We start from the raw sequence: 230,686 nt of genomic DNA on the forward strand, positions 1-230,686 counted from the left end.
GGAGAGCGGCTTCCGGGTGCTCACCCGGTTCGGCATCACGTACGAGGGTGACCACGACAACGACGGTGTGGTCGACGTGGTGGAGCTGCGCTTCGGCTCCAGCCCGCTGCTCGCCGACTCCGACGGTGACGAGCTCACCGACAAGTTCGAGATCACGGCGCTGGCCGGCTGGACCCGGCCGAACGCGTACGACACCGACAACGACACGGTGAACGACGGTGCCGAGGATCTTGACGGGGACGGGCTGACCAACCTCGAGGAGCAGCGGCTCGGCACCTCCCCGACCGAGGCGGACACCGACGGCGACGGCCTGAACGACGGCGCCGAGGTGGCGAAGGGCACCAACCCGCTGGTTCCCGACCAGCCGCGTGCCCCGCCGGTCCCCGGCGACGGCCAGCCGATCAACCCGAACCCCACGCCGATCGACACGGACGGCGACGGCGTGCGGGACCTCGCGGAAGAGGACCTCGGCTCCGACCCGACCAAGGTGGACACCGACGGCGACGGCCTCTCCGACAGTGTCGAGCTCGATTACCTGATCAGCGCGCTGAACCAGGACACCGACAACGACGGCCTGCGTGACGACTACGAAATCTCCAACGCCGAGTCGAAGGGTCTGCACCCGGGCCGCTTCGACGAGCAGATCAGCAGGTGGACGTACGTCACCGACTTCCTGCTCGGAATGTTCGCCGGCGACTTCGCCGAGAAGGACTCGATGGCCTGGCTCGCCGGCAACCTGTGTGCCAGCGCGTCCAGCGTCATCCCGGTGGTCGGCTGGATCACCGGCACGCTGGCGGACATCCGCGACACCGTCGCGGCGATCATCCACGGCGACTGGGTGAGCGTCGGTTTCAACGTTCTCGGGCTCGTCCCGTACGTCGGCGACGCGATTGCCATCCCGGCCAAGGTCGCGAAGTTCGTCACGAAGTACGCGCACCGCCTGATGGACGCGGCGCGTTACGTCGCCCGGTACGACAAGATCCCGGACACCGTCAAGGAGCTCACCTACGAGCTCATCATGCCGGAGGTCTACAACGCTATCGTCGCGGAGGACGCGGCAGCGGCGTTCGCCGTGACCGCCTCCGCCGTCCCCGACGGATGGATCAGCAAGAAGACCTTCGACCGGCTGCTCAACGGCAAGCGGACCGACCTCAAGCGGACCCACGAGATGATGACCGACCCGGACGCGCCGCACGTCGACGGGCCCAACCTGCGCTGGGCGTACGGCTGGCAGGACGGCGAGACGATCCTCAACGAGCTGATGGCCAGCCAGGGCAAGGTGGGCCGGCCGCAGCTGCCGCTGGCCAGGCCGGACGACGACAGGTTCAAGGGCGGCCGGGACGCCGACTTCGGCGAGGAACTCGCCGACGGCTGGATCCTGCACGAGGTGAAGTCGGGCTTCGCCCAGGGCGACGGCCGGATCCTGGAGCAGGTCACCCAGTGCGAGAAGGATGCCTGGTACATGAACCCCGACAACCAGGAGAAGATCAAGGCGGCCAACGCCGGCAAACCGGATATGAAGGGCAAGGGTGTCAAGGGCGTCCACTGGCACTTCGTCGGCAGCGGTAGCGGTCAGCCCAACGTGAACGACCTCGGTATGACCGAGATGCTGTTCAACTGCCTGAAGAACAACAAGATCCCGTTCACCATCCACTTCCCGGTGGAATGATCCCAGGTGTCGCGGGGCGGGCTCCGGCCCGTCCCGCGACACGGCCTCCGATACGAAGGACTGAGAAATGAGTGCTTTCCCGCCGTTCGCGGTGCCCGGCGTCGAGCCGGAAAGCGGCACCCCGGGCCAGGGCAGCGTGGCTTACCGCGGTGACCAGCTCGCTGATCTTCCCACGGCGGCTGCTGTCCTCGACCGGTTCCCGGCCGAGCTGATCGGCCTGGCCGGCCCCGACGAGACCCGGGACGAGCACTCGATCGCCCGCGCGGACCTGGTGGCGCAGATTTACGTCTCGACCGGTGACGGCCTGCGGTGGGGCCTCGGTTTCGATGACGAGGTCGGCCATCTGGTCCAGCCGAACCTCGGGTCCATCGTCGAGGACTACCTGGAGAACGCACTCGCCGCGCAGCCCGACGTCGAGTCCGCCTACCACTACGACCGCGAGTCCTTCCAGGCCGAGACGACCCGGGTGCTCCGGGCCGACGAGATGCTGGTCCGGTGGCTCGACGCGATCCTCATCGCACACCGCGGCTACGCCCAGCAACTTGGCCGGGCTCTGCCGTACTGAACGGCGCTCACCGGCTGAAGGGCCGGGCCAGGCGCCGGGCCGAGTCCCTCATGCCGAGGTCGTTCTTGTGTAACCGAGAGTGCTGGCGTGGCGCCGTAGAACGAGGAGAGCGGAACAATCTTGCCGCTGCATGTGGGGATCTTACGGATGAGTCCTCCGCAGCGCGCCGCCACCTGCGCCGCCTGCGTCCTCTGCCGCGTTGAGGCGTGCTGTTCTCGGCCATGCGTGTTCACCCACCGTACTCGAAGGCCTGGTGGATGCGCTCCGCGCGACGAAGTGCCGCCGGGGTCGAACGGCAGCTCGTCGTCGCGCCGGTCGCCGAGCACTACCGAACGGGAGCAGGGCAGTCACCGCAGCCCGGTCCGGGGTGTTCGGGTCGTCGGCGAGCGCCACCAGGAACGGCACCACGTGACAGCTCGCCCCCCAGCGTGTGCCCTGGTGGAAGACGTTGCCGAACAGCTCGGACAACGCACAGCCCGGACCGGCACTTCCGCCGAGCGTAACGCCCGCAACTGGTCCGGTACGTCGACGGCAGGGCCACAAGCGTGGTGCAGCGAGGTTCTACCAGCAGCGGGCAGGGAGCCGACAGGAGCGGCTGACACCACTCGTTGACATCAACGATGGCGGCCGAAGCTCGCCCGGGTCGTTCCCCGTCGCCGACGATGCTCTCGATCCGGCGAGCGCCGCCCTCATACGTAACGCCGGCCAGACCGACGACGCCGGATGAGTGGAGCCAGTTGATCTCCAGCGCGGCCCTCGCCGTTCGCGAGGGTCGCACCTGCGACACCTCAGACCAACTACGCGGCAAGAGTCCCCCGAGTCGCGGTCGCATTCCGGGTAGACGACTGGCGGACATCAAGAACCATTGGAGGAGTAGGAATGCGAACGCCGTTCAGGCAGGCTGTGTTCGGTGCCATCGCGGTGGCGCTGCTGGGCGGGCTCGGACTCACGTCCTGCGCAACCCCGGGCCGGAACGGCACGGTGGACGCCGGGTTGGCTCCGGTCGATACCTCGGTGACCGGCGCTCCCGGCCCGACTGACGCCGAAAGTCCCTCCTCGTCGCCCTCGGCCAGCGGGTCCCCGTCAGCTTCGGCGAGCCGGTCCCCGTCGCCCTCGGCGAGCCGGTCCACGAAGCCGTCGCCCAACCGGTCGCCGTCGCAGGTCACGACCAGCAAGGCCGCGACGCCCGCCGCAGAGAGCAACATCGCCTCCCGACTGCGCACCATTCCGGCCGGCACCCGCCAGCTCATCGTCGTCTACAGCAGCGGCTACGGCACGAGCGTGGCGTCCCTCGAGACGTTCGAGAAGGTGAACGGCGTGTGGCGGCCGAAGTTCGGGGTGATGAGCGCGCGGATCGGCACCAAGGGATTCAGCGACAGCCATGTGGAGGGTGTCGCCACGACGCCCACAGGTGTCTATGGCATCGGCTCCACCATGTACGGCGTGCACGGCAATCCTGGTGTCAAGTACAGCTACCACCAGCTTGTGGCGAACGACTACTGGGATGAGAATCCCAGCTCGTCGACGTACAACAGCTTCGTGCATGGCACGGACCCGGGCGGGTACAGCGAGGCGCTGTGGCAGACCGTGCCGCAGTACAACTACTTCGCGGTCATCAACTACAACATCCCGGTGCGGGCAGCCACCCCGGCCCGCGGCAGTGGCATCTTCCTGCACGTCATGGGGAGCGGCGGTACCGCCGGCTGTGTGTCGTTGACGCAGTCCGACCTGCTCCGGGTACTGGAGTGGCTGGATCCGGCCACCTCTCCACGCATCGTGATGGCGCCCAGCCAGAACCTCGGCCGTTACTGACCGCCCCGAGGGCCGCGCGGTCGGCTCAGCGAGCCGATTTGTCTAGTCCTACACATGCTTGACGAATCCGTCCCACCAGATGCTTGACCGGTGACCTAGGTCGTTGGCTCGCGTCACCGCCACCACGGTCGCCATCATGAAGGTGCTGCCGTACATCACCAGCCGCTACGGCAAGCGGCTGTTCGCGGTGGCGGTGCTGGTCGTGACTTACTCGTCTCCGGATACCCCGCTCGCCCTGCTGTACCGGCGTCTGACAATCAGCTGAAGTCCACCTCGCCCGTCCCAGCGACTGGACGGGAGCTGCGCTTTCACGGTCTGCGGGGTCAAGTTGGGCTGCCGTCCGACTCGCCTGTGTAACACGATGCCCATGTCGTACGCCGGTGGAGAAGGAAGGCTGAGTGCGCCGCCTCCTGGACAGGACGGGACCGCCCGACCCCCGTGGTCCCGCCCGTCAGAGCTTCAAGAGAAGGCCAAGGTACGACAAGACGGAGCATCAACGCTAGGGAAGATCGTGACAACGAGCGTGCCAGATACCTCGACCCACATGCCAAATCCGGTACCGCAGGAACGAGGTGCCGAGTGCCGGCACTGTGGTGAGCCCCTGTGGCAGGACTGGTTATGGGGATGGATGCACGAAGACAGCCGCTATCTGTGCCAGGATCCGGCCACGGGTGAACTGCTGTGCCAACCCGCTACACCCGCCTGACTCGTCGCCTTTGAAACTGCGGGTTAAGGTCATGACATTGCCGACCTCGGGCATCCTGATCAGTCCCGGGAGGACGAGGTAGACCGCCTGCTCGGCGGAGTACCCGACTTCTGTCTTCCAGCAGTCAGGATGAATCTGTCTTCGGTCCGCTCGCCTTCGCGGCTGAAGGCAGCTGCGGCGGGCGTACGCACGGATGGGTGGCCTGGTGACCGCCGGCCGCCGTACCCCCAACGCTGTCTCCCCGCTGGCTAATGCGGCCGCGGCGGGGCGGTTGACGGATGGTGACACCGGCCGGGCAGACTGGATGACCATGTCGCCGTTCATGCCCACCCTCCGGTTGCACGATCGGTACGTCCTGCGCGAGCGCATCGGGCTCGGCGGGATGTCCGAGGTGTGGCGCGCCGACGACGAGGTGCTCGGCCGGCCCGTCGCCATCAAGGCACTCGCCGGCGAGTTCGCCGTCGACCCGCAGCTGCGGGCCACCATCCAGCGCGAGGCCCGCGCAGCCGCCCGGCTCACCCACCCGCACATCACCCAGGTGTACGACTACGCCGAGGCGACCCTGCCCGGCGGCACAGTCGTGCCGTACCTGGTCATGGAACTGGTCGACGGGCACAACCTGGCCGACCGGCTCACCAGCGGCGGGCCGCTGGCCTGGCCCGAGGCGATCCGGGTGGCCGGGCAGATCGCGGCGGCGCTGGCCGCCGCGCACCGCATCGGCGTGGTGCACCGTGACATCAAGCCGGGCAACATCATGCTCACCGACACCGGCGCCAAGGTGCTCGACTTCGGCATCGCCGCGCTCGCCGGCCCGCACCACCCGCTGGCGGGGCAGACCGGCGAACTGCTGATGGGCACGCCCGCCTACTTCGCGCCGGAGCGGCTGGCCGCCGGCCCGCCCAACCCGGCCAGCGACATCTACGCCCTCGGCGCGCTGCTCTACCGCACCCTCACCGGACGGGCACCGCTGCCCGTGCGGACCTGGGAGGACGCGCTGGAGGTGCACGGCCGGCACAACCCCGTGCCACCGCTGCGGATCCCCGGCCTGCCCACCGACATCGCCGAGCTCACGCTCGCCTGCCTCGCCGCCGATCCGGCCCGCCGGCCCACGGCGGCGCAGCTCGCCACCCGGTTCGGCGCCGGCCAGCCGGCCGACCCACCCACCGCGATCCTGCCCACGCTGCCGGCCGGCCCGGCAGCCGTCGCTCCGGCGCACCCGCCCACGCTGATCGACCGGTCGCTGCCCACGGCGCGACCGGTGCGCGCCGCATCGCCGGCAGGCCCGTCGCGCCAGTCGAATCGGCTGCTCGCGGTGCTCGTCGCGGCCGGCCTCACCCTCGTTGTCGGGGTAGTCGGAATGCTTACCCTCGGCGGCGAACCGGACAGTCCGCCCGCCGCGCCACCGGTCGCCGTCACACCCGCCGAGCAGCCGGCGTCGGAGGCGCCGGGCGGGTCGTCCGATCCGGGTAGCGCTCCGCCAACGACCGACGGGCTCACGCCGGTCACCCTGCGTCAGCTGGCCGCCCAGCTGGCGGCGGTGATCGACAACGCGGAGAGCCGGAGCGAGATCGACCCAAAGACGGCCGAGGAGTTGCGGGACAAGCTCCCCGGTCTGGACCGGGGCAAGCCCAAGGACCGCGCCAAGCGGATACGGGAACTGAGCGAGCGGGTCGCCGACGCGGCCGACGCGGGCCGGATCAGCGCCGACACCGCCACCCGCCTTCAGGACCTGCTCGCCGGGTACTCGCAGGCGCGGGGCGAGGAAGACGACGACTGACAGCTCAGACGTAGGCTGATGCGGTCGGTTGTCCGAGGCAGGCGAGGGCTGCTAACCGACCGGGCGTCGCCGGCGAGAACGGCGACCTGGACGGCACCGTGCACGGCATTGGCAGCGCCGCTGGCGACGTCGGTGTTCACGGCGACGCGTACGCCAGCGTGGTAGTTGGTGCCGGTAGACGGTTTCGGTGACGGTCGTACCGGAGTGGCCGCAGAGGTCCGCGGTCTGTTCAAGGCTCATGCCGCTGTCTGACAGTAGGGACACGAAGCTGTGCCGCAGTTCGCGGGGAGTCCAGTCGCGCCGGCACTGTGTCAGCACGGCATGCACCGTCGATGAGGCCATGCCAAGACCGCGATTGGCCCCAGGCGGTGTTTCCACCGCAGGTGCACGATCTTGCAGACAAGGGGTTGCGGTGTCTTCCTTGGCTGCGACGTGGGCCGCGACGAACGGTCGTGCATGCCAGCCTCGCCGGCCAACCGATAGCGGTCCGCCCACCGCTTCGCGGTCGGCCATGACACGTCGTAGCGCTCAGCCGCCCGCTCGACGGGCGAGCCTGGTCCACGACGAGTTTGGCCAGACGCAGCCGAGCCCGTGGAGTCAGCGCTGCGTTAGCGTGAGACACGAGGACCTCCTGGTCTGTGGTGTGGTCGCCTTCAGCAGCTCCACTCACGACAGGAGGTTCTCGCTAATCAAGATCCATTAGGTCGTGTCGTCACACGACCTCAACCAACCTGCCCGGGCAGTACACCTAGGTCAGGAGCTGGATGCGAGGCGTGTTGTGGCTGTGAGCGACGGCCTCTGCGCAGTGCTCGCAGGTGTGGGTCTGCGGGCGGACGAGGTTGGTTTGCGTTGAGAAGGTGCCCGTCTGGACCGGTTCCGGGCAGAGGTAGCCAAGGTGCAGTCGGACCCAGGGGGCGCGGGTCAGGGCGAGCGATGGTTGGTCCCGTTTGGCGTCATGGAAAGGCGCCCACCAGTAGTCCACCACTGCGCGCAGGATCGTCCGTTCCCGTTCGGAGGTGTGGTCGAAAGCGGAGATTCGTGCGGCCATGGGGTGCTGGCCGGTCTTGCTGTCACCGGAGCAGGTGCCGTGTTCTGCGCCGTGTTTCAATTCTGTAGTACGGCCGGTTCGTTGGCAGATGAAGCAGTCCAGGCTGAGTTCAAGGTCGCTCTTCCAGTGCAGGTTGTGGAAGGGCGAGTCGCTGAGGGCCAGGACCGCCGTTACTTGGACGGATCGCAGCATGGCTCGATCTTGGCAGGCGTGGCGCTTAGCCGTGGACGGCGGATGCCTCGGTGAGGCAGGCAAAAGTCTCGCGGGAGATGTAGCGCTTGAGGCATCGCATGATCTCGGTCTTGGTCTTGCCTTCGGAGGTGCGTCGGGCGACGTAGTCGCGGGTGGGTTGGTGGCAGCGTATGCGGACGAGGGCGACGCGCCAGAGGGCGCTGCTGGCGTCGCGATCGCCGAGGCGGTCAACATCGCAGCGAGGACGTCGTCCGCGTCTAAGGGGGGTCCGCGTCACTCATGATCGGCAACAACAGAAGGAACTAAAACGGGCGCCCGTGTTGCCGCACTGCGGCTGGAAGTCTTCGCGTCGGCCTGCAGGCACCATGGTGCCGCTCCACCGCCACGTCCGGTCAAACGACGTCGTGGTCAACCCAGCCACCGCAGACGGGGCCCAGCCGTTGACCCGACACCGCCCCTCGCCCGCGTCAAGCAAGTACGCGCTGACAACGCCGAGCTGACTTGCCGGCTCGAACCTGCTCACGCCGAGATTCGCCGGCTTCGGATCCACGCTTCGGCGCGTCGGCGTTTGGCCTGGGTTTCGGCGATCCAGCCGGCGACCACGGCCGGGTCGGCGGCCGGCGTAGGTGGCCGGCTCCCGGCGGTCCGGGTGACGCCCTCGGCCCAGGCCAGCGCGGAGCAGGTCACCGGGGCGGTCTGCGTGGCGGCGAGCAGCGCGACGCCGCCGAGCTCGGCGGTCACCCACGTCTAAGTCGCATGACATACCTCCTGATCAATGCGCCGGAGGCTGGCAGTTAACTTTGTTAAATGTTAATGCACAGTAATCTGTCAGCACTTGGTTCACGGCGTGCAGCAGGCCGCCGGGGCGGCCGGGAGAGGATGGCGACGGACGTGGACGCCAGACGCACCACCGTGCGCGACATGCGTCGTGCCAACCGGTCGATCCTGCTCACCCGGATCTGGCTGGACGGCCCGCTGAGCCGCCTCGAGCTGGGGCAGTCCACCGCGCTGAGCCTGGCCAGCGTGAGCAACCTGGTCGGCGAAATGATCGCCGAGGGCTTGGTCGAGGAGGCCGGCTTGGTCGAGTCCGACGGCGGCCGCCCCCGGGTGCTGCTGCGGGTCGCCCCCGGCTTCGGCTACCTGGTCGGAGCCGACGTCGGCGAGACCCGGGTGCAGGTCGAACTCTTCGACCTGGCGATGACCGCCCTCGCCAAGGCGGAGTACCCGATCGCCGCCGCCGAGCCCGACCCCCGGCAGGTCACCGACCACCTGCTGCACGGTCTCACCGCGGTGATCGAGCAGGCCGGCATCGACCCGGCGGCGGTGCTCGGCTTCGGCGTCGCCGTTTCCGGCACCGTCGAGCGCGCCGCCGATGCCGTGGTGCACGCGCAGACCCTCGGCTGGGACGGTGTGCCACTCGGCGCCATGCTGCGCGCCGGCACCGACATCCCGGTGCACATCGACAACGGCGCGAAGACCCTCGGCCAGGCCGAGATGTGGTTCGGCGCAGGCCGCGACGTCCGGCACGCGGTCGTTGCCCTGGTCGGCTCCGGCGTCGGGGCTTGCGTGATGGCCAACGGCGTGGGCTACCGCGGTGCGCACAGCAGCGCCGGCGAGTGGGGGCACACCACCATCGTGTATGGGGGCCGCCGCTGCCGCTGCGGCAACCTCGGCTGCCTTGAGGCGTACGTCGGGGCGGAAGGGGTGCTCGACCGGTTCCGCCAGGCCAACCGCGGTCGCCCGGCGACCGGCGGCGACGAGGAGACCGCCTTCGGTGAACTGCTGCGCGCCACCAGCCGCACCGCCGCCAAGGTGCTCGACGAGACGGTCGGTTACCTCGGCGCCGGGGTGGCGAACCTGGTGAACCTGTTCAACCCCGAGCGGGTGGTCCTGGGCGGCTGGGCCGGCCTGGCCCTGGGCGAGCGCTACCTGCCGCAGATCCGCGAGGTCACCGCGCGGCACGCGCTGCGCCAGCCGTACGCCCAGACCTCGATCGAGCTGTGCCGGCTCGGACCGGACGCGGTCGCGATGGGCGCGGCCACCCTGCCAATGGCCCGGCTGCTGCGCGACGGCGGCGTGCCGCGCGAGCCGGCCGTCCGGGTGACCTTGGCGCCGGCGCTGACGGCGCGACGGCCCCGGTCGCGGACCCTCTGAGCCACCGGGCCGGCGGCGCGAGTGCCGCCGACCCGGCCCCAGCTCAGGACGGGAGGGTCCACTTCTGCTTGGCTCCGCGATGAAGCACGGTGGACGCCAGTGCGGCCGCCCGGAGATCCCGAGCGGCCGCCCCGAGCGGCCGGGTCAGCGCTCCCCGCGCACCCGCCGGACGGTGTCGCGGTACCACTGCGCGCTGCGCTTCGGCGTACGCCGCTGGGTGTCGTAGTCCACCCGGACAATGCCGAACCGCTTGTCGTAGCCGTACGCCCACTCGAAGTTGTCCAGCAGCGACCAGGCGAAGTAGCCGCGCACGTCCGCGCCGGCCTGGCGGGCCCGGGCCACCGCCCGCAGGTGCTCGGTCAGGTACGCCACCCGGTCGTCATCGGCCACGAACCCGTCGGCGTCCGGCTTGTCATCGAAGGCCGCCCCGTTCTCGGTGATCACCAGCGGCACGCCCGGGTAGTCCCGGTGCAGCCGGACCAGCAGCTCGGTGAAGGACTCCGGCACGATCTCCCAGTCCATCGCGGTGCGCGGCAGGTCCCGGCGGATCACCCGGCGCACCGGCTTGCCGTGCTCGTCCCGGTCCCGGCCCTGCTCGTCCACCCCGGAGTGGACCTGCCCGAAGTAGAAGTTCACGCCGAGCACGTCGATCGGGGCCGAGATGACCTCCAGGTCGCCCTCCTGCACCGGGACGCGGACTCCCTCGGCGGCCAAGTCGGCCACCACGTCCTGGGGGTAGGAGCCACGGAAGACCGGATCGAGGTAGAGCCGGTTGCCCAGCCCGTCGGCGGCTCGGGCGGCGTCCCGGTCGGCCGCGCTGTCGGTGGCCGGGTCGGCGGTGGCCAGGTTGACGGTCAGGCCAAGCTCGATCGGGGTGGCCGCCGCCGCACGCAGCCGCTGCACCGCCAGCCCGTGCCCGAGCAGCAGGTGGTGCGCCGCGGCGATCCCGTCGCCCAGGTTCCGCCGGCCCGGGGCGTGGTTGCCGTACGCGTACCCGAGCATCGCCGAGCACCACGGCTCGTTCAGCGTGGTCCAGGTCTTCACCCGGTCGCCGAGGGCGCCGAAGACCAGCTCCGCGTAGTCGGCGAACCGGTAGGCGGTGTCCCGGTTCGGCCAGCCGCCCGCGTCCTCCAACTCCTGCGGCAGGTCCCAGTGGTAGAGCGTCACCCACGGGTCGACCCCGCGGCCCAGCAGCTCGTCCACCAGGCGGTCGTAGAAGGCCAGCCCGGCCGGGTTGGCCGGCCCGCGCCCGCCCGGCTGCACCCGCGGCCACGCCACCGAGAACCGGTAGGTGTCCAGGCCCAGGTCCGCGATGAGCGCCACGTCCTGCGGCATCCGGTGGTAGTGGTCGCACGCCACGTCGCCGTGGTCGCCGTTGGCCACCGCCCCTGGCACACGGCAGAAGGTGTCCCAGATCGACGGCGTCCGGCCGTCCTCGGCCACCGCGCCCTCGATCTGGTACGACGAGGTCGCCACCCCCCACCGGAAGGTCGGCGGCAGGGTGTCGATCGGGTCGGCCTGCCCGGTGGTGGTGGAGCGGGTGAGGTCGGTGTCCATGGTTCTCCTTGCGGTAGCGGGTCGTTCGGTCGGACGGGAGCGGGGGTCAGCGGGGGACCGGGGCGGCGACCGGATGCAGCCAGCAGGCGACGTCCCGGCCCGGTTCGGCGGCGCCCAGCGCCGGCACCTTCTTGTCGCACGGGTCGAACGCTTTCGGACAGCGCGGGTGGAACGCGCAGCCCTCGGGCATGGCCCGCAGGTCCGGCGGCGAGCCGGGAATGCCGGTCAGCTCGCGGCGCGGGCCGCGCAGCGCCGGGAAGGAGTGCAGCAACCCTTCCGTGTACGGGTGCAGGGCCCGCCGGTACAGCTGGGCGGCGGGCGCCTCCTCGACGATCCGGCCGCCGTACATGATGGCGATCCGGTCGGAGAACTCGACCAGCAGCGACAGGTCGTGGGTGATGAACAGCACCGCGAAGCCCAGCCGCTCCCGCAGCTCGGCGAGCTGGCCGAGGATCTGCCGCTGCATCACCACGTCCAGCGCGGTGGTCGGCTCGTCCATGATGACCACCTGTGGCTCCAGCGCCAGCGCCATGGCGATCATCACGCGCTGCCGCATGCCGCCGGAGAGTTGGTGCGGGTAGCTGTCCAGCCGGTCGGCGGCGATGCCCACCATCCGGAGCAGGTCGCGGGCCCGGGCCAGCCGGCCAGCCGCCGTGCTCTTCGGCTCGTGCGCCTTGATCACGTCGAGCAGCTGGGTGGAGACCTTGTGCACCGGGTTCAGCGAGTTCATCGCGCCCTGGAACACGATCGAGGTCTCCGCCCAGCGGAACTGCCGCAGCTGCGCCGGGGTGAGGGTGAGCACGTCGACCGGCGGGCCGTCGACCGGGTGGTAGATGACCTGGCCGCCGCTGACCACCCCGGGCGGCGGCAGCAGCCGGGTCAGCCCGTACGCCAGGGTGGACTTGCCGCTACCGCTCTCGCCGGCGAGCCCCAGCACCTCGCCTCGGTGCAGGGCCAGGTCGACGTCGCGGACGGCGTGCACCGCCGCGTCACCGAGCCCGTAGTCGACCCGCAGCCCGCGGATCTCCAGCACCGGATCGCTCACTTGAGCCTCCCTTCGTTCGCGACTGCGGGGCTCCGCTTCGCTGCACTCCTCGCGCTCACGGTGCGAGCTCCTCTCGGGGGGCCGGCACCGCACGGGTCGGGGCCAGCACTGGGGTGAAGCCGACCCGCATCCGCACGGTGTGGCCGTCGGCGGTGCGGATCCGGGTCTTGCCGGCGCTGCGCAGCCGGGGGCTGACGAACTCGTCGATGCCGAAGTTGATCAGGGCGAGGGCGGTGCCGAGCACCGCGATGGCCAGCCCGGCGGGGACGAACCACCACCAGGCGCCCTGCGCGAGGGCCTGCTGGCCCTGCGCCCAGAACAGGATGGTGCCCCAGTTCCAGGACGAGATCGACGAGATGCCGATGAAGGCCAGGGTGATCTCCGACATCACGGCGAAGATGACCGTGCCGACGAAGCCGGACGCGATGATCGCGGTGAGGTTGGGCAGGACCTCGAACAGAATGATGCGCCAGGTCCGCTCGCCGGTCGCCCGGGCCGCCTCGACGTAGTCCCTGCGCCGCAGCGACAACGTCTGGGCGCGCAGCACCCGGGCGCCCCACGCCCAGGAGGTGAAGCCGATGATGAGCGCCACCAGGGTGTCGCTGGCCTGCTCGACGATCGACGTCACGATGATGATCAGCGGCAGCGCGGGAATGACCAGGAACACGTTGGACAGCGCCGACAGGCCCTCGTCGGCCGCGCCGCCGATGTAGCCGGCCGTCACGCCGATGAGGATCGACAGGATCGTCGCCAGCACGCCGGCGACCAGACCCACCACCATGACGCTGCGCGCGCCGACCAGGATCTGGCTGAAGATGTCCTGACCGAGGTGGGTGGTGCCGAACCAGTGCGTGCCCGACGGCGGCTGGAGCACGTCGCCGCTGCGCGCGTCCGGGTCGTACGGCGCCACCCACGGCCCGATCACCGCGAAGAGGCAGTAGATGCCGAGGATGGCCAGGCCGGTGGCGGCCTTGGCGTTGGCGACGAACCGGAAGCGGCGCCGCTTCACCCGGCCCGGCGCGGCCGACGGCTGGGCCATCGCCCCCTGACCGGGGATAACCTGCTCGATGCTCGACGGAGAGATTGTCATTGCTCAGCTCTTTCGGGTCCGCGGGTCGAGAAGCAGGTACGCGACGTCGGCGAGCAGGTTCGCCACCAGCACCGAGATCGTGATGATCAGGAAGATCCCCTGCATGAGCGGGTAGTCCTTGGCGCCGACGGCCTGGAAAAGCTGGTAGCCGAGCCCCGGGTAGGAGAAGACGATCTCCACCAGCAGTGTGCCGCCGACGATGAACCCGAGCGACAGGGCGAAGCCCGAGACGTTGGGCAGCAACGCGTTGCGGGCGGCGTAGCTGAGGGCCACCCGGCGCTCCGACAGCCCCTTCGCGTGCGCGACCGTGATGTAGTCCTCCGAGGAGACCGTGACCATCATGTTGCGCATGCTGAGGATCCACCCGCTCATCGAGGAAACCAGGATGGTGGCGGCGGGCAGGATGCTGTGCTGGATCGCGCTCGGGATGAAGTACTGGTCGAACGCCGGCACGAGGCCGGGCTCGTAGCCGCCGGAGGACGGGAAGAAGCTCCCCGGGCCGGCGAACAGGGCGATGGCGACCAAGCCCAACCAGAAATACGGGATCGAGGACAGGAACGTCGTGGCCGGCAGCAGCCCGTCGACCCAGGAGCCGCGCCGCCAGCCGGCGCCGACGCCGAGCGCGGTGCCGAGCAGGAAACTGATGATCGTGGTGACGCCGACCAGGCCGACCGTCCACGGCAGGCTGTCGCCGATCACCGTCGACACCGGCGCCGGGAAGAAGGTGAACGACAGCCCCAGGTCGCCGTGGAGAAGTTGCCCCCAGTAGTCGAGGTACTGCTCCCAGACGTTGTCGTTCGCGTCCAGGCCGAACAGCACGCGCAGCGACTCGATGGCGTCGGCGCTGATCCGGCCCTGGTTGCGCGAGATGAGGGACTGCACGGGGTCGCCCGGGACCAGCCGCGGGATGAAGAAGTTGAGCGTGATGGCCGCCCATGCGGTGAACAGGTAGAAGGCCGTGCGCTGCAGGAGGAATCTCATCGGGTCTCCTCCAGGGTGGCGGTGCCGTCCCGCTCGACGGCCGCCGGGGGCGGGGGCACGGCCGGGTCGGCGTCGGGCGCGGCGGAGCCGGGGGCGTCGGCGGCGACGGTGTCCGGGTCGTAGAGCCAGCAGGCCGCCCAGTGGCCCGGCCGGTCGCCGATGGTCAGCGTCGGCGGCAGGTCAGTCGTGCAGCGGCGCATGGCGTGCGGGCAGCGGGGGTGGAACCGGCAGCCGGCGGGCGGGGCGATCAGGCTCGGCGGCTCGCCCTGGCCGCGGTCCTCGCCGGCGGCCGCGTCGACGCCGGCGCCGTCGCCGGTGATCCGCTCGGGGTCCGGCGCCGAATCGGTGAGCAGCCGGGTGTACGGGTGGGCCGGGTTTTGGGTGACGGTCTCGCTGTCGCCACCCTCGACCATGCGGCCCGCGTACATCACGATCGTCTCGTCGGCGAAGTAGCGGGCCGAGGCGATGTCGTGCGTGATGTAGAGGATGGCGATGTTGAGCCGGTCCTTGAGGTCCTGCAGCAGGTTGAGCACGCCGAGGCGGATCGACACGTCGAGCATCGAGACCGGCTCGTCGGCGAGGAGCACCTCCGGGTCGGCGCCGAGCGCCCGGGCGATGGCGACGCGCTGCCGCTGGCCGCCGGAGAGCTCGTGCGGGAAGGCGTCCAGGTAGCGCTCGGGCGGGGTCAGGCTGACCCGGGTGAGCAGCTTGGCGAGGGCCGCCTCCAGCTCCGCGGCGCCGCGCCCGGCGTTGCCGTGGATCCGCAGCGACCGGGTGAGGTGGTAGCGGACGGTGTGCACCGGGTTCAGCGACGCGAACGGGTCCTGGAGGATCAGTTGGACCCGCCGCACGTACGACCGGAAGGGCCGGCCGCCGCGCACCCGGGTCGACGTGCCGTGCAATTGGAGGTCGCCGGCGGTGCGGGGATAGATCTGGGCCAGCAGCCGGGCCACGGTGGACTTGCCGGAGCCGGACTCCCCGACCAGCGCGGTCACCCGGCCGCGACGCAGCGCGAACGATACGTCGTCGACCGCGTGCACGACTGCCGGCGTCCGGGAGAAGAGGTCACGCAGCCGCCTGCGGACGGGGAAGTGCTTGGTCAGGCCGACGGCCTCCAGCACCACCTCGTCGACCGGCGCCGCCGCGCTCTCGCTCAACGTCATGCCGAGTTCCTGTCTGAGCGTGGGGTGCGCCTCCCCGGCCGGCCGGGAGGCCGGCCGGGGAGGCGGTTAACGAGGTCAGCCGTTGGCGGGCTTGAGGTGCAGGACCACGTCCAGCGCGTTGGGCTGGGTGGGCTGCATGGCGCCGTACGGGTTCGAGTCGTCGGGCCAGCCGGTCCAGTTCTTCGTGCTGTACGCGCCGCCGATGTTGTCCGCGCCGACCGGGATCATCGGCATCTGGTCGACGAAGATCTTCTGCAGCGTGGTCATCGCGGTGGTGCGCGCGGCGTCGTCGGTGGCGTTCGCGTAGGCGACTAGGGCGTCGGTCGCCTCCTTGTTGTTGAAGCGGCCGAAGTTGCCCGCGGGGGAGGCGGTGCCGACCGGCTTGAGCTGCCGGCCGTCCATGATCGTCCGGTAGATGTCGTACGGCGTGGCGCCGCCTTCGGTCCACCGGAAGGTCGCCTCGAAGTTGCCCTGCTCGACGTTGCGGAACCAGGCGTCCTGGTTGGCCTTGTCGACCGTCGCGGCGATGCCGATCTTGGACAGGTTGTCCTTCACGATCTCGAGGCTGGTCTGGTAGTCGGACCAGCCGGCCGGGTCGGTCAGCTTGATCGTGACGGCCTTGCCGGTCTTGTCCTTGAGGGTGTTGCCCTCGAGCTTGTAGCCGGCGCCGGTGAGCAGCGCCTTGGCGCCCTCGACGTCGACCTTGTGCTCCTGGCCCTTGAACTCCGAGGCGATGAACGCGTCACCGGCCGGGCTGGGCAGACCGGTCACGCTTTTCACCAGCGGGTGGAAGTAGCCGGCCTCGGCCGTGGTGAAGATGTCCTGGCGGTCGATGACCATGTTCATGGCCCGGCGCAGCGTCGGGTCGTCGAACGGCTTCTTCGTGGTGTTGAGGTAGAGGCCGTGGATGCCCAGGATCGCGGGCGCCCACATCTTGTGGTGCTCCTGGTCCTTGGCCACGAAGACGGTCTGGTAGTTGGGGATGAAGACGAAGCTCCACTCCGACTCGCCGTTGGCCAGCGCGGTGGTCTGCGCGCTGTTGTCCGTGTAGGAGGTGTAGCGCAGTTCCTTGACCTTCGGCAGGTCCTGCCAGTAGCCCTTGTCGCGCACCGACAGCGTCATGCTGGCCGGGGTGAACGACTTCAGGGTGTACGGGCCGCTGCCGACGGGCTCCTTGACGGTGTCGGTGGTCGGGTCGCTGATCTTCTCCCAGATGTGCTTGGGGACGATCGGCACCCGCCACAGCACCTTCTGCTGGTTCACGAACTGCGGGCTGGCCATCTTGATGGTGACTTCGTTGCCGCTGGCGGTCGCGTCCGTGTAGGGCACGCCCTGGTCGTTGAGCGCCGGGTACTTCTTGACCAGGTTGTAGGTGAAGGCGACGTCCTCGGCGGTGACCTTCTGCCCGTCCGACCAGGTGGCGTTGTCTCGGATGGTGACCTTGACCGAGGTGTAGTCCGACGACCACTCGGCCTTGGTCGCCAGCCACGGCTTGAACGGGTCGGCCGGCTTCACCGGGTTCCACATCATCAGCGGCTCGAAGATCTGCCAGCGGTAGCCCAGCGAGGCCGCGGCGGACGTGGTGAGGAACGGGTTGTTGTTTTCGGCCTGCGGGCCGTTCGGCATGCCGACGTTCAGCACCGTGGCCGCCTGACCGTTGTTCTTGTTCGCGTTCGGGCTGTCGCCGCACGCGGCGACGCCGGTGGCCATCGCGCCGGCTAGCGCGACGGCGAGGAACTGCCTTCTTCTCATGGAGGTCTCCCTCGGTGCTCCCGCAATCCTCGAGCGGGATGTGGTGGATGGAGGGTGTGCGGTGTTACCACCGGTGGGCGCCGTGCCCGCCGGTGTGGGTGGTGGATACAGCGGTGGAGAGGTCAGGTGGTGCCGGTCGAGGCGCGGACGGTGAAGCTGGTGGGGATGACGGTCGGGGTGTCGGGCAGCGGCGTGCCGGCCAGGTGGGCGATGAGGGTACGGGCGGCGGCCGCCCCCATCTCCCGCAACGGCTGGCGGACCGAGCTCAGCGGTGGATGGGTGTGCCCGGCGAGGGGCAGGTCGTCGAAGCCGACCACCGCCACGTCGTGCGGGACCCGCCGGCCGGCGTCGCGCAGCGCCTGGAGCGCCCCGGCCGCGGAGAGGTCGTTGTGCGCGAAGACGGCGTCGAACGGCACGCCGTCGGCGAGCAGGCGCTCCACCGCGGCCCGCCCGCACTCGAAGGTGAAGTCGCCCTCCACGACGAGGGCGGGATCGATGGGCAGGCCGGCGTCGGCGTAGCCGTTCGCGAAGCCGGCCAGCCGCTCCCGGGTGCACCCGAAGCGGCGCAGGCCGGTGACGACCAGCGGCCGCTTCCGCCCGTGCGACAGCAGGTGCGCCGCCGCGGCTCGCGCGCCGGACTCGTTGGTGGTGCGCACCGACGGGAAGCCGGGCTGGTGGCCGCGGTCGTCGATGAGGATGACCGGCAGGCCGCGCTCGTGCAGCTCGGTGATGTAGTCGAGGGTGCCCTCCGGCTCGACCACGAGCAGGCCGTCGAAGGACTTCGCGGAGGCCTGGGAGGCGAACCGCCGCATCGACTCGTCGCCGTTGGTGCAGGTGAACAGCAGCATGCCGTACCCCTCGGCCTCGACCACGTCGGCCGCGCCCTGGAGCACCTCGCCCATCCAGGGCCAGGTCAGGGCGGGCACCAACATGCCGACCACCCGGGTACGCCCGCGGGCCAGGCCGACCGCGCGGGCGCTCGGCACGTACCCGAGGGCGTTGATGACCGCGCGGACCCGGTCGGCGGTGCGGACGTCCACCTCGCCCTTGCCGTTGAGCACCCGGGAGACCGTCGTCTTGCTCACCCCTGCGCGGGCGGCGACATCGGCGATGGTGATCGGCACGTCACGCTCCCGGGTCGAAGGGGTGTGGGGTTGTTTCGGAACCGGTTGCGGAAGCGGTTCCGTCGCAGTCAACCGAAGTGGCGGCGGTCACGTCAATAACGGCCGTGTAACAAAACATGTCTAAGTTCGACACCTGAAAAAAGTGCCCCACGGACAGCGCGGCCGATCCAGGGTGTGGCCAGCGTCGATGCGAGAAAGCCGGGCCGCCCGCGAGGCGTGCCGGCGCCTACAGCTCCGTAGCATTGAGCGTTGGCAAGATCGAGACAGGCGTGAGCAGTGACGTCATCGACCAACGTCGGCGTTCGTCGGGTTCCGGTTCCCGCCGGACGTGATCGTGGTCGCGGTTGACGAGACGTACGTCAAGGTCAACGGAGTTTGGCGGTATGTGTACCGGGCGGTCGACCAGTACGGGTAGGAGTAACCCCTGCCGGCCGGAGGTGCAGCGGGTCGACACCACCGAGCACCGGCGCTGGGGCGGCTACGCCGGCGCCGCCGGTCAGGGCTGGTACTCGCTGCGGGTGCGGGGCAGCCACTGGGGATGGTGGTCGCGCAGGTAGCCGACCAGTCCTTCGCGCAGGTCGCAGCGCAGGTTCCAGGCGCTGGCGCCGTCCGCGGCCGAGGCCTGCACCTCGATGACCACGGTCTGCGGGGTGGCGTCGACCATCTGGAGCACCCACTGGTCTCGATCCCACAGCGGTGACGACTCGACCAGTCGGCGTGCCTCCCGGCGCAGGTCGTCCAGGTCGGCGGTGTGGTCGACATGGATCTGGACCTTGCCGATTACCCGGAACTCGTTCCGGGTCCAGTTCTGGAACGGCCGCTCAGTGAAGTACGTGGTCGGCAGGATGAGTACCCGGTTGTCCCAGAGCCGGATCACCACGTTGGTCAGCTTCACCTCCTCGACCCGGCCCCATTCGCCGTCCACTACCAGCACGTCGCCGACGTGCATCCCGTCGGCGAAGGCGATCTGGATGCCGGCGAACGCGTTGCCGAGCGCGGTTCGGGCGGAGAGGCCGATCACCGCGCCGATCACGCCGGCCGACGTCAGAATGGAGATGCCGGCGAGGCGTACCGGCCGGAAGGTGATCAGGATCAGGCCGATCGCGACGACCGTGACCACGGCGACGGTGAGCCGCCGCACGGGGCGGATCTGGGTCCGGGCCCGCCGGATCCGCCGGCTTTTGACCAGATCGCTCGGCAGCTTGCTGAACGAGACCGCTTCGGCGACGTGCAATGTCCTGATCACCAGCCACGAGCTGAGGGCGATCAGGACCAGCAGGACGGAATGCCGCAGATAACGCTGCCACTCGGCCGGTCCGGGCGGCAGCGCGTAGTACAGCGCCCCGACCAGTAGGACCGCGGCCGCCGGGCGGCGGCAGGCGTGCCGCAGCGGTTCCAGCAGCCACTTGTAGCGGCCACGGGCAGCCCGGCGGATCAGCACGCCGGAGACCACGTCCACGACCACGGCCGCCGTCAGCGCCGCCAACACAATCAACGCGGTACGCATCAGAGGACGTCCACCGTGATCCCGATCCCGCCTCTCCTGAGCTCGCGACCGCACTACCCGCGTTCAGGATGTCATCGGATCCGCGTGGCAAGCGGCGGATACCGGGAATGCCAGACGGCTGTGACGCACGTCCGGCGACACGCCACTGCTTGAGCCGGTTGAAGCAGCAATCCACCACGTTGCGCTGCTTGTAGATCACCTTGCCGAAGGCCGGTGGCCGCCCGTCGGGGCGCCGGCAGTGTGGGCCGCCGTGGACGAGGCCTACGGCAACATCGGCGTCCTGCGCGCCCACCTACGCCAACTGCGGTTGGACCATGTCCTAGGTCCCCACAAAGCAGTCTTAAGGGCGGAACGGTCTGCGAGGATGTGAACGCCAGAAAGGCGTATGGGGCTCACGCAGTGAGCGAATTCTTAACGGGGCAACGCAGGTGAAGGCTGTCGTGTACGACGGACCGAGGACGATCAGCGTCAAGGAGGTTCAACCGGCAGTTGATGCACCTCATCGATTTACACAAGGCCGAGCCGTCGTTCCTGGTGTCCCACGAACTCGCGCTAGACGAGGCGCCGGCGGGGTACCAGAACTCGTGAACCTCCGTGGGTTTGTGGGCACAACTTTAGATCCGGCGTGACCGCGCGCCACAGCGTAAAGCTTGCTCGGTGACCCGGACGCGTCCTGGTCGTTGACGAGACCGGCGATCTGAAGGGCGTGGACACCGTTGGAGTGCAACGCCAGCACGGTGCTCGTGCTCGCCTGCGCACCCCGGAGGTACCGCCGGGTGGCTGGCACGCGCTGCTCACCCGACTGGCCGGTCCAGCTGGCCTACGTCACGTCGTACCTCTACGTCCGGTGAACCGGCTGAACCACCCCTTGATGACGATGGACGGCGACGAGCCCGGCTACCTGTGAGGAGCATCGATGACCCACAGTGAACAGCACGGCCCGGAGATCGTCGTCGGACTGGTGGCGACCCCGCCGGACCACCCGGCCCGGGTGGCTGCGGGGCTCACCGCCGAGCTGGCCGGCCGGCTCTCAGAGCAGGTCGACGCCGGCGTCCGGTGGACCGTCCGGGAAGGCTGGGGTGAGGTGGCGCCGCGCCGCGACGGCGGCGCTGAGGCGCTGCTCGACGATGTTGCCCAACGGCGTACCGACGCTCGGTGGGACGTCGCGGTCTGCCTGACCGACCTGCCGCTGCACACCGAGCGGGCGCCGCTGGTCGCGCAGACCTCAGCCCGGCGTCGAGTCGCGGTGGTGTCCCTACCCGCGCTGGGACTGAGCCAGCTGCGAGCGGCTCGCGCGGTCGTTCCGGATCTGGTGAACCGACTGCTCACCGATGCTTCCGATCAGCGGGTGCCGCCGGCTGGCTGGGCACCGGCTGAGACGGCAAGCCGGGTCGCCGCCATCCACCGTGTGGTCGGCGAGGCCGACGGCGGGGAACTGCGCTACGTCGACTCGCGGCTGACCGGCCGGGTGCGGCTGTTGACCGGAATGGTCAAGGCCAACCGCCCGGGACGCGCCCTGCTGGGCCTGTCCAAGCTGCTGGTCGGCGCGTTCGGCACGGCCGCGTTCGCGCTCACCACGGACACCATCTGGCAGATGGGCGATGCGCTCGGCGGACTCCGGCTCGCCGTGATCATGCTACTCGGGCTGACCGCGTTGGTGGCCTGGCTGATCGTCGCGCACGACCTATGGGAGAAACCAGACCGGGAGACACCGGCTGAGCTGGCCCGGCAGTTCAACCTGGGTACGATTCTCACCCTCGCCCTGGCCACGGCGGTGTCCTACCTGGTGCTGTTCGCCGGAACGGTGCTCGCCGCAGCGCTGCTGATCGACACATCCGTGCTGGAACAGACCCTGCAGCGGCCGGTGGATTTCACCGACTACCTGACGCTCGCCTGGATCACCAGCTCACTGGCCACCGTCGGCGGCGCGATCGGCTCCGGGCTGGAGAACGAGGACACGGTGCGGGCCGCCGCTTACGGCTACCATCCCGAACCCGGCGGCTGGCGGGACGAGAGGGACGGGTAGCCCCCACCGCGGGCGGGATGGCGGGCGCATGCCCCCGAGTCGCGAACGAACCGCCGAGGACTGGGCTGCGCGACGCACATCGGTTCAGGTGGCTACCCGGGTCAGTTGCCGAATTGCTCGTTCTCGGATCAAGACGGCCTGCAAGCGGGCCGCGCCGGCTCGGCCCCGGCCTGCTGGCGACCTCCGCCCGGCCACGTTTGGGGACAACAAGACCTCGAAGACCTCGGGGCGCTGCCCCGGACCCCGGCCCTCCTCAGAGATGCCGCCGCAGACCACCTCGCCGGGGCACCACAAGGGCTACCAGCCTCCCGGGACGGGGCCGAGGTCGTTCGCCCGGTAAGGCGCTCCACCTTGTTCCCGTCCGGGGAAGGCTGGACGGTCTACGACTGACCGACGAGGAGATCCGCTCTCCGAAGCCCTGGCAGCCGGTGAGGGAGCCGCACTTATGGGTGGTCCAGGGGAGGGAGGTTCACGCAGGGCTCCGGCAAAGTCGGGCCACTAGACTCCGCGCATGCAGCATTGCCGACTTTCCTCCGCCAAACGCACAGCGATCGGGGCGTTACTGCTGGTCTTGGCCGTAGCCGGCTGCAACTCCAAGGCGGAATCGTCCTCTGGTGCCACGTGGTCGAGCCCTGACACCGCCGCTACCGCGACCGCCTCCCGCGCTGCTTCCCCCGCAAGTCCCCGTGACGCCGAACCTTCCGCATCTTCCTCCCCCACCGCGGACGAGTCACGGGAGGCCGAAGCGGCACAGGAGCCCAAAGCGGCACAGAGGACGGAGGCGCCGAGCGGGGGCGGCACCAAGTACGCGGCGTGTGCCGACGGCGACTGCAAAGTGTCCTTCTCCGGTTCGGTCAAATTCCCACTCGGCAGATGGACGGTGTCGTCCTCCGTGGAGGATGGCGGTGTCAGGGTGCGACTGACCGACGCCAATGGCAGGGGCGGCGGTGGCGGCTTCATGGCAGACCCTGGGTGCACTGTGGAAATACACGCCGACGGCGGCGGGCGAGTCGGATGCGACCAACCCGGAGCCGAGCCCAAACCGGGAGGGTGGGTCGTACACCTGCTGGAACTGGACGGGGACACCGCGGTCATCCGAGCGATCCTGGGCTGACTGTGAGGATCGCTGTCACAGCCTGATTGTGCTGGGCTGTGGTCTGGTGGCCGTGCGTGTCACCGCAGCCGTGTGTGCCGTGGTCGCCGGCTACCGCCGCTCGTACGCCGCGATCGCCGAATGGGTCGCCGACGTGCCGGCGGCAACGGCGCTCGCCCCGGGGCATGACTGCCGACCGGCGCCCGTCGGAGGCGATGATCCGTCGGCTGTTGCAGGCCATGGACCCGCAGCTACTGACCGCGGCGATCAGTGTCTGGCTCGCCGGTCGGGCCACCGCCACCACCTCGACGGCCGGCCGGGCGATCGCCATCGACGGCAAGACCCTGCGCGGCTCCCGCAACACCGAGACCGCCGCCCGGCACACGATGACCGCCTGCGACCAGGCCACCGGTGTGGTCCAGGCCAGCATCGACGTCGACGGCAAGACCAACGAGATTACCCCATTTGCGCCGCTGCTCGACCAGATCAGCGACCTGCGCGACACCGTGATCACCGCCGACGCCCTGCACTGCCAACGCGAGCACGTCACCTACCTCGCGCAACGCGGCGCGCACTGGATCCTGACCGTCAAAGGCAACCAGCCCCACCTACACGCCCAGCTCACCACGCTGCTCTGGCGGGCAGTCCCAGAAGCCACCCGCGACACCGACCGCGGACACGGCCGCCGCGAGATCCGCAGCCTGAAAATCCTGACGATCTCCACCGGCATCGACTTCCCGCGCGCCGCCCAAGCCATCCAGATCCGCCGCCGCAGACGCCGCCTCGACCAGCCGAAACGCTTCACCACCGAGACCGTCTACGCCATCACCGATCTCCGCGTCCATCAGGCAAAACCGGCACAACTGGCCAGCTGGATCCGCGGGCATTGGTCAATCGAGAACAAAATCCACTGGGTACGCGACGTCACCTACGACGAAGACCGCAGCCAGATCCGCACCGGCACCGGACCCGAGGTCATGGCCGCGTTACGCAACGCCGCGATCGGCGCCCTGCGCCTGACCGGAGTCACCAACATCGCCGCCGCCAACCGACATCACGCCCGCGACAGCACCCGCCCGCTGGCACTGCTCGGCATCACCTGACGACTTCGCCGGGGCCCTGGAGGTTCACGTGCTCGCCAAACGGCTCGATGGATCCATCCCAACCGTTCCAACCCTGTTGGGTCATCTGCCCGTCAGCGTAGGTGTATGACCAGCGGGCCCCGTCCTCGCCCTCGATGTGGACGATTCCCGAGCGAACGAACGGCGCAATCGCGACGTAGAAGGCCGTCGCCTGGTCCGACCACTTGGGGTCGCCCTCGTCGTCGTAACCGAACTCGATCCAGTCTCCGTCGCGGATGATTGCGGCTCCGGCCGCCTCCGCCATGTCGGCCAGTGTGTCATTCGACGGAAACGCATCCGGCTTGTACCAACCACCTCGTCCAGCCATGGCGGCTTGGACAGTGGCGACCGCAGCGACGTCGTCCGACTCCGGGAGGTTCAGACGGACTGAAGGCATCACCAGGTATCCCACGGCGCGCACCCTACAACGGTCGATGCCCACCACGCCACAGGCGTTGGCTCGCTACCTCGGGAGTAGGCGGAGAGGACGCATATGCCAGCTCCCACAGAAATGTGGGATGGTGGCGTGCCAACCACGTGCCAGTAGCCAGTGCCCCGAGTGGACACGAACGGACATGAGCTGTGACTCACTCCGATGCAACGAGTAGGCGTTCCAGGCCTGCCCAGGCGGTGATCTTCGTCCTTCCGAAATGGCGGTGTGGCGCTGCGATGGTGGGGCCGTGCCGGATCCCGTGACCGATGCCGCTCTGCTTCGCCCGCTCCTGGGGCGACGACTGCTTGCGGTGACCGAGGCGCGGTACTGGTTCGACGACAAGCCGGTGATGGGAACTGACGGCCTGCTGCATTTCTGGCTGCACTTCGAGGGGGCGCCAGCCATCATGGCCCACGGCTGCGGTGAGCTGCTGAAGCTCACCGAGGAAAAGCTCTACTCGTCGTACGACATGCAGGAGTACGGGCGGACTGTGGTCGGACCGGCCCAACCCACTGACCTGCTCGGTGAGGTGGTTGGGCAACGCCTCGTCGACGTAGGGCTCATCCAGGGATACAGCACGGTTCCGGCCCTCGGCGGGCTCCTGTTGCGCTTCGATCGGACCGAGCTGCTGGTCGCGAGCCTGGCGGACGAATGGGTCTGCCAGCCCGGGCCGATCCCGGACGAACTCCGCCAGTACCTGTCGCTTATCAGTTGGCTGAACAGCCCTGCGCCCATTGCCGAAGGGCCGTGACGTCGGACGCCGGGGCCTTCCAAGGTCGCGGACTAGTCATGGACTGATCTGGCCAGGGCGGCATACGTGACCCATTGCAGCAGGTCAGAGCGCCATACCGGCTGAGCCGTACTCCATTCCTAAACCGTGGACTGCAGCGCCCCGTACTCCTTGATCGCGCTGGTGGGCGTTCTACTGCCGCTTGGACGAGCACCGCTTCCCGACGACCAGGGCGGCGGTGGTATTCCCGCCCTCACGCTCGTGGCGACCAGGAGCAGGTCGTCCCACATGCTCACAATGAGTTCAGTGTTGTCGCCGGGTGAGCAGCGCAACGGCACGTGGGTAGCGGCCTCGAAGCCGGCTTTCGGCCCGGTTCGGTACAAGGTGATCCCTCCGAGGTTGCGGATACGTGGGGCGATCTGCTTGCCGACCAGGTCGAACAGGGCGATATTGCCGCCGGTTGTTATGGTCAGGCGAGCTGAGATCGACAGGGACGACATTGCCCGGCGACCGCCGGAGTTCTCGGAGGTGTCCGGATGCAGATTCTGTTGACGACCGCCGCGCCGACTGACGGCGAGGAGTTGGGTTCGCTGTACCGGGTGCTACTCCAGGCGCCGACCGTTCGAGGGGGCGCCCAACTCCGTCTACGGGAGGCACCGCCACGCCCCGGGGAGATGGGCGGCGCGTTCGAGGCCATCCAACTGGTCGTGGAGAGCGCCTTCCAGGTCGCCAATCTCGTCATCGCCATCGCGGCATGGAGGAGCACCAGAAAGCCGCCCCCGACGATCACCATCAGGATCGATTCCCGTTCTGCCGAGATCACGTCCGACCAGCCCGAACAGATCGACCGTGTGATCGAGTCGCTGCGTGACCCGGAATTCTGACAACGGGATTCCGGATCCGGAGCGCTCGGCGGCGGTGCTCATCGGCGGGAACTCGTACCCGAATCTGCCTCCCCTGCCCAGCGCGCGGACCTCGGTCACCGAACTGAAGGATGTGCTGACCGACCCGGACATCTGGGGTCTGCCTCCGAGTCGATGCCTGGTGGTTCCCGACCCGGAGAGCGCAGCCGAGATCATCGACCCGGTCGCCGAGGCCGGTGCTCTCGCCTCCGACATGCTTTTCGTCTACTTTTCCGGGCACGGGCTGCTCGACAGCGATCACGAGCTGCATCTCGCGGTGAGCGGCACCGAGAGGGAGCGGCCGTTCACCGCACTGGCGTACCGGTACCTTCGCGCGACGATCCTCGCCGCTGCGGCACGTCGTACAGTCGTGGTGCTGGACTGCTGCTACAGCGGCAACGTGCTGGGCACCATGGGCGATCACGATGCCGTCTTCGCCGAGAGTGCCCGTGCCGACGAGATCAGAGGCGTCTGTGTCATTACCGCCAGCGCCGAGTTCCAGCAGGCGCTGGCGCCCGAGGACGACCGGTTCACCGCATTCAGCGGCGAGTTCATTCGAGTGCTGCGCCACGGCGATCCAGGGCCCCGCCCGGTCCTCGACCTCAATTCGGTCTACGGCCTGGTGCGTCGAGGGCTGACCGAGCGCGGCATCCGGGTGGTGCCCCAGATCCGCGACCGCAACGCGATAGGCCAACTGCCGTTCGTACCGAACCTGGGCTACACCGGCGGGCCGGTGACGATGCCACGCACCACCGGCGGCAAGCTCACGTCGAGCCCGTCCCGGGCGCGCCGGCCCGGCCGCAAGATCGCGGCGCGGCCGTTCGAATTCGAACAGGTCCGCTACATCGACCCGCACCTCCTGGTGCAGGCGATGGGGAGCAACTGGAACGCGGCGCTGCGTCTGGTGTGGGGCGCAGACGCCGCCGGATTCGACCGGTGGCTCCGCGACGACGTGCGTGATCTGGACCTGCCCGCCAACTTCATGCAGACTGGCACCCCCGACGAGCGGATCGCCCGGCTGCTGGCCCACTTCGCGGCGGACGTCAGGCCGGTGTTTCGTGGGCATTCCGCGGACGCGACAGGTTTGGCGAAACAGTGCCGGAGCGCGCTGGACGGTGATCGGGGCAGCGCCGAGCGGTTGCGGGAACTGACCAGCGGTCTCGTCACCTGGTTCGGTGAGCATGCCTGCCAGTCGGACCACCCGGCCTGCGCATCCGATACGGGCTGCCTGCGGTTGGCGCAGCTACCGGCGGCCACAGCGCGGGCCATCACCGCGGTCGCAGCCCGTCTCCTCACCCGGCAACCGTCGGCGCACACGCCGGACCACCAGACGTACTCCTTCGCCGGGACGGACCTGGGCCGGTGCCCGCCTTTGCTACGCGAATGCCTGACCGCCGCCGCGCTCACCGGCCGGCCCACCGGTAGTACGTACCACTTCGCGCGGGGCGCCGTCGTCAACTGGTACGAAGGCGACGCCTCACTTGAGAAGGTCACGGCTACTCCCGACGCGCGGATCGTCTACGACACGGCGGGGATGGCAATACGGCTACGCGCGCGAATTTTTCTCGGCGTGCTGCTCGACAAAGCCGACTTGTGGGAGGACGCACTGCGGGCGCTCCCGCACCAACGGCACAGCCCCTGGTGGCGGTCACTTGCCAGCGCGCCGCGCTCGGCCAAACCACTGCGCCGGCTGGTGCTGGACTCTTTCCTGCTGGAGAGCGCCGCTGTCGCCAAGGCCGAAGCCGAGGGACCTCCACCCGAACTGCGCGCCGGCACGCCACAGTGGCGGGAGGTCCAGCGTGAGCGGCGCGCGGAACAGGAACGCCGAACGCGGGAACGGTTGGAGCGGGCGGCCAGAGGAAATTCGTGGCTGTACGCGCCACCCGCGCCGCGCCCATCCTGGGGCTGGATCGTGGTGGTGGTCGTCATACTGATCTGTCTCGGCTCCTCCTGCGAGGAGAACGGCGGCTACCCCACCTCCGCCGGCACGACGGCACCCCAGTCCAGGCCGGTCCCTTACACAGTCCGCGACCTGGCGGAGTGGGCGCCGGATTCGTCGCCCGAGGCCGACCGTTCGTCGGTCACGGTGATCATGCGCTGACTATCTGTGCGGTTCCTGCTGCGCTTCGGATTGGTCCGGCAACTGTAGGCTCTCGCCGTCTCGAGGGGAGAGGCGTTCGTTGATGCAACTTCATCTCGTGTCGCAGCAGCGCTTTGCGGATGACGTCGGTGACGAGGCAGCGCGGAGACGCTTACAGCGAGCACCTGAGCGGCATCGGCAGGAGCATCGAGGACCTGATCACCACCGCGAGCAACGTCAGCGGCGCGCTGTCGCGGATCGCGGGTGACATCCGCAAGGCTGTCGCGAGCATTCCAATTCGGCTGATGGACGACTTCGGCGGCATTGAGTGGAGCCTGCCCAACGGCGGTGAACTCGACGATGCCCAGCCCGGCGAGAACGCGTCGGGCTTCTTGGCCGCGCTGCGTGCGGACTATCGGAGGGCATCTGAACACTCCCAGGGTTGATGCTGCCCCAACGGCGCTGCCCTTATGAAGGCTGAAGTCCGACGGCTGATTCCGGATCATCGGCAAGGTCGAACCCGATCCCACCCGTAGGCCCGGCATCCACGTCGGCGGCTGACTCTGGCGTACGGGACCAGCACGTGGCACTACCGCAGCGGCGACGACGCCCGTCGGTATCAGGGCACCGCCGCCCGTGGCAGGATCTGCCGAGTGAAGATCAAGATGCTCGGGCCGTTCGAGGTTTGCGCGGACGGTGGCGCTCTCGCGGACGTGCCGGGCGCGCGGCTGCGCGGGCTGTTGATCGCCCTCGCGCTGGAACCTGGTCGCGTGGTCGCCAAAGCGACGCTGGTCGACTGGATCTGGGGTGAGCACCCGCCCGCCGACGCGACGAATGCCCTGCACCGCTTGGTTTCCCGGCTGCGCAAGGTGCTGCCGGAGGGGTCGGTCGAGGGACAGACGGACGGCTACCGTTTGGCCGTGGTGCCGGACGCCGTCGACGCGGTGCGGTTCGAACGCCTTCTCACCGCTAGCCGGGTCCGGAACGACGACGATCCACAGCGGCTGCGGCTGCTGCGCGAGGCCCTCACGTTGTGGAGCGGTGCCGCAATGCAGGATGTCGATATGCCGAACAGCGCGGCGTTCGACGCGGCGGCCACCCGGCTTGAGAGGCTACGCCTGACGGCCATGGAGGATCGGTACGAGGCAGAGACGAGCCTCCGCCATGGCGCGGAGTTGGTCACGGAACTCACCGACCTGGTGGCCGCTCACCCGCTGCGGGAACGGCTTGTCGCGGCGCTGATGCGGGCCCTTGCCGCAACCGGTCGCGACACCGAGGCGCTGCTCGTGTACGAGCGCACGAGGCAAGCTCTGGCCGACACGCTCGGTGTCGACCCCGCACCGGAGCTGTCTGACCTGCACGTCGCACTGCTCCGGGGTGAGCTGGGGCGGCGGGAGGAGAAACGCACGACAAATTTGCGTGTCGAGCTGACGAGCTTCGTCGGCCGGGACGCCGACGTTGCCGCAGTCTGCGAGCTCATCGCCGACCATCGGCTCACCACCCTGATCGGGCCGGGCGGCTCGGGGAAGACCAGGTTGGCCACCGAGACCGCGCGTACGCTGCTCGGCGACCTGTCCGACGGCGTCTGGCTGGTGGAGCTCGCGGCCGTCGGCGCCGACGGTGACGTGGCGCAGGCCACGCTCGCCGGACTCGGCCTCAGGGATGCCCTGCTCGGCGAGACACCGGGCGCGGAGCCGACGGATCGGGTCATCGCCGCGGTCCGCGACCGGGCGATGCTGCTGGTACTGGACAACTGCGAGCACGTGATCGAGTCGGCGGCGACGTTCGCCCATCGGGTGCTTGGAGAGTGCCGGAGGTTGCGGATCCTCGCGACGAGCAGGGAACCACTCGGTATCACCGGTGAGTCGCTGTGGCCGGTTGCGCCACTGGTCCTGCCTGCGCAGGACGCGAACCCCGGCGAGATCGAGTCCGCGCCGGCCGTCCGGCTGCTGCGGGACCGAGCCAGCGCGGTGCGCAAGGATCTGGCGGCCGACGCGCACACTTTGGCGACGATGGCGCGCGTCTGCCGTGCGCTGGACGGCATGCCACTGGCGATCGAACTCGCCGCGGCCAGGCTGCGCACCATGTCCCTCGAACAGCTCGCCGACCGGCTTGACGACCGGTTCCGCCTGCTGACCGGCGGTAGCCGCACCGCACTGCCGCGGCATCGGACGCTGCGTGCCGTAATCGACTGGAGCTGGGAGCTGCTCACCGACGCCGAACGGGTGGTGCTGCACAGGCTTTCGGTGTTCTCCGGTGGTGCGAGCCTGGAGGCGGCCGAGCGGGTCTGTGTCGGCGACAGGGTCGAGACCGATCAGGTGTTCGATCTGCTGACCGCGCTGACCGAGAAATCACTGGTGCTCACCGAGGGGGAGAGGGCGCCGCGCTACCGCATGCTCGGCACGATCAAGGAGTACGCCCAGCAGCGTCTCGCGGAGGCGGGGGAGTCGGATCAGGCCCGTCGCGCGCACCTCGCGTACTTCACCGAACTCGTCGAAACCGCGGAGCCGCATCTCTACCGCGCTGAGCAACTGCAATGGCTTGCCACGCTCGAGGCCGAGCACGGCAACATTGGTGCCGCGATGCGTGGTGCGATCGCGGCCGGCGAGGCGGACGAGGCGATGCGGCTGGCTGCTGCCGCCGGGTGGTACTGGTGGCTCGGCGGGCACAAGGCCGAGGGCAACGAGCTGATCATGGCGGCCGCTGCCCTGCCCGGCGAGGTGGCCGACGAGAGCCGGGCCGTGGTGTACGCGCGTGCCGTCCACGCCGGTGTACACGCTGGTCGGTCCGTTCGTGACCTGGCGACCTGGGGGCCGGGTGATCAGCACCAGGCGAAGGAGTGGATCCGCAAGGCGTATGAGATTAGCCAGCGCGTTCCCAGGCATCACCGGGCGCTTAGGTTCGTCGCCGCGCTGGAACGCCTGTTGCACGCCCCGGACGCGGCCATGCCCGCGCTCGAGCAGCTGCTCACCGACGAGGATCCCTGGCTGCGCGCCCTTGCCCGGCTGCACCTCGGCAGATTGCGGATCGTGCTCGGCCACGACGGCCGGGACGCCGACGTGGACCTGGAGACGGCGCTTGCCGAGTTCCGCGCCCTCGGCGACCGGTGGGGTACATCGTTCGCCCTGACCGAGCTGGCGAACCGGATCGCGATGCGCGGCGAGTTCGCCGGTGCCTGCGAGTACTACGAACAGGCGATCGCGGTCGTGACCGAGGTCGGTGCCAACGAGGATGTCGTGTCGATGCGGTCGCGGCAGGCCCAGTTGTACTGGCTGTCGGGCGATGCGGAGTCGAGCGCGGCCGCTCTCGCAAAGGCGCAGCGGTACGCCGAACGGGTCTCCTGGCCGAACGCGCTGGCGGAGTTGGCCCTGGCAGAGGCGGATCTCGCCCGCTGGCGCGGCGACGCCGAGCAGGCACATCGGCGGCTCGGCGTCGCGACAGCGATGCTGGGGGATGACGCCGAGCGCGCGTACGTGCGTGCCGTGGCACATGACCTGCTCGGCTACCTTGCCGAGGATCTCGGCGAGGCTCGCGAACACCGCATCGCGTCGCTCCGTACGGCAACCGAGACGGGGCACGGACCCCTGATCGCCCAGGTGCTCGTCGGGGTCGCGGACCTGGCACTGCGCCACGAGCAGTACGAGCAGGCTGCGCGGCTGATCGGGGCGAGCGCCGCGGTGCGCGGACTGCGGGATCTTTCCCACCCGGATGTGGCCCGGATCGAGCAGACAGTGCGGCGCCGCCTCGGCGAAGCGATCTTCGCAGAGGCGGCGCTGGAGGGCACTCGAACGACCTGGAGTCAGCTGGTCACGCTCACGCTCGCTTCTTGAACGTCGAACGCGCCCACAGGTACCCGACGAGAGCGATGCCGACACACCAGGCGAGGGCGGGGACCACGTCACCGGTGGACGGTGCGCCGTTGAGGAACCCGCGCAGGGTCTCGATGATCGGCGTGAAGGGCTGGTACTCCGCAAACTCGCGCAGGCCGGGCCCCATTTTGTCCGCCGGCACGATGGCGCTGCTGAAGAACGGCAGCATGACCAGCGGTACGGAGGCCATACCTGCCGTTTCCGGAGACTTCGCCGACAGTCCCAGGGCGACGGTGAGCCAGGCGGCGGCGACACCGAGCAGCACGATGACGCCAATCGCGCCGAGCCAGTCGAGGAGACTCGCCGACGGGTTGAAGCCCAGCAGGAAGGCCACCCCGATGAGCGCCGCGATGGCGACCAGGTTGGTCAGCACACTGGCGATGACGTGGCCTGTCAACACCGCACCACGTGATACGTGCATGACCTTGAACCGGTTGATGATGCCCTTCGTCATGTCCGCGTTGACCGCCGTCGCGGTGGCCCCCAGCCCGTAACAGACGGCCAACAGCATCAGCCCCGGCGTCGCGTAGTCGATGTAGTCGACACCGACGTTGAAGGCGTCTCCGAACATGTACACGAACATCAGCATGATCACGATCGGCATCAGGATCGCGTTGAACACCGAGGTCGGGTTCCGGGCGATGTGCTTGAAGTTGCGACGCAACATGACGATCGGGTGGGATTTGGTGCTCATTTCGCGGCCATCTCCTTGGTGTGGCCCGTCAGGGCGAGGAAAACGTCATCGAGGTCCGGTGTCTGCACGGAGAACCCTTCGGCACTGATCGCGTACTCATCGAGCCTGTCCAGCAGAGCCCGCAGCGAGGTCGTTCCGCCGTCGCTGGGCACCCGCAGGGCCAGGGCCTCGTCGTCCCGGGTGCCGTCGATGAGGACCCGCGCGGCCGCGTCGAGTTCGGCGACGGTGGTGAACCGGAGCCGGACGTGAGTCCCGGGCATCTGACGCTTGAGCTCCTCGGGAGTGCCCTGAGCGACCAGTCGGCCCTGGTCCAGTACCGCAATCCGGTCGGCGAGCTGATCGGCTTCCTCGAGGTACTGGGTAGTGAGGAAGATGGTCACACCGTCGGCCACCAGATCACGGATGATCGACCACATCGTGCGACGGCTGCGCGGGTCCAGTCCCGTCGTCGGCTCGTCGAGGAAGATGATCCGCGGGTTGCCGACGAGCGTCATCGCCAGGTCCAGCTTCCGGCGCATGCCCCCGGAATACGTCGACGCCGGCTTCTGCGCCGACTCCACCAGGTCGAACCGCTCCAGCAGCTCCGTGACGACCCGCCTGCCGTCCTTGACCGACACCCGGCTCAGATCGACCATCAGTTGCAGGTTCTCCCGGCCGGTCAGCAGATCGTCCACCGCCGCGAACTGACCGGTGACCCCGATCGCCGCGCGTACCGCCTTGGCCTGGGTCGCGACATCGTGCCCAGCGACGCGTACGGTCCCGCCGTCAGCTTCCACCAACGTGGTCAGCACGTTCACCGTCGTCGTCTTACCCGCCCCGTTCGGACCGAGCAGGGAGAACACCGTGCCCGCCCGGACATCGAGGTTGATGCCGTCGAGCACGACCTTGTCCTTGTAGGCCTTTCGCAGCCCGGAGACCGCAATCGCTGAAGTTGTCATGCGGACAACGATCGGGATCGGGCCTGTCACCCCCCTGACACGGCCCTGTCATGACCACTGACACGGCACTCCACCACAGGCGGTTCCGAGTGACCTCCCTGGGGGCGTGCCGTTATCTGGGTCGCCTATCCCACAGGCAACGCCCTGACCAGGCACTTCTAGGAGCCGGCGCCGGTCGGGTTGAGGAAGACGAATCGGATCGCCGGGTTGCGCGCGGTGAGCCGTCGTCTGGCTTCGTCGGCCACGTCCTCAATGTCAGCGGCCCTGACGTGGTCGGCAAAGTCGATCTTCGCGACAACGAGAATGTCGTCGGGACCGAGCTGCAGGGTCAGTAGCTCCACGATGCCTCGCACGTATGGCAGGGCGGACAATTCCCGGCGAATCTCGTCCTGAACTGGCTCCCTTGCTGACCGGCCGACGAGCAGAGCGAGGTTGTTGCGGGCCAGAATGGTGGCCACCACGAGGAGCAGTACACCGATGGCGACCGATGCGATGCCATCCCAAACCGGGTCACCGGTCAGCTGGGCGAGCCCCAGGCCTGCACCGGCCATCCCCAGGCCGATCAGGGCGGCGCTGTCCTCCAGGAACACCGCCTTGATGGCGGTGTTGGGCGTGCGCCGCAGGACCCTGGCTGGACTGATGCCCCAGCGCTTGGCCCGGTGCCGTACCTGCCGCACCGTCCGCAGCAGGGATACCGACTCGAGGGCGAATGAGACGACCAGCACCGCGTACGAGACGAAGTAATTTCCAGTCTCTTTGGCCGATGCGATGACGTGCACGCCGTGGGTGATGGAGAAGCCGGCGCCGCTGACGAAGGTGAAGACCGCGGCGAGGAGGGCCCAGATGTAGCTCTCCCGACCGTAGCCGAAAGGGCGTCCGGGGTCGGCGCGGCGGCCGCCCCGACGCAGCGCCACGAACAGCAGTACCTCGGTCGTGGTGTCGGCGAACGAATGCGCGGCTTCCGCCAGGACGGCCGCCGAACCCGAGAGCAGACCCGCAACCACCTTGGCCGCAGCGACAGCGACGTTGACGAAACCAGCCACGATCACCGTGCGGACGCTCTGCGACTGCCCGTCCGATTCGGTCATGAAGCCAGGCTATGGGCCGGGTGTCGGTCGGGCGGACAAACCGACAGGCACACGCGGTGCCACGGGCCACCAGCCGCCGGCTGAGCTTCGCCAACGAGTTCACCCTTCGCAGCGTCCGGGCCGACCAGCCGCTTGGCGACACCACCGACCAGGTCGCTCTTGCCTTGCGTGACGACCGTCCCCGAGCCGATCCAGACACCCACGCTGTCCGCTGGCGCCCGAGGGCAAGGTTCCCGGAATCGCGTGCGCAACGACCTGTCAACGGCTAACCGGGCGGGCGTGGGTCTCCCGTGTTCGGAGTCGTCATGGTCAAAGATCGTCGCCGGAAGCAGAACGTGCGTGACCACACCGCACTGACCGGCAAGTACACCAAGTCGGCGGCGCAGTTCGCCCCGGCACCACAGCTCTACCTCCCCCGGCCGCCGGCCACCTTCCGGGGGCAACGGTGCGGTCTCTGCCGCGGCAGCGGCGTCGAGTTCGGCGCCCTGTACCCGGTGCGCACCGACACCGGCATCGAGATCCTTTGCGAGATGCTGTGCGTCGAGTGCGGTGGGTGCGGACTCGAGAATCACACCGGATGCCGGCCCAGCGAGCATGATGACCCGGAGGGCCGAGGGTGCGACCCGTCCGAGCTGGTGGCGGAGATCGCCGACCGCGTCGAGCCGGCCGGTCAGCCGCTGTGTTCGATCTGCTGGGGCCGGACGTGGAACCCGGTGCCGGCATATTCCCCCGGCTACGAACCGCAGACGTGCCTGCGGATGCCGTGCGGGTGCGCCGAATCGCTGCTCGTGCCGCTGACGGGATGGCAGCCGGAGTGGTGACGGTCGGCGCGTTCGGTGCTCCGGGCTCGGAGTGGTCTGCTGCTCGGCCTCGACGAGGTTGGCCTGCGCGGCGAGCTGGAAGGTGGCGAACGTCAGTCTAAGGCTGACAATCCGCTAAGCCGATCCGGCGGACCTGCTGCAGGCTGTCCGGCAACTGCGGGCCGGCTGGGCGGAGACGATCGAGCGACTGCGAGCGATGCCCAGGGGTTCGAAGCAGCAGCGCGTCGGTGGCGAATGGTCGGCGGTAGAGACCCAGCGCCATCTGGTGATCGGGCACGACTCGTGGTTCCGCCGCTGCTGTCTGGGATCGACCGAGCCGTTCACCGCGATCGGGCTGGCGTCCGAGTTCGTACCTGACCAGGAGGAGCAGGACCTGGACCGAGCGGCGGCCCCCAGTCTCGACGAGGTGCTGGCCGCGCGAGACGTGCAAGGCGCTGAGCTAGAGCGGGAGGCGGATCGCGACCCTCCAGCGTGCCCGGCGCGCCAGCGTGGTGTAAGCGTGGGTGAGCAGGGTCGTGATCAGCAACAGCCACAGCGCCACTGCCGCAGCGCCGATGAGGGCGGTGACGAGTTGAGCGCTCATGGGAGAGGCGATCATTTTCCGGATGTCGTCCGACGTTGGTAGCGACGGTTGCCAGGTGTCCGTCGCGGCGAGAACGGGCGGCGCTGCGGCGGTGGCTAGCACGCTTGTGGCAATCGCGAGGGTGCGGGTGCGTGTCGCTGTCACCTGCCCTCCGTTCATCGTCTGGTCGCCAACCGAAACTGGTGGCGGCGGGGTGGCATCACCCGGTGCCGCGACGCTACGACCGGCGACCCGCCGGGGGAGTGGCTCGTTGACTAACAGAACCTCACGCCGCCTGACACGACCTCACACCTGCAGGTCGGCGAGGCGGCGGTCCCGACGGTGAGAGGCGGACGGATCACCGCGCGATGACAGCGGCTAGAAGCGGATGCGTTGCGCAACGACGTCGTGGGTCTTGGTGGGGTTGCTCTTTGGCGCGCGTCATGGGTCGCCGCAACAGCCTGTCGTCGACGTGGCCGGTGTTCCACTTCCTGACCGAGCTGCGCAACCGGAAACCGGTACCGATACAAGCGCGGAGATCAAACGTCGTCGAACTGGCCATCCACCGCCGGCCCGGAATCGGCGTGCCTCCCCCGTGCTGGTGTGCTGCGTGCCGGTCTCGGCCGGAGGTTCGCCCACTCAGAGTCCGTGCTTCGCGGCTACCGCAGCGGACTGCGGTAGCCTCCGGGACCCCCCGTGCTTCAACAGGTCCCGGGCATGCTTGCGGAAGCCCCAGCGTGCCGCGATATCAGCAGCTTCCCAGTGCAGTCTGTCGGGCAGGGACCACGGCAGGCCACCGACCCACCGGTTGACGATGGCCGCCCGCGACGTGATGGACTCGCACAACGGCAAGGCTCTGCTCACGAGGACGCGTTCGATGTCGTTGACGACGGCAGGCGTCCAGTCGTAAGACGTGAACGGGATACGCTCGCCAGCGATGACTTCGCACCCATGCTGGAGTTCAATGGACTCGACCACGTCGGTCGTCGTGATCTCGACGACCTCGACGGTGAGCCTGACGCGGGAGTTGAGGATCGTGCCATCGTCGTTGTGGTAGCCGAGGCCGTTCCGTAGCCCCAATACCTGGACGAGGCGTTCATCCGCGACCCGGTAGAAGCCGGGGCCGTGCAGGGCGTTCGGGTCGATGTGGGACGCGTCATGTTCGAGGCTCATCCGCAGTCGACCGACGAACCCATGGTCGGCCAGGATGGGGGCCACACCGTCTGCCACCGCGCTCATCAGGGCCGGTTGCAACGACCGGAGTCGAGGCACCCGCCGGGGATTTCGGTTGATCGCAAGCAGTGCACGGATGGCGGCCGCGTGTACGTCCGGCAGCGAGAGCACGCTCCGCACAAAGACGACCTCGCGATCCGCATGCTCCACTGCGTCGATGCCAGGCTGGTCGGCCAAGGCATCCTCAAGTCCGTCGGCGGCAACGTCAGCGTATGACGACACCGTGTCGTCCAGACCGACGACCGTGTTGTACCCGTCCTCGTCGCCCAACTCCATCTCCCCGACGCCGACGATCCAGCGCAAGTCAGTTACATCGAGCGCTTCGTCGGCGAACCGGGGCACGGGCTGGGCATCGGCGAGCGCGTCTGCGACTGGATCGTCACTCGTCGGCGACAGGCGGAGCGGCTGAGGTCGCCGTCGTGTCAGCAGAACGTTGAGCAGCGCCCAGATGATGACACCAGCAACGAGGACTAGCCTCGGCACTAGGAGGAGCCTCCACGACAGCCGGGCGCGCACCCCCGCACGATGACGCAGCTGGTCACTCTGCGCAAGTCACATCTCGGCCAGGTCGTCCGAAACCTCCATAGCGCGGAGCATGACAACCTACCGCCGGCTGCGGGACAACTAACGGGTCCCCGATGAATGGGCGCCGGAGCGTTGGCGAGTACACGCTCATCGGCTACTTGTTTTATTGACCTGCGACCGTGGCCCGGCCAGGCTTCGGTCGAGGCGCCCGGGCTGTCGCTCTCATTTCGGCTGCCCACGCTGGTCGTGTGGCTCTCATCTGGCCTGCGCGGCCCGGGCGTCGCCCCAGGGCGGGGAGAGGCTCAAGAGGGGTTTGCTCGGCTCGAAGTAGCGTTGCCCTCCCGGCTCGACAACTGCTGATCGAGCATCGGAGGACGCGTTGAGTGACACGTCAGAACATGTGGTCATCGGGATGGACCCGCACAAGCGCTCCGCCACGATCGAGGTCATGACCAGCGACGAGAGCATCGTCGGCGGCGGCCGGTTCGACACCGGCCAGATCCTCGCACACTCAGCGGCTACTTGTGCGCACCCGATCATGCCAAGGCAACGGCGTCGCCCGCTGGCCGCGAACGCGGCCTCTTGACACAGAGGGGTGCCAGATGTGCGCACCTGATCTTGCAGGTTGGGCCTGACTCTCCCTCCGGTTCATGGCATGAGCACGGAAGGGTTCAGGTTGCCCGCATTGCCGAGGAGCCCGGCAGCTTGGCGGTCTGCGCTCGCACACCATCACCGTCGCGTTGGATGATCGAACATGCCGAGGGTCCCTAGTGGACGTGGCGTGACAATTCGTGCGGATGCCGGTGCGGCTCGCGCTGGATCGCTATGCCAGGGACCGGGCCAGCTCTTCGATGATGTCCATTTGTCCCTGCATGCCCTCTTCCATCCCGGAACTCATGATCATGTCGCGCAGTTCCTTGCTGGTGCACTGCACCAGGAGCGTGAGCAGCGTTCCATCGCCGTCGGGCTCCAGCGTGACCGTGTTCACCGGGGCCCCACTGTCGTCGCCGGGTGTGCTTCCGGGCGCCTCGTAGACCTCCGTGTAGACAATCTTGCGGTCCGGAACGATGTCGAGGTACTCGCCGTGGAAGGCGAGCTCCGGACCGGTGGTGGAGGCGATGACATACCGCCAATGGCCGCCGACCCTGAAGTCCATTTCCACGGAGGTCGTCGTGCCGTGGTGACCGCTCCACCACTGCTGAACCAGATCGGGGGTGCTCCACACCCGGAAGACGCGAGCTGGTGGGGCCTGGAAATGCCGCGCAATGCAAATCTGCTCGTCGGTGGGCAAAGTGACCGTCGCGGTACCGCTGCCGCTGGTGCTCATGCCGTCTTCTCCTGAATTGTGGCGAGTAGATTGCTTTCCTCGGCGAATGGGCCGGCGGAGCCCGGCTCGTTGGCGTGGCGTCGCGTGCTGGCGGCGATGGCCGCTGTGTAGGCGAGCTGAACAGCGGTGCCTGCCACGAGCCGTGGGCCGAGGGTATCCAGGTTCGGCCACAAGGAGATTGCCAACACAATGACTGGTACGAGCACTCCGGCGAATGCCCAGATCTTGGCCCGTCCAGCCCGCCATCTGTGCACGAGCACCGCGCAGAACGCCAGCCAGGCCACGGTGGACACGGCAAACCCGACCTCGTGCAGAACGCCGTGCCAGCTGATCCGGGGCGGCGCGCCGATCGGCGCGCCCGGTGGGTAGCCGGCGCCAGCGTCGGTGACAAAGACGCCAGCCACGATCAGGCCGAGTCCGCAGATCGCGAGCAGCCGCGGAGCCCACCGGCTTCCGTGGGACTGGCGCCAACTCCGGCGCAGCCCCACGGCGAAGACGATGTGCAGCAGGCCGCAGATCACGAAGTTGAGAATCTGGATCCATCCCAACTCGCCCAGGCTCAGCAGGCTCATCGGGTGATACCCGGGCCGGAAACCCTCCCGGGTGAACGCCTGCACCGCCCAGATCAGCAGGAACAGCGGCCCGAGGGCCATTCCGGCCAGCAACAGCCGGCGCGTCTCGACGGCTCGCTCGACCACGATTCAGCTCTCCTCGTCCTGCAGCTCGGCAAGCACCCGGTCCATCCGGTCGAAACGCTGGTTCCACAAGTGCTCGAACTGTGAAGTCCACTGGTGCACCGGTCGGAGCGCCGCCCCGTTGATCCGGTACAACCGCCGTCGACCCTCGTCCCGGGCGGTCACGATTCCCACGTCCTTCAGAACACGCAGATGCTTGGACACCTGCGGCTGACTCTGGCCTACCGCAGTGCCCAACTCACCCACGGCGAGCTCGCCGTGGGTGAGGCACTCGATGATGTCTCGCCGTCGAGGTTCGGCAATCGCATTGAACGCGTCCGTGGTCGTCGCTGCTCGCGCCATACCCAAATCGTATGCCCATATAGGCATGCGAGTCAACGCCCATCGAGTCATCCTCCGAACCCTCCAGACCACGACCTCGACCAGGCGCTCGGCACCCATGGCCACCCGCGCCCGGCGAGCCACCGCCTGATCCAGCAACAGCGAATCCACAACACTCAATTCGGCACGGGCGCGCACTGGGGGTGGGTCGATACCCGTGGCGGATGCCTACAGAAGGTGACGAGCTTTCCTGCCTCGCGGCGCGCCCGCTCGGCGGCAGATCCGTCCGTCAGCGCCAGGACGCCGATCGATATGGCGAGATCCGGCCATGGATAGCTTCGCTCAACCACTCGACGGCATGATCGCACTGGTTGTCGGAGGTGGGGGCGAAGGAGACGTGCAGAGACGGATATCGATCAGCTCCCTCCAGCAATGTTCCGTTCCGACGGCCGTCACTAACCGGCGAGGCGGTCGGATCCATAGGGCCTGCAGCTTGACCACTTCGGTCTTCTCTGGGAGGTCACGCCAGACCGCCGGACCGCATCACCGCAGGTCAAAGCCCCTCCCCTGTCCGGTGTCCGTGAGCACTTCGGACGCGGTGACCACTTCGCCAACCTGCACCCAATCTGCTCCCACTTGCAAGGCCAGGCCATCCAGCGGCTCCTTACCGCCATGACCTGCGCATACTTCCCTGCCAGGCAACATAGATTGCTGTCGACTGCTGCGCAAAACCGCTGAGCACTCCGTGTGAAACAGGACGCCGCACCGACTCTGACCTGCGGAAACGTGGAGCCGCAGGCAGGGGCGGGTGCAGTTGAGCGCCGTTCGATGCCGTTCGAAGCAGTTCAAGGCCGTTCAGGGCACCCCGCTGCTCCCAACCTGCTCCCTCAAACCGGGCTCGCACCGGACCGCCGACCGATCGTGAGCTGCCGGCCCAGCGCCTTGGCTGGCACCAGCGCTGGCTCCCGCAGCCGCATCGGTCAATCGGGAAGTACGCTCACGAACGCCGCGCCTTGTCAGCGGCTAGATGAGGGCGTCTTCAGGCGCATTCGCTGGGGCCGCCGGAGCACCGCTCTGCGGTGCGGAGGTCGCAAGCAGTGGCGGGCCCACGGCAGGGTGCAGCGGGTCGACTGCCGTGCGTTGCGGGCGGCCAGGGCGGTCACTCCCAAACTCGATGTAAAGAATTCTGGACACCACGTCAAACATCCGTTACGTTCATGGTGTCGAAAATGTTGTACACCGAGGAGCAGGCATGGCGCACAGAGAGAAGCGCGCGTGGATCATGTTGGTCGTCGCCGTGGTGGCGTACGCCGTCTACGTGGTCACTGTGGTGGGCCGCGCGGGTGGGCGGCCGTTGACGGAGGTTCCTTACGCGGCGGCGTTGCTGTGGACCGTCGGTGCGTCGATCGTTGCCAACATCGTGGCCGAGACCGCGATCGGTGTCGTGAGCCCCAAAGCGTCGCGCGCCGCGGACGTGCGTGACCGACAGATTGGCCAACTCGGCGACTACGTCGGTCAGTCGTTCCTGGTCATCGGGGCGGTCACGGCGATGCTCATGGCGATTGCTGGGTGGGACCGGTTCTGGATCGCCAACGTGATCTACCTGGGCTTCACGCTGTCGGCGGTCCTGGGCTCGGTCGCGAAGATTGCCATGTACCGCGGGAGGCTCCCGCAATGGTGAAGCCGACCCGCGTGACGAACTGCATCCGCGCACTGCGCTTCGCGCACGGCGAGATGACCCAGGCCGAACTGGCCGAACGCGTCGGCGTGACCCGGCAGACCGTCATCGCCATCGAGCAGGGCCGGTACTCGCCCTCCCTCGAAGTGGCCTTCCTCATCGCCAACGTCTTCGGCGTACGGCTCGACGAGGTATTCCAGTACCCCAACTCTGGCGAGGAGACATCATGAAGGCGATCGTTCAGGACGTGTACGGCCCGGCGGACGTGCTGGCACTGCGTGACATCGACCGGCCCTCGATCGGTGACGACGAGGTGCTCGTACGGGTGCGTGCCGCAGGCGTGGACCCGGGCGTCTGGCACCTCATGACCGGCCGGCCGTACCTGGTGCGAGCCTTCGGGTTCGGACTGCGCAGGCCCAAGGTGCCGGTACGCGGCCGGGACCTGGCCGGGGTTGTGGAGGCCGTCGGTGCGCGGGTTACCCGGCTGCGACCGGGGGATGAGGTGTACGGGACCTGCGAGAGCGGCTCCTTCGCCGAGTACGCGACCGCCCGGCAGGATCGGCTGGCGATCAAGCCGGCGAACCTCTCCTTCGAGCAGGCCGCGGTCACGCCCATCTCCGGGATGACCGCGCTGCAGGGCCTGCGCGACTGCGCGGGCCTGCGGCCAGGGCAACGAGTCATGGTCATCGGCGCGGCGGGCGGCGTGGGCAGCTTTGCCGTGCAGATCGCCAAGGCATTCGGCGCTACGGTCACCGGCGTGTGCAGCACCGCGAAGGTCGACCTCGTCGGTTCCCTCGGCGCCGCCGACGTCATCGACTACACCCACAGCCAGATCGACGGCAACGGGGCACGGTACGACGTCATCATCGACACGGCGGGCAACCGTCCGGTATCCCTGCTGCGGCGCGCCCTGACGCCACGCGGAACCCTGGTCCTGGTCGGCGGCGAGCATGGTGGCGGCCGGCTACTCGGCGGCTTCGACCGACAGATGCTGCGCGCACCGCTCATGTCCATCTTCGTCAGCCAGCGCCTGCGCAGCCTGATGGCCAAGGAACACGCCGCCGACCTTGAGGAACTACGACGGCTCATCGACTCCGGCGCCGTCACCCCCGTCATCGACCGCGCCTACCCCCTCGCCGACGCCGCCGACGCGATCCGCCACCTCGCTCAAGGCCACGCCGCCGGAAAGACCGTCGTCACCGTATAGGTACTCGACCCCGTACCTCAGCACCCGGTCGACAACCCGCCCGCAGCGACGCGATATCCGCGGGGACACTGCGACACCCGACCACATAGTCATCCAACGACACCCGCACCACCGACGTCCCAACGTCCGCTCATCGGCAAATCCGTGCCTTGAGGGCGACGTGGCCGTGTTTGCGGTGGCCGATCAGGTCGCAGGCTGTTCAACTTACCGCTTGTCGGCGTACTCGTTGATGTGGCTGGCTGAATGGAACGGTGATCCGGAACTGTCGAGCGTTGCGGGTGAGCTCGGTGGAGCGGCGGCGGTTCCGTCATTCGAGACACCTATCCCACGGGCGGCGCCCTGACCAGGCACTTCAAGCTGGTGAACTCTTCGGCGGACCCGAAGGTCTCAACAGCGGTAGCTTGCGCTTCGCGGGCGGGCCGGCCCCCGCTTGTAGCCGATGTCAGTGCGTCTGACCTTCGCGTGCAAGACGCGGCCAAGATCAACGCCAGGACCGGCGGCCCGTCATCCGGAGCGAACTACCACAAGGCCATCAAGAGGACGACCGGCGGCAGGCCGGCAGGAAACCGTGAACGTGCTCCCCGCCGGCCTTCCTCCGGAAGCTACTCGTCGTTCACGGTGAACGCTCGAAGCCCAAGGCTTGGTGCCAGCGCTTTGGCAAGCCAGGTAACACGGTGATCGCCAGCGGCCAGCCCAGCGCGAGCGACTGTGCACCAGTCGTCGCGATCGAGCAGGGAAAGATAGCCGCTCAGAACGCGCTCTCGTCCGCCCTCGGGCCAAGCTATTCGTTCCGCCGCTGGGTGATGTAAATGCTCAGCCAGTTGCGCGGCGATGACGAAACGCTCCACCGACGGCTCTAGGCGGCCGGCGTTTTCGCAGTGGGCCTCGAGGACGGTGGAGGCGGGCGGGTAGTGCTCGAGCGTGATGCCCGTGCCGCCGCTGTCAGCCATGATGGTCAGCAGTAGGCCGGTGTGATCGACCAACTCGCTGTCCGGATTCGCCGCGGTGATCGCCTCTTGCAGGTGCGCCGCAGTGCCGACCTTTCCGGCGAAGTAGCGGTTGAGGTAGTCGCCATCACAGGCGCGTCGCAGCATCCACGGCCGCGCTGCGGTGCTGCCGATCGTGCACAGGGACTCCACGACATAGACCCGTCCCCAGCCTGTGACCCGCTCGGCTAGCCACAGCAATGCGTCCGAGCCGCCGCACCACGACCGCCGTTCGAGCGCACGGGCGGCCAGTGGGCCGAAGCGGTCCGACAGCAACCCGATCGTTTTGATCAGCTCGATGTCGTCCTCATCCCATACGGTGGTCAGCAACGCCAGACCAACAGTTGCAGCGCACCGATCGGTCGCGTGCTGGACAAGCCAGCGACCGGTCGCTCGGACACGTTCGGCGTCCACCCTGCAGGCCGCAGCCGTGATGTGTTCATTGGGATGGATCGGAACATAGAGGTCATGGAACGCCCCGGCAAGATCGCCTGGAACGGCGGACCGATCGGCGAAATGCGTGTCCAAAACGGCGGCGACATCAGCACCGTTGCGGCGCCGATCCTCCGGCTCTCGAGGACGGGACTTCCGACCTCGGTGCTGTCCCTCATCCGGGTACGGCTTACCGTCACGGAGAAGAGGCGCGTCGGGATCCTCGCGATGCATCCGCAACGCATGATCAAATATCGACAAGTGGGGTCCGAGCAGTCCAGGCTCGGGTGTCACGCTCACCGGCGGACGGAGGACTCGATTCTTTCGATCATGCCCGGATCATGCCAGGCGCTTCACCCGACCAGCAACCCCGCGCCGGATTGGTTGACCTCCCGGCCACGTGCTGGACGCTCCTGCAGAGCGACTGGCCCGGCCGCGGTGCTGTACGTGTCGAAACCGGAAACAGGAGTCGATGCGGGGATCACGCTTGTGTGTGCTCAGACAGTCGGTGATCCGGTTGGCTCGGGTCGCCCGTCGGGCGGTAGCCGAACTTGACGATCCGGCGTGCGGAGTCGGTGTAGGCCTCCTGCCCGTCGGGCGCGAAGGCGCCGAGGCCATCGACGTAACGGTTGTACATGCAGAACGCGGCGGCGATCAGGACGCTGTCGTGAATCTCCAGGTCGGTGGCGCCTTCCGCGCGAGCGTTCGCGACCATCTCGGCGGTGACGCTGCGGCCGTCGACCTGTACCGCGCCCGCGATGCGCAGCAGCGCGCGCAGCTTGGCCGGGATTGGGGCGGTATCGAGGTCGGCGCGCACCTGGTCGACGAGGGTCATACCCTGCTCGAGCTGCACCGCGGCGGAGGCCGAATGCGACGCGCAGCAGAAGGTGCACTCGTTGAGCCCGGAGACGTATGCGGCGATCAGTTCGCGCTCGCCGGCCGGGAGCGAATGCGGGGTGCGCAGCAGTACCTCGGCCAGCTCGCTGAGCGGCTTGGACGTTTCCGGGCGGTACCGCATGAGGCCGGTGATGCCGGGGAACCGGGTCTCGTCGACGCCGAGATCGATGTGTGCCATGGTCTTCTCGCCTTTCAGGCATGGGCCGCGGCCCAGTCGGACGTTGCCTCTGCCGATCACGCTGGCCAGCACGGGGGCGCGTGACCGATGCTGCGCAGCGTCGCCCGAGCCCCGTTAACACCGGTCCGGGACACCGTCGTCACGCCGATCACGCTCTCGCCAGGTCCACCGGACGGATCTTTCCTTCGTGCTCTCCGTAGCTCGTGACGGGTCGATCCGGGCCGTCGATCGATGATCGTAGTGGTCAGGTTGGCCGCCGTCGACCGGGCGCTGATCAGCGCAGTGCGGTCGCTGGTCAGGGCCCGTGGGCCCTGCGCCGGGCTGGAACTGGTGGTCACCCCGGACACCGACGAGCCGGGCCGCACGACTGGACCCACGCGGCGACCCGGCGCTCCGGGTCGCGCGCGCCCCTGCCACATCGACGGGAGTTCAGCTGTCGAGTACGTTACCGGCGAGTCGATCCGGCGATCGTGGACGGCGGGGAGGCCGCGTGGCCGAAAAGCACCGTTCGTGGTGGGGCTGGGGGGACGTCGAGGACGCGGTGACTGGCGCGGAGGCCATGGCGTTAGTCAACCGGGTGCGTACCCTGCTGCCCGATGCTGACCTGACCGAGCACGTCGCGCCGTCGGTAGCCGAGCTCGGCCTGCGCCTGCCGCGGGTCGATCCGCCGGCGTCACTCGTGCGGTTGTGCTCGACGGACCCGGCCGACCGGGCGGCGCACACACACGGTAAGGCGTTCCGGGACGTCGTTCGCAACCTGCACGGGGACGTTCACGATCCGCCGGACCTGGTGATCCGGCCGGCGACCGAGCAGGATGTCGTTGACGTGCTGGACTGGTGCGCGGGCCGGGGCGTCGCAGTGATTCCCTACGGCGGTGGCTCGTCGGTGGTTGGCGGCGTGGAGCCCCGGTTGGACGGCCGGTATCCCGCGGTGGTCAGTCTCGACTTGGGGTGCCTCGACCGGGTGCTGGAGGTGGACGGGACCAGCCGGGCGGCCCGCATCCAGGCCGGCGTGTTCGGCCCGGCGCTGGAGGGCCAGCTCCAGCGGCACGACCTCGCGCTGCGGCACTTCCCGCAGTCGTTCGAGTTCTCCACCCTGGGTGGCTGGTTGGCCACTCGCGCCGGCGGTCACTACGCCACAGTGCTGACTCACATCGACGACCTGGTGGAGTCGTTGCGGGTGATCACCCCGGCGGGCATCAGCCAGTCGCGGCGGCTGCCCGGCTCCGGCGCCGGACCCGCGCCGGACCGGCTGTTCCTCGGCTCGGAAGGCACGCTCGGCGTCATCAGCGAGGCGTGGATGCGGCTGCAGCAGCGGCCGCGCTGGCGGGCGGACGCCGCGGTGCACTTCACCGACTACGACACTGCGGTCGCCGCCACCCGGGCCATCGCCCAGGCCGGGCTGTACCCGAGCAACTGCCGGCTGCTCGACCCGGCGGAGGCGCTGCTCAACGCCGGCGCCGCCACCACTGGCGGCGTTCTCGTCCTGGGGTTCGAGTCCGCCGACCATCCGGTCACACCATGGCTGGACCGCGCCGTCGAGCTGTGCCGCGACCACGGGGGAGCCCTGCCGGAGCCACCCAGAGGCGACGACTCGTCTGGTCCACGGCAACGGACCGCCGCCGCCGAGGCCTGGCGGTCGGCGTTCCTACGGATGCCGTACCAACGCGACGCGCTCGCCGCCCGGTCGATGATCGTGGAGACGTTCGAGACCGCGTGCACCTGGGACCGCTTCTCCGCCCTGCGGGCGGCCGTGCTCGCCGCGGCCGGCGACGCGCTCCGAACGGTCGGCGCGACAGGCGTGGTCACCTGCCGCTTCACCCACGTCTACCCGGACGGCCCCGCACCCTACTTCGGCGTATACGCCACCGGCCGCTGGGGCGCCACGGTGGACCAGTGGGACCAGATCAAGCACGCCGTGTCCGACGCGCTGCTCGCCGCAGGCGGCACCATCACCCACCATCACGCCGTCGGCCGCGACCACCGGCCGTGGTACGACCGGCAGCGTCCCGACCCCGTCGCGCTCGCGCTGCGCGCCGCCAAGAGCGCGCTCGATCCGTCTTGGATCCTCAACCCTGGCGTCCTCGTCGATCCGGCCAGCTGATGGGGTACCGAGCATTCGTAGCGCGGGCCGGCTTGTGCGACCATCGCCTCGTCGATGGGGGTGGACCGCACCGACGAGGCGATGGTCAAGGGAAGAGCGCTACTTCTTGGCGATCGTGATCGTCGCCGTGCGGTAGTTGCCGCGCTTGTCGCTCTTCGTCGGGTCGTAGTTCTTCTCGATGTTGCCGGCGCTGTCGACGGAGAACCAACGGAACGTGGTGGTTTCGGTCACGTGGAACACCTGCCCCGGCTCCCGGAACTCGGTCGGGGCGACTCTAGGGTGGGCCGGCTGCCGTCCGTCGTGCCCGCCGCGGTGTGCAGAGGGAAGTCGCCCAGCCACTCCGAGTCGTTGTAGATGGCGCTGGTGATCAACGCCTTGACGAAGGCCCGTGACAACCCACGCCAGCAAGCTGCAATGTTTGGTTGGACGTTGGCGGCCGAGCATGTTGGCGGGTTTTGCGAGGTCTCGCGGCGGGGCACCCTGGATTCGCGGTGCTGCCCGTTCGGGCCACGTCAGGACCACACCCCCGGGAGACGAGATGGGCTGGCTACAGAGGCTGACCGGTCGGGCGGAGTCGGCGCAGCAGGACGTCGCGGAGCTGTTGAGCACCCCCCGCCTGTTCCGGGTCACCTCCGAGACGGTGTCGCTCGACGATCGGGAGACGGTCCGACGGTGGCTGCGCGAGCTCGACCCGGATCTTCAGCAGCAGGTGCACATCCGCCGTCCGTGGGGTGCCATCGCAGCGGTCAGCGATCGCCGCGAGCCGGTGGGTGTGGTGATGACCGACAACGAGGGGCGCTCGTGGGGCGCCTACGTGCCGGGCGCGGACGACAGCGAGCAGTTGACGCCGCAGCAGGTTGAGGACGTCATGCTCGCCGCGCTGACGTCGACGGAACGGCCCGCCGGCCCCGACTGGCGACGGCTCGCGTGAACCGCCGGTGGCGCTGGCAGCGACGCCCGACGGGCCGGTCCAAGCCGCGATTGCGCGCGGTCAGGCCCGTTCGGGTCTGCCGGTCGCGGGGCGTGGCCCGGACTGCAAGCAGGCGATGTAAGCGCCCCGGCCGGCGCGGCACCAGTGCCGTTGCACCATAGTCAGATAATCTTTATATTGGCGATTATGTCGAAGGCCATGCGAGAACCGACGTTCTGGATCCTGACCGCACTGGTCGATCAACCACGGCACGGGTACGGCGTGATCCAGACGGCCGAGGCGCTCTCCGAAGGCCAGGTCAGGTTGCAGGCCGGCACCCTCTACGCGGCGCTGGACCGGTTAGCCGCCCAAGGACTGGTCGCGATCGACAGAGAGGAGACCGTTGAAGGGCGTCCTCGGCGCTACTACCGCCTCACCGACGGCGGCGCGGCCGCACTCGCTGAGGAGACAGCGCGATTGGCCCACAACGTTCGCACCGCATCGCGGCGGCTGAACGCCACGCGGCCTGGCCCGGCCTTCGCATGAGCCGCCGCCTCGCCACCCCATATCGCCTGCTGCTGCACGTCTACCCGAAGGGCTCACGTCGCGGAGAACTGGCAGACACGCTGCTCATGGCCGCCGAGGCCGGACACGTCCGGCCCGGCCCTATTGAGACGCTCAACCTGCTTCGGCAAGGCATGCGGGCCCGACTCGGTCGCCCACTTAGCAGAGGCGTGGTCGTGCTGGCAATCTTCGCCTCAATTTTCTCCGGCTTTCTGAGCGCGTCGCTGGCGAACCGTATTGGTTGGGAGGCGGCGCCGGCGCTTCCAACCGGCGCAGCGTGGACTCAGCTCGCCCAGATGCTCACCCCAGGCTTATCGGCACAATCGTACGGAAGGTCGGACGACCCCTTCCGCAACAACGGTGGTGAGACCGATGCGGCGTCGGTCAGCTACCTCACCGATCGAACGCCTGCGACCGAGGACGTCGATGCCTATCTAGCCGGCCTGCAGCAACGCCTGGAGGCGGCCGGCTGGCGCGTCACCGACACCTACTCGACCAGCCCGACCGACATCGAAACCGGCGCCCGGCAAAACAACTCGCAGGCGTTGACCGCACGCAACGGCGCACTCGTGCTGTCTTTCGAGGACTACTTCGACGCAGCGTACGCCGAAGGCGGGCTCAGGGTCTCGATCTACCGGGCGGAACCGCGGTGGCTCACCGGTTCGACGCTCGCCGTCGGCCTGCTCGGTATGCTGGCCGGCTGGCTGATAGCCGGCTGGGCCAGCCGCCGTCTCGAGCACCGTCCGTGGGCCGCTCCTCTCGCGGCCACCGCCGCCATTGGCGGTCTCGTCTTGCTGATCCCCGCCTGGCTGCTCGGTAGTCTGCAATTCCTGGGCACACTGTCCGACACGGCCGTGCCTGACTCGCCGTTCTGGCGTGGCCTGGTGCCCACCGACGAGTTTGGCGGCATGGCCTACCCCGCCGGGGCGGCGATAACAGCAGCCATCGCCGTGGCCGTGCTCTGCCCGCCCCGCCCCGCCCCGGCCCGGCCCGGCCCGCACTCGCCACCGACCCGGGCTTAGCCAGTAATCTGACCCACGAGGCCAACCTCGACCAAGATCAGAAGTAGCCGCCGACCGGGCGCGGCGTCGCGCCGATCACCATCTGCAGCGGCCCCCCTGCCGGTGGGCACATCCGGCTTTGCCGCTGATCGAGTGTCTCCTGGTCTGGATGGCCTAACGATCGTCTATTTTGCCGGCATCCTCTTCTAGCCGCCGATGGTGCGTGGGGTAGCTACCGGCGGTCCCCTGAGGCGTCGGCGTTGGCCATGAACGCCTGCCCCAAGGTGGAGGCCAGATGGCGGTAGTCCTCAATGAGCGGCCCCACCAATCGTCCGTCGGGCTCGAAGGCATCACGCAAGCCCTTCGCCAGGTCTTCTAGGGCCTGTATCAAAGTTGGTTAGCGCTGGCCCGGGGCTGCCTCCGGCAAGGTCCCTGCCGATTCCGGGCAGTGGTCATGTTGGCATCAACCGGGCGGAACGGGGGCTCGTCGCTTCCTTCACCGTGTTCTTCGCGGCCCTGGTCGCGGCGGCATCACTTCGTTCCGGCGGTCGGCGCGGGCCAGGGCCGGTGAGGGCCGGCTAGGGTTGGGGCGTGCACCTGCAGCAGTTGACCGCCGCGCATCTGGATGCTGTCCTCGAATTCGAAACAGTCAACCGCGAGTACTTCGCGGCGGTGATCCCCGACCGGGGCGACGGCTTCTTCGCCGACTACCCCGCCCGTCACGCTGCGCTGCTGCGGATGCAGGCCGAGGGCACCGATCTGTTCCACCTCCTGCTGACCGACGATAGGACAGTCGCCGGCCGGGTCAACCTTGTCTGCATCAGCGATGGCGAGGCGGAGATCGGCTACCGCGTCGGCCGCGACTTCGCCGGGCGTGGCCTGGCCACCGAAGCCGTCGGGCGCGTCTGTGTGCTGGCAGGCGCCGTCTACGGCCTCAAGCGCCTACGAGCCGGCACCGCCGTGGATAACCACGCCTCCCGCAAGGTGCTGCTGCGCAACGGTTTCGGACTCCTCGGCGAGACCACGTCGGGCGAGCGCCCCAGCCTGCGGTTCCTGCTCGAGCTGACCGGCTAGGATCTCTATCAGAGTCGGTTACAGCCATTCGTTGATGGCGGCGATGTGGACGGTGGCTTCGTAGCGCACGGCGAGTTTGTCGAACCGAGTTGCGACGGAGCGGTTACGTTTGAGCCGGTTGATCCCGCACTCCACGGCGTGACGTTGCTTGTACAGCTCGGGGTCGAAGGCCGGTGGTCGGCCGCCTTTGGAGCCCAGTTTGCGCCGGTTGGCGTCCTGGTCGGCCTTGGACGGGACGCACGCCTTGATCCCGCGTCGGCGTAGGTAGCGGCGGTTGGCTTTCGACGTGTACGCCTTGTCGGCCAAGACCCGGTCGGGGCGGGTGCGGGGCCGGTCACCACCGGGCCGGGGCACCCGGATACCGTCCAGCACGGCCGTGAACTGCGGACTGTCCCCACGATGCCCGGCGGTCAGTACAACGGACAGCGGTTTCTGGGCCTGTTCACACCCCAGGTGCAGCTTGGTGGTCAGCCCGCCACGAGAGCGGCCCAGGGCGTGATCGGCCGGTTCGGTGCGTATCCCGCCGGGCGGCTCCTTCTGCAGGTCCCCCTTTTACGCGCCCCGGCAGCGTGCTGGTGCACCCGGGCGATCGTAGAGCCCACCGACACATCCCAGGCGATCCGCCCAGCCGCGGCGGCCAGGCCCTGCAACGTGGTCAGGATCCGCGCCCAGGTCCCATCCCGCTGCCAGCGGCGAAACAACGCCTACGCCGCCGCCCACGAGCCATAACAGTCCGGGATGTCCCGCCACGGTGCGCCGGCCCGCACCCGCCACCGGATCCCATCAATGAGCTGCCGCTTCGTCCACGACGGCGGCCGACCCGGCCTGCGCACGGTGGGCAGCAGCGGCTCCAGCACCGCCCACTGTGCGTCGGTCAGGTCGTGCCGCCTCGTCACCGCTACAGTGGCCACGAGGTCTCCGTGCTGATGATTCGTCTTGGTCGACAAACCATCTACCGGAGACCTCGCCGTCTATCGATCAACAACGCGCCGAGACTTCATCACTGAGCCGACTTTGATACACGCCCTAACCGCTGATCCCAGCTCCCGGCGGCCTTCCAGTGCCTACGCTTGAACGACTGCCAGCGGCGCCAGCCGACCTCGATGACATCGTCGGCGGTATCCGGCATGACAACAGGGGATGGGCTTGACCCGTTTCGACGGACAGGGTCGATGTGTTGGTCTTAGTCAGGCTGCCTGGACCGTTGGTTGTAGGTGTGAACCGGTGGCTTCGAAGGCGGCGGGGCTGAGGTAGCCCAGGGTCGAGTGTCGGCGGCGGGTGTTGTACCACCCTTCGATGTACTCGAATATGGCTTGGCGGGCGGCTTGGTGGGTGGGCCATGGCTGGCGGTGTAGCAGTTCTGTCTTGATGGTGGAGAAGAACGATTCGGCGACCGCGTTGTCCCAGCACTGCCCGCGCCGTCCGACGGACAGGCGGATGCCGTGACGTTGTGCGAGGCGGGCGTGTTGGGCGCTGGTGTATTGGCAGCCGCGGTCCGAGTGGAAGACCAGCCCGGACGTGGGTCGGCGTCGCGCGAGGGCGTCGGTGAGAGCGGCGTCGATCAGGTCGGTTTTGAGGTGGTCGGCGATGGTCCAGCCGACGATGCGGCGTGAGGCCAGGTCGATGACGGTGGCCAGGTAGAGCCAGCCCTGCCAGGTGTTGATGTAGGTGATGTCCCCGCACCAGCGGGAATCGAGGGCGGCCGGGTTGGTGGTGAAGTCACGCCCGACCAGGTCGGGGCGTCTGCTGGCGTTCGGGTCCGGGATCGTCGTGGTCCGCCACCGGCGGGGGCTTTTGCGGTGGTGAGCTTGACGCCGGTCGCCACCGGGCAGACAGGCAGTTCTCGCGGTGTCGGGTCTGCAGCAGCTGCCGGGGTCGGCCGGCTCCTCGACGAGCAGGGCCCGGTGGCGACAGCGCAGGACATCGCCGGCTGGCTGGGTCGCTGCGAGGTCCGCTGGCAGGAGACCGACAACCCGGAGGGTACGAAGGAGGCCCTGGTCCTGGCCCTCAATCCCCGCTTCAACCGGCAGGTGCCGAAGCCGCGCTGATGAAATCCGCGGAGCTGGCAGGCGGCCGAGGCGGTGCGCTGGCTCGTGCGCCCATCGTCCACCGCGGGTGGACGGGACCTAGATCAAGAGCGGGGCGGGCGGTGGGGTTCAGCGCCAGTCGCGAGCCCGGTACTAGGATCTCGCCCGGCCGTCGGTACCGCGGCTGGCCGAGACGGGGAGGTGTCATGCGACGTCGTCAACTGCTGGCGTCCGGGGTAACCGCGGCCATCGGGCTCAGTGCCGGGGAGCTACTGAGAGCAGCGCCGGCCGCCGCCGCGGCGGCCCCGCTGAGGAGCGTCGGCGTCCAGCTGCCGGTGGACGACCTGCGCGCGATCGAGCTCGACGAGGCGCGCGGCCGCCTCTACCTCGCACAGGGGGTCGGTGGCGGACTGCCGCTGGTGGTGACCGACCTCGACGGCCGGCTGCTGTCCCGGATCACCGCCGTCGCTGACATCTCCGACCTCGTCCTCAGCGACGACGGACGCATCCTGTACGCGGCCCAGGGCTTCAACCGGATCATCGCGTTGGACGCCGCCACGCTCACCATCATCGCCAGCTATCCCGCACCCGTCGGCGCCCACCTGTACACGGTCGAACCGACCGGCGAGAAGGTCATCGGCGGGTTCATCGACGCCGGCATCGGCTCCGGCGGTCTGCTGATCTGGTCCGCGCCCGGAATCCCGCCAGTGGTCTACACCGAAGGCCCCAACTACCACCCGATCATCGACGCCAGCCCCGGCGCGCCCGGTCTCCTCGTCGCCGGCGACACCGGGTATTCGCCCGTCACCACGTACGTCATCGACGTCTCCGGCGACAGCCCGACGATCGTCGCCCGGCGCGACAACACCGGCAGCAACCTCATCGACTACGCCGTGAGCCCGGACGGCACCGAGGTGGTGGAGACGGTCAGCCACCCGTACGAGCACCACTCGTACCGGCTGCCGGATCTCGCCGACGCCACCGTCTATCCGAGCGGCGTCTATCCGCAGGACGCCGCCTGGTCCGGGGACGGCTCGACCGTCGCCATCGGCCGCGCCTCGACCTCCTCCGGTGACGCCGACGTCTACCTCTACGGCAAGGGCAGCACGGTCCCGACGTACGCCGTCGACTTCCGCAGCGGCGACAGCCTCTGGGAGGGCACGCTGCTGGTCAACCGGGACGGCACCCGGGCCTGGGCGGTCACCTCGACCGACCCCTACCAGGAAACCCAACTGCTGCACTCCTTCGGGCCGGCGCACCCGCCGAAGCCGCCGGTCACCGATCTGGCCGTCACCGCCCAGGTCGGGACCGGCAAGGACAAGCAGACCGCGCAGCTCAGCGTGACCTGGAGCTCCCCCATCGGTGACGACAATTACTGGTGGATCACCGCGTCGACCAACGGCGGGGCGGAGCGGGAGTTCTGGCGCAGCAAGCTGGACGTCAGCGGCAAATACACCCTCACCTACTCGCTGCCTCGCGGCACCACCACCTTCACGGTCCGGTACCGCGACTACTACGAGTTCTATCCTGACGGCTACGCAACCGCGACGCTGCAGCGATGAGCGCACCCGTCCGGCGGCGCCGTCCGCTCCTCCGCTACGGCGTACTGGCGCCGCTGCTGCTTGCCACGGGCGCTGCCGGCTGCGGCGAATCCGGTGCTGCCGGAGCTGCCTGGGCCACCCCGGCGCCCACCGTCGTGGCGACGGCGCCCACCGCGGCGGCGACGACGAGTGCCGCCACGGCGGTGACCCCCACGCCCAGCAACCTGCCCGCGAGCGCCTCCCCGACGCCCAAGCCGCGCACGTCGGCGACAGCGCGGGCCGGCTCGGCCGCCGCCTCGGCCCCCGCCGGTAGGGCCACCCCGGCCCCGGAATTCCCCCGCGGCTACACCCTGCTGTCGCAGACCTGCACCCTTCAGGCCGGCAATCAGGTGTACGTCTCGCTCAGCGGCAAGACGAAGGGAAACTTCCGCTTCTGCACCCAGCGGCTGCGCAAGAACGACACGGGCGCCTACCACCTCAACCCGTACGTCTTCGTCGAGCCCTTCTTCTACGACGACGGCCGATGGACCCCGGACTCGCGTGAGCCGCTGAGCTTGACCATCACCTGCCGGGTCAGCCACGCCGGCGAACAGGACTACTCCCTTACCGCCACCTCACCGAGCGGGAACGGGCCCGGGCACACCGCGTCCTGCGGCCGGCTGGTCCCGCACGCGGTCACCCCGACGACGGGCAGCGACGCTTACACGATCCGATTCAGCGGGTACACCTCGGGCGGTTACTACGGGGTGCTCGCCTTCGACACCGAGGTGCACTTCCCGGGCGCCGGCAAGCCGACCCCGGAGCAGCGGGTGACCGTACCGGACTGACGCGCACGTACCGCCATTACGCCCCTAACTACGCCGACACCGAGTTCTCTACTCGTGCCCGGGAGACCATGGGCCTCGACAACGGGCCCGCGGCGGAAGTCCTCAACGAACCCCATCCGCAGCAGTCGTCAGCGACGGGCTCCTGCCCTATGCGCGTATAGCTTTTCCTTGTCCGGCCAGTCCGCGCGGCTGACTGGCCGCCGGAGTTCCTTACCATCGAGGTCGTTGTAGTGGCGCGACACCAGCTCGGATGAGGTGCGAATGCGATAGTTGTCGTCGATCCACATCAGGCCCTTGTCGAAGAGGTTGTGCACGTCTGCGCGAAGCAGCAAACCGTTGGTCACATCGTTGTTCCTGCCGCTGTACGGCTCGATGTGGGCGGCTTGCAACGCGTCCTCCGCGTCGCAGCCCTCGGCGCGCCCGAGCAGCATTCTGGTCAACGGTCTTCGGCATCGAGGACTCCTCTGACGGTGATGGTCGCAAAGGGGATGGGGCAGCACGGCTGCCCGGCGCACGCGACGAGGTCATCGCAGCCAGCGTCCACCGCGGCGCGCAGGGTGCTGGCGATGACCTGCAGGTCGGCGATTTTCGCCTCGACCTCGGCGAGTTTTGTTTGGGCGCGGACCCGCAGACCGGCGTCGGCGTGGCGGCCGTGACGGTGCTGGCCCGCGTCGAGCAGGTCGGCGACCTCGTCGAGGGTGAACCCGAGCCCCTGCGCCGCCTTGATCACCCTCAGCACGGTGACCGCTTCGGCCGGATAGAGGCGATGCCCGCCCAAACTGCGGTCCGGTTCGGCCAGCAGCCCGCGGCGCTCGTAATAGCGCAGGGTCTGCGGATTCACTCCGGCCGCTGCGGCGACCTGGCTGCTGCGCAGCCCGCTCATGCCGTCATCCCGGCGGCGGCCCGTTGCGCGAGCGCGTCGAGGACATCGACGTGCGCGGCGGGCACCTGCACGTCGAGACGCAGGGTGCCGGTGTCGTCGCCGGTGAAGGCGAAGGTGAAGAACGAGCAGCAGGAGCTTTCCCGGCCGGTCAGGTCCCGGGCGGTGGCCTCGGTGCTCGGGTCGAGACGCCACCGCAGGTGGGTGGGGGACAGCCGTTGCTGCTGTAGCAGGGCAGTGGCGAACAGGTCGTCGAATTCGGCCAGCCGCAGCGGCCGTTGCACGCTCGGCAGGGTGCACGCCTCGGGCACCCATGCCTGGTTATCGCTGCTCATACCCATGACGGTAAGCCTGTACCTAGGTACCGGATGCAAGTCCAAGCGCGGCGATTCAACGGACACGTCCCCGGCGAGGGCGGAGAACGACAGCGCGATGACGCGCAGCGCGGCGCGTTCGGCGTTCGTGGTTCGGTCCGGAGAACTGCAAGGCCACGGCGGCGGCGGTGGCCACCTCGATGCTGGAGTCGAGCCCGAACCCGATCACCGCGGTCGAGGACGCCATCGTCCCGGCGCTGATGGCGATGACCGTCTCGATCACGTTGTAGGTGATGGTCGCCCCGACGAACAGACGTACCCGCCGGATCAGGATCGAGCGGCGGGCCGGTGACGGGCCAACCGACACCACCGGCAGGGGCGCGTCATCTGGTCGTCTTCGCCGCAGCGACGGCCAGGATGACCGCGCCGGGGCCGACCTTTCGGCCGTATGTGTTATCCGCGCCTGCGTCCCTCGACGCCGGCAGACTTGGAGCGGCGACTGGTAGAAACGGCGGCAGTGCCTTAACCGCTAACCCCAGTCGTCGTGTCGCGCCGGTGGCCGGCTTATGCAGTTGGCGATACGGGGTTAGCGTGGGGTCGAGGCGGGTCAGTCGCGCGTCGCGCCGAGGGATCTGGGTGGTCGACATCGTGGACACGTTTGCGTTCAAGACTTCAGCCGGCCTGCTGGAGACACCGGTCGGGGTCGTCGGGTCGTGCCGGGTCGAGGTCCGGTGAGCGCCGTCGAGGTTTTGGTGGTCGGGGCGGGGCCAACCGGACTGGCTATGGCCGGGCAGTTGGCCGCCTTGGGTGTGCGGGTCCGGGTGGTGGATCGATCTCTCGACCGGGTGCAGGAGTCCCGTGCCCTGGCGATTCAGCCCCGCACTCTGGAGGTCCTCGCCAGTCTCGGGGTGACTGACGAGATGGTGGCCGTTGGGAACCGTGCGGTGCGGCTGTGTCTGCACGCGCGGGGGCGGGCGCGTACCGTGCCGTTGTTCGATTTGGGTCTGTCGGGCACTGCGTATCCGTATCTGTTGTTCCTGTCGCAGGCGGAGACCGAGCGCATCCTGGGTGAGCACCTCGCGGCGGTGGGGCTTGACATTGAACGTTGTGTCGAGCTGGTGGGTCTGGACCGTGCCGTCGACGGTGCGGTGGCGACGCTGCGCCACGGAGACGGCCGGGCGGAGCGGGTGGCTGCCCGGTACGTGGTGGGTTGCGACGGCGCGCACAGCGCCGTGCGGCGCCTCGCCGGAATCGGATTCGAGGGCGCTGCGTATCCGCAGACGTTCGTCCTGGCGGACCTGGAGGCCGACGGCCTCGACACCGGGACGGCGCACGTGTTCCTGTCCGAGCGGGGAATGCTGTTCTTCTTCCCACTCGGGCACCCGGCCACCTGGCGGCTGCTGGTCATGCGGCCACCCGCCGAGGTGGCCTCACCAGACGCCCCGGTCACCCTCGACGAGGTGCAGGCACTCGCTGACACCTACACCGATGCGACGGTGCGCCTGCGTGATCCTGTCTGGATGACCAATTTCCGGTTGCACCACCGTGCCGCCACCCGCTACCGGGCCGGGTCCGTGTTCCTGGCCGGCGACGCCGCGCACATCCACAGCCCCGCCGGCGCGCAGGGAATGAACACCGGCATCCAGGACGCCGTCAACCTCGGCTGGAAACTCGCCCAGGCCCTGCGGGGCAACGCCACCTCGGCGCTGCTGGATACCTACGAGACGGAACGGGCGCCTGTCGGCCGGATGGTGCTGCGCTTCAGCGACCGGGCGTTCACTGTCGCGACGTCCACCAATCCGGCCGTCCGGTTCGCTCGGACCCGGATCGCCCCCGCTCTCATCCCAGTCGTGTTCGCGTCGCGGTTGGTGCGAGCCTCCGCCTTCCGGACGGTGTCGCAGCTGGGCGTCAGGTACCGGAACAGTCCGCTGTCGGTGGAAGGGTCGCGCCCACCGCGGACCGGTCCACGACCCGGAGACCGGTTGCCCGACGCCCTGCTGCCCGGTACCGGAGACGCCAGCACGCTGCATCGGCTCGCCTCCACGCCCGGATGGCACCTGCTGCTGTGTGGACCATCCGCTGCCTGGTCTGCCGGCGACACCGTGAGGCTGGCTGGGAAGCAACTCACCGCGCATCGGTTGACCGAGCCCGACGCCGTCGGAGCGGCCCCGACGTCCGCTGCTCAGGCGTTGCGGCGGTTGGGGTTCGGCCCCGGCGCTAATGGCGTGTTGCTGGTCCGTCCCGATGGGCACATCGGCTACCGGGCTGGTGGCACCGACCTGACCGGGCTGTTTGCCTACCTGGACCGCTGGCTCGGCTCCTAACCCCGCCCGCTGCTGTCAACGGGCGTACTGGGCTGGAGCAGCGACGGTGCGGCAGCCGAGGTCAAGGGGCAGCCGGTCGACGAGAGCCGCGCCCCGCCGGCCGATACCCCGTCTGTCAGGGCGGTACTGCCGGAAGCGGTTTCCTGAGGGCGGGGTGCTTTGGCTTCCCAGTGCTGCTACTCGAGGCCAAGGCGCCGACGGCGGGCAGCGATTCGACGGGTCAGGCAGCAGGGATGAGTTCGGCAAGGAGCTTCTCCACGCGGCTGCGGATCTCGTCGCGGATGGGGCGGACGGACTCGACGCCCTTGCCGGCCGGATCGTCGAGCTTCCAGTCCTTGTAGCGCTTCCCGGGGAAGACCGGGCAGGCGTTACCGCAGCCCATGGTCACGATGACGTCCGACGATTCGGCGGTGTCGGCGATAACACGGCCGGACCATACCGCGGCCCGCGCGCACTCGCGGTTTACCGCGTTGCGGCGGCCAGTGCCGCGCGGATGGCGTCCTCGCCGACCGGCTGGCCCTTCTCGTTCGAGTACGGCCCGTACGGGGTCCCCCATACCGGCGTGCCCGTCGCTTGCCGCCAGCTGGCGGCCAGTGGTCCCGCGTCCAGCACGCTGTACCCGATGGATTCGATGAATTCGGTCACCGCCGCCTTCGCCGGCGCGGAGTCCCCGACGATCGGCAGGTACGAGCGGTCGGCCGCGCCCGCCGGGCGGGCGAGTGACAGCAGGTGCTTGAAGGAGATGTTGTTGAACGCTTTCACGACCATGGCGTCCGGGAGGTACCGCAGCAGCAGCTCGCTTGAGGTGAGCGACTTGCTGTCGAGTTCGGGGATGGGCCCGTCACGCTCGGGGCCGTAGTTGCACGTGTCGATGACCGTCTTCCTGGCCAGTGGCGCGGCGGGCACGTGGGGGAAGGCCTTGACCGGCACCGTGATCACGACGATGTCACCGGCTGCCGCGGCGTCCCCGCTGGTCGCCGCGGACGCCCGCGGCCCCAGTTCCGCGACCGTGTCCGCGAGCGTTTCGGGACCGCGTGAGTTGCTGAGCACGACCTGATGCCCGGCCTCGACGGCGAGCCGGGCGATGGTGCTGCCGATGGCGCCGCTGCCGATGAATCCCACAGTCGTTCTATTCTGAGCCGCCCTCCTCGTCATGTACCGGACTCGTTGAGACCCGGGTCCTTGCCGTCAGCTGGCGGGGAAGTAGTGGCCGTTGCCCAGATCGGCGAGCAGGCGGGGCTGAGCGGGTTCCCAGCCGAGGGTCCGGCGGGTGACGAGGTTGGACGCCGGGTAGCTCTGCCGGACCGGGAGGCTCCATGGATCTGGACCTGCGCAAGTTGCGCTACTTCGTCGCCGTCGCCGACCGGCTGCACTTCGGCCGCGCCGCCGATTACCTGCACATCGCACAGCCGGTGCTCAGCCGACAGATCCGCGCGCTGGAACACGATCTCGGCACCCCGCTGCTGATCAGGGACAGCCACGGCGTGGAACTGACCGACGCCGGCAGGCAATTGCTGACCGACGCCGGCCCGCTGCTGGCCTCCGCAGATGCGGTCCGCCGCCGGGTGACCGAAGCCGCGCTTGGCAGCCAGCGGCTGATGGTCGGCTTCCGCGCGGGCATCACGGCCACCGCGGCGGTGCGGGAGTTCGCCATCCGGCACCCGGACGTGATCGTGGACGTGCAGCGGATCGAGTCCGACGACCAGGCCGCGATGCTGCTCGACGGCCGCATCGACGTCGGCTATGTGCGGCTGCCCATCGACGAGACCGGCCTGCGCGTCACCCCGCTGTACACCGAGCCGCGGGTGGCGGTGCTGCCCGCCGGCCACCGATTCGCCGGCAAGGCACAGATCACCGAGGCCGACCTGGCCGGCGAGCCGCTGCTCTGGCATCCCGACACAAGCACACAGCCCACCAAGCGCCCGCACCCCAACGCCGGATACCTGGTGCGCGGGGTGGACGAGACGCTCGAACATGTCGCGGCCGGCCGGGGCATCTCGTTCCTGGCCCGTTCGGCAGCCGTGTTCTACTCGCACCCGGTAGTCAGCTATGTACCCGTCACGGATTTGGCGCCCGACCAGGTGTGTCTCGCGGTGGCGGCATCGCGCACCTCGCCGCTGGTCAACGACTTCCTCGCCGCGGCTCACGCGACGGCCGAGATCACCGCAGAATGCGGGAACGATGAAATGTGGCAGCTGGCAAGCGGTGCCGCTGCACAGCACGGTTGATCAGTTCGACCGACAACAGCGGTAATCGCCCCACCTGCCTCCTCGCGGCGGGTCGGCGGGCAGCAGCGGCTGAATGAGGTTCCACTCGGCGTCAGTGAGTTCGAATCGTGAAGGCATGGCGTCCGAGTAACACTTCGGACATCCACAATCATCCGACGCCCATGACCCACAAGAGACTTCCTAGGTCGTGTCCGTGGTTCGTCGTGGGCTGCGGAAACCGAGTTCGGCATCCTCAGCAGCACCCAAGACGAGTCGCAGAGCAGCGCGGCGCGGCGCTGGGCCAGCGATGTTCACCGCGCACCAGCTTGCCGACCCAACGTTGGTCAACGTCGAGGGTGCCGCGGCTGCGACTCAGGTATAGGTGGTCGAGGGCGGCGTTGACCGCCTCGGCCAGCTCGGACCGAGACATGTGTTGTCCCGGCCACTGCAGCGAAACCTGACGTCGGCGTGCGCCAACGAGCGCGGAGTTTGGACGTGACTACCGTCTCCGGTCGACTGGGCACTTACGTCTCCTGCGGTTCGCGTTGCCGGAAACGAACCGTCACCGAGTCGCGTCCGGCCCAGACATCGGCAATTTCGAAGCCAGCCACGTCCGGCATTGAGCCAGGACGTCTGCTGACGTTCGGGCGGGGCTGCCCGGTGCAGCACAGTCTGTCCCCCGTGCGAGCTACCTGCGAATGTCCACCATGCGGTGACTACTTTGGGCGGGCAAATCCATAGCGTTCGGGGTAACCCGCGACGCTCCCGCCGCGGCTTCTCAAAGGAGTCATCGTGCGTCTGGTATGGCAACTCTTGGCGGTTGCGGCGGTCTGGATCCTCGGCAATCTGGGCACGGCAGCGGTGAAGGACACCCCCTGGCTGGCGCTCGTCGCCGGCCTGCTGACGGCCATCGTCGGGGTCCTGGTCTACGGCTGGGTGGTGCGGCGAACCGAGCACCGCGCCCCCGTCGAGGTCTCGCTGAAGGGAGCAGGTGCCGGAATCGGCTGGGGCACGCTGCTCGGCATCGCGCTGTTCGGGGCAGTGATCGCGAACATCGCCTTCTTCGGTGACTACACGATCAACGGCCTGGGCACGCCGGCGAGCGCCGTCAGCCTGCTCGGGATCATGGCGGGTGCCGCTGTGGCCGAGGAGCTGGTCTTCCGCGGTGTCCTGTTCCGGAACATCGAGCGCTGGACCGGAACCTGGGTCGCGCTCGCGCTGACCGGCTCGCTGTTCGGCCTGATCCACCTGGCCAACGCGAACGCCACCCTGTTGGGTGCCGTCGCTATCGCCATCGAGGCAGGCGGGATGCTGACCGCCGCGTACATCGCCACCCGCAAGCTGTGGGTGCCGATCGGTCTGCACTTCGGCTGGAACATCGCCGCGAGCGCCATCTTCAGCACCGAGGTGTCCGGCAGCAACACCGCCCAGGGCCTGCTGGACGCAACGATCTCGGGTCCCGCGCTGGTCACGGGCGGCGACTTCGGACCGGAGGCCAGTGTCTACGCGGTGGCGCTCGGCGTGCTGGCCACCGGCGCGTTCATGTGGCTGGCCTACCGGCGTGGTCACGTGGTCCCCGTCCGTCGCTCGGCCCGGGCGGACGTGGCCGCTAGGCTCACTCGGTGACCGACCTCCGGCGGATCCTGGACCGGTGGCGTCAGCTCGACGTCACGGTCCGGGACCTGCCGCTCGCGCTGGTGCCGGCGATCGCATCGTTCGTGCCGGCGTTCCACGGGCGTGGGACAGAGATCGGCGCGCTGCCGACCCATCCCTTCGACGCGCTGACCGTCGTCGCGATCGTCCTCCAGTGCTTCCCGCTCGCCGTTCGTCGGCGGTGGCCGGCCGCCTGCCTTGTCCTGGTGTTCCTCGGCTTCGCCCTCGATCAGCTCCGGGGTTACCACACGTTGGCGGGCGCCGGGCTCGCTATCGCGCTGCTGAGCGCGGGTGCCTACCTGGAACGCCGTCGCCGCACGGTCGCGATCCTCCTCTCGGGTGCCTACGTGGTGCTGGCGGTCGCGCTCGACCTGGTCGGCGGGGCCGAGCGGGCGGACGGGTACCTGACGTTCTACGTGGCGCTGGTCCTCGTGTGGGCCGTGGGCTCCTGGCTGCGCGCCATCCGGGCGGCCGAGGCCGAACGGCGCCTCCGGGTCGCCGAGGAGACCCGCACCGCGGAACGCACGCGGATCGCCCGCGAGCTGCACGACGTCGTGACCCACCATGTGACGGCGATGGTCGTGCAGACAGAGGCTGCCAGGTACCTGACGGGCGCGCCCGACCGTCTCGACGAGACCCTGAACGCGGTCACTGACACGGGCCGCCGGGCGATCGGCGACCTACGTCATCTCCTGGACCTGCTCGACCCGGGCCACGACACCACTGCCCGGACACCGTCGCTCCGGGAACTGCGCACGCTCGTCGAGCAGACCCGCCGGGCCGGGCAGCCGGTGGAGCTCACCGAGGAGGGCACGCCGTCGGAATCGGCCGGGAGCGCCGAGCTGGTCGCCCACCGGGTGGTGCAGGAGGCTCTGACGAACGCCCTCAAGCACGCACACGGCAGCCCGACTACGGTGCGCGTGCGCTACGACGACCGGGAGATCACCGTGGAGGTCAGTACGGCGGGCGTGAGCCCTGAACCCGCCGGCGCCCGACAGCGCCCTGCCGGCGGGAGCGGCCGGGGGCTCGTCGGGCTCCGTCAACGGGTGGACGCCCTCGGGGGCGAGTTCAGCGCGGACCGGCGGGCGGACGGCGGGTTCGTCGTCCGTGCGCGCATCTCTACCGGGAGCCGGGCGTGAATGCGCCGCTCCGGGTCCTGGTGTGCGACGACCAGGCGCTGATCCGCACCGGTTTCGCGACAATCATCGACGCCCAGCCCGACCTCGAGGTGGTCGGCGAGTGCGCGGACGGGCAGGCCGCCGTCGACCTTGCGGGCCGACTGAACCCGGACGTCGTGGTGATGGACGTCCGGATGCCGGTGCTCGACGGCATCCAGGCGACCCGCCTGATCGCCGGCGCCGGGGTGGCGCGCCCCGTCAAGGTGCTCGTGGTGACGACGTTCAACCTCGACGAGTACGTCTACGAGGCGCTGCGCGCCGGGGCCAGCGGATTCCTGCTCAAGGACGCCCCGACCGCGCAGCTGCTGAACGGCATCCGCACCGTCGCGACCGGGTCCGCACTGCTGGCACCCGAGGTGACCAGGCAGCTCGTCGGCCGGTACGCGGCCCGGATCCGGCCCCCAGAGAGCGCGGACCCCGAGTCCGCGCTGACGCCGCGCGAGCTTGAGGTGCTGCGCCTCATCGCCAACGGCCTGTCGAACGGCGAGATCGCCGCGACGCTGGTGATCAGCCAGGAGACCGTCAAGACGTACGTGTCACGCATCCTGGCCAAGCTCGGCCTGCGCGACCGCGTGCAGGCAGTCGTCCACGCCTACCGCAGCGGCCTGGTGACCTGAGGACGGCGCACGGCGGCGCCCGTGCATAGGCTGTGCACGGGCGCCGCCGTCAGCGGCGGGTGGTCGTCATTCGACCCCGAGCGCCGCCACGGGTGAGGTGCGGGCCGCGGCCCGCACCGGTAGCACCGAGGCGAGGAGCCCGGCGACGAGCGCGATGGCCACGACAGCCCCGACGTCGGTCCACGGAACGGCGTACCGGACGTCGCCCATGAGGGACAGCGCGGTGGCGGCGCCGGCCCAGCCGAAGATCAGTCCGAGCACGATGCCGAGGGTCGCGCCGACACCGGCGATCAGGACGCCCTCGACGGCAAGCATGCCGCGCAGCTGCTCCTTGCTCAGGCCGATGGCCCGCAGGGTCGCCGACTCCCGGGTCCGCTCGATCACCGACAGCGACAGCGTGTTGGTCACGCCGATCAGGGCGATCTGTGCGGAAGGCGTCGTCAACTCCTGTGAGCGATATTGCCGGCATCCGGCTGATGCCGATCAGTATCGATCAAGACTCGGAGCGAGGCAGAGAGCCACTGTGGACGCCGGACCCAGCTGGCCGGGTGTCGACCCGAGCCGAACGGGCAAGAGCGGGTGCGCGATAGCGACAACTTTTTGGTAATATCGAGCATGAAACTCCATGCTGGGCAGCCGGCGCCAAACCCTGACGAGGAGTCGCGATGACCGAGCGGGAAACGTGATTCTCGCTGTTGTGCCGAACCCGGCGCTCGACGTGACCTATGGGCTGGGGGAACTGCACCGGGGCCGGGTGCAGCGGGTGCGGACCGTCAGCGAACGCCCCGGTGGCAAGGCCGTCAACGTCGGCCGGGTGTTGCACGAGCTGGGGGAGCGGGTCCTCGTCACCGGCATGTGCGGCGGTCCGGGGGGCGTGGCCCTGCAGGCCGCTCTCGACCGGGCCGGCGTGCCGGCCGACCTGCTTGACGTACTGCCGGACGTCCGGCGCACGCTGGTCGTACAGGAGACCAACGGAGTGACGACGTCGTTGTGGGAGCCTGGCTATGCACCGGTGGATCCGCCGGCCGCCGCCGACGCTCTGACGCGGCACGTGAGTGAGCTCCTGGCCGGTGCCGACGCGCTGGTCGTCTCCGGCAGCCTGCCGCCTGGCGTGGACCCGGGGCTTCCGGCCCGCTTGGTCGACGCGGCGATCGCCGCCGGAGTGCCGGCCGTCGTGGACGTCAGCGGCCCGGCTCTGCAGGCGGTGGCGGCTGCTGGCGGGGCGGTGCTGATGCCGAACGCGGACGAGTTGGCCGAGTTGGTCGGCCATCGGCCCTCGACGCCGGCCGAGGCCGTGCGGGCGGCCCGCCGGCTGCTGCCCCCCGCCGGCCAGGTCCCCGCCGTTGTGCTGACCCTGGGCGCCGAGGGGATGGCTGTGGTGCGACCGGATCGGGCCATGTTTGCTGCGCCGCCGGAGCGGATCCAGGGGAACGCGACCGGCGCCGGGGACGCGGCCTGTGCGGCCGTCGCCCGGCAGCTCGCGGCCGCCGGGTCGCTGGACGCCGTCGACTGGCGCGGCTTGCTCGTCGACGCGGTGGCGCTGTCGGCGGCAGCGGTGCTCCGTCCGGTCGCCGGTGAGGTAGATGTCCGTGCCTATCGGCGCTGGCGTGATCGGGTGAAAGTGGAGGAAGCATGACGCTGGCTTCGATGGCGGAACTCGTCATCCCAGCGGCGCGGGACCGCCGGGCTGTCGGGGCGTTCAACGTCATCCAGCTTGAGCATGCCGAGGGCATCGTGGCCGGCGCCGAACGTGCGGTACGCCCTGTTGTGCTGCAGCTATCGGAGAATACGGCCCGCTACCACGGCAGCCTGGCGCCGTTGGCGCTGGCCTGCCTCCGGATCGCGGCGGAAGCGTCCGTGCCAGTCTGCGTACATCTGGATCACGCCACCCGGCGTGAGCTCGTCGAGCAGGCGGTCGAACTCGGCGTGCCCTCGGTGATGGTTGACGCGTCCGGGTACTCGTACGAGAAGAACGTCGCCCTGACCGCGGAACTCGCCGCCTGGTGTCATTCGCGCGGGGTCTGGGTCGAAGCCGAACTCGGTGAGATCGGCGGCAAGGACGGCGCGCACAAGCCCGGCGTACGGACCGATCCGGACGATGCGGCCGCCTTCGTCGCCGCCACCGGCGTCGACGCGCTCGCGGTCGCGGTCGGCTCCTCGCACGCGATGCTGGTCCGTGACGCGGTCCTCGACGACGAACTGATCGCCGCGATCGCGGCGAAGGTGCCGGTGCCGCTGGTCCTGCATGGCTCGTCCGGGGTCTCCGAGGCGGGCCTGCGGTCGGCAGTCGCGCAAGGGATGTCGAAGATCAACATCGCGACCCATCTCAACGCGACCCTTACGGGTGCGGTCCGGCGTGCGCTCGCTGCCGACGAGGACCTGGTCGACCCGCGCAAGTACTTCGGTCCGGGCAGGGATGCGGTGGCCAGGCAGGTCGCCCATCTGGTCACCCTGCTCGCCCCGTGACGGCGCGGGGTCGGCCTCAGGCCAGCAGCACGTTGACCCCGGCGGCGCGCAGGTCGGCGACGACCTTCGCGTCCGCGCCGTCGTCGGTCACCAGGGTGTCCACCGCGTTGACGTCGCAGATCCGGGCAAAGGAGTGCCGGCCCAGCTTCTCCGAGCCGGCCACGACGATGACCCGACGGGACCGCCGGACCATCGTCGCGTTGATGCCGGCCTCGCCTTCGTCGTGACAGGACGTGCCGCCGTCGGGGGAAAACGCGTCGACCCCGAGAATCAGCACGTCGAGCCACAGCTCGTTCAGCACCATCGTGGCCAGCGGCCCGGTCACCTCGTACGACTGGGGCAGTGCCACACCGCCGAGGATGACGGTACGGACGTGGCGGCGCAGCACCATCTCCGTGGCGATGTTGAGTGCGTTCGTCACCACCGTCACGGCCGGCCGCTGATCGGCCTGGGCGAGGTCGACCCGCGCGGCGAGTCGTCGGGCCGTCGCGGACGTGGTGGTGCCACCGTTGAACGCGACCACGTCGCCCAGTTCGACGAGATCGCAGGCGATCGCGGCGATGCGCTCCTTGGCGCCATTGTCGCCCCGGCCCCGGTAGCGGACCGGTAGGTCGTACGAGACGGACGTGGCCACGACGCCGCCGTGCGTCCGAGCCGCCAACTGTTGCTCCGCCAGGGTGGTGAAGTCCCGGCGGACCGTCGCCTCGGAGACCTGCAGAGCGCTGGCCGCCTCGGCGACGGACAGCCGGCCGCGCGCGCCCAGGATGTCGAGCAGCGCCTGCAGGCGCTGGGGGCGGTCGCGGCCGTCGGCCCGGTCGGCGGCGGCCTCGACCGTGCTCACTTGATGGCCCCCGCCGTGAGACCTGCCACCAGGCGCTTTTCAACCAATGCGAAGAGAATGATCACGGGCACGATGCCGACGATAGAGACTCCGAAGACGTATTGCCACGCCGAATCGTACTGACCGACGAATTTTGTGATGGCTACGGTCAGCGGCTGGTTCTCCGCCGTGGTCAAGATGATGAGGCTGGCCGCGAACTCGTTCCAGCACGCGACGAACGTGAAGATGATCGCGGTGACGATGCCCGGCCATACCACCGGCAGGGTTACCCGCCGCAGCGTCTGCAGTTTGCTGGCACCGTCGATCATTGCCGCCTCGTCTATCTCCTTGGGCACCCCGGCGAAGAAGCTGTGCATGATCCACACCGCGAAGCTGAGGTTGAACGCGCCGTTGACGAGGATCATAGCGAGCCAGGTGTCATCGATGCCGATCGCGAGGAACTGCCGGAACAGTCCCGCCGCGAGTACGGTCGGCTGGAGCATCTGGGTCACCAGCACCAGGAGCAGGAACGCCAGTCGTCCGGGAAAGCGGTGCTTGGCCGTGTAATAGGCGGCGGGCATGGCCACCACCAGGACCAGCAGTGTTCCGCACGCCGAGATGATTATGGTGGAGACGAGGTTGTAGGCGAGCGGCGTCTCCGGAGTGGACCACATCGACGCGTAGTTCGACGGCACCCATTCGGTCGGCAGGTATGTGGCCGGAATGCGCAGGATCTCGGAGTGCCGCTTGAACGAGCCGATCAACATCACCAGGTAGGGTGCCAGGAAGAACAACGCCACCACCGCGCCGGCCAATGACATCAACCATCGGCGGCTGCCGTGGCGCTGCCCGCCACGGCTGCGGGTGCGACCGTTGTCTGTGCTGGCGCGCACCGACTTCTCGGCGCGCTCATCGCCCTGAGATTTGGTTGCCGTCGTCGCCAAGACTCACTCGTCCCTCATCGGCCGGACAACCCGGAGGTAGATACCGATGACCGCGAGCACGATGACGAAGTTCACGACACTTAGTGCGCTCGCCGTCTCGACCTGGCGGTCCTGCTGGATGTATTTGAAGATCAACGTTGTGGTGGTGTCCGCGTCGTAGCCGGGAATGCTGCCGGTCAGCGTGCGGAGGATGGGCAGCGAGTTGAAGACGTTGATGATGTTGATCAGCACGGCGACGGCGATCGCCGGCCGCAGGACCGGGAAGATCACGCTCCAGTAGGTCCGCACCGATCCGGCGCCGTCCACCGAGGCGGCTTCCACCACCTCGCGCGGCACCATCTGCAACCCGGCGAGGATCGTGTACGTGGTGAACGGCAGCGAGACGAACACCGCCACTCCCATGGCCACCAGGAAGGCCGGCACCGGCTGTCGAGTGAAGCCGAACCCAGTATTCAAAATTCCGAAATCGACCAGGAACTGGTTCATGACGCCATAGAAGGGATCGAGTCCATAGTAGAAGACGGTGGACGTCATCACGACGCTGGCCGCCCACGGGACGATGACCGCGAGTCGCACCAATCGGCGTCCAGGAAAGGCCTTGTCAAGGAATTGCGCGAGCGCCATAGAGACGAGCAGCGTCACCACGACGACGCCGACCACCCAGATTGCAGTGTTGAGCAGCACCCTGCCCAACGCGGGGGAGTCGAACAGCGTCACATAGTTGTCGAACCCGGCCGAGCCGCGGTCCACGCCCACCGGCGACACGTCCCGAGTCGAGGTCCAGACCAGATAGCCGGCCGGGAACAGGACGATAGTGACAATCAGCGTCAGCGCCGGCAACAGCCATGGGAATGCCGCCACCAGGTCCCGGCGTGCCTGACGACGCGCCGAGATCGCGGGTGCCGGCACTTGCATGAGTTGGTTGGTCATCATGTGTAAACCGCGCAGGCTCTAGCCGTTGGCCTTGGCCTGAATTTCATCCAGCACCGCCCCGGGCTCCTTGCCCTGCCCGATCTGTCCCATCAGGCTCTGCATCGCGCCCTGGGTCGTCGCCCATTGCGGGTTCGTGCTGGGGTAGAACCGGGCGTTCGGCAGGACCTCGAGGAAGCTCGCGATCTCCTTCTTGCCCGCCAGCGCCGCTGCACCGGACTTGGTGGTGGGCAGGAACCCCTCGGTGTCGACGAACTTCGTGTAGACCGGTGCGCTGAACACGTAGTCCAGGAAGGTCTTGACTGCTTCCTGCTTGTCACCCTTGTTCTTGAACGCCATCAGGTGGTCGGCGACCCCGAGGGTCATCGGCTGACCGTCCTTGGTGGGGATCGGCGCGCTCGCGTACGTGAGGCTCGGGTTCTTCTCCGCGATCTGCCCGACGGTGGGCGGGAGCGCCACCACCATGCCAATCTTGCCCTGGATGAACACGTCCAACATGGGGGTCCGGTCGGACGCCCCGGGGTCGGGCTGGGTGGCCTTTTCGTCGATCATACGTTTCATGAACGTGACGGCTTCGAGGTTCGCAGGGGTGTTGACCGCGATGGTCGAGCCGTTGGTCCACGATCCGCCGTTGCCGAAGGTCCAGATTGACGTCTCTCCCTGGGCCTCCTCGCTGCCCAGCGGCATGCCGTAGCCGTAGACGCCGTCGCCAAGACCGGCTACCTTCTTCGCCGCGTCGAGCAACTGGTCCCACGTCTTCGGCGGTGCCGCGACGCCGGCCCGCTCGAACAGTTCGATGTTGTAGAACATGGTGCGGGCCGAGGCGATCAGTGGCAGGCCGTACATGGTGCCGTCGATCGAGGCGTTGTCCGCGAAGGACTGCTGGAAGTCCGCCACGGTGTTCGCCGAGACCATCTCGTCGGCGGAGTACAACAGGTCGTCCGCCGCGAAACCCGAGAAGGCGTCGATGTTGAGGATGTCCGGTGCCGCGTTCGACTGGACCTTGGTACGGACAACATCGTTGATGTTGTCCCAGGATTGGATCTCCAGCTCCACGTTGATGTCCGGGTGGGCCGCCTCAAAGTCAGCGATGATGCCCTCCCAGAGCGCCTTGGTGCCGTCGCTGTAGCTGGGCACCAGGAACGACAGCGTCCTGCCGCCCCCACTCTGACCGTCGTCGCCGCCGAAGCCGCAACCCGTCAGCGTCAGGCCGGCAACTGCTACGGCTGCCCACGAACGCACGAATCTCTTCATATCCGCCTCCACCGGCGCAGGGACATCGCCAAAGTCGTGATCGGAATCCTGGCTCGCTGTGATCGTTCATGACCAGTTCTGGTCGAAACCGTGCACGATCATGCCGTTGCTTGGGGGGATTCTGCGGTGCCGCTGCGAGCAACGTCAAGGCCTTTCGCGGTAACCGCTGCTCAGGCCGTACGCGGCCACTCCCTGCCTCGATGCCTGTTCCTGATCGGTTCTGCGACCTTCTTGACAGATTCGATCAGAGCGCTCCATTCTGGAGGCCCTTCAAACCCGCTCGCATGAACCACGAGGACGAGGCACCCGATGAGTGAAGGAACCTTCCTGGCGGCCGAGATCAAGACCCAGCCGGATGACTGGCTCGGCGTCCTGGACGTGCTGCCCTCCGTGGCGACGGACCTTCCGCAGCCTGGTGAGCGAGTCGCGGTGCTCGGATGTGGAACATCGCTATTTGTCGCCCAGGCCTACGCGGCCCTGCGCGAGAGCGCCGGCGAGGGCATCACCGACGCGTGGCCGGCCAGTGAACACCAACTCGGCCGTGGCTACGACCGGGTGCTCTGCATCACCCGCTCGGGCACCACGACCGAGGTGCTCGACGTCCTCAAGCAGCGCCGCGAGGGCGCGCCGACCACCGTCATCACCGCCGACGCATCGTCCCCGGCGGTGAGCCTGGCCTGTCCGGTCGTGCTGAGCGACGTCGACGAGCGTTCGGTCGTACAGACCCGCTTCGCGACGACCACCCTCGCGCTGTTGCGGGCGTCCCTCGGTCACGACCTCCGTCCGGTCGCCGAACAGGCACGGCAGATTCTCAACCATGGCGCCGACGCGACGGGCCCGGCCGCGACGGCCGACCAGATCACCTTCCTCGGACGCGGCTGGACCGTCGGGCTCGCGCACGAGGCGGCCCTGAAGCTACGCGAGACGACTCAACTGTGGACCGAGTCCTACCCCGCCATGGAGTACCGGCACGGTCCGCTCAGCATCACCGCGCACGGTCGGGTCGTCTGGGCGTTCGGAGAGGTCCCCGTCGGCTTGGCGGACCAGGTCCGGGCCACCGGCGGACACTTCGAGTGGTCCGACGTGGATCCGCTCGCCGATCTGGTTCGCGTCCAACAGTTGTGCCTGCTGAGAGCCGGGGCAGCAGGGCTCAATCCCGACCAGCCGCGCAACCTGTCCCGGTCGGTCATTCTCGCCGGCTGACCGCTCGACACCCGGGCCAAGCTGCCGCAGGCAGCCGGGCCCGGTGGGTCTGGCGCTGACTGACCACCGCGCCAGCCAGCATGGTTAAGCAATTGTGCCAGGATCGTGCGTCAAACGATCACCTTCAAGCAGTAGATCTCCGATCGGCCATTGCGCTCGCAAGTGGAGTGACCAATACTGCTTGAAATTTCGCGTGACGCGTCACATTCCCGCAGAGGAGCTGATCCACGTGAGTCCCAACGAAGCCATCCCGAACGAGCCCACCGCGACGGCCGGGTCCCACCCGTCGCGTCGTAACGTCCTGAAGGGCGTCGGCGCGCTGGGCGCCGCGGCCGGACTGGGCGGCGCCCTCATTCCAGGCGCGTCGGCCAGCGCGGCACCCGCGGCCGAACCTGCCCGGATCAAGGGCAAAGAGAAGTCCATGGTCAACGTGCCCTTCGAGGGCTTCGACGACGTGCGCGTCGGCATCATCGGCCTGGGCAACCGCGGCGGAGACCAGGCCATGCGGTGGGCCGCCGTCTCCACGATCACCGCCGTCTGCGACATCCGGCCCGACCACGTCGCGGAGACCATCAGCCGAGTCATGGCCCAGGGCTTCCAGGACAAGGAGCCGGTCGGCTACTCCAACGGCGAGGAGGACTTCGAGCGGCTCGTCCGCCGTGACGATATTGACCTGATCTATATCGCCACGCCGTGGGAGTGGCACCACCCGATGGCCAAGGCCGCCATGGAGCACGGCAAGCACGTCGCCATCGAGCTGCCGATCGCGCCGCACCTCGACGACATCTGGGACCTGGTCCGTACCTCCGAGCGCACCGGCAAGCACTGCATGCTGCTGGAAAACGTGAACTACTTCCGCCCCGAGATGCAGATGTTCAACATGGCCAAGGCGGGGCTCTTCGGCGAGTTGCAGCACGCCTCCGGTGGCTACGTCCACGACCTGCGCTGGCCGTACACCTTCGGAGGTGCCTACTACCCGGAGCACTGGCGGCGGCGCTGGCAAACCCGGATGAACGCCGCTCACTACCCGATGCACGGACTCGGGCCGGTCTCAGCCTGCCTGGACATCAACCGCGGCGACCGCTTCGACGAACTCGTCGCGGTAGCCTCGCGGCCCAAGGCGCTGGCCCTGTTCCGCGAGGAGGACCCGCGGGTCGACGCGGACCACCCGTCCTGGGACGACGATCCCTACATCTCCGGGGACCGCAAGCAGGTCTTCATCAAGACCGTCAACGACCGGTTCATCCGGGTCGAGCACGACGTGAACTCGCCCCACCCGTACAGCCGAGAGACCACGCTCACCGGAACCCGGGGTTCGTTGGAACTGGACAATGCCCGGATCTACCTGGAGTCGCTCGGTCACACGAACCACGCGTGGCGCACCGGTAGTGCCTTCAGCGCGATCATGGACCAGCACGACCACTGGATCTGGCCGGCCCTGCAGAACCTGGCCAGCCAGTACGGTGGGCACGGCGGCGGCGACTTCATCTCCATCTTCAGGATGGTCCAGTTGATGCGCCTGGGCATGACCCCGGACATCGACGTCTACGACTCGGCGGCGTGGTGCTCGGTGATCCCGCTCAGCCACGAGTCGCTGAAGGGCAAGGGCTTCAAGTCGGTCAAGGTGCCCGACTTCACCCGCGGCCATTGGACGCAGGCACGCCCCACATTCGACCGGCCACGGCCGGAGGACCCGTGGCTGGACGGCAACGGCCGGCCGCGCCGGTAGGCATAGGCGCGGGCTGAGCTGACACTCCCGGGGTCGGGCACGAACGCTATTGTCCGTGCCCGACCCCGGTGCCCCGGGTCGCCCGAAGCGCAGTGGACCGCCGCAAGCGTCGTCAGAGCGCACCAACGACCACCGAGTCGGCGAACCTACGGATCCGCCGGCCGCATGGCCACCACCCAATCGCACCCCCGTTGTCTCACACCAGCGGATGGTGGAGGCGTTCGGCGACAAGGTCCACCAGACGGTGATCACCAAGACGGTCTGTGCGGCCCGTGAACGTGGGTCGGCGCGGATGATGGCCACCATCCGCGCCGACGTTTGTTAGGCGCTCAGTGGCCGTCGACCCGATCGGCCGGCTGCCAACACCCGTCGCGCGAGTGTGATGTGCCGTTGCCCAACCCAGTTTGCTGGATGAGGCGGCGACGACGATGATCCGCTCGCCGCCGATCAGCGGCGCGAGCCCACCGCTCGAATGGCGCAGGATCTGCCGCGGCGCGCAGACGCCGACGAAGAGGGGGAACCGATGACCGAATTCCTTCGCAGCGACGCCCGGACGGCTTGGGCCCACCACAGCTAAATGAAGCAGGCGCCCCCGGGGAATCAGCGGCGCCGAGCGCGGCGACGGGACGACGTGAGCGAGCGCAGTGATCGGACCAGCAGGCTCAGGTGCGAGTGTGGCGAGGGGAAGCGGTGAGCGAAGGCGCGGTGGTCGTCGCGTTGGATCTGGGCGGTACTGGCATCAAGGCCGCACTGGTCCGGGCGGATGGGACCAGCCATTACACCGAACGGCACGCCACCGGCGCTGATCGGGGTCCGGCGGCGGTCTTGGAGACCGTTCTGTCCGTCGCCGGGGGGCTGGCCGGCAAGGCCCGCGCCGATGGCTTGACTCCGGTGGCGGTGGGCATCGCGGTGCCCGGGGTGATCGACGAGGTTGCCGGCGTGGCGGTCTGGTCGGCGAACGTCGGCTTCCGGGACGTACCGTTGCGGGACCTGGCGGTCGCGCGGCTCGGGCTGCCTGTGGCGCTCGGACACGACGTGCGGGTGGGCGGCCTGGCCGAGGCCCGCCTCGGCGCCGGGCGGGGTAGCCGGCACGTGCTCTTCGTCGCGATCGGCACCGGCATCGCCGCCGCTCACGTGGTCGGCGGGTCGGCTTACGCGGGCGCGCACGGCGCCGCTGGCGAACTGGGTCACATCGTGGTACGTCCCGGTGGGCCGCGCTGCGGCTGCGGCCAGCTCGGCTGTCTGGAGGCGGTCGCATCGGCTGCCGCGGTCGGCCGACGTTACGGGGAACTGTCCCGTACGCCCGCTACCGCGGCCGACGTCGCCGCGCGGGCCGCAGCCGGCGAGGAACTCGCTGGGCAGGTGTGGCGCGACACGGTCGACGCGCTCGCCGACGGGCTCCTCACCGGACAGACGATCTACGATGCCGAGGTGATGGTAATCGGCGGCGGGCTCGCCGAGGCTGGAGCCGTTTTGATCGATCCGCTCCGGGCGGCGCTGCGCGCGCGGCTTACGTTTCACCGGGAGCCGCGGCTGGCGCGGGCCGCACTCGGCGACGGGGCCGGCAGCCTCGGCGCCGCCCTACTCGCGCTCGACTACCTGCAGGCGTCGTGACCGGGCGGATCAGCGGCAAGGTGGTCACCCCGACCCGGGTCATCCAGCCTGTGTTGCGACAAGTACTGGAACCCACCCTCCGGCGCCGGTCGCCAGTCGTCATCGCGCCACAGGTCACCGCCGGTGACCTGCCAGGCGCCGGTGCCGTCGAGAATGGCCTGTTGGGACCGGCGACGAGGTAGCCGACGATGAGTGCCCCGGTGGTGTCGTCGATGAAGACAAGGGCGAGGCCGGGTGCGGTGATGACGCCACCCGTGAGCGCGGCCATGTTGACCCAGCCTTCGCCGCTGCTGCGCTCGTGAGCGTCGGTCGTCCAATCTCGTTCAGCCCGCTGCACCGTAAGTGACGGTTTGCCGTGTTCGAGGCGGTGGTCTTCTGGTTGTATCTCGGCTCGCCAGCGCACACCGACTCTCGGTCCACAGTCCAGTCGCTGCTTGACGCCGTGCCGCGCGACGGGCGCAGCTCATCCAGCACCGAGCGGCTCACGCTGGACGGCTCGCGCAACGGCCGATCAACCGCGACACATCCTCGGGCAAGCGGCTGCCGGCCAAAGTGTTGACACCGCCGATGAGCATGCTCCAGAGTTACTGGACTAGTCCGGTATTCCGTTCGGTAATCCACACGAAGGTGGATCAAATGGCCACGAGATCGGCAGGAAGAGCGGGGCTGTCGCTGCTAACGGTGGTGACTCTGGCGGCCAGCTTGCTGGCACAGGTATCCGAGGACGTCCAGGCCGCCGGCGTCCAGGGAGTCGGTGAGCAGACAGCCAGCGAGCAAACGGCTCACGGTCAGCCCGGCTCTCGCGGTGATCTGACCCTGCCCGACGGCTACGTCGATCGAGTGAACGGAGCGCTGGAGCAGGGATCCGACCACTGGGGCGAGAAGTTGCTTGGCCTGCCCGACGGCCCGGCCATGACCAACGTCAAGCCGCTGCTGGTGCCGGCCAACCACGGTGGTACGACGAACGCCGCCTCGCCCTGGTACTACCTGCCCTTCACCTATCCGGCGCCGGACCCCAGCCGGTGGGCCGAGGAGCGGGACTTCTCGCTGCACGTCGCTGACGGCAGCGAATTGATGTCGCAATGGTCGGACTCGCGGGCGACGCAGCACGTCCGCTTCTTCGTCGGCGCGGGCGGGGCAGAGCGCTACGGCCAGGCCGAGGCGAGGTCGGGCGAACCCCGCCTGACCGGCGGGTACCTGCCGATCCTCGCCAACTCCTATCGTGACGCCGCCGGGGTCCGCTACGAACGCGAGTCGTTCGTCACAGAACTCACCCCGGGTGGCCCGGCGGTCAGCATGCTCCGGTTCGTCATCAACGGGCCGGCGAAGGCGCACCCGCGGCTCCGGCTCAATGTGAGCCGCGACAAGGTGGCGGACGTCGTCGCCGAGCCGGGGCGGCTGACATTTGATGGAAAGACCGTGGTCGCGTACAGCGGCGCGGCGACCTGGTCCGCGCCCGACCTGAGCTTCACGCCCGACCTGAGCCGCGGAAGGGCCGAGCTGTACCTGGTCGTGCCGAACGAGCCGGCCGCGCTGACCGCCGTACGTCCGTCGGCCAAGCTGTACGACGCCGCGAAGTCCCGCACCAGCGACTACTGGACGGGGCAAATCAACGCCGGCGCCAAGATCAGGATCCCCGAGAAGTACGCCGCGGACGCCATGCGCAGCACGCTGCTGAACAACCTGGTGATGGGCTTCAATCTGACCGTCGGGAACGGCTACGAGTCGCTGGACAAGTCCTTCGCCTTCGTGCCGGAGATCGCGGCGACGGTCACCTCGCTCGGCGACTTCGGCTACCAGGACAAGGCGCGCGCGAACCTCACCGAGATGCTGCGACGCGGCCAGGGCAGCTTCTTTCTCTCCTGGGAGCGCGGGATCAAGCTGCAGACGGCGGCGACGTACTACCTGCAGAGCAACGACGGGTCGTTGCTGCAGGAAAACCTGCCGACGTTCCGCGACTGGCTCGCCGACTTCAAGCGGCAACGCCTCGCGGACCCGAACGGTCTGCTGGCCAAGACTCGCTACGCCTCCGACATCCCGGAGCCGGTCTACGGCCTGCACCACCAGTCCGAGGTCTGGCGCGGTCTGCGCGACGTCGGTGTCGCGCTGCGGCTCCTGGGCCGTACCGACGAGGCGAAGCCGTTCCTCGACGAGGCTGCCGGCCTGCGTTCGTCGCTGCTGGGCGCGGTGGAGAAGTCGAAGACGGTGTTGCCGGACGGCTCGGTGTTCGTGCCGATCGCACTGCTGGACCCTGCGTCGTCGAAGCCGTACGACAAGGTGACCACCGATTTCCTCGGTAGCTACTGGAACCTGATCATGCCGTACGCGCTCGCGACCGGGTTGTTCGAGCCGGGCAGCGCGACGGCGACCGGACTGCGGGACTACCTCTACAAGCACGGCTCGCTGTTCCTCGGCCTCACCAGGTTCAACCTGTCGACCGCCGATCCCGGTGTCTGCCAAAACATCCCGCACAACCAGTGGCCGGCGGTGCCTGGCTACAAGTCCAGCGGCATCGACCAGCAGTACGGCTACTCGTTGATGCGGTTCCTGGCCGACAACGCCGAGTCCGATCGCCTCGATCTGAGCTTCTACGGGATGCTCGCGCATGACCTCACGCCGCACACCTTCATCGGCGGCGAGGGCGCCACGATCTCACCGTGCCCGCAGTTCGGTGAGTACTACCGGTCGCAGTACTGGCCGCCGTTGTCGCCGAACAACGCCACCTACCTGGAGGCGCTGCGCGGTCTGCTGGTCAGTGAGGACCTGGACGCCGACGGCGTGCCGACCAGGCTGCACCTGGCGCCGGCCACGCCGCGGCCCTGGCTCGCGGATGGGGAGCGGATCGAGGTCGCCGACCTGCCCACCTCCTTCGGCAACGTCGGGTTCGCCTCCTCGTCCGAGCTGGCGGACGGCCGGCTGACCGTGCGGGTGAACCCACCGCGCGCGGCCGCCGGGCGGGCGCCGCTGACGGACGTGGTGCTGCACCTGCGCGCGCCGAGCGGTCACGAGCTGACCGGGGTCACCGTCGACAACCACCCGGTGGCATTCGACGCCACGCGCGAGCTGGTCGACCTTGGCCGGCCGACGACGGCGGTCACGGTCCGGGCGACGTACCGGGCGACAAAGGTGGCCGACGCGCCGAGCGCGGAGGCCACGAAGGTGACGACTCCGCGTTCGCTGCTGGAGCCGGGTGAGACGTTCGCGCTGGACCTGGAGGTCGAGGCGCTCGGGCTGGGCACGGTCAGCGGCACCGCCGAGGTCGGCGTTCCGGCCGGGTGGGCGGTCACCGACTCGAAGCTGCCGTTCAGCGTGCGCAGCAACCAGAGACTGGCCTGGTCCGACCTCGCGACCTCGGTCCGGATTCCCACTGACGCGGCGCCCGGGACCTACCGGATCGACGTGGTCACCCGACCGTCCGGTGGTACGGCGCGGACCGCCTCGCTGTCGGTCCGGGTCGCCCGGCCGGACCCGGCGGACTACGCCGCGCTGGTGAAGCGGGACGAGCCGGTGGGCTACTGGCGGCTCGGTGACGCCCCGGGCCAGCCGGTGGCCGATGCCTCCGGCAACGGAAACACCGGTGCCTACCGTGGCAACGTCGGCCGGTCCCAGCCAGGGGCGATCGCCGACTCTGCCGACACCGCGGTCCGGTTGGACGACGGCCACGCTGAGATTCCGGACAGCGCCTCGCTCAGCATCACCGGCGCCTACACCCTGGAGTCGTGGATCAAGGACGCCGCGGGTGGACCGCAGGGCATTGTCGAAAAGTACGACGGCAGTGACTGTCTGCCGTCGCGCAACGGCTACGCCCTGCGGCTGGTGAACGGCAACAAGCTGCAGGCGCTCACGGTCGCCGACCAGGGGCAGGCCAGCGCGCCCAGCCCCCGCAGTGTCCAGCAGGGGCGATGGCATCACGTCGCGGCAGCGTATGACGGAACGACGCTGCGGACGTACCTCGACGGGCAACTGCAAGCGTCGACTCCGGTGGCCAAGGCACCGACTGACGGCAGGGGCAGCCTCAAGCTGGGTGCCCGTGGAGACGACGCGTTGGACCGCTTCGTCGGCAGCTTGGACGAGGTCGCCATCTACGACAAGGCCCTGACCCCGGGCCAGATCGACTCGCACTACATCAAGGGCGTGCTCGGCAACCCCGGCCAGTCGCCCAGCGCACCGCAGTTCGGTAGGACCACCGCGCGGAGCACCTCATCGCCGGCTCCGGCGGGCTCGGCACCCAGGCCGACGTCGACGAGTCAGCCCCCGGCGGTCACCGGCGAGTCCTCCTACCCGGCGCAGGTGCTGGCCGACAAGCCGATCGGCTACTGGCGGCTGGGTGAGCGATCCGGCACGAGCGCCGAGGACTCCGCCGGCACCGGCAACCGCGGCGCCTACACCGACGCGGTGACCCTGGGCCGCCCAGGCGCGTTGACCGGCGATTCGGACACCGCCGCCGAGCTGACCGGCGGCCACATCGCCGTACCGGACTCGGCCTCGCTGAGCGTCAGCGGTTCGTTCACCGTCGAGGCATGGGTGAATCTCAAGGATGTCTGCGCGCAGTACAGCGTGGTCGAGAAGTACGACGCGCCTGCCTACAACGGTTACGCGTTGCGCGTCCTGCCCGGCGGCAGATTGAGCGCCCTCACGTTGGGCGTAGCCGGACAGTTGGCGTCGGTCGACGGGCGGACGGTGGTCACGCCGGACGAGTGGCACCACGTTGCCGCGGTCTACGACGGCTCGACCGTCTCGGTCTACCTCGACGGGCGACTCGACGGCTCGGCCCCCGCAAAGGTGGACCCGACCGACGGAGCCGGCAGCCTCAAGCTGGGGGCCCGTGGTGACGACGCCGGTGCCAGGCTCGCCGGGTTGCTCGACGAGGTTGCCGTCTACGACCATGCCCTGACCGCCGGCGAAATCGCGCAACACCACTCGGTCGGCACGACGGGCTGACCCTCGACGTCACCTGGCTCCGGCGCCGGGCGGATATCGAGCCACGGTTGGCCCAAACAAAATGACTGGAGGTTTGATGTTTTCGTGGCGCTCGTTTCGTGGATATCGCCGCACCGGCGTATTGGCCGGATCGGTCGCGCTCGCGATTAGCCTGGTGAACGCTTCGCCGGCGCGGGGCGAGGCCCAGGCTCCTGATCAAGCGGGTGTGGCGCGCATTCTCCCAGCGCCGCAGCGGGTAGAGCCGCGCCCGGAATCTGTTGTCCTGTCCGCCACCGTCGACGTCGTCGCGGGTGCGGCCGTGGATTCGGCGGCCCGGGACTCGCTCGTGGACGTGCTCCACGCGCGTGGAGTCACCGCCCGGGTCGTCGGCAGCGCGGAAATGTCGACGACGCGTCCGTTGATCATCCTCGGCGGTCCGAACGAGACGTCGGCAAGCGGCACCGCACTGAGTGCTCTCGACGTACAAGGGCCGGCGGGGTTGCCCGGTGAGGGGTACGTGCTGGCGGCCGGGCACGATCGGCTTGGGCGACCGCGGATCGTCCTCGCGGGTGTGGACGGCGCTGGCACCTTCTACGCCGTTCAGTCATTGCGTCAGTTGCTCGTGTCGAAGGGCTCCCGGGTGGCCGTCAACGGTGTGGCGGTGCGCGACTGGCCGGGTTACCAGGTTCGTGGGGGGATGGAGTCCTTCTACGGACCGGTGTGGTCGCAGGAGGATCGGCGCTCGCAGATCGAGTTCCTGGCCCGGCACAAGATGAACCAGTTCTTCTACGGACCGGCGGACGACCTGCGTACCGGATCGCTCTGGGACTCCCGGTACGACGAGGCGGAGCTGGGCCGGCTGAAGGAGATCGTCGACCTGGCGGCGTCCCGTCATGTCGACTTTGTGTACCGGATCTCGCCGGAGGCGCCCATGGCACCTGGCCAAGGGATCTGCCACGTACGCGACGCCGACCGGGCCAAGCTGCTGGCCCGCCTGACGCAGTTGTGGGAGATCGGGGTCCGCAACTACGTCATCGCCTGGGATGACGTCTCCGGCAACTTCGCGTGCCAGGAGGACCGGGACGCCTACCAGGGCGATCCGTCGCCACTCGCGGCCGCCCAGGCCGGGGTCACCAACCTGGTCCAGCGCGAGTTCATCAAGAAGCGGCCCGGCGCCAGCCGCCTGGTGGTCGTGCCGACGGAGTACTGGGGCATGACGCCCTCGCCGTACAAGAGCCGGTTCGACGAGTTGGTGAGCACCGAGGTCGACCTCTACTGGACGGGCCCGGAGGTGGTCTCGCCGAGCATCACCGAGGACGACCTCCGGGCCGCTCAGAAGGCCTGGCCGCGGCACCGGATCATGATCTGGGACAACTACCCGGTCAACGACTACAGCCCCAACCGGCTGCTGTTGGGTCCACTGGTGAACCGTGACGCCGGCATGGCGGCCAACGTTGTCGGCATCTCGTTCAACGAACTCGTCCAGCATCAGGAAGCCTCGCAGATCCCACTCGGCACCCAGGCCGACTACGCCTGGAACCCCGTGGCCTACGACGCGGAACGCTCGTGGACGCGGACCCTTCAGATCGTCGGCGGCGACGCGTACGAGGAACTGCGGCTCTTCGCGGAGAACAACAAGGCCAGCGCCCTGGACAACATCGCACGGCCGCAGTTCGCCGCTCTCATCGAACGGCTCATCGCCGACTACTCGGCGGGCCGAGCGGTGGAAGCCCAACTTGACCAGCTCGACCGCGAGCTGCGCCGTCTGGAGGCGCTCCCGACCACACTTCGGGCGCGGCTCGACAACCCGCTGCTGCTCCAGCAGATCGGGCCCTGGCTGGACCGGGTGGGCGCCACCGGCCAGGCAGGTCGGGCTGCCCTGGGCATCCTGCGGGAGCAGGACCGGGGGAACGGCGAAGCTGCCTGGCGGGCCCGGCGGGAGCAGGCGCGTAACCGCGACATCCTCGACCGGACGTGGCACCAGATCAGTCCTGGCCCGGTCGACGATCTCCTCAACTTCGCGGCCGCGCAGAGCGACGGCTACCTCGGTGACCGCTGGTACGGTGACCTCGGAACCCCCACGGGCCTACCGGCTGCCGTCGAGGGGGCCGCGCTGGGCAACGTGACCGACCGGCGCGACGACACGGCCTACGTCGCGGCTGGCAAGCCGCAGGATGGCGATGCGATCACGGTACCGATCACCAAACCGCACCGGCTGTCGGCGGTGACCGTGGTGCAGGACGCGACCGCCCCCGCCGACGGAGTGATCCAGGCACTGGTCGACGGCGCCTGGGTGGATCTCGGACCGCTCGCTGAGGGCTTCACGAAGGTGCCGGCGGCGGACCTGGCGGCCAGCGCGGTCCGGATCCGGTGGGCGTCGGGCAGCGTGGTCCCGCGCATCTACGAGATCGTCCCGCGCTACTCCGACGTGTTCAGCGGTACCGTCTCGGTCGATCCGCCGGGGTCGCTCATCGCGCCCGGCAAGACGAAGCGGTTCCAGGTCGCCTTCGAGGTGTTCGCGGATCACCAGATCCGTGGACAGGTGACCGGAACCGGCCCAGACGGCTGGAACATCGACCCGGCGACGCAGGTGTTCCGGGCCCAGCCGGGTGGCCGGACCATCGTCGCGAGCGTGCCGGTGGAGGTGACCGTCCCGGCTGGCGCGAAGCCAGGGCGCTACCAGGTCACGGTGGCCTTCAACGAGGACGGCGCGCCACCGGTGAACGTGTCGCTGCCCATCCTGGTCGGGGAGCAGAGCTACCCGAATCTCGTGACCGGCGCGGACCCGGCCGGCTACTGGAGGCTCGGCGACCCGGCCGGCTCCAGTACCGCCGTGGACAGCTCCGCCAGCGGGCAAGACGGGACCTACCTGGCCGGCGCCCATCCGGGCATCGAGGGTGCGATCACCGGTGACCGGGCAGCAAGCCTCTCCGCCGGCTACATCGAGGCGCCACGAACCCCGCGGACCGACCTCAAGGGTGCTTTCACGCTGGAGGCCTGGGTGAAGCTCGGCACGCTCGCCCCCGCGCCGGGGCAGGCGGTCATCGAGAGTTACGCCGGGCCGGCGGTCAACGGGTACGCCCTGCGGGTGACCGACGGCGTCCTGCAGGCGTGGTCGCTCGGCGCGGCCGGGCAGGGGTACGGCCTCGTGACCGGCCGTACCCGGCTGACGGCGAAGGAGTGGCACCACGTCGCCGCCGTCTTCGACGGCTCGCGACTGACCGTGTACCTCGACGGTGTCGCGGACAACAGCGTCGCGACGTCGGTGTCGCCAGGCACCGGTACGGCGAGCGTCAAGCTCGGTGGCCGCGGGGACGACACCTCCCAGCGGCTGCAGGGTGACCTGGACGAGGCTGCGATCTACGACCGTGCCCTGACCTCGGCCGAACTCGAAACGCACTACCTCGCCGGTCTCGGCTGACCGGCCGCCGGATGCGCGTCAGCCTTCCTGAGACGGGGGGCTGACGTGCATCCGGATGGCGTAGCGGTCGCCGCGGTAGAGCGACCGGCCGTACTCCACGACCTTTCCCATGTTGTCAACCGAGATGCGCTCGATCAGGAACGCCGCGGCGTCCCCGGCGACGTCGAGCCGTTTTGCCTCGGTGTCGGTCAGCCGGGCGATGGTGACGGTCTGCCGCGCCGATTCCAGCCGCACCCCGAAGACGCGGCTCAGAACCTCGTACAGCGAGTCGTCGCGCTCCATCACCTTCAGCAGGCTGGGGAACCGTGCCGCGGAGAGGTTCGTCCGCTCCAGCGCCATTGGGATGCCGTCCGCCGTACGGATCCGCTCGATGTAGTGGGTTGGGTCGCCCGGGGTGATGTCGAGGTTGGCGGCGACCAGGCGGCTGGCCGGGCGGGTGCGGGCGTGGTACGACCTGGCACCCGGTGTCATGCCGCGCATCCGCATGTCCTCGCTGAACGAGCGGAAGATCTCCGAGTGGGTCAGCGTGGGATGCTGCACGAAGGTCCCACGCCCGGGCACCCGCCGCACCATTCCCTTTGACTCCAGCGCGTCGATGGAGCCCCGGACGGTCATCCGGGCGACTCCGAACCGTTCGGCGAGGACCCGTTCCGATGGGAGCAGCGCACCGTCCCGCGAGTTCAGGACCATGGCGGTGAGGACGTCCCTGATGTGCTCGCCCTTGCTGCCGCTGTGCTCCGCCGGCAGAAACTCAAGCGCCCCGTCGCTCGGCTCGTGTCGCGTCCTTGGCACGGACCGTTCCCCTTCCAACGAGGTTTGAAGTCATCGTACGGGCAACTCCCCGGACGACTGGTGAGGTCGGCGTAACCGTTGACCTCCGGTCTATACCAGTATTAACCTCGGCTGGTCTGCCACGTCCAGCGGGTGGCGGCCACGACGATCGGAGATGCGATGCCCAGAAGACGCGGTGTGTTGGGGGCGGCCGCGCTGCTCGCCTTCGCCCTTACTGCGTGCGCGCCAGGCGGCGGGGGCGGCAGCGACGCCGTCAACCTTAAGGTCTGGGGCTGGCGGCAGGAGGATGTCGCGGCGTACAAGAAGATCTTCCAGATCTACGAGAAGGCCCACCCGGGCGTCAAGGTGGAGTACCTCCCCTACAAGAACACCGAGTACGACACCATCCTCAAGACCGGCCTCACCGACTCCAGCGGCCCTGACGTCGCCCAGTTGCGCTCCTACGGGCTGCTCCAGCCGCTGGTCGGCGCCGGTAGCCTGGTGCCCCTCGACGGTCCGGTCGACAAGCTCAGCGGCTTTCCGAAGCAAATCCTCGACGGCGCGAGGGGCGAAAAGGACGGACACGTCTACGGCGTTCCGTTCGCGCTCCAGACGCTGCACGTCATCTACAACAAGAAGATCTTCGCCGACAACGGCATCGCCGCCCCCACCAGCTGGGCGGATATGATCGCGGGTTTCGACAAGCTCAGCAAGGCCGGCGTCACCCCGCTGGCGAACACCGTCACCGACGGGTGGATGCTGCCGATCGAGCAGGAAATCTTCGGCGCCACGACGTACGGCGGTCCCGACTACCTCACCAAGATGCTCAACGGCTCGGCGAAGTTCACCGACGCGCCCTGGACGAAGTCCCTCGAGACCTGGAAGAGCATTCAGAAGTACTGGCCGGCGCAGGCGTCCGGGGTGAGCTACACGGACGCGCAGGCCCTCTTCACCTCCGGCCGGGCCGCCGCGTTCCCCGGTGGGGTGTGGGAGATCGCCGGATTCCAGAAGGCCAACCCGCAGCTGGACCTGGGCATCTTCAACGCGCCTCCCGCGCCCGGCGCGGCGGTCGACAAGACGCTGGTTCCCGGTTACGTCGACGGGTCGTTCGGCGTCTCGGCGAAGTCGCCCCACAAGGACGCGGCCCTGGACCTCGTGCGGTGGATGGCGACCGAGGAGTTCGGCCGGGTCCTGTCCACCGAGCTCCGCCAGATCTCCCCGGTACCGGGCGTCGAGCCGCAGGACGAACTCCTGGCCCAGGCGCTCAAGGACTACCAGGCGAACCCGAGCCCGTATGTCACCTACGCGTACTTCTCCGGCGGCACACCCACCGCCTGGGACCTCGCCTCCGAGGCGTTCTCCGACTACGTCCTCGGTCGACGCAACCCTGCTGACGCGGCCGCACACATCCAACGAGGGGTCGATCAGTGGTTCCGGCCCAAGAACTGACGGTCCGTCCTGCCCGGCGGTCACGCCGCCGGGTAGGACGGGTCTCGGCAGGATGGATCACCGCCTTCTGCGTGCCGGCCTTCGCGCTCTACGGCCTCTTCCTCGTGGTACCGCTCGTCACCGCCTTCTACTACGGGCTGTTCCAGTGGGACGGCACTCGTCAGGCGGGGTTCGTCGGAATCGGCAACTACCAGGAGATTTTCACCCGCTATCCGTTACGCGACGAGATCCCGGCCGCGCTCGGGCACAACGTCCTCTTCTTCGTCGGCACCATGGCGATCCAAAACACCATCGGACTGGGCCTGGCGCTGCTCCTGCACCGCAATCCCCGGGGCAAGCGGCTGTTCCAGACGCTCTTCTCGCTTCCCTACCTGATCAGCCCGCTGATCGTCGGGTACATCTGGTCGCTCCTGCTGAGTCCCACCTTCGGCCCAATCAACTTCGCGCTCCGAGCGGTCGGTCTGGACGCGTGGGCGCGACCCTGGCTCGGTGAGCCCGACCTCGCGCTGCCCGTACTGATCCTGGTCAACGCCTGGCAGTGGATCGGCGGACCGATGCTCATCTTCGGCGCCGCCCTGGGCGGCATCCCGCAGGAGTTGGAGGAGGCGGCCGCAATGGACGGCGCCTCAGCGACCCGGGCGTTCTGGAGCATCCGGTTCCCGCTCCTGATGCCGGCGGTCGGCGTGATCACCGTGCTGACGTTCATCGGCTGCTTCAACATCTTCGACCTCGTCTACGCGCTGGGCGGTTCCGACGGAGGCCCCGGCGGCGCCATGGACGTGCTGGGACTGCTCTACTACCGGACCGCCTTCCAGGGCGGCAGCAACGCGATCGGAGAGTCGTCGGCGTTGGCCATGCTGATCTTCGTGCTCATCTTCGGGGTCTCCCTGGCCCTGGAGCGGGCGCTGCGCCGTCGGGAGGTCCACTAGATGGACACCCTGCGCGCCGCCCCCCGCACGGCATCGAAAGCCAGGGCCGAGTCCCCACCTCCGCGCGGCACCCGGCAGCGTTCGCTGCTCCGCACCGCCGGCGGCCAGCTCATCCTGTGGGCCTACGCCGCGGTCGCCTTCGGCCCGCTGCTGCTGGTGCTGATCGGATCGCTGCGGCCCAACGCGGAGATCCTCCGGGCACCGGTCGGGATGCCCAGCTCGTTCGACCTGAGCAACTACACCCGCGCGTGGCAGACCGCGTCGATCTCGACGTACTTCGTCAACTCGCTGGTCGTCACCTGCGCCTCGGTGGCACTGTGCGTCAGCGTGTCGGCGATGGCCGCCTACGCCCTGTCCAGGTGGAAGTTCCGGGGCCGCGCACTGCTGGCGGCGTTCTTCCTGTCCGGGTTGATGATCCCCGCGAAGCTCGGCCTGCTGCCGGTGTTCTACATGTTTCAGTCGATGGGACTGATCGACAGCCGGATCGGGTTGGTACTGCTCTACGCGGCGAGCGGCATCCCGTTCTCGGTCTTCGTGATCATGGGCTTCATGCGGGGACTGCCCGGCGAACTGGAGGAGGCCGCGCGGATCGACGGGGCACACGAGGGCCGGCTGTTCGTGTCGATCGTCCTGCCCCTGATGCGGCCGGCGCTCGCGGTGGCCACGGTCTTCCAGTTCGCGCCGACCTGGAACGACTTCTTCTATCCGTTGGTGCTGCTCCGCAGCGGGGACAAGTACACCATCCCGGTCGGGCTGACCCGGTTCTTCGGTGAGTTCGCCGCCGACCGCGGCACCCTGTTCGCCGGGCTCGTGATCGCCCTGGTGCCGCTGGCCGTGGTGTTCGCACTCGCGACCAAGCAGATCGTCGCGGGCCTGACGGCAGGGATGTCGCGTTGACGACGATGATCACCATCGACGGTGGCAAGTCCGAGCTTCGGCTTCTGCTCCGTACCCCAACGGGCCGCCACCTCGGTGTCGGCCCAGGCTTCTCCTACCGGCCCGAGGAGGACGGCGTCGGCCGGATCCTGGCCGCAGTTCGTGGCGCCGCGGCGACGATCTCCCTTCCCGCCCGGGTGGCGGGTGTGGTGGCCGGCCTGACCGGCGTACCGGGGGAGCACGCTGAGCGCCGACGTCTCGCCGTCGCCCTCGAGCGGCAGTTCGGCGGCCCGGCCGTGGTGGTGGAGGACAGCATCCTCGCGCACGCCGGCGCTCTCGGCGGTCCCGGCGTGCTGCTGTGTGTCGGGACCGGGACGACCGTGCTCGCGGTGGACGCCGACGGTGACCATGCCCGGCTTGACGGCTGGGGTCCCCACCTCGGTGACCGCGGCAGCGCGTACGCCCTCGGGCTGGCCGGAATGCGCGCCGCGACCGCGTCGTACGACCAGGTCGGGCCGGCGACCGTACTGGTCGAACGCCTCGTCGCGGCGCTCGGCGGCGTCGACCTGGCCTCGCTGCAGCGGTACTACCGGGACCCGGCGATGATCCCGCGTACGGCCGCCTTCGCCCGCGCGGTGATCGACGCGGCCGCCCAGGCCGACCCGGTGGCGGGCCGGATCTGCGTCGAGGCCGCGACCGCTCTCGCCGACGCGGTGCGCGCGGCAACCGATCGGCTCGGTCTCAGCGGCGCAGCCCGCCGGGTGTCCTTCAGCGGACGGCTGCTGACCCCGGGAAACGCCCTCCACCATGCACTGTCGGCCGAACTCGGGGCCAGCGGGCTGCCCCTGGTCACGCCCAGAGCGGAGCCGCTCGATGGCGGTCCGGTGCTGCTCAGCGGCGCCGCCCCCTATGCACGCCTACTGGCGAGCCAGGAATCCGGTGGCGACGCATGAGGGCCGGACACGGGGTGGCACGTCTCGAGGTCGTGCCCGGAGAACCCATGGGTGGGTACGCCGACCGCGCCGACGGCGTCCAGAACGTGCTCGACCCGCTGGAGGTCCATGTCGTGACCTTCGCCGACGAGGACCACCGGTTCGCGCTGGTGGTCGCGGACCTGATCTGCGTCAACGTCGACGTCGTCGACCGGATTCGGACCGCCATGCGCAACGTCGGCGTGCAGTCCTGCTGGGTCGCCGCCACACATACCCACGCGAGCCCCGAGGCGGGCTGCAGCCCCGGCGGCGAGGCCACCCCACGGCACGTCGCCGACCGGCTCGAAGCCGCAACGCTCGTGGCCGTGCGATCCGCCATGGCGTCCGAGCGTGCCGCCCGACTCGACTCCGCCCGCACGCTGGTACCCAAGCTGGCGGGTCACCGCAACATCGCTGACCCGGGTCCCCTGGACATTCCCGTCGACACCATCGTGGTCACCGCAGGTACCAACGTGGTGGGCTTGGTAGTGGTCTCACCGGTCCACCCGACCATCCTTCCCGCCGACAACAACCAGGTGAGCGCCGACCTCAACGGCGGCATCCGCCGGGCACTGTCCACACCTGACAGGTGGGTGGTCGTCGCCACCGGCGCGGCCGGCGACATCAGTACCAGGCACACCCGTCAGGGACGGGGACTCGACGAGGTGGACCGGCTCGGCGCCTGGCTGGCCGACCGGGTCGAACCGGTGTCGCCACGAGTCAGCAGAGGCACCCCGACGCCGGTACGCCCGCCGGTCTCGCGAACAGTGGCGCTTGCGCCGAAACAGCGAGCTGAGCTTCAAGCCGCTGTGCGCCAGGTCCCGCCGCCAAAGAACCAAGACGAACGCATCCACCGGGTTCTGCAACAGGGACTGCGAATCGCGGAGGAACAGGCCGCCCGCCAGCGCACGGAACCGTATGTAATCGACGTAGAGGCGGTGGACCTCGACGGGATCACGATGGTGGCGGTTCCCGGCGAGCTGTTCCTGGAGCTGGGCGAAACGATCCGTTCCGCAGCGGCGGACCAGGCTAGGAAGACTGTGGTACTCGGCTACACGAACGGCTACCTCGGCTACCTGCCCACCCGCGACACGCAACCCTGCTACGAAACCTATGCCAGTCCCGTCACCTCGGGCAGCGGCGAGATCATCGTCGAAGCCGCCGTCGAGACGGCCGTAGAGGCCGTCCGCAACCGTGAACAACCCAGGAGGATCAGTGCCTGAGCCCGCCTACGCCAACATCGCCCGGACCGCACTCGACCAAGTCCTGGCAACACAACTCGACGCCATCGAGGCAGCAGCCGGGCTCGTCGCCGACGCCATCACCGCCGGAGGTGTACTACAGGCGTTCGGGACCGGCCACTCGCGAATCGTCGCCCTCGAGCTCGCGGCGCGCGCCGGCGGGCTCGCCGCCGTCAGCATGCTCGCGGTCAAGGATCTCGTGATGTTCGGTGGCGACGAACCGGGGCCGATCCTTGATCCGACGTACGAGCGCGAGTCCGGCCTGGCCGAGCGGATCTACCACCTCGCCGCGCCCTCCCAGCACGACGCCTTCCTGATCGTTTCCAACTCCGGCATCAACGCCGCCGTCATCGAGATGGCGACGCTGGCCCGCAAGCACGCGCATCCGATCGTGGCGGTCACCTCACTGGCGCACACTCGCTCGGCCGGTGCCCGTTCGACACAGGGACCGCATCTCGCTGACCTGGCGGATGTGGTCATCGACAACCAAGCCCCGGCGGGGGATGCGGCATTGGAGATCAACCCAGGAGTTCGGATAGGGGCGGTTTCGTCGCTCACCGGAGTCCTCATCGCGCAGCTGCTCACGGAACTGATATGCGGTCAGTTGCTGCGCCGCGGCATCGATCCGCCCGTCCACGTGTCCGCGAATCTCGCTCAGGGCGACGCGCACAATCGCGTCCTCTATGAGCGATACCGCGATCAGGTCCGCCCGATTGAACCCTGACCCGCCACGGATGAAGGCCTCCAGGCGTCGGGGGAGAAGGTGAGACCCTCGGTCGAGATGGCCGAGTCGACGTGTGCTGCCAGAGAACACCAAAATAGCCAAGCCGCCAGCGACCCAAAAGGTTGTCTGAGCTGCAACTCCGCTCGCCGGTTCTGTTCGAGGTCGAGTTGGCCTTTCAGCATGTCGTTGACCGACCCGGTCAGCTACCGAATGTTTTGAGTAGGTGCTTGTCCGGGCGTGCGGTGCGTTTGCTACGACCGTCGTAGCAAACGCACCCCACGCCCGGCTGGCTGTCGAGTCCGCCCCGGCTTCGCCAACGACCTCACCCGCCCACAGTTGATCGCGGTGACGGACAACGTCAACCAGTCCAAGGGCGACCAGGACCCCTCCACCTGGCAGCCGTCCCTGTCGTCGTACCGGTGCACCTACAGCAAGATGTGGATCACCGTGAAGTACAGCTGGGGCCTCACCCTGCAGTCCTCGGAAAAGTCGGCCCTGCAGAGCATGCTCAACACCTGTAGCTCCTGACCGCGATCCGGCTTGCGGTCCGCCGGCCCTCGGGTTCGCGGACTTCGAGCCGGGCGCTACGCCTACTGTGGCGGCTGGCGGTCGCCGGACTGCTGGCGCCACTGGCCGCCCGCGTCGGCGGCGAGCAGGCGCTTGACCATGGCGTGGGCCTCGTCCTCGGTGTCGAACTCCCACCGAAGAACCCGGCCGGTTTCGCTGTCGCCGACGCGGGCGGTGACCTTCCACCGGACCTCCTGGGTGAGCCACACATCTCGGCGGCCCATTCGCCCCCAGATCCCGTTCCACCAATGCCCCGCCACGTCCTCCACCAGTCGATCGTACAAATGTTCGATTCATGGTTGGCGCGGGGTGGCGGGTTGACTGGGGCTGTGCCGACCGTGCTGTGGTTCGACAACGGCCGCACGCTTCGGCCTGCCGACCACCCGTTCCGATGTCACTGGGCGTGGGGGAGCGGCCCGTCGTACTGGAAGGTTGGCGGGTCGTCCTCGCCGTCGCAACGCCGATAGCGGTACTGCACGGGTGGGCTGGGCTGATCGCGGACGCCGAGATAGGCGCCGGTCTGCGGCAGGATGAGAACCTGCGGAAGGGACCCGTCCTCGTCGACGTCGATCGGGGTGATGCGGCCGTCGGCGGGTCCGCCGAGCAGCCATGCCTCGACCGCGGGCATCAGCGATTCACCAGCAGCGTGGCGGCGGCCGTGAGCAGCCCCGCGACGGCCGCGATGAGAGCCGCCACCGCGCCGACGAGACCGGTAACACCGGCGAGGTGGTCCGGTGCGGTCTGTGTGTGCGTGCGTCGTGATCGGCCGCGTCCACCCCAAGTCATAGCTGCTCTCCCTCATCAGTCGACGGGACGTCGCGTCGTCCCTGCGGAGGTACTTCAGCAGGCACAGTTCAGCCGCTCAACCCGCAACGGCGCCCATGTTGATAATCCAGCGCCTGTGGATCACAAAATGATCATCACGGGGTGACCGTCGGCCCCTTGGACCGCGGGTCCGTCGTCGCCATGGAGGCGACCCTGCTCGTCAAGCGTGAGCAGGATGGGACGTTCGCTCATCAGGGCGATGTCGGGGAAAGGCCACCAGGGCCCACTGGTAAGCACGACGTCCCGGCATCCCTGCCACGCAGGATCGGCTCCGGCACCAAGGCTGTTGCGGTAGGTATCGATCGCGGCCAGGAGGCTCGGCCATAGATCGCGAAATGCATGTACTCGCGGCGGGCGAGCAGTACCGCCGCAGCGTGCTCGATGCGAGGTAAGCCGGTGGTCGCCGAAATCGCCTTCATCGAGTATGGCAGGCGCCCGTCGCCGCACGGCGTGTCAACAGGCACCGTGAACGTTCGTGGTCATGGCACTAGCTGGCGTTGTACGGCATCGTCGGAAACCAGCCGTGGCCGAACATGGCGGGCAGCCGGACGTCCCAGTAGACGACCATAAACACGCCGAGCGCGATCAGCATGGCGCCGGTTACGGCCGCGGTGTGCTTCGGACGACCGGCGATCCAGTGAACGAACCGGCCCCGAGTGAGGACGATGAGCAAGGCGAACAGCGCAGTCACGAGGACGATGTTGCCCAACGATTGAAGTACGAACGCCCCTGCCCCGTAGAGAGGATTGCCGGTGTCGACTGCCCATTGAAAAAGCTTGTTGAACAGCGGGTACGGCCGTCCGATGAGGAACCCGCCCACCAACGCGCCGAGGGCCACGACCCGGACAGCTGGCCGGCTCGCGAACGGATCCGGCAATATGCCGAGAGAGGCCAGTCCGAGGTAAACGAAGGCCAGCCCGATCAGGCCGAAGACGACACTCGCCTGGATCAGGCGCACGGGCACGCCGCCGACCACGTCGGTGGACAACTGCGGGAGCCGCTCGCCGAGCAGCACGCCGACGAAGCCGTAGGCCGCGGAGACCACCACCATCCCGACGGTGAGCCAGCCGACCGGCCGGAGCAGGGGACGCAGACCCGATGGGGCGTCCTCGCGACCACTGGTCTGGCTCATCGGACCGACAGCGGCCGCCATAGCGATGTTGCAGGCCGTGAAGGTGCCCGCGAGCCCAGAGACGAACGCGAAGGCCAAGCCCGCGAGGGTCCCGCCGATCGAGGTCGCCTTCGCATCGTGACCGAGCAGTGCGTTGGCGACGTTGTCGCCGATCACGTGGTCTACGAATTCGTAGGACCACAGCACCGCTAGCAGGACTCCTGCCGCGACACTACCGAGGGCGATCGATGCGTGAGCCCGGGGCTGAGTGTGTGGACGGATCCGGACGGGAAGCTTCTCCGGGGCGACAGCCATGGCTGATCCTGTGCTGACCGGGTGGGTCGGGAAGGCTCAATAGTGCGCAGCACGGCCTCGCTAGGTCTTCCTACGGTGGCGGCCACGATAGCCACCTACCAGTCGCGAGTGGGGACCCATGACGATGCTCGGAACTCCAGCAGCCACCATCGACGACCCCACGGTCGACACCTCTGCGCACGTCGTCGATGAGATGCTCGCGGCCGTCGTGCCGGTGCTACGCAATTGCACCGCTGACGGCGAGGCTCAGCGGCGTCTGCCCGACTACGCCGCAGCCGCCCTCGTCGAGGCGGGGGCGTTCCAGGTTCAAGTGCCCAAGTCCCTGGGCGGACTTGAGCTCAACCCTCTCCAGGCGACCCGGCTCGTGGAGGAAATCTCGAAGGTCGACCCCAGCGCCGGCTTCCTGGTAGGCAACATGAACAGCCAGGCGTTCGCGATGATGGCCCTGTCGGCTGACGGCGTCGAAGAGGTGTTCGCCGATTCTAAGGCGGTCATCTGCGGCGGCGCTTTCCCGCCGGCGCGGGCGGTCGAGGTGCCCGGCGGCTACCTCGTCTCCGGGCGCGCTCCCTTCGCGTCTGGCGCGCACATCGCTACCTGGGTCACCGCCTACGCGATGCTCTTCGAGGGCGACCAGCCGAAGATGACCCCGCACGGCCCAGTCATGCTGCTCGCCGCAATGGCCCGCGAGGACTGCGAATTGGTCGACAACTGGAACGTGTTGGGTCTGAGGGGAACCGGTAGCCACGACTACGCCTACCACGAGGTCTTCGTCCCGCATACCCGGGTAGCGCCGCTGACTCTGGGGGAGCCCAACCGCTACTTCTCGGGCCCGCTCTACAGATCGCGTCTGTGGTCAGGACACCCGGCGTTCGCGGCCACCGCGCTGGGGGTGGCGCGAGCCAGCCTCGACGAAGCCACGTCGCTGGTGCGAACCAAGAAGGGCAACTTCATGATGGAGGTGCTCGGCGACAGCCCCTCGATCCAGCGCCAGCTCGGCAAGGCCGAGGCGCGCTACCGGGCGTCTCGGGCCTACCTCTACGACACAGTCGACCAGCTCTGGCAGCACCAACTCACCGGGGAGTTCGTCAACACCGAACACGGCATCTCGATGCAGCTCGCTGCCTGCTACGTGATCGAAACCGCCCGCGAGATCAGCGAGATCGTCCACGAGATCGCCGGGTCGACAGGGTTCCAGGAGTCCAGCCCGTTGGAGAAGTACTTCCGCGACGCTCACACGATCAGCCAGCATGCCTTCGCCTCACAGACCCGCTACGAGTCCGCAGCCAAGGCCATGCTCGGCAAGCAGAATGACTGGCTGTTCTTCCAGCTCTGATCACCCGACCGACCGACCAGCCAGCCAGGGCTCCCCTCGACAGCGAGGACGATATGACGATTCCGGCCATTCTTGCCGAGAACCTGGGACGTACCTTCGGCGACAAGGTCGCCATCAATAACGTCAACCTCAAGATCCCCTCCGGAGAGGTGTACGGACTTCTGGGGCCCAACGGTGCCGGAAAGTCGACCATCGTCCGCATCCTGTGCACACTGCTCATGCCTACCCAGGGGCGGGCGCGCGTCGCCGGCTACGACGTCGCCACCGACCCGATGGCCGTGCGCCTGCGCATCGGCGCCGCACTGCAGTCGACCGCCATCGACGGGTTGCAGACTGGCCGGGAGATGTTGGCGCTGCAGGCACAGCTGTACGGCATCTCGTCGGTGGTCGCCCAGAAGCGGATCGCGGAGCTCGAGGCGCTCGTGGATCTGGGCAAGGACTTCGACAAGAGGGTCTCGACCTACTCGGGCGGTATGAAGCGTCGACTCGACATTGCCATCGCCATGCTGCACCGCCCGCCGATGCTGTTCCTCGACGAGCCGACGACAGGCCTGGACCCGCGCAGCCGCCAGCAGATGTGGGACGAAGTGCGACGACTCAACAAGGAGTTGGGCGTCACCATCCTGCTGACGACCCAGTATCTCGAGGAGGCGGACTCTCTGGCCCACCGCATCGGGATCATCAACAACGGTGGTGTGGTCTCCGAAGGCAGCCCGCGGGAGCTGAAACGCCTGGTCCGCGACGACATCGTCGTAGCGAACGTTCAGGGCGACGCCGTCTCCGTGGAATCCCGCTTGGCTGACATCCGAGGTGTCAAGTCTCTGACGGTCACCGGCGATCGCATAGAGGCCCGCGTCTCCGACGGCGCCCAGGCCATCGGCTCGGTAGCGATCGGGATCCAGCAGGCCGGCTTGACCCTCAACGACATCACGCTGCGCACGCCCACCCTGGACGATGTGTTCATGGAGCTCACGGGCGCCCACATGAACAAGGAGGTTGGGCATGAGCCTGTCCGCTGACGCGTCGCCCGGCGTCGCGAGCAACGTGGACGCCGAGCAGTTCGGCGTGGACCCGGAGTTGCGGCCGCGCGACCAGTCGTTCATCCGAGACGTCCTGATCATTGCCCGTCGCTCGATCCGACAGTTGCCCCGCGAACCCGAGGCCGTGTTTCCGGCGCTGCTGATTCCAGTCTTCTTCATGGCGGTGAACATCGGTTCCCTGGAAAAGCTGACCGAGTCGGCTCTCGCCATCGACTACAAAGCGTTCCAGTTGCCCGTCGGCATTGTTTTCGCGGTGACCGGCATCAGTCGCGGCGCTTCGTTGGTCGCTGACCTGAACTCCGGGTACTTCGACCGATTGCTCATGACACCGGTTTCGCGCCTGGCGCTGCTGATCGGCACCATGGCCGCCGACTTCGTCCTCGTCGCCCTAATGACGCTACCCGTTCTCTGCCTCGGCTTCATCGTCGGCGTCGGGTTCCACAACGGTGTGCTCGGCTTCCTGGTCTTCGTCGGCATCTCCGCACTGTGGGGCATGGTGTTCCCCGGATTCACCTACGCCATCGCCTTCAAGACCGCGAGCCCGGCCGCGGTCGCCTCGGCCACCATCCTGTTCTTCCCCTTCGCCTTCCTCACCACCACCTTTCTTCCGAAGGATCAACTCAACGGCACCTTGGACGCAGTGGCCACGGTCAACCCCGTGACCTATATTTTGGAGGCCCTGCGCAGCCTGCTCACCGAGGACTGGAACATGTCCGCAATCGGTCCGGCCTTGCTGGCGATCGGCGTCGTCGGGATACTGAGCATCGGTCTGGCCCTCACCGCTCTCAAGGGCAGAGTCAGCCGCAACTGAGCCCGGGGCGGGGGTTCAGGCAGGCAATGCACGCAGCACCAAAGGAGACGTCGTGAATTATATTCAGACATTCATCGCGGTGGCGGAGGACTGCAAAGTCGATCACGCGAAGGTGCCCGCATCCCGCGGGTCGTCCAAGACGGTGGCCGAGATCCAGTACGAGATGCTGTCGGAGCACCCGTTCACGTACACCCAAGAGGACGTGCTGTTCGAGTCCTGGTTCGCCCGCCAAGGGTTGGACGTCAGTGAGGAGGAGAAGGCTGACCTGCGCGCGCAGTTCTTCTCCAAAGAGCAGCCCTGTCTGCGAACCTCACCGCTGACACGAACGCACGGGTGGGGGATGGTGTTCGACGAGGATGGGCGCGTCGCCCTCTGTGCGATGGACTCGCCTGAGTACACCGACTATCTCAAGGCCGACGACCGCAAGGTGATCAGAGCCCTCCGTACCAAGCGCGCTTGATCTCCGAGCGCATCCTGCTCTCGGCTCCCTTCAACAACCGACCTCAGGAGGTCACCGCTTCATGATCGCCACGTACACCGGCACCACGCTGGACTGCGCCGACCACACTGCTCTGGCGGGCTTTTACGGTCAGGTTCTGGGCTGGGACATTGTTCACAGTGATGAGGGCTCGACCTACCTGGCGAGCAGCACAGGCGCAAGGCTGGGCTTCCAGAAGGTGGAGAACTTCGTCGCGCCCGCGTGGCCGGACGGCAAGGTTCCCCAGCAGAGCCACCTCGATCTGGAGGTAACCGACCTCGACGAGGCGGAGAAGAAGTTGGTCGAGCTGGGCGCCACCAAGGCCGAGCACCAGCCAGGTGGCGACTACTGGCGGGTGTTCCTCGACCCGGCGGGTCACCCGTTCTGCATCGCCCTGCCGATGGGCTGACACGCCCCAACGTCAGCCTTCGCGACGACCCCCCGACCTTGTGGTCGGGGGGTCGTCGCATGTGCTCACGCTCTTGAACCGTGAATAGATGAGCGGCGTCAGCACCATGACGGGGCCTCGTCCAGACCGCCTCTCGACGGCAGGGCCGAGTTCGAGGCCTCGTAGGGAGGCCGACGCGCCGGGCTGGCCCTCTACCAGCAGCGGCACGCTGTCGCGTGCGGCATCAACCAGCTCAAACAGCACCGCGCCATGGCCACCTGGCACGACAAACTCGCCGTCCGCTACGAAACTACCCTCACCAACGCCGCCATCAACCAATGGCTGCGCGCCTTACGAAACACGGCCTAGCTGACGGGCCCGATATGAACTGTCGAGCCTGACCGGCCCTACCTCCGGTTCGTGCGGCTGCCTCTCGCCCGCCAGGGCGGATGTTGGCTCACGGCCACTACGGCAGTCCGCCGCGTCGCGCGCTGACGCCTCATGAAACGCGGGAACCCGCGGTCGGACGCATGCTCGATGAAGGACTCGGCCACCCAAGTCCCGCAGATGTCGGCCGGCGTCGCTTCCCGAGCGGTTCCCGCGCCTCGGCGCGCTCACTGGATCCTGAGCCCACACGCCGGGAACCATGCGGATTCACCCGATCTTTCACGATGCCGGTCGTGTTCGCATCCTATGGCTGGATGTTCCATGCCCACTGCCCGCATCCTCGCCCGGAAAGTCTCCGTTTGATACGTGCGGTCTCGTGTTGCCTGCGGCCGCGCGGCTGGCTCGTGCCCGACCGCGCCCGACTCACCTACAGATACTCAAGGAAAGCCATGGCTCACCGAACGTTCGTCGATCACATCGAGGTTCTAACCACGCCCAGCACCATCTTCCACGTCTACTCTCAGGTGGAAAAATGGCGGGAGTGGGATCACAGCATCCAATACTCGCACGTCGGCACATTTAAGTCCGGTGGTCGCGGCGTCCTCAAATCGAAAAATGGCCCGAAATCCAAAATGGAGCTGCTTGAGGTCACCGACGGCGCGTCCTTCACGACGAAGTTCGGACTGCCGATGTGTGAGATGCGGCTGAAGTACGAGCTCCAGCCCGTCGGCGAGCGCAGGACCGAGGTCACCCACAGCGTCACGTTCGACGGCAAGCTAGCTGCTGTATTCGCGCTGCTGTTCGGCCGTGAAGTCCGCAAAGGGCTGCCGGCAGGGCTGCGTCGGCTGAAGTCGATCTCGGAGGGCGAATTCGACAGACAGTCGTCCCGCGGTGCGTCAACATGACGGGGGAGCGGTGCGGAAGCCCGTTCGTTGACGGAACCGCGCATGTCTTGATCACGGTCCCGGATAGCCGGCGGTAGCGCCAACCATTCCCTTTGACATGCCGACCGGGCTCGATGATCGAGGCCCCGAGCGCCGCGTGACCATCAGGAATGTGTCGTCGAGCGACGCAAGCGGCCCTGGGGCATGCCGCCAGCAGCCCGCGGGACCGGGCTGCACCTGTCGACTCCCTGCCTGTCGCCTACCGCCGGAACGGCCCTCTCGCCCCTCCTCGTCCGCCGCTCACGAGCCGCCGAAAAGCCAGGCGCATCGGCATAACGGTCTCGGCTACCGATGCCAGCGGTGGGTCCTCGTCGTGGCCTCCGATGGATACCGTGAAGCCTCGTCGCGTTGCCGGGGGTGTTCATGAAGCGTCAGCTCGGGGTCCTCGCTTCGATGCGCGCTGCAGGTCTAGGCGTGATCGTCGCGGCCCTAGTGGTCCTTCAGGCCGCGAGCCCAGCGCAGGCGCACAACGAGCTGAAGGAGAGCAGCCCCGCGAAGGGCTCCCGTCTGATATCCGCGCCCCCGCAGGTCGAGTTGGTCTTCGCCGAACGGCTCGATGCTCGATATACGTCGGTGCGGGTAACCGACGCCAAGGCGAAGGCGGTGGTCAGCGGGGCACCGGTCATCACCGGAACGCGTGCCAAGCAGGCCCTCCGGGCCGGGTTGGGTGCGGGCACGTACACGGTGGCCTATCGGGTGGTGTCCGTCGACGGGCATCCGGTGGCAGGTTCCTTCACGTTCGCCGTCATCGGCTCGTCTCCTGCCAAATCCGAATCCGTGACGCCCGGCCCTACTGCCAGCGCCACCGACGCCACGACGGCACCGACCGCTACCCATCAGCCCAAGCCTGCGGGCGCTCTGGACGGTGCCGGTGGGGTCGGGCTGGCGCTGTTGGCACTGATCGCCGCTGGCGGCGGGCTTCTCTGGCGAGCGAAGCGGACGCGCAGGAAGTAGCTCGTCCGGTTTCCACCGGAAACTTCGACATCAGCGGGCGGGTGTTCAGGCAATGCCAGCCGGCACACCTGCGGCGAGCCGCACGGGGCAAACGCGATCATGGCCTGCTCAACGTTGAGCACGGTGTTGAGCCGGACCCGCATACCGTCGACGACGGGCAGACGGCCCGTACCGCGCCGGCAGACGGGAGCTGGAATGGACTCGCCACGCTCGACGTTGGTGCATCACCTGCTCGACGAGCGAGCCTCGCTCACCCCCGATGCCATCGCCGTCGTGCACGGTCCGGAGAGCTGGACGTATGCGCACGTGAGGCAGGCCAGCACCGTCTACGCGCACTGGTTGAAGTCGCGCGGAGTCACGCGCGGCGACCGGGTCGTCATCGCAGCATCACGGGCCTCGAATACGGTGGCGCTCATCTACGCGATCTCGCGACTCGGCGCGCTGTACGTCATCGTCGACGAGAAGCTCGGATCGTTCGTCCTGCGCCAGATAGCCGACGACTGCGAACCCCGACTCGTCGTCGTCAACGGAACACCCCCACCCGGCGTACGGGATGCGTTCGGCGAATGCGTCGAGATACCGGAGTGGCGGACGCTGACGGACAGTGGGCCGCTTCCCGCTGGACCATGCCTGTCCGTCGATCCGGTAAGCCTCATCTACACCTCCGGCAGCACCGCTGCGCCGAAGGCGGTTGTCTGCGCCCATCGCGAGGTCATCTTCTCGGTGCGGGCCATCCAGGGCCGCCTCGGATACCGCAACGACGACACAGTCTTCTGCTGCCTGCCTCTGTCCTTCGACTACGGCCTGTACCAGGCTTATCTCGCATGCGTCTCGGGGTCTGCGCTGGTGCTCGGCGACGCGGGCGCCGCAGGTCCGCCACTGTTGACAGCGCTGCTGCACCACCGGGCGACGATCCTGCCTGCCCTTCCCACCCTGGCCACCATTCTGGTCATGCTGCTGGGTCGCTCGGGCAAGTCCGCTCCGAACCTGCGGATGGTGACCAACACCGGAGCGGCACTGTCGCCGGCTCTGACTCAACAGCTGCGCACCCTTTTACCGCAGGCGACGGTAGTGCCGATGTTCGGCCTCACCGAGTGCAAGCGGGTCACGATCGCACCGGTCGACGACGCCGAGGTGCCGGTGGGGTCCGCCGGAACCGCCCTGCCCGACACAGAGATCTTCGTCGTCGACGAGAATGACCACAGGCTACCGCCAGGGGAAGTCGGGCAGCTCGTGGTTCGCGGGCCCAATGTCATGTCGGGATACTGGCGGGCGCCGGCTGAGACAGCGCGCCGGTTCCGCGTCGACGAGTTCGGTGTGCGATCGCTGTACACCGGCGACCAGTGCCGCATCGACGCCAAGGGCCATCTCTACTTCGTCGGCCGCCAGGACGAGGTGTACAAGCAGCAGGGCATTCGAATAAGCGCCGCGCAGGTGGAGGCGGCCGCTCTGGACATCACGGGAATCAACGGCGCTGCCCTGCTGCCACCCCACGGCGACCGAGGCGCCCTGCTCGTGGTCACCGGCAAGCTCAACGCAGAGACGGTCCTGACCGAACTGCGAGAGCGACTGGGGCGTGCCCGCCTGCCCCAGGATTGCCGGGTGCTTGACACGCTGCCCGTACGTGCCAACGGGAAGATCGACAAGAGGGCCCTGCTCGAGACGTTCGACGCTCTCATCCCTGTTGGCGCCACGACCCATAACGGCCAACGCCATGACTGACGCCACGCTGGCCGCTCGCTTCGGCACACCCCTGTACGTGTACGACCAGGCGGAGATCCGGGCAGCCCACGCCGCCTTGACCGCGGCGCTACCGACGCCAAGCCGCCTCTACTACTCGCTGAAAGCCAATCCTCACCCGCACGTCGCCGCCACGCTCGCGGCACTCGGCTGCCATGCGGAGGTCAGCTCCAGCGGGGAGCTCACCGCCGCACTGGAAGCCCACTTCGAGCCGGAACGAATCATGGTCACCGGGCCCGGCAAGGCAGACGGCACCCTCGACATCGCCATGCGCCACGGCGTCCACCGCTTCTCCGCCGAGTCACCGACCGATCTGCAACGGATCGGCCTCGCGGCCACGCGGGCAGGAGTGGTGGCGCAGTGTCTTCTACGCGTCAACGCCGACCGCGTGGTCACCGGGATGGGTCTGTCGATGACGGGTCGCGCCTCGCAGTTCGGCGTCGACGCGTCGTGGGTCGCGGCGAAACCTGCGGAGTTTCGGGCACCGGGAACCCAGGTGACCGGACTTCACCTCTACATGGGAACGAACATCCCCCACACCGACCGCCTGATCGAACAATTCCGTACGAGCGTCACCCTGGCCGCGGACCTCAAAGGCGCGCTGGACGTGTCGGAGATCGACCTGGGCGGCGGTTTCGCCGCTCCCTACGCGCACCGGGGCGCCCGGCCGGACTATCCCGATCTCGCCGATCGGCTGACTGACCTTCTCGACGATCACCTGTCAGGCTGGCGGTCGTCGGCACCACTGGTGTCGTTCGAAGCCGGCCGCTTTCTGGTCGCCACGAGCGGCACCCTTTTCTGTACCGTCCTCGACGTCAAGCCTTCCAAGGGCCGAACGTTCGTCGTGTTGGACTCCGGCGTTCACCACCTCGGTGGGATGTCCGGGCTACGCCGCCTGCCCCGGGTGATACCCGACCTCCTGACCACTGACATCCGTGGCGTCGAGCGCGACTGCGTACTCGTCGGGCCGCTGTGCACGCCGTTGGATACCTGGAGCGACGGTGTCGCACTCCCAGCGGTGCGCCGAGGCGACCTCGTCGCGGTACCCAACGTCGGCGCCTACGGACTGACAGCCAGCCTGGTTGCCTTTCTCGGTCATCCGGCCGCCACGGAGGTTGTGGTCGATGGCGACCGGCTGATCTCGGCGAGCCGGCTCACCCTGCAGCGCATCGCGGTCGCGTAGACCGGTAGACCGATGCATTCACGGAGAGGGTAGGACACTGAACGAGAGCTTCGTCGCCGTCCTCCGGCGGCACTTGACACTTGTGGGCTCCGGCCAGGAACTGACCCCTGACACCGTCCTCGCGGACATGGGTCTGGACTCCCTGGGGGCTGTCGCGCTGATCTTCGACCTGGAGGATGAGCTGGGGGTCACCTTGCCGGACAGTGCCTTCAGTGCCGGCACCTTCGACACGGTGGCGACACTGTGGGCGGCCGTGGACGGCGAGTCAAACCGGCAGCCCAGCGCTTCCTGACCGATCCGTACGGCGCTACAGACGTTGCGTCCATGCCAGAACACCCCTCCGCAGGGGAGGTCGGATGCGTAGGCCTGCAACCGCACCATGGTCCACCAGTCCCTGGCCGCGATCAGCGTGGGCAACCGGGCGACGGGCTCGCCTAGACTCGCCGGGCGATCGTGCGGAGGGCCAGCGTGGCAGACGTGGCGGTGCTCGCGGAATTGCGCGGCATCGACGAGGAAAGGCTCAAGCCGTGCGCCGACTGGGTGGCCGCCCACGCGGACACACACCTGCCGATCGTCGCCGAGATGGACGGGCACGTGGTCGGCGCCGCCTGGCTCCTCGGCGTACAACGGGTGCCCAGTAACGAGTCGCTGGACCGGTGGTACGGCGACATCCAGTCAGCCCAGGTCCGCTCGGAGTATCGCAACCGCGGTATCGTCGGTGCGCTGATGGCCGCGATTCTGATCGAGGCCCGTACGCGGGGGCTGCTGCACGTAACCGTTCACTCCGGCCGCCGCGCGGTCGACTTCTACCTGTGCAACGGCTTCAGCCACCACCGCCAGATTCTGCTCTTGGAGGCGGCTGCTTCTCCGCGGCCAGCGTGAATCCCTCGACGAGGCCAGCGACCCGCTCAGCTTGGTCCACGAGCGCGAAGTGGCCCACGGCGGGCAGAACGACGTGCGCCGCGCCTGGAAAGGTCCCCGCCGCCGCCCGGGTGGCCTCCGCCGAGACGATCTCATCGCGCTCACCCGAGACGAACAGGACCGGCACCTCCGCCGTCGCCTCCGACGTGAAGTCCTCGGCCCAGAACTCCAGATGCTGCTGAGCGTAGGCGACTAGGGCGTCCGCGGAACCGAACGCCCGTCGTACCGCGTTGTCCTGCACAATCGCGTTGGCGCCAGAGGCGGTGACCGTCCCAGGCTGAAACACCTCCCGCAGTCGGTTGGCGTTCTCCGGCCGGCGGTTCACCGCCCGACACAACACTTCCAGGTTCTGCTCGTAGGCGGTGTCGCGCTCGGGCGCTCGACCAGTGTGCTTGAACGAAGCGTTGAGGAACACCATCGAACGCACCATCCCCGGATACCGCTGGCTGAAACGCAATGCGGTCCTGGGCCCGGTACACCAGGCGACCAGATGGCAGGACGTGACGTCCTCGGCCTGCAGGACCCGCGCGAGATCGTCCACGTGACCTGCGAAGGGACGACGAGCGGCCGGTGGCACAAGACCTCGCAGCTCCCAGGTGATCACCCTGCGGGGCAGCAGCGTGGCGACGAACCGTTGCCACGGCAGCAGGTCCTGACCCAGCGCGTTCACCAGCACCAGCGGACAGCCCTGCTCGCCGCCGCGGTAGTAGGTGAGGCCATCCGAGCCGGTCCCGATCCGCATCGTGTCCAATCCCTGTGCCTGGCCGACAGCCAGCGGCATGCTTTTCTCCTCGCTATCCAACGGCTTTCGGGGCACTACACCGGCGTGCGGGACAGCGCTACCGCGGTGCCCAGCGCCAGGCTCATGATCAGCAGCTCGGTCGATGCGAGGCGGACAAACGGTCGACGCCATCGGTGGGGGTCGGCGTTGTTGAGAGCCAGTTGGGGCAAGGTCACGTGCCGATGGCGCCAGCCGCACAGGACCAGGGTGGTGAACGCCACGGCCTTGGCGCCGAGCAGAAGGCCATAACCGGAGGAGGTGAGCCCGGCCCACCCGGCGTGCAGTAGACCGGCGATCACGCCGCTGGCACCGAGCAGGACGGCGCAGCCTAGAGCCATGCTGCTGAACCGGGTGGCCGCCGACGCGAGCTGGTCTGGGGCTCGTCGGGCAAGCCAGACCAACGCTGCCAGGCCGCCGACCCAGACGGCGGCCCCGAGTACGTGTGCCATCAGCAGCATCGCCGCGGTCGTGTGGTTGCGGGTGGAGGCGGAGTGACCAACGAGCGCCGGAAGGCTCACCAGGACCAGTGATGTGATCAGGGCCGGCCATTCGCCGGCGCCGTCGCGTCGATTCGCCGCCGCCGCCAGGCTCATGGCAAGACCGATGGCGATGACCAGCTGAGCCGCCAGTGCCCACCCTTGGGTGAGAGTCGTCAGGAAGCGCACCACGTCGGCGGAGTTGAGCCCACTGATCGGTCGCCCGGCGACGTCGCTGGCGCACAGGATGATCTGCGCGGCAACCGCGACCGCCGCGACGGCGGCTGTCGTGCTCGCTGTCTTCAGAGCCGCGCTCCATGTGCCTGTGGCACGCGAGCTACGGTCGAGAAACAAAGCTGGCAGCAGCAGCAATCCGGTCGTCGCCACCGCGGCGGCGTCGAAGACCAGTCGCGCGACTGGTAAACCCCATCCGGTCACCGGGCCGGGGTCGGGGAGCCCGGGTGGACTCGGGGTGGGCGCGCCACCACCCAGGAAGAGCGCCATCGCCAGCGACGCCAGCGCCACCAGCGGCAACACGGCACGCAACCTCGGCCGCCAGCCCGGCCGTAGCCGAGAGGCGGTCGTCACGAGGTGGGCCTGCGGTACATACGAATCCAGTAGATGACAAATGTCAGCATGATCGCGCCACCGAGCAGGTGCAGCGCGTGGGCGACCATGAATCCCTTCAGCCCGCCTTCGATCACAGTGAAAACGAACCGGCCCGTCAGGGTCTGGCCGGCCACCGACGTGACCTTCCACTCCACGGCGTTGTCACCGCTTGAGTCGGCAGGCATGGAGACATCGAGCACGGCACTGGCGCCACCGATGTCCCGCAGTGGTGTGCGATCGCCGGTCGGTCCGATCAGGGTGACGCTAGCGCTGTCGGTCCGCACTGCTTCCCGGAATCGCAGCTCGACCCGCCGCGGTGGAGCTGTCAGCACCGCGTCGGCGCTCGGGCTGCTGGACAGCAGACCACCGTCCACGGTCGTCGCTCGCGCCGAGGACGACGCGGGTGCGCCCAGAGTAGCGATCATCAGTACGGCGATGGTCAGCGCAACCCGGACGATCACGCAGTGGCTCCGCCTACCCCGTGGCATCTGCACCTCCTCGGCTCATATACCGGTGTAGTCCTCGAGCTGCCCGATCGGGGGTCAATTTTGAGCAGCAGCAGACGCCAGGGCGGCAGATGCTCCCATCACCAAATGGAGTCTCGTGACCGAAGATGGGAACGAAAAATGGTAGCTTCAAGTTGGCTGAAGCGACTTCTCGCCTGGGTCATCGACATGCACATCAGCATGGTCTTCCTGGTCCTCGCCTACGTCGGCAGCAATGCCGCCTACGACGCGTTCAGCTCGACCGCCGCGCTGTTGACCAGTATCGCTCTCTACGTGATCTGGTACGCGGTCGGCTTTTACAACCGCTGCATCCTGATGGGACGGCGTGGCAACTCATTCGGTCGACGGTTGATCAACGCCAACTTGGTGTTCGAAAAGACCGGCAAGCCGATCGGAGTGTTCAACGCCTTCGTGCGGGAGAACAGCCACTTCATCGACTGGTTCAGCCTGGGGATCGGCTTCCTGATGCCGCTGTGGGACCGTAAGAGGCAGACCGTCGCGGACAAGGTGATGCGCACCATCACCGTGGAAGGTCCAGTGCCGAACGAGCCGGTCGTTCTCGCGGCGACTCCCGAGAGCGCCCGAGAGAGGTTCGGACTTTCCACCGCCTGAGGAGCTGGCGAGCGCTGCCGGTATCTGCGGGCAGCTCCGAGCCGTCGGAGCTGCCCGCAGACACATGTGTGGGTGCCGCGGCGTGGGACGAGGCGATGGCGGCGGACGAGTGGCCCGGACCGCCGGTATGGCTGCACGGTGATCTCCTGGAAGGCAACCTGCTGGTCGACCGGGGCAGGCTCACCGGGTGTCGTCGACCTGCCCGGTGTGCTGGCGCAGAGTGGTCAAGCCCTGCGGGCGGACCATGATGTGCAGGAGTTGCGGGTTCGTCGGGCATCGTGATGTTGCCGCGGCGTTCACCATCGCCACCCGGACCCCGGGCGGCGTCACCACCACCGCACCCGACATGGGTGCGGTCATCACGCACCGTCGAGCAGGCCGACACCTTCCCGGTGCCGGGCTGTCCCGGCGTGACCCACGCCGCCCACCAGCGGTGTCAGGGTCGGTTGGCCGGCTGAGGCCCGCCCCACTACCGGTGGGGAGTCGCTCGCTCCGACAACGTCTGGGCGAGGAACCACAACACCACCGACAACCCGGTGAACGTTAGTGGTCACAGCACTAGTAGGGGAGCAGACGTCTGCTGAGAGCCAGGTAACGGCCGTCCAGCCTTCCAGCACTGCCGTTCGGTCCGCCACTACTGTCGGTGGTTGCCGATCAAGGTATGACCGGTGGAAGGAAACGAGGCCGAATGAGTACGTCCATCGTCGTTGGAGGCAGTAATGGGCTCGGGCGGGTCATCGCTCAGCATCTTGCGGATCGCGGGGACACGGTCGTCATCACCAGCCGGGACAAGGCACGGGCAGAGGACGTAGCCGCGGAAATCGGCGGCGCCACCCGAGGGCTGGCTGTCGACCTGTCCCAGCCGAACACCATCGCCTCCGCGTTCGGCGAGGTCACGGAGGTCGACCACCTCGTCATCACCGCCACGAGCCAGACGCCCAACAGTCTGGGAGACTTCGACGTGGACGCCGCGGTCACCGCGCTGACCATCAAGCTGGTCGGCTATGCCGAGACGGTACGGGTGCTGCGCGACCGCTTCCGCCCTGGCGCGTCGGCGGTGCTCTTCGGCGGGTTGGCAAAGGAGCGTCCTTACCCCGGATCCACCATGGTGACAACGCACAACGCGGGTCTCACCGGCCTGGTGAAGACCCTGGCCATCGAGATCGCTCCGCACCGGGTCAACGTCCTGCATCCCGGCGTCGTCGGCGACAGCCCGAAATGGCGTGCCATGCCCGACCACCCGCACGTCGCCCGGACCCCGATCGGGCGGCTGGTGACGATGGCCGAGGTCGTCGACGCGACCGACTTCCTCCTGCGCAACAGCGGCATCAACGCCCAAGAACTGCTCATCGAGGGCGGGCTCCTGGCCAACTGACGCGGCGTCCCAGACGTCGTCCTCGCGGGATGCGCTCAGAACACGTCGCTGACCTCACGCGACCCATGCCGAATGTTCTGCCCGCATCAACTGCGGCTGCTGCCCCTGCGCGACACGGTCGCCGTGGACCGGATCAGCAGGCTGTGGATGGGTCCAGCAGCCTAATACTCCAGCCGGGGATTGTGATCACGGCTCGGTGAGGGCTTGCCGGGCGTAGTGGCTAGTCATGGCTCGTGCTTGGTGACGGCGTCGACGTACGGACCAGAGCAGTGGGTCGCAGCGGCGGCGGCCGGGTTCGATGATCAGGATGTTGAACAGGTGACGTAGTTCGTTGACGGTCAGCGCGATCAGCCCGGTCGGGTCGGGACGGCTGCGGTGGGTGGTCGCGGCGGCGAGGAAGGCGTGGGCGAGGATCGCCAGGGTGGTCCATCGGTGCCAGGACGTCCAGCGGCGGTTCTGGTGCTGGTCCAGGCCGAGTCCGGTCTTCGCGGCTTGGAACGACTCTTCGATTTTCCAGCGGCGGCCGGCTACCAAGACGAGGTTGCGGAGCGGGACGGGTTCGGGTGACCAGCAGCGGTAGAAGGCCAGCTCACCAGTGCGGCGGTTGCGGCGGATCAGCAGCCAGTGGTGCCCGCCGTGGGCGTCGGCGGCGTGCGGCAGTGCGGTGAAGGACCAGTCGTAGTAGCGGTGTCCCTTCGCGCCTCGACCCGCGGACACCCGCTGCCAGGCGGTGGCAGGAAGACCGGCGGCGAGGGCGTCAACGCGGTAGATGCCAAGGCCGGTGATCACCTGATGGGAACAGGCCACGGCCAAGACGTAGCCCAGTCGCAGCTGACGGAGCCGTGCGCCCAGGCGCGGATCGTTGCCGTAGGCCTCGTCGCCGGCCACCCATCGGCAGGGCAGCGCGGCGGTGACCGCTGCGGCGATCATCCGAGACGCCAGCTGCGGCTTGGTCGCGAACCGAACCTGCTCAGGGACACCGGCCTCGGCGCGGCGTTCGGCGTCGTCGCACCAGGACTTCGGCAGGTAGAGCGCCGTGTCGAGCATCGCGTGACCAGCGTCCGCGGCGTAGACGAGGTGCACGGCGACCTGACAGTTCTCGATCTTCCCGGCGGTGCCCGAATACTGCCGCTGGACGCCGACGGTGTGCCGGCCCTTCTTCAGATCGCCCGTCTCGTCGATGACCAGTACCGCCTCGCCATCACCGAGGTGGTGGCCGACGAACTCGCGGACATCGGCGCGGACATCGGCATCGTCCCACTTCACCCGGGTCAGCAGCTCCTGCATCCCGTCCGGACCCTGTTACCGGCATGCTCCGCGATCGTCCAGCAGTTCTTCCGCGGCAACGGCGCCAGCAAGCCCCGGACGACGTCACGTACCCGACGGCGAGGCTCCGGCCTGCGGAAACGCTGCCCGACCGTCAACATCAGGTCATCGAACAACACCCGCCACCGCTGGGCGTCTACCCTGTAGCCGGCAGCCACCGCCGCGTCATGGTCAGTCCACACAACCGTCCATGCTCGATGGTGGCTGCGCCCGCTCCGGCCCCGGGTGAACCCTCCCCCGGATCAGACCAACTCCTCTGGCTGGAGTACGAGCTGATCGCAGCCGGCGCCACACCAGGCCCGCCGAGATACTCGCCGCAACGCCGATGACGACGCAGTTCAATAGACGGGCGGCCGCTGGGACGGAACTTCGGACGGGACTGAGGCCATCTTCAGGCCCCGCTGCGCGCACTCTCGGTTCGGTCAACAAAGTTCTGGAATGCTCCTCATCAATGATGAGGAGAAAGCGTCGTCCTCGTCTCGTCCCCGCCGTACTCGCCGCCCAGGACCCCCGAGCCATCGGCCAGAAACGCCGAGCGACGTCGCCACGAAACATGCCGCCCAGCATGTCCCGAAGCAGCGGTTCCGAGATGGTGCCAATCTCGTAGCCCATCCAGGCGTACTGCAACAGCAGGTTGGTGTAGACGTGCTGCCGCTTGGCGGTGTCATCGGGCAAGTCCAGCGGACCCCAGCAGGGCAGGTAAACAGGTAGATCATCGAGTTGCATCCGGATCAGATCCGCGTGGAAACCGCGGATGGCCTGGATCCGTTCCGCTCTGGTCTGGCGGGCCTGGAGCAGCAGCGACGCCGCTACGCCTCCGAGCGCAAGTGCCGACAAGACCGCCGACGTGGCTCCGTAGGTCTGGCCGATATCACTCAACCGGCCCCAGTCTTCCGCCTCTCCCAGGCTCACAGCTCGCAGTGCGATGGGCGACAGGATCACCAGCCCCACCACGACAAGGACTACAGCGACTGCGGCCGACGCTTGGCCGACGCGACGGGCCAGGCTCCGCCCTCCTATCGCCGGGCCTGGCACCGAAGCGCCACCGACACTGCGTCCGTCTGCACGGTCCCGGGCCCTGGTGCTTCGATGCATCCCGGCATTCTGCCGTCCCGTGCTGCTCGCCTGCTGACCCATGACGATGGCTGGGATGTGCGCCCCAGTGCTGCTGTCGTGCCACCAGCGGAAACGGCACGAAGGCTCCGATCACGATCTCCGGCTGGGGTACTAACCGCTCGCCTGGCAGAAGATGCCCCTCGTAACTCGAGGCAAGAAATCTCGGTGACAACCAGGACCCCAGTACGTGCCGCCATGATTGGCGGTCGGAATGCGAAGAGCCCTCCCGGTCCAGACGCGTGCGGACCGGGAGGGCTTGTTGCTAACCGGATCGTAGGAGTCAGGAGGAGACGAAGTGTGTGGCGCACGTGCACGGCGGTGTGCCGGCATTTCGCCCATCTTTGCGGAACCAGTGCAGGCTGATCGCGGTCAACAAAGGGATCAGCACGATGATGTTGTAGATCAGGTGCGTCTCGACCCGTGCGATGGCCAGCTGCAGGATGCTCGTCGGCACCGGCCTGCCGGCGAGGTTGGACCCCGTCCACGCCTGCGCCGCCAACAGGGCATGCTCGAAGAAGTGCCAAGCCTGGATGACGAGTGCCGCGGTCCACCAGGTTCGCGCCTCGCCACTGAAGGCCCGACGCAGCAGGGCCAGCCCCACCAGCATGTAGATGGCGTACAGGACGTGCAGCAGTTCCGAGGAGATGAGGAAAGGGAACGGCTCGCCAAGCACCCCGCGCGCCTGCGGACGAGGTACGTCGAACACGTAGATCTGAACGGCTTGGACGAAGTGTTCGATCCAATGGGCCAGCACGACCAGGAGGTAGATGGTGAGGGCGCGGTAGTGGCCGGCTCCGTTGATCCTTGTGAGCCAACCGGAGCGGACCTTGCCGCCGGTTGCTGTCAAGCTCATGCCTCTCCCGTTCCGTTCGTTGCAGGGTCAGCCAGTGCCTGTGGACAGTAAAACTAGTTGGAAGGCGGCGACGGTCAATGTTGCGCGTGAGCCGATAACGTCATGATTTCTGCCAGGGGTAGCGGCCGTCGCGGGTGTAGCCAGTCACCGCAGACCGGAATGCCTCACCGGCGGACAGTTCGGCAAAGGTCGATACGGCAGCCCGTCGGGTTTCAGCACGCGAGGGGGCAAGGGTGCCGCAGTACTGTTTGGCGGCGGCGACCAGGCCGACCGGGACGCGGCTGGTCCTGTCCAGTAGTCGACGGAGAACTCTGTCGGGATCATCGACGAGTTCGTCGACCAGACCAATGTCGGCGGCCTTGGCAGCCTGCACCGTCAGCGTGCCCAGGGTCATCGAGTAGGCGCGCTGAAAACCGACACGGCGTACCAGGAAAGGCAGTACGGCGCAGGGCAGTAGTCCCCACAGCACCTCCGGCAGGGAGAAGTTCGCTCTGGTCGTCGCGAGCACAACGTCGCTCGCGGCGGCCAAACCGACTCCGCCGCCGACCGCCCGTCCGTCGACAACGGACACGACGAGCAGGTCACTGCTGGCGAAGCGCTCCAGCAGATCGAAGTAGCTGCCGACCCCGCGCGCCGCTTCGGCCTCGTCGTCGTCGGCCGCCTGGACGAGGTCCATGCCCGTGCAGAACGAATCGCCCTGTGCGCGGACCACCAGCACCCGAAGGTCGCGGTCCGCCTCAGCGATGTCGAGGACCCGATGCAGGTCCGTCACCCCCTCGGCGGTCAGGGCGTTGCCGGGGCGAGTTCCGTCGAGAACAACGGTCAGTGCCGGTCCGCTCTGCTCTGTCCGCACGCCGCTTGCCCAGTCAGTAGGACGTCGTGATGCAGAACGGATGCCCGGCCGGGTCGAGCATCACCCGCCACGCCGTTTCTCCGGGCTGCTCCTCGGCCGGTGCGGCGCCGAGGTTCACCAGTCGGGTCGTCGCCTCCTCGATGTCGTCCACGGCGATATCGAAATGCATCTGCTGCGGGACGCCCTGGCCCGGCCACGTCGGTGCCGCATACCCCTCCACACGCTGGAAGCCGACGCGGACGTCCCCACCGTCGGACAGGTATGCGGCATGCTCATCGCTGTAGATTAGGTCCCATCCGATGGCAGCCTTATAAAAGTCGGCCAGCATCGCGGGGTCGGGACAATCCATGGTCACCGCGACCAGTTTGTTCAGCGCCGGCATGGAGGATCCTTCCTGTCAGGTACGCAGAACGGGCGACATCACCAATTCGAAGGTCGGGACACCCACACGGCGGTTCGGGCAGGTGATACGCGTCATCGGCAGCAGCGGGCCGCACCCGCAATGAAAGATCCGCAACGGTGTCGACGTCCGCTCAAAGTTGTGCGCTGGCGGCATACCGCCTCCCATACGTTGCTGAGCGACTTCCATGGCACAACGGCACCCAGCGATGTCGCCGATCGAGGTCACCTAACGGATCCTTCCCGGCAGGCGATGGAGGGCGGCACATGCGAGAAGGCCCAGCCGGCCGGCGTATCGATGGTCTCGACCCCAAGCTGATGGGCCTGATCGCGGCGGCACTCGGTACGGACCGCGCCGTTGAGCCGGAGGCGACCCTGAGCGGCATCGGGTTGGACTCGCTGGCTGCCGCTCGACTGTGGTTGGAGATACAGGACGAGTGCGGGATCGACTTCCCGTTCAGCTGGTTGAGTGGCAACTCCACCGTGCGGGAGCTGTTCGCCAAGCTGCGGACCACGGCTGTCGACGATCCAGTGGACACCGCCAAGCCGACCGTGCCCACCACCGTCGTGCCCGACGCGCCCATCCCGCTGACGTCGATCCAACAGTCCTACGTCACCGCGACGGTGCCCGAGCTGACACCGGACCCCGTGGGCTGCCACCAGTACCTCGAGTTCACCGTCGACAACATCGACATCGAGCGGCTGCAGGCGGCATGGTTACGCCTCATTGAGCATCACGAGATGCTGCGCGCGGTGGTGGACTCGGATGGGAACCAGCGCATTCTGGCCGACACGCCGCACTGGACAATGCCCGTACACCACCTGAATGCCGTGCCACCTGGTGCGTTCACCGCGCATCGCGAGCGAATCTCCGCCTGGAACCGCGATCCCCAGCAGTGGCCGCCGTTCACCATCGAGGTGAGCCTGCTCCCGGACGCGAGCGGCGTGGTGCACGTCGACATCGACGGGCTCGTCGCCGACGGCCATTCCACCGCTCTGCTACTTGCGCAGTGGGAGCAGCTCTACCAGCACCCGCAGGCGCCCCTTCCCGATCAGGGCCTCACGGCCCGCGCGGGATTGCTGGCCATGACCTCCGGGGTCAGTGATGAGAGGCGATCGCGTGATCTGCGGTACTGGGTCGAACGCTTGCGTGAGGCGCCGAGCGGCCCCAGCCTTCGGCACCGGGACGGCCCTAAGATGCTGACCGGGGCGCGTGCGACGTTGGACGACACGGTCGCAGCAGAGGACTGGACCGCGGTGCGCGCATACGCCGCCACCCGCGACGTCTCTCCGTCCTCCCTTGCCCTGGCGGTCTTCGCCGACACGCTGGCGCGGGGCGGCGCCAGTGGGGCGTTCTCGATCGTTACGACCACCAGTGCCAGGGCCTGGTTGCCCCGCTCGGCTGAGCACGTCGTGGGACCGTTCACCTCCTCCGCGGTCATCGTTGCCCACCCGGATCCGTCCCGTCCGTTGGGCGAGCTGGCCGCCGATCTGCACCAGCAGGTGTGGGCGGCGCTGGAACACTCCGCGGTCTCCGGCGTCGACGTGCTGCGTGAACTGCGTCGGGGTGGGCAGACCGGGCCGGACGAGTTGGCGGTGGTGTTCACCAGCCTCCTGGGCCTCGGACCCGCAGGCGGCTTCGATGCCGGCTTCAACGCTGACATCGCCCACGCCGTGTCTCGCACTTCCGGCATCGTTCTGGACAACCAGATCTGGGAGGAAGGCGGCGCCCTCCGCATCCGGTGGGACCACCTCCCCGATCGTCTGTCCGCCGACAGTGCCTCAACGCTGATGGCCCAGTTCACCAACGGCATCAGGGCGATCGCGGTGGCCGGCGCCGTCGCGCGCAGGCGGCCGGCCAACGCGCTGCAACTGTCGTACCTCGTTGATCGGGCCGCTCCGCACGACGCGTGGGACGGCTGCCAGATCTACAAGACCGTCGAACTGGACGACGTACCTGACCAGGATCGGCTGGAATCGGCACTGCGCGCCCTCATCGGTGCCAGCGAGGCAGCCCGTTCCTGGCTCGACCACGACGGGCAGCTTCACACCAGCTCCCGCGCGCCGGCGAGCTGGCGAATCCCGGTGATCGACCTCGATTGTGTCGACGACTCCGAAGCCCTGCTAGGACGTATGCGCGCAGCCCTGCTGGGCAGGGCGTTCACGCTGGGCCGCTGGCCGCACTTCGACGTCCGCCTCACCCACCGAGCCGGCCGCTCGACCCTGCACTGCGCGTTCGACATCGCCGTCTTCGACGCGCCGACCGTGCACTTCCTGGTGCGTGATCTCGTGCGCAGATACGCGGGGACAGCAAACCCCGATGAGCGGCCAACGGCCCCGAGCGCCGATCGGATGGACGAGGCCACGGCACGCGAGCACTGGCGCAGCCGCGCGGAAGCCGTGACCGGGGGAGCGGTACTGCCCGCCGGCTCGCCCGGGGTGACCCGCCCGGACCAGCCGCGCTTACGCCTCGCTGCCAACGTCGACGGCTGGCGTGCCTTCGCCGCGGAGGCGGCTCGCCGTCACCTCACCCCGGACGCGCTGCTGATGAGCGTGTTCACCCAGGTCCTGGCGACGGAGCTCGGCGTATCCGACTTCGCCGTTCCTGTCGTGCGGTGGGTGCCCGGCACCCGGGACCCCGGCGACGCGACAGCTCTGAGCTGGCTGCCGGCCTGCCCGCCGCAGCAGCCGCCCGCCGAGGCCGCGGCACTCGTCACCGCCGAGTTGGCCATCGACGCCCGAGCCGACGCCGCATCCGGGCTCGAGGCGCTCAGACGGCGGGTACTACGGGGCCAGGTGGCCGGCTTCCCGGTGGTCTACAGCAGCGTCGTGGACCTCACGGCGTGGAGGACCCCGCCGGGGATGCGGGACGGGGCCTGGTTCAGCTGCACCCCCGGCGTGGCACTGGACAGCGTGTCGACCGTCGACGACGACACCGTCCTCCTGGCGTGGGACGCACGCGCCGAGGCGTTCCCCGCTGGCTGGCTGGAGGCAGCATTCGCCCGCTTCACCAAGGCGGTCCGCGCAGTGATCACCGACGTTGACTGCCCGCCGGTCGCAGGTACCGACCCCGCACCACTGAGCCTGCGCGACTACCGCACCATCGTCTACGGGTGGAACGACACCACCCGCGACTTCCCGACGCGACGGCTCGTCCATGAGCCCTTCGAACGCGCCGCCGCCCGCCACCCGCACGCCGTCGCGATACGCACCGCCGTCGCCACCACCACCTACCGTGACCTGAATGCGCAGGCCAACCGGGTGGCGCGCCACCTCCAGGAGTTGGCCATCACCCCGGGCACGGTGATCGGCGTGCGGATGCCACGCAGCGCATCCATGATCGCGGCGGTGCTCGGCATCGTCAAAGCCGGCGGCACCTACCTGCCGGTCGAGCCGTCACTGCCGGCCGGCCGCGCCGCCGCGATGCTGGGCGCCGCCGGTGCGTGGCTCGTGATGTCCACCGCGGAGGCACCTGACTGGCAGCATCCCGACGGCATCACCGTTCTGGGTATCGACGACGTCATCGCCGCCAAGGGCGATCCCGGCAACCCTCGCGCCGCCGTCACCGCCGACGCCCTCGCCTACATCATCTTCACCTCCGGCAGCACCGGCACGCCCAAGGGCGTCGCCGTCGCCCACCGCGCCGTGTCCAATCTGCTCGCGTGGTGCGAACGGGTGTACCCCCTGCGGATCGGTGACGTCGGCCTCGCGGTGACCTCGCTCGGCTTCGACCTGTCCGTCTACGACATGTTCGGCGTTCTGGGCACCGGTGCCGCTCTCTACGTCGCCGACGAGACCGAGCAACACGATCCCGCACTGCTGCACGCCGTGCTACGCCACGAAAAGGTGACTTTCTGGAACTCCGCACCGACGACGCTGGCCCAGGTGGCCGCGGAGATACCCGCGGAGATACCGCCCGAGGGTTTCGGCGCCCTGCGGCTGGTGTTCCTCAGCGGCGACCACACGCCCCTGCCTCTGCCGGACGCACTACGCGCCGCGTTCCCCGACGTGCGGATCGTGAGTCTGGGAGGTGCCACCGAAGCCACCGTCTGGTCCAACCACTTCGAGGTCGGACCCGTCGATCCGCAGTGGCGCAGCATCCCCTACGGGCATCCGATCGACAACAGTCGCTACTACGTGCTCGACGAGGAGCTACGTCCCTGCCCTCCCGACACCGAAGGCGACCTCTACATCGCCGGGGAATGCCTGGCCCAGGGCTACCACAACGCTCCCGACCTCACCGCCGCCCGCTTCATCCCCGACCCGTACGCCCTCGAACCCGGGCAGCGCATGTACCGCACCGGCGATCGTGCCGCCTACTTCCCCGACGGCACCCTCACCTTCCTCGGCCGCCGCGACAACCAGGTCAAGATCCGGGGATTCCGCGTGGAACTCGGCGAGATCGAGCACCGGTTACGTCAGCACCCCGCCGTGCGCGACGCGGTGGTCCTCGCGCAAGGCGACGGTGGCGACCGCAAGGTGGTCGCCTACGTCATCGCCGAACCGGGCCCGCAACCAGCCATCCGCGAACTCAGGGAACACGCTGCGGCGACCCTTCCCGGTTACATGGTGCCGAACTTCGTCGCCTTCGTTCCCGCCTTCCCGGCCACCGCCAACGGCAAGCTCGACCGTGCCGCGTTGCCCTGGCCCCTGCCCCCCGAAGGCGTTGCACCCCGGGCGGCGACGAACGCCCCGAACGTGTCCAGCCTGTCTGCAGAGGTGGCCGATCTGTTCGCCGGGCTGCTCGGCGTCAACGCCATTGACCCGCACGGCGACATCTGGGACCAGGGCGCCACCTCGTTCACCCTGGTCCAGGTGTCCGGCGCGCTGCACCACAAGTACCAGTACCGGATTCCGATCTCCGTGGTGCTCGCCGAGCCGACGGTCGCCGGCATCGCCCGCCACCTCACTGCCGTGCTGCGAGGAGCACCCCCACGGACACCATCGGAGAACACACCCTCGGCATCGGCGCCGGCCGGGACCATCGCCGCAGCTCGACCGCCGGCCATCCTTGGCCCGACGCCGGTGCCGCCAACCACTGCACCCGTCGCGACGGCCACCACCTCCGACGACACTCCGCCGCAGGCCACAGACGGCCCTCCAGAGGAAGTCGACTTCTTCTCAGCCGAGGATCGCGCACGCTTCAAGTCCGGGCACTGGAACCTGCGCCCGCCGGCGCCGCCGGAACACCTCATCGCCCTACCCTCCGCGGCCCCACCCGACGATCTGTACCGCCGACGCGCCTCGCGCAAGAGTTTCGCCGCCGCCCCGCTACCGCTGGCGACCCTCGGCCGGCTCCTGGGACTGCTGGGGGAGTTCCTTGTCGACGGGACACCACGAAGGCTCTACCCCTCGGCCGGCGACACCTACGCCGTGCAGACCTACCTGCATGTCAAACCGAACGGCCTCGACGGCCTCGACGGCGGGGTGTACCACTACCGACCGGACCTCCATGCGCTCGAGCGTGTCAGTGACGGTGCCGGTCTCGACCGAAGCCTGCACTTCTACTACAACCGGCCCGTCTACGACGACGCCGGCTTCGAGCTGTACCTGATCGGCCAGACCCGAGGGATCGCACCGCTGTACCAGCAGGACGCCGATCGGTACCTCGCCGTGGAGGCCGGGCACATCACTCAGCTGCTGATGATGGCGCAGGGTGAGCTGGGAGTGTCCTTGTGCCCGGTCGGCGCCCTGGCCTTCGAGCGGCTACGCCCCGCGCTCGGCGCCGACGACGGCCACCGTTTCCTGCTCAGTCTTCTCGCGGGCCGCGGACCGGACCCGCTGGCGAGCGCGCTGATCGCCCCGGACCCAGCCACGGCGGACATCGCCATCGTCGGCGTGTCCGGGCGCTATCCCGACGCCGAGGACGTCGACGAGCTGTGGCAGGCGCTGCTGGCCGGCCGCAGGCCGCTCGGACCCCCGCCCGCCCACCACCCGGCAGGCGGCCGGAACGCCGTCACCGGTGGCTACCTCGACGACGTCGACGCCTTCGACAGCCTCCTGTTCCACATCTCACCCAGCGAGGCCGCCACACTCGACCCGCAGCTGCGGCTGCTACTGACCTCCGTGTGGGAATGCCTGGAGAACGCCGGGCACACCGCCTCGTCCCTGCGGCGCACCTCCGAGCGGGTGGGGGTGTTCGTCGCCGCCATGTGGCACGACTACGAACTCGTGGGCGCGGAGGCCTCACGCGGCGGCGCGCCCGCCGTAGCCGCTTCCACCGCCTCGGACATCGCCAACCGCATCTCGCACTACTTCGGTTTCCGCGGGCCCAGCCTCGCCGTGGACACCTCGTGCTCGTCCACACTCACCGCAGTGCACCTGGCGGTGGAGAGCATGCGCCGCGGCGACTGCGACGCTGCCGTGGTCTGCGCGGTGAACCTGATGCTGCATCCGCACCACGCCGACCTGCTGCGCTCCTGGGGGCTCATCTCCGCCAACGGTGTCGCATCCCGCGCCTTCGACCCGGACTCCACCGGCTGGTCGCCGGGCGAAGGCTACGGCGCCCTCCTGCTACGTCCCTGGCCGGCAGGCGCCGCCGACGGCGACAGCGCCCACGCGCTGATCGCCGCCACGTGGATCGCGCACGCTGGCGACACCGCAGGGCGTTTCGGATTGCCATCGGTCCCCGAGCTGACCGACTCCATCCGCGCCGTGCTGCGCCGCGCGGACGCCTCACCGCAAGACATCGGATACGTCGAATGCGCGGCCTCGGGGGCGTCAGTGGCCGACAGCGCCGAACTGGAAGCGCTTGTCGGTGTGTTCCACGACAACCCCGCGCCCGTTCCGATCGGCACCGTCAAACACAACATCGGTCACCTCGAGGCAGCCGCCGGCATGTCACAGCTGACCAAGGTTGTCCTTCAGCTGCGCCACGCTCGGATCGCCCCCACCCCCGTCCCCGAAGGCGGACCGGGCCTGCTGCACTGGCCCGGCGCGCCGATCCGGGTCGTTACCACGCCCGAACCGTGGACCGGGCCTGAGTTGGCCCTGGTCAACGCCGTCGGCGCCGGCGGGTCATCCGCCCACGTCCTGCTCAAGGCGGCACCATCCCGGACCCAGGAGGCGCACACCGGCCCCGCCACGCTGCTCGTGCCGCTGTCCGCTGCCACCGTCGACGCCCTCACCACCGCCGCCCGCCGGTTGCATCGGCACCTCGCCCGGGAGCGACCCGACCTGGCCGATGTGGCGTTCACGCTGCAGACCGGCCGGACGGCGATGACCCACCGGCTGCTGCTGTCCTGCCGCGACACCGCAGACCTCATCTGCGCCCTCGACGCGTTCCTCGCAGGCGGCGCCGACCCGCGGGTACGGACATCCACCGCCGCCCCCGGCCCGCGGACCCCCGTCCAGCCCAACGGAGCGGATGAGGCCTCCGCGAGCTGGCTCGCTGGCACCGACGTGGACTGGCGCCGGCTGTGGCCTGCACCGGCGCGACGGATCACCCTGCCGACGTACCCGTTCCAGGCGCAGCGGCACTGGATCGCCACCACTGACGGCACCGACAACACCACCGTCGCCATCGCGACAATCGGGGGGCCGAGCGCCGCGATTGGGTCCCGTGGCGTCCTGTCCCACCTCGTGGCCCGATTCTCCGAGGTCTCCGGCATCGGGGCCGACCAGGTGGACCCACACACCCCGCTGGAGCATCTCGGACTCAATTCCGCACTGGTCGTGCAACTGGCCGCGAGGCTTGCCGATGACATCGGCGACGTGCCACCGCAACTGTTCTTCGAACACCGCACCCTGGCTGAACTCGCCGACCGCATCGAGTCCGGCCGGTCGGCCCGACGGCCGCCCGCGTCCCTGTCCGGCCCCGGCCCCGGCCCCGGCACGGACGTCGCGATCATCGGCATTGCCGGCCGCTACCCGGGTGCCGACAACCTGGACACCCTGTGGCAGCTTCTGACCAACCGTCACGACGCCATCACCGACATGCCCGCGCACCGCGCCCGGCCCACCTGGCCGCGGGACCTGATGAAGGGCGCTTTCCTCGATCAGGTCGATCGCTTCGATCCGCTGCTGTTCGGCATCGCACCACGCGACGCCGACCTCATGGATCCTCAGGAGCGGCTGTTCCTCGAGGTGGTATGGGAAACCCTCGACGACGCCGGATACCCCGCACACCGCCTCCGCCAGGCCCATCACGGGCAGGTCGGCGTCTTCGCCGCCACCATGTACAGCGAGTACACCTTCTTCGGCGTCGAACAGTCCCTCACCGGCCCGCCCGTGAGTACCGACTCGTCTGTCGCCGGGATCGCCAACCGCGTCTCCTACGCTCTGGACCTACGCGGCCCCAGCCTGACCGTCGACACCATGTGCTCCTCGTCGCTGACCGCACTGCACCTCGCGGTGTCCGCACTGCGGGCCGGCGAGTGCGCCCTCGCCCTGGCCGGCGGCGTGAATCTCTCCCTGCACCCGAACAAGTTCATCGAACAGAAGCGGCTGAACATGCCGTCCCACGACAATCGCTGCCGCGCCTTCGGCGAGGGCGGCGACGGGTTCGCCCCGGGCGAAGGCGTCGGCGCGGTCCTGCTCAAACCCCTCGCCGAAGCGCTGGCCGACGGGGACCGCATCCACGCGGTCATCAAGGGCACCGCCATCAACCACGGAGGACGCACCAACGGGTACACCGTGCCCGACCCCGCCGCGCAGGCCCGTGTGATCGCCACCGCGCTCGCCCGCGCCGAGGTCGACCCGGGAACCATCGATTACGTGGAGGCGCACGGCACCGGCACCAAGCTCGGCGATCCCGTAGAAATCAGCGGACTGGAACTTGTTTTCGCCGACACGGTCGCCCCAGGCGGCTGTGCCATCGGATCCATCAAGTCCAACATCGGGCACCTCGAGGGCGCCGCCGGTATCGCCGGGCTGACCAAGGTGGTGCTGCAACTGCGTCACCGCACCCTCGCACCCACCCTGCACGTCGAGCGACCTCATCCCGGCATCGACTGGGAGCACTCGCCGTTTCGTCTGCAACGCGATCTCACGCCGTGGCCGGCCCCGGCCGGCCACCCCCGCCGCGCCTGCGTCAGCTCGTTCGGCGCCGGCGGCTCAAACGCGCATGTCGTTCTCGAAGAGCCGCCGCCGGCCGCCCCGGCGACTCCCGACCTCGGCCCCCAGTTGATCGTCCTGTCGGCCCGGGACACGCGCCAGCTACGCCAGGCCACCACCAGACTCGCCGACGTGCTCGCCGACGAGGCGGCGGAACACACCTCGGCGTTACTGGCCGAATTGTCCCGGCTGGCCGAGGGCGACCTACCCGATGTGCTGGCCGGCAACGGAACCGCGACAGCCGTGCGCCGCCTCTCCTCCTACCTGCTGGACCGGCACCGCGGAGGCCACGACGGCCCCACCCTCGCCGACATCGCCTACACCCTGCAGGTCGGCCGTGAACCGCTGCCCGAACGTCTCGCCGTGGTCGTGACCGACCGCAACGAGCTCGTCCACCTTCTACGCGGCTTCGCTGCGGGAGACACTGCCCACATCGCGCACGGGCGCGCCGCGCGCCCCTCCGATCCCGCCGCGCCGATGCCCGAGCGTCGGGACAGGCAGTCGCTGGCGGAGCTTGCCCGCCGGTGGGTTCGGGGGGAGTCCGTCGATTGGACCGCCCTTCATCCGAGCGGGTCGGCCAGGACCACCTCGCTGCCCTCCTACCCGTTCGCCCACCACCGGCACTGGCTCACCCCGACCGGCCCGGATCCTCAAACGCCGGTCCTGCCCCTGTACCGCATCAAGTGGCATCCGGCGGATCAGCCGAGCGCTTCCCCCGCGTACGGCACTCTGCTCTGCCTGCACGCCGGTGGTCCGCAACCGCTGCTGCAGGCACTGCCGGGTGCCTTCGGCGCCCACGTCCAGGTGGTCATGGTCGATGTCGCCACTGACACCAGGTTCGCCGATCCGGCCCGCACCGCCGAGTTCACCCGGCAGCTGCTTCGGTCGTACCCGGACCTGCGCGGCACCCTCGACCTCACCGACATCACCGATGTCGAGGCCGTCGGTCCACGAGCGGTTACCACCCGCCTGGCCCACCTGCGGGAGCTGGCGGCAGCCCGCCGTCCGCTGCGGATGCTGCATGCGGTGTCCGGGCTGCACGCTCTGCCCGGTCCGGCCCCGCGGTTGTCCGGCGCGCTGCTGTCCGGATTCGTCTGGGCAGTGTCGGCGGAGTCCCGCACACTGTCGGCCACCGTGGTCGACGTCGAGACACGCTCGACGGCGGCGCTCGCCGCGCTCGTTGCCGAGTGGACGAGCACCGACGGACGTGCCGAGGTGTGCTACCGCTCCGGTCGTCGGTTCGCACCCGCCCTTGAGCTGACCGACCTGCCCGACGGCACACCCGAGCTGGACGGCGAGCGCAGCTATCTCATCAGCGGGGGTACGGGCGGCATCGGTGCCGTCGTCGCCCGGCACCTCGTCACCCGAGGTGCCCGCGCGATCGCCCTCCTGGGACAGCGCCGAATGCCGCCGCGCGAGGACTGGGACGACGCGGACCTCGACGCGCACCAGGCAACCGTCGCCCACCAGGTGCGTGAGCTGGAGCAACTCGGCGCCCGCGTCGCGCTGCATTGCGGACCCCTGGACGACAGGCAGCCGGTCGCGGAGTTTCTCGACCGTGTCCGTGCCGATCTCGGCCCGATCGGCGGCGTCATTCACTGCGCGGGCCGCATGGCCCGCATTGGCTCCTTCACCGGAAAGTCGGCCGACGAGATCGACGCCGTGCTCGTACCGAAGGTCGAGGGTGTCGACGTGCTCACCGCGTTGTGCGCGCCGGACGAGCCTGCGTTCCTGGTGTCGTTCTCCTCGCTGGCGGGCGTGTCACCGACCCTCGCCGCCGGCGTGACCGAGTACGCCGCCGCGAACAGGTATCTCGATCACCACGCCTCGCACCTGACCCGCCAGGGCAGGGCCGGGGTCTGTGCGATCGCATGGCCCAGCTGGGGTGACGTCGGCATGAGTGGTGGAACGGACAACAGCCAGCCGCCACTGTCTGTGCAGGACGGGCTGCGGATCCTCGATGCCGTTCTCGTGGGGCCTGCGCCTGCCAACGTCGTGGTCGTGCCCGGCGCGAACATTCCCGCGATCCTGGCCGCACCGCCTCTCCCCACCGCCGCACCGCAACCAGATGCCAGCCGCCCCACCGCCGCACAGCTCACCGCGCCGGCGCCGCTGGTGCCCGACTGGCTCGTGGACGTCTTCACCACGACCGTGGGCATCAGCCGCGACGATCTGGACGTGCAGACGCCTTTCGGGGACCTGGGCGTCGACTCGCTGCTCATCGCTGACCTCGTCACCGCCGTGGAGGTAAAGCTCGGCGCCCCAGTGGCCCCGTCGGCGTTCCTGGACCACCCGAGCCTGGTCGCACTCGCCGCCCACCTTCGCGACGTCCATACCGCGCCGCCGGTGAACGCCCCACCGCCCACGACCTCCACCGCCCGCGGTGCCTCACCGCGGATCGACGCCCAGCACGCGCCGGGACTCAGCGGTGTGCACAGGCAGCTTGCCGCCGAGGAGACGATCGCGGTCATCGGCATGTCCTGCCGCTTTCCCGGTGCCGCCGACATCCGGGCCTTCTGGGATCTGCTCACCACGGGCACCTGCGCAGTGACCGAGGTGCCCGCCGCGCGGTGGGACACCGATGCGCTGTACCGGCCCAGCACCGAACCCGGCCGGTCGGTCAGCAAGTGGGGCGGCTATCTCGACGGCATTGAGCTGTTCGATCCCGACTACTTCTCGATGACCGACGAGGATGCCATCACCCTCGACCCCGGCATCCGGCTCATGCTCGAGGGCGTGGCGACCTGTCTCGCCGACGCCGGCTACCGCGACGAGCTCAGCGGTGACGACGTCGGCGTGTTCGTCGGCGCCCGGTTGTCGGACTACCGGCGGCGGGTGGGGCGACGGACCGGGACTGCGGCCTTCGGCGGCGACCAGAACTTCCTCGCCGCGCGCATCGCGCATCAGTGGAACCTGACCGGCCCGAACCTTGTCGTGGACAGTGCCTGCTCGTCGGCTCTGGTCGCGGTGCAGTTGGCCATGCGCAGCATCCTCGCGGGGGAGTCCTCCGCCGCGCTGGTCGGCGCCGTGGACGTGCTGCTCGACGCCCAGGTGCACCTGGACTTCAGCGCGGCCGGGGCGTTATCACCGTCGGGCCGCTGTCGCACCTTTGACCGATCCGCCGACGGGTTCGTACCCGGCGAGGGGTGTGGTGTCCTGCTGCTCAAACGCCTGGACAAGGCGATCGCCGACGGCGACCGTATTCGCGCGACCATTGACGCCGCCGCGGTCGGCAACGACGGACGCACCGTCGGGTTGACCACACCCAACCCGGTTGCCCAGGCCGCCGTCATCCGGCGTGCACTGCGCGACGCCCGGCTACGCCCCGACCAGGTCGGCATGATCGAGGCGCACGGCACCGCCACCATGATCGGCGACCCCATAGAACTGCAGGCGCTGACGAACGTTTTCCGGGAGTCGACGCAGCGAGCCGGCTACTGCCAGATCGGCTCGGTCAAGTCCAACCTCGGCCATCTGCTGAGCGCCGCCGGGATCGCAGGGCTGGCTAAGGCCGTGCTCGCCGTCGAGCACGGCGCCATCCCTGCCTCCCTTTTCTGCGATGAACCCAACCCCCGGTTCCACTTCGCCGCTTCCCCGTTCGTCCCCGCGACCCGCCTCACCTCGTGGACATCCGAGCCGGAAGCCCGCATCGCCGGCGTCAGTGCGTTCGGCCTCGGCGGCACCAACGCCCACGTGATCGTCCGCGGCGCGCCGGCAGCCGTACCCTCACGGACACCCCTTGCACCGCCGGTGTTCCGACGTCGGCGTCTGTGGCTGGACCCGCCGGTCGCCGACGGACCGACGGCATTCGACCCGAGCACGGCAATCCTGCCCGCGGCAGGTCTCCCATCCGCGCCGGATCCCGCCGTGGCGCCGGCGAGCGGCCTCGTCGCCTCGCTGCTGAGCCTGGGATACGACGACACCACGCCCACTGAGGAGCAGTCATGAGCCAGCCCGCCACCAGCTCCACCCCTGCTGCGTCGGACCCCCTGCTGGAGGTCATCGGAGAGGCTGTGCACGCCGTGGTTCCCGAGGTGGATCCGGCCGACGTCACCGCCGACAGGACACTGGCCGAACTGGGCTGCAACAGCGTGGACCGCGCCGAGGTGATGGTCGCGGTGATGGGGGATCTCGGCATCACCGTCCACCCGTCCGAGTTCTCCCGCGACCTGAGCATCCGGTCGCTGATCGCACTGCTCCGGAAGTACGAGTGACCCCCGGCGCCGCCATCACCGCGATGGCGGCGATCAGCGCCTTCGGCCCCGACCAGACAGCCTTCGCCGACGGTCTTCGCCGGGGCCGCACAGCGATCGTCGACCAGGGCGGGCAGCCCGGGCCGCGCTACCGCGCCCGCCTTGCGTGGAAGGACCTGCCCACCACTCTCGACGCGATCACCGCCCTGCCCGACGACCTGCGCCGCGTTGCGTCCCGTATCGCACGCCGGACGCCTCGAGCGGTTCAGGCCGGCCTGGCGGTGGCCGTACAAGCGTGGGTCTCCGCTGGACTGCACTTGCGCCCCACGGCGCCCGACCGTATCGGCGTCGTGGTCACCGCAGGCGACCTCGACGGTCAATACGCCCAGCACGTGCACGCCCTGCACACGGCGAACCCGGCGCGGGTGCCACCAACCTTCGCGCTGCACAGCGTGTCGACCAGTCAGATTGGGATCATCAGCCACGCCCTGGGCATCACCGGGCCAGGCTTCACCGTCGGTTTGGCCTCCGCCGCCGGCAACGCCGCCGTGATCGCCGCTGCCAGACTCATCGCCACCGATGAGGTCGACGTCTGTCTGGTCGTCGGCGCCCTGGCCGAGCCGTCGCTGTTGGAGTTGACGGCGCTGGCCAACCTCGGCGCTCTGGCCTGGGAGGGCCGCAGCGTTCCGTTCGACACCGCCCGATGCGGCTTCGTTGTCGGCGAGGCGACCGGCTGCCTCGTGCTGGAGTCGACCCGCAACGCCCAGCGCCGCGAGGCCCCGATGCTGGCGGTCCTCGCCGGGTACGGACACGTCCTCGACGCCAACAGTCTGCCCAATCCGGCAGTGTCCGGCGAGGTGGCGGCGATGCGGGCGGCGCTGCGCCGGGCCGGCCTGCGGCCTGCTCAGATCGACTACGTCAACACCCACGGGACTGGTTCGCTCGTCGGTGACCACACCGAGGTCGAGGCGCTGCGGCAAGTCTTCGGTGACGTGCCCGGACAGCGGCCTTGGCTCAACTCGACCAAGTCGCTCACCGGGCACTGCATTGGCGCAGCCGGTGTGATCGAGGCGATCGCGACGGTCGAGCAGATGGCCCAAGGGTACGTCCACGCCAACGCAGGTCTGACCGACCCGCTGCCGACCGCAGGCCGATTCACCGGCCCGGCACCGGAGCCCGCGTCGATACGCGCGGCGCTGTCCAACGGCTTTGCCTTCGGTGGTGTGAACACCTGCCTGGCGTTTGTCGCGCATCCGTAGGCGTCACGCGCAATCGTGCGCATCGCTCGACCGGCACGCAGCCCTACCGTGGGCACTCCATACCGCAAGCGAGGAGCCGCGTGACCGCACAGCTGACGGGCCCGCCGGATCCACCCGCCGGGGTGCGGCTGTTCTGCTTCGCCCACGCCGGTGGTGGCGGGGCTGCCTACCGGCCCTGGCGCGACAGGCTGTCCCCGGACGTGGAGGTGTGCCCCGTCGTGCTGCCCGGCAGGGAGTCGCGCTGGCAGCAACGTCCCCACCGGGAGATGACCAGCCTGGTCGAACAGGTGCTGCAGGAGATCGTTCCCCGGCTTCACCAGCCGTTCGCCCTGTTCGGGCACAGCCTGGGCGCCGCCGTGGCCTACGAGGTGTGCGCACGGCTGTGTGACCGCGGCCTGCCACCGATGCGCCTGTTCGTCTCCGGGCGCCGTCCGCCGCACCTGCCGGCTCGCCAGGGCGCTACTCGGCACCTCACCGACGACGCGTTCGTCGCCTACCTGAACACCCTCAACGGCATCCCGACCGAGGTCTTGGCGCATCACGGTCTGCTCCGTGCACTGCTGCCGACGATTCGCGCGGACTTCGAGGTCAATGAAACCTACGCGGCGTCGGCGAGGCGACTACCGGTTGCGGTGTCCGCCCTGACCGGCGACAGCGACCCACTGGTCACCCCGGCCGAGATGCTCGCCTGGCGGGACGTGACCGACCGGGGTTTCCGCCTGCGGGTGCTGACCGGGGACCACTTCTACCTGACGGCGGCCGCCGAGCACGTCTGTGCCGCCATCGGCAGGGAACTGTCCGTGCCGAGCCCAACAGTGCCCATCGGATCACGAGCGGAGTGAGCTGTGGCAGCCATCGGTATCGACGCGATCAACGTCTACCCGGGCCGGGCGTCGATGTCGGCGCGAACCCTTTTCGAGGTTCGTGGCCTGGACACCCGGCGCTTCGACAACCTGATGATGGACAGCAAGTCCGTCAACCTGCCCTGCGAGGATCCTGTCACCAACGCGGTCAACGCCGCCAAACCGCTGATCGACGCCCTCGGCGACGACGAACGCGACCGCATCGAAGCGGTCATCGTCGGCACCGAATCGGGGGTCGACTTCGGCAAGGCACTGAGCACCTACGTGCACGACTACCTGGGGCTGTCGCGCCGCTGCCGCTCCTTCGAGGTCAAGCACGCCTGCTACGGCGGAACGGCCGCCGTACAGACCGCGGCCGGTCTCATCGCCAACACTCCGATCACCGGAATGAAGGCACTCGTCATCGCCACCGACGCTGCCGCGAAGATCGACAAGAACACGTACTGGGAACCGTCCCAGGGTGCCGGTGCCGTCGCCATGATCCTCGGGGAGGATCCGCGGGTCCTGACGCTCGACAAGGGGGCGAGCGGGTACCACAGCTACGAGGTGATGGACACCGCCCGGCCACGCCCCGACCTGGAAGCCGGCGACTCCGACCTGTCGCTGATGTCGTACCTGCACTGCCTGAAGGAGAGCTACGCCATGTACGCCGATCGCGTGCGTGGCAGCGACTTTCTGACCACCTTTGACCACCTCGCGTTCCACATGCCGTTCGGGGGGATGGTCAAGGGCGCCCACCGGACCCTTCTGCGCAGCTTGTACGGCATGAGGCCCGACGAGGTAGAGGCCGACTTCCAGCGCCGTCTCGCGCACTCGCTCCGCTATGGCGCGCAGATCGGCAACGTCTACTCGGCCGCGCTCTACGTCGCGTTGTGCTCTCTGATCGACCACGCGCCGCTCAATGGACCGTCCCGGCTGGGGCTGTTTTCCTACGGGTCCGGATGTGCCTCGGAGTTCTACAGCGGAGTCACCGGCGCCGAGGCCAGCCGGATCGTCGGTGCCATGGGCATCGCGGCGGCAATCGAATCCCGCCACCCGCTCAGCACCGAGGAGTACGAGCTCATCAGTGAGCTGAGCCTGCAGCGCATGCCCGGCCACCGCCACGTCCGTTTCGACCCGGATCCCTACGACGACGTGTACCGCAAATGCCTGGATGGTCGGGGACTGCTGGTGCTGGACCACGTCACCGACTTCCACCGGGTCTACCGCTGGTCCTGACCCCTGGGTTAGCCACTGCCCGACATGCTCGCGGCAGACCCTTCGCGGGTGCCCGAGCAGTGCCCGCCATTCGTGGCTCTCCACAGTTGAGGGTGTAGTCGCTGGTGCTGGAAGACCTCGACGTGCCTGACGCTAACTTCGGCTGCCCTGACCTGACCACGTTCTGCCGCCTGGATGAACTCGGCCTGGTCGTGGTCGGTCAGCGTCTGGAGCCCGATCGTGCGGTCCTGGCGTGCCGGGTCCCTGGGGGCGGATGACGGCACCGAGGGCTGGTGCCGACGCTGCCGGGTGTGCAGGGAAAACCTCGGGACGCCGTCACGCGGGAGTTGGCGCACGAGCCGCTGGACTGGCTCGCGACCACCCTGCTGGTGACGATCCGCCGGTACCGGCGCACCGGGTGTGGGCAGGTACTGGCGGCCTCGAAACCGGCGTGCACGCCGCCGATGGGAGCTGGTCTAATCGCGGCAAATGAGGAACGGTGCCCCGAGGTTGACGATGAGCAGCGCCGCCGGACTTGCCGGCAGCGTCAACCGGGCGTACGGCGACGCACCCTCCAGGTAGTAAAAGTTCGTCGATCAGCCCGTCCAGCGGCGGCCGCGGCACTCTGGACACGTACTCCACGCTTACAGCATCGCCGACGCCCCGCCGGCAACGCGCGCCGGGATGGTCCAGCCGCGCTGCCGCCAGCATCGAGCCGGCGCCGATCCCGGACGAGGGCCCGGCCGCGGACATGTGCGTGGGATACGCGTGCTGCGTGAGCCATGGAGGTCCTCGGCCCTCCAGTGTCGCCCGGCATGGGGCAGGCGCTAAACCACCCTCTGCTGCGTTGCCGTGCCCTGCTACGCGGCCGCGGGCTGTTCGCCGCCAAAGTCGACGTCGTCCAGCGCGGGGTCGAACACGTCCGGCGGGATGTGGAGCTCGTCGGTTGCGTAGGCGCCGAACCGGAGGATATGGCAGGTCAGGTAGGGCGAGAGCTGGCCAGATCCTCACCGGTCACCTGCCACCCCTCGGAAACCAGCTGCCGGATGACCTCCATCATGTCTTTCGCGGTGTGGAACACGATCAGGTTGCACAGCAGCGAGCTCCATTTGACCGGCTTTCCTGGTCGGCCGGGTCGTTCTCGGCGATCACGCCCTGGTTACCGAACCGGCCTCTAGGCCGAGAACCCCGTCGTAGGCCTCGGTTTTCTTGGTAGCCGCGGTCACCCGTGCCTGCAGCCCCAAGTCGGCGAGGAACCGCAGCAGTGCCACGGTCCGCATCACGCGCCCGACCTCCCGGAACGCCTTGTAGATTTGGTCGTTGCGCGAGTTCGACGACAATCGGCGCATCAGCGTCACCGAAGACACTCTGCATTGCATTGTGAAGAGCCCCATTCGTCGCGCAGCCCCATCTGGTTTCGTCGTGGAGTGCCAGGCGGAGGCGGTGAACCGGATGAGCGGCACCCACCCGGTCACCACCGCCCGCTCACCAGTCCCAGGTGCCGACCGGCGGCCATGGCGACAACGGCGAGGCCCCGTCTTGCGACAGCACGGTGGAGAACCTCGAACCCTGCTCGATGCGCGCCCGCAGTGCCGATCGGAAACGCTCGTCGGAGGGCAGCCCCGCCTGCACGGCGGCCGCCATCATCAACTCCACGAATCGCGCCCGCTGCTCCTCGGTGATGCGCAGGCCCGCGTGCGCCTGGAACAACCCGGCCACGCCATCGTGATGTGCGGTGTATCCCTGACGTCCGCCCATGATCTCCTCGAAGAACGCCGCCAGATGTGCGGTGTGCGCCGGCTTGCCCCGGTAGAACATCTCGCCGAGAAGATCATCGTCCAGAGCCGCCTGATGGAAGCACTCGACGAACTCCTTGATCCGCTGTCTACCGCCGGCGTGTTCGAGCATCGTCCTGCCGTCGACGCGGGTGACTCCCTCGGCGCGCAGTCCCTCGACGCCATCAAAATCCACTAGGCCTCCTGAAACGCTCGGCGTGGTCTGCCTCTGATGGCATCACCGACCAACCCACCAGCCGTGCACACAATTGAGCGGGCGCGGGCCGTCGCAGTCCGCAGACTCGCGGCATGACCGAGATGATCGACGACCAGCAGCATCTCAGTGAATTCCCCGCCACCAGAACCAGTCCCTTCCACCCGCCGCACGCGTACCTGAAGCTGCAGGCGGAACGTCGGCTGCACCGCGTCCGGCTGCCCAGTGGCCTGCCGGCGGTGTTCGTCACCGGTCATGACGAGGTGCGCCGACTGCTGGACGACGAACGCCTGAGCGCGGACGAGACCGCTCCCGGCTACCCGTTCCTCTACGCCGGAGCGTTCGAGTCTCCCCTGAAGGGCACCTTCATGCGCGCCGACGGGGAGGCTCATTACCGAATCCGTCGAATGCTCAGCAAGGACTTCACCCTTCGACGGGCACGGGAACTGCGACCCGAGGTCGAGTCCGTGGTGGGGCAGTGCCTGGACGACATGGCCAGCGCCGGGTCCGCCGACATCGTGCGCGATCTCGCCTTCCCCGTTCCCTCACGCACGATCTGCGGACTGCTCGGTGTGCCGTACGAGGACCGGGAGGTCTTCGAGACCAACACCCGCGCCATGATCGACACCACCAGCACGCAGGAGCAGATGCTCGGCGCGATGGGCGCCATCATGGCCTACCTCACCGAGCTCGTCGCCAAGCGGGAACAGACGCCGAGCGACGACCTGATCAGCCGGCTCGTCGTCGAAGAGCTGCAGGCCGGCAATCTGACCCGCGACGAACTGGTCACCATCTCCCTCATCCTGCTGGTCGGCGGCCACGAGACCACCGCCACCATGATCGGCCTGGGGACATTCGCGCTCATGGAGCACCGCGACCAGCTCGACCTGCTGCTGGCCGATCCCGAGGGTTGGCCGATCGCCGTGGAGGAGATCCTGCGGCACCAGACGATCGTGCAGAACCCCATCCAACGGGCAGCGGTCGCCGACATCCCGGTCGGCGACGACGTCATCCGCGCCGGTGAGGGCGTCGTCTTCGTGCTCGAGGCCGCCAACCGCGACCCCGAAGCGTTCCCCGAACCCGACCGCTTCGACGTACGCCGCTCCGCCCGCAACCACGTCGCGTTCAGCTTCGGCGCCCACCAGTGCCTCGGTCATGCGATCGCCCGGATGGAACTCGACGTCGTCTTCCGCATGCTGTTCGAACGCTTTCCGACGCTGCGCCTGTCCGTGCCGGTCTCCGACGTTCCCCTGCGCCCCAACACCGTCGGCCTGTTCGGCGTCGACTCGTTGCCGGTGACCTGGTGAGTGCACCCTCGCGGGTGGTCGTCGACCAGGACAGGTGCTGCGGATCCGGCATGTGCGCCTCGGTCGCTCCCGACATCTTCGACCAGTCCCCGAGAGACGGCGTCGTGCAACTGCTCGTGTCGCAGGTGGACGCAGGATCGCTACCACGCGTCGAGGAAGCGCTCCGTCTGTGTCCGGTTGCCGCGATCGAGCTGGCCCGCCCTGTCTCCGTACCGCCACGCTGAACCGAAGGGAAGCAGGCATGCCTGTTCCGGCGGTGTCGTCCCGGTTGACGGTGTCCCACACGGACTTCGTCATGCGTAACCACCGCGTCCACGACGTGAGCGTGCTTCCCGGCGTCGCGCTGCTCGACGTGCTCTACCGCGCGCTCGCCGGGCGCGGGGTAGCGCCCGAGTCGGTGGTGGTCCGCGACGTTCTGTTTACCGAACCGATCGCCACCGACGACGGGTATGACCGGGAGGTGCACGTACACGTCGATCCGAGCGACGCTGACGAGGGTCGGGTCACGATCACCAGCCGCAGGAGCCGGGACGGTCAACCGGTCGGGTCGTGGCGACCGAACATGACCGCACGAGTGCACCTCGAGCACGCCGAGGACGACCGGGTCGACACCACCGCGCTGCTCGCCGGGCAGCAGCACGTCCGTGACGTCGATGACCTGTATGTCCAGGCCCGCAGCGAGGACATCGTGCACGGGGCACCCATGCAGGCCTTCGGCGCGATGTACCTCGACGGTGAACGGCTCGTCGCCGACCTGAGCGTGCACGCCTCCACCCGGGAACACGCGGATCTGTTCCACCTGCACCCCGCGCTGCTCGACGCGTCGACCCTGGTGGCGTTCGCGCGCACGCCGGTGCTTGATGCCCCCTTCATCCCCATCTCCATCGAGATGGTCCGCATTCCCAGGCCGGGTGGACGGCGCTGCCTGGTGCATGTTCCGCAGCGGGAGAGCCACGCCCCGTCGGGCGACGTCATGCACAACAGCTACCGGATCCACGACCCGGACGGCGGCCTGGTAGCCGAGTTCACCAAGCTGACCTGCAAGAGGATCCGGCAGCCGGGGCTGATCACCAACCTCGTCGGTGGCACGCCCTCACCAAGGACGTCCACGCCCGCACCCCGATCCGACGCCGAAGCAACCTCCGCCCTCGACGCCATCGCTGACGCGTATGTCGAGCACCTGCGTGTCCTGGTGGGTCGCCGGCTGGACCGGCCGACCACCGAGGTTTCCGTCACCCACGGCTTCTACGACCAGGGCCTCGACTCCGTCAGCATGCTGGCGGTCAGCGACGAACTGCAGGCCATCGTCAACGGCGGCACCTACCCCACCCTGCTGTTCGAGTTCGGCACCATCACCGAGCTCGCCCAGCATCTCGCCGCAGCCTACGGCCCTCCGGTGCGCCCCGCCCCACCTGCGCCCGTGGCGTCGGCCGTACCGTCGACGCCCACGGTGGCGGCGCCGGCCACCACCCTGGTCGCCCGGCGGGTGTGGCGCGCCGCCCCGATGTCGAGCCCGTCGGCCTCACCACCGCTGCTGATCCTCGCCACCGACAGCGCCCACGCCCATGAGCTGCTCGGCGCCCTGCCGGCAGGGGACCGGGGCGTGGAGGTCGTCCACGCCGGCCCGGACGGTAGGTACCTGTCGGCCGCGGCCCTGGACGAACACCTCACCGCGCTGCGCGGCGATGACACCGGGACGGTCGCGGTATGCGTCCTGGATCATCACACCCGCCCGGAGACCGATGCGGCGCGCGCACACGACCTGCTGCGATCTGTGGCCGCGGCCCTGCTCGGCACCCGCCCGACCCGGCCGATCCCGCTGCACTACCTCGCCTACGGCGGGCCGGGTGCGCAAGCGCGGCAGGCCGTGGCCGCCCTCGCCCGCACCATCGCCGCCGAGACACCCGTCCTGGTCTGCCGGACCGTCCTTCTCGACGCGGAAGAGGACATCGCGACCCTGGCCGGCATCGTGAACGCCGAGACCGGCCACACCGACCACACCGAGGTCCGTCACACCGGCGGCTTCCGTGAGACGCCCGCCCTCGAGCACCTCACCGCCGATCGGCCGTCTCGGCTGCGGCGCGCGCCCGTCTGCCTCGTCACCGGTGGTGGGGGACGACTGGCCCGGCTGCTGACCGCTCACCTGATCGAGCGATACGACGCCCGCGTCGTGCTGGTCGGCCGCAGCGACCCCGACGAGGACCTCACCGCCGCCATCGCGGCCTGGCGGTCGTCCGGCGGGCAGGTGCAGTACACCCGAGCCGACGTCACGGATGCCGAGGAGCTCGCCGCTGCGGTCGAGCTCGCCCGCATCGTCTACGGTCGACTCCACGCGGTCTTCCACCTCGCCGGCGTCATCGACGACGTGGTGCACTTCCGCAAGCAGCCCGCCCAGTGCGCGCCGGTGCTGGCCCCCAAGGTTGACGGCGTTCGCGCGATCGAGCAGGCACTCGCCGACGAGCCGGCCGAACTGCTCGTGTTCTTCTCGTCACTGTCGTCGGTCATCGCCAACCCGGGTCAGAGCGACTACGCCTTCGCCAACGCCTACCTGGATCATCGTGCCGCCGCGGACCCGCTGTCCCGGTTGTCGATCTCCTGGCCGCACTGGGTCGACGGCGGCATGGGAGCGGTGAGGGCCGCCGACCACCACGATGCGGACCTGGTGTCGCTGACCACCGACGCGGGTCTGGCAGCGTTGGACCTCGCGCTGCGCTCGTCCGCGGCGCACGTCGTGGTCGCCCACGGAGCCCCGAGCGCCATCGAACGGGTGCTGCACGGCAACGCGCGCCCGCACGATACGTACGGCGTCGACGCACCTGGCGCCGTCGCGACCGGAGGCACGCCGAGCACACCACCGGAGAGGACGCAGACACCATCCGAGCCGTCCCGCGGCCATGGCGAACCCGTCGCCGTGATCGGCATGTCCGGGCGATACCCAGCCGCCGCCGACCTGCGCGAGTTCTGGCGCAACCTGGCCGAGGAGCGCGACTGCGTGACCGAGGTCCCCACCGCCCGCTGGGACCACACGCCGCTCTTTAACCCGGACCGGGGCGCACCCGGGCGCACCTACAGCCGCTGGGGCGGATTCCTCGACCACATCGACCAGTTCAGTCCTGCCTTCTTCGGCATCTCCCGTCGGGAGGCCGAGTACATGGACCCCCAGGAGCGGTTGTTCCTCACCGAGTCGTGGCGCGCCCTGGAAGACGCGGGCTACCCCCCGGAGACGTTGACCGCAAGCCGCGTGGGGGTGTTCGCCGGTGTCATGTGGAACCACTACCAGCTGCTGCGCGACGAGCACGGGGTCGCACCGACCGCCCTGCACTCCGCGATCGCCAACCGGGTGTCCTACTGCTTCGGACTCACCGGACCCAGCCTCGCCGTCGACACCGCGTGCTCGTCATCCCTCGTGGCGGTGCACCTGGCCGTGGAGAGCATCCGACGCGGTGAATCCGACGTCGCCCTCGCCGGGGGAGTGAACCTCGCCCCACACCCGCAGAAGTACCTGCAACTGGCCGCAGACCGGTTCCTGTCCGACGACGGACGCTGCCGCGCCTTCGGCTCAGGCGGCACCGGCTACGTGCCGGGCGAGGGCGTGGGCGTCGTCGTCCTGAAACCACTGGCGCGGGCCGTGGCCGACGGCGACGCCATCGCCGGGGTCATCATCGGTTCCGCCGTCAATCACAACGGCCGCACCAGCGGTTTCACCGTCCCCGCACCCGGCGCGCAGGCCGCCCTCATTCGCGCCGCACTGGCCGATGCCGGCGTCCCGCCCGCCAGCGTCACCTATCTCGAGGCCCACGGCACCGGCACGTCCGTCGGCGACCCCATCGAGATCGCCGGCCTGCACAAGGCCTTCACGGGCGTCGGTGCCCCGCCGGTGACCCGCGCCGTCGGATCGGTCAAGTCCAACATCGGGCACCTGGAGGCGGCCGCAGGCGTGGCAGGACTGAGCAAAGTCCTGCTGCAGATCCGCCATCGGCAGCTCGTCGCGTCTTTGCACGCCACGCCGGCCAACGAACACATCGACTTCGCCTCGACGGGAATCACCGTGCAGACGCGCACGGCGCCCTGGCAATCACCGGACGGGGTACTGCGAGCAGGTGTCAGCGCCTTCGGCGCCGGAGGCACCAACGCCCACGTCATCGTGCAGAGCCCTCCGCACCGCCCCCGCCACCTCTCCCGCACCGGCCAGCCCGAACTGATCCTGTTGTCCGCCCCGGACGAGGCCACATTGAAGCTTCTCGCCACCCGGCTGCGCACGGCACTGACCGACCAGCAGGCGGCGTGCGTCGCGGATCTCGACGTGGTCCGTGCCGAGATCGCCAGCCTGCTCGGACTCGCGCCCGAGGACGTCGACCCGAACGCCACCCTGGCCGACCTCGGCCTCGACCCTGCGGCACTCACCACCCTCGGTCGCCTCACCGGCACCGACGCTCCCCTCGACGTCGACCTCACCATCGGCGAGTTCCCCGCAACGGCCCCGTCCGGACCCACCCTGGCCGACATCGCACACACCCTGAGCGCTGGGCGGCGCGCCATGCGCGCCAGAGCCGCGGTGGTCGTGACGTCCGTGCCCGAACTGCTCGACCGTCTGCGCGAGCTGGCCGAGCTGTCCGGCACCGACCGGTGGATGCGGGGCCTCGCACCGGAGGAGGCACCGAGTGACCCTGAGATCGCCGAGCTGCTCGCCGCCGGCGACCTGCGCGAGGTGGCCAGCCGATGGGTGCGCGGGGCACGCCTGACCTGGCCTTCCCATCCCCGCGGTGGACGCCGCATCAGCCTGCCCGCCACACCACTGCCAGAGGAGCGCTGCTGGCTCGGCGCCTGGGCGGCGGACCGCCGCGACAAGGACGCGCCACCGAGGACGACACACCCGGAGGGGCCCGTGGACCTGACCGTCACCGAGACGGGTATCGCGCTCGTGACGATGCGCGACGAGGCGAACCGCAACATGTTCAGCGATGCCCTGCTGGCCGGGCTCGAGGAGTCCTTCACCGAACTCGCCCGCCGCGACGACGTCCGCGTCGTCGTGCTCACCGGGGGACCGCCGGTGTTCTGCATGGGAGGTGAACCCGGCGCCTTGGCGGAACTGGCGGCGAAGAACAGCACCTTCACCGACGCGTCCTTCGTCTACGAGGGGTTGATCACCTGCCCGCTGCCGGTCATCGCCGCCGTCGGCGGTCACGCCGCCGGTGGAGGTCTCGCCTTCCCCCTCTACGCCGACCTCGTCGTCCTGTCACGATCCGCCACCTACGCCGCCAACTTCCTCAAGTACGGCTTCACCCCCGGCATGGGAGCCACCCACATCCTCGCCCACCGATTCGGGCGAGCCCTCGCCACGGAGATGCTGCTCACCGGACGTGCCTATGCCGGTGACGAGCTCGAGCGCCGCGGGGCCCAGGTCCGGTTCGCCGACGCCGCGGACGTGCTCCCCAGCGCCCTCAACCTGGCCCATGCCATCGCCGCCATGCCCGGCAGGGCGCTGCGGGAACTCAAGGCCGAGCTGGCCCGACCCACCCTCGACAGCCTCCCCAGCGTCATCGAGGTGGAACTGGCCATGCACGACAGGGTGCTGGGCGAGGACGCGGTGCAGCTGGTCCGCGACCGCCTCGGATCCGCGGTCACGCCGGCGCATCCCGACCATCGGCCAGCGCAGGCGCCTCACGCGGACCTTCTCGGAGCAGACACGTACCGGCCCGCGGTCGCGCAGCCCCTGCCCGCGGCGCCGGTGGTGCCGGCGGCGCCCGCGATGGTCGACCTGGCGCCACTACGGCCGCCCACCGCCACCTCACCCGTACTGACCCCAGCGCCACCCGCTGCCCACCCGTCGGTCAGGCGGGACGAGGTCCTCGACGTCGTCGTGCGAACCCTGGCCGATCAGCTGTACCTGGACCGCTCCGAACTCGACGCGAGCCGCACCTTCAGCGACATGGGCCTCGACTCCATCGGCGCGGTCGACGTGGTGCTGCACATCAACCGCGCCTTCGGCACCGACATCGAGTCCGTCGCCGTCTATGACCACCCGACCATCGAAAGGCTCACCGAGCACGTCCTCACCACCGTCGCCGCCCGACAGTCACTGGTGCAGTCGGTGCGGGCCGAACCCCGACCGTCCGCCCCAGGGGGCGGCGCTCCCGCGGCAGCCGCCCCCACATTGGCGGCACCGCACGCCGCGCAGGGGAGCACCATCGGGCTCGCGCCCGTGACGGTCACCGACGCGCCCGTGAGGACCCCGCCCGAGCACAAGTCCGGCACGGAGACCCGGACCGAGGCCGGCAGGTCCCGCACCGACACCAGCGACGCCCGGCCCGGTCCGACATCATCGGCCCCTGAGCAGCCACCCGCAGGCGGTCAGATGGACATCGCCGTGATCGGCATGTCGGGCCAGTGGCCCGGGGCCGGCAACCTCGACGAGTTCTGGGCCAACCTGTCCAGCGGACACAGCGCCATCGCTGAGGTCGGTCCGGCACGCTGGGATGTCGACGCCGTCTTCGACACCGATCCGACCGCGGAGGGCCGGACCTACAGTCGCTGGGCGGCGATGCTCGACGAGGTCGACTCCTTCGATCACCGCTTCTTCAACATGTCGCCGCTGGAGGCCGCGCAGACCGACCCTCAACAACGGTTGTTCCTCACCGAGGCGTGGCGGGCGCTGGAGGCGGCGGGTTACGCCGGGGACGCCGTGGAACGATCGCGATGCGGGGTGTTCGTCGGATGCGCACCCGGCGACTACGCCGACCAGTTGCGCGCCAGCGGGAAGGCCGACACCGCTTCGGCGTTCCTCGGCGGCTCCAGCTCGATCCTCGCGGCACGCATCGCCTACCAACTCGACCTGCGTGGTCCCGCCGTCGCCGTCGACACCGCCTGCTCCTCGTCGCTCGTGGCGGTGCACCTCGCCGCGCAGAGCCTGCGTACCGGCGAGACGGACGTCGCCGTCGCCGGTGGTGTCGCGCTGATGCTCACCCCGTCGCTGCAGGTTCGGTCCAGCCAGGTCGGCATGTTGTCGCCCACCGGCACCAGCGCACCGTTCGACGCCTCCGCCGACGGCATCGTCCTGGGTGAAGGCGTCGGTGTGGTCGTGCTCAAACGGCTGACCGACGCGGTGCGCGACGGTGACCAGGTCCTGGGCGTCATCAAGGCCAGTGGCGTCAACGGGGACGGCCGCACCAACGGCATCACCGCCCCCAGCGCGGACTCGCAGGCCGCGCTGTTGCGCCGGGTGCACGCCGACGCGGGTGTCAACCCGGAGGACATCACGTACGTCGAAGCGCACGGCACCGGCACCCCGCTGGGCGATCCGATCGAGTTCGCCGCGCTCCGCCGGGTTCTGGGGGCCGGCGGGGCCGGCGACCAGGCCTGGTGCGCCCTGGGCTCGGTGAAGGGCAACATCGGCCACACCACGATGGCCGCCGGGGTAGCCGGACTGATCAAGGTCCTGCTGCAGCTGCGGCACGGCGAGATCGCTCCCACTGCCAACTACGCCGAGGCGAACCCGAAGATCGACTTTTCCGGCAGCCCGCTGTTCCCGGTGCCCGCCGGCCGGCCGTGGCCGGTGGGAAGATCCGGCACCCGCATCGCCACCGTGTCCAGCTTCGGCTTCAGCGGCACCAACTGTCACCTGGTGGTGGGGCAGGCGCCCCCGCCGCGCCCGCGTTCGCCGCAGACCGCACGCGCCGAGGCCGTCGTCCTGTCCGCGCGCACCGACGCCGAAAGATCGGCCCTTGTCCGCGACGTCGCCGCCGCGCTCACACCCGAGTTGGCCCTTGAAGACGTCGCCTTCACCCTGGCCCGCGGCAGGCGCCACCTGCGGGCACGCGCGGCGGTGGTGGCACACGACATCGCCGACCTGAGGGCGAAGCTCACGGCGCTGGCCCGAGGCGACAGGCCGCAGGGCTGCTTCGTCGCCACCAGCCCGGTGGCAGCCCTCGGGGTAGGCACACTGATCGCCGTGACCGACGCCGAGCAGGCCGCCCGCGCCTTTGTCGAGGGCAGGTCCATGGACTGGTCGGGTTGGTTCGCCGCAGCCACGACACGGCGGATACCGCTGCCGACGTACCCGTTCTCGCCCGCGCGCCACCGCCCGCCGACGCCCGCTGCGCCCACAACCGCCGCGCCGCAACCGGCCCCGGACGGGGCCGTGCAGCTCGACCCACGGCACCCCTTGGTCGCCGATCACGTCATCGCGGGCCGTCCGCTGCTGCCCGGCGCCGCGACCGTCGCCCTGGTCGCCGACGCGCTCGCCCGACTGCGGGAACCCCGCTACCCGGTACGCCTGACGGCCCTGCGGTGGCGGCGTCCCTTCCCCGTCGACCGTGAATGCCGGCTGCCGGTCAGCCTGACCCCGTCGGCCGGTGGGTGGACCTTCACGCTGGGAGATCCGGACACACCGCACGCGACCGGAACCGTCGCCCGGCCCACGCAGGCGGCGCCGGTGACGCTCGACATCGCGGCGCTTCGGCGCGACTGTCCCGACCGGGTCGACGTCGATGCCCTCTACCAGGACTTCGACCGCGCGGACATGCGCTACGGTGCCACGTTCCGTCTGCTGCGTGGGCTGTGCGTCGGCCGCGACAGCGCCCTGGTCGACCTCCATCCCCCGGCCGCTGAGGCCGTCACCACCGTTGTGGACGCAGCCTTCCAAGCCACCGCCGTCCTCGTCGGCGACACGGCCGGACCGGTGCTGCCCGTGGCGACCTCCGCCATCCACCTGCACCACGACCCGAGCCTGGCCCGTCACGCGGTGGTCCGACGCCGGGGCCACCTGCGCTTCGACATCGACCTCACCGACGCCAACGGCCTGATCGTTGCCACCGTGGTCGGTCTGACCCTGTTCCCGATCGACCCGCTGGAGGGAAAGGTCTTCGTCCCGGCATGGCGGCCAGCTGGATCCGCGCCCGAGGCCAGCCCCGCCACAGGAGACGTCGTCGTGTTCTGCCGCCCCGCCGGACGCCCGTTGGCCGAGGACCTCCTGACCGCGCAGCCCGCCGCCAACGCCGTCCTTCTGCCCTTCGCCGCCGTGCCGCCACCCGGCTGGGAGGCACTCGTGGCGACCGTCGAACGGATCCACCTGATCGCGGAAGACGACTCCGACCAGCGGCCGGGCCACGACCACGGCGCTGGCTTCCTGCTCGGGATCGTGCGCAGCCTACTGTGCCACGGACGAGGCGAGGACCGTATCCACCTCACCGTCGTCACCGACGCGGCGGTGGGCGCGTCGCCCGACGAACGGGTACGCCCACACGCGGCGGCCCTCATAGGCCTCACCCGCACCATCGCCGCCGAGCAGCCCGCCTGGCGCGTGACCTGCCTTGACGTTGGCGCGGACACCTCGACCGTCGATGCCGCGGCGATCGCGGCCGAGGACGGCAGCCATCGGCTCGTGGCCCTACGCGACGGGCGCAGGTTGGTCCGGTCGTTCGTGCCCACCACACCGGCCAAGGCCCGCCCGCCCTACCGGCCCGGCGTGTACCTGGTGGTCGGTGGGGCCTGCGGGATCGGCCACGTGGTCAGCCGGCATCTTGCCCGCAGCGTCGGGGCGACGCTCGTGTGGCTCGGCCGCCGCGAAGCCGGCGCTGCGATCCGGCGGGCCCAGGCGGACGTCGGTGACCTCGGCGGACACGCGGTGTACGTGCGCGGCGACGTCGCCGATCCCGCGTCGGTGGCCGCCGCGTTGGCCGAGGCTGACCGCCACGGCGAGCTGGTTGGCGTGTTCCACAGCGCCGGGGTGCTGCGCGACCGGCGCCTGGGCAACCTCACCGACGCGGACCTGCAAGCCGCACTGGCTCCCAAGGTCGCCGGCAGTGTGACCCTTGCGGCGGGCCTCGCGGGTCGCCGCTTGCAGCATCTGGTCTTCTTCTCCTCCGCGGCGTCGTTCATCGACGCGGACGGGCAGGCCAACTACGCCGCCGCGAGCACCTTCCAAGACGCCTACGCCACGTCGCTGCGCCGTTCTGGTCTGCCGGCGACCGTCATCAACTGGGGGTATTGGGGGAGTACCGGAGCCGTCAGCGACGACCGACACCGATCGCTGCTCGCCGCCGACGGGATCCGCTCGCTCGATTCCTCCCTCGCGATGGAGGCGCTGGATCGGATTCTGGCCGCCGGAATACCACAGGCCCTGGTCATCGACGCCACCCCCGCCGGTCTGGCCCATTTCGGCATCGGCGGGGCACCGGCCGCGGCGCCGGCCGCCCCTGCCCGCCCGATGCCAACCGCCGTGCCCACCACGGCGGCCGCCGATCCCGTCGACCGTCGCGCCCGCGTGACACCCGCCGACGCCCTGTGCTACGTCCGAGGTGTTTTCGCCGAGGTGCTGGGTCATGACCTCGACGACCTCGACGAGCACAGCACCTTCGAAGAGTTCGGCGTCGACTCGATCATCGGGACCAGGCTGCTCGACCACCTGACCGGCCACCTCGGTCCACTGCCCTCCACCCTGCTGTTCGAGGAAACCACCCTCGCGCGCCTGGCGGCACGGCTGCTCGCCGACCACCCCGAGGCCATGGTCACGCGGCTCGCCCCTTCGATCCCGGACCATCCCGTGTCGACCGGCCGATCCGCCGGCACGTCCGATGGCCCGTCGCACGCCGCCATCCCGAGGGCGGCAGCGCCGGACGAGCCGATCGCGGTGATCGCAGTCGATGGCCGGTACCCGGGCGCGCCGGACCTGACCACGTTCTGGGCCAACCTGGCCGCCGGCCGCCGCGGCATCAGCGAGGTCCCCGCCGAGCGGTGGGACTGGCGGCAGACCACCGACCCGCAGCGTGGCCTGCGCGAATACCAGCGGTGGGGGGGATTCCTCGACGACGTGGCCGGATTCGACGCCGCCCTGTTCGGGGTGCTTCCCAAGGACGCCGTCGACATCGACCCGCAGGAACGGCTCTTCCTGCAGACGTGCTGGACGGTCCTGGAGAACGCCGGCTACCTCGGCGAACGACACGAGCCGTCCACCGGCGTGTTCGCCGGTGCCATGTACGGCGGCTACGGCGAGCTCGGCGCGATGGCGTGGGTCAGAGGCTCCGCCAACGGCGCCCATTCGGCGTACTGGTCCATCGCCAACCGGGTCTCCTACACCCTGGACCTGAGCGGACCCAGCCTCGCCGTGGACACGGCATGCTCCTCGTCGCTGACCGCCGTGCACCTGGCGTGCGAGAGCATCCGACGTGGCGAATGCCGAATGGCGCTCGCCGGCGGCGTCAATTTGATCGCCCACCCGCTGCACCACATCGCGCTCGGCTCGCGCAACATGCTCGCGGCAGACGGCCAGCTGAAGGTCTTCGACGACCGAGCCGACGGCTACGTTCCCGGCGAGGGCGTCGGCGCTGTCCTGCTCAAAGGGCTGGCCGACGCGATCGCCGACGGCGACACCATCTGGGCCGTGGTCCGGGGCTCTGCCGTCAACGCCGGAGGAAAGACCAGCGGCTACACCGTGCCCAATCCTCACGCCCAGGGCGCGGTGGTTGCCGCCGCGCTGCGCCGGGCAGGTGTGCGCCCCCGCGACATCGGCTACATCGAGGCCCACGGGTCCGGCACCGAACTCGGCGACCCGATCGAGATCGCCGGCTTGTCCCGTGCGTTCTCCCTGCTCGGTGACGCACCCGAGGGCTGTGCCGTCGGGTCGGTCAAGGCCAACATCGGTCACCTGGAGGGAGCGGCGGGCATCGCGGGCCTCACCAAGGTCCTGCTGCAACTGCGTCATCGCACGCTGGTGCAGACCGCCTCGCTGCATACCCCCAACCCGAAGATCGACTTCGGGGGGATCGCGCCGGTGCGCGCCACTGGGCCGTGGCCGGCTCGGCCGTCCGGTGCGCCACGTACGGCGTGCGTCAGCTCCTTCGGCGCCGGCGGCGCCAACACCCATCTGGTGGTCGAGGAGTACGTCGCTGCGCCCACCACGTGGAGCCCGAGCCACGACGAGCACCTCGTCGTGTTGTCGGCACCGGATGCGTCCCGCCTCGTGGAGCTCGCCGGGCTGCTCGCCGAGCAGCAACAGTCCGATCCGGCGCCCCTGGCCGCGCTGGCCTGCACCAGCCAGACTCGCCGGCGAGCGTTCCGTGAACGACTCGCCGTCATCTGCGCCGACGTGCCCGCGCTTGTCACCGCACTGCGTGCCTACGTCGCCGGCGAAGCCGCACCCGGGCTCGTCCGAACCGGCGACGCGACCGCCGGCGACCTCGCCGATGCCCTCACCGCACGGGACCTGTCGACGCTGGCCGCACTGTGGGTCGCCGGGACCACCGTGCCGTGGTCGGTGCTCTGGTCGACGCCCACACCCCCGACGCCGTTACCCAACACTCCGCTGCGGCCTGTCGCCTACTGGATCGACGAGCACGACACGGCGCCACGGCCCACCACCCGCGTCGAGTACGAACGGCGTGAGCTGAGCCCTGGCCCACTCGGTGACGCCACCTTCCCCATCGACTCCGTGCTGATCGTGGGCGCCGTCGACTGCGCGGTGCGCGCCCAACTGCGCGACAGAATGCTCGGCTCGGGAGTCCAGGTCACCGTCGCTGAGCCCGAGACGGCCGCGAGGATCGCAGCGGAGCTCGTGGCCGCCGGTCGCGCCCCCGCAGCCGTGACGTACATCGGACGCGATCACGTCGACGGCCTCGCCGACCCGACCTCGACGTTCCATCACGTCCTGGAAACCGTGGTCGTCCTGCTCACCGCCAACCACCGGCCCCGTGTGGTGTGCGCGCGTGTGTCCGATCACCCCGAGCAGCAACCCCACCTGACGGCGATGACAGGGATGCTTCGCACCCTCACCGCTGAGACCGGGTGCGCCGGAATCTGTGTCGCCTCCGACGACCCGGCGGCGGCCGCCGGGCAGATCCTGGGCGAACTGCGCCATGGAACGGACGACGACGTCGAACACCGCGCCGGTCGCCGCCTGGTCGGCGCGATGCGCACCTACCGGCCCGTCCCCGCCCGTCCGGGCTGGGTCCGGCCCGACGGCGCCTACCTCGTCACCGGAGGGGCCGGCGCACTCGGGTTGCACATCGCCGCGCTGCTGGCGGCCCGCGGCGCGACGGAGATCATCCTGCTCGGCCGCTCCGCCCTCACCGCTGATCAGGCCGACCGGATCAGCGCTCTACGCCGGCCGGGAGTGACCGTGCGTCACCTGCGCTGCGACGTCGCTGATCCGGCAGCGCTGGCGCAGGCGCTCGCCGACGCCCGCCGCCACCGGCCGCTGCGGGGAATCGTGCACTGCGCCGGAGTCATCCGCGACGCCCGCCTCGTCGACAAGACGCCCGCGCAGATCGCCGAGGTCCTCGCCCCGAAACTCACCGGCACGCTCGCCCTCGACCAGGCTACAGCGGAGGACCCGCTGGACTTCTTCGTTCTGTTCTCCTCCGTCGCGGCGACCGTGGGCAACCCCGGACAGGTCGACTACAGCTATGCCAACGCCTTCCTCGACGCGTTTGCGTCCACCCGAACGACGTGGGTCGCCGCAGGACGCCGCCGCGGCCACACACTGTCCATCGGCTGGCCGCTGTGGGCCGACGGCGGCATGGGTGTGCCTGCGGCGGTCCTCGATCGGCTCCGCAGCCGTTTCGGAATGGTCCCGATGACCTCCGACACCGCAACCGCCGTGCTGGAAACCCTGCTCGCCGGCCGGGACCCCGCAGTCGTCGTGGTCGAAAAACTCGTCGATCCCGAACCGTCCACGCCCTTGGGAGGGCCGCCAGCCGCTGCGGCGCCGCCCCGAGCCGTACCGTTTGACGCGTCCCGCGACACGCACCAACCAGACGCGCTGGAGCCACTGCGCGATTTGGCGGCGTCGTTCCTGCTCGTCGACGCCAAGGACGTCGACATCGACACCGAGCTCATGGACCTCGGGTTCGACTCGATCTCCATGTCCCAGCTCACCGAGCAGATCAACCGGATCTACGACCTCGAGATACTGCCGACGGTCCTCTTCGAGCACCCGACCCTGGCGGCACTCGCCGGTTACCTCCACACCGAGCGTCGCGCCACACCGGCTGCTGACGCGGCGCCAACGACCTCAACCGCCAGCGAGAGCGTCCGCGACATCGCCGTCGTCGGCATGGCGGGCATCATGCCCAAGTCACCCGACCTGGACACCTTCTGGCGCCACCTCGCCGCCGGCCACGACCTGGTCCGACACGTTCCCGAAGACCGCGAGGCGCTGCTCGCCGACCCCCGCACCCGCCACCTGGTCGGTGGCTTCCTCGACCAGGTCGGCGAGTTCGACGCCACCCTGTTCGGCATCTCGCCCAAGGAAGCCGCGCTGATGGACCCGCAGCAGCGTCTCTTCCTGCACTGCGTCTGGTCGGCGATCGCCAACGCCGGACACGCCACCGCATCCCTGGCGGGCACCCTGACAGGGCTCTTCGTGGGCGTATCGACCCACGACTACGAGGACCTGATGACCCTCGACGGCATCCCGGTCCGGGCGCACATGGCCACCGGCCTGTCGCACGCCGTGCTGGCCAACCGGGTGTCGCACCTGCTGGATCTGCGTGGCCCCAGCGAGGCCGTCGACACCGCGTGCTCCAGTTCGCTGGTGGCCCTGCACCGCGCCGTCCGAGCGTTGCGCAGCGGCGAGTGCGACACCGCCATCGTCGGTGGGGTTTCCGTCCTGCTCACCCCCGGCCTGTTCACCGCTTTCACCGAGGCGGGCATGCTCAGCCCACACGGTCGGTGCGCCACGTTCGACAAGGCCGCGGATGGCTACGTCCGCGGAGAAGGCGCCGGCGCCGTGGTGCTCAAGTCCCTGGCGCGGGCCCTTGCCGACGGCGACCACGTGCACGCGGTCATCCGGGGAAGCGCGGTCAACCATGGTGGAAGGGCCGCCTCGCTGACAGCTCCCAACCCTCGAGCGCAGGCCGAGGTCCTGACCGCCGCCCACCGCGACGCGGGCCTCGACCCAGACGACATCTCCTACCTGGAGGCCCACGGCACGGGCACCAGGCTGGGTGACCCCGTCGAGATCGAGGGCATCAAGAAGGCCTTTCCCGTGCGACGCGCCGGGCAACAGCTCGCCGTCGGCTCGGTCAAGACCAACATCGGCCACCTCGAGGCAGCCGCGGGGATCGCCGGCCTGCTCAAGGCCCTCCTCGCGCTGCGCCACCGGCACCTGCCGCCTCACCTGCACCTGTCCGAACTCAATCCCCACATCCGACTGGCCGGCACCAGCCTCACCATCACCGATCAGCTCACCGCCTGGCAGGCGCCCGTCCTGAGGGCCGGCATCAGCTCCTTCGGCTTCGGTGGCACCAACGCCCACGTCGTGGTGGAACAGCCCCCGACGCTCCCCGCGCCGGCGGCCGACGGCCCGCTGGCCTTTCCGCTGTCCGCACCTGATCCCGCCCGGCTCGCGGACTATGCGAGCCGGTTGGCAGAACACATCAGCACGGAGCCCGTCGACCTCGCCAGCGTCGCCTACACCCTGCAGACCGGCCGCGACGGACACCCCAGCCGCCTGGTCGTGCACACCGCCGACCGCGCCGACCTCGTCGCCGCCTTGCGGGCCGCCGCCCGGCGCGTCGACCACCCCGCCGTGACAACCCTCGACTCACCGCAGAGGCAGGGGCTGGTGGCGCAGCTCGTCCACTCCTTCCTCACCGGGCACGACGTCGCCTGGGACCGGCAGTGGGCGGTACGTCCCCGCCGGGCGCCGCTGCCGACGTTCGCGCTCGCCCGAACGACGTACTGGTACACCGATGCGGCGGCCGGCGTGGTCGCGCCGAGCGCGGTGACGCGGGGCGCCGCCGCCCCACCCGCGAGCCCTCGGCCCTCGCTCGACAACGGCCACCGTGCGGCAGCCATCACCGCCATCGCCCTCGAGCCGGCACCGGCGTCCACCTCGCTGCGCGGTCGTAACGGCACCGGATCCGCCGGTCCTCACCCCAACGGCATCCTGCCCGTCGAGGAGCACGGGACCCGCGGCGGTGGCGGGCAGGACGTCTCGGAGCGCATCCGCCGTACGATCCGATCCGAGCTGGTCGACCTGCTGGGCCTCGACCCGTCCACCCTCACCGACGACGGGTCACTGCGAGCCCTCGGTTTGGACTCGATCTTCACACTCGACCTGACTCACCGCCTCACCGACGCGTTGGGTCCCGTCCTCGACGCGGCTCAGGTGTACGACCACGACAGCGTGGACCTGCTCACCGGGATGCTCACCGAATCGCTGGGCAATGCCCCGGTCGCGCCGGTGACCGAAACCGCCGTTGGCGACAACCACGTCGCGGGGCAGGACGGTGACACGGTGATTGACAAGCGGGACCTGGCGGCGGACCCCGCTCTCGCTGCGACCGTCGCCTCGCTCGATGCCAGCTACGGGGTGGAAAGCGGCCTGGCCGGACGCGACATCGCCCCGGTCCTGTTCGTTCCCGCCGATCACAGCGGGTACGTCGAGTTCGCCTGGTCGGAACGAGCGGCCCTGGTGTGGGGCTACACCGGGCCCGAGGAGGCCCGCATCCCTGTGGTCGACCGCTTCGCGCAGTACATGACGTCGCGGGCCCGGCGGGTCAACGTCCTGTCTCCGGTCCGGCTCACCGAACTGGCCGGCCAGCCCTGCACCGCCACCCCCTTCGGTGTCGTGCAGCACCTGACCGATCTGACCTCGTTCACCATCGAGGGCGGCCGGATGCGACGACTCCGAGGCAACATCAGCAAGTTCACCCGCCAGGGCGCCGTCGACGTCACCGAGTACCGGCCGGGAACCCACCCCGCGACCGACGCGGCCATCGTGGGCCTCGTCGACGAATGGACGGCCGGCAAGAAGCACGTCAACCGCTACGTCTCGCGCGTCCGATCGGACCTCGCCCGGGGGGCGCTGCCCGACGCGCACCGACTGTTCCTCACCCGGCTCAACGGTGACCTGATGGCGGCGGTCGTCGTGACCAGGATGGCCAGTGAGTTCGGCTACCTGCTCGACGTCGAGTTCTACCGCCGGAAGATGCCGCTGGGCGGCCTCGAGTTCACGATCGTGCACATCATCGACACGGTGCGGGCGGAAGGCGCCACCATCTTCAGCTTCGGCGCCACGTTCGGCGTGCAGGTAGGTCAGTCCGACAACGCCTCGCCTGCCGCGGTCAGGGCGCTGAGCAGACTGAGCGAGGCCGGGGTCAGCGGCGCCGGCAATTACCAGTTCAAGAGCAAGTTCCGTCCGATCGAGATGCCGATCTACCTGTGCCAGCCCGTGGCCAGGCCCAGCTCGGTCGAGGAGGTGCTCCTGATGATCGCCTCCCCTGAGCAGCGAGCCGCCGGCCGCCCCGCGAGCACCGACGGCGTCACCGGTGACGACGACAGGAACCCCGATCGCCGGCACGACACCGCTTTGAAGGACCGGCCCTCATCTGCGGCGCAAGCCGACTCGCCCCTGGCCGCCGCCGACTGGAACGTCCTGCGATTGAGCCCGGACGTGATCGGCGTCGACCTGATCACAGACTCCTGGGCCGAGCGGCAGGACCCCTGGATCGCGACCCGGCAGCGGAAGCTGCTTGACAGCCTGGACATCCAGCCGGACCGGATGGAGGTGCCCTGGCTGCCGTTCCCCACCGTCCTTCCCACCGCCAGCGGGCGCGCCGCCGAGCGCCTGCTCTGCCGTGCCTGGGCGGGCCGACGTGGCGTCGTGCTGCACAACGGGGTTTTCCCCACCTGGCTGGTCGCGCTCGCCGAGAGCCGGTTCTCGCCGGTCGCGCTGGTGCATCCACCGGCCCCGGAAGTGGACTTCGCCGGCGACCTTCCCTTGGCCGTGCTGGACGCTGCTCTCGTCGAGCACGCCGAGCAAATCGCGTTCGTCGTGGTCGAACCCGGGGCCAACGCCTGCGGTGGCGAGCCGATGTCGCTGGCGAACCTGCGATCTGTTGCTCAACGGCTGCACGCGCGAGGTGTGCCGCTGGTGCTGGATGCCACTCGTCTGCTCGACAACGTCGCGGCCATCGTCGAGCGGGAGGCGGGCCAGGTCGGCCGTGACCCCTGGGCTGTCCTCCGCGAGATGGCGTCCCTGGCCGATGCGCTCACCCTCAGCCTGTCCAAGGACTTCGGGCTCGCCTCCGGGGGCCTCATCGCCACCCGCGACCCGGCACTGGGGGAGCGGATCCGCGCCGACCAGGCGTTGCACGGTGCTGACATCGGCAGACTCGATCGGGCGCTGGCCCGAACCGCACTTCGTGGTGCAGACGTGGTCTGGGATGGGGTCCTTCGCCGCTGCGAGGCCGTGCGTGCGCTGCGCGGGCCGCTGACCGAGGCCGGGCTGCCGGTCGTCGGCACCGACGGCGCGCACTGCGTCCTGCTCGACGTGGCCGCCATGCCGCGGTTCGCCGAGTTGACCGAGTCGGTCGCCTCGTTCCTGGCATGGCTCTACGACACCACGGGGGTACGGGGCGGACCACACCTGTCCGGCGGCGGCGCCCATCCGAGCAGGGACCGGTGCGTTCGGCTCGCCGTGCCGGTGGGCATGGATGCCGTGACGGCGCGCCGGGTGGGACGGCAGATCGCAACGGCGGCATCGGGCACGGTCTCGGCGCCGAACCTGACCCGCGAGTCACCACCCGGCGTCGTCGCCCAAGACGCGCGCTACCGTCCGGTTGCCGCCTCGCTGCCGACGTGGTTCGGGCGGCAGCTGACCGAGCTGGGTCAATCGCTGCGCCGTCCCGGTTACACGCCCGGCGACGACAACCTCGGGGTGCTGCGCGAGATATGCCCTGCGGTCGCCTGCCACCTGCTGGAGGTCGCCGAGGGAACTGTCGAGGTGTTCGAGGTCGGCTCCGGGCCGACGCTGGTGCTGATGCACCCGTTCAACGTCGGCGCCGGCATGTTCGCCCCGCAGCTGGCGGGGTTGGCCGACCGGTTCCGCGTCATCGTCATCCACCAACCAGGCGTCGGACGCACCCGGGTGCCCTCGGCGTTGACCCTCGACGGTGTCGCCGAGCTGCAGCGTGCCGTGCTGGCCGAGCGGGGCATCACCGAGCCCGTTCACGTGGGTGGCGCCTCGGTGGGCTCCATCTTCGCCGAGTACTACACGTTGCGCTATCCCGAACAGGTGCTGTCCCTGAGCCTGCTAGGCGGCTCCTACAAGTTCGCCAACCGCAAGGGCCGCATAGACAAACTCGCCGAGGTCCTGGCGGAGGACTTTGGGGCCATCAACGACGGCGGCGGCCGGATCGACCCGGCCACCGCCGCGGAGCTGACAGCACTGCTGCTGCGCTGCGAGAGCATGGACCCGAAGACCGGGCTGAAGTACCTGAGCCTGTTCACGGAGCAGGACCTGAGCGGGCGACTGCCGGACATCAGCGTGCCGACTTTGGTGGTGCAGGGCCGGCACGACTCGGTGGTCGGGGTCAAGACCGGGCACTTCATGCACGGGGCGATACCCGATGCCCGATACGTGGAACTGCCGAACTCTGGGCACTTCGTCTGCTTCACCGATGCGGAACGGGTCAACGAGGAACTCACCGGGTTCCTCATCGGTGCGACGACGCCCGTCGGGTCGGCGCAGGGGAGGCCATAGGTTAGGCGGGGCAGTGCTCGCGCGGGCGGCCTCCGGGTCGACGCCGCCGGTCACCTGCCGCCGCGCGGCGTGCCTGTTTGAGCGACCTCAACGCCCGTGCTCGGACCACCTCGTGACCACCCGACACCCGCCGGGCAGCTCGCGGGACAGGCCGGGGCACCCGGGCGCGGGCGCCTGCCGTCAGCGCAGGTCCGCAGCGGTGAAGTAGCGGACCGTCACGTCGTCCGCGCCGCCGGAGGACAGGTAGCGGCTGAAGTCGGCGTCGTGCACCTCGTGGACGAAGTTCCAGGTCAGCGAGACGCTGTCGGTGAGGGCGATGGCGGCGTGCGGCCACCCGGCCGGGATGTAGATGCAGTCGCCCGGCTCGAGCACCACGTCCAGTTCCACCGCGGCGTTCCGCCAGTGCGGAAACGCGGACGCGTCAGGCTGGTCGAGATCGACCAGGTCGTTCCTTTTACCGTCGCGACTGAGCAGTGACAGCGAGTCGGGCCTGAACAGCATGACCCGTTTGCGGCCGGTCGTCTGGCACAGGCAGGCGTCACTCGCCCACGGGTCGACGTGCAGCCGGGTACGTCCCTGCGCGCCGCAGACAAAGATCCCCTTGGCAGGGAACGGATCCCGGGCAGCGTCGGCCGGACCCCGCAACCGCGGGAAGACATAGCCCGAATCGGGCAGCCAGGACGGCATGCTCCAGTCGTCGGCCAGAGCCGTGAAGGCCGTGTCGGCCCAGGGGAGTCGGCTGGCGTTCTGTCGGGCGTACCAGCGCAGATAAGGCGGGGCGGCCGGGGAGGTGACGCCGATATGCCGTGCGACGTACTCGCCGAAGGTCGACACGCCGTAGAGGCTGAACAGGGAGTCGTACAGCGGAACCCTGTGTTCGCCGAAGCGTCTGGTCAACGTTGCGAAATCCCATTCGGGTGCCCAGTTCCACGCTGCGGCGGCACCGCGGACCACCACCGGTTGGCGCCAGGTCAAATACCGGTCGACGAACTGCGACGACGTCAGGGCTTCGACCTGGGTGCTCTCGCTCATGGTCACCTCGTCTGAGGGGTACACCGGCAGCCCCGGTCCCAGGGCCTGGCCGACTGTATGCCGAGGTCCGCGACGTGGGGCGCGCAATAGTGTGCACACCCGTGCCGGCCTGCTGGCAGCTACGCCTGGGCAAGGCTAGGGGACGGTGCCGTCGACCGGGATGCTCGTCCCACCCGTGTGCCGACCCAGCAGATCCGCGGCGCCGGACATCAGTGCCTCCGCGATGGTGTCGGCGTGACGTTTTCGCCACGGACCGAGTCCGGTCTCGTCGGCGAACCTGTTGAAGGCGCCCATCGCTGGGCCGCAGTGCACCTGGAAGTTCACTTTGTCCTCTACCGTGCCGTCCATCGCCGCGATGGTGCTGTCCACGAAGTACTGACGGAACACCATCCCCATCCGCAGCTTGGGAGCTGCCTCGGCGCGTGCGATGTCGGTGGTGTCACCTCTGGCCTGGTGACGTTGCCGAATCCGTTCCCAGACCTCCTCGAGAGGCTGACCGAAACAACTGCTCTCCAAGGTTGCCCGGGTACGCGCGTCGAGGTCCTCGATGCCCCCATGGTTGCGGTACAGCTGGTAGAGCTTGTTGGCCCGAGCCGCGAACAGGGTGCCCTTGCGCATCACCTGCACCCGTGCACCCAGCTCGAACATGTCGCCGGCGGGAGCGTAGGTGGTGTCCTGCACATCAAGATCGGCCAGCATGTCCTTTGCCAGTGCTGACGTGCCCGCCTCGACGGTGCACTGGTTCACCGAGCCGGTGACGACGAAGTCCGCGCCGAGCACGAACGCCGCAGCGACGGCCTCCGGCGCGCCGAGGCCACCGGAGGCGCCGAGCCGGATGTCGACCGGACGGCTGTACCGGCGCACCAGGGCGTCACGCAGCCGCGTGAAGCTCGGTACCAGCGTCAGGGCGACGCCGCCGTCGGTGTGGCCCGCGGAGTCGGCCTCGACACAGACGTCCTCGCTCACCGGCAGTTCGTGACCGACCGCGGCTTCCTGCTCTGTGAGCAGTCCCTGCGTCACCAGCCGATCCACCACTTCTTTCGGTGGCGGGCTCATGAACGCGGTGGCAACCTCCGGCCGCGACACCTTCGCCAGCACTCGTCGCGGCGCCACCGGCCGGCCTCCTGGTCCCCGGTGAGCGCCGTGGAGCCTGAAGCGGACCAGCGCCGGGGTGATCGCGGTGTAGGCGGCTGCCTCGACGAAACGGATGTCGTGACGGAGATAGAGGTCCACCATCGCGCTCTCCGCCGCCGGGCGACGGATGTCGTACAGCAGGTTCATGCCGAACAGCCCGGTGTCGCCCAGCGCCGTCCGAAGCTGGCCGATGGCGGTTTCCACCTCGGTCTTAGGCAGTCCGCCGGTGCCGAAGAATCCCAGCAACCCGGCGTTGGCCATCCGGACGACCAGGTCGACCGAGGAGATGCCCCGGTACATCGATCCTGCGAGATAGGCATGCCGCACGCCGAAGTCGCGCCGGAACGTGGCCGACCCCAAGGACGCGGTGCTCGGCCGTGCCGACCGTTGTGGTGGTGTGGTTGCGGGCGGGCGGGTCGCAGGTGCTGGCGCCGGTAGGTGGGGCTGCCGGCTGAGCGGGCCTAGCGGCGAGGACGCGGTGGGGCAGGGCGTACCGCCTTCGGAGGCGTTCTCCCGATCCGAAGAGCACGCCGCCCACAGCCGGGTCAGCACGTCTCCAGGGCCGAGCTCGACAATGTCCTGCACCCCGAGCGCGGCCAGGGTGCGCATGCTGTCCCGCCATCGCACCGGCGCGGTTATCTGGCGTGTCAGCAGGTCGGCGATGTTTCGGTCGGGGTAGGGCTGCGCAGTCGCATTGGCGATGACCGGGATCCGCGGCGGCGCGCACCGTACCTCGGCGAGGTCAGCGGCGAACTGGCGAGAAGCCAATTCCATGTACCGGGAGTGAAACGCCGCGCTGACGTTGAGCGGCACGTACCGGCCCCCGGCGGCGCGTATCCGCGTGGCGAGCGCGTCGAGTGTCTCGCGCGGACCGGACAACACGGTCTGCTCCGGCGAATTGTAGTTGGCCACATCCACGTCATCGGCCTGCGCATGGGACAGCACTGTGGCAAGACTGTCTGCCGCCAGTCCTACCACCGCAGCCATCGCCCCACCGGCGGCCTGGCCCATCAGTTCCCCGCGTCGTTTCACCAGCCGAAGGCCGCTCTCGAACCCGAAGCACCCGGCAGCGCACAACGCCGTCAACTCTCCGACGCTGTGGCCTGCCAGGAACGCCGGAGCCGGTTCGGAGTCCATCCGGGCCAGAAAGGCCAAATATTCGACGACGAATAGGGCGGGCTGGACGTATTCGGTCCTGCGAAGGCCGCCGCTGATGGTGCCGTCGCACACGTCTCGGATCGAGTAGCCCAACACGCGGTCGGACGCGTTGCGGTGGTCAGGGAACCGAGACAGAAGGTCCAATCCCATTCCGGGTCGCTGGGCTCCCTGGCCCGGAAAGAGCCACGCTTGCGCGGGCCGCCCCGCCCCGGTCATCGGCAAGACGTCAGGTAGTCGGTGAGCTCGTTGGCGTTCACCACGATGTTGTGGCCGTGCTTTCTCGTCATGCCTGCCTGTTGAAAACGCTTGAGGAAATAACCGACACGCGACCGGGTGGTGCCCACCATCTGCGCCAACTCCTCATGGGTCACGCGGCAGTCGATGATCAGGCCATCGCCATCGCCGTCGCCGTTGCCGCTACCGAGCTTCTGGGCCAGCCGCAGCAGGGTCATTGCCAAACGGTGCTCGCTGTCGAGCGTCACGAAGTTCGTCAGAGTCTCCTGCTGCTCGGTGATGTGCGAGGCCAGATGGTGGTCCCAGGCATCGCGCAGCATCCGGTCGTCGGTGATCTGGTGCAGCTGATCGCGCGCAATCACCGTCAACTCCGTGGGGCTCTTGGTCATCGCGGTCTCCGCTCGCCGCCCCCTCAGGATGCTCGACACTCCGACGATGGCGGTTGGCCCACTGATCTCCAACAGGCACGGCTTCCCGTTCAGCGACCAGGTCATCGACTTGACCCAGCCACTGTTAATCAGATAAAGCCAATCTCCTGAGTCGCCCCAACTGTACAGATGAACCTCGGGCGGCAGCCTTCTGACCGGCGCATGAAACGTACCTTCATCGATCTTTGCGAGAATGATCCTCCCCAGGACCGTTCGTCGATGCAAGGTGCTGACTTGACGGTCCGCGTCTCGTAGCGAGACGCGCTCCTTGATCTGCATCTGTTCTCCCCCGAAAACAGTTCCCAGTCGACTCGTTCCCCCTGCTGCCAACGGCGCTCGTCCGGTCCTCGCCGGCCTATCTCCTCCCGACAGCACGCTGAATCTGCTTGCCGTCTTCCCCGTTGGCATTCGCGCTCAATCAAACGTCGCCGAAGCGGTGTGCACCTTGGGCCGCAGCGGCGATCACACTGTGTTATCGCTCAGTCATTTAACAGCGGCTACGGTGCTGTTACAAGGTCGGGGTCGTAAGCCCGACCGATCGGACCGATGTCCAAAAACAGACATCTCCCGCACCGTGGGCTGTCTGATTTTACCGTTCTTCGATGGGTCTGCTCCGGTAAGTGGAGGGCCTTGCGGTGGTCCGAGAGGCGCGTTCTCGTGTCCGGATCGACCCCATGTTGGTAGAGTCGGCAACTGTGGCTATTGATGCGCGCTTCCAGCCACAACACAGTGGCGAACCTGCTTATTGGCCGAGGGGCGGAAATATGATAAGCGGTGCCAGGCTGCGCGTGTCCGAAAGTCAACGGCGAGCCCGTCTTTCCGCCCGGCATGCGTTGATTCCAGAAGGTATCGCCAAGGATGCCCGCGCTGTTGCCGGCTCACTCGTCGCGATCCACGCCACTGACCCGCCGACCGTCTACCTGTCCGTCGCCGCCCGTACGCGACTCGCCGGTCCCGTTGACGTCGCCACCGACCTGCACGCGCCGTCAATGATGCGCATGACCGGCATGCGTCGCACCGTCTTCGTCCTTCAGACGGACCTGGCCCCGACGGTGCTCGAGGCGACCGCCCGGCCGCTGGCGCTGCGAGACCGCGCCACTATTCTGCGTCTGCTCCACGCTCACCTCGGCTGGACCGAGGACCACCTCACCGAGATCGAGGACTCGATCGTCGAGCTCGTCATCGCCAAGGGCACGATCACCGGCCGCGAGCTTGCCGAGGCGCTTCCCGTCCTGCGCACCACGATCCGTCCCAGCAGCTCCCCGTCGTCCAACGCCCCGGGACAGCCGGTCAGCATGCGCATCCTCTACAACCTGGCGATGACCGGACGCATCTGCCGAGGCCGTCCGCTCGGCGGGTGGACCAGCGGACAGTACACGTGGTCGCCTCCCGCACCGATGACCACCATCGAGCCGCGGGCCGCACGAGCCGACCTGCTCAGCCACTATCTCGCCCGCTACGGACCGGTCACCGAGGCAGATGTCCGCTGGTGGACCGGATGGACCGTCACGCAGACGCGTCAGAGCCTGGCGGACAACCACGCCGTGGCGGTGGAGCTGAGCGAGGGCCAGACCGGATACGTCGCCCCCGACGACCTCGACCCGGTCGAGTCACCGGAGCTCTCGGTGGCGCTGCTTCCCGCGCTGGACTCCACCGTGATGGGCTGGCGTGACCGCGCCTGGTACCTGCCCTCCGAGAGCACGCCGGCCTTGTTCGACCGTACCGGCAACGCCGGCCCGACCGTATGGGTCAACGGCCAGGTGGTCGGCGGGTGGGGCCAGGACCGCAAGGGCCGCATCAACTGGCGTCTCCTGAGCGACGTCGGAGCACGAGAGCAGAGCGCGATCGCCGTCGAGGCCGAACGACTGTCCACCTGGCTTGGTGAGTCGCGTGTCAGTCCAAGGTTTCACACCCCGCTGGAGCGAGAACTGTCCGACAGCCCAGGGCGCAAGCGGTGATCGGGCCGCACCGCCTGGACCAGTAACTCACCCCGCCGTAGTCGGTCGGCGCTTCAACGCCGATCTCGGGCAGTTCCTCAAGGCGCCCAGGGTTGGCTGCCCCTCCGGTACGGCACTCTGCGCCAGCGACGCGACGGACCAACTCGAAGCGCTCGGTGTCTCCCGTCGTAAGAGCATGCCGTCACATGGGCGGCCCACCGGGGCCGCCCCACTCACCGCGTCAGCCATGCGCGACCAGGTAGACCTCCTGAGTGCGGTCCCGTTGGGTGCGCTGCGCACGCCGGTCGCTGGTGAGGACGGGCTCGCAGGCGTGGGAGCTCGCCGGGCAGCACATGGCCGTCGGTCGCAGCTTGCAGTGCGAGCAGTGGCAACTAGTGCGGTGTCCACTAACGTTCACCGGGTGTTCCGGTGGGGTGTTGTGGATCCTCGCTTTGGGGGCGAGCGACTCCCCACTGGGTGGTGGGGCGGGCCTCCGCGGGCCATCTGATCCTCTCGCCGCCCGGGTTGGGCGGCGGGGGTCACGCCGGGACCGGCCGGTGCCGGGGAGGTTCCGGCCGACTCGACGGTGCGTGAGCACCCCGGGCAGCACAGGTTCGGCTGTTGTGGGGGTGGTGGGTCCGCCGCCCGGGGTGCGGGTGGCGATGCTGGCCGCCGCGACGAGATCGCGGTGCCCGGAGAATCGGCAGTGGGGGCAGGACAAGGTGCGCCCACGGGGTTTCGGTACCCGCCGCTGGCAGGCGGGGCAGGTCGAGGAGGTGCCGCGTTCGTCGACGAGGTGCACAGTGATCCCGGCGAGGGTGGCCTTGTCGGTGAGGACCTGAATCAACCGGCCGATCTGCCACTGCCGCAGCCGCAGGTTGTGCCGCCGCCCGCGGGGGCAATGTCGAGTACCCCGCGGGGGTCGCCGACGTGCAGCACCCCCACCCGTTGATCCACCGCCCAGGACACGACAGTGCCGGCGGCCTCATGCTGGGCCTGGCGGACCCGCCGCCGATGCCGTCGCTGCACCAGCCGGGCCCGGCGGCGATAGTGACGCCACCGCCGTGACCCCCGCTGGCCCGGTTTCGGTGCCCGCCGCGCCACCGCCCGGCGGCGGTCTTTGGTGTCGGCGTGGGTCGTGTCGCCCCAGCGACATGAACCCCCATTCCCGCTATAGGCGGATCGCGACGGGTAGGAGACTTCGTTCTCTTCCCGACGAGGGTTCCGACGGCGGGCGCGTGGGCGCGGTGGACCGGACAACGTCCTGTTAGTCTCCCCCGTTTACCCCCCCCGAAAACCCCGCCCGACGTTGACAACCAGTGACAAGAAGCGATTGATGCTAGAGCGCCTTTATGCAGCTCAGTGCCTTCTTTTGACAGTCAATGACAAGGTCGGGGTGGCTGCAGTTGGTAACAAGGGGTTTTGACAAGCAATGACAAGCCCTGAACGAGGCTCGACAAGAGGTCTTCGTGGGTTCAATTCCCCTCGTTCCCCACGAGCACCTAGCCCCTGAAACGGAGGTTGCGTCGGTCGAGGAGGTTACTACGAGCGAACGTGACTACTGCTCGCGGTTCCGTTGCGGTGGGTCGGTCTTGCGGCGTAGGAGATCAATCATCGCGCGAGCTGCGTGGTCAGTTTGACCGGAGGACAGTCCACGATGAGGAACGGATGCCCACCGCCAGCCTCGGCACGGTCATCCTACTGGAACGAGGTTAGGCGACCCGATGTCCTGCCGGTGTTCGGCCGGGCTGAGACCGCGTACCCGTTTGAAGGCCGCGCTGAGTGCGAATGAGCTGCCGTAGCCGACCTGGCGGGCCACCGTGCCGATGGTGACGTCCGGTTCGCGCAACAGGTCGGCGGCCAGCGCGAGCCGCCAGTTGGTGAGGTACGCCATCGGAGGCTCGCCGACCAGTTCGGTGAACCGGCGGGCCAGCACGGCCCGTGAGATACCGGTGCCGGCCGCGAGGGTGGCCACCGTCCAGGGCTTTGCTGGGTGGTCGTGCAGGAGCCGCAACGCCCTGCCGACCACCGGGTCGCCGTGCGCTCGATACCAGGCAGGCGCCGCCGCCTCCGGCCGGGAGAGCCAGGCCCGGAGTACGGCGATGAGCAGTAGGTCGAGCAGCCGGTCCAGGACCACCTCCTGCCCAGGCTCGTCCTTGGTCATCTCCTCGCTGAGCAACGGGACGAGCGGGCTGTCCAGTGCTCCGGCCGGCAGCACCAGGAGTTGGGGCAGGACCCGCAGCAGCCGTTGGCTGACCTCGCCCTGCAACTGGTACGTGCCACTGAGCAGCACCGCGGTTCCGTCAGCGCGTTCGCCCCAGGTCCGGACACCCTGGTCCATCACTTCGCACAACTCGTCCCCGGCAGGCGTGGTGGTGCGCTGTCCGGGGTGGATCACTGCCTGCGGCGCCGTGGCCGGGTCGTCGGCGATCGTGTATGGCTCCGGGCCACGGATGATCGCGACGTCGCCGGCGCGCAGCGGCGCCGGAGTACCCCGGGCCGGCACCACCCACGCCGTGCCACGCAGCATGGTGACCAGGGTGAGTGGCGCGCGATCCTGGATCCGTACCGACCAAGGCGGGTCGAACACCGACCGCATCAGGAACGCGCCGCGCGCCCTCGGCCCGTCCAACAGCCCCGCGAGCGCATCCATGCGCTCAGGTTAGCCCTGTGACGTGGACGGTCGAGACGCGGGGACATGGGATCGAGAGCCTCGCCCATTCCCGGTGCGCTCGCCCTCGGGTTGACTGATTGGCATGACGAAGAACGTTGATGAGCAGCCAATCCTCGTACTGGGCGGCACGGGCAAGACCGGCCGACGAGTGGTGGACCGGCTCGCCAAACTCGGCCGGCCGGTGCGGGTCGGCTCCCGCTCCGGCGAGCCTCCGTTCGACTGGACCGACCAGCGCACCTGGGCGCCCGTACTGGACGGGGTTTCGTCGGTCTACCTGGTGTACTACCCGGACCTGGTTGCGCCGGACGCCCTCGCAACGATCCGCTCGTTCACCGAACAGGCGGTGTCCGGCGGGATCGAACGGTTGGTTCTGCTTTCCGGCCGGGGCGAGGAGGAGGCCAAACTCAGCGAGCGGGTGGTCCAGGACTCCGGAGTGGCCTGGACGATCGTGCGGGCGAGCTGGTTCAGCCAGAACTTCAGCGAGGACTTCCTGACCGACTCGATCCGCGGCGGCGAGGTCATCCTCCCGGCCGGGAACGTGCCGGAGCCGTTCGTCGACGCCGACGACATCGCCGACATCGTGGTCGCGGCGCTGACCGAGGACGGGCACGCGGGGCAGCTCTACGAGGTGACCGGCCCGCGGCTTCTCACCTTCGCCGAGGCGACCTCGGAGATCGGCAACGCGCTCGGGCGGGAGATCCGCTACCGATCGGTTTCGCCCGAGGAGTACGCCGCCGTGTTGGCCGGGTACGACGTGCCGGCGGAGCTCGCAGCGGTGCTGAACGAGTTGTTCGGCAAGGTCCTGGACGGCCGCAACGCACAGCTCACCGATGGTGTGCAACGGGCACTGGGCCGCAAGCCGCGCGACTTCGCGGACTATGCCCGGGACGCCGCCGCCGCTGGTGCATGGGACATCTCCCCCGATGGAAACTGGGCATGAACGCCACCCTGGCTGCCTGGTCGGCGGCGGTGACCCTGGCGGTGACGGGTGCGATCACCGGTGTGTACTACGCCTTTTCGGTAGCGGTGATGCCCGGTCTGAACGCCGCCGACGCCGGTACCGCGATCCGGGCCATGACGAGCATCAACCAGAGGATCCAGAATCCGCTGTTCTTCGTCACGTTCTTCGGCCCGCTCGTCGCCGCCACGGTGACCGGTGTGATCCTGTTGATCCTCGGGAGGCGGTCGGCAGGCCTGGTGTTCCTGGTGGCCGCGGGGGTGTACCTGGTGGGCGCGTTCATCCCGACGGTGGTCGTCAACGTGCCGATGAACGATACGCTCGACGCCGCAGGCGTGCCGACCGACCCTGCGGAGGCGGTCCGGGTGTGGGCTTCCTACTCGTCCGCTTGGACGTGGTGGAACTCGGTACGCGCCGGTGCCAGCCTGATCAGCCTGTTGCTGGCTGGTCTCGGGGTCTACCTCTCGGGCACGTCCCGATGACGTCGCCGTCCGGGGCGGGCAGGGTGGCCAGTTCCGGGCGGCCGGGGGGAATGCGGCACGGGGTGTGCCCAGCAGATCGTCACTCGGGCCGGTGGGCCTCGACCGGGGTCCGCTGGGCATGCTCGACGAACGGCCCGTCGGTCTGGATCCGCTGGTTGCAGGCCGACGAGTTGGTCGCGGCCTGTCCGTAGCCGCACCGACGCGGACATCTGCCGTTGGCAAGGCGCGGCGGTCCGTTCCACCCCTGATGTGAGAATGCATGAGCGGCGGTTCAAGTGCGTCCGAGGGCCCTTGTCAGCACACGGACCCCGGTGTCCACAGGAAGCGCCACCACACCCGCCGCGTAGGACGCGTGCCGTGAGGCGGGCGCGGCACGGTGGCAGGGCCAGTGGGGGCGGTCAGAACTGGCGGGGTTCGGTGTGGGAGCCCCGTTCAACCCCCCGAAAACCCCGCCCAATCGTTGACAAAGGGTGACCAGGAGCGATGAGCGCCTGGCGGTTTCTCTCCAGCTCAGCCACCACTTTCGGCAAGCAATGACAAGCATGGTTCGGTTACTTTTGGTAACAAGGGGTCGTCGGTTCGAATCCGGCCCGTCCCGACGCAGGTCAGAGGCCATTCGGATTCTTCCGGATGGCCATTTCTGATCTTGTACAGCAGCGAGGTACAGCAACGGCTCATTGATCGAGGCTTTCGCCGAGCCTCCGCAGAGCCTCACGGGTCGTCTTCGATGAGAACTTGGCTGTAGATCTCCATCGTGATCGAGAAGTCCGGGTGCCGCAGGATCGCCATCGCGACCCGGGTGCACGTCCAGGTCGACCAGCAGCGAACCGCAGGGGCGTCGGGCATCGTGGACGGTGATCTTTCGGATGCCGGCGCGGGCTATACGGCTGTCGTAGGAGCGGTTGACGTTGCGGGGTTCGACCGGCAGCCCGTAGCGGACTGTGATGATCATGCGAGCTCCGAAGGTCTCCCGGTCCGCCTACTACGCCCGCGGCGAGCTTCGCCTCACCGTACGTAATAGAGGTTGTGTCCGTTCGTATCTGGTGGCGCCGGCCCGCGTAGCGGCACGATCGGCGTCTATGGCTACTTTGTCCAGCGGCGATGCTGCGGCGGCCCGCTTCGCCGCATTTCTGGAGGGTGACGGCCCGCTCCCGGCGCTCGAGGATTTGCCGGCTTCGCCGGACGAGGACTTGGTCACCTGCCTGTTGGTGGCGATCTCGTGGTACGGCGACCAGGAACGTCCGCCGTTCCTCGTGCTCGCCACACTCGCCGGCGCCCTCGACCAGGGCGCGGTGCCGGACCGTTGGCGTGCGCTGGTCGAGAGCGTGCTCGCCGACCTGATGCTGGACCTCGACGGGCGCTCGGCGATCGGAACCGTGGCGCAGTTCGAGAACGGCTACGACCGTGACGCGCTAGTGCTGTGTCCACTAACGTTGGCCGGGTTGTGTCAGACCCTCGTGGTTGGCTTCGGGTATGCCCAGACGTAGGGGTTCGGGAGCGCCGCGGGTGGTGCATCGCACCGCCCGGGTCGGTCTGCGTTTGACCCGGGCGCAGCGGCAACGTTGCTTCGGCCTGCTCCGCGCGGCCGGGGACGTTTGGGCGTGTGTATTGGAATACAACAGCTGGCGGCATCGTCGTCAAGATCGGCCGGTCGCGAGCTATCAGGAGTTGTGTCGGCTGCTCGCCGCGTCTGGTCCGGGCACGTTCGGTGAGCTTGACTCGACCGGCGCCCGGTCGGTGTTGCGTCGCTATTCTGATGCGTGGTTCAGCGCTGCCGCCCGCCGCAGGGCGGGGCATGGTGAGGTGCGGTATCCGCGGCGGCGCCGGTCGTTGATGCCGGTCCGCTGGTATCACGGCACGTTCGGTCTGAGTGAACGGCGGCTGCGGTTGCCGACCTCGGCCGGGAGCCCGCCGCTGGTGGTGCGCCTGGACCGGGCGGTTCCGTACCCTCATGATGCGGTGCGGTCAGTGACGCTCGTGTTCGATCAGGGGCGGTTGTGGGTCGAGGTCACCGCGGAGCTTGCGGTCGCGACCTACCCTGCGGGTCTGGAGCCGCAGCGGGGGCGGGTCGCCGGGGTCGACCTGGGCATCATTCACCCGTACGCGGTGGCGGCCGGTGACGGGCAGATGTTGCTGGTGTCCGGGCGGGCGATCCGCGCCGAGCACCGTCAGCACCTGGCCGACACGAAAGGCCGCCGCCGGGCGACCGCCGCCCGGGCGCCGAAGAGGGGCCAGCGGGGTTCGCGGCGGTGGCGCAAGACCCGCCGGCGGGCTCGGCTGATGGAAGGGCGGCATCGGCGTCGGGTACGGCAGGCCGGGCACGAGGCCGCGAAGACCGTGATCGGCTGGGCAGTGCAGCACCGGGTCGGGACGCTGACCGTCGGTGACCCGCGTGGTGTCCTCGATCTGCCGGCGGGTCGGCGGCACAACCTGCGGTTGCGGCAGTGGCAACTCGGCCGGGCGATCGCGGTCCTGAAGGACAAGGCGGAGCTGGCCGGGATCACCGTGTATCTGGTCGATGAGCGGGGTACGTCGTCGACCTGCCCGGTGTGCCGGCGCAGAGTGGTCAAGCCCCGCGGGCGGACCATGATGTGCAGGAGTTGCGGGTTCGTCGGGCATCGTGATGTTGCCGCGGCGTTCACCATCGCCACCCGGACCCCGGGCGGCGTCACCATCACCGCACCCGAGATGGGTGCGGTGATCACGCACCGTCGAGCAGGCCGACACCTTCCCGGTGCCGGGCTGTCCCGGCGTGACCCACGCCGCCCACCAGCGGTGTCAGGGTCGGTTGGCCGGCTGAGGCCCGCCCCACTACCGGTGGGGAGTCGCTCGCTCCGACAACGTCTGGGCGAGGAACCACAACACCACCGACAACCCGGTGAACGTTAGTGGTCACAGCACTAGACAAGGCGATCGCGACCCTCGACGGGTTCCGGGCCGGTGGTCGGCGGCTGGCGAGCCGGTCGGCGGCCCTGTCCCACCTGCTGTTCGGGCTGTGGCTGCGGTGGCAGGACGGCGGCGATGACGGCGACCTGCGGGAGATCACCGGCCTGGGCCCGTTCGAAGGGCCGGCCGCGGAGCTGGTCGCGGCGGCGGAAAAGCAACTGGCGCACGACAAAACTGTCCACTCCGAAGTCCGCCTGGATGTCGCGCTCACTCTGCGGAACGCGCGCGGCGCGGCGTACAAGCGGACGGGCGACGTGTCGCATCTGGACGAGGTCATCCGGCTGGGCTTGGTCGCCGCCGAGTTCGCGACCGGCGACGACCGTGCGGACCTGCTGTCCGCGCAGTCGGCCGCGCTAATCGAGCGGTACGGGCGAACCGGCTCGGTGGAGAGTCGGGACGAGGCGATCACGGCGGTCCGGCGGGAGCGCCTCGAGTATCCGGTGGATCACGACAATTGGTTGTCGGCCTCCACCGACCTGCACCAGCTGATCGCTGAGCGCTGGATGTCGACTCGCGACCCGGCGGACGGGAGCGAGCTGGTCGCGCTGTCCGGCGAGCTGGTGGCGAACGAGCGCCTGTCTCGGGAGAAACGCGCGCAGCTGGCCCGCGACCGCTCGAACCTGCTGTGGGATCGCGCCCGGAACCGCGGCTCGGCCGAGGACCTCGGGCGGGCGGTGGAATCGGCCCGCGACTGGGTACGCCTCGGTGACGACGACCCCGGCCAGCTCTCCTCGATCTGCTACCTCCTCCAGTCGTGGTTCACGGTGACGGAGGTGCCGGACGATCTGCGGGAGGCCGTTGCGCTGGGCCGACGCTCGGTCGAGCGGCCGGCCATGGACCCTCGGGAACAGCGGCGCCGGCTGTCCAATCTTTTCGGCGCCGAGATGGCGCTGGCGGAAACCACCGGCGAGCGGGCCGACCACGACGCCGCGGTGGCGACGGCGCGGACGGCGGTCGAGGTGTACCCACCGGGTGACCCGGCGAGGTCGCCCGATCTGATGAACCTGGCCCTCGCGCTGTGGCAGCGGTGCCGGGTGTCCGGTGACCGCGGGGACCTCGACGAGTCGCTCCGTGTGGGGCGGGAGGCGATGCGCACCGCCGGCGAGCAGGACCGGATCCGGGTCGCGGCCACGCTGCTAGGTGCCCTCGGCCTGCGGCTGGAGATCGAGAACGACCCGGCCGCCCGGGACGAGGGCCTGCGCCTGCTCGGCCGGACGCCGCCCGCGGATCCCGCCCTGCTCAACAGCATCCGCATCTTCGCCGAGGCGGTGCGGCGCCATCCGGTGCCGGCGGTAGTCGAGCGGTTCCTGCACGACTACACGGCCGGCCTGCTGGAGATCGCGATCCAGGCGTCGGAGGAGGGCGCCCGGCAGCGCAAGCTTGCCCACCTCGATCTGGCTCTCGCCCTGCTGGCCACCGCGGAGGCCGTGACGCCGACGCCGAACGCGGCGGTCTTTGAGGGGTTGCGCGGCCAGATGATGCTTCGCCACTGGCAGGTAAGCCGGCGCCGGGTCGAGCTGGACGAGGCGATCGGCCTCCTGATCCGGGCGGGCTCGGAGGAGAGCGACCCGCGGCGGGAAATGGCCGGACAGCACCTGTGGGACGCGGCGGTCGCGCTCTACCGCCGATTCCGCCGCCGGCGCCGCATCGCCGACCTGCACGAGGCCCGGCGTCAGATGGAACGGGCGCTGGCGGCAACAGCCCCGGAAGCTGAGGAGCGACCCAGGATGGTTCAGTTCCTGGCCGGTATCGACGGGCACCTGACCAAACCGTCGATGCTCATCGGTCATGGCGACCTCGGCGAGGCCGACCGGGAGGACCTCAGCTCGCCGGCCGGGATAGCTAACGTGATGCGGTGGAACCAGGGGGAGCGGCGCGAATCCGGGCTGACCTGGGTGGACACGGGTGGTCCGGACGTCGGCGACCCGGGCAGCCCGCGGGTGCTGTTCTTGCGGACGTTCACCGAGGACGACGCGAGCTACGTCGTGCTTAACAGCCTCGGCGCGGCGCTGGACGGTGGGAGCGGGCGAATCGAGATCGTCAGCGACCAGCGGGACCGCGCGACCGTGGAGCAGCACTGGGCGGAGGCCTTCGGTAAACGGCCAGCGCCGATCGACTTCGTCGCCCCCGGGCGGGACGGGTGGCGACGGACGGTCCTGGAGCGGATGGCCGCCGCCGACGTGATTGTCCTGCACGTGTCGCCCAAGGACGTCGACTTCCCCGAGTTCCCGTTCGCGCAGCCGTCCACCGAACTGGGCATGGACTGGGACCGCTTCATGGATGCGCCGATGGCCGGCCCGATCACCGGCGGCGGGCTGCTGCGCGAGGTCTCCTTTCTCAACCGGGTACGCCGCCTGCCGGTCACCGTGGTGGTGTGCGACGGGCGGTACCGGGACACGCTCGATGACCTGATCGCGCTCGGTGGGGTGATGGGCGACTTCACTGACATGGCGGGGAACTGGGTGACCCCCCGGCTCGCCGCCATCGACAAACAGGTCGGGCACCTTCGTAGGGCGTATCGGGGAATCAGCTATCGCCGCGCGGACGGTGAGGTGGTTGTGTCCGACCTGGCCGGAGCCCTCGGCCTGGCGCTGGGGGACCTGCGGGACGCCGATATCACGTTGGAGCCCGCGCCGTGGCGGCCGGCCGACCTGTGCGGCCGTTCGCCGGAGCCACGACGCCTGCCACCGGACGGTGCGGCCAAGATCGTGGCGTACACCGACGTCGAGGCCGTGCTCTTCCTGCCCGAGGGGGAGATCACCGAGATCGACCACCGAGAGGTGCCAGCCATCCTGAGCCGGGCGGCGATCGCGACCGGATGTCCCTACTGCCGCGCCCCGATCGAGCGCATGTTCTTCTTCGTCCGGGAGCTCATGACCCGCGAGCAGCGGGCCTCCGGAACGCCCGACCTGCACGCCAAATGCCAGGTGTGCGGGCGGAAATCCTCTCAATGGGACACCAACCTGATGCCCCAGTGACCCGGCCGCGAGGAGATCCCCGATGCGCCCGTCCATTGTCGTCGTCGGCAGTGCCGACCCGGACCGCGAGTACACACCGGCAATGCAGGAGATCGACCTCGTGCCCGCCGCCTGCGAGGCGGTCGGCCGGGAACTGGCGCGGGCCGGCTGCGATCTTGTGGTGTTCTCCAGCAGTGACGACTACATCGAGAAGGACGTGGTCCGCGGCTATCTGGGCGCGCTTGAAACTCAGGACGGGGGCTCCGTCGTGGTGAAGGCGCCGTTCGATCGGGTGACGCTATTCGACGTGCCGTCGCACCTCAAGTACGTCCTGCGCGTCGAGCCGGACCCGGCCGAGGAATGGGAGGTGTCGTACTACCGCGCCGTCTTCGAGGCCGACGGCCTGATCGTTGTGGGCGGTGGGCGGGCGACCCGGATTGCTGGCGTCCTAGCCGTGGCGCGGCGCATCCCGCTCGTCGCGATGGCCCGTTTCGGCGGCGCGGCGCTCAGTGTCTGGCGGCATCTCGATCGTTACCACAACGACGCGACGCCCGAGGCGATCAGCCGGATGGCGGCGCCGTGGGGCGACGATGCGGCAGCGCAACTCGTGCGCAGCCTGCTGGACCAGCAATCGGTGATGCAGGAGGCCGAGCGGGCCGCGCGGCGCGAGCAGTCCCGTGCCCGGCGCGCGCGTACCCGGCACAGCCTGATCGCCGTGCTGGCGATCATTTCGGCGGTGCTGAGCGTCGTCCTGGCGTACGGAACCGAGACGACCGCCACGGCAGTGGGGTACCTGATCAGCGGATCCCTGCTGATGGCCGCGGCCGGAGCGCTGATCAACGATGCGTCCGCGGAGGAGCCCAACCTCGCTTGGGCTCTGGCCCGCGGCCTGGGTGCCGGGACGCTCGCGAGCATGCTGTACGTGGGCTCGCAGACGCTCACCAACGCCGAACCGCTCGACGCGGAGGCCTCCCGGCGGCTGGCCTGGCTCCTGATCCCGCTGGGGCTCGCCGCGGGCTACACGGTGGACAAGGTGTTCGCCCGGCTGCGTAACGTCGACGCGCTGGCCGAAAAGCCGTTCACCCAACCGTAGGTTTGTCGAAATTCGGTCAACCAACCGCCGGGGTGGCGGATCCGACTATGAGTAGATTCGTCGAACAACCGTGACGCGTACCCGGGAGGGGCCAGCCTCGTTGCGCCAACGGCTTTTCGGATCGGTGTCCGAAGCTGACGGCGCCATCTGGGCGAAGGCCCGGCCAGCCAGGCTCAGGCGAACCTGAGCCTGGCTGGCCAGGCCACGTGCGGCTAGACGCCGCCGGACCGTGCCCCGGGCAGCGTCCGCAGGGCGGTCAGCGTCATTTTGCCGTCCTGGTAGGACACCCTGAACATGTGGTGGCCCGCGTTCAGGACCCGCCGTTCTGGCAGGGAATGGAAATTGCCCCGGATCGAGTCGCCGCTCATGATCGTCAGTACCGTGCCCGGAGTGAGGGGCGCGCGAATGTCCAGGGTGAGTTCGCCGTCCAGCACCAGGTCACCCGCGGCCCGCACGCTCGTGTAGTCGTGGTCGCCGGAGATGGTGATGGCGACGCGACCCGCTCGGCTGACGGTCACGTCGCCGCCGACGTTCAGGACGTTGCCCGGCGCGACGTCGGTGAGAGTGATGGCCGCGGCGGACGCCGCTTCCCCGGACGACAGACCGGGCTGCAACACACCGCGGTCGACGTCGATGCTGCCTGCCACGAAGCCGGTGCCGCCGAGCGTGCCGCCCTTGACGTCGATCGAGCTTGCGTGCGAGCCGGTGATCGAAAGCTTGCCGCCTTCAACCGTCGTGCCGCCCTCGTAGGTATCGTTGCCCGTCATGACCAGCGTCCCGGAGCCTTGCTTGGTCAGAGATGCCGTGTAGAGGTTGTTGTCGATGTTGTTCTGAATGTAGGCCGCGCGCTTGTCCATCCATTCCTTGCGCCACTTGACGGCATCCTCATGGGTGATCTTGTCGTACAACTCGGGATGGCCGTTAGTGATAGCTTGGATGTAAGGATCAGCCAAAATGCCCTGAAGCATGAAGGCCTGTTCGTTAAGCGCGCCGTCCGGGTTCAGTACGTTGGGGCCGAATTCACCGGCGTAGGCAATGCCTTGCTTCTTGTAGCCCGCCAGCCACTCCAGGTCTTCCCTTTCCCTTTCCTTGATCGCGATCTGGCTGATGTCGTTCGACCAGACGTCCAGGGGCGCTTTATCCATGTTGTAGGTCATGGGGCCCAGGAGTTGGCCGGGGCCGTACATGCCTTTGGCCAGGTCGGGAATCCCCCAGCCCCAGCGTTCGTCCGGAAGACCGTCGGGAGCGGTCCAGGCGATGGATGCCCCGGAGGGGGAGGTTTGCCCGGTGCCGAGGAATCTCACACCGTCGGACATCTTGTTGTTCGCCGTGGTGAACATCAGCTCACGGACCTGCTTGGCGTCCATGTTGGGGTATCGGGAGAGCAGAACCCCCATCACCGCTGTCGCAACGGGCGTTGCCGGAGACGTGCCGCTCGAGTTTGAATAGTTAGTGTCACCACCGCTGCTCGTGGTCCGAACACTGTTTGAAGGGGTAGAAACGGTCCACCATTTGGCGAGCCCCGCCTCGTTGTACCCGGACTGCTTTGTGTATTCGGGGTTGGCCGCCGTGGGCGGTTGCACCCCGCCGACGGATACCCACTGCTTCTCCGCCAAGGGATTGAAGAAGGGATACGCCGGGCGAAAATACGGGTTGCTCCAGTCGTTGTTACCGGCCGACCTTACGTTGACGGTGCCGCTGTCCTTGATAGAATCCCAGATGGCATCCATGAAGGAGCGTCCGGGGTAGCTCGGATTGTATTGAATGCCGCCTTCCGAATAGCTCTTCTTGAAGAGGAAATACTGGTACTCCAGATCCTTCAGGTACTCGTTGGGGATGATGGTCGCCATTGCCGTGGCGCTCGCGCTGTCTTTGCCACGCAGTTGGTAAGCGTTGGCGAGGTTGCCATTGACTCCAAGGTCGTTTCCTAGGCCGTCAAAGCGGCTTCTGTCAATAGTCTGCACATAAGAGCCCCAACTGCTGTTGATGACCTTTGCGCCCGCGTCGACCAGGGCCTTGTTGGCGGTACGCCAGTACACGTAATCGTGGAAGGGGCCGTGGGACTGGGTATCGGAGCCGCCGGTCATGGCGACATACATCGTCGATCCAAAGGCGATGCCATGCTGGTCTTTGACATCGCGGATGCCGGAGGTAACCCCAAGCATGCCGGTTCCATGCGAGAAGTCACTTGTTCTCGCCTGATCGCCGGCCACAGTGAACGACTGGCCGGCAGTAAACGGGTTCCCCGGGCTTGCTGCGTTTCGATACCCGAAGCCGGACGTGCCGTAGACACCCTCCGCTCGCACCGGAACGATCAGCCCGGTCTGAAATGCTTCGTGTGTAGACCTGTAGCCCGAATCCATCATGCCCAGCGCAACGCCCTGCCCGCGGTACCCTAGGGCGTAGGCGGTGGACGCGTTTACCGCGACGAGCTGCCATGGCGAATCGACCGCCGTGCCAGGGTTGGAAGGATTATGGCCGGTATAATAACCATATTCCGGCGTTTCCCAACTGGCTTTAGCGGCATCTAGTTCCCCTGGCCTCGTGGCGACAAAGCCGGGATCTCCCGGGTACGCCGGCCCGCCGCCCGCATGGCCAGGGGGCGATGTCGGACCAGTCTTGGGCGACGCCGAGGCGAACCCGGCCGGAAACAACGCGACGCTTCCTCCGGCAGCAAGGACACCTCCCAGCCGACGCAGAAACTGTCGCCGATTCACGAACCTCATGCTCATCTCGGACTCCTCCGATGGGTCGATATCTCTAACGGACCGGGGCGGCCTGTTGCGTCCCAGCGCCATGGTCTCCACGCGCTGGTCGAGACAAAATGATGTGCCGTTCTGCCGCTGCTACCAGGCGGCGGATGTCGACGGCTTTGTTCGGGATCCCGACTGCGGCGCGAACCGAAGCATGAACGTCGGGTGCCAACTGCTGATGAGGCCGGTGCCGAGGGTGACTTCGACGCCGGGAACGCTCCATGCGAGTGGCAATGCAGACGGCGCAAGCCGGTAACCGGCAACGGCCATTGCGAACCGACGCGGTGCGCGCACCTTTGCGGGGGCAGCCGCGATCAGAAGGAACCCCTGCCACGTCAGAACGGCGAACCGGAACGCTCCCACGAGTAGGCCTCCCTGTATGGTCACCAAATTAGACTGCGATAGAAGTCCCTCGTCAAGAGGGCAAAATCTGTCCACCAGAAGCGGTTTGAGCGACCGTCTATATCGATTCACATAACTGTTATGCATCAGGCCGTGGGTTGCGTCCACGGAAGTCGTGTACGACTTGCCCGTGATGGGCTTGTTGCGTAGATGAGGAGACGGCCACCGCGCGATCCTTCGAGACGGCAAAGTCCGAGTGAAGGAGTGTGCTGCACGACGGCCGCATCTGAGAGTGCGAACCCTGTTGACCTGCTGCGCGAGCAGATCGCGGACGCGTCGCCGGCTCTGTTGCAGGCGATGACCGAGTTCGAGGTCGAGCGCCTCTACGGGACTCAACCCTGATGAGCATCGGCGAGGGCACGAACGACATCCTGCGAACCGTTGTCGCGAAGGCGCTCGTACGCGGCGAGGTGACCGTCTGATGCTCCCACGGCAGCTCGACACGCGCCGACTCGAAGCGAGCCAGTGTCGCCGTGAACGTCTTCGCGCCTCGGTGTCCCAGCACGCCCTGCGCCCGCGCGTGCGCGTACGCCTCGACCTGCACGATGTTCTTCCACGGGTCGTCCTTGACGAACCGGTAGAGCAGGTACTCGGCGTGCGCCTGGCTGGGCCCGCGCAGGTCGGGCACACCGAACCCGCTTCCGAAGGAGCGGAGGGGCAACCTCAAGAGTTGCTCAACTTGTTCCCGCAGCGGACTGTCGCGAATGGCGCCCGACCTACGGTCAGTTCTCCCCGACCGGATCACGCGACCCCTGGGAGTGTCATGGCACCTACTCCACCGACGGACGCCGAGCTGAACGTTCTGATCCGCGCCCGGCTCGCCGCGCTCGGCATCGACCTCGACCAACTTCCGCCCGGGACCACCCCCGACCCCGAGACCGGCTCGCCCGGCCGGGACTCCGTGCTCGCCTCCCTGCGCTCCTTCGTGCGGGGCACCGTCGCGACGCTCGCCGCATACCAGCTACCCGCACCCGTTGGCACCGACCCCGAGGTCGCGAACGCGCTGTCGCAGCAGCACGTGCCGGTCCTATACCCCTCCAACAGCACGGAATGGCGGAAGGCATGAGGTCGGAACCGTTCGATCGTACGGTCGACCGCCGGGCGTTTCTGGCCCGCGCTGCCGCGCTGGCCACCGCCTCAGCCGTGGGCGCGACCGTCGGACTGCCCTCGGTGGCGCTGGCGAGTAGCAGCCTGTCCACCAACACCGGGCCGGGAACGAGGAGGCGGCCGCTGGACCAGCCCAACGCCTACACCGAGCCCCGGCCGGCGGCACTGGCCGAGCCGACCGAGCTGACCATCGCCGAGGCGGCCTGGCTCATCCGCGCCGGCAAACTCACCCCGGAGCAGTTGGTCGAGGCGTATCTGGCCCGCATCTCCCGGTACGACGGCAGCTACCAGGCGTTCAACCTGGTGCTCGCCGACGCCGCCATCGCGGCGGCGAGAGTTGCCGCACGCCGGCCCCGAGACGGCGTGCTGCACGGCATCCCGTTGGCCATCAAGGACAACTACTACACCGAAGGAGTCCCCACCACCGCCAACTCCTTCCTGTTCCAGGACTTCGTGCCGCCGTACGACGCGACCGCGGTGGCCCGGCTGAAGGCAAGCGGTGCGATCGTGCTCGGCAAGACCCAGATGGGCCCGCTGGCGACCACCCGCGCCACCACACCAGCCGGCCTGATCACCACGGTGAACGCCTGGGCGCCGACCAACCCCGGCACCGACCCGGGCGGGTCGTCCACCGGCACCGCCACCGCGGTCGCCGGCCGGATGGCCACCTCCGGCATCGGCACGCAGACCGGCGGCTCGATCACCGCCCCGTCCAACGCGCAGAACCTGACCGGCATCAAGCCGACCATGGGCCGGGTCTCGGCGGCCGGCATCATCCCGCTCACCTACACCCGCGACCATCCGGGACCGCTGGCTCGGGACGCCAAGGACGCCGCGATCATGCTGACCGCGATGGCCGGCGAGGACTCCATGGACCCGCGCAGCCAGGGACTGCCCCAGGTGCCCGACCTGATCGACGCGGCCAGCCCGGTCTATCACCGCCGCCGCGTCAAGCTGCGCTGGAACACCAGGATCGGGGTGCTGCCGGGCTTCACCAACGGCACCTCGCCCACCGCACTGGCGCGTGCGGCCTACCTGGCGCAGCTCGCCGCGATCCCTGGCGCCACCCTGGTGGACGTGCCACTGCCGGACGAGTGGAGCCTGTTGACCGGCAACACCTTCAACAACGCCCGGCTACCCGAGCGAACCGAGCCGTTCATGCCCTACCTGCGCACGGACCTGCGCGGCTTCGGGGTGTCGGTGACCAGCTGGCTGCAGGGAGCGCTGCTGGGTGGCAACGAGTTCATCACCACTCAGCGGGCCAAGCTGCTGCTGCTGGACCGGGTGCTCAACGAGCTCTTCGACGGCTGCGACGTGGTGGTGCAGACCGACCCGGTGCCCTTCGACATCCTGGGCCTGCCCGAGATCGCCTTTCCGATCGGGGCCACCGCCGCCGGGCTGCCGATCGGCACCATCCTGGGCGGCCTCCCATACGCCGAGGACCGGCTGTTGTCGGTGGTGGCCGCCTACCAGGCGGTGACGGACTGGCATCTGCGGCGGCCGGCCGACCCGCCGACCGACGCCGGCGCGCGTGGTGCGGCTCCGGCCCAAGCGCACCGCCTGACGGCTGAGGAGGTCGCCGAGCTCAGCCAGTAACGTGCGAACGGCGGGCAGTCGATGCCCGCCGTTCGTTTTTCCTCATCGCGGGTCGCGAAGCTCAAGATTTCCTCAACTGCCATTGTGAGCATTCCGGACCTCGATCGAAACCTGTTGAATCAAGCCATCCGATTGGCGCGGCCGCCCCTACCGGACCCTTTTCCGTCGTGTACGTACTGCGAAGGGGTATCAGGTGAAACGAAGACTGTCTCGGACAACGGTGTCGGTTGCTTGCGCGCTGGCTCTGGTCGGTACGCCGGTGTTGACGTCGGCGACCACCGCTACCGCCTCGAACCGCGTACCAAAGCCGGAGTCGGTGATCGGCTGGGCGCCGTGTGCCGACTACAAGCTCGCCACCTACGAGCAGATCGCCGAGTACTACCGGGCAATCGACAAGGCCAGCGACCGGATGAAGCTGGTCGAGATCGGCAAGACCAGCGAGGGACGGCCGCAGCTGATGGCCATCGTCTCCTCCGAAAAGAATCTCAAGGACGCGAACCTCAAGCGCTACCGGGAAACCTCGGTGCGGCTCTCTCAGGGCGACTCGCTGTCCGAGTCTCAGGCGCATGACCTGGCGAAGAACGGCAAGGCCATCGCCTGGGTCGACTTCGGCATCCACTCCACCGAGGTGGCTGGCCACCAGACCGCCCCGCAGTTCGCGTTCGACCTGGTGACCAGCGAGACGCCCGAGGCGCGAGCGATCCGGGACAACGTCATCACCCTGTTGGTGCCGAACGTGAACCCGGACGGCGGCACGAAGGTCGCCGAGTGGTACAAGAAGAACCTGGGTGGGCCCTACCAGGATGCCGGCTACCCCGAGCTGTACCAGAAGTACGCCGGGCACGACAACAACCGGGACTGGTACATGTTCAACCTGCAGGAGACGCAGAACGTCGGGCGTCAACTGTTCCACGAGTGGATTCCGCAGGTCATGCACAACGTGCACCAGACCGCGGTCTTCCCCGCCCGGATCAGCATCCCGCCGTACGAGGACCCGCTGAACCCGAACATCAACCCCCAGGTGGTCCGGGGCGTCAACCTCGTCGGCGACGCGATGGGGCAGCGGCTGGATCGCGAGGGCAAGGTCGGCGCGCTGGCCCGCCAGTCGTACGACATCTGGTGGAACGGCGGCGCGCGGACCGCACCGTACTACCACAACCAGATCGGCATCCTGACCGAGACCGCGCACGCCTCGGCGACCCCCAGGGTGTACGACCCGGCGACCTTCCCGAAGACCTTCGCGGACGGCACCTCGACGAGCGAACCGTCGGTCTTCTACCCCAGCCCCTGGAAGGGCGGGGAGTGGCACCTGTCGCAGAGCTGCGACTACATCAAGTCGGCCTCCTGGGCGATGCTGCGGGTGGCCAGCGACGACCGCGAGGGCCTGCTCTACGGCATGGCGCAGATGGCCCGGGACGGTGCCCGCAATGGTGCCGGCACCACCTACGTGATCCCCGCGGATCAGGCGGACTTCCCGACCGCCACCAAGCTGGTGGACAAGCTGCGCTGGAACAACATCCAGGTCGAGCGTGCGGTGAACTCCTTCACCGTCGGCAAGCGCACCTACCCCGCCGGGAGCTACCTCGTGCGGGAGGCCCAGCCGTACCGGGCAGCCGTGTTGGACCTGCTGAACCCGCAGGTCTATCCGGACCGGCGGCTCTACCCGGGTGGCCCGCTGGAGCCGCCGTACGACATCACCGGCTACACCCTGTCGTTCCAGATGGGCGTCGCCGTCGACAAGCTCGGCCAGGCGGTGCAGGCCAGCACTGTCCGGGTCGACTCGCCGACGGTGCCCGCGGGTGTGGTGGCCGGCGCGCCGAAGTACGCGTACGCCCTCGACCCCCGGGTCAACGACAGCTCCGCCGCCGTGAACTCCCTGCTGGCGGCGGGGGACAAGGTCTTCCACAGCAGCGCTGAGGTGACCACTCGCAGTGGCAAGCTGCCAGCTGGCACGTTCCTGGTGACGCCCCGTCCGGGCACCGAGGCTCGGGTGACGGCGCTCGCCGCCCAGTACGGGCTCAGCATCGCCGCGGTGGACGCGAAGCCGGCCAAGGTGCGGGAGCTCGTCGCGCCTCGGATCGGACTGTACGACGGCTTCAACAACTACGACGAGGGCTGGACCCGGCTCACCCTGGACCAGTTCGGCTTCGGTTACCAGAAGCTGACGAACGCGTCAGTCCGGGCCGGCGATCTGCGGGCGAAGTTCGACACGATCGTGCTGCCCGACGCCACGTACAACTCGATGCGCAACGGCCGGGCGGCTGGCTCGCTGCCGCCGGAGTACACCGGCGGGATGACCGACGCTGGCGTGGCCAACCTGAAGGCGTTCGTCGAGGCGGGCGGCACGGTGGTCACCCTCAACAAGGCCGCAGAGTTGCCGATCAAGGCGTTCGACGTGCCGGTCAAGGACGTCACCGAGGGGGTGCCGGACACCAGCTACAACATTCCGGGCTCCGTGCTGAACCTCAACGTCGACGCCAGTGACCCGGTCGCCGCCGGGTTCGGATCGACCGCGTCGGCGTTCGTCGCCGACGGGCCGGCGTTCGAGGTCGAGGACGGCGCGCAGGGTGTCACGGTGGCGGCCACCTGGCCGAAGACCAACCTGCTGAAGAGCGGTTTCCTCCTCGGTGAAGACGTTATCGGTGGCAAGGCGGCCGTGGTGACGGCGAAGGTGGGCGACGGGCAGGTGGTGATGATCGGCTTCAAGCCGCAGCACCGGGCCCAGTCACACGGCACCTACCGGCTGCTGTTCAACGCGATGTACCTGGGGGGTCAGCGCTGACCTGACGTGGATCGTGGTGGCCGAGCGCGCTCCTGCGCTCGGCCACCGCACGCGCGTAGGACGAGCGTCCCGCGTCCACGATCAGTCCCTGCCGAGCAGCCCAGTGCACCAAAATCGTCCACCGCGCGGCTGCGCTCCTCATCGACTCGCAGAAGACCGACCGGATCCTTTCGTCGCCGCCTTCGGAGAGCACGTCGGCAACGTCCTCGGCTGCTACCAGCACCACAACCTGCGCCGTAGCCCATCGCTTCGGGTCTGTCGCTCGTCGTCCTCGTCGGGCACACCAGCCATCCAACCAGGTCACCGTATTCCTCGCCGGACACCGGCCGCCGGTGTGGGACGACATGGAGAGGTCCCCGCCCCACACTGCGGGACGGGGACCTCTCCAGCGATCAGTTCAGCCGCGCCGACGCGGAGTCCAGGCCTCCCCGGACGCTGACAGCCTTCACCGTGATGGTGTCGGTGGCGGCCTTGACGACCCGCAGGCGGACCTTCTGCCGGTCACCCCCGTCCAGATAGAACTGGGGTGCGGCTCCGACGGCGCGCGCGCCCTCCACCTTCACGGTGTCCGGAGCGACGATCTTGTTTTCCTTCGCCTGCTCGAGAGCGGTCGGGATACGGCCGGCGTTCCGGACCGAAGCCGTGATCTCATGCGTCGCTCCGTCACCCTGAGCGCCCTTGAGCTTCTTGACCTGCACGTCGCTGAGGTCGACCTGCGGCAGGGACTCGGTCAGATACAGGTTGAACCGGGCCTGGTTGGTGGCCCACTCGCCGATCAGATCGGCCGAAGGGTTCTGCGACCAGAACTTCGGGTTGATGCCGCCGATCTCGACCGCCCCCAGCTTGGGGTGCTCCACCTTCGTCCACGGCAGGAAGCAGTTCGTCCGCCCGTTCTCGGCGCACCACCGCGACCGCTCCCAGTCGGCGTACCTGCCGTCCTTGTCGTAGTCGGTGAAGTCACCACCGTTCCAGATCTCGTCGCCATACCAAATGGCACCATACTGGAAGTAGCCGAAGTCGGGGCCGTGCCCGAACAGCGGCGTCGGCTGGCCACCGTTGCGGGCGGCGTAGTCGATGTAGACGCTCCCGGCATGCCGATAGCCGGTGAACGAGACCCCCGCCTTGTCGAAGTGCTCGTAGAGCTTGCGGTCGGTCGAGTACATGCACTCGACGGGATCGCAGGTCGAGGGCCCCCGCAGATGCATGGGCACCCGGGTGTCCATGCTGTTGACGGCGCCGATGTTGGTGTGCGACATCAGCCAGGTGTAGACGTGGCGGGTCTCCGGCTCGGACAACGGGTACTCGCCGGCGCCGCCCTGGGTCAGATTCCGGTCGGTGGCGTCGTCCTCCGGCATGACGTGCCAGTTGTACGGGTAGTTGCGGTGCAGGTCCAGGCCGCCGACACCGTCCTCGTCGTAGCGACCGTCGCCGTCGTTGTCCGTACCCTCGGAGAACATCAGATAGTCGCCCTTGCCCGCGCCGACGTTGAGCATGGCGTTCCTGGCCGGGTCCCGCTCGTCGACGACGTGCGTCCCCTTGCCGGCGCCGACGTACTGGCGCACCTGGCTCAGGTACCCGTCACCGTTGAGGTCCTCACCCGGATCCTCGTCGCGCTTGCCGTCCCCGTCGGTGTCGTACGGCCGCACCGTCGACCGGTTGGTCTGGGCGGTGTACAGGTACATGTCGTGCCCGTCCGGGTTGTTGACCGGACGGATGTACACGGTCTTCTCGTCGAGCAGCTTGTCGACCTTCTGGTCGCGGCCGGCCTGCGTGATGAGGTGGTGCGCCAGCCACAGCGAGCTCTCGGCCGACGAGACCTCGCCCGAGTGGCGGTTTCCCTCGAAGTAGGCCGCCGGCTTGTCGGTGTCCGCGCCGGTGGACTTGTCCGTGATGGTCACCTGGTAGATCGGCTGGCCGCTGAAGCTCTCCCCGACGATGTGCAGGTCGACGATGTCGGGACGTTCGTGTGCCCACTTCCGCAGCCACCACTGGATCTCGATGCCGGTGTGGTAGTGGCCGAAGTCCATCTGGCCGGGCTTTTTCGGCTGCACCTGGTCGTACTTGACGACCTTGAACGTGCTTTCGCCGTCTCGTTGGCCGGCGATGGTGATGGTGGGGGACGTGGGGGTCACGCTGCCGGGGAACGGCCCCGGATCCTGCGGCGGCTGCAGGCCGACGGTGTAGGTGGGGGTCGAGGAGAGGGCCGCGCTGTCGAGGAGGTCCGCGCGGTCCGACCCCCAGAGGGGCGCGGCGCCGAGGACGAGGGCCCCCGCTGCCAGGGCCGCCACCATGAAGAGCGGGCGCGGGCGTCGGCGGAGGTGCTTGCTCCCCAGCGACCGCTGAACGGCGGCAGAGGGAGTGGAGGCTGGTGACTGACCGGATGAGGGCTGTCGAACGTCGGAACCCAAGGCAAATCTCCCGTGTCACGTGGTGCGTGCCCACGCCTAGGCAGGGGCAGCTACGTTCTGTGAGGGTTGCAACCCACTGGGTACTCGAGTTGAGATCACCGTAATCGGTCGGCACATAGATGTAAATGCCTGCATGCCGTTGGCTCCTTACCTCCGGCGGCATCGAAGCAGCGTGACGGCGGCTGTCCCGTCCACGGTAAGGGCGACGGTAAATCCTGTGGAACGTCGAATTTCCGCCGACTACCGGTAGGACCGTCCACTGAGCTCGGAGGCTGTTTCCGCCCAGCCCGTCAGCGCCAGGGTTCCCGCTGTTCGAGCTTGTTCGGTGGTGACCGAATCAGCTCAGTCTTGTCGATATCTATTGACATCGCTGCCGGAACAACGTTGTCTTGTGGTCAGCCGTGACCTGCGCGCGGTGGGATCTGGCAGCGGACCCGTCCCGCCCCGGGAACATCGACCAGTGACCCGGCCGCCCACCCTCGGAGCGCACCACTGGCAGCCGCCGCCCCCGTCCGCACTCCCGAAGGGCCGACCGCATGACCCGACGCGCCTCCAGCCGACGCTGGCCATTCCTCGCCTTCGCCACCGCGGCCGTCCTGGTCGCGACCACAGCACCGACCGCCGCGACCGCCGCGCCCCAACCCGACGCCGACACCGGTTGGACGAAGGGAACACCGCCGCTGTCCACGCCGTGGACCGATGACGTCTCACCCACCAACGCGCTGCCCGAATATCCGCGGCCGCAGCTGACCCGGTCCAGCTGGCAGAACCTCAACGGCGTGTGGGAGTTCGCCGGTGCGGCCGCCGGCGAGGCCCCGCCGGTCGGCGAGCAGCTGGCCGAGCAGGTGTTGGTGCCCTACCCCATCGAGTCGGCCCTCTCCGGCATCCAACGGCACGAGGACCGGATGTGGTACCGCCGGACCTTCACCGTGCCCGAGCGGTGGCAGGTCGGCCGGGGCCAGCGCCTGGTGCTGCACTTCGGCGCGGTCGACTACGACTCGAAGGTGTGGGTCAACGGCCACCAGGTGGCGACGCACCGGGGCGGCTACGACGGCTTCGACGCCGATGTCACCGACGCACTGCGGCCCGGCGGGCAGCAGGAGCTGATCGTCTGGGCCGAGGACCTGACCGACGCGACGTTCCAGCCGATCGGCAAACAGCGCCGGGTCGGCGACCGGGGCATCTTCTACCAGGGCAGTTCCGGCATCTGGCAGACGGTCTGGATGGAGCCCGTCTCGGCCACGGGCGCCATCGACTCGCTGAACCTGACGCCCGACCTGGGCGACAAGTCCCTGCGCTTGCGCGCGAACCCCACCTCCGGGGCCGAAGGCCTCACCGTCGAGGCCGTGGCGTACGACGGACACAAGGCCGTCGCGCGCGTCTCCGGTCCGGCCGGGACCGACCTGACGATACCCATCGCCAAGCCCAAGCTGTGGTCACCCGACTCGCCTTTCCTCTACGACCTCCGGGTACGCCTGTTCGACGGCCGCAAGCGGGTCGACGAGGTCGGCTCCTACTTCGGGATGCGCGAGATCGGCACGGCGAAGGGCGCCGACGGCAAGCTTCGCATGACGTTGAACGGCAAGATCCTGTTCCACATGTCCACCCTCGACCAGGGCTTCTGGCCCGACGGGCTGAACACCGCACCGACGGACGAGGCGTTGCGCTTCGACCTGGAGCAGCACAAGGTGCTCGGCTTCAACACCGTCCGCAAGCACATCAAGGTCGAGCCCAGCCGCTGGTACTACTGGGCGGACCGGCTGGGACTGATGGTGTGGCAGGACATGCCCGCCACGAAGCCCGGCCGCCCGACGGTCGAGTGGCAGCGGCAGTGGGAATCCGAGCTCGGCGAAATGATCCGCGAACACGCCGCGCATCCGTCGATCGTGGTGTGGGTGCCGTTCAACGAGGGCTGGGGTGAGTGGGACCGGGGCGCCACCGGCCGCATTGCCGACTCGGTTAAGCAGCAGGACCCGACCCGGCTCGTCAACGCGCACAGCGGCGTGAACTGCTGCGACTCCCTCGGTGACTCCGGACGCGGGGACATCATCGACCACCACCAGTACCTCGGTCCGGCGTCGCCACTGCCCACCGCCGGCCGGGTGGCCGTCGACGGAGAGCACGGCGGAATGGGCCTCGAGGTCGACGGTCACATGTGGTTCGGCGAGGGCGGCGCGTACTGGATGGCGCCGGACTCCGAAACGCTGACCCGACGGTACGTGGAGAACCAGCGCGACCTGCTGCGCATAGCGAACACCTGCGGGGTCTCGGCCGGCGTCTACACCCAGATCACCGACGTCGAGCACGAGGTCAACGGCTTCTTCACCTACGACCGGCGCGTCGAGAAGATGGACTTCGACCAGGTGCGCGCGGTGAACGAGGCGGTCATCCGCTCGGCCGACGGTACCGGCGCGAACGTTCCTCCGCCGCCGCCCGGCACGCCCGGTCTCACCGGAGTCGGCTACTGGCCGCTGGACGAGAATGCCGGCGACACGGCCAACGACGAGGCGGGCAACAATGACGGCCGGCTGGTCGCCGGGCCCACCTGGACGGCCGGCAAGACGGGTTCGGGCCTGCTGTTCAATGGCAGCAACCAGTACGTCGACACCGGCAGGACCATCCTCGACACGACCGCCAGCTACTCGACCTCGGCGTGGGTGCGGCTTGACAGCGCGGGTGGCGCCTTCCAGACGGTGGTGAGCCAGGACGGTGCCTCGAACAGCGCCTTCTACCTGCAGTACTCGGGCGCTGACCGACGGTTCGCGATGAGCTTCGCCGGGGTGCGGGCTCTCGCCCCGACCACCCCGGTCGCCGGGCAGTGGTACCACCTCGTCGGTGTCCGGGACGCGGCGACGGGTCAGCTGCGCCTCTACGTCGACGGGCAACTCGCCGGGCAGGCGAGCGCCTGCCTCGGCGACGGTTCCACCGGGCCCCTGGTCATCGGCCGCGGCAAGTTCGGCGGCAACCCCGTCGACTACCTCGACGGCACGATCGACCAGGTGCACGTCTACGACCGCGCGCTGAGCGCCGCCGAAGTGACGGCGCTCTACGAGTCCGGCAAGTAGCACCGCGGGTTTCCCGGGAGGGGGCGACGACGCCCCCTCCCGGCCCGTGCCGGTGAACGGGCGGAAAGGACCATCCCGACGAGGACGCCGCCGCCGACGGCGATCTGTGGACCGGGTACGCCTCGAACCGATCACCCGGTGAGGCGCCCACTCTGAGGACCGCCTTTTTTCGATGACTGGGCGGACGAGGTTTTCGGCATGGGCAGGGTCAGGCGGGCCGGGCGCGGGCGTAGACGTCGCCTGAGTTGGTCTCGTGGGGTAGCGCCCGCAGGTACGCCGCCACCTCGTCCGCCGGCCGCCAGCCATCAAGGGCGAACGCCATGTCGTCGCCGAGCGCCACGGTGAACGTGGTGAAACCCAGCCGGGTGAGCCGGTCCAGGCAGTGCGCGGCCAGGTCCCGTTCGATGGTGGTGAACTCGAAGGACAGCGCCGGCAGAGGGCGGCTCAATCCGGCCAGCACGGCGTCCTCGAACCCCTCCACATCGATCTTTACGAAGCCCGGCACGCCGTGCGCCGCGACCAGGGTGTCGAGTGTGGTTCCGGCCACCTCGATCTCGACGTCCCAGATCTCGTCCTCCCAGCCGCCGGCCCCACCGGCGGCGTGCAGGAAGCCCGCCGACGCCGTGGAGATCGTCGGGTTCGCCGAGTTGACGTGCAGCCGTACCGGCCCGGTAGACGCCCCGCACGCCGCCTCCACCACGGTCACCCGGTCGTCGTCCGCGTAGAGGGCGCGCAGCGCCCGGGTGCAGAGCGGTTGCGGCTCGACGGCCACCACGCGTGCGCCCAGCCGCCGGAAGCTGCCGAGCCGGTCGCCCACATGCGCGCCGACGTCGAAGACCAGATCCCCTGGGCGGACCAGGGGCGCGTAGAACGCGTCCATCGCCGCCTCGCGGGCCGGGTCGCCGTAGTACGCCTCCAGGGAGCGGCGCAACCCGGACAGGGTCGGGTCCGCCTTGAGTGCCTCCACCGCGCTGAGGTGATCGACCACTGTTCTGACCGTAGTCGCGTCCGGAGCAACGCGAGGGTGGTTCGCGTTCATTTGCCGGACACCCCTGGATACCAGCCTCCTGGAATGGCGTAGGCGGGGATCGTGGCCATCGTTTGGCGACGGCGAGTGCGCGACGTTCAGCGACGCTGCGGCCGTAGGCCACCACGGCGACGGCCTCGGCGAGAGCCCGTCGGAGGCGACCACTCACGCTGCTCGTGTCCCGGGCAGCCTCCAGGAACCGCCCCATACTGCTTGCCCATTCTCGGCGGCAACAGCCGCGTCATGTCCGTCGCGTCAGCTGTTTGCAGCGGAATCTCGAGAAACGCCCTGGTGCGATGCACGCCAGCCGCAAGGGTGGCGAACTTCGCATGGTTGACCCGACGCGGACGGCCACCGCCGAGGACCGCGCTGTCGGCCGTTGTGTGCTGGCCCTGATCGTCGCCGTCGGTGAGGGCGTCCAGCGTCCCGGCCAGCGGTGTTGGGCTCCCGCACGCCGGGAGCGGCCCCGTCGGCGGGCCGTTATGATCTGCGAGGTCTGTGGAGCGCCGGGAAGTCTGGTCGGCACCGTGTTGAACCCTGCGCCACGGAGGTTTCCTGTGCTGCTCCTCTGCTTCGCCGCTGTCCTGCTCGCCGCCGTGCTCGTGTCGGCGCTCGCGCACCGGACGATCCTGTCCACGGCGGCGTTGTTCCTGGTCGCCGGGTTCGTCCTTGGTGAGGGCACCACCGGGGTGTTGCACCTGCAGGCGGACTCGCCGATCGTGGCGCAACTGGCCGAATTGGCCCTGTTCGCGGTGCTGTTCAGCGACGGGATGCGCGTGGGCTGGGCGGACCTGCGCAGCGCGTGGCGGCTGCCCGGCCGGGCGTTGGGCTGGGGCCTTCCCCTGACGCTGCTGGTGACCGCAGTGCTGGCGCACTATGTGGCCGGGTTGGGCTGGGCGGAGGCCCTCCTGATCGGGGCGATCCTGGCGCCCACGGATCCGGTGTTCGCGGCCGCGTTGGTCGGGAATGACAAGGTGCCCGCGCGGCTGCGGCACCTCCTCAACGTCGAGTCCGGGGTGAACGACGGACTCGCGCTGCCGTTCGTGGTGGTGCTGCTCGCGGTCGCGGCCGGCTCCGACAACCTGCACCTGGGCGAGTTGACCACCGAACTCGGCGTCGGCCTGGCGATCGGGGTGCTGGTGCCACTGGCGGCGCTCGCGCTGGAGCGAACTCGCTTTTTCGCCGCCTCGGCGGCGTACGCGCCGCTGAACGGCGTCGCGATCGGGCTGCTGGTGCTGGCGCTCGGCAAGGCTACCCACGGCAATCTGTTCCTCGCCGCGTTCGCTGCCGGTATCACCGTGGCGACCTTCGGGCCCCGGGAACGTGCGGCGTTCGAACACTTCGGGGAGAACATCGCCGAATTGCTCAAGCTGGGGGCGCTGCTGGTGTTCGGCGCCCTGATCTCGGTGGAGTTCCTCGGCGACATCTCCTGGACCGGTTGGGTCTTCGCCGTCCTGGCCATCGTGGTCGCCCGCCCGATCGCACTGTGGATCTCGTTCCTGCGCTCTGGGCTGAGCCTGCGGGAGCAGGCGGCTGCCATGTGGTTCGGGCCCAAGGGCTTCGCCTCGGTGGTCTATGGCCTGCTGGTAATCGAGTCCGGCATCGCCGCAGCCGACGAGATCTTCCACCTGGTCGCGCTGACGATCGTCATATCGATCCTGGCGCACTCCTCGACCGACGTCGTGATCGCGCAGGCCTTCGACGACACCCGCGACACGCCCAACTGGCACCACGCGCTGCGCCGGGTGCGTCGACGGATAGCGGTCCCGCGTCGGCCTGCCGGCGACCCTGCGGCGACTGCCGCGCCGGACATCGACGGCGAGGCCGAGGACGGTCAAGCAACCGCGAAGTAACGCAGCCGGTGGCGCTGACGGCGGTGGTGTTCCGCCGAGATTCACGTCAAGCGCGAGCGCCACCATGGATGGCAAGGTCACGACTCGCACGATGATTCGCGTGCTCGGGGAGGCCACCGAGCCGGCGGCCTGCAGCCGGATGATGCGACGTCTGACTGTGCGACACGTCTGACCGTGTTGTGATGGGACTGGTCAGGCACTCAGGTCACGGCGGCGGTAGCCGACCGTGCCGACGACCACTCCTGCTGCGGCGATGCCGGCCATCAGCGACGCCGAGACCCAGGCCGGTGCGGCGGCCGGTACCGCGGCCAGGTGCGCGAACGGGGACAGCGCGCGAATCCAGGAGGGCGCGTCGACGCTGTCGGCAACGACCTGCCACATGAACCCGCCAGCGGCCGGCAGTGCACCGATCGCCGCGACGGCGCGCGGTGCCCATCCGAGCGCCAGGACGGCAGCCGCCAGACACAGCAGCATGACCGGCACGACGTTCCAGGCGCCGGCGAGGGCGTCGCCGGCCCCAAGGCCAGCATGGACAGTGGCCGTACCGGCCCACATGGCGATTCCCGCAACCGTGATCAGGACCAGCGCGGCGCAGCCAGCGACGGCTGCTTCATGGGCCAACAGCTGCGCCCGGGTTACCGGTGCGGCCAGCAGCAGGGTGAGACGCTGGGCGTTCTCGTCCGCGGCGATGGCGGCGAGTCGCACGGCGACGAACACTCCGGCGGGGACGGCCAGCAGCGCGTACAGGCGCGATCACCTATCGCCTCGACCGCGTCCGGGACCTGACCGGCTACCACCACCCCGGCGAGCCGACCCAACGCTTCACGCTGCAGACTGCCGTACTCGGCGCTCGGCTGCTCGGCTGGCCGCCATAGCCCAGCAGCGCCAGATCAGGACGGCGTCACCGGTGATCGCCGGTCACCAGTGGCTACGCCGCGTGCCGCTGAGCCGCACCGTGTTGCAGATGTCGAAGACGCCGGGCACGTCGTAAGCGAGTTCCGCCGCGAGCTGCCGCGCCTTCGCGTCGCTGACCATGCCGGCGAGGATGACGACCCGGTTCTGCACGGAGACGGTGATCTGCTGACGCCGCGTGGTCCAGTCGATGCTCAGCCGCTGCGCGACCAGCGCCTCAATTCGTAGATCCTCGCAGTCCGGCTCGGGCTGGTCGGAGGTGTCGGCGAACCAGTTTTCATCGGGCAGTGGCCATGGCATGTACACGGTCAGCTCCTTGGTTGTGGCGACGCCGCGTGAAGTCGGAGACGGCCAGCCCTGACGTCCTCAGGCCGGTCAGGAACGGTGGGGCAGTCATGAGGGTTCGCTCCGGCTCTCCGTCCACGTCGACCGGCACAGGCCTCGCCATGCTGGCGGACGGTCTATTGGTGCCGGCGCTGCGTCATGTCGGTCCGTGGGGAGTCGGGTGGGTCGGGTCTGGAGGTGGCGACGACGAGGACGACACTGCTGCTGGCGAGACCGACCTGGATGACCAGGGCCATGAGGTTGAGGGTGCTGGTAGCGACGCCTGCCAGATGGGCGACGATGGTGCCCGCCAGCGCGGCGACCACCCCGACGGACACGGTCAACCAGACCGGGGCCTCCCTGCGTCCTGGGACGATGAGCCTGCCCAGCAGGCCGATGGCGACGCCGACGAGGAGCGCGGTGACGAGATCGGCGATGCTCATGGGCTTTCCTTGGGCGTTATTCGAGTACGGGTGCTTCGGCAAGTGGCGGTCGGTCTGGAAATTCGCTGCGGACCGGTGGCCATTCGACCGGTCGCTAGCTCCTTCTCAGGGCGGGACCGATATCGATCAGGAACTCGCAGGGGTCGCGGCGACGGCGGTTGGACGCTTCAACACCGAAGCGTCAGACAGTGCGGCGAGGGCGTCGTCGCGGCTGTCAAAGATGGGAAAGGCTCCGTCCAGGCGCATCGTGTGCAGGACGGTGCGGATGAACCGCGACGGCGCGGCCAGGCAGAGCGTGACCCCGCGGTCGCGGGCCTCGCGGTGGGCACGGACGAGGTGTCCGAGGCCGGTGGAATCGATGAGGTGCACCCGGCTCAGGTCGACCACGACGTTTCCGCCCATGTCGGCCGCGTGACGCAGGGCGGTGCGCAGGGTGTCCCCGGTGTCAAGGTCGACGTCACCGGTCGCGGCGACGACGGTCACATCGTCGAGATGGTCGATGCCGAGGATGCCGCCCGGACCGTGATCGCCGCACGACGTGTGGCCGCCAGCAGGGAGCGGCAGCAGGCTGCAGTGCGGGCAGCGGTGCGGGCCGGTGGCAAACGGGGAACCGCTCCAGCCCTGTTCGGACACCAGGGTCCAGACGACCTCGGCATCGGGGAGCGCGCACGCGGTGGCCGTGACGGTGTCACCGCAGGTGTCGCAGATCAGGGTCATGAGGTGGTCATCCGGGACAACGGTCATTCTGCTGGTCCTTCCTGGGCCATGTCTCGCCATGCGGTGGGACACGGCAATCGTGCAGAGCTGAGGCGGAGGCCGGCTCCCGAGCTTGACGTTTCCGGCGCTAATGGGCTGTTGCGCCCCGATGTTGGGCAACGTGAGCCCTGCGCGATCGTCAGTGAGCGACTTTTACCGACGCGCGACCGTGAGCGACCAGCGTCGGTGTGCGGGTGGGTTCCTGCACGGCCGGCGGGGTGCCGGGCGGCGATGATGGGCCAGTGTCGACGACCGGCAGGATCTGGCCCAGACGGGCGGCCTGCAGGATGCGCCGGATACGCGGGTTCGGATCGCGGACGGTGAGGACCCCGTCGGCGCGGGTCAGCCGCCGGTGCACATCGAGCAGCAGGCCGATCGCAGCGGCATCGATGTGCCGACACCCGGACAGGTCGACCACCACCTGTGCGGGATGCAGGGCCAGCAGGTGGTCGAAGACTGCGCCGGTCGCCGGCAGGCAGGTCAGGTTGAACTCGGTGACGCGCACCTCGACCAGCGGCAGCGTGCACGGCGTGGTTGCCGTTGGCCCTGTCACAGGCACATCCCTCTCCCTCGCGGATCCGGTCGCCTGTCACCCTGCCGGGCGGGTTTGGCGGCCACCACGCGGATCTGTGACAGTTCCGTGACAAATCCGCCAACCGGCCGTCACGGTTGGCCACCGAGCGGGTCGGCTGGGGATGATGCCGGGTATGACGGCCGTACTGGTGATCGAGGACGACGACCGCATCCGCTTGGCGTTGTTGCTCGCACTGGAGGACGAGGGGTACGACGCGGTGGGCGCGGCCACGGCGGAGGAGGGTCTGCGCGCGCAGCGCCGCGACCCCGCCGACTACGTGCTGGTCGACCTGATGCTGCCTGGCCTCGACGGTTTCGAGTGCATTCGGCAGCTGCGTCGTGACGACGACGTCCCGATCGTGGTGGTCAGTGCCCGCGACGACACGCACGACATCGTCGCCGCGCTGGAGGCCGGCGCTGACGACTATGTCGTCAAGCCGGTGGCGATCAAGGAACTGTCCGCGCGGCTGCGCGCCCTACGCCGTCGGACCCGTAGCGGCGTCGCGGGGTACGCGCCGGAGCCCGTGCCAGCGTTCGTGATCGGCGAGCTGGAGATCAGCCCCGACGGGGGAGAGGTTCGCCGAGCCGGCCAACCCGTACCGGTCACCCGCACCGAATTCCGGCTGTTGTGCGAGTTGGCCGAGCACGTAGGCCGGGTGCTGTCCCGCCAGCAACTGCTCGAACGGGTCTGGGGGTACGACAGCGGAGACGAACGGCTCGTCGACGTGCATGTGGGCCGGCTGCGGCAGAAGATCGAGTCGGACCCGGCGAACCCGAGACATCTGGTCACCCTGCGGGGCCTGGGCTACAAGTTGCAGCGATGAGACGCCTCGGACTGCGTACCCGGGTCACCGCCGCATTCGCCGTCGGCGCGCTCGTGCTTGCCGCGTCGATGGCCCTGATCTCCTACGAGCTGACTCGCCGCTCCCTGATCGACGAGCGGGAACGCACCGCCCTGCGCGCCGCGTACTTCGACGCGACCGTCGTCCGTGCCGGAATCGACACCGACACCCCCGACGTCGTACAGGTGCTCCGGTCGCTGGACACGGGCGGGAGTCGGCGGCCGGTGCTGCACCTGGACGGCGAGTGGTATGCCCGCACCGCAGATCCCGGCACCACCGCCGCCATTCCCGTCGAGCTGCGCCGGGTCGTCACCGCCGGCAAGCCCGCCGTGCAGCGGATACGCGTCGACGACCAGCCCGCCCTGGTCGTCGGCGTGCCCCTGTCCGCGACGGCGACCTACTTCGAGGTCAACTCACTCCGGGAGCTGGAACAGACGTTCCAGGTCCTGGCGCTCGCGCTGACCACCGTCGCGATCATGGTCGCCGGATCCGGCGCGGCCCTCGGCTGGTACGCCACCCGGCACGGGCTGCGCCCGCTCACGGCGGTCGCAGACGCGGCGGAGAAGATCGCCGCCGGTGATTTCACCGCCCGGCTGGACCCGGCCACCGACCCTGACCTGACCCGGTTGTCCTCGTCGTTCAACCAGATGGTCGACCAGCTCGCCCGGCGCATCGAGCGGGACCGGCGCTTCGCCGCCGACGTCAGCCACGAGCTGCGCTCCCCGTTGCAGACCCTCGCCGCCGCGGCCAGCGTCCTGGCCCGACGTCGCGAACAGCAGGACGAGCGAACGGCGATCGCGGCGGGGCTGGTCGCCGACGAGATCGACCGTTTCCAGCGTCTCGTCAACGATCTGATCGACCTGGCTCGCAGCGACCAGCCCGCGCACCGTGCCCCGGTGGACGTGGTGGCGCTGGCCCGGGACGCCTGCCACGCCCTGGACCTGCCCGCGTCGATCGTCCGCCTCGCACCGGAGGTGTCCGCGACGTGGTTGGTCGAGCGGCGGCGTGTCGCGCAGGTGCTGGCGAACCTGTTGGACAACGCCGTCACCTACGGGGGTGGGCCGACGTGTGTGCTGCTCGATCGCGATGGCAGCGCGGGTGTCGTCGAGGTCGAGGACGAGGGCCCGGGTGTGCCCCTGGAGGACCGAGAGGTGATCTTCGACCGTTTCGTCCGCGGGCGAGCCGCCCACACCCGGGGTGCCGGCGACGGCACCGGGCTCGGCCTCGCGCTGGTCGCCCAGCACGCCGCCGCACACGGCGGACACGTCACGGTCACCGACCGCCCCGGAGGGGGCGCCCGCTTCCGCATCACGCTGCCGGAGAGCCTGAGGTGAACCCTCGCCAATTCCTCGCCGTGGGGCTCGTCGCGCTGCTGACCGGTTGTGGCATCCCCACCGACAACGCACCCCGCGTCGTGCACCCGCCACGCGGGCCGTTCCCGACCGCCACCCCCGCGGACACCGCGCCGGTCGGCCCGGCCACCGAGACCGTCTGCCTGGTCCGCGACAACCGCATCGTCCCGGTGCTTCGGCGCGTGGACCGCCCACCCACCATCGAGGACCACCTGCGGCACCTGCTCGCCGGACCCACCGAGGCCGAACGCGACACCGACCTGACCAGCGCACTGCCGGGGGCGGTCAACGCCGCCGGTGCCACACTGACCGGCACCCAGGCGCGCGTCACGGTCGACGAACCCGGCGATGACGCCGGGCGCAGCGACGAGGTCCTCGCCTTCGGGCAGATCGTCTGCACCCTCACCAGCCGCGATGACGTCACCAGCGTGACGTTCCTGCGAGACGGCAGACCGTTGGGCGTGCCCCGCGCCGACGGATCACTGTCCGAACAGCCGCTCAGCCGCACCGACTACGCCCCACTGATCAGCGAACGGTGAGCCGGCCACTGCCGGGATGGCGGCCGACGGAGGCGGTACACGCAGCGCTCACTCCTGCGTTCCATCGCCCACCGCCCAGATGCGACCGCAAGGACCTGGCGTTGCTCAGGACGGCCGGGACGCTTGGCCCCCAATGCCTTGGCCGGAAGTGACGATGTCAGCACACGGGCTTCCCTCTTCCCCCGGGCCGGCACGCCCGTTGCCGACCGACCAGGCTGATAGGTTGATCTCAGGTGTGCCGGGAAGTCTGGTCGGCGTTGCGACGACGGCTGACCAGAACAGGAGAAGCGCTGAATGAGCACCCTGGCCTGGATTGCGGTGGCCGTATTCGCCGCCGCCTACGTCCTGATCGCCACCGAGAAGATCAATCGGGTGGCGGTGGCCCTGGGTGGTGCGTCGATCATGCTGGCGATCGGGGCCACCGACGCCGAGCACGCGTTCTTCTCTGAAGAGGCGGGCATCGACTGGAACGTCATCTTCCTGCTGCTGGGGATGATGCTGATCGTCGGCGTGCTGAAACGCAGCGGCCTGTTCGAGTACCTGGCGATCTGGAGTGCCAAGAAGGCCCGAGGCCGCCCGTTCCCGATCATGGTCATCCTGGTCGTGGTGACCGCCTTGGTGTCGGCGGCGCTGGACAACGTCACCACAGTGCTGCTGGTAGCGCCGGTGACGCTGCTGGTCTGCGAGCGGCTCGACGTGCCGCCGATCCCATTCCTGATCGCCGAGGTCATGGCGTCCAACATCGGTGGTGCGGCCACCCTGGTCGGCGACCCACCGAACATCATCATCGCCAGCCGATCGGGATTGAGTTTCACCGACTTCCTGAACGTCATGGCCCCGCTGGTGCTGATCGTGATCGTCGTTTTCATCGGCCTGTGCCGGATCATGTTCCGCAAGGCGTTCCGCTACGACGCCGAGCGCGCCGCCCGGATCATGGCGCTGCGGGAGGCGGACGCGATTCGCGACCGCCGCCTCGTCGTGATCAGCCTGGTGGTCCTCGGCGCGGTCCTGCTCGCGTTCAGCCTGCACACGGTGCTGCACCTGGAGCCATCGGTGGTGGCCATACTCGGCGGCCTGCTGCTGCTGGCGTTGTCCCGACTGAACGCCGAAGACGTGGCCAAGGACGTCGAATGGCCGACCCTGGTGTTCTTCGCCGGCCTGTTCATCATGGTCGGAGCCCTGGTCGCCACCGGGGTGATCGACAGCATCGCCCGGTCGGCGACCGAGGCCGTCGAGGGCAAGCTGTGGCCGGCCACCATGTTGCTGCTGTGGGCGTCGGCCGGGTTGTCGGCGATCGTGGACAACATCCCGTACGTGGCGACGATGAGCCCGATCGTCGGCGAGTTGGTGAACGCGGAAGGCGGGCTCGGTAAGGCTCAAGTGCTGTGGTGGGCGCTTGCCATCGGGGCTGACTTCGGCGGCAACGCCACTGCCGTCGGCGCCTCGGCGAACGTGGTGGTGCTCGGCATCGCCGACCGGGCCGGACACAAGATCACGTTCTGGGGGTTCACCAAGTACGGTCTCATCGTCACCGTGATCTCGGTGGCAATCTCGGTGCCGTATCTGTGGCTGCGATTCTTCTGACGCTCAGGTGCCAAGCATCCGGTCGAGCAGCCCGTCCAGGGTGATCGCGCCGGTCATCACCTGGTCGTGGTCGACGACAGCGACCAGCGGCACATTCGTTCGGGCCATCACCGAGGCGACCTCGAGCAGGGTGGCGTCGGCGCTGACCGCCGGCAGGCCCGGCCGGTTACGGGGCAGCAAATCCGCGACGGTGCGGTTACCGATTCCCTTCAGGATCACATCGGCAGCGGCCTCGTCGATCACCCGGGCAAGCGCGGGATCATCCTGGCAGTAGGACGGCAGCGCCATCCGCAGCACCTGCGTGCCGGCCAGCACTGTCGACGGGCGGCCCATGGTGTCCACCACGATCAGGCCGGGTAAATCCTGCGCCGCCAGGATCCGCGCCGCCTCCCGGGCCGGCATGTCCTCTGTAACGGTTTCCATCGAGATGGCCACGTCGCTCGCGCGCATGCACTGACGATACGCCCGGGCCGCCGCCTCGATTGCGCTGACGCGATGTGTCCGCCCGCGACCGAGCTACTGCTGGTAGACGTCGGGAACGTCGTCACGGTCACGGTCGACCTGCTCGGCCTCGTAGATCTGCCGGTACACGCGATTGCGCACCCGCAAGATGATCATGGCGAGAGCGGTGGCGATCAGGGAGCCCGCCAGGACGGCGATCTTGACCCGGCCGTCGGCGTCGCTGCCGATACCGAAGGCGAGTTCGCCAATCAGCAGCGACACGGTGAACCCGATGCCGGCCAGCACGGCCAGCCCGGCCACGTCGATCCAGGCCAACCCCGCGTCCAGCCGGGCCCGGGTGAACCGGGCGACGAGCCAGGTCGCGAGCAGGATGCCGATCGGCTTGCCGACGACCAGGCCGAGCATGATGCCGACAGCGATTGGGTCGGTGACCGCTTGCGCCAGGCCGTCGAGCCCGCCGACGGCCACTCCAGCGGACATCAGCGCGAACACCGGCACCGCGATGCCGGCGGAGATCGGCCGGAATCGGTGCTCGAAGTGCTCGGCCAGGCCGGGCCCCGGGCCGGCGCCCCTGGAGCGCAGCACCGGGACGGCGAAGGCGAGCAGCACCCCGGCGACGGTGGCGTGCACGCCGGAGGCGTGCACGAGCGCCCAGGTTGCGAACGCCAGCGGCAGGAGCAGCCACCATGAGCGCACCCGACGCTGTACCAGCAGCGCGAACAAGCCCAGCGGCACCGCTGCGGCCAGCAGCGGCAGCACCGACAGGTGGGCGGTGTAGAAGACCGCGATGATGACGATCGCCAACAGGTCGTCCACCACTGCCAGGGTCAGCAGGAAGGTACGCAGCGCGCTCGGCAGATGCCGGCCGATCACCGCCAGAACGGCGAGGGCGAACGCGATGTCGGTGGCGGTCGGAATCGCCCAACCCTTCACCGCGCCACCCCAGTTCACCACCGCGTACAGCAAGGCCGGCACGAGTACGCCACCGACCGCGGCGGCGACCGGGACCACGGCCCGGCGGGGATCACGCAGATCACCGGCGACGAACTCGCGCTTGAGTTCGAGACCAGCGACGAAGAAGAAGATCGCCAGCAACCCGTCGGCCGCCCACATCGCCAGCGACAGGTCAAGGTGCAGCGCGTGGGGCCCGAAGGTGAGCGCCGTCATTGCCTGGTAGCGGTGTGCCCACGGCGAGTTCGCCCAGATCAGCGCCACGACGGCCCCGACCAGCAGCAGCGCGCCGCCGATCGTCTCCTTGCGCAGCACGTCGGCGATGCGACGTGCCTCGGCCCAGGAACCACGGCCGAGGACGCGAGGGGGTGACTGAGGGTTCGACGTCACAAGCGGGCCAACTCTCGGAAGACGGGTCAGAGACATTTGCCGACCAGACTTCCCGGCGCACCACAACCCATCGTACCGGCGCCTACCGCTGTAGAAACCTCGACCACCTACTACCGGCGGTGCCCCTCGTCACTGCGCATCAGTCGCAGGCGCCTGTTCCCCACCCCCAGCACCACCGCTACCACGAAGATTGGCGTGAAGCCCTGCGGAGCGGAAGTCGGTGGCGCGCCGTGGGCGAGGACGCCGACAAACACGCCAGCGGCCATCGCCGCCATGACCAATGTCGCGCGCCAATCGCTCAGCGACGCGGCCAGCAGGCCGCAGGCGACCGCCATCACCATCACGCGCCCCACCGGCTCCTCGGCGGGAAAAACCACCACCGCAGCGAACGCGGCCCACCACGACACCGACCGCGCCCGCGACCAGCTCCCGGATCAGCGCGACCCTGCGGTTCTCTGCTTCTTCGGCAACGCTCACGGTTTCAGTCTCGTCTCGCGTCCGCCCAGTCCCGCACGCTCGTGGGGCCGGGAACCTGACTCCAACGATAAGCGTGCAGGGCCGATGATGGGTACTGCCGTGGATGTCCATACCGGCCGTCAGCGCCGAGGAACTCCGCAGCCGACCGGAGTGATGGCCTGGCGCGTAACCACCACCGGTGATCACCACCATCCGAACGTTCAACGAGATGCATCGATGGCCATGATGGCGACGCCGACACCAGTACCGAGCCACATCCGCCCACTACCAGCGAAGACTGCGACTCCATCAGGTGCGGCTGGAGTACTGGCTGACGTCGATCCACGAGGCCCGAGTCCTCATGGGCGGACGCGGATGACCGTCTTCCCCTTGGTCCGCTCGGTCGGGTTGAGGGCGGCCACGGCGTCGTCGAGGGCCGCGACGGTACCGATGTTCGTCCGCACGCGCCCATCCCGGACCCGCCGGGCGATCTCACCCAGCTGGACGCGGTCGGACACGACAACGAAGTCGATCGCCAAGCCGTCAGCGGGCCGCGCCTCCGGCGGCCCGGTGACGGTCACCAGCGATCCTCCGGCTCGAACCAGACCCGCGGATCGCTTCTGGATGTCGCCGCCGACGACATCGAAGACCAGATCGACTCCGCCGACGTCTTCCAGCGTGTCGTTGTCGAGGTCGACGAACTCGTGCGCGCCGAAGTCGAGTGCGGTCTGCCGGGCGCTGGCACGTCCGGTGCCGATGACGTAGGCGCCGGCCTGAACCGCGAGCTGCGTCGCCATCGAACCGACTGCGCCGGCCGCGCCGTGCACCAGGACGCTCTGCCCCTCCATGAGGTGGCCGTGATCGAACAGACCTTGCCAGGCGGTCAGGCCTGCCATCGCGACGCCTGCTCCCACCGTGAAGTCAACGTCGCCCGGCAGCGGCGCGAGGTTGCGTGCCTCGACGACTGTGTACTCCGCGAGGCTGCCGTCGCGTGTCCAATCCGTGAGGCCGAACACCCGCTGGCCCACCGACAGGCCCGTCGTGCCATAGCCGAGGGCGGTGACCACACCAGCCACCTCGTGGCCGGGGATCGACGGCGTCCGGTCACGGCCGCGGCGATCGATCCAGGTCGAGGGCCACTCCAGCTCATTCCCGGTGAATCCCGACGCATGAACTTGAACGATGACATCGCCGTAGTTCGCGCCGTCAAGACTGGCGAGCCTCGCCGCGTCCGGTTCGGGCCGCTCCACCAGCGTCATCCCCGCCGTTCCCGCAGCCCGGTCCGTCACCACGATCGCTTTCACTTGAACACCTTTCTGTATCAGTCCTCGCCTGCCCCGTTACGACGTAATGGAGGGTCTCCGCCGTCTCAGCGTCGTTATAACGACCGCCGTTAATGTCCTTGTCCGGCCCGGCCGTGTCGACGGCGGCAACGGCGGCAACGGCGTCATTGAGGGTCGCGACGGTGCCGATAGTCATCCGCAGTCGCCCATCCCTGACCTGCTGGACAACTCGAACGACGGACGGCTATGTCATGTCCTTCTCGAATGCGGCGAGCCCGTCGTCGTGGTCGCCTTCCGCGGGTGTGTGCTGGGGGTAGGCGCCAACGCCGGGATGGACCTTGTCGATGAGATCGAGGTATTCGGGGTTGCGGGCAATGAACTCACCCACGACCGGGCAGATGACGGTGATCTTCTTCCCGCTCTCGCGGATCTCGTTCAGCACGCGCGCGATGAGCTCCGTGGCCACCCGATTGTGTCGGTAGGCGGGGTCGACCCAGGTCGTCAGCAGCACGACACGGCCGCCCACGAACCGGTACGAGAGTTCGGCGATCGCTTCGGCGCCGAGGACGGCGATCCAGCGACCGCGCTCCGCGTCGTTGATGACATCGAGCTCCCAGCTGGATTCCACCTCGCTGAGACGTGTCTCGTTCAGAGCAGCGATCAGCGCCGCATTGTTCTCTTCCCGGGTGGCCGCCTCGGCCTCGAGATTGATCGTCATTGTCACGCTTTCTGCAGAGGAAGCTAACAAGTGGGTTTAGGGCAGATGCGTGCGACTCTCGGTTACTCCCGGGTGCTCGGGGTCGATGAGGCCGGCATACTCGGGGTTGCGCTCGATGAAGGTGCGCACGATTGGGCACATGATGGTGACCGTCTTGCCTTGCACGCGTAGGTCGTTCAGGACGTGTCGGATCAGCGCGGTGGCGATGCCTCGTTTGCGGTACTCGGGGATCACCGAGGTGGCCAGCAGCACGAGCCGGTCGTCTCGGGCGACGTTGTAGGTCAGCCCGGCCACCTCTCGGCCCGCGACGATGGCGTTGTAGATAGCGAGTTTCTCGTCGTTGACGACCTGGAAGTCGAACCCGGGGGCGTGGGGATCGTCGATTACCTTGTCGATGAGCACAGCCTGGTCATGGCTGAGCGTGCCTTCCTCGTCGGGGGACTTGAAGGCGTAGCGGGTCGTCTCGGTTGGGTCGGTCATGGGATTACGCCTTCGTTGATGGTCATCAGATCAATCTCGGTATCGCGGCCGTAGTCGTAATCGCCCAGCCGCATGTCGTCGACGGGAGGTGAAGGCCCGGCCGCCGGCGTGCTTCTCGCTCCCGCGGGTGAGGTTCTCGTGCTGGATGCGCCAATCCTCAGGAGCGAACGCGGATGATCGTCTTCCCCGTGGTTCGCTCGGTCGGGTTGAGGGCGGCGACGGCGTCGTCGAGGGTCGCGACGTTGCCCATGATTGTCCGCAGTCGTCCGTCGCGCACCCGCTGGACGACCTCGCCCAGTTGGGCGCGATCGGGCACGACGACGAAATCGACCGCCACGCCATCTGCGGGCCGCGCCTCAGGCGGCCCGGCGATGGTCACCAGCGTTCCTCCGGCTCGAATCAGGCCTGCAGACCGCTTCCCGATGTCACCGCCAATGACGTCGAACACCAGGTCGACCCCGCCGACGTCTTCCAGGGTGTCGTTGCCGAGGTCGACGAACTCCTGTGCGCCGAAGTCGAGCGCGGCCTGACGGTCGGCGGTGCGTCCGGTGCCGATGACGTAGGCGCCGAATTCACGTGCGAGCTGCGTCACCATCGAACCGACTGCGCCGGCCGCGCCGTGCACGAGGACGCTCTGCCCCGGCTGGAGGCGGCCGTGCTCGAACAGTCCCTGCCACGCGGTCAGGCCCGAGATCGGCAGGCTCGCGCCCACCGTGAAGTCGACGTCTCCCGGCAGCGGCGCGAGGTTGCGCGCCTCGACGGCCACGTACTCCGCCAGGGTGCCGTCGCGAGTCCAGTCCGTGAGGCCGAACACCCGCTGTCCCACAGACAGTCCCGTCGTGCCATAGCCGAGAGCGCTGACCACTCCGGCCAGCTCGTGCCCGGGGATCGACGGCGTGCGGTCACGGCCAAGGCGGTCAGTCCAGGTCGAGGGCCACGTCAGCTCACCTGGAGTGAATCCCGAGGCGTGAACCTCAACGACCACGTCGTTCAGCGCCGGTGCCGGCTCGGGCCGCTCCACCAGCGCCATCCCGGCCGTTCCCGCGGCCTCGTCCGTCACCACGACCGCCTTCATCCGGCGCCTCCCTGAATCCAGTCCTCGTTTGCACCGCCGCAGGGTGCGTGTCGCGTTTTGCCGTCACTGCGGCTTTTCACCGAATCACGATCTGGGGTCCGCAGCACTCGGTTCCCGGAGTGGTGCGACGTCCCTGGAGCTCGGCGCCCGTGGGCAAGTCGGACAGTTCGTCGCCAGCGGGCGCACCCAGTCGGACGCTCCGAAGCTAGCCGCAGGTGATCTGGTCGGTCAAGTCCACTTGGGGACGAGGTGACTGATACCGTAGTCGAGGGCATTGCCCAGGCCACCCGCCATAAGTACGGCATCACGTCGACCGCTTGCCAACGTACACCTGGACTCGATAGTCCAAGCGGGGCGAGGGTTGCGGGAATGGAGTCAGCCCGCAGGACGTCTGTACCTGTGCGCGTCCAGGTGCGCGCCGTGTTCCCCGACTTCCGGCCGATAGGCCGGGAAGGGAGAGTTGTGCCGCAGCAGAGCAAGTACCACAAGAACCCGGAAGCCGTTTCGCGGCTCGACCCGCAGCAGTACCGCGTGACCCAGCAGGACGGCACCGAGCGCCCGTTCGCCAACGCCTACTGGGACAACCACGAGCCCGGCATCTACGTCGACGTCGTGTCCGGCGAGCCGCTGTTCGCATCGGTCGACAAGTACGACAGCAACTCCGGCTGGCCGAGCTTCACGAAGCCGATCGCCACGACGAACGTCGTCGAGCGCGAAGACTCCAGCCACGGAATGATCCGGACTGAGGCCCGCTCGCTGCACGGGGACAGCCACCTCGGCCACGTCTTCAACGACGGTCCCCCCGACAAGGGCGGACTGCGCTACTGCATCAACTCCGCGTCGTTGCGGTTCATCCACCTCGACGACCTGGAGAACGCAGGGTACGGCGAATACCGCACCCTGTTCACGAGTGACACCCACCACTAGTAGGGAGACGACGTGACCACCGAGAAGGCGATCCTCGCCGGCGGCTGCTTCTGGGGCATGGAGGAACTGTTCCGCCACCAGCCGGGCGTCGTGTCCACGCGCGTCGGCTACAGCGGCGGCGACGTCCCGAACGCCACCTACCGCAACCACGGCACCCACGCGGAGTCCATCGAAGTCGTCTACGACACCGACAAGACCGACTTCCGCGCGCTGCTCGAGTTCTTCTTCCAGGTTCACGACCCCTCGACGAAGAACCGCCAGGGCAACGACATCGGCGTCAGCTACCGCTCGGCGATCTTCTACACCAGTGACGAGCAGAAGCGGGTCGCCGAGGACACCATCGCCGACGTCGACGCCTCGGGCTTGTGGCCCGGCAAGGTCGTCACCGAGGTCACCCCGGCGGGCGACTTCTGGGAGGCCGAGCCCGAGCACCAGAACTACCTGCAGACCTACCCCAACGGTTACACCTGCCACTTCCCCCGCCCCGGGTGGAAGCTCCCGAAGCGGGCGAAGGCCTGACACTCCCGGCGCGCTGACCCCGGGTCCGCCTATCCGGCACCGGTGCCGAGCGGAGACGGGGCGTTCGATCGGGTGCAGATGCGGGTGTATGGCGTTGTAGGAGGTGCGCCGGGGGCGCGACGCGCCCCGGCGCACCTCCTGGGCAGCGGGTTCCGCCTGTCAGGACCAAACAGTTCAGAAAATGCTCTCCCTGTCGATGATCTCGCGGGCCAGAACTCGTTCGCCAAGCTGGTGGCATAGTTTGTTCGTCCTGCATCATCACGCGAGGCGACAGCATTCCATATGGACCCAAAGGTCCCATTCGCCATGAACAATCTTGCCGCGCCGATACACTTGACCAATGGGCGACGAGCAGGTGACTGCGCCGGCGAAGCCGCGGAGGATCAGTCAACGGGGCATTGCGACACGAGAGCGGATCCTCGAGGCGGCAAACCGGCTGATGCTCGTGCGTGGAGTCAACGCGACCACCCTTGACGACGTCCGCGAGGCAAGCCAGACGAGCAAGTCCCAGCTTTACCACCACTTCGCCGACAAGCAGGAGCTCGTGCGCGCGTTGGTCAAGTACCGAGGCGCGCTTGTGCTTCAACGCGAGCGCGGAGGGCTCGAACGGCTGAGATCGTTTTCAGGCCTGGTTCGATGGCGTAACGCGCTTGTCCAGGCCAATTCCCTGAACAACGGCAAGTACGGGTGTGGCCTCGGGTCCATGGCCCTCGAGCTGTCGGATCAAGACGAGCAGGCTCGATCGATGCTGTCGGAGACGTTCGTGGCATGGGAGAAGCTGATCAGTGATGGTCTGCACCGAATGCGCGACGGCGGTGCACTGCGCCAGGACGCCGACCCGGAGAAGTTGGCCACGGGATTGATGGCAGCTCTGCAAGGCGGCTACTTGCTGGCGAACGCCGCGCACGACGTCGAACCCATGGAGGTTGCCCTGGATATGGCGCTGGAACACATTAAGTCGTTCCTCTCGGAGCCGCCCGGCGAGCCGACCCGTTAATTGGGCCCTGTGACCGTGATCAGACGGTCACGGCGGGTGCGAACAGCCCGTAGGTCGATGAGGGCGAGGTTTCAATGCGACTACGCCGCCTCGCGGCGGGTTCGCCGTCGTCTGGCGCTACGTCCGCGAAGTTGTCGCTCCACTCGTCGTAGCCGTGGTGGGGCAGCCGGCCTCAAATCGTTTCTTGCGTCGTTGGGCCGCCCGGTACCGCGACTGCGGATCACTGGGCATCGACGCTCCTGACAATGAACGGATTGAGTCCGCCCCGCGTCCCGGGGGCGACGATGGTCGTCGGCCCTGATCCGTGAACGGCCGCACGTCAGAACTAATGGACCAACAAGTCCACTCCGGGGCTTCTGCGATGAGCGACTTCGGTGGGGAATGCTCCGGTCCCCGCCGCCCATTTGTGGGGCCCGAAGCACCCGAGATGATGGCTCGTGAGGGTGGGGCGGCTCTTGTGGCGGGCGGCGGTTTGGACTATCCAGTCCGAGGAGGTTAGCCTGCGGAGGCACTCGGTCACGGGGTCATGCGCCTGGCCACAGCCACCGCTCAGACTGCAGCGCGGCTGCTGCCGGATCCGCAAACCTGGACCGTCACCACCAGGATCTACAGGAAGGCGCGGCTGATGGAAATCGAGAAGGATCATGTCGTCGCAAACGCCCGAGCTGTCCTTCCGCTCACTGAGCGCCGGCGCACGGACCTAACCACCCGCGGCTTCACGTTCGTCGCCGATGAACCGCACAACGGCGCAACCGGCGAAGGCCCGACGCCGACGGAGTACCTGTTGATGGCGCTCGCGTCGTGCACTGCTCAGACGCTGCGGCAGTATGTCGACTACAAGTACGACAACGCCGGTGACATCACCGTCGAGATCGACTACCACGAACCTGAGGGGCAAGGCGCAGAGCGTTACCTGAGGCGCACGATCACGCTGAGCGAAGAACCTGACCCCGACGACTTGAAGGTGATGCATGAAATTGCCGAGAAGTCCCCGGTGACCCTCCTGATCCAATTCGCATGGAGCGTGAGGACCGAGTTCGTCGGGCCGCGCTGAAATCAGGCCGCTTGGTGCTCGGCGATCACGCCCGTGCAGCAGGCGGCTGTTGTTTCGCTCCAGGCTACAGCGTTTCCGTCGACCGCGACAGCTCGAACGCGATACGGCACCTCGCACGCGGCGCAGGTCTTGCTCCTGGCGGTTGGCCTGCGACACGTGCCGAGCGCTACGGCCCTGGCGAATCTCCTCGTGGATATCACCGGGTTCATCATGGCGTCGAACATGCGCGGCCGTCCCGACCATGAGCCCATTGATCGTCGACCGCATCCCACCGGGCGTCGGCGCGCCTCGCCGTTCTCCGCAACCAGCCACAGCTGGGGCAACGCGATCAGTATTCAACCGAAGGGTCACATGCCCGCATTGCGGCACGTGATCTAGCTATCCACGCTGGCCCGGCCAGCGCTCCGGAAGGTGACAGGTGACCGGAAGCAAGATGACGGGCCGAACGATTCGGATGGGGAATCTAGCGGCACCGCTGCGAGCCTTCTTGCGAACGGAGTCTGGCAGCGCCCGCGTGCTCGTGGCCGCCATCCTCGCCGCACTGCTTTGGGCCAACATCGACCTCGGCTCCTACGAAGCCGTCTGGCGCACCCAACTGTCCCTGCGCCTCGGGCACCTCGAACTCTCCCGCGACCTGCACACCTGGATCAACAGCGGCTTGATGACGCTGTTCTTCCTGGTCGTCGGCCTTGAAGCGCGGCGCGAGTTCGACCTCGGCGACCTACGCGACCGGCGACGCTTCGTGCTGCCCAGCCTGGCCGGCGTGATCGGCATGCTGATCCCGGTGCTGATCTTCCTGGCAATCAACCACGGCGGCCCGGGCGCGCACGGCTGGGGTGTGGCCATGTCGACCGACACCGCCCTCGCGTTGGGTCTGCTGGCACTGCTCGGCCGGGACGTGCCCGACCGGGTCCGAATCTTCCTGCTCACCGTGTTCGTGGTCGACGACGTGATCGCACTCATCGTCATCGCCCTGGTCTACAGCGACGACATCAAAATGGTGCCCATCGTGGTGGCCGTAGCGGCGTTCGCGATCATGTTGGCCATCCGCGCAGCCGGCGTACGACGTGGCTCGGCATACGTGCCAGTCGCCATCGTGATGTGGGCCGCGCTACTGGTCAGCGGAGTCGACCCGGTGGTGGCAGGACTGGCCATCGGGTTGACCGCCTTCGCCTACTCTCCGGGCCGCGCTGAGCTCGAGCAGGTCAGCGGGCTGTTCCGGTCGTTCCGTGAGCAGCCGACGCCCAAGCTCGCGCGTACGGCTTCGATCGGCCTCGCGAACACGCTGTCGCCCAACGATCGCCTTCAGCGCTTCTACCACCCGTGGTCCAGCTACGTAATCGTGCCGCTGTTCGGCCTGGTCAACGCTGGCATCAGCATCGACGGTCCGTTCCTGGCCCAGGCGTTCGCATCGCCTGTCACCTGGGGCGTGCTGCTCGGGTATGTCGTCGGCAAGCCGCTCGCCGTGATCGGCACCTCGGCCGGGCTCACCTGGATGTCACACGGTCGCATCCGTCCGGCCGTGGGCTGGGCGGGCGTGCTCGGCAGCGGCACGATCGCCGGTGTCAGCTTCACGGTGTCGCTGCTGATCGCCAGCCTGGCCTTCAGCGGCGACCAACTGGCCGAGGCCAAAGTCGGGGTGCTCAGCGCCGCGCTCGTATCCTCAGCGCTGACCTGGACCGTGTTCCGCGTAACCAACATGCTGCCCAAGGACAAGCGCACCCGGGCACTCTTCGGCGACGTGACTGAGCTGATCGACCTCGTTCCAGAGGTCGACGAAAAGTACGACCACGTCCGTGGCCCGGCCGGTGCGTCGGTAACGCTGGTGCAGTACGGCGACTTCGAGTGTCCGTACTGCGGCAAGGCTGAGCCAGTCGTCCGGCAGTTGCTGGGCCACGCCGACCTGCGTTTCGTGTGGCGTCACCTGCCTCTGTCAGACGTGCACCCGCAAGCCCAACTGGCAGCCGAGGCCGCCGAAGCCGCGGCGGCGCAGGGCAAGTTCTGGGAGATGCACGACCTGCTGCTCGACCACCAGGACAAGCTGAACATCACTGATCTGATCAAATACGCCGGCGACCTCGGCCTGGATCAGAACCGCTTCCACGACGATCTGCTGAGCCATGCCCACGCCGGCCGCATCGCAAGCGACATCGACTCGGCTGACAACAGTGGAGTGTCCGGCACCCCCACGTTCTTCATCAACGGCCGCCGCCACTACGGCGCCTACGACATCACAACCTTGACAGCCGCCATCCGTATGGCCCGAGCCCGGTCCCGCGTCGGCCGCGAGGTGCCAGTGACCAGGGGGCCAGGAGCTGCTGAGGTTCACTCGTAGCGGTGCCGGCTCGCCGATTCGGTTACCGCTGGCAACGGTCGTGCCCGCCTCGGCCGCCGGCTACAGGCGGGTCGCGAAAGGTAGGAGCCCGTTGTTCTCAGGGTGACGGGAGTCCCGATGGCCGGGGAGCGGGGCGCGGTGGCAACTGGCGGTGTTCTGTCGGCCAGCCCGTGTGCGGCGGCCAGCATCGAGTCAGGTCAGCACCCGGATCGGGCTGCCGTCGAGGAAGGCGCCGATGTCGTCCACGGCGTCACGGAAGAACGTCGCGTAGTTCAGCTCGCTGACATAGCCGAGGTGCGGCGTGGCCAGCACGTTCGGCAGCGTACGGAACTCATGGCCGGCGGGCAGCGGCTCCTCGTCGAACACGTCCAGCCCGGCTCCCGCGATCCGCCCTTCGCGCAGCGCCGACGCCAGGGCGGACTGGTCGACGATCGCCGCCCGTGAGGTGTTGACCAGGTAGGCGGTGGGCTTCATCAGCGCGAGTTCCGGCGCGCCGACAAGCCCGCGCGTCCGGTCGCCGAGCACGAGGTGAACGGAGACGACGTCGGACCCGGCGAGCACGGCATCCAGGCTGGGGGCCAGCCGCGCGCCGTGCTCCTCGGCCCGCTGGCGCGTCAGGTTCTGGCTCCAGGCCAGCACGTCCATGCCGAACGCCCGCCCGACCGCCGCCACCTGGGACCCGATCCTGCCCAGGCCGAGCAGCCCGAGGGTGCGTCCGTGCAGGTCGGTGCCGAGGGTGTGCTGCCAGGGACCGCCGGTGCGCAGCGCGGTCGCTTCGGGCACCAGGTGGCGGGCCAGGCCGAGGATCAGCGCCCACGTCAGCTCGACCGTCGAGGTCCAGCCGCCGCCTGTGCCGCAGACCGTGACGCCGTGCGCCCGCGCCGCCTCCAGGTCGATGGCGGCGTTGGCCATGCCGGTGGTGACGAGCAGCCGCAGGTGGGGCAGCCGGTCGAACACCTCGGCGGGGAACGGCGTGCGCTCCCTCATGGCGACCACGATGTCGCAGTCCTGGATGGCCGCCACCAGATCGTCGGTGTTCGTGAAGTGCTTCCGGAAGCTGGTGGTCCGGACCCGGGACCAGTCCGCCAGGCCGAGTGCCACGTCCTGGTAGTCGTCCAGCACGGCGCAGCGAAGATCACTTGACATGACGAATAATCCGCCTTTCATCTGAAGAGGTGCTCAATTGCGGAGCTGCCGACGTGTCGGAGGACGTCGAAGACTTCCGACCTCATCTTCGGCGCCCTGACCGACGTCAGCCGGCGTGCCACGCTGGCGCGGCTGAGCCACGGCCGGCCACTGTGGGAATGTTGGCTCAGCCACTGAGATCAGCCAGCCAACCGTCTCCCCGCACCTGAAGGTCCCCCGAGGCCGCCGGGCTCGTGGTGCGCAGCGTGCAGGCGCAAGGGCGCATCTGTACGCTGCGCACCGAACCGCTCGACGAGACCGGCTAGGAAACGTTCTCGGTCTGGGCTCCTGGGGTCGTTGCCGCCCGTGCGCACGGGGCAAGGGCGGTCACAGCCGGGGCTGGGGTCAACGCTCCAACAGGCGCATGGCGGCTTCGTCGTGGGTGTCGCCGACAGCGGGAGGAAGGTTGTCGAGCTTCTCGATCTGTTCGGCGGTCAGTTCCACGGCGTCAGCGGCGGTGTTTTCCTCGACGCGTGCCACGCGCTTGGTGCCGGGAATGGGGGCGATGTCGTCGCCCCGGGTCAGCAGCCAGGCCAGTGCGATCTGCGCCGGGGTGGTACCCGCTTCGGCGGCAATGGCTTGGACCTCGTCTGCGAGGCGCAGATTGCGCTGGAGGTTCTCGCCGGTGAAGCGCGGGTTGTTCTTACGCAGGTCCGTCTCGTCGAAGCCGCTGGTCGAGCGGATCTGGCCGGTGAGGAATCCGCGTCCCAGGGGCGAGTACGGCACGAAGCCGATGTTCAGCTCGCGCAGCAGGGGCAGCACCTGTGCCTCCGGGTGCCGGGTCCACAGGGAGTACTCCGACTGAACGGCGGCGATGGGATGCACGGCGTGGGCGCGGCGGATCGTCTCCGGTCCGGCCTCGGACAGGCCGATGTGGCGGATCTTGCCCTCGGTGATCAGTTCGGCCAGCGTCCCGATGGTGTCCTCGATCGGCGTGTTCGGGTCGACTCGGTGCTGGTAGTACAGGTCGATGTAGTCGGTTCCCAGCCGCTTGAGCGACCCTTCGACGGCGGTACGGATGTTGGCCGGGCTGCTGTCGAGTTGCCCTGCCCCGCCGCCCGCATGCGAGATCATGCCGAACTTTGTCGCCACCACGGCCTGCTCCCGGCGGCCCTTGAGCGCTTTGCCGAGGAGTTCCTCGTTGATGTACGGGCCGTAGACCTCGGCGGTGTCGAGGAGAGTGACGCCCAGTTCCAGGGCCCGGTGGATGGTGCGGATCGACTCGGCGTCGTCCGTGCCGGCTCCCGTGTAGGCGTAAGACATCGATACCAGGCCCAGACCGATGCGGGAGACGTCCAGGTCCCCCAGCTTGATGTGCTTCATGACAGTTCTCCGTTTCTTTAGCGATTCGTACGACTTGCCGGGCACGGCGATGAGCGGCGGAGCCCCTCATCGCCGGCGCTGTTGCCGATCACTCGCGCTGGGCAGGGCGGGTGTGGCGGCGGTGATGGCGGGCCGAGGGCGGCCCAACGGCGAGGGTGGTCGGCGGGACGGTCAGGCGACCGGGACCCAGGTGAACCGGCCGTCGGGGCGACGCTCGGCGCGTCCAAAGACCACATCGGCGAAGTGGTTGCCGTAGCCGATGGTGTCGGGGCGGCTCAGCTCTTCGACCAGGTGGCGGCGGTGCTCGGCGGCTTCGACGGGGTCGTGGTCAATCCCGCAGCCCCATTCGGGGTGGGTGACCTGCACCGGCGCGTGCATTGCGTCGCCGAACGCGATGAGCCGGCGGTCGCCGCCGGTGATGACGTACGTGGCGTGGCCGACGGTGTGTCCGATCGAGAACGAGGCCCGCACGCCGGGGAAGATCTCCTCGCCGTCCTCGACCGTACGGACGCGGGGTGCGAAGGCGGCCAGACGTTCCTCGGTCGCCCCGCCCTCGGCGGCCAGGTCGCGCCGCTCCCACTCGGGTGCCGCGATGAAGTGGGTGGCGTGTGCGAACGGCGGCGCATCCGTGCCAGGCTCGGCGCTCCATGCCCAGCCCAAATGGTCGAGGTGCAGGTGGGTGAGGGCGACGGCCTCGATCTGGTGCGGCTCGCGGCCCAGCCGCCGCAGGCCGTCCAGCAGCTCACCGCCGTGGATGCGTCCCAGCATCGGGTTGGCCGGGTCGTCCGGGTGGGACTCCGGTCCGAACCCGGTGTCGATGAGCAGCGCCCGGTCACCCCGCTCGACCAGCAGCCCGCCAATGGCCGCGGGCAGGAAGCCGCCGTCGTCGAGATGATCGCGGTTGGCCGCCCAGTCCGCGTCGGTGGCGGCGGGCAGCCAGCCGCGCGGCTTACACAGGGCCAGCCCGTCCGGGACGTAGGTGATCTTCAGTTCACCCAGGCTGAGCGAACGAACGCGCGGTGCGCTGGTCAGTCGTATGCGGTCGAAATCTGTTGTCGTGGCCATCTGGTCCTACCTCGTGCTCGGAGAGTTGCCACCCGGCGGCGGCACCCGAAACAAGTTACAGCTAGAACTACTTCAGCTGCAACTATGTCAGCTGTAGTAAGCTTCTGATGTGTCCACCGAGCGCGAGACCCCAGGCCAAAGCGACCGCCGGGTGTGCGGGCTGGTCAAAGACCTGGCCAATCAGATCGACGCCCACCTTCGGGCCCGGACAGCCGCCCTCGGTCTGACCGCCTCACAGGGCAACCTGCTGCGCGAGCTGACCCACCCCCTGACCCTGCGCGAACTCGCCGAACGGATGAGCTGCGAGCCCTCCAACATCACCTTCATCGCCGATCGCCTCGAAGAGCAGGGCTATCTCGAACGCCATCCACACCCCGGCGATCGCCGCGCGAAGCAGCTCGTCCTGACCCCCAAGGGCACCGAACTCCGCGAACGCCTCCTCAAGTTGCTCTCGGAGGACAGCCCCCTGGCCCCGCTGGCCCCCGAGGAGCAGGACGCCCTGCAGCACCTCCTCGCCCGCGCCCTCATCCGCTGACCCGCCGCGGCGTGCAGAGCCCGCAGATTCGCCGGGATCTCCAGCTCGCCGATGAGGCGACGTGCCAGCGAAGCTCGCCGCAGGCGCGTCCGGACGTTCGTGCCGCCGGAGCCCTTCTTGGAGATCATGGTCGCGGCCTCGCTCATCGAGATGCGCATCCCCGCCTTCCTCGTGGCGGTGGACACCCCAGCATCCAGCGGCTGGCACTGTCGGCCGGGCGCCTGGCCCCGCAATGACCGTCGGACGGCCGGCCGGGTCAATGAGGACCCGGCCGGCCCACGGTGAGCATTCGTGGTCAGAGGGTCTTGACCTGGCCGCCATCGAGGATGAACTCGGCGCCGGTTGTGTTGGCGGAGCGGGTGGAGGCAAGGAACAGCACCAGGTCGGCGACCTCGCGGGCCTCGGTGATCCGGCCGGTGCTGATAGCCATGCTTTGCGGCACGACCTCGTCAAGCGCCTGCTGGGTGCTGACACCCGCGCTGGCGGCGACGGCGTGCGCGAAGCCGTCCGGGCCGGTCCAGAAGGGGGTCCGCACCGGGCCGGGCGAGACGGCGTTGACCCGGACGCCACGCGGCGCGAACTCCTCCGACAGGGTCTTGGTCAGGTTGGACATCGCCGCCTTGGCCGCGGAATAGTCGACCACCATCGGGAACGGCAGCCGAGCGTTGATGCTGCTGATGTTGACGATCGCCCCGCCGTTGGCCAGCAGGGCTGGCAGGGCTGCCCTGCTGGTGCGCACGGCGCTGAAGAACGTCACGTCGAACACTCGCGCCCACTCGGCGTCGTCGACGTCGAGGAATCCTGACCGGGCACTGCCGGCGCCAACGTTGTTGACCAGTACATCCAGACGCCCGTACGTCGACAGCGCGGCGTCGACGAGCCGCTGCGGGGTGTCCGCGTCGGTGATGTCGGCCAGCACCACGGTGGCGCCACGCGCGGCCAGGGCGTCGAGCTCTGGCGTGCTCGTACGGCTGCTCGCCACCACGTGCGCACCCTCGTCGAGCAACGCCCCCACGGTGGTCAGACCGATGCCCCTGCCCGCGCCAGTGACGATGGCAGCCTTGCCCTGCAGTTCGAGATCCATTAAGACTCACTCCCAATTGTTGACTGATCAGTTCCTAATTCGGGCAGCAAAAAGTCAGTCGAGGGCGCCCAGGGCGACCTCCACGGCATTGCTGAGGAACGCGCGATCCGCGCGGGCCTTGCCCATCACCCGCAGGCCCTGCAGGAACGTGGTCAGGAACTGGGCCAGCTCCTGCGGGTTCTTGTCCGCCGCGATCTCCCCGCGGACCCGCGCCCGCTCCAACGCCCCGGCCAGGGCCGACTCGACCTGACCCATCGTGCGCGAGACCTGCAGCACCGTGTCCGGATGCGCCGAGCGTTCCGTGGCCGCGTTGACCAGCAGGCAGCCCAGCTCCGGGTCGGCCAGGTCGGCCTCCATCAACTCCAGGAGCACCGCCCGGATCGCCGGGCGCACCTGCTCCGCCCGGTCCAACACGTCGGTCAGCCCTACCGCGTGGCGTTGGCAGTAACGGCGGAGTGCCAGCGCATAGAGCTGCTCCTTGGACCCGAACGCCTTGTACAGACTGCCCCGGGCAATTCCGAGGCTCTCCACGAGATCCTCGGTCGAGGTCGCCTCGAATCCCTGACGCCAGAACAACTCCATCGCACGGTCCACCGCCGTGTCGATGTCGAACGTCCTTGGCCTGCCCATGCGACAACCTTAAGAGTAGGAGACTGATCAGTCAACAACTGTGGGGGGCGTCATAGCTACGGGCTACGCCGTCCGCGCCGACCAGTGGGGGAGCGGCTTCACGCCGGATGCCCGACTGCTGGCGCGGAGAGCGGGGAGCCCGGGGCCCCGCATACGGAATAGTGGGGAGAGTGGTGGATGTTCGTCGCCGGCAACCGGCCGCGTCGCGCCTGAGCAGCGCGGCGCAGGGGAGGGGGGCGCCGGGGTCCACGCGGCAAGCCCCAAGCATGGGGGCGGTGTCCGCGCGAGGCGTGCCGGTCGTCCAGGAGCCAGCTCCACAGCCGATCGCCGTTTACCGCAAAGTCATATTCGGCGCGGTACGGCTTGGTCCTGCCAGCGGTAGAGGTCGCGCAGCAGGGAGATCTCGGCGCCGTGATGGATCAGTTCCCTGTTGACGTGCAGGACGATGCCCTCCATGGGGAACCGCTCGGGACCCACCGTGGGTGGATTCTCCAGGTCGGCGTTCGAGAGCTCGCGGACCCCGGCGTCCCATCTCCCGTACATCTCATCGAGTTGTTTCAGCGCCTCGTCGGCGGTCCCCGCGTAGGCGAATGTTTGGGAGTCGACGTCCTGGCCGCCGAAGTGCCATCCGGCCCGATAGCCCAGGCAGGAGACGATGATGTGCGCCAGCCGCCAGGCAATCGTGTCACCGGCGCCGGCGCCGGCGCCGGCACCGGGTCAGGGGACGCGGAGTCCGGACCACGCCGGTACACATGGTGGACGCGCGCCATCTCGGCCGGCCGTCCGGCACTCAGGCGAAGGGCGTGTACGTCCTTGACCCGGCGGACATCGCGACGATAGCGGCGACGCTCACGGCTGCCGAGCCCCGAGCCGGCTTCAGCGTCGTGGTCGCGCCTCACGAGGTCCAGGCCCACGGGTACTCGCTGAACCCGCCGGAATATCAGGACCGCGCGTTCGCGCGAGCCTCCGCGGATGCCGCGTGCGCGGAACTGAACATGCTGACCGTCGCTCTCGACCTGCCCTCCTACACGACGGGCACCGATGAAGGTTGGCCTGAGCACCGTCTGCGCGACCTCTGCGAGATCCGTAGCGGTGTGCCGCCACGTCCGCTCAAGCGGGCGATGTCCCAGGCGCATACCGCGCGGGAGGCAGTGCCCGTCGTCCACCCGCGGCACCTGCGGGACGGCCTCATCGATGCCGGCGACGCGCCGGACGCAGACCTCGGCACCGTTGAGCAGCAGCACCGGCTGCAGACCGGCGACGTGCTCTACGTCCGGACCGGAGCTATGGGACAGACCGCAATCGTGGGCCCCAGTGAATCCGGCTGGCTGCCACACAGCAACGTGCTCCGGCTCCGCGTTACCAAACCAGCCGAGCTGGATCCCGCCTACCTGCTGGCGTACCTGTCGCAAAAGGCCGTACAGGCCCGCATCCGCGACCGATCAGTCCGGTCGCTCACCACCTCACTGAGCACCACGACACTCGGCGACCTGGCGATTCCGCTACCTCCGGTCGCCGATCAGCGGCGGATCCTCAACGCACTTCAACTGGTCGACGACGAGATCTCCATGATCGACCGAAGTCTCGCCGCTGCCCGTGCCACCCGGACAGCCTTCACCCGGCACCTCGCCGACGGCACCGTCATTCTGAACGGAGAGGAACCCTCTTGAGCAGCTCCAGCAGCACCCACCTGTGGATCCTCGTGGTAGGCCTTTCCTCACTCGTCGTAGCGCTCATCACCGCGATGCTCAAGACAAGCACCGGCTCCTCAGCGGCCGAGGCCACCATGGCCGCCGGAGCCGCTTTCGCGACTGCATTCGGTTTAGGTCTCGGCATCCTCGGGACGCTGTGAGGCACAACCTGGCAGGACGCCAAAGCACCGACGGCCACCAGGCCACCCGTTCCATCACTTCGACAGCACCGAGTCCGCTGCAAAGGCGCAGCGCACGCATCTCGTCTCGGGCCGTGACACCCGGTCGGCGGCATGAGCGTGCATTGTCACCGAAGTCTCGTGGACGACCGAAGGTACGTGACGGCGCTGGTGCTGTCCGGGCGGCGTAGGTTCGCCCGATGACCGTGTACGACATCGCCGCCAAACTGCCCTCCATCGACATGCTGCGGGACCGTTGCAAGGCACTCGCCGTGCTGGAGTGCATCGTCAACGGTGGCGAGCCCTACTACGCCTACACCCGCTCTTGGGGCGACGACGACGCGGCACTGATGAACAACGGCAGCGGCGACGAGTGGGCGGTTGTGTTCACCGCAGACGGCGCGTTCATTCGCGCATTCGACCACGAGTCGGCGATGTCGCCCTATCGCAATCCGGACCACGACCTGTGGCCCGGACTGCTCGACGGCATGCCAGTGGTGTTCCGTCCGCAGATCGAGGAACCAGCGTTCGGCGACGAGGAGGGCCAGTTCGTCGCCACCGTTGTGTTGTGGCGGCTCTTCGGTGACGACCGCTGGCACGCCGGCGAAGCCATCACGTTCCCCCCGCTCCGCGGACCGCACGACGACAATGCCCCGGACGGCTCTGGCCTGCTCGAGATCCTGCTCGACGACATCGTCGACCGGTACGTCACGTTCGCCGAGGACTACTACGGGATCGAGGTGGACCCGACGGTGGTCGCGCACGTCGTCGCGCACCGTCCGCTTACTGACGTCGTTGTGCAGACTTTGAACCCGGAAGTAACCGTTGCCGGGCTGCACGAGGACATCGCCGCAATTGGATATCCGATCGGTGCGGCGTGACCTCAGGCGCACAACTGGACCGCCTCGGCAGCACGCTGGTCGCTCACCGTATCCGGCCGGTCGGCCAGACCACCCGGATCGCGCTAGATCCGGATGCCGGGTCACCGTTCGCCCAGCAAGGGCATAGCGGCGCCCGGTCCAGGGTCTTCCGACGCCCGCGCGTACCGCGCTGCCCCGGGCGCCAGGTCAAGAACCCGGTCGGCGACTTGGTCTCGTAGCGGCCGCACGTCGGAAGCGCGCGAAAGGCGGCAGAAGTGCCAGATTTGGTACGCCCGTACGTCGCGAACAGCAGCCATACGACAGCCCTTAGGGTGACCGGGTGGTCGAACGTGAGCTGGGGAAAGTGGGGGCGACGTCGCCTGTGCACGTGATCGAGGTCGGGACCGAGCTGCTGGACCGGCCGATGCGGAACTCGGTGGGCGGCTGGCCCTTCCTCGACGACGGCCAGGAATGGCCTGAGTGTTTCTGCGGCGAGCGAATGGCTCTGTTCTTCCAACTCGACATACCCCCGGACGTCGAGATTTTCGGCGGAGACCACCTGCTGGTCTTCCACTGCCGTGCGCACAACGACGCATCCGAACCCGAGTCGGCCAATGGTCGGCTTGTACCCCGGTACTGGGACGCTCCGCACCCGCCCTACCCGCGCCCGTTCTGGCGGGTGCTGCTGCAACGCCACGCGGTGCTGCCAGCGGCAGAGGCCGAACCGTCCGTGCGCGCCCTGCCCCTGACGCTGCGACCTTCGATGGACACCCTCAACTCGCGAGGGCTCGGAGCTCAGCATTTCAAAGTCGGTGGTACTCCGTCCTGGGCGCAGGATCCCGAGTACTACAGGTGCGCGTGCGGCGCCGATCTGGTGTACGTCTGCCAGGTGCCGGAGGGCATGGAGTTCGCCGTTCACCCCGGCCAGCCAGAGCAGGCCTACAGCATCCGCGCTGACAGCTACTGGCTGTTTCTTGGCAACGAGGTCTACCTGCTGGCCTGCCCGGCCCACTGCGATCCGGCGGCGGTGTGGCCGGTGAACCAGAACTGACCCCTCCGCATGACCGACCTGCACACCCCCGTCACCCCCGATCTCGCTACAACGAGCAGACCAGCCAACACTCGGGGCGGTGCTCTGCCGACACCCAGGCATCCGCTCATCGGCTACCTGTATCTTGCCCGCTACCGCGTGCTGGCCCGCTGTGTTCGTGAGTTGTGGACGCGCCCTGTGTAGGGCTGGCTCGGCTGAAGGGACGTCTCGGTCAGGGGTTGATCAGTCTCCAGTCTCCTTCGGAGATGACCTCAACGGTGCCATCGACCACCTTGATGGCGGTGTTGTCGTCGATGGCGTAAGTCGGGACCGGGATTCCGGACGCCCACTTCTGGATGTTGGACAGCTCGGTGTCCTCCATGTCCGGGTGATTGAGGTGGGGGTACAGCGTGAAATCCACCAGCCCCAGCGCCCGGTCGGCGCCCTGCGCCATGTCGCTGCCGTCAGGGACGAATTCGAGGTCGAATTCGGCGTCGCAGTTGTACGGGGTGACCGCGATGCTCCCGGCGCTGACCCCCACATAAACCGTGTCACTCAGCGACGGCAGGATGTCGGCCAGGCCCGACTGGCGCAGCCAGTAGGTCAGGTACAGCACGTCGCCGCCCCAGACCAGGAGGGCATCGGCCTCCCGGACCGCCGGGACCCAGTTCTCTTCTCGAATGGTCGGCAGCGCGGTGAGCTCCAACATCCCCAGGGATTTCCAACCGAGCTGGGACAGCGGGATCGGAGCCTGGCCATGGATCGCCTTCCACGCCCTCTCGCCTCCGCCGGGGAAGGGGTAGACACCGGTGGGGATGAACAGGGCCGTGGACTCGGCGACCGGCTTGCCCAGCAGGTCGACGAGCGCGTCGGAGATGCTCGGGTTACAGATGCCCGACGACGTGAGAAGAAACTTCATCAAATCCGCTCTCCTGAAGCCACCGCCTGACGGCGATCATGTTGCTAATTGGAACCAGCGTCCCGGCTCGCTAACCCGAGCCACACATCGATGGATCATCCGCTGGCGGCCGTCCAACCGTCAACTGCCTCCGCCCGGGTGACGACACAGGTCCGATGCCACGCCCTTACCTGCGTTGTGCTCGCCGGTTCGGGTCTCCCTTCCGGTTCGTCCCGATCGGGGGTTTCGATTCCGCGAGTTCCGGACCCGCCTGACGTGGTGGGAGCATCGGCTGGTCCCGACACCCGAGGCTCGGATGCGCCGCGTCAGCCCATGTGCTGCTCGTCAGACGTCACGAACGTCCGCAGATGGTCAACCGCCGCAGAGAGCGCGTCCTGCAGGGGGCCGATGTCCCGGGCGACCTGAGCGAGAAGCGTGCCGCCTTGATACGCCGCGAGGAACATGTCGGCGAGCCGCGCGGGGTCGGCGGACGCGCCGATGCGGCCGAGTTGCCGCATGCGATCGAGCCCGGCGCGGAAGATCTCCCGCCACTGCGCGAACACCTCCGCGAGCCGGTCGTGCACGTCGAGATCGGTCTTGACGATCTCGCTCGCGAGCGAGCCGAGGCTGCAGCCGTCCTCGAACGGACGCCCCGAGAGGACGAAAAAGTCCGCCCAGTCCTGGAACGCCTCGACGGTGTCGAAGCTGGCAAACCGTTCGCTGCGATGGAAGCCGAGGACGCTGTCGGCCTGCCAGTCGATGACCGCCAGGACGAGGCTCTCCTTGGTGGGGAAGTAGTGACTCAGCTGCGATCCACTCACGCCTGCAGAGCGACGGACGAGTTCATTGTTGGTTGCGTGGACCCCTTTGCGGTAGATCAGCCCGGCCGCGTGCTCCAGTATTCGCTCGCGCGTGGCCTGGCCCTTGGGAGTGAGCTTCTGGGCTGCATCCGCCCCGTTGTCCACCTGCATGTCATCAAGGTAACACCACTGGGCTTGCCAACCCATTTTCGATGGTGTTCACTCAAGCGAGTGGACGAAATCGTCCAGTCAAGCCACACGGAGGTTCATCACGATGGCTCGCCTGACCGCTCCCGCGCCCGCCGACATCGACGCGAAGACGCACGGCGCCCTCGACGCCATCGCGAAGCAGTTCGGCTTCGCGCCCAGCATGTTCACCACGCTCGCCGCGAACCCGACCGTGCTCGAGATCGTGATGGGCCTGCAGGGCAGCATCGCGAAGCTCCTGGACGCAAAGACGCGCCACACGATCGCCCTCGCCGTCTCCCAGTCGAACGGCTGCCACTACTGCCAGGCACTCCACGGTTTCATCTCGTCGAACCTCGGCGGTATGTCGGCGGAGGAGATTGAACTCGCCCGCACGGGCACGTCCAGCGACCCGAAGCGCGCCGCCGTCGCGAAGTTCGCGCAGCACGTGATCGAGACGCGTGGCCAGGTCAGCGACGAGGACCTCGCAGCGATCCGCGAGGTCGGATATATCGACCCGGAGATCCAGGCGATCGTCACGATCGTGGTCGTCACCCTGCTCACGAACTACCTCAACAACGTCAACGACACCGTCGTCGACGTCCCCGGCGCCGACCACCAGTCGGCCTGACTTTCCTCTCCACCCGCCGCTCAAACTAAAGAAAGCACGAAATTGAATCTCGACAAGCTGATCACGAAGCACCTCACCCGCTACTTCGACCCGAGCAAGAGGATCCCGGAGGAGACGTTCCAGCAGCTGCTGCGTTACCTACGCAGCTCGCCCACGACGATCAATATCCAGCCGAACCATTTCCACGTGCTGGAGACGCAGGATGGCAAGAACAAGCTCGCGGACGCACTGGTTGGCCGTTTCGCGGACAACGCCGAAAAGGTGCGCAACGCGTCGCACGCCATCGTTTTCACGACGCGCAAGGACATCCCCGACACGCACCTGCAGGAGATCTTCGAGAAGGAGCGCGCCGACGGGCGCTTCGCCGACCCGGAGATCCAGAAGGGATGGGAGGCGGGCGCCTCCAACTTCGTGGAAATCCAGACGGAGAACTATGGCGGGGACGTGCTCCACTGGCTTGAAAAGAACACCTACCTCATCGTCGGCGCCACGATGATGGCCGCCGCATCCCTCGGGGTGGACGCGACGCCGCTCGAGGGCTTCGACCGCACGACCGTGGACGCAGCCTTCGACCTGACCGACACCGACTACACGACCACGCTGCTTATGGTGCTCGGCTACCCCGACGAGGCTCGGGTCTCCCGCCAGCCGGTCTCGCGGTTCGACGCGGAAAAGATCTTCACGCACATGTGACGGACGGGGCGGACATCGGAGCGCGGTGCCGGCCCCGTTCACTTCAAGTCGGTTGCCCGGCTTCCGGACCTCCTCGACGGACGCCCGGCAACCGATCCCTTAAGGAATTCGAGGAGGTCAAGATGCAGATTGATAAGGCAGTGCAGGATCGGGCCGCGGCCCGCGCCGCCGAGCTTCCCGGCTCCGAGCACACACGCCAGATCACCGGCGACTGGGAGGTATGGAAAGTCGGCGGCAAGGTGTTCATGCTGCAGACGTCCATGCCCGGCGAGCCCGTCGTGATCCTGAAAGCGGATCCATCCGACGCGGAGGCGCTCCGCGCAGCTCACGCGAGCATCTCGCCCGGCTACCACATGAACAAGAAGCACTGGATCACGGTGCGGGCGGGTGCGGACGTCGAGCCCGCGCTTGTCGACAATCTCGTGACCGAGTCGTACCTTCTCGTCGTCGCCGGCCTGCCGAAGCAGAGCCGTCCCGTCGATCCCGCTTCCTTCCGCGTCCCGACCTCCGCCGACTGATCACGCTGACGCCGACCGCGCACAGAGCGCCGTTCGCCTTGAGTTCTCCGGCGTCCCCGCAGTACGCGGGATTGCCCCTACCACGAGGTACCCGCCGTGACAGCATGCCGATCAAGGTGTGTCGACGACCTCGCGGCCCAGGGGCCAGAACGCGGCCGGGACGAGCTTGAAGTTCGCGATGCCGAAGGGGATTCCGATGATGGTGACGCACAGTGCGATGCCGGCGATGATGTGCGACAGGGCGAGCCACCAGCCGGCCAGTACCACCCAGAGGATGTTCGCCAGCCCAGAGGCGATCCCCGCGCCGGGCTTCGGCACCACCGTGCGGCCGAAGGGCCACAGGGAGTAGACGGCGAGACGCAGCGACGCCACTCCGAAGGGGATGGTCACCACCAGGAGAAAGCAGATCAGCGCGGCGATGCCGTAACCAAACGCGAGGACGATCCCGCCGCCGAAGATCAGCCACAGCACGTTCAAGACGAATCGAATCACCCTTGTAGCGTGAGCGATGCTCGCCACCTCGCGACGGCGGGCCCCCGGGCAGCGGGGGCGAGTCAGGCTGGTAGTGCGGGGGATTCGCCGAGGCTCGTGCCGTCTGAACGTGCGCACGGGTGAGCAGCCGCCGCGAATCGTCTCGGACGAACTGTGAGCCGAGATCGCATCGCTGCTGCCACCCCGACCACGACGTCGGCAATGCAACCCAGGCCGCAAGCCCCTGGATGACCGCAAAACGTTGTGCGGGAACCTGTTCGTGCTCTGCACCGCGACCATGGGAGTACTTGCCCCAGGAGCGGGGCCTCGGCTCGGGGATGAACGCGCGTTGTCAGCGGCTCCGGATCCGGATGATCGATCATGCCCCATTACTGCGGGCGCGGTGTACGTTGTTGATCATGCGAGCAATGCGGTGCGTCCGGTTCGGCGGCCCCGAGGTTCTGGAACTTGTCGATGTACCGGAGCCGGTGGCGGCCGATGGTCAACTGCTCGTCGACGTGAGCGCGGCAGGGGTCAACTTCGCCGATACCAGCCGCATTGCCGGGTCGTATCGTCCGGTGCCGGAGCTGCCGTTCACCCCGGGTACTGAGGTGGTCGGGCGGGCGGCCGACGGTCGCCGGGTGCTCGCACCGATTTTCGGCGGTGGTGGCTTCGCTGAGCGGGCGGTCGTAGAAGATGCGGACGTCGTTGCAGTGCCCGAAGGGGTCGGCGACGCCGAGGCGCTAGCGCTACTCGTCCAGGGCCTGACCGCCTGGCATGTATTGAGAAGCTGTGCGCGGATGAGTCTTGGTGAGACTGTTGTCGTTAACGCCGGGGCCGGTGGTGTCGGCTCGCTTGCTGTGCAGCTGGCCAAGCACTTCGGTGCCGGGCGCGTCATCGCGACAGCCGCTACGGACGCTCGACGTGATCTGGCCCTCTCCTTGGGTGCGGACGTTGCCGTGTCCAGCGACCCGGACGGTTACGCCGAGCGGGTCCTGGAGGCCAACGATGGCATGCCGGTTGACATTGTTCTCGAGTCGATCGGCGGTCGCGTGTTCAGCGCCGGCCTCGAGATCCTAGGGAACTTCGGACGTCTGGTTACCTTCGGAAATGCCTCCCGCGAAGGCCGTCCACCTGTCGATCCGAGCGCTCTCGCGGAACGTAACACCGCTGTGATGGGCTTCTGGCTACGCCCCGCCCTCACCGTTCCCGGCGCCTATGCCGAGCCGTTAGCCGAGATGTTCGCGCTTACCGCTGCCGGAGTACTGAAGCCGATGGTCCATGCGGCATATCCCCTAGAGGACGCCCGCCGCGCTTTCGAGGACCTCGTCGCCCGCAGAACCACCGGCAAGGTAACCCTGCGTCCCTGAGATTCGAGCCCGGTGCGATGAACCACCGCGAGCCTCGGCCTCCAACCAATGCACTACTTTCGGCACGGCCGAGGACCTGCACGCGCTGAGCCCAGCCGGCTCCTTCGGCCGCACGGAAGTCGAGCACCGCAGCCTTCGACGTCCGCACCTGCCGAACCGATCGCTACGCGTTGTCGCTGCCGGGCTCGTTGGCGTGTGGTTGCGGTGTCGCGCCCCGGCTGAGACTGTCAGAATCGTCTATAAGGAGCCGGTTCGCGGAGGCGAGGAGAAGGCATGAGCGACTGGAACGACAAGATCATCGGTGAGTTTCGCGCCAACGGTGGGCAGGTCGGCGGTCAGTTCGCTGGTGCGCCGCTGCTGCTGTTGCACACGATCGGCGCCAAGAGCGGTCAGCCCCGCGTGAACCCGATGATGTACCAGAAGGTGGACGGCGGCTACGCCGTGTTCGCGTCCAAGGGCGGTGCGCCCACCAATCCCGACTGGTACCACAACCTGCTCGCTCACCCACGGGCCCAAGCGGAGATCGGTACGGACGAGGTCGAGTTGGTTGCCAGAGTTGCCACCGGGGACGAGCGGGAACGGATCTGGAGCGCGCAGAAGGCCGCGTATCCAGGCTTCGCTGACTACGAGCGGAAGACCACCCGCCAGATCCCAGTCGTCGTACTGGAACCTGCGCCGTAGGCAGCGACGGCACAACCCCACTGCCCGCCCTCGAGCGCGTGAGCGATCCTTCATCGCGGCAGAGGCGTAAGTCAGGCAGAGGCCACGCTGGATAGGTTGGACTGGTGCGAATACGCGAAGCGGACGCCGATGACATGCCTTTCCTGGAGCAGATCCTCCTGGGGCCTACAACTGGTCGGAACAACGCTTCACCCTCGACTGGATACGCACCAACGAGATGGCACGCCGTTATCTCGAGGGTTTCACCCCCGACGACGACCCAGGCATGGTGGCCATGGTCGAGGGCACTCCGGTGGGAGCTGTGTGGGGCCGGATGCTGCCCACCGAGCGGCCCGGTTACGGATTCGTGGCGTCGGACATACTCGAGCTGACGCTTGGCGTCCTTCCACAAGCGCGCCGGCATGGCGTTGGATCGCGTTTGCTGGCTGCCGTAATCGGCATCGCTGAGCACCGCCGCATCCCGGGACTGAGCCTCAGCGTCGAGGACGGCAACACCGCTCGCCGCTTGTATGAGAAGGCAGGCTTCAAGGTGGTCGGGCGCAACGGAGGCTCCGACACCATGCTGCTTCGCATCGGTGAAGGCTGACGTCCCCGTTACGCGCGACTCTTGGCGAATCCGCCCACCCGGCACGCCGGTCGTTCCATGATCGCTTGAACGGAGAGTGAACTGGCTCCGGTGGTGCCGCTGGCACCACCGGCGACGGAGATCCACATGTGCCGCCGGTCCACCGAGAGTCCCTGACGGACATTGAGGTGTCCGGCCAGGCCACTTGACATTGATGCTCTTGACACGCTTCAGACGGCAGCGTTAACATAACCGCAACATTGTTAGCGCTAACAGTCGCGCGGTCGCTGATCCACGTTGGACGCGAGCGAGCCGACAGACGTGTGCGCTGGAAGCTCAACCGGTCGAGCGGACAAGCTTTCTCCACCCTTCGTGCACCTTCGAAGGATGCCTCACACCCAGCAATTGGCCACGCTAGGCCGGTTATCCGGAAAGTCGGACACCTCTGCCCGTTGTTAGCGCTAATACGCCTAGACGGAAGGTAGGACCTGATGGTGATCGAGTGGGCTCCCGGCAAGCGACGCCGAGGTTTGGCGGCTATTGGCCTTGCTCTCGCGGTGGGAATGGGGATAGGTCAGCTGACACCGATCGTGCCGGCCTCGGCGGAGAAGCCCGTGCCGCCGGCGCCGCCGGGCGTCGGACCTCAAACCCCGTCCGCCAAGGTGCCACTGGCCGGCGTCGACATGGCCCAGACATATGTGAATCCGATCAATTTGCCTGGGATGGCCGTGCGCAACATCGTAGGGACGATGCCGCCTACGGACGAGAATGTCGCAAACACTTCGCAGATCCCGTCCAGCTTGGACCTGGAGACGTGGACGGCGGCGTCCGGGCGGACTCTCGCGAGCCGATCCACCGTCGGGTTCTCCAGGATTTCGGAGAACTCTGCACGGACCGGGGCGGACTGGTCCGCGCTGAACGTCGACGGGACCATCTATCTCTATGCGTCAGGTGCCATGCAGAATGCACCGAACAACAATCGCACTGTCTGGTCCACTACCGACTACCTTACGTGGACGCCGCACCAGATGAACCTGGGCCTGGTCGCACCAACCGTCGTGCAGCTCGGCGACAAGTTCTACATGGCCGGCAACAACACGCCGGTCTACCAAGCGGACTCGCCTACCGGGCCGTGGACCAGCATGGGAAATTTCCTGCGCCGGACCGGCCAGACCCTGAGCGTTGGCGACGTGCAGTTCTTCCTGGACACGGACGGTCGGCTGTATCTGACGTACAACATCGGCTCGCCGATCATGGGCGTCGAACTCGACCCGAACAATCCTCGGCAGATCATCAGCGACCCGGTCGTGCTCTGGACCTTCGACCCGCGCCAGGAGTGGCAGCACATCGGTGACAACAAGGCGACCTACACGCATGGGTACGTGGAGGGTTCGCAGCTGTTCAAGGTGGGGGACACGTATTACCTCTCGGTCGCCTCCGGTGGCACGGAGTTCACCACGTACGCGACCGGCGTGATGACGTCGGACAAACCGCTGTCCGGGTTCAAGGTCACTCAGCAGAACCCGATCGGCTACGGAAACAACCACCCGAGCGCGGTATATCCGAACGCCGGGCACGGCAGTTTCGTACGCGACAATACCGGCAACCTGGTGTTCTTCTACACCTATGTCATCGCGTACGAGGAGTTCTTCGAGCGGCGACTGGGAATGGACATCTGCAATGTGATTCCCGCCGGTCCGAAGCAGGGAGCAATCGATTGCGAGTTGTCCAACACGCCGCAACTGGCCCCGGGGAAGAAGATCTCGGGCAGGGACGACGTCGGACTCTACAATGTGGCCACGAACAGCCAGGCGTACTGGGCAAGCAGCTATGCGCCCGGGCGCAACCCGTACTACGGAGGGGACCGCTCCCTATCCACATGGTGGGAGCCGGCTGACAGCGATGCCGCGCCCACGTACATCAGGGGCTTCGGGACCGTTTTCCACATCTCCGCTGCGCAGATCCAGTGGAAGGAGCTCGGGCGCACGTTCACCAAGGACAACGCGGTGAAGTACACGCTGGAGTACAAGGATATCCCCACCAACACGTGGCGGCCCCTGGTCGACAGGAGTACGAACACCACCGCGTACACGGCTGACTACGTCACCTTCGACCGGGTGCTGACAAACGCAGTCAGGCTGAAGGTCCTGGGCACGACCGAGACCGTCAAGGTCGGAGTCCACGAACTCAACGTGTTCGGGGAGAACTACAACCTGGCCGTCGAGAAGGGCATGATCACTCCGTAGTCCGTTTGCTGGGCTGTGCAGTAAGGAGCGGACGAGAACCATTGTTCTCGCCCGCTCCTTCTTGTGGCGCAATTCAGCACGCCTCGGGGTGCCTGTGCTGGTTACCGCACCGTCAACTCCTGGTAGTTGGCGGCGTAGGGCTGGTAGGTCGGGTTGCCGGAGTAGGCAACGTGGACCTGGTAGGCCCCGGGCCGCAGACTTTCGGTGTGCAGTTCGACGACGGCCTTACCGGCCGCCAGTGGCACGACTTGCACGGTGCCGCCGAAGGTGACGGTGACCTCGCCGGTCGGGGTCGGCGCGTGGTGCTTCGGCCCGCCCGCCGGCCCAACAGTCACGTTCAACCTGAACGTGCCCCCGCGGACAACCGATGCCGGTGCGGCTTTCGCCTGGACCTTGACGGCGGCCGGGCCGGAGGGCACCCCGAACGATGCCGTGCCCACCGACGCCTTCAGGTAGTCGAAGCCGAGGTACTCGGCCTTGATGGTCCGGGCACCCGCGGGCAGACCCGCCGGCAGCGTGACCGTCGCTGCGCCGTCGTTCAGGTCGGCGAGCTTCGACCACGAGCCGATGCTGAACCGCACTTGACCGCCGGTCTCGAATCCGTCAGCTGCCCTGACTGTCACGGTGGCCGTGGTCGTCTGGGCGCCGCTCGCGTACGGCTCGACAGCCACCTCGGTGGTGGTCGTGACGTCGCTGTTCGGGATTCCGCGGATGTCGTTCCACTCGCGAACGGTCAGCGGGATCACGGTGCCGTGACGCGGACGGACGACACCCGCGTTGGTCATCGTGATCGCCTTGGCGTTCCAGGTCGGAGCCTCGATGTTCTCGTGGCACGCGGCCTGGTATCCGCCACCGTTCGTGTACCGGTCGCCCCAGAGGTAGAACTGGCCGGGGCAGGAGGTGTCACCGGGGTTGGCCTTGAAGATGACCGGTCCCTCGTAGCCCTGGTTGGCGACCCACGTCGTGCGCCCCAGAGCCGGCGCGACCAACGTCCAGTTGTCGATGTTGCTGTCCAGGAAGTCGGTGTGCTTCTCCGAGAAGATGTCCGAGCCCTGGTTGCCGGCCTCGTTCTTGGTCACCCGGTAGTAGTAGTCACCGACCCGGATCGCGGTCGTGTCGATCCGCGACAGCGGGGCCGGGTTCTGCCACACCCGGGGGGCGGAGAACGTCTGGAAGTCTCGCGTCGTGGCATACCACATCTGCGCGTTGCCCTGACCGGTGCGGTTCACGGGGTCGCTCCACAACGACTGGGCCCAGAACACGACGTAGGCGCCGATCTCCTCGACCCACAGCGACTCTGGTGCGAAGGCGTTGCCCGCGTTGTCGGGCGCGACCTTCACGTGCCGCTGAGGGGTCCAGTTCACCAGATCATGCGACTCGAACACCTCGATGTACTGGGTGTCGTTGATGGCGTATCCGCCCTGGTCGTACCAGTTCAGGTCGGTGGCGATCATATAGAACGTGTCGCCGTCGGGGGAGCGGACGATGTGCGGGTCGCGGAGCCCCTGGTCGCCCAGCTGGGAGATGAGTGACGGCCGACCGCCGGTCAGACCGGTCCAGTCCAGAGCGGTGTTTCCGTTGGATGTGGCGAACATGATCTGCTCGCCGTCGGCAATTCCCTCGCCCTTGAAGTACCCCATGAAGTACCGCTCGTACTCCTCGGAGCGCGGCATGGCGGTAATGGTCACCGGGAACGACTTCGTCTTCGAGTCCCTACCCTTGGTGATGGTCGCCGTCAGGGTGGCGGCAACATCCTCATGGCCGAAGGCCGGGCGGCTGACCTCACCCGTCGGGGTGACGAGGCCGGTGGTCGATTTCCAGGTGATCGTGGATCCGAACTCGCCCTTGGCGGCGAGGTCGAGGTTTCCGCGTACGTCATCGGTAGCGTCCATGGTCAGGTCGAAGGCGTCACGGTCGACCGCCTGCGCATCGTCGAACTCGGCCTTCACCACGACGGGGATTTCACGTGTGGTGACCTCCTGGGCGCCCTTGCGGACAGTCGCCGTGAGCGTGGCTGTCGCGTCGGGTTGTCCCTGCGCGGGCCGGGTGATCCTGCCGGTCACCGCAACCTTGCGTGCGCTGGCGAGGGCTGGCGGGGTGTTGACCTCGACGACCGACGGGTCCGAGCTCGCCCAGGTGATGGCCGAGCCCGCCACGGAGCCCACCTTGGGCAGAACGATATCGTGTACGACCGCACTGGTCAGGCCGAGGTCGATGGCCGCGGCGTCGGCGCGAACGCCATCGGAGACAGTCTTCTCCGCTAGGACAAGTGTCTCGTCGAGACTCACCGCCCGGTCGTACACGCGGAAGTCCCGGATCGTTCCGCGGAACGAGTAGTGGCCCGACGTCTGCGAGCGACCAAGGAAGTTGCAGTTGGTCCCCGCAGCGTTCACCGACGGCGCCGTGGTCAGGTTCGTCGACGTCGCGTGCAGCACGCCGTCGAGGTAGACCCTGCCGGTCCAGCTCGTTCCGTTCGAGTTCAGTGACTGGGTGTAGGTGACATGAGTCCACGCTCCCTCCAGCATGCGGACCCGGTTCTGTTGGAGGTTCGCCGGACCCACTGCGACGCGGAACCGCTGGGTGTTCGACGCGAAGATGGAGCCCTCGGCGCCGGTGTCGACGTCGCACGAGCCGGACTTGCGACCGAAACCCCACATCTGGTGCTCGCCGACGTTCGCCGGGTCGACCCGCACCTCATAGTCGACGGTGAGGTTGGACATGCCGGCGGTAATGTCGTTCGGCAGCGCCACGTATGCGCCGTCGAGGGCGCTCTCGTAGGAGTCGGGGTTGAGCCTGACTCCTTCGCCGGTCAAGGCCGCCTTCTCGGGATGCACGAGCGTGGCGTTCGCCGCCGCGCCCGCGCTACCCGAGTTGACCAACGTCGTGCCACTGGTCTCGTCGAGGGCGAAGTGGTGGACCAGACCCTGGTTGAGCTGCTCCTCGGCAGCGTGCGAGGGCGTCGCCGCGAACGAGACCGAAAGAAGCGCTCCCACTGCCAGGACCGCGACACCTCTACCCTTCCGACTCAGCCCGAGACGTGGCCTTCGCTGTCGCAGTCTCAATTGGTCCTCCTTGGGTGGTGGGGTTTTCTCTAAAGTGGACGGGCTTGTTAACGCTAACTACGGCGTGCTGCCAGGTCAACGCAGTGCGTTGCGGCCCGAGGCCACGGAGCCCCGTGGTTGATTTGCCCCACCGGTCGGCCTGTCGGCGTTCAGAGCAACTGTGAGCAGATTGGGTGCAGGTTGGCGAAGTGGTCAGCCCGCCCGATGTGCTCACCGACGCCGGACAGGGGCGCGCGTCTACAGTTTCGGAGACCCTGGTACCGGTGCGCTGGCCAGCTCTGACATTCCGAATCCACAGTGCCCCGCCCGGCCACCGCCAGCGCAGGACACGGCCATCGTGCCCTGTCCGCCGCCGGTGGCCGAGGGGAATAGCACCTACGCGGGTGGCGGTGCGGTCGATTCCCGGATCCGCAGTGACGGGCTGATGACGATCCGGTGGGTGGGGCGATCGGGGTCGACGAGCCGGTCGGCGACGAGACGCACGGCGGCCCGTCCGATCGAGCGTCGCGGCGGTCGGACCGCGGTCAGCGGCGGGCTGAAGAGCCCGGCGACCTCGTCGTCGTACGCCACGATGGAGAGGTCGCCGGGAACGGAGAGGTGCCGCTCCTCGCAGTGCTGCACCAGCGCGATGGCCTCGGCGTCGGCGTGCACCAGCAGCGCCGTCGTCCCGGTCGCCTGGCATTGGTCGAGGACGTCGTTGAGTACGGTGTCCCGCTCCGGTGACCGTGCGTCGGGCACCACGGCCACCACCGTCGCGTCCGAGTCGAGGCCGCACTCGGTCGTGGCGTCGAGCCAACCGCGCCGTACGTGTTGGCTGGTGGGGCTGTTGGCGTCGAGCACCAGGCCGACCTTGCGGTGTCCGAGCGAGGTGAGGTGGCGTACCGCCATGGCCGCACCGAGTGCGTGGTCGGTGACCACCGACTCCATGACCGCGTGGTGGCTGCCTACCGTGGCGGTGCGTTCCAGCAGGACGACCGGGACGCCGACCTGGTCGAGCCACTCGATGGTGCGCTCGGCGCTCGGTGCGTCCATGCTCGGCGCGATGATGAGCGCGTTGACGCCCATCCGCTCCACGAGGCGGGCCAGTTGCGGCTGGTCGTCCTCGGTGTCGTAGGAGGAGCCGCGCAGAACCACGCGCATGTCGAGCTCGCGGGCTGCTCCCTCGACGCCGCGAGCCACGTCCGGCCAGTAGTAGTCCAACGAGGGAACGAGCATGCCGAGGGCGCGCCCGACCAGCGGGTCCAGGCCGGCGACAGGTGCCTCGTCTGCTGCCGGGGCGTCGTCCGGCAGGATCAGGGCGACCCCACCGTGGACGCGGCGGACCAACCCCTCGGCGGCCAGCTCCGCGATGTCGCGCCGGATGGTGACCGGCGCGGCGCCCAGCACGTGGGACAGGTCAGAGATGCGCATCGAGCCGTCCTGTTGCAGGGCGGCCAACAGTTGCTGGCGGCGGGCGACCTGAAGCGGCCCTCGGGAGCCGTCCGCCGTGGCGACGACAGGACTGTCCTTGGTCATGGGGGACCTCCGGGGAACGCATCGTTCGGCGAGAGCTCTTGCAGGGTACGGACGAGTTCGCCGGCCGGGTCGAAGCCATCGCCGAGCCGTGCCTGGCCGGCGACGAGCAGGTGGATGTGGGGTGGCGAGGTCGCCTGGTCCGGGTCGAGGTCCCAGGCGTCGTCCGACGACGCGAGCACCCGTGCCGGCAAGTCCGTCCGGTGACCGCGCCACGCCGCAGCCAGCGGGTCTGCGAGGCGGTCTGCGACGGTCATGACTCCTCGGACGGTAGAGCGGCTATGAACGATTGTGATCGTATCAGAGCACTTGGCGCGTCAGGGCAGCGTTGTGCGCTCTCCTGATCGGTTGTGTCCACATCGGTTTGAGAACGGCATTGACTTGCTCCGTTGTGAGCGTTTTACTTCGGAAACCCGGCGGATGTCTGTACGTCACATTCATGGGCAACGCCCCGCTCGCCACATTCCACGGAGACGGCTCGATGCGACAGGACCTCGGATGACGTTCGGGCCGGCCGGCCGGCTGGGACCGGGGACGAACCCGGATGCCCCCGCCGCCGCGACCTGGCACCGGGATGACTGGTTGGCCCTCGCCGACCGGATGCTCGCCGCCACCCGCCCGTTCGCGTCGCCCAGCTACGCACTCATCACCTTTCCCGGGCCGGAGGGCGGTTACGGACGGGCCATCGACGGGCTGGAGGGGTTCGCTCGCACCTTCCTGCTGGCCGGCTTCCGCATCGCGGGTGCCCAGGGAGTGGGCGTGGATGAGCTCGTGGACCGGTATGCGGCCGGCATCGCCGCCGGCACCGACCCGAACTCTCCGGACCGCTGGGTGCGCTTGGACGAGCACCCCCAGGCGAAGGTGGAGGCCGCCTCCATCGCGCTGGTCCTGGACCTGACCCGCCCGTGGATCTGGGACCGGCTGCCGTCGGCGGTGCGGGAGCGGGTGGTGGACTATCTGCGCCCGGCGGTCGGCGACGACACGTACCCACAGATCAACTGGGTCTGGTTCCGGCTGGTCGTCCAGACGTTCCTGCGGTCGGTTGGGGGGCCGCACTCGCTCGACGAGATGGCCGAGGACCTGCGCACGCACGACGGCTTCGCCCGCGCGGACGGCTGGATGTCCGACGGGCCACACCGCGCCTACGACCACTATGTGGGTTGGGCCCTACACCTCTACCCGACGCTGTGGGCGCGAATGGCCGGCGCCGCGGACCTGGCCGAGCCGCGCCGCGAACGGGACCTGGCCGGCCTCGACCGCTTCCTGAGCGACGCGGTCGCGCTCGTGGGCGCCGACGGATCACCGATGATCCAGGGACGAAGCCTGATCTACCGCTTCGCCGCGGCGGCGCCGTTCTGGGTCGGCGCGATCGCCGGCGTGTCCTCGGTCAGCCTCGGTCGGTTGCGCGGCGCGGCCACCCGCATCGTGCGCCACTTCGTCGCCAATGGCGCCCTGGACGAACGCGGCCTGCTCACCCTCGGCTGGCACGGGCCGTGGCCGCGACTGGCGCAGTCGTACTCCGGGCCGGGCTCGCCGTACTGGGCCAGCAAGGGTCTGCTCGGCATCGCGCTACCCGCCGACCATCCGGTCTGGACGACCCCCGAGGAGCCGCTGCCGGTGCAGGAGCGGGACACGCTGCGGGCGATACACGCGCCAGGCTGGTTGGTCTCCGGCACCCGTGCCGACGGGATCGTCCGCGTCGTCAACCACGGCACCGACCACGCCGTCGAGGGTGCCACCGTCGCAGATTCCCCGCTCTACGCC

Annotated in this window: 183 protein-coding genes and 13 pseudogenes (2 of these 196 running past the window's edge); 107 read left to right on the top strand and 89 right to left on the bottom strand. The window is 68.6% G+C overall.

The window, feature by feature from the left end; translation table 11 throughout:
• The 5 genes from JOD64_RS26305 to JOD64_RS26320 all read left to right on the top strand — a co-directional run.
• A protein-coding gene (locus JOD64_RS26305) for a hypothetical protein (protein ID WP_204944697.1) crosses the window boundary here: on the top strand, positions 1-1,669 show its 3' portion. 638 nt of this gene lie to the left of the window's left edge; only the last 1,669 of its 2,307 coding nucleotides appear in the window; the start codon falls outside the window, past its left edge; it ends in the stop codon at positions 1,667-1,669.
• Positions 1,670-1,736: 67 nt separating this feature from the next.
• Positions 1,737-2,234, top strand: coding sequence for a hypothetical protein (locus tag JOD64_RS26310; protein ID WP_204944698.1), 498 nt, complete (start codon positions 1,737-1,739; stop codon positions 2,232-2,234).
• Between the two features lie 879 nt (positions 2,235-3,113).
• Entirely contained in the window at positions 3,114-4,046 is a 933-nt protein-coding gene (locus JOD64_RS26315) for a L,D-transpeptidase family protein (protein WP_204944699.1), read from the top strand.
• Positions 4,047-4,182: 136 nt separating this feature from the next.
• Entirely contained in the window at positions 4,183-4,311 is a 129-nt protein-coding gene (locus JOD64_RS33600; protein WP_275581598.1) for a hypothetical protein, read from the top strand.
• Between the two features lie 646 nt (positions 4,312-4,957).
• Entirely contained in the window at positions 4,958-6,529 is a 1,572-nt protein-coding gene (locus JOD64_RS26320; RefSeq protein WP_307813672.1) for a serine/threonine-protein kinase, read from the top strand.
• A gap of 51 nt (positions 6,530-6,580) precedes the next feature.
• Here JOD64_RS26320 and JOD64_RS33225 read toward each other — a convergent pair.
• The 4 genes and pseudogenes from JOD64_RS33225 to JOD64_RS26340 all read right to left on the bottom strand — a co-directional run.
• Positions 6,581-6,829: pseudogene (locus tag JOD64_RS33225) on the bottom strand (hypothetical protein); the annotation flags it as partial.
• A 3-nt stretch (positions 6,830-6,832) separates the two neighbouring features.
• Positions 6,833-7,151 (bottom strand): annotated as a pseudogene (locus tag JOD64_RS26330) (helix-turn-helix domain-containing protein); the annotation flags it as partial.
• Between the two features lie 126 nt (positions 7,152-7,277).
• Positions 7,278-7,769, bottom strand: coding sequence for a hypothetical protein (locus tag JOD64_RS26335; RefSeq protein WP_204944701.1), 492 nt, complete (start codon positions 7,767-7,769; stop codon positions 7,278-7,280).
• Positions 7,770-8,288: 519 nt separating this feature from the next.
• A complete protein-coding gene (locus JOD64_RS26340; RefSeq protein ID WP_204944702.1) occupies positions 8,289-8,510 on the bottom strand; it encodes a hypothetical protein in 222 nt (73 codons plus the stop codon).
• A gap of 180 nt (positions 8,511-8,690) precedes the next feature.
• Between JOD64_RS26340 and JOD64_RS26345 the strand changes: the two genes are divergently transcribed.
• Positions 8,691-9,923, top strand: a complete 1,233-nt coding sequence (locus JOD64_RS26345; protein WP_239559664.1) for an ROK family transcriptional regulator — start codon at positions 8,691-8,693, stop codon at positions 9,921-9,923.
• A gap of 144 nt (positions 9,924-10,067) precedes the next feature.
• Here the strand turns inward: JOD64_RS26345 and JOD64_RS26350 are convergent, their stop codons facing one another.
• The 7 genes from JOD64_RS26350 to JOD64_RS26380 form a co-directional block, all read right to left on the bottom strand.
• Complete coding sequence (locus JOD64_RS26350; protein ID WP_204944704.1) at positions 10,068-11,480, bottom strand: GH1 family beta-glucosidase; 1,413 nt, start codon at positions 11,478-11,480, stop codon at positions 10,068-10,070.
• A 46-nt stretch (positions 11,481-11,526) separates the two neighbouring features.
• On the bottom strand, positions 11,527-12,525 hold the full coding sequence (locus tag JOD64_RS26355; RefSeq protein WP_204944705.1) for an ABC transporter ATP-binding protein: 999 nt from the start codon (positions 12,523-12,525) through the stop codon (positions 11,527-11,529).
• Between the two features lie 55 nt (positions 12,526-12,580).
• Entirely contained in the window at positions 12,581-13,615 is a 1,035-nt protein-coding gene (locus JOD64_RS26360) for an ABC transporter permease (RefSeq protein WP_204944706.1), read from the bottom strand.
• 3 nt (positions 13,616-13,618) lie between these two features.
• Complete coding sequence (locus JOD64_RS26365; RefSeq protein ID WP_204944707.1) at positions 13,619-14,596, bottom strand: ABC transporter permease; 978 nt, start codon at positions 14,594-14,596, stop codon at positions 13,619-13,621.
• Positions 14,593-15,759 (bottom strand): ABC transporter ATP-binding protein, encoded by a 1,167-nt coding sequence (locus JOD64_RS26370; protein ID WP_204944708.1) that lies wholly within the window; start codon positions 15,757-15,759, stop codon positions 14,593-14,595. Before JOD64_RS26370 ends, JOD64_RS26365 begins: the two co-directional genes overlap by 4 nt.
• A 75-nt stretch (positions 15,760-15,834) precedes the next feature.
• Entirely contained in the window at positions 15,835-17,511 is a 1,677-nt protein-coding gene (locus JOD64_RS26375; protein ID WP_204944709.1) for an ABC transporter substrate-binding protein, read from the bottom strand.
• Between the two features lie 122 nt (positions 17,512-17,633).
• Entirely contained in the window at positions 17,634-18,635 is a 1,002-nt protein-coding gene (locus tag JOD64_RS26380) for a LacI family DNA-binding transcriptional regulator (RefSeq protein ID WP_204944710.1), read from the bottom strand.
• Between the two features lie 334 nt (positions 18,636-18,969).
• On the opposite strand from JOD64_RS26380, the gene JOD64_RS33995 reads away from it, so the two are divergent.
• Positions 18,970-19,050, top strand: a complete 81-nt coding sequence (locus JOD64_RS33995) for a DDE-type integrase/transposase/recombinase (protein ID WP_372434253.1) — start codon at positions 18,970-18,972, stop codon at positions 19,048-19,050.
• Between the two features lie 81 nt (positions 19,051-19,131).
• Here JOD64_RS33995 and JOD64_RS26390 read toward each other — a convergent pair whose 3' ends face one another.
• Positions 19,132-20,142 (bottom strand): mechanosensitive ion channel family protein, encoded by a 1,011-nt coding sequence (locus JOD64_RS26390; RefSeq protein ID WP_204944711.1) that lies wholly within the window; start codon positions 20,140-20,142, stop codon positions 19,132-19,134.
• Between the two features lie 706 nt (positions 20,143-20,848).
• Here JOD64_RS26390 and JOD64_RS26395 point away from each other — a divergent pair.
• The 3 genes from JOD64_RS26395 to JOD64_RS26405 all read left to right on the top strand — a co-directional run bounded on the left by JOD64_RS26395 (position 20,849) and on the right by JOD64_RS26405 (position 24,364).
• On the top strand, positions 20,849-21,049 hold the full coding sequence (locus JOD64_RS26395; protein ID WP_204944712.1) for a hypothetical protein: 201 nt from the start codon (positions 20,849-20,851) through the stop codon (positions 21,047-21,049).
• Positions 21,050-21,058: 9 nt separating this feature from the next.
• Complete coding sequence (locus JOD64_RS26400; RefSeq protein ID WP_204944713.1) at positions 21,059-22,168, top strand: DUF2267 domain-containing protein; 1,110 nt, start codon at positions 21,059-21,061, stop codon at positions 22,166-22,168.
• A 1,278-nt stretch (positions 22,169-23,446) separates the two neighbouring features.
• A complete protein-coding gene (locus tag JOD64_RS26405; RefSeq protein WP_239559665.1) occupies positions 23,447-24,364 on the top strand; it encodes an ISAs1 family transposase in 918 nt (305 codons plus the stop codon).
• On the opposite strand, the gene JOD64_RS26410 is transcribed toward JOD64_RS26405, so the two are convergent.
• The gene (locus JOD64_RS26410; protein ID WP_204944714.1) at positions 24,357-24,794 is read right to left on the bottom strand and encodes a hypothetical protein; all 438 of its coding nucleotides are present in this window, start codon (positions 24,792-24,794) and stop codon (positions 24,357-24,359) included. The two genes, JOD64_RS26405 and JOD64_RS26410, sit on opposite strands and share 8 nt — an antisense overlap.
• Positions 24,795-25,062: 268 nt before the next feature.
• Between JOD64_RS26410 and JOD64_RS26415 the strand changes: the two genes are divergently transcribed.
• Positions 25,063-25,566, top strand: coding sequence for a hypothetical protein (locus JOD64_RS26415; RefSeq protein WP_307813675.1), 504 nt, complete (start codon positions 25,063-25,065; stop codon positions 25,564-25,566).
• A gap of 119 nt (positions 25,567-25,685) precedes the next feature.
• On the opposite strand, the gene JOD64_RS26420 is transcribed toward JOD64_RS26415, so the two are convergent.
• Positions 25,686-26,045 carry a Tn3 family transposase gene (locus JOD64_RS26420; protein WP_204944716.1) on the bottom strand — a complete coding sequence of 120 codons (360 nt, stop codon included), beginning with the start codon at positions 26,043-26,045 and terminating at the stop codon, positions 25,686-25,688.
• Positions 26,046-26,081: 36 nt separating this feature from the next.
• On the opposite strand from JOD64_RS26420, the gene JOD64_RS26425 reads away from it, so the two are divergent.
• From JOD64_RS26425 to JOD64_RS26440, 4 genes are all read left to right on the top strand, one after another.
• On the top strand, positions 26,082-26,429 hold the full coding sequence (locus tag JOD64_RS26425) for an effector-associated constant component EACC1 (protein WP_204944717.1): 348 nt from the start codon (positions 26,082-26,084) through the stop codon (positions 26,427-26,429).
• Positions 26,413-28,548 carry a caspase family protein gene (locus tag JOD64_RS26430; protein WP_204944718.1) on the top strand — a complete coding sequence of 712 codons (2,136 nt, stop codon included), beginning with the start codon at positions 26,413-26,415 and terminating at the stop codon, positions 28,546-28,548. Before JOD64_RS26425 ends, JOD64_RS26430 begins: the two co-directional genes overlap by 17 nt.
• A 119-nt stretch (positions 28,549-28,667) precedes the next feature.
• Positions 28,668-28,973: a hypothetical protein gene (locus tag JOD64_RS26435; RefSeq protein WP_239559666.1), complete on the top strand. Its 306-nt coding sequence runs from the start codon at positions 28,668-28,670 to the stop codon at positions 28,971-28,973.
• A gap of 207 nt (positions 28,974-29,180) precedes the next feature.
• The gene (locus JOD64_RS26440; protein WP_204944719.1) at positions 29,181-32,357 is read left to right on the top strand and encodes an AfsR/SARP family transcriptional regulator; all 3,177 of its coding nucleotides are present in this window, start codon (positions 29,181-29,183) and stop codon (positions 32,355-32,357) included.
• Here the strand turns inward: JOD64_RS26440 and JOD64_RS26445 are convergent.
• From JOD64_RS26445 to JOD64_RS26455, 3 genes are all read right to left on the bottom strand, one after another.
• Complete coding sequence (locus tag JOD64_RS26445) at positions 32,341-33,090, bottom strand: ABC transporter permease (RefSeq protein WP_204944720.1); 750 nt, start codon at positions 33,088-33,090, stop codon at positions 32,341-32,343. The genes JOD64_RS26440 and JOD64_RS26445 overlap by 17 nt on opposite strands.
• Entirely contained in the window at positions 33,087-34,028 is a 942-nt protein-coding gene (locus tag JOD64_RS26450) for an ATP-binding cassette domain-containing protein (RefSeq protein WP_204944721.1), read from the bottom strand. The genes JOD64_RS26445 and JOD64_RS26450 overlap by 4 nt, the downstream gene beginning before the upstream one ends.
• Before the next feature lie 158 nt (positions 34,029-34,186).
• Positions 34,187-35,116 (bottom strand): cation diffusion facilitator family transporter, encoded by a 930-nt coding sequence (locus tag JOD64_RS26455; protein WP_204944722.1) that lies wholly within the window; start codon positions 35,114-35,116, stop codon positions 34,187-34,189.
• A gap of 305 nt (positions 35,117-35,421) precedes the next feature.
• On the opposite strand from JOD64_RS26455, the gene JOD64_RS26460 reads away from it, so the two are divergent.
• Entirely contained in the window at positions 35,422-35,937 is a 516-nt protein-coding gene (locus tag JOD64_RS26460) for a hypothetical protein (RefSeq protein ID WP_204944723.1), read from the top strand.
• A gap of 196 nt (positions 35,938-36,133) precedes the next feature.
• Positions 36,134-36,334: pseudogene (locus tag JOD64_RS34000) on the top strand (DinB family protein); the annotation flags it as partial.
• Between the two features lie 42 nt (positions 36,335-36,376).
• On the opposite strand, the gene JOD64_RS33230 reads toward JOD64_RS34000, so the two are convergent.
• Complete coding sequence (locus tag JOD64_RS33230; RefSeq protein ID WP_239559667.1) at positions 36,377-36,664, bottom strand: hypothetical protein; 288 nt, start codon at positions 36,662-36,664, stop codon at positions 36,377-36,379.
• Positions 36,665-37,138: 474 nt separating this feature from the next.
• On the bottom strand, positions 37,139-38,248 hold the full coding sequence (locus tag JOD64_RS26470) for a hypothetical protein (RefSeq protein WP_204944724.1): 1,110 nt from the start codon (positions 38,246-38,248) through the stop codon (positions 37,139-37,141).
• A gap of 457 nt (positions 38,249-38,705) precedes the next feature.
• Here JOD64_RS26470 and JOD64_RS33235 point away from each other — a divergent pair, with 457 nt between their 5' ends.
• On the top strand, positions 38,706-38,843 hold the full coding sequence (locus JOD64_RS33235; protein ID WP_239559668.1) for a hypothetical protein: 138 nt from the start codon (positions 38,706-38,708) through the stop codon (positions 38,841-38,843).
• Positions 38,844-39,080: 237 nt separating this feature from the next.
• On the opposite strand, the gene JOD64_RS26480 is transcribed toward JOD64_RS33235, so the two are convergent.
• Genes JOD64_RS26480 through JOD64_RS26490 form a run of 3 tightly spaced genes read right to left on the bottom strand, consistent with a single transcriptional unit; the run spans position 39,081 to position 40,621 of the window.
• A complete protein-coding gene (locus JOD64_RS26480; RefSeq protein ID WP_204944725.1) occupies positions 39,081-39,584 on the bottom strand; it encodes an SRPBCC family protein in 504 nt (167 codons plus the stop codon).
• On the bottom strand, positions 39,581-40,282 hold the full coding sequence (locus JOD64_RS26485) for a DUF998 domain-containing protein (RefSeq protein ID WP_204944726.1): 702 nt from the start codon (positions 40,280-40,282) through the stop codon (positions 39,581-39,583). The genes JOD64_RS26480 and JOD64_RS26485 overlap by 4 nt, the downstream gene beginning before the upstream one ends.
• A 3-nt stretch (positions 40,283-40,285) precedes the next feature.
• The gene (locus JOD64_RS26490; RefSeq protein ID WP_204944727.1) at positions 40,286-40,621 is read right to left on the bottom strand and encodes an ArsR/SmtB family transcription factor; all 336 of its coding nucleotides are present in this window, start codon (positions 40,619-40,621) and stop codon (positions 40,286-40,288) included.
• A 1,231-nt stretch (positions 40,622-41,852) separates the two neighbouring features.
• On the opposite strand from JOD64_RS26490, the gene JOD64_RS26495 reads away from it, so the two are divergent.
• The 3 genes from JOD64_RS26495 to JOD64_RS26505 are packed head-to-tail and all read left to right on the top strand — an operon-like array spanning position 41,853 to position 43,485.
• Positions 41,853-42,281, top strand: a complete 429-nt coding sequence (locus JOD64_RS26495; protein ID WP_204944728.1) for a hypothetical protein — start codon at positions 41,853-41,855, stop codon at positions 42,279-42,281.
• The gene (locus tag JOD64_RS26500; RefSeq protein WP_204944729.1) at positions 42,275-42,508 is read left to right on the top strand and encodes a helix-turn-helix transcriptional regulator; all 234 of its coding nucleotides are present in this window, start codon (positions 42,275-42,277) and stop codon (positions 42,506-42,508) included. Before JOD64_RS26495 ends, JOD64_RS26500 begins: the two co-directional genes overlap by 7 nt.
• A complete protein-coding gene (locus JOD64_RS26505; protein ID WP_204944730.1) occupies positions 42,505-43,485 on the top strand; it encodes an NAD(P)-dependent alcohol dehydrogenase in 981 nt (326 codons plus the stop codon). The genes JOD64_RS26500 and JOD64_RS26505 overlap by 4 nt, the downstream gene beginning before the upstream one ends.
• Before the next feature lie 602 nt (positions 43,486-44,087).
• Here JOD64_RS26505 and JOD64_RS26510 read toward each other — a convergent pair.
• Together JOD64_RS26510 and JOD64_RS26515 are read right to left on the bottom strand one after the other, a co-directional pair.
• Complete coding sequence (locus JOD64_RS26510; RefSeq protein WP_204944731.1) at positions 44,088-45,137, bottom strand: hypothetical protein; 1,050 nt, start codon at positions 45,135-45,137, stop codon at positions 44,088-44,090.
• A 247-nt stretch (positions 45,138-45,384) separates the two neighbouring features.
• Entirely contained in the window at positions 45,385-45,978 is a 594-nt protein-coding gene (locus tag JOD64_RS26515) for a carboxymuconolactone decarboxylase family protein (RefSeq protein ID WP_204944732.1), read from the bottom strand.
• A gap of 490 nt (positions 45,979-46,468) precedes the next feature.
• Between JOD64_RS26515 and JOD64_RS26520 the strand changes: the two genes are divergently transcribed.
• Positions 46,469-48,082: an FAD-binding oxidoreductase gene (locus JOD64_RS26520; protein ID WP_204944733.1), complete on the top strand. Its 1,614-nt coding sequence runs from the start codon at positions 46,469-46,471 to the stop codon at positions 48,080-48,082.
• A 99-nt stretch (positions 48,083-48,181) separates the two neighbouring features.
• Here JOD64_RS26520 and JOD64_RS33605 read toward each other — a convergent pair whose 3' ends face one another.
• Complete coding sequence (locus JOD64_RS33605) at positions 48,182-48,313, bottom strand: hypothetical protein (RefSeq protein ID WP_258400330.1); 132 nt, start codon at positions 48,311-48,313, stop codon at positions 48,182-48,184.
• Positions 48,314-48,620: 307 nt separating this feature from the next.
• On the opposite strand from JOD64_RS33605, the gene JOD64_RS26525 reads away from it, so the two are divergent.
• From JOD64_RS26525 to JOD64_RS26540, 4 genes are all read left to right on the top strand, one after another.
• Positions 48,621-49,013, top strand: coding sequence for a hypothetical protein (locus tag JOD64_RS26525; protein ID WP_239559669.1), 393 nt, complete (start codon positions 48,621-48,623; stop codon positions 49,011-49,013).
• 186 nt (positions 49,014-49,199) lie between these two features.
• Positions 49,200-49,538, top strand: coding sequence for a PadR family transcriptional regulator (locus tag JOD64_RS26530; RefSeq protein ID WP_239559670.1), 339 nt, complete (start codon positions 49,200-49,202; stop codon positions 49,536-49,538).
• Positions 49,535-50,578: a hypothetical protein gene (locus JOD64_RS26535; RefSeq protein WP_204944734.1), complete on the top strand. Its 1,044-nt coding sequence runs from the start codon at positions 49,535-49,537 to the stop codon at positions 50,576-50,578. The genes JOD64_RS26530 and JOD64_RS26535 overlap by 4 nt, the downstream gene beginning before the upstream one ends.
• A 570-nt stretch (positions 50,579-51,148) precedes the next feature.
• Complete coding sequence (locus tag JOD64_RS26540; RefSeq protein ID WP_204944735.1) at positions 51,149-51,631, top strand: GNAT family N-acetyltransferase; 483 nt, start codon at positions 51,149-51,151, stop codon at positions 51,629-51,631.
• 18 nt (positions 51,632-51,649) lie between these two features.
• On the opposite strand, the pseudogene JOD64_RS26545 reads toward JOD64_RS26540, so the two are convergent.
• Together JOD64_RS26545 and JOD64_RS34005 are read right to left on the bottom strand one after the other, a co-directional pair.
• Positions 51,650-52,542: pseudogene (locus tag JOD64_RS26545) on the bottom strand (IS5 family transposase).
• Between the two features lie 276 nt (positions 52,543-52,818).
• Complete coding sequence (locus JOD64_RS34005) at positions 52,819-53,592, bottom strand: IS3 family transposase (RefSeq protein ID WP_372434254.1); 774 nt, start codon at positions 53,590-53,592, stop codon at positions 52,819-52,821.
• Between JOD64_RS34005 and JOD64_RS33240 the strand changes: the two genes are divergently transcribed.
• The 3 genes from JOD64_RS33240 to JOD64_RS26560 all read left to right on the top strand — a co-directional run bounded on the left by JOD64_RS33240 (position 53,536) and on the right by JOD64_RS26560 (position 56,026).
• Positions 53,536-53,679, top strand: a complete 144-nt coding sequence (locus JOD64_RS33240) for a hypothetical protein (RefSeq protein ID WP_239559671.1) — start codon at positions 53,536-53,538, stop codon at positions 53,677-53,679. The genes JOD64_RS34005 and JOD64_RS33240 overlap by 57 nt on opposite strands.
• 185 nt (positions 53,680-53,864) lie before the next feature.
• Positions 53,865-55,220: a hypothetical protein gene (locus JOD64_RS26555; RefSeq protein WP_204944736.1), complete on the top strand. Its 1,356-nt coding sequence runs from the start codon at positions 53,865-53,867 to the stop codon at positions 55,218-55,220.
• A complete protein-coding gene (locus JOD64_RS26560) occupies positions 55,217-56,026 on the top strand; it encodes a hypothetical protein (RefSeq protein ID WP_204944737.1) in 810 nt (269 codons plus the stop codon). The genes JOD64_RS26555 and JOD64_RS26560 overlap by 4 nt, the downstream gene beginning before the upstream one ends.
• A 128-nt stretch (positions 56,027-56,154) precedes the next feature.
• Here JOD64_RS26560 and JOD64_RS26565 read toward each other — a convergent pair whose 3' ends face one another.
• The 4 genes and pseudogenes from JOD64_RS26565 to JOD64_RS33245 all read right to left on the bottom strand — a co-directional run.
• Complete coding sequence (locus JOD64_RS26565) at positions 56,155-56,457, bottom strand: HNH endonuclease (RefSeq protein WP_204944738.1); 303 nt, start codon at positions 56,455-56,457, stop codon at positions 56,155-56,157.
• A gap of 5 nt (positions 56,458-56,462) precedes the next feature.
• Positions 56,463-56,909 (bottom strand): MerR family transcriptional regulator, encoded by a 447-nt coding sequence (locus tag JOD64_RS26570; RefSeq protein ID WP_204944739.1) that lies wholly within the window; start codon positions 56,907-56,909, stop codon positions 56,463-56,465.
• A complete protein-coding gene (locus tag JOD64_RS26575; RefSeq protein ID WP_204944740.1) occupies positions 56,906-57,241 on the bottom strand; it encodes a hypothetical protein in 336 nt (111 codons plus the stop codon). The genes JOD64_RS26570 and JOD64_RS26575 overlap by 4 nt, the downstream gene beginning before the upstream one ends.
• A 45-nt stretch (positions 57,242-57,286) precedes the next feature.
• Positions 57,287-57,596 (bottom strand): annotated as a pseudogene (locus JOD64_RS33245) (cobalt transporter); the annotation flags it as partial.
• A gap of 355 nt (positions 57,597-57,951) precedes the next feature.
• Between JOD64_RS33245 and JOD64_RS26580 the strand changes: the two are divergent.
• A complete protein-coding gene (locus JOD64_RS26580) occupies positions 57,952-59,544 on the top strand; it encodes an FAD-dependent monooxygenase (RefSeq protein ID WP_204944741.1) in 1,593 nt (530 codons plus the stop codon).
• A 220-nt stretch (positions 59,545-59,764) separates the two neighbouring features.
• Here JOD64_RS26580 and JOD64_RS26585 read toward each other — a convergent pair.
• Positions 59,765-59,956: pseudogene (locus JOD64_RS26585) on the bottom strand (low molecular weight phosphatase family protein); the annotation flags it as partial.
• A 50-nt stretch (positions 59,957-60,006) separates the two neighbouring features.
• On the bottom strand, positions 60,007-60,666 hold the full coding sequence (locus JOD64_RS26590) for an NADPH-dependent F420 reductase (RefSeq protein ID WP_307813680.1): 660 nt from the start codon (positions 60,664-60,666) through the stop codon (positions 60,007-60,009).
• A gap of 194 nt (positions 60,667-60,860) precedes the next feature.
• Here JOD64_RS26590 and JOD64_RS26595 point away from each other — a divergent pair, with 194 nt between their 5' ends.
• The 4 genes from JOD64_RS26595 to JOD64_RS26610 all read left to right on the top strand — a co-directional run bounded on the left by JOD64_RS26595 (position 60,861) and on the right by JOD64_RS26610 (position 65,199).
• The gene (locus JOD64_RS26595; RefSeq protein ID WP_204944743.1) at positions 60,861-61,772 is read left to right on the top strand and encodes a LysR family transcriptional regulator; all 912 of its coding nucleotides are present in this window, start codon (positions 60,861-60,863) and stop codon (positions 61,770-61,772) included.
• A 771-nt stretch (positions 61,773-62,543) separates the two neighbouring features.
• Positions 62,544-63,377 carry a CPBP family intramembrane glutamic endopeptidase gene (locus tag JOD64_RS26600; RefSeq protein ID WP_204944744.1) on the top strand — a complete coding sequence of 278 codons (834 nt, stop codon included), beginning with the start codon at positions 62,544-62,546 and terminating at the stop codon, positions 63,375-63,377.
• Positions 63,374-64,543, top strand: coding sequence for a sensor histidine kinase (locus JOD64_RS26605; RefSeq protein WP_204944745.1), 1,170 nt, complete (start codon positions 63,374-63,376; stop codon positions 64,541-64,543). Before JOD64_RS26600 ends, JOD64_RS26605 begins: the two co-directional genes overlap by 4 nt.
• Entirely contained in the window at positions 64,540-65,199 is a 660-nt protein-coding gene (locus JOD64_RS26610; protein ID WP_204944746.1) for a response regulator, read from the top strand. The genes JOD64_RS26605 and JOD64_RS26610 overlap by 4 nt, the downstream gene beginning before the upstream one ends.
• A gap of 66 nt (positions 65,200-65,265) precedes the next feature.
• Here JOD64_RS26610 and JOD64_RS26615 read toward each other — a convergent pair whose 3' ends face one another.
• Positions 65,266-65,643, bottom strand: coding sequence for an ABC transporter permease (locus tag JOD64_RS26615; RefSeq protein ID WP_204944747.1), 378 nt, complete (start codon positions 65,641-65,643; stop codon positions 65,266-65,268).
• A gap of 238 nt (positions 65,644-65,881) precedes the next feature.
• On the opposite strand from JOD64_RS26615, the gene JOD64_RS26620 reads away from it, so the two are divergent.
• Positions 65,882-66,835 carry a 1-phosphofructokinase family hexose kinase gene (locus JOD64_RS26620; protein ID WP_204944748.1) on the top strand — a complete coding sequence of 318 codons (954 nt, stop codon included), beginning with the start codon at positions 65,882-65,884 and terminating at the stop codon, positions 66,833-66,835.
• Entirely contained in the window at positions 66,832-67,665 is an 834-nt protein-coding gene (locus JOD64_RS26625) for a class II fructose-bisphosphate aldolase (protein ID WP_239559673.1), read from the top strand. Before JOD64_RS26620 ends, JOD64_RS26625 begins: the two co-directional genes overlap by 4 nt.
• Positions 67,666-67,681: 16 nt before the next feature.
• Here JOD64_RS26625 and JOD64_RS26630 read toward each other — a convergent pair whose 3' ends face one another.
• From JOD64_RS26630 to JOD64_RS26645, 4 genes are read right to left on the bottom strand one after another with little or no spacing between them, the layout of a single operon-like run.
• Positions 67,682-68,506 (bottom strand): DeoR/GlpR family DNA-binding transcription regulator, encoded by an 825-nt coding sequence (locus JOD64_RS26630; RefSeq protein WP_372434200.1) that lies wholly within the window; start codon positions 68,504-68,506, stop codon positions 67,682-67,684.
• Positions 68,503-69,429: a carbohydrate ABC transporter permease gene (locus JOD64_RS26635; RefSeq protein ID WP_204944749.1), complete on the bottom strand. Its 927-nt coding sequence runs from the start codon at positions 69,427-69,429 to the stop codon at positions 68,503-68,505. The genes JOD64_RS26630 and JOD64_RS26635 overlap by 4 nt, the downstream gene beginning before the upstream one ends.
• Before the next feature lie 3 nt (positions 69,430-69,432).
• The gene (locus JOD64_RS26640; RefSeq protein ID WP_204944750.1) at positions 69,433-70,362 is read right to left on the bottom strand and encodes a carbohydrate ABC transporter permease; all 930 of its coding nucleotides are present in this window, start codon (positions 70,360-70,362) and stop codon (positions 69,433-69,435) included.
• 18 nt (positions 70,363-70,380) lie between these two features.
• Entirely contained in the window at positions 70,381-71,613 is a 1,233-nt protein-coding gene (locus tag JOD64_RS26645) for an extracellular solute-binding protein (RefSeq protein ID WP_204944751.1), read from the bottom strand.
• Positions 71,614-71,922: 309 nt separating this feature from the next.
• Here JOD64_RS26645 and JOD64_RS26650 point away from each other — a divergent pair, with 309 nt between their 5' ends.
• Together JOD64_RS26650 and JOD64_RS26655 are read left to right on the top strand one after the other, a co-directional pair.
• Positions 71,923-72,816, top strand: coding sequence for an SIS domain-containing protein (locus tag JOD64_RS26650; protein WP_204944752.1), 894 nt, complete (start codon positions 71,923-71,925; stop codon positions 72,814-72,816).
• Between the two features lie 229 nt (positions 72,817-73,045).
• The gene (locus tag JOD64_RS26655; protein ID WP_204944753.1) at positions 73,046-74,545 is read left to right on the top strand and encodes a Gfo/Idh/MocA family protein; all 1,500 of its coding nucleotides are present in this window, start codon (positions 73,046-73,048) and stop codon (positions 74,543-74,545) included.
• 196 nt (positions 74,546-74,741) lie between these two features.
• Here the strand turns inward: JOD64_RS26655 and JOD64_RS26660 are convergent, their stop codons facing one another.
• The gene (locus JOD64_RS26660; protein ID WP_204944754.1) at positions 74,742-75,116 is read right to left on the bottom strand and encodes a hypothetical protein; all 375 of its coding nucleotides are present in this window, start codon (positions 75,114-75,116) and stop codon (positions 74,742-74,744) included.
• Between the two features lie 119 nt (positions 75,117-75,235).
• On the opposite strand from JOD64_RS26660, the gene JOD64_RS26665 reads away from it, so the two are divergent.
• The 3 genes from JOD64_RS26665 (at position 75,236) to JOD64_RS26675 (ending at position 84,500) form a co-directional block, all read left to right on the top strand.
• Entirely contained in the window at positions 75,236-76,159 is a 924-nt protein-coding gene (locus tag JOD64_RS26665; protein WP_204944755.1) for an ROK family protein, read from the top strand.
• 636 nt (positions 76,160-76,795) lie between these two features.
• The gene (locus tag JOD64_RS26670; RefSeq protein WP_204944756.1) at positions 76,796-81,100 is read left to right on the top strand and encodes a LamG domain-containing protein; all 4,305 of its coding nucleotides are present in this window, start codon (positions 76,796-76,798) and stop codon (positions 81,098-81,100) included.
• Positions 81,101-81,305: 205 nt separating this feature from the next.
• Positions 81,306-84,500 carry a beta-N-acetylglucosaminidase domain-containing protein gene (locus JOD64_RS26675; protein WP_204944757.1) on the top strand — a complete coding sequence of 1,065 codons (3,195 nt, stop codon included), beginning with the start codon at positions 81,306-81,308 and terminating at the stop codon, positions 84,498-84,500.
• 18 nt (positions 84,501-84,518) lie between these two features.
• Here JOD64_RS26675 and JOD64_RS26680 read toward each other — a convergent pair whose 3' ends face one another.
• The gene (locus JOD64_RS26680) at positions 84,519-85,292 is read right to left on the bottom strand and encodes a GntR family transcriptional regulator (protein ID WP_204944758.1); all 774 of its coding nucleotides are present in this window, start codon (positions 85,290-85,292) and stop codon (positions 84,519-84,521) included.
• A 159-nt stretch (positions 85,293-85,451) separates the two neighbouring features.
• Here JOD64_RS26680 and JOD64_RS26685 point away from each other — a divergent pair, with 159 nt between their 5' ends.
• From JOD64_RS26685 to JOD64_RS26715, 7 genes and pseudogenes are all read left to right on the top strand, one after another.
• Positions 85,452-86,720, top strand: a complete 1,269-nt coding sequence (locus JOD64_RS26685) for an ABC transporter substrate-binding protein (RefSeq protein WP_204944759.1) — start codon at positions 85,452-85,454, stop codon at positions 86,718-86,720.
• A 71-nt stretch (positions 86,721-86,791) separates the two neighbouring features.
• Positions 86,792-87,649 (top strand): carbohydrate ABC transporter permease, encoded by an 858-nt coding sequence (locus JOD64_RS26690; protein WP_307813683.1) that lies wholly within the window; start codon positions 86,792-86,794, stop codon positions 87,647-87,649.
• A complete protein-coding gene (locus JOD64_RS26695) occupies positions 87,650-88,546 on the top strand; it encodes a carbohydrate ABC transporter permease (protein WP_204944760.1) in 897 nt (298 codons plus the stop codon).
• Between the two features lie 5 nt (positions 88,547-88,551).
• Positions 88,552-89,478 carry an N-acetylglucosamine kinase gene (locus tag JOD64_RS26700; RefSeq protein ID WP_239561752.1) on the top strand — a complete coding sequence of 309 codons (927 nt, stop codon included), beginning with the start codon at positions 88,552-88,554 and terminating at the stop codon, positions 89,476-89,478.
• An 86-nt stretch (positions 89,479-89,564) separates the two neighbouring features.
• Complete coding sequence (locus JOD64_RS26705; RefSeq protein WP_204944762.1) at positions 89,565-90,719, top strand: hypothetical protein; 1,155 nt, start codon at positions 89,565-89,567, stop codon at positions 90,717-90,719.
• A complete protein-coding gene (locus JOD64_RS26710) occupies positions 90,712-91,461 on the top strand; it encodes a sugar isomerase domain-containing protein (RefSeq protein ID WP_204944763.1) in 750 nt (249 codons plus the stop codon). Before JOD64_RS26705 ends, JOD64_RS26710 begins: the two co-directional genes overlap by 8 nt.
• Positions 91,462-91,761: 300 nt before the next feature.
• Positions 91,762-91,989 (top strand): annotated as a pseudogene (locus tag JOD64_RS26715) (hypothetical protein); the annotation flags it as partial.
• Positions 91,990-92,051: 62 nt separating this feature from the next.
• Here JOD64_RS26715 and JOD64_RS26720 read toward each other — a convergent pair.
• The 5 genes from JOD64_RS26720 to JOD64_RS26735 all read right to left on the bottom strand — a co-directional run bounded on the left by JOD64_RS26720 (position 92,052) and on the right by JOD64_RS26735 (position 94,279).
• Positions 92,052-92,297, bottom strand: coding sequence for a hypothetical protein (locus JOD64_RS26720; protein ID WP_204944764.1), 246 nt, complete (start codon positions 92,295-92,297; stop codon positions 92,052-92,054).
• A gap of 125 nt (positions 92,298-92,422) precedes the next feature.
• On the bottom strand, positions 92,423-92,656 hold the full coding sequence (locus JOD64_RS26725) for a DUF8847 domain-containing protein (protein ID WP_204944765.1): 234 nt from the start codon (positions 92,654-92,656) through the stop codon (positions 92,423-92,425).
• The gene (locus tag JOD64_RS26730; RefSeq protein ID WP_204944766.1) at positions 92,656-92,814 is read right to left on the bottom strand and encodes a hypothetical protein; all 159 of its coding nucleotides are present in this window, start codon (positions 92,812-92,814) and stop codon (positions 92,656-92,658) included. The genes JOD64_RS26725 and JOD64_RS26730 overlap by 1 nt, the downstream gene beginning before the upstream one ends.
• 120 nt (positions 92,815-92,934) lie before the next feature.
• Positions 92,935-93,300, bottom strand: a complete 366-nt coding sequence (locus tag JOD64_RS34010) for a DUF6745 domain-containing protein (RefSeq protein ID WP_372434202.1) — start codon at positions 93,298-93,300, stop codon at positions 92,935-92,937.
• A 40-nt stretch (positions 93,301-93,340) separates the two neighbouring features.
• Positions 93,341-94,279: a hypothetical protein gene (locus JOD64_RS26735; RefSeq protein WP_204944767.1), complete on the bottom strand. Its 939-nt coding sequence runs from the start codon at positions 94,277-94,279 to the stop codon at positions 93,341-93,343.
• Between the two features lie 118 nt (positions 94,280-94,397).
• Between JOD64_RS26735 and JOD64_RS26740 the strand changes: the two genes are divergently transcribed.
• The 11 genes from JOD64_RS26740 to JOD64_RS26790 all read left to right on the top strand — a co-directional run bounded on the left by JOD64_RS26740 (position 94,398) and on the right by JOD64_RS26790 (position 104,419).
• Positions 94,398-95,612, top strand: a complete 1,215-nt coding sequence (locus JOD64_RS26740; RefSeq protein ID WP_204944768.1) for an acyl-CoA dehydrogenase family protein — start codon at positions 94,398-94,400, stop codon at positions 95,610-95,612.
• 53 nt (positions 95,613-95,665) lie between these two features.
• The gene (locus JOD64_RS26745; protein ID WP_204944769.1) at positions 95,666-96,631 is read left to right on the top strand and encodes an ATP-binding cassette domain-containing protein; all 966 of its coding nucleotides are present in this window, start codon (positions 95,666-95,668) and stop codon (positions 96,629-96,631) included.
• Positions 96,615-97,463, top strand: a complete 849-nt coding sequence (locus tag JOD64_RS26750) for an ABC transporter permease (RefSeq protein WP_239561755.1) — start codon at positions 96,615-96,617, stop codon at positions 97,461-97,463. The genes JOD64_RS26745 and JOD64_RS26750 overlap by 17 nt, the downstream gene beginning before the upstream one ends.
• Before the next feature lie 52 nt (positions 97,464-97,515).
• Positions 97,516-97,923: a DUF6157 family protein gene (locus JOD64_RS26755; protein ID WP_204944771.1), complete on the top strand. Its 408-nt coding sequence runs from the start codon at positions 97,516-97,518 to the stop codon at positions 97,921-97,923.
• 61 nt (positions 97,924-97,984) lie between these two features.
• Positions 97,985-98,350 carry a VOC family protein gene (locus tag JOD64_RS26760; protein ID WP_204944772.1) on the top strand — a complete coding sequence of 122 codons (366 nt, stop codon included), beginning with the start codon at positions 97,985-97,987 and terminating at the stop codon, positions 98,348-98,350.
• A 659-nt stretch (positions 98,351-99,009) separates the two neighbouring features.
• A complete protein-coding gene (locus tag JOD64_RS26765; RefSeq protein WP_204944773.1) occupies positions 99,010-99,621 on the top strand; it encodes an SRPBCC family protein in 612 nt (203 codons plus the stop codon).
• Between the two features lie 453 nt (positions 99,622-100,074).
• A complete protein-coding gene (locus JOD64_RS26770; RefSeq protein ID WP_204944774.1) occupies positions 100,075-100,614 on the top strand; it encodes a copper resistance CopC family protein in 540 nt (179 codons plus the stop codon).
• Between the two features lie 219 nt (positions 100,615-100,833).
• A complete protein-coding gene (locus JOD64_RS26775) occupies positions 100,834-102,336 on the top strand; it encodes a class I adenylate-forming enzyme family protein (protein ID WP_204944775.1) in 1,503 nt (500 codons plus the stop codon).
• Positions 102,329-103,537 carry a type III PLP-dependent enzyme domain-containing protein gene (locus JOD64_RS26780; protein WP_204944776.1) on the top strand — a complete coding sequence of 403 codons (1,209 nt, stop codon included), beginning with the start codon at positions 102,329-102,331 and terminating at the stop codon, positions 103,535-103,537. The genes JOD64_RS26775 and JOD64_RS26780 overlap by 8 nt, the downstream gene beginning before the upstream one ends.
• A gap of 82 nt (positions 103,538-103,619) precedes the next feature.
• Positions 103,620-103,829, top strand: coding sequence for an acyl carrier protein (locus tag JOD64_RS26785; RefSeq protein ID WP_307813995.1), 210 nt, complete (start codon positions 103,620-103,622; stop codon positions 103,827-103,829).
• Between the two features lie 176 nt (positions 103,830-104,005).
• The gene (locus tag JOD64_RS26790) at positions 104,006-104,419 is read left to right on the top strand and encodes a GNAT family N-acetyltransferase (RefSeq protein ID WP_204944778.1); all 414 of its coding nucleotides are present in this window, start codon (positions 104,006-104,008) and stop codon (positions 104,417-104,419) included.
• Here the strand turns inward: JOD64_RS26790 and JOD64_RS26795 are convergent.
• Genes JOD64_RS26795 through JOD64_RS26805 form a run of 3 tightly spaced genes read right to left on the bottom strand, consistent with a single transcriptional unit; the run spans position 104,361 to position 106,785 of the window.
• On the bottom strand, positions 104,361-105,239 hold the full coding sequence (locus JOD64_RS26795; RefSeq protein ID WP_204944779.1) for an alpha/beta fold hydrolase: 879 nt from the start codon (positions 105,237-105,239) through the stop codon (positions 104,361-104,363). The genes JOD64_RS26790 and JOD64_RS26795 overlap by 59 nt on opposite strands.
• A 35-nt stretch (positions 105,240-105,274) precedes the next feature.
• Positions 105,275-106,252 (bottom strand): CopD family protein, encoded by a 978-nt coding sequence (locus JOD64_RS26800; RefSeq protein WP_204944780.1) that lies wholly within the window; start codon positions 106,250-106,252, stop codon positions 105,275-105,277.
• 47 nt (positions 106,253-106,299) lie between these two features.
• Positions 106,300-106,785 carry a copper resistance CopC family protein gene (locus JOD64_RS26805; protein WP_204944781.1) on the bottom strand — a complete coding sequence of 162 codons (486 nt, stop codon included), beginning with the start codon at positions 106,783-106,785 and terminating at the stop codon, positions 106,300-106,302.
• 132 nt (positions 106,786-106,917) lie between these two features.
• Here JOD64_RS26805 and JOD64_RS26810 point away from each other — a divergent pair, with 132 nt between their 5' ends.
• The 4 genes from JOD64_RS26810 (at position 106,918) to JOD64_RS26825 (ending at position 108,817) form a co-directional block, all read left to right on the top strand.
• On the top strand, positions 106,918-107,442 hold the full coding sequence (locus JOD64_RS26810; RefSeq protein WP_204944782.1) for an RDD family protein: 525 nt from the start codon (positions 106,918-106,920) through the stop codon (positions 107,440-107,442).
• Positions 107,443-107,456: 14 nt separating this feature from the next.
• Positions 107,457-107,690 carry a phosphotransferase gene (locus JOD64_RS26815; RefSeq protein WP_239561762.1) on the top strand — a complete coding sequence of 78 codons (234 nt, stop codon included), beginning with the start codon at positions 107,457-107,459 and terminating at the stop codon, positions 107,688-107,690.
• Positions 107,663-107,989 (top strand): hypothetical protein, encoded by a 327-nt coding sequence (locus tag JOD64_RS34015; protein ID WP_443673908.1) that lies wholly within the window; start codon positions 107,663-107,665, stop codon positions 107,987-107,989. The genes JOD64_RS26815 and JOD64_RS34015 overlap by 28 nt, the downstream gene beginning before the upstream one ends.
• Before the next feature lie 141 nt (positions 107,990-108,130).
• Positions 108,131-108,817 carry an SDR family NAD(P)-dependent oxidoreductase gene (locus tag JOD64_RS26825; protein ID WP_204944784.1) on the top strand — a complete coding sequence of 229 codons (687 nt, stop codon included), beginning with the start codon at positions 108,131-108,133 and terminating at the stop codon, positions 108,815-108,817.
• Between the two features lie 186 nt (positions 108,818-109,003).
• Here the strand turns inward: JOD64_RS26825 and JOD64_RS26830 are convergent.
• From JOD64_RS26830 to JOD64_RS26850, 5 genes and pseudogenes are all read right to left on the bottom strand, one after another.
• Positions 109,004-110,244 (bottom strand): annotated as a pseudogene (locus tag JOD64_RS26830) (IS701 family transposase).
• Between the two features lie 70 nt (positions 110,245-110,314).
• Complete coding sequence (locus JOD64_RS26835) at positions 110,315-111,097, bottom strand: DUF6082 family protein (protein WP_204944785.1); 783 nt, start codon at positions 111,095-111,097, stop codon at positions 110,315-110,317.
• 442 nt (positions 111,098-111,539) lie between these two features.
• On the bottom strand, positions 111,540-112,112 hold the full coding sequence (locus JOD64_RS26840; RefSeq protein WP_204944786.1) for a hypothetical protein: 573 nt from the start codon (positions 112,110-112,112) through the stop codon (positions 111,540-111,542).
• A 100-nt stretch (positions 112,113-112,212) separates the two neighbouring features.
• Positions 112,213-112,965, bottom strand: a complete 753-nt coding sequence (locus tag JOD64_RS26845) for an enoyl-CoA hydratase-related protein (RefSeq protein WP_307813687.1) — start codon at positions 112,963-112,965, stop codon at positions 112,213-112,215.
• A gap of 13 nt (positions 112,966-112,978) precedes the next feature.
• Positions 112,979-113,347, bottom strand: coding sequence for a VOC family protein (locus JOD64_RS26850; protein ID WP_204944788.1), 369 nt, complete (start codon positions 113,345-113,347; stop codon positions 112,979-112,981).
• Between the two features lie 284 nt (positions 113,348-113,631).
• Between JOD64_RS26850 and JOD64_RS26855 the strand changes: the two genes are divergently transcribed.
• The 6 genes and pseudogenes from JOD64_RS26855 to JOD64_RS26880 all read left to right on the top strand — a co-directional run.
• Positions 113,632-126,366 carry a non-ribosomal peptide synthetase gene (locus tag JOD64_RS26855; RefSeq protein WP_204944789.1) on the top strand — a complete coding sequence of 4,245 codons (12,735 nt, stop codon included), beginning with the start codon at positions 113,632-113,634 and terminating at the stop codon, positions 126,364-126,366.
• On the top strand, positions 126,363-126,632 hold the full coding sequence (locus JOD64_RS26860) for a phosphopantetheine-binding protein (RefSeq protein WP_204944790.1): 270 nt from the start codon (positions 126,363-126,365) through the stop codon (positions 126,630-126,632). The genes JOD64_RS26855 and JOD64_RS26860 overlap by 4 nt, the downstream gene beginning before the upstream one ends.
• The gene (locus tag JOD64_RS26865; protein WP_204944791.1) at positions 126,629-127,870 is read left to right on the top strand and encodes a beta-ketoacyl synthase N-terminal-like domain-containing protein; all 1,242 of its coding nucleotides are present in this window, start codon (positions 126,629-126,631) and stop codon (positions 127,868-127,870) included. Before JOD64_RS26860 ends, JOD64_RS26865 begins: the two co-directional genes overlap by 4 nt.
• 80 nt (positions 127,871-127,950) lie before the next feature.
• Positions 127,951-128,712 (top strand): thioesterase II family protein, encoded by a 762-nt coding sequence (locus tag JOD64_RS26870; RefSeq protein ID WP_204944792.1) that lies wholly within the window; start codon positions 127,951-127,953, stop codon positions 128,710-128,712.
• A gap of 3 nt (positions 128,713-128,715) precedes the next feature.
• Positions 128,716-129,951, top strand: a complete 1,236-nt coding sequence (locus tag JOD64_RS26875) for a hydroxymethylglutaryl-CoA synthase family protein (RefSeq protein WP_307813692.1) — start codon at positions 128,716-128,718, stop codon at positions 129,949-129,951.
• Positions 129,952-130,073: 122 nt separating this feature from the next.
• Positions 130,074-130,361 (top strand): annotated as a pseudogene (locus tag JOD64_RS26880) (ISL3 family transposase); the annotation flags it as partial.
• A gap of 717 nt (positions 130,362-131,078) precedes the next feature.
• Here the strand turns inward: JOD64_RS26880 and JOD64_RS26885 are convergent.
• Positions 131,079-131,288, bottom strand: coding sequence for a Tn3 family transposase (locus JOD64_RS26885; RefSeq protein WP_204944793.1), 210 nt, complete (start codon positions 131,286-131,288; stop codon positions 131,079-131,081).
• Positions 131,289-131,415: 127 nt separating this feature from the next.
• Positions 131,416-131,901: a group II truncated hemoglobin gene (locus JOD64_RS26890; protein WP_204944794.1), complete on the bottom strand. Its 486-nt coding sequence runs from the start codon at positions 131,899-131,901 to the stop codon at positions 131,416-131,418.
• Positions 131,902-132,014: 113 nt separating this feature from the next.
• Between JOD64_RS26890 and JOD64_RS26895 the strand changes: the two genes are divergently transcribed.
• From JOD64_RS26895 to JOD64_RS26905, 3 genes are read left to right on the top strand one after another with little or no spacing between them, the layout of a single operon-like run.
• Complete coding sequence (locus tag JOD64_RS26895) at positions 132,015-133,226, top strand: cytochrome P450 (protein ID WP_204944795.1); 1,212 nt, start codon at positions 132,015-132,017, stop codon at positions 133,224-133,226.
• 14 nt (positions 133,227-133,240) lie between these two features.
• Positions 133,241-133,450 carry a ferredoxin gene (locus JOD64_RS26900; protein WP_307813998.1) on the top strand — a complete coding sequence of 70 codons (210 nt, stop codon included), beginning with the start codon at positions 133,241-133,243 and terminating at the stop codon, positions 133,448-133,450.
• 17 nt (positions 133,451-133,467) lie between these two features.
• Complete coding sequence (locus tag JOD64_RS26905) at positions 133,468-152,709, top strand: SDR family NAD(P)-dependent oxidoreductase (protein ID WP_204944796.1); 19,242 nt, start codon at positions 133,468-133,470, stop codon at positions 152,707-152,709.
• Positions 152,710-152,889: 180 nt separating this feature from the next.
• On the opposite strand, the gene JOD64_RS26910 is transcribed toward JOD64_RS26905, so the two are convergent.
• The 3 genes from JOD64_RS26910 to JOD64_RS26920 form a co-directional block, all read right to left on the bottom strand.
• Complete coding sequence (locus JOD64_RS26910; protein WP_204944797.1) at positions 152,890-153,741, bottom strand: cupin-like domain-containing protein; 852 nt, start codon at positions 153,739-153,741, stop codon at positions 152,890-152,892.
• Between the two features lie 135 nt (positions 153,742-153,876).
• Complete coding sequence (gene fabD / locus JOD64_RS26915; RefSeq protein ID WP_204944798.1) at positions 153,877-156,249, bottom strand: ACP S-malonyltransferase; 2,373 nt, start codon at positions 156,247-156,249, stop codon at positions 153,877-153,879.
• On the bottom strand, positions 156,246-156,974 hold the full coding sequence (locus JOD64_RS26920; protein WP_204944799.1) for a Crp/Fnr family transcriptional regulator: 729 nt from the start codon (positions 156,972-156,974) through the stop codon (positions 156,246-156,248). Before JOD64_RS26920 ends, fabD begins: the two co-directional genes overlap by 4 nt.
• A 416-nt stretch (positions 156,975-157,390) precedes the next feature.
• On the opposite strand from JOD64_RS26920, the gene JOD64_RS26925 reads away from it, so the two are divergent.
• Entirely contained in the window at positions 157,391-158,653 is a 1,263-nt protein-coding gene (locus JOD64_RS26925; protein ID WP_204944800.1) for a winged helix DNA-binding domain-containing protein, read from the top strand.
• Between the two features lie 220 nt (positions 158,654-158,873).
• Here the strand turns inward: JOD64_RS26925 and JOD64_RS34020 are convergent, their stop codons facing one another.
• Entirely contained in the window at positions 158,874-159,479 is a 606-nt protein-coding gene (locus JOD64_RS34020) for a zinc ribbon domain-containing protein (RefSeq protein ID WP_204944801.1), read from the bottom strand.
• A gap of 846 nt (positions 159,480-160,325) precedes the next feature.
• Positions 160,326-161,285 (bottom strand): AraC family transcriptional regulator, encoded by a 960-nt coding sequence (locus JOD64_RS26935; protein ID WP_204944802.1) that lies wholly within the window; start codon positions 161,283-161,285, stop codon positions 160,326-160,328.
• 103 nt (positions 161,286-161,388) lie between these two features.
• Here JOD64_RS26935 and JOD64_RS26940 point away from each other — a divergent pair, with 103 nt between their 5' ends.
• Positions 161,389-162,246 (top strand): Rossmann-fold NAD(P)-binding domain-containing protein, encoded by an 858-nt coding sequence (locus tag JOD64_RS26940; RefSeq protein WP_204944803.1) that lies wholly within the window; start codon positions 161,389-161,391, stop codon positions 162,244-162,246.
• Complete coding sequence (locus JOD64_RS26945) at positions 162,243-162,746, top strand: anthrone oxygenase family protein (RefSeq protein WP_204944804.1); 504 nt, start codon at positions 162,243-162,245, stop codon at positions 162,744-162,746. The genes JOD64_RS26940 and JOD64_RS26945 overlap by 4 nt, the downstream gene beginning before the upstream one ends.
• A 674-nt stretch (positions 162,747-163,420) precedes the next feature.
• Here the strand turns inward: JOD64_RS26945 and JOD64_RS26950 are convergent.
• Positions 163,421-163,698 (bottom strand): annotated as a pseudogene (locus JOD64_RS26950) (site-specific integrase); the annotation flags it as partial.
• Positions 163,699-163,825: 127 nt separating this feature from the next.
• Between JOD64_RS26950 and JOD64_RS26955 the strand changes: the two are divergent.
• From JOD64_RS26955 to JOD64_RS26970, 4 genes are read left to right on the top strand one after another with little or no spacing between them, the layout of a single operon-like run.
• Complete coding sequence (locus JOD64_RS26955) at positions 163,826-164,233, top strand: hypothetical protein (RefSeq protein WP_204944805.1); 408 nt, start codon at positions 163,826-163,828, stop codon at positions 164,231-164,233.
• The gene (locus tag JOD64_RS26960; protein ID WP_239559678.1) at positions 164,220-165,635 is read left to right on the top strand and encodes an RNA-guided endonuclease InsQ/TnpB family protein; all 1,416 of its coding nucleotides are present in this window, start codon (positions 164,220-164,222) and stop codon (positions 165,633-165,635) included. The genes JOD64_RS26955 and JOD64_RS26960 overlap by 14 nt, the downstream gene beginning before the upstream one ends.
• Positions 165,635-168,670, top strand: coding sequence for a hypothetical protein (locus JOD64_RS26965; protein WP_204944807.1), 3,036 nt, complete (start codon positions 165,635-165,637; stop codon positions 168,668-168,670). The genes JOD64_RS26960 and JOD64_RS26965 overlap by 1 nt, the downstream gene beginning before the upstream one ends.
• A gap of 22 nt (positions 168,671-168,692) precedes the next feature.
• Positions 168,693-169,742: a hypothetical protein gene (locus JOD64_RS26970; RefSeq protein ID WP_204944808.1), complete on the top strand. Its 1,050-nt coding sequence runs from the start codon at positions 168,693-168,695 to the stop codon at positions 169,740-169,742.
• Between the two features lie 212 nt (positions 169,743-169,954).
• On the opposite strand, the gene JOD64_RS26975 is transcribed toward JOD64_RS26970, so the two are convergent.
• A complete protein-coding gene (locus JOD64_RS26975; protein WP_204944809.1) occupies positions 169,955-172,474 on the bottom strand; it encodes a S8 family serine peptidase in 2,520 nt (839 codons plus the stop codon).
• A gap of 114 nt (positions 172,475-172,588) precedes the next feature.
• A complete protein-coding gene (locus tag JOD64_RS34025; protein WP_372434257.1) occupies positions 172,589-172,984 on the bottom strand; it encodes a MauE/DoxX family redox-associated membrane protein in 396 nt (131 codons plus the stop codon).
• A gap of 676 nt (positions 172,985-173,660) precedes the next feature.
• Between JOD64_RS34025 and JOD64_RS26980 the strand changes: the two genes are divergently transcribed.
• The 3 genes from JOD64_RS26980 to JOD64_RS26990 all read left to right on the top strand — a co-directional run bounded on the left by JOD64_RS26980 (position 173,661) and on the right by JOD64_RS26990 (position 178,382).
• Complete coding sequence (locus JOD64_RS26980; RefSeq protein WP_109818861.1) at positions 173,661-173,963, top strand: hypothetical protein; 303 nt, start codon at positions 173,661-173,663, stop codon at positions 173,961-173,963.
• Positions 173,960-175,600, top strand: a complete 1,641-nt coding sequence (locus JOD64_RS26985) for an amidase (RefSeq protein ID WP_204944810.1) — start codon at positions 173,960-173,962, stop codon at positions 175,598-175,600. Before JOD64_RS26980 ends, JOD64_RS26985 begins: the two co-directional genes overlap by 4 nt.
• A gap of 220 nt (positions 175,601-175,820) precedes the next feature.
• A complete protein-coding gene (locus tag JOD64_RS26990; RefSeq protein ID WP_204944811.1) occupies positions 175,821-178,382 on the top strand; it encodes a M14 family metallopeptidase in 2,562 nt (853 codons plus the stop codon).
• A 392-nt stretch (positions 178,383-178,774) separates the two neighbouring features.
• Here JOD64_RS26990 and JOD64_RS26995 read toward each other — a convergent pair whose 3' ends face one another.
• On the bottom strand, positions 178,775-180,670 hold the full coding sequence (locus JOD64_RS26995; RefSeq protein ID WP_204944812.1) for a M14 family metallopeptidase: 1,896 nt from the start codon (positions 180,668-180,670) through the stop codon (positions 178,775-178,777).
• A 656-nt stretch (positions 180,671-181,326) separates the two neighbouring features.
• On the opposite strand from JOD64_RS26995, the gene JOD64_RS27000 reads away from it, so the two are divergent.
• Positions 181,327-183,855: a LamG-like jellyroll fold domain-containing protein gene (locus JOD64_RS27000; RefSeq protein WP_204944813.1), complete on the top strand. Its 2,529-nt coding sequence runs from the start codon at positions 181,327-181,329 to the stop codon at positions 183,853-183,855.
• 208 nt (positions 183,856-184,063) lie between these two features.
• On the opposite strand, the gene JOD64_RS27005 is transcribed toward JOD64_RS27000, so the two are convergent.
• Positions 184,064-184,843: an FkbM family methyltransferase gene (locus JOD64_RS27005; RefSeq protein ID WP_204944814.1), complete on the bottom strand. Its 780-nt coding sequence runs from the start codon at positions 184,841-184,843 to the stop codon at positions 184,064-184,066.
• Positions 184,844-185,439: 596 nt separating this feature from the next.
• Between JOD64_RS27005 and JOD64_RS27010 the strand changes: the two genes are divergently transcribed.
• Positions 185,440-186,735, top strand: coding sequence for a cation:proton antiporter (locus JOD64_RS27010; protein WP_307813696.1), 1,296 nt, complete (start codon positions 185,440-185,442; stop codon positions 186,733-186,735).
• Positions 186,736-186,927: 192 nt separating this feature from the next.
• On the opposite strand, the gene JOD64_RS27015 is transcribed toward JOD64_RS27010, so the two are convergent.
• From JOD64_RS27015 to JOD64_RS27035, 5 genes are all read right to left on the bottom strand, one after another.
• Positions 186,928-187,482 carry an efflux permease Rv1217c-related protein gene (locus JOD64_RS27015; protein ID WP_504740337.1) on the bottom strand — a complete coding sequence of 185 codons (555 nt, stop codon included), beginning with the start codon at positions 187,480-187,482 and terminating at the stop codon, positions 186,928-186,930.
• Between the two features lie 171 nt (positions 187,483-187,653).
• On the bottom strand, positions 187,654-187,953 hold the full coding sequence (locus JOD64_RS27020) for a BON domain-containing protein (protein ID WP_204944816.1): 300 nt from the start codon (positions 187,951-187,953) through the stop codon (positions 187,654-187,656).
• 155 nt (positions 187,954-188,108) lie between these two features.
• The gene (locus tag JOD64_RS27025; protein ID WP_204944817.1) at positions 188,109-188,414 is read right to left on the bottom strand and encodes a GlsB/YeaQ/YmgE family stress response membrane protein; all 306 of its coding nucleotides are present in this window, start codon (positions 188,412-188,414) and stop codon (positions 188,109-188,111) included.
• Positions 188,415-188,540: 126 nt separating this feature from the next.
• Positions 188,541-189,158, bottom strand: a complete 618-nt coding sequence (locus JOD64_RS27030; protein WP_204946275.1) for an STAS domain-containing protein — start codon at positions 189,156-189,158, stop codon at positions 188,541-188,543.
• A 151-nt stretch (positions 189,159-189,309) separates the two neighbouring features.
• On the bottom strand, positions 189,310-189,723 hold the full coding sequence (locus JOD64_RS27035) for an STAS domain-containing protein (RefSeq protein WP_204944818.1): 414 nt from the start codon (positions 189,721-189,723) through the stop codon (positions 189,310-189,312).
• Positions 189,724-189,877: 154 nt separating this feature from the next.
• On the opposite strand from JOD64_RS27035, the gene JOD64_RS27040 reads away from it, so the two are divergent.
• From JOD64_RS27040 to JOD64_RS27055, 4 genes are all read left to right on the top strand, one after another.
• Positions 189,878-190,567, top strand: a complete 690-nt coding sequence (locus JOD64_RS27040; protein ID WP_204944819.1) for a response regulator transcription factor — start codon at positions 189,878-189,880, stop codon at positions 190,565-190,567.
• Positions 190,564-191,919, top strand: a complete 1,356-nt coding sequence (locus JOD64_RS27045) for a sensor histidine kinase (RefSeq protein ID WP_204944820.1) — start codon at positions 190,564-190,566, stop codon at positions 191,917-191,919. Before JOD64_RS27040 ends, JOD64_RS27045 begins: the two co-directional genes overlap by 4 nt.
• Positions 191,916-192,476 carry a GerMN domain-containing protein gene (locus tag JOD64_RS27050; protein WP_204944821.1) on the top strand — a complete coding sequence of 187 codons (561 nt, stop codon included), beginning with the start codon at positions 191,916-191,918 and terminating at the stop codon, positions 192,474-192,476. Before JOD64_RS27045 ends, JOD64_RS27050 begins: the two co-directional genes overlap by 4 nt.
• A 294-nt stretch (positions 192,477-192,770) precedes the next feature.
• A complete protein-coding gene (locus JOD64_RS27055) occupies positions 192,771-194,060 on the top strand; it encodes an ArsB/NhaD family transporter (RefSeq protein WP_204944822.1) in 1,290 nt (429 codons plus the stop codon).
• Between the two features lie 3 nt (positions 194,061-194,063).
• Here JOD64_RS27055 and JOD64_RS27060 read toward each other — a convergent pair whose 3' ends face one another.
• The 7 genes from JOD64_RS27060 to JOD64_RS27090 form a co-directional block, all read right to left on the bottom strand.
• Positions 194,064-194,510 (bottom strand): CBS domain-containing protein, encoded by a 447-nt coding sequence (locus JOD64_RS27060; RefSeq protein WP_204944823.1) that lies wholly within the window; start codon positions 194,508-194,510, stop codon positions 194,064-194,066.
• 66 nt (positions 194,511-194,576) lie between these two features.
• Positions 194,577-195,863 (bottom strand): Na+/H+ antiporter NhaA, encoded by a 1,287-nt coding sequence (nhaA, locus tag JOD64_RS27065; protein WP_204944824.1) that lies wholly within the window; start codon positions 195,861-195,863, stop codon positions 194,577-194,579.
• 110 nt (positions 195,864-195,973) lie between these two features.
• Positions 195,974-196,240: a hypothetical protein gene (locus JOD64_RS27070; RefSeq protein ID WP_204944825.1), complete on the bottom strand. Its 267-nt coding sequence runs from the start codon at positions 196,238-196,240 to the stop codon at positions 195,974-195,976.
• A 438-nt stretch (positions 196,241-196,678) separates the two neighbouring features.
• Entirely contained in the window at positions 196,679-197,623 is a 945-nt protein-coding gene (locus JOD64_RS27075; RefSeq protein WP_204944826.1) for an NADP-dependent oxidoreductase, read from the bottom strand.
• 223 nt (positions 197,624-197,846) lie between these two features.
• Positions 197,847-198,320 (bottom strand): GNAT family N-acetyltransferase, encoded by a 474-nt coding sequence (locus JOD64_RS27080; RefSeq protein ID WP_204944827.1) that lies wholly within the window; start codon positions 198,318-198,320, stop codon positions 197,847-197,849.
• A 36-nt stretch (positions 198,321-198,356) separates the two neighbouring features.
• Positions 198,357-198,800: a GNAT family N-acetyltransferase gene (locus JOD64_RS27085; protein ID WP_204944828.1), complete on the bottom strand. Its 444-nt coding sequence runs from the start codon at positions 198,798-198,800 to the stop codon at positions 198,357-198,359.
• 157 nt (positions 198,801-198,957) lie between these two features.
• A complete protein-coding gene (locus tag JOD64_RS27090; protein ID WP_204944829.1) occupies positions 198,958-199,875 on the bottom strand; it encodes an NADP-dependent oxidoreductase in 918 nt (305 codons plus the stop codon).
• 462 nt (positions 199,876-200,337) lie between these two features.
• Between JOD64_RS27090 and msrB the strand changes: the two genes are divergently transcribed.
• From msrB to nhaA (JOD64_RS27115), 5 genes are all read left to right on the top strand, one after another.
• The gene (msrB, locus tag JOD64_RS27095; protein ID WP_307813701.1) at positions 200,338-200,802 is read left to right on the top strand and encodes a peptide-methionine (R)-S-oxide reductase MsrB; all 465 of its coding nucleotides are present in this window, start codon (positions 200,338-200,340) and stop codon (positions 200,800-200,802) included.
• Between the two features lie 12 nt (positions 200,803-200,814).
• A complete protein-coding gene (msrA, locus tag JOD64_RS27100; protein ID WP_204944831.1) occupies positions 200,815-201,321 on the top strand; it encodes a peptide-methionine (S)-S-oxide reductase MsrA in 507 nt (168 codons plus the stop codon).
• Positions 201,322-201,661: 340 nt separating this feature from the next.
• Positions 201,662-202,318 (top strand): TetR/AcrR family transcriptional regulator, encoded by a 657-nt coding sequence (locus tag JOD64_RS27105; protein ID WP_204944832.1) that lies wholly within the window; start codon positions 201,662-201,664, stop codon positions 202,316-202,318.
• A gap of 526 nt (positions 202,319-202,844) precedes the next feature.
• Positions 202,845-203,372 carry an OsmC family protein gene (locus tag JOD64_RS27110; RefSeq protein ID WP_239559681.1) on the top strand — a complete coding sequence of 176 codons (528 nt, stop codon included), beginning with the start codon at positions 202,845-202,847 and terminating at the stop codon, positions 203,370-203,372.
• Between the two features lie 487 nt (positions 203,373-203,859).
• Positions 203,860-205,707, top strand: a complete 1,848-nt coding sequence (gene nhaA, locus JOD64_RS27115) for a Na+/H+ antiporter NhaA (protein WP_239559682.1) — start codon at positions 203,860-203,862, stop codon at positions 205,705-205,707.
• Between the two features lie 192 nt (positions 205,708-205,899).
• Here the strand turns inward: nhaA (JOD64_RS27115) and JOD64_RS27120 are convergent, their stop codons facing one another.
• The 3 genes from JOD64_RS27120 to JOD64_RS27130 form a co-directional block, all read right to left on the bottom strand.
• On the bottom strand, positions 205,900-206,853 hold the full coding sequence (locus JOD64_RS27120) for a D-2-hydroxyacid dehydrogenase family protein (protein ID WP_204944833.1): 954 nt from the start codon (positions 206,851-206,853) through the stop codon (positions 205,900-205,902).
• Positions 206,854-207,237: 384 nt separating this feature from the next.
• On the bottom strand, positions 207,238-208,215 hold the full coding sequence (locus tag JOD64_RS27125) for an aldo/keto reductase (protein ID WP_204944834.1): 978 nt from the start codon (positions 208,213-208,215) through the stop codon (positions 207,238-207,240).
• Positions 208,216-208,386: 171 nt separating this feature from the next.
• Positions 208,387-209,280, bottom strand: coding sequence for an MBL fold metallo-hydrolase (locus tag JOD64_RS27130; protein ID WP_204944835.1), 894 nt, complete (start codon positions 209,278-209,280; stop codon positions 208,387-208,389).
• Between the two features lie 109 nt (positions 209,281-209,389).
• Between JOD64_RS27130 and JOD64_RS33255 the strand changes: the two genes are divergently transcribed.
• Complete coding sequence (locus tag JOD64_RS33255; protein ID WP_204944836.1) at positions 209,390-209,815, top strand: MarR family winged helix-turn-helix transcriptional regulator; 426 nt, start codon at positions 209,390-209,392, stop codon at positions 209,813-209,815.
• Between the two features lie 295 nt (positions 209,816-210,110).
• On the opposite strand, the gene JOD64_RS27140 is transcribed toward JOD64_RS33255, so the two are convergent.
• The 3 genes and pseudogenes from JOD64_RS27140 to JOD64_RS27150 all read right to left on the bottom strand — a co-directional run.
• A complete protein-coding gene (locus JOD64_RS27140; RefSeq protein ID WP_204944837.1) occupies positions 210,111-210,899 on the bottom strand; it encodes an SDR family NAD(P)-dependent oxidoreductase in 789 nt (262 codons plus the stop codon).
• A 54-nt stretch (positions 210,900-210,953) separates the two neighbouring features.
• Positions 210,954-211,529, bottom strand: a complete 576-nt coding sequence (locus tag JOD64_RS33610) for a TetR/AcrR family transcriptional regulator (protein WP_204944838.1) — start codon at positions 211,527-211,529, stop codon at positions 210,954-210,956.
• Positions 211,530-211,871: 342 nt separating this feature from the next.
• Positions 211,872-212,239 (bottom strand): annotated as a pseudogene (locus JOD64_RS27150) (DinB family protein); the annotation flags it as partial.
• A gap of 42 nt (positions 212,240-212,281) precedes the next feature.
• Between JOD64_RS27150 and JOD64_RS27155 the strand changes: the two are divergent.
• From JOD64_RS27155 to JOD64_RS27170, 4 genes are all read left to right on the top strand, one after another.
• Complete coding sequence (locus JOD64_RS27155) at positions 212,282-213,199, top strand: restriction endonuclease subunit S (RefSeq protein WP_239559683.1); 918 nt, start codon at positions 212,282-212,284, stop codon at positions 213,197-213,199.
• Positions 213,196-213,381 (top strand): hypothetical protein, encoded by a 186-nt coding sequence (locus JOD64_RS27160; protein WP_204944840.1) that lies wholly within the window; start codon positions 213,196-213,198, stop codon positions 213,379-213,381. The genes JOD64_RS27155 and JOD64_RS27160 overlap by 4 nt, the downstream gene beginning before the upstream one ends.
• Positions 213,382-213,599: 218 nt before the next feature.
• Positions 213,600-214,280: a hypothetical protein gene (locus tag JOD64_RS27165; RefSeq protein ID WP_204944841.1), complete on the top strand. Its 681-nt coding sequence runs from the start codon at positions 213,600-213,602 to the stop codon at positions 214,278-214,280.
• A gap of 319 nt (positions 214,281-214,599) precedes the next feature.
• Positions 214,600-215,310 carry a hypothetical protein gene (locus tag JOD64_RS27170; protein WP_204944842.1) on the top strand — a complete coding sequence of 237 codons (711 nt, stop codon included), beginning with the start codon at positions 214,600-214,602 and terminating at the stop codon, positions 215,308-215,310.
• Positions 215,311-215,521: 211 nt separating this feature from the next.
• Here the strand turns inward: JOD64_RS27170 and JOD64_RS27175 are convergent, their stop codons facing one another.
• On the bottom strand, positions 215,522-216,208 hold the full coding sequence (locus JOD64_RS27175; RefSeq protein WP_204944843.1) for a Type 1 glutamine amidotransferase-like domain-containing protein: 687 nt from the start codon (positions 216,206-216,208) through the stop codon (positions 215,522-215,524).
• A gap of 305 nt (positions 216,209-216,513) precedes the next feature.
• A complete protein-coding gene (locus tag JOD64_RS27180; protein WP_204944844.1) occupies positions 216,514-217,158 on the bottom strand; it encodes a TetR/AcrR family transcriptional regulator in 645 nt (214 codons plus the stop codon).
• Between the two features lie 103 nt (positions 217,159-217,261).
• On the opposite strand from JOD64_RS27180, the gene JOD64_RS27185 reads away from it, so the two are divergent.
• From JOD64_RS27185 to JOD64_RS27195, 3 genes are all read left to right on the top strand, one after another.
• Entirely contained in the window at positions 217,262-217,804 is a 543-nt protein-coding gene (locus JOD64_RS27185) for a carboxymuconolactone decarboxylase family protein (RefSeq protein WP_204944845.1), read from the top strand.
• A gap of 42 nt (positions 217,805-217,846) precedes the next feature.
• Positions 217,847-218,497 carry a nitroreductase family protein gene (locus tag JOD64_RS27190; protein WP_204944846.1) on the top strand — a complete coding sequence of 217 codons (651 nt, stop codon included), beginning with the start codon at positions 217,847-217,849 and terminating at the stop codon, positions 218,495-218,497.
• A 122-nt stretch (positions 218,498-218,619) separates the two neighbouring features.
• Positions 218,620-219,015, top strand: coding sequence for an MmcQ/YjbR family DNA-binding protein (locus JOD64_RS27195; protein WP_204944847.1), 396 nt, complete (start codon positions 218,620-218,622; stop codon positions 219,013-219,015).
• 111 nt (positions 219,016-219,126) lie between these two features.
• Here the strand turns inward: JOD64_RS27195 and JOD64_RS27200 are convergent, their stop codons facing one another.
• A complete protein-coding gene (locus tag JOD64_RS27200) occupies positions 219,127-219,507 on the bottom strand; it encodes a YccF domain-containing protein (RefSeq protein ID WP_204944848.1) in 381 nt (126 codons plus the stop codon).
• 163 nt (positions 219,508-219,670) lie between these two features.
• Here JOD64_RS27200 and JOD64_RS34075 point away from each other — a divergent pair.
• The 5 genes and pseudogenes from JOD64_RS34075 to JOD64_RS27220 all read left to right on the top strand — a co-directional run.
• A pseudogene (locus tag JOD64_RS34075) lies at positions 219,671-219,778 on the top strand (IS5/IS1182 family transposase); the annotation flags it as partial.
• Positions 219,779-219,905: 127 nt separating this feature from the next.
• On the top strand, positions 219,906-220,856 hold the full coding sequence (locus JOD64_RS27205; protein WP_204944849.1) for a quinone oxidoreductase family protein: 951 nt from the start codon (positions 219,906-219,908) through the stop codon (positions 220,854-220,856).
• A gap of 273 nt (positions 220,857-221,129) precedes the next feature.
• Positions 221,130-221,537, top strand: a complete 408-nt coding sequence (locus JOD64_RS27210; protein WP_204944850.1) for a nitroreductase family deazaflavin-dependent oxidoreductase — start codon at positions 221,130-221,132, stop codon at positions 221,535-221,537.
• A 181-nt stretch (positions 221,538-221,718) separates the two neighbouring features.
• Positions 221,719-222,123, top strand: a pseudogene (locus JOD64_RS27215) (GNAT family N-acetyltransferase); the annotation flags it as partial.
• Between the two features lie 470 nt (positions 222,124-222,593).
• Positions 222,594-224,348: a family 43 glycosylhydrolase gene (locus JOD64_RS27220; RefSeq protein WP_204944852.1), complete on the top strand. Its 1,755-nt coding sequence runs from the start codon at positions 222,594-222,596 to the stop codon at positions 224,346-224,348.
• Positions 224,349-224,449: 101 nt separating this feature from the next.
• On the opposite strand, the gene JOD64_RS27225 is transcribed toward JOD64_RS27220, so the two are convergent.
• The 3 genes from JOD64_RS27225 to JOD64_RS27235 all read right to left on the bottom strand — a co-directional run bounded on the left by JOD64_RS27225 (position 224,450) and on the right by JOD64_RS27235 (position 229,179).
• Positions 224,450-227,341: an immunoglobulin-like domain-containing protein gene (locus tag JOD64_RS27225; protein ID WP_204944853.1), complete on the bottom strand. Its 2,892-nt coding sequence runs from the start codon at positions 227,339-227,341 to the stop codon at positions 224,450-224,452.
• A 444-nt stretch (positions 227,342-227,785) separates the two neighbouring features.
• Positions 227,786-228,925 (bottom strand): substrate-binding domain-containing protein, encoded by a 1,140-nt coding sequence (locus tag JOD64_RS27230; RefSeq protein WP_204944854.1) that lies wholly within the window; start codon positions 228,923-228,925, stop codon positions 227,786-227,788.
• Entirely contained in the window at positions 228,922-229,179 is a 258-nt protein-coding gene (locus tag JOD64_RS27235; RefSeq protein WP_204944855.1) for a hypothetical protein, read from the bottom strand. The genes JOD64_RS27230 and JOD64_RS27235 overlap by 4 nt, the downstream gene beginning before the upstream one ends.
• Positions 229,180-229,420: 241 nt before the next feature.
• Here JOD64_RS27235 and JOD64_RS27240 point away from each other — a divergent pair, with 241 nt between their 5' ends.
• A protein-coding gene (locus JOD64_RS27240) for a DUF2264 domain-containing protein (RefSeq protein WP_204944856.1) crosses the window boundary here: on the top strand, positions 229,421-230,686 show its 5' portion. 768 nt of this gene lie beyond the right edge of the window; the window shows 1,266 of its 2,034 coding nt (coding positions 1-1,266); its start codon is at positions 229,421-229,423; its stop codon lies beyond the right edge, outside the window.

It is taken from the genome of Micromonospora luteifusca, from assembly GCF_016907275.1.
GTDB lineage: Bacteria > Actinomycetota > Actinomycetes > Mycobacteriales > Micromonosporaceae > Micromonospora > Micromonospora luteifusca.

What these genes read in the sequence shown, in the direction of transcription:
- JOD64_RS26975 (WP_204944809.1), bottom strand. Translation starts at nt 172,474, where the DNA reads ATGAGCATGAGGTTCGTGAATCGGCGACAGTTTCTGCGTCGGCTGGGA.
- JOD64_RS26310 (WP_204944698.1), top strand. Translation starts at nt 1,737, where the DNA reads ATGAGTGCTTTCCCGCCGTTCGCGGTGCCCGGCGTCGAGCCGGAAAGC.
- JOD64_RS27000 (WP_204944813.1), top strand. Translation starts at nt 181,327, where the DNA reads ATGACCCGACGCGCCTCCAGCCGACGCTGGCCATTCCTCGCCTTCGCC.
- JOD64_RS26500 (WP_204944729.1), top strand. Translation starts at nt 42,275, where the DNA reads ATGGTGAAGCCGACCCGCGTGACGAACTGCATCCGCGCACTGCGCTTC.
- JOD64_RS26750 (WP_239561755.1), top strand. Translation starts at nt 96,615, where the DNA reads ATGAGCCTGTCCGCTGACGCGTCGCCCGGCGTCGCGAGCAACGTGGAC.
- JOD64_RS26365 (WP_204944707.1), bottom strand. Translation starts at nt 14,596, where the DNA reads ATGAGATTCCTCCTGCAGCGCACGGCCTTCTACCTGTTCACCGCATGG.
- JOD64_RS26420 (WP_204944716.1), bottom strand. Translation starts at nt 26,045, where the DNA reads ATGTCGTCCCTGTCGATCTCAGCTCGCCTGACCATAACAACCGGCGGC.
- JOD64_RS26960 (WP_239559678.1), top strand. Translation starts at nt 164,220, where the DNA reads ATGCCCAGACGTAGGGGTTCGGGAGCGCCGCGGGTGGTGCATCGCACC.
- JOD64_RS26390 (WP_204944711.1), bottom strand. Translation starts at nt 20,142, where the DNA reads ATGCGTACCGCGTTGATTGTGTTGGCGGCGCTGACGGCGGCCGTGGTC.
- JOD64_RS27085 (WP_204944828.1), bottom strand. Translation starts at nt 198,800, where the DNA reads ATGACCGACCCAACCGAGACGACCCGCTACGCCTTCAAGTCCCCCGAC.
- JOD64_RS26535 (WP_204944734.1), top strand. Translation starts at nt 49,535, where the DNA reads ATGAGCCGCCGCCTCGCCACCCCATATCGCCTGCTGCTGCACGTCTAC.
- JOD64_RS27175 (WP_204944843.1), bottom strand. Translation starts at nt 216,208, where the DNA reads ATGAAGTTTCTTCTCACGTCGTCGGGCATCTGTAACCCGAGCATCTCC.
- JOD64_RS27120 (WP_204944833.1), bottom strand. Translation starts at nt 206,853, where the DNA reads ATGTCAAGTGATCTTCGCTGCGCCGTGCTGGACGACTACCAGGACGTG.
- JOD64_RS26910 (WP_204944797.1), bottom strand. Translation starts at nt 153,741, where the DNA reads ATGAGCGAGAGCACCCAGGTCGAAGCCCTGACGTCGTCGCAGTTCGTC.
- JOD64_RS26860 (WP_204944790.1), top strand. Translation starts at nt 126,363, where the DNA reads ATGAGCCAGCCCGCCACCAGCTCCACCCCTGCTGCGTCGGACCCCCTG.
- JOD64_RS26985 (WP_204944810.1), top strand. Translation starts at nt 173,960, where the DNA reads ATGAGGTCGGAACCGTTCGATCGTACGGTCGACCGCCGGGCGTTTCTG.
- JOD64_RS26740 (WP_204944768.1), top strand. Translation starts at nt 94,398, where the DNA reads ATGACGATGCTCGGAACTCCAGCAGCCACCATCGACGACCCCACGGTC.
- JOD64_RS26525 (WP_239559669.1), top strand. Translation starts at nt 48,621, where the DNA reads ATGGGCTGGCTACAGAGGCTGACCGGTCGGGCGGAGTCGGCGCAGCAG.
- JOD64_RS26555 (WP_204944736.1), top strand. Translation starts at nt 53,865, where the DNA reads ATGCGACGTCGTCAACTGCTGGCGTCCGGGGTAACCGCGGCCATCGGG.
- JOD64_RS27105 (WP_204944832.1), top strand. Translation starts at nt 201,662, where the DNA reads ATGGGCGACGAGCAGGTGACTGCGCCGGCGAAGCCGCGGAGGATCAGT.
- JOD64_RS27030 (WP_204946275.1), bottom strand. Translation starts at nt 189,158, where the DNA reads ATGACCGTTGTCCCGGATGACCACCTCATGACCCTGATCTGCGACACC.
- JOD64_RS27155 (WP_239559683.1), top strand. Translation starts at nt 212,282, where the DNA reads ATGGTGGACGCGCGCCATCTCGGCCGGCCGTCCGGCACTCAGGCGAAG.
- JOD64_RS26650 (WP_204944752.1), top strand. Translation starts at nt 71,923, where the DNA reads ATGAGTGAAGGAACCTTCCTGGCGGCCGAGATCAAGACCCAGCCGGAT.
- JOD64_RS26780 (WP_204944776.1), top strand. Translation starts at nt 102,329, where the DNA reads ATGACTGACGCCACGCTGGCCGCTCGCTTCGGCACACCCCTGTACGTG.
- JOD64_RS27140 (WP_204944837.1), bottom strand. Translation starts at nt 210,899, where the DNA reads ATGGATCTCGAACTGCAGGGCAAGGCTGCCATCGTCACTGGCGCGGGC.
- JOD64_RS26360 (WP_204944706.1), bottom strand. Translation starts at nt 13,615, where the DNA reads ATGACAATCTCTCCGTCGAGCATCGAGCAGGTTATCCCCGGTCAGGGG.
- JOD64_RS26980 (WP_109818861.1), top strand. Translation starts at nt 173,661, where the DNA reads ATGGCACCTACTCCACCGACGGACGCCGAGCTGAACGTTCTGATCCGC.
- JOD64_RS26350 (WP_204944704.1), bottom strand. Translation starts at nt 11,480, where the DNA reads ATGGACACCGACCTCACCCGCTCCACCACCACCGGGCAGGCCGACCCG.
- JOD64_RS27080 (WP_204944827.1), bottom strand. Translation starts at nt 198,320, where the DNA reads ATGACGATCAATCTCGAGGCCGAGGCGGCCACCCGGGAAGAGAACAAT.
- JOD64_RS26700 (WP_239561752.1), top strand. Translation starts at nt 88,552, where the DNA reads ATGATCACCATCGACGGTGGCAAGTCCGAGCTTCGGCTTCTGCTCCGT.
- JOD64_RS26460 (WP_204944723.1), top strand. Translation starts at nt 35,422, where the DNA reads ATGGTCAAAGATCGTCGCCGGAAGCAGAACGTGCGTGACCACACCGCA.
- JOD64_RS26560 (WP_204944737.1), top strand. Translation starts at nt 55,217, where the DNA reads ATGAGCGCACCCGTCCGGCGGCGCCGTCCGCTCCTCCGCTACGGCGTA.
- JOD64_RS26570 (WP_204944739.1), bottom strand. Translation starts at nt 56,909, where the DNA reads ATGAGCGGGCTGCGCAGCAGCCAGGTCGCCGCAGCGGCCGGAGTGAAT.
- JOD64_RS26515 (WP_204944732.1), bottom strand. Translation starts at nt 45,978, where the DNA reads ATGGCACACATCGATCTCGGCGTCGACGAGACCCGGTTCCCCGGCATC.
- JOD64_RS26905 (WP_204944796.1), top strand. Translation starts at nt 133,468, where the DNA reads ATGCCTGTTCCGGCGGTGTCGTCCCGGTTGACGGTGTCCCACACGGAC.
- JOD64_RS26795 (WP_204944779.1), bottom strand. Translation starts at nt 105,239, where the DNA reads ATGCCGCTGGCTGTCGGCCAGGCACAGGGATTGGACACGATGCGGATC.
- JOD64_RS26435 (WP_239559666.1), top strand. Translation starts at nt 28,668, where the DNA reads ATGACGTCGGTGACGAGGCAGCGCGGAGACGCTTACAGCGAGCACCTG.
- JOD64_RS27040 (WP_204944819.1), top strand. Translation starts at nt 189,878, where the DNA reads ATGACGGCCGTACTGGTGATCGAGGACGACGACCGCATCCGCTTGGCG.
- JOD64_RS26640 (WP_204944750.1), bottom strand. Translation starts at nt 70,362, where the DNA reads ATGATGACCAACCAACTCATGCAAGTGCCGGCACCCGCGATCTCGGCG.
- JOD64_RS26745 (WP_204944769.1), top strand. Translation starts at nt 95,666, where the DNA reads ATGACGATTCCGGCCATTCTTGCCGAGAACCTGGGACGTACCTTCGGC.
- JOD64_RS26850 (WP_204944788.1), bottom strand. Translation starts at nt 113,347, where the DNA reads ATGCCGGCGCTGAACAAACTGGTCGCGGTGACCATGGATTGTCCCGAC.
- JOD64_RS26685 (WP_204944759.1), top strand. Translation starts at nt 85,452, where the DNA reads ATGCCCAGAAGACGCGGTGTGTTGGGGGCGGCCGCGCTGCTCGCCTTC.
- JOD64_RS26510 (WP_204944731.1), bottom strand. Translation starts at nt 45,137, where the DNA reads ATGCATCGCGAGGATCCCGACGCGCCTCTTCTCCGTGACGGTAAGCCG.
- JOD64_RS27205 (WP_204944849.1), top strand. Translation starts at nt 219,906, where the DNA reads ATGCGAGCAATGCGGTGCGTCCGGTTCGGCGGCCCCGAGGTTCTGGAA.
- JOD64_RS26945 (WP_204944804.1), top strand. Translation starts at nt 162,243, where the DNA reads ATGAACGCCACCCTGGCTGCCTGGTCGGCGGCGGTGACCCTGGCGGTG.
- JOD64_RS26370 (WP_204944708.1), bottom strand. Translation starts at nt 15,759, where the DNA reads ATGACGTTGAGCGAGAGCGCGGCGGCGCCGGTCGACGAGGTGGTGCTG.
- JOD64_RS26935 (WP_204944802.1), bottom strand. Translation starts at nt 161,285, where the DNA reads ATGGATGCGCTCGCGGGGCTGTTGGACGGGCCGAGGGCGCGCGGCGCG.
- JOD64_RS26480 (WP_204944725.1), bottom strand. Translation starts at nt 39,584, where the DNA reads ATGAGCACCAGCGGCAGCGGTACCGCGACGGTCACTTTGCCCACCGAC.
- JOD64_RS26445 (WP_204944720.1), bottom strand. Translation starts at nt 33,090, where the DNA reads ATGAGCACCAAATCCCACCCGATCGTCATGTTGCGTCGCAACTTCAAG.
- JOD64_RS27185 (WP_204944845.1), top strand. Translation starts at nt 217,262, where the DNA reads ATGGCTCGCCTGACCGCTCCCGCGCCCGCCGACATCGACGCGAAGACG.
- JOD64_RS26450 (WP_204944721.1), bottom strand. Translation starts at nt 34,028, where the DNA reads ATGACAACTTCAGCGATTGCGGTCTCCGGGCTGCGAAAGGCCTACAAG.
- JOD64_RS26490 (WP_204944727.1), bottom strand. Translation starts at nt 40,621, where the DNA reads ATGGCGCGAGCAGCGACGACCACGGACGCGTTCAATGCGATTGCCGAA.
- JOD64_RS27220 (WP_204944852.1), top strand. Translation starts at nt 222,594, where the DNA reads ATGGTGATCGAGTGGGCTCCCGGCAAGCGACGCCGAGGTTTGGCGGCT.
- JOD64_RS26645 (WP_204944751.1), bottom strand. Translation starts at nt 71,613, where the DNA reads ATGAAGAGATTCGTGCGTTCGTGGGCAGCCGTAGCAGTTGCCGGCCTG.
- JOD64_RS27195 (WP_204944847.1), top strand. Translation starts at nt 218,620, where the DNA reads ATGCAGATTGATAAGGCAGTGCAGGATCGGGCCGCGGCCCGCGCCGCC.
- JOD64_RS33600 (WP_275581598.1), top strand. Translation starts at nt 4,183, where the DNA reads ATGAAGGTGCTGCCGTACATCACCAGCCGCTACGGCAAGCGGCTGTTC.
- JOD64_RS26810 (WP_204944782.1), top strand. Translation starts at nt 106,918, where the DNA reads ATGGAGTCTCGTGACCGAAGATGGGAACGAAAAATGGTAGCTTCAAGT.
- JOD64_RS26505 (WP_204944730.1), top strand. Translation starts at nt 42,505, where the DNA reads ATGAAGGCGATCGTTCAGGACGTGTACGGCCCGGCGGACGTGCTGGCA.
- JOD64_RS26695 (WP_204944760.1), top strand. Translation starts at nt 87,650, where the DNA reads ATGGACACCCTGCGCGCCGCCCCCCGCACGGCATCGAAAGCCAGGGCC.
- JOD64_RS26760 (WP_204944772.1), top strand. Translation starts at nt 97,985, where the DNA reads ATGATCGCCACGTACACCGGCACCACGCTGGACTGCGCCGACCACACT.
- JOD64_RS26670 (WP_204944756.1), top strand. Translation starts at nt 76,796, where the DNA reads ATGGCCACGAGATCGGCAGGAAGAGCGGGGCTGTCGCTGCTAACGGTG.
- JOD64_RS26315 (WP_204944699.1), top strand. Translation starts at nt 3,114, where the DNA reads ATGCGAACGCCGTTCAGGCAGGCTGTGTTCGGTGCCATCGCGGTGGCG.
- JOD64_RS27230 (WP_204944854.1), bottom strand. Translation starts at nt 228,925, where the DNA reads ATGACCAAGGACAGTCCTGTCGTCGCCACGGCGGACGGCTCCCGAGGG.
- JOD64_RS27110 (WP_239559681.1), top strand. Translation starts at nt 202,845, where the DNA reads ATGCGCCTGGCCACAGCCACCGCTCAGACTGCAGCGCGGCTGCTGCCG.
- JOD64_RS26895 (WP_204944795.1), top strand. Translation starts at nt 132,015, where the DNA reads ATGACCGAGATGATCGACGACCAGCAGCATCTCAGTGAATTCCCCGCC.
- JOD64_RS26595 (WP_204944743.1), top strand. Translation starts at nt 60,861, where the DNA reads ATGGATCTGGACCTGCGCAAGTTGCGCTACTTCGTCGCCGTCGCCGAC.
- JOD64_RS26425 (WP_204944717.1), top strand. Translation starts at nt 26,082, where the DNA reads ATGCAGATTCTGTTGACGACCGCCGCGCCGACTGACGGCGAGGAGTTG.
- JOD64_RS27165 (WP_204944841.1), top strand. Translation starts at nt 213,600, where the DNA reads ATGACCGTGTACGACATCGCCGCCAAACTGCCCTCCATCGACATGCTG.
- JOD64_RS26840 (WP_204944786.1), bottom strand. Translation starts at nt 112,112, where the DNA reads ATGAGCTTGACAGCAACCGGCGGCAAGGTCCGCTCCGGTTGGCTCACA.
- JOD64_RS26400 (WP_204944713.1), top strand. Translation starts at nt 21,059, where the DNA reads ATGACCCACAGTGAACAGCACGGCCCGGAGATCGTCGTCGGACTGGTG.
- JOD64_RS27210 (WP_204944850.1), top strand. Translation starts at nt 221,130, where the DNA reads ATGAGCGACTGGAACGACAAGATCATCGGTGAGTTTCGCGCCAACGGT.
- JOD64_RS26855 (WP_204944789.1), top strand. Translation starts at nt 113,632, where the DNA reads ATGCGAGAAGGCCCAGCCGGCCGGCGTATCGATGGTCTCGACCCCAAG.
- JOD64_RS26335 (WP_204944701.1), bottom strand. Translation starts at nt 7,769, where the DNA reads ATGCTGCGATCCGTCCAAGTAACGGCGGTCCTGGCCCTCAGCGACTCG.
- JOD64_RS27235 (WP_204944855.1), bottom strand. Translation starts at nt 229,179, where the DNA reads ATGACCGTCGCAGACCGCCTCGCAGACCCGCTGGCTGCGGCGTGGCGC.
- JOD64_RS26565 (WP_204944738.1), bottom strand. Translation starts at nt 56,457, where the DNA reads ATGCTGCTCGGGCGCGCCGAGGGCTGCGACGCGGAGGACGCGTTGCAA.
- JOD64_RS34025 (WP_372434257.1), bottom strand. Translation starts at nt 172,984, where the DNA reads ATGCATAACAGTTATGTGAATCGATATAGACGGTCGCTCAAACCGCTT.
- JOD64_RS27130 (WP_204944835.1), bottom strand. Translation starts at nt 209,280, where the DNA reads ATGGCCACGACAACAGATTTCGACCGCATACGACTGACCAGCGCACCG.
- JOD64_RS27060 (WP_204944823.1), bottom strand. Translation starts at nt 194,510, where the DNA reads ATGCGCGCGAGCGACGTGGCCATCTCGATGGAAACCGTTACAGAGGAC.
- JOD64_RS26375 (WP_204944709.1), bottom strand. Translation starts at nt 17,511, where the DNA reads ATGAGAAGAAGGCAGTTCCTCGCCGTCGCGCTAGCCGGCGCGATGGCC.
- JOD64_RS26345 (WP_239559664.1), top strand. Translation starts at nt 8,691, where the DNA reads ATGCGTCGTGCCAACCGGTCGATCCTGCTCACCCGGATCTGGCTGGAC.
- JOD64_RS33235 (WP_239559668.1), top strand. Translation starts at nt 38,706, where the DNA reads ATGACCAGCGACGAGAGCATCGTCGGCGGCGGCCGGTTCGACACCGGC.
- JOD64_RS26955 (WP_204944805.1), top strand. Translation starts at nt 163,826, where the DNA reads ATGGCTACTTTGTCCAGCGGCGATGCTGCGGCGGCCCGCTTCGCCGCA.
- JOD64_RS26455 (WP_204944722.1), bottom strand. Translation starts at nt 35,116, where the DNA reads ATGACCGAATCGGACGGGCAGTCGCAGAGCGTCCGCACGGTGATCGTG.
- JOD64_RS27090 (WP_204944829.1), bottom strand. Translation starts at nt 199,875, where the DNA reads ATGAAGGCGGTCGTGGTGACGGACGAGGCCGCGGGAACGGCCGGGATG.
- JOD64_RS26970 (WP_204944808.1), top strand. Translation starts at nt 168,693, where the DNA reads ATGCGCCCGTCCATTGTCGTCGTCGGCAGTGCCGACCCGGACCGCGAG.
- JOD64_RS26825 (WP_204944784.1), top strand. Translation starts at nt 108,131, where the DNA reads ATGAGTACGTCCATCGTCGTTGGAGGCAGTAATGGGCTCGGGCGGGTC.
- JOD64_RS26735 (WP_204944767.1), bottom strand. Translation starts at nt 94,279, where the DNA reads ATGGCTGTCGCCCCGGAGAAGCTTCCCGTCCGGATCCGTCCACACACT.
- JOD64_RS26530 (WP_239559670.1), top strand. Translation starts at nt 49,200, where the DNA reads ATGTCGAAGGCCATGCGAGAACCGACGTTCTGGATCCTGACCGCACTG.
- fabD (WP_204944798.1), bottom strand. Translation starts at nt 156,249, where the DNA reads ATGACCGGGGCGGGGCGGCCCGCGCAAGCGTGGCTCTTTCCGGGCCAG.
- JOD64_RS26725 (WP_204944765.1), bottom strand. Translation starts at nt 92,656, where the DNA reads ATGCCCGCGGTCGAGGCATGGCTGCTCGGCGGACCCGCCGACGGCCGC.
- JOD64_RS26405 (WP_239559665.1), top strand. Translation starts at nt 23,447, where the DNA reads ATGACTGCCGACCGGCGCCCGTCGGAGGCGATGATCCGTCGGCTGTTG.
- JOD64_RS26940 (WP_204944803.1), top strand. Translation starts at nt 161,389, where the DNA reads ATGACGAAGAACGTTGATGAGCAGCCAATCCTCGTACTGGGCGGCACG.
- JOD64_RS27045 (WP_204944820.1), top strand. Translation starts at nt 190,564, where the DNA reads ATGAGACGCCTCGGACTGCGTACCCGGGTCACCGCCGCATTCGCCGTC.
- JOD64_RS33610 (WP_204944838.1), bottom strand. Translation starts at nt 211,529, where the DNA reads ATGGGCAGGCCAAGGACGTTCGACATCGACACGGCGGTGGACCGTGCG.
- JOD64_RS26730 (WP_204944766.1), bottom strand. Translation starts at nt 92,814, where the DNA reads ATGACTTGGGGTGGACGCGGCCGATCACGACGCACGCACACACAGACC.
- JOD64_RS26495 (WP_204944728.1), top strand. Translation starts at nt 41,853, where the DNA reads ATGGCGCACAGAGAGAAGCGCGCGTGGATCATGTTGGTCGTCGCCGTG.
- JOD64_RS27180 (WP_204944844.1), bottom strand. Translation starts at nt 217,158, where the DNA reads ATGCAGGTGGACAACGGGGCGGATGCAGCCCAGAAGCTCACTCCCAAG.
- JOD64_RS27025 (WP_204944817.1), bottom strand. Translation starts at nt 188,414, where the DNA reads ATGAGCATCGCCGATCTCGTCACCGCGCTCCTCGTCGGCGTCGCCATC.
- JOD64_RS27125 (WP_204944834.1), bottom strand. Translation starts at nt 208,215, where the DNA reads ATGAAGCACATCAAGCTGGGGGACCTGGACGTCTCCCGCATCGGTCTG.
- JOD64_RS26625 (WP_239559673.1), top strand. Translation starts at nt 66,832, where the DNA reads ATGACGCTGGCTTCGATGGCGGAACTCGTCATCCCAGCGGCGCGGGAC.
- JOD64_RS26575 (WP_204944740.1), bottom strand. Translation starts at nt 57,241, where the DNA reads ATGAGCAGCGATAACCAGGCATGGGTGCCCGAGGCGTGCACCCTGCCG.
- JOD64_RS26920 (WP_204944799.1), bottom strand. Translation starts at nt 156,974, where the DNA reads ATGCAGATCAAGGAGCGCGTCTCGCTACGAGACGCGGACCGTCAAGTC.
- JOD64_RS27055 (WP_204944822.1), top strand. Translation starts at nt 192,771, where the DNA reads ATGAGCACCCTGGCCTGGATTGCGGTGGCCGTATTCGCCGCCGCCTAC.